This window comes from Rhodococcus sp. HNM0563, from assembly GCF_012726195.1.
GTDB lineage: Bacteria > Actinomycetota > Actinomycetes > Mycobacteriales > Mycobacteriaceae > Rhodococcus.
Genome location: NZ_JAASAF010000005.1, coordinates 173,015 through 403,700 on the forward strand (window position 1 = coordinate 173,015; position 230,686 = coordinate 403,700).

General features: G+C 65.7%; 218 protein-coding genes and 2 pseudogenes (2 of these 220 cut by a window edge). 140 read left to right on the forward strand and 80 right to left on the reverse strand.

The features are described from left to right. A protein-coding gene (gene ectA / locus HCA61_RS13050) for a diaminobutyrate acetyltransferase (protein ID WP_169688620.1) crosses the window boundary here: on the reverse strand, positions 1–374 show its 5' portion. Its footprint begins 145 nt before the window's first position; the window shows 374 of its 519 coding nt (coding positions 1–374); the start codon lies at positions 372–374; its stop codon lies off the left edge, out of view. A 142-nt stretch (positions 375–516) separates the two neighbouring features. After that, a complete protein-coding gene (locus HCA61_RS13055; RefSeq protein WP_169688621.1) occupies positions 517–2,619 on the reverse strand; it encodes a RecQ family ATP-dependent DNA helicase in 2,103 nt (700 codons plus the stop codon). A 136-nt stretch (positions 2,620–2,755) separates the two neighbouring features. On the opposite strand from HCA61_RS13055, the gene HCA61_RS13060 reads away from it, so the two are divergent. Further along, positions 2,756–4,309, forward strand: coding sequence for an acetyl-CoA hydrolase/transferase family protein (locus HCA61_RS13060; RefSeq protein ID WP_169688622.1), 1,554 nt, complete (start codon positions 2,756–2,758; stop codon positions 4,307–4,309). Positions 4,310–4,319: 10 nt separating this feature from the next. Here the strand turns inward: HCA61_RS13060 and HCA61_RS13065 are convergent, their stop codons facing one another. Continuing rightward, positions 4,320–4,940 (reverse strand): DUF3515 domain-containing protein, encoded by a 621-nt coding sequence (locus HCA61_RS13065; RefSeq protein WP_169688623.1) that lies wholly within the window; start codon positions 4,938–4,940, stop codon positions 4,320–4,322. A gap of 111 nt (positions 4,941–5,051) precedes the next feature. Between HCA61_RS13065 and HCA61_RS13070 the strand changes: the two genes are divergently transcribed. Genes HCA61_RS13070 through HCA61_RS13080 form a run of 3 tightly spaced genes read left to right on the forward strand, consistent with a single transcriptional unit; the run spans position 5,052 to position 7,306 of the window. Further along, the gene (locus HCA61_RS13070; RefSeq protein WP_169688624.1) at positions 5,052–6,047 is read left to right on the forward strand and encodes a thiamine-phosphate kinase; all 996 of its coding nucleotides are present in this window, start codon (positions 5,052–5,054) and stop codon (positions 6,045–6,047) included. A 9-nt stretch (positions 6,048–6,056) separates the two neighbouring features. Continuing rightward, on the forward strand, positions 6,057–6,578 hold the full coding sequence (locus HCA61_RS13075) for a gamma carbonic anhydrase family protein (RefSeq protein ID WP_169688625.1): 522 nt from the start codon (positions 6,057–6,059) through the stop codon (positions 6,576–6,578). A gap of 29 nt (positions 6,579–6,607) precedes the next feature. Beyond that, positions 6,608–7,306, forward strand: a complete 699-nt coding sequence (locus HCA61_RS13080) for a uracil-DNA glycosylase (RefSeq protein ID WP_169688626.1) — start codon at positions 6,608–6,610, stop codon at positions 7,304–7,306. Between the two features lie 18 nt (positions 7,307–7,324). Here HCA61_RS13080 and HCA61_RS13085 read toward each other — a convergent pair whose 3' ends face one another. Next, complete coding sequence (locus tag HCA61_RS13085) at positions 7,325–8,125, reverse strand: enoyl-CoA hydratase-related protein (protein ID WP_169688627.1); 801 nt, start codon at positions 8,123–8,125, stop codon at positions 7,325–7,327. Between the two features lie 88 nt (positions 8,126–8,213). After that, a complete protein-coding gene (gene rpmB, locus HCA61_RS13090) occupies positions 8,214–8,405 on the reverse strand; it encodes a 50S ribosomal protein L28 (protein WP_054720034.1) in 192 nt (63 codons plus the stop codon). A gap of 191 nt (positions 8,406–8,596) precedes the next feature. Between rpmB and HCA61_RS13095 the strand changes: the two genes are divergently transcribed. Both HCA61_RS13095 and recG read left to right on the forward strand, forming a co-directional pair. Beyond that, positions 8,597–10,267 (forward strand): DAK2 domain-containing protein, encoded by a 1,671-nt coding sequence (locus tag HCA61_RS13095; protein WP_169688628.1) that lies wholly within the window; start codon positions 8,597–8,599, stop codon positions 10,265–10,267. Between the two features lie 44 nt (positions 10,268–10,311). Further along, positions 10,312–12,618, forward strand: a complete 2,307-nt coding sequence (gene recG, locus HCA61_RS13100; RefSeq protein ID WP_169688629.1) for an ATP-dependent DNA helicase RecG — start codon at positions 10,312–10,314, stop codon at positions 12,616–12,618. A gap of 16 nt (positions 12,619–12,634) precedes the next feature. Here recG and HCA61_RS13105 read toward each other — a convergent pair whose 3' ends face one another. Beyond that, the gene (locus HCA61_RS13105) at positions 12,635–13,186 is read right to left on the reverse strand and encodes a dihydrofolate reductase family protein (protein ID WP_169688630.1); all 552 of its coding nucleotides are present in this window, start codon (positions 13,184–13,186) and stop codon (positions 12,635–12,637) included. Positions 13,187–13,477: 291 nt separating this feature from the next. Here HCA61_RS13105 and HCA61_RS13110 point away from each other — a divergent pair, with 291 nt between their 5' ends. The 21 genes from HCA61_RS13110 (at position 13,478) to trmD (ending at position 36,937) form a co-directional block, all read left to right on the forward strand. After that, positions 13,478–16,879, forward strand: a complete 3,402-nt coding sequence (locus HCA61_RS13110; protein ID WP_169688631.1) for a pyruvate carboxylase — start codon at positions 13,478–13,480, stop codon at positions 16,877–16,879. Beyond that, positions 16,876–17,442, forward strand: a complete 567-nt coding sequence (gene rsmD, locus HCA61_RS13115) for a 16S rRNA (guanine(966)-N(2))-methyltransferase RsmD (RefSeq protein ID WP_169688632.1) — start codon at positions 16,876–16,878, stop codon at positions 17,440–17,442. Before HCA61_RS13110 ends, rsmD begins: the two co-directional genes overlap by 4 nt. Further along, entirely contained in the window at positions 17,439–17,930 is a 492-nt protein-coding gene (coaD, locus tag HCA61_RS13120) for a pantetheine-phosphate adenylyltransferase (RefSeq protein WP_169688633.1), read from the forward strand. The genes rsmD and coaD overlap by 4 nt, the downstream gene beginning before the upstream one ends. Before the next feature lie 128 nt (positions 17,931–18,058). Continuing rightward, positions 18,059–18,817 (forward strand): DivIVA domain-containing protein, encoded by a 759-nt coding sequence (locus HCA61_RS13125; protein WP_169688634.1) that lies wholly within the window; start codon positions 18,059–18,061, stop codon positions 18,815–18,817. 163 nt (positions 18,818–18,980) lie between these two features. Continuing rightward, the gene (locus tag HCA61_RS13130) at positions 18,981–19,544 is read left to right on the forward strand and encodes a YceD family protein (protein WP_169688896.1); all 564 of its coding nucleotides are present in this window, start codon (positions 18,981–18,983) and stop codon (positions 19,542–19,544) included. 2 nt (positions 19,545–19,546) lie between these two features. Beyond that, entirely contained in the window at positions 19,547–19,729 is a 183-nt protein-coding gene (gene rpmF / locus HCA61_RS13135; protein ID WP_006551208.1) for a 50S ribosomal protein L32, read from the forward strand. A gap of 11 nt (positions 19,730–19,740) precedes the next feature. Then, a complete protein-coding gene (gene rnc / locus HCA61_RS13140; protein ID WP_169688635.1) occupies positions 19,741–20,505 on the forward strand; it encodes a ribonuclease III in 765 nt (254 codons plus the stop codon). A gap of 7 nt (positions 20,506–20,512) precedes the next feature. Next, complete coding sequence (gene mutM / locus HCA61_RS13145) at positions 20,513–21,397, forward strand: bifunctional DNA-formamidopyrimidine glycosylase/DNA-(apurinic or apyrimidinic site) lyase (RefSeq protein WP_169688636.1); 885 nt, start codon at positions 20,513–20,515, stop codon at positions 21,395–21,397. 48 nt (positions 21,398–21,445) lie between these two features. After that, on the forward strand, positions 21,446–21,883 hold the full coding sequence (locus tag HCA61_RS13150) for an OsmC family protein (RefSeq protein ID WP_169688637.1): 438 nt from the start codon (positions 21,446–21,448) through the stop codon (positions 21,881–21,883). A gap of 9 nt (positions 21,884–21,892) precedes the next feature. Then, complete coding sequence (locus tag HCA61_RS13155; RefSeq protein WP_169688638.1) at positions 21,893–22,204, forward strand: acylphosphatase; 312 nt, start codon at positions 21,893–21,895, stop codon at positions 22,202–22,204. A 22-nt stretch (positions 22,205–22,226) separates the two neighbouring features. Continuing rightward, positions 22,227–25,853: a chromosome segregation protein SMC gene (gene smc, locus HCA61_RS13160; RefSeq protein ID WP_169688639.1), complete on the forward strand. Its 3,627-nt coding sequence runs from the start codon at positions 22,227–22,229 to the stop codon at positions 25,851–25,853. Between the two features lie 12 nt (positions 25,854–25,865). Then, entirely contained in the window at positions 25,866–27,416 is a 1,551-nt protein-coding gene (gene ftsY, locus HCA61_RS13165; RefSeq protein WP_169688640.1) for a signal recognition particle-docking protein FtsY, read from the forward strand. A gap of 228 nt (positions 27,417–27,644) precedes the next feature. Beyond that, entirely contained in the window at positions 27,645–28,952 is a 1,308-nt protein-coding gene (locus HCA61_RS13170; RefSeq protein WP_169688641.1) for an ammonium transporter, read from the forward strand. Positions 28,953–29,076: 124 nt separating this feature from the next. Continuing rightward, entirely contained in the window at positions 29,077–29,415 is a 339-nt protein-coding gene (locus HCA61_RS13175; protein ID WP_054717737.1) for a P-II family nitrogen regulator, read from the forward strand. Further along, positions 29,405–31,906, forward strand: a complete 2,502-nt coding sequence (locus HCA61_RS13180; protein ID WP_169688642.1) for a [protein-PII] uridylyltransferase — start codon at positions 29,405–29,407, stop codon at positions 31,904–31,906. The genes HCA61_RS13175 and HCA61_RS13180 overlap by 11 nt, the downstream gene beginning before the upstream one ends. 138 nt (positions 31,907–32,044) lie before the next feature. Continuing rightward, entirely contained in the window at positions 32,045–33,616 is a 1,572-nt protein-coding gene (ffh, locus tag HCA61_RS13185) for a signal recognition particle protein (RefSeq protein ID WP_169688643.1), read from the forward strand. A 31-nt stretch (positions 33,617–33,647) separates the two neighbouring features. Continuing rightward, entirely contained in the window at positions 33,648–34,751 is a 1,104-nt protein-coding gene (locus tag HCA61_RS13190) for an amidohydrolase family protein (protein ID WP_169688644.1), read from the forward strand. Positions 34,752–34,922: 171 nt separating this feature from the next. Next, a complete protein-coding gene (gene rpsP / locus HCA61_RS13195) occupies positions 34,923–35,363 on the forward strand; it encodes a 30S ribosomal protein S16 (protein WP_169688645.1) in 441 nt (146 codons plus the stop codon). Then, positions 35,363–35,605: an RNA-binding protein gene (locus HCA61_RS13200; RefSeq protein WP_169688646.1), complete on the forward strand. Its 243-nt coding sequence runs from the start codon at positions 35,363–35,365 to the stop codon at positions 35,603–35,605. The genes rpsP and HCA61_RS13200 overlap by 1 nt, the downstream gene beginning before the upstream one ends. A 9-nt stretch (positions 35,606–35,614) precedes the next feature. Continuing rightward, the gene (rimM, locus tag HCA61_RS13205) at positions 35,615–36,229 is read left to right on the forward strand and encodes a ribosome maturation factor RimM (RefSeq protein WP_169688647.1); all 615 of its coding nucleotides are present in this window, start codon (positions 35,615–35,617) and stop codon (positions 36,227–36,229) included. 3 nt (positions 36,230–36,232) lie between these two features. Continuing rightward, positions 36,233–36,937: a tRNA (guanosine(37)-N1)-methyltransferase TrmD gene (trmD, locus tag HCA61_RS13210; protein ID WP_169688648.1), complete on the forward strand. Its 705-nt coding sequence runs from the start codon at positions 36,233–36,235 to the stop codon at positions 36,935–36,937. A 7-nt stretch (positions 36,938–36,944) separates the two neighbouring features. Here the strand turns inward: trmD and HCA61_RS13215 are convergent, their stop codons facing one another. Beyond that, positions 36,945–37,904, reverse strand: coding sequence for a serine hydrolase (locus HCA61_RS13215; RefSeq protein WP_169688649.1), 960 nt, complete (start codon positions 37,902–37,904; stop codon positions 36,945–36,947). Between the two features lie 124 nt (positions 37,905–38,028). On the opposite strand from HCA61_RS13215, the gene HCA61_RS13220 reads away from it, so the two are divergent. The 9 genes from HCA61_RS13220 to dprA all read left to right on the forward strand — a co-directional run bounded on the left by HCA61_RS13220 (position 38,029) and on the right by dprA (position 47,145). After that, positions 38,029–40,404 (forward strand): Tex family protein, encoded by a 2,376-nt coding sequence (locus HCA61_RS13220; RefSeq protein WP_169688650.1) that lies wholly within the window; start codon positions 38,029–38,031, stop codon positions 40,402–40,404. Positions 40,405–40,524: 120 nt separating this feature from the next. Beyond that, a complete protein-coding gene (locus tag HCA61_RS13225; protein ID WP_169688651.1) occupies positions 40,525–41,433 on the forward strand; it encodes a hypothetical protein in 909 nt (302 codons plus the stop codon). Positions 41,434–41,516: 83 nt separating this feature from the next. Beyond that, positions 41,517–41,858, forward strand: coding sequence for a 50S ribosomal protein L19 (gene rplS / locus HCA61_RS13230; protein ID WP_054715236.1), 342 nt, complete (start codon positions 41,517–41,519; stop codon positions 41,856–41,858). A 173-nt stretch (positions 41,859–42,031) separates the two neighbouring features. Continuing rightward, the gene (gene lepB / locus HCA61_RS13235; protein WP_169688652.1) at positions 42,032–42,889 is read left to right on the forward strand and encodes a signal peptidase I; all 858 of its coding nucleotides are present in this window, start codon (positions 42,032–42,034) and stop codon (positions 42,887–42,889) included. Next, the gene (locus HCA61_RS13240; protein WP_169688653.1) at positions 42,886–43,584 is read left to right on the forward strand and encodes a ribonuclease HII; all 699 of its coding nucleotides are present in this window, start codon (positions 42,886–42,888) and stop codon (positions 43,582–43,584) included. The genes lepB and HCA61_RS13240 overlap by 4 nt, the downstream gene beginning before the upstream one ends. A 37-nt stretch (positions 43,585–43,621) precedes the next feature. After that, positions 43,622–43,936: a DUF2469 domain-containing protein gene (locus tag HCA61_RS13245; protein ID WP_006550963.1), complete on the forward strand. Its 315-nt coding sequence runs from the start codon at positions 43,622–43,624 to the stop codon at positions 43,934–43,936. A 172-nt stretch (positions 43,937–44,108) separates the two neighbouring features. After that, entirely contained in the window at positions 44,109–44,465 is a 357-nt protein-coding gene (locus HCA61_RS13250; RefSeq protein ID WP_169688654.1) for a YraN family protein, read from the forward strand. Beyond that, on the forward strand, positions 44,465–45,973 hold the full coding sequence (locus HCA61_RS13255) for a YifB family Mg chelatase-like AAA ATPase (protein ID WP_169688655.1): 1,509 nt from the start codon (positions 44,465–44,467) through the stop codon (positions 45,971–45,973). The genes HCA61_RS13250 and HCA61_RS13255 overlap by 1 nt, the downstream gene beginning before the upstream one ends. Beyond that, entirely contained in the window at positions 45,970–47,145 is a 1,176-nt protein-coding gene (gene dprA / locus HCA61_RS13260) for a DNA-processing protein DprA (RefSeq protein ID WP_346777560.1), read from the forward strand. Before HCA61_RS13255 ends, dprA begins: the two co-directional genes overlap by 4 nt. Positions 47,146–47,190: 45 nt before the next feature. Here dprA and HCA61_RS13265 read toward each other — a convergent pair whose 3' ends face one another. Continuing rightward, on the reverse strand, positions 47,191–47,493 hold the full coding sequence (locus HCA61_RS13265) for a hypothetical protein (protein ID WP_169688656.1): 303 nt from the start codon (positions 47,491–47,493) through the stop codon (positions 47,191–47,193). A gap of 96 nt (positions 47,494–47,589) precedes the next feature. Here HCA61_RS13265 and HCA61_RS13270 point away from each other — a divergent pair, with 96 nt between their 5' ends. Further along, on the forward strand, positions 47,590–48,372 hold the full coding sequence (locus HCA61_RS13270) for a siderophore-interacting protein (RefSeq protein ID WP_169688657.1): 783 nt from the start codon (positions 47,590–47,592) through the stop codon (positions 48,370–48,372). 19 nt (positions 48,373–48,391) lie between these two features. On the opposite strand, the gene HCA61_RS13275 is transcribed toward HCA61_RS13270, so the two are convergent. After that, a complete protein-coding gene (locus HCA61_RS13275; RefSeq protein ID WP_169688898.1) occupies positions 48,392–49,555 on the reverse strand; it encodes a multidrug effflux MFS transporter in 1,164 nt (387 codons plus the stop codon). 87 nt (positions 49,556–49,642) lie between these two features. On the opposite strand from HCA61_RS13275, the gene HCA61_RS13280 reads away from it, so the two are divergent. Both HCA61_RS13280 and HCA61_RS26335 read left to right on the forward strand, forming a co-directional pair. After that, entirely contained in the window at positions 49,643–50,581 is a 939-nt protein-coding gene (locus HCA61_RS13280; protein ID WP_169688658.1) for a tyrosine recombinase XerC, read from the forward strand. 86 nt (positions 50,582–50,667) lie between these two features. Next, a complete protein-coding gene (locus tag HCA61_RS26335; RefSeq protein ID WP_240959262.1) occupies positions 50,668–52,317 on the forward strand; it encodes an AAA family ATPase in 1,650 nt (549 codons plus the stop codon). Positions 52,318–52,377: 60 nt separating this feature from the next. Here HCA61_RS26335 and HCA61_RS13290 read toward each other — a convergent pair whose 3' ends face one another. Continuing rightward, positions 52,378–52,860: a M23 family metallopeptidase gene (locus tag HCA61_RS13290; RefSeq protein ID WP_169688659.1), complete on the reverse strand. Its 483-nt coding sequence runs from the start codon at positions 52,858–52,860 to the stop codon at positions 52,378–52,380. 320 nt (positions 52,861–53,180) lie between these two features. On the opposite strand from HCA61_RS13290, the gene rpsB reads away from it, so the two are divergent. The 6 genes from rpsB to HCA61_RS13320 all read left to right on the forward strand — a co-directional run bounded on the left by rpsB (position 53,181) and on the right by HCA61_RS13320 (position 58,187). Then, positions 53,181–54,008, forward strand: coding sequence for a 30S ribosomal protein S2 (rpsB, locus tag HCA61_RS13295; protein WP_169688660.1), 828 nt, complete (start codon positions 53,181–53,183; stop codon positions 54,006–54,008). A 132-nt stretch (positions 54,009–54,140) separates the two neighbouring features. Continuing rightward, complete coding sequence (tsf, locus tag HCA61_RS13300) at positions 54,141–54,965, forward strand: translation elongation factor Ts (protein WP_169688661.1); 825 nt, start codon at positions 54,141–54,143, stop codon at positions 54,963–54,965. Positions 54,966–55,141: 176 nt separating this feature from the next. Continuing rightward, on the forward strand, positions 55,142–55,870 hold the full coding sequence (gene pyrH, locus HCA61_RS13305; RefSeq protein WP_132470557.1) for a UMP kinase: 729 nt from the start codon (positions 55,142–55,144) through the stop codon (positions 55,868–55,870). A gap of 28 nt (positions 55,871–55,898) precedes the next feature. After that, positions 55,899–56,456 carry a ribosome recycling factor gene (frr, locus tag HCA61_RS13310; RefSeq protein WP_169688662.1) on the forward strand — a complete coding sequence of 186 codons (558 nt, stop codon included), beginning with the start codon at positions 55,899–55,901 and terminating at the stop codon, positions 56,454–56,456. Between the two features lie 2 nt (positions 56,457–56,458). Beyond that, complete coding sequence (locus tag HCA61_RS13315) at positions 56,459–57,394, forward strand: phosphatidate cytidylyltransferase (protein WP_169688663.1); 936 nt, start codon at positions 56,459–56,461, stop codon at positions 57,392–57,394. Positions 57,395–57,413: 19 nt separating this feature from the next. Beyond that, positions 57,414–58,187 carry a class I SAM-dependent methyltransferase gene (locus HCA61_RS13320; protein WP_169688664.1) on the forward strand — a complete coding sequence of 258 codons (774 nt, stop codon included), beginning with the start codon at positions 57,414–57,416 and terminating at the stop codon, positions 58,185–58,187. Here the strand turns inward: HCA61_RS13320 and HCA61_RS13325 are convergent. After that, positions 58,156–58,974, reverse strand: a complete 819-nt coding sequence (locus HCA61_RS13325; RefSeq protein ID WP_169688900.1) for a CoA ester lyase — start codon at positions 58,972–58,974, stop codon at positions 58,156–58,158. The two genes, HCA61_RS13320 and HCA61_RS13325, sit on opposite strands and share 32 nt — an antisense overlap. A 121-nt stretch (positions 58,975–59,095) precedes the next feature. On the opposite strand from HCA61_RS13325, the gene rlmN reads away from it, so the two are divergent. Next, entirely contained in the window at positions 59,096–60,205 is a 1,110-nt protein-coding gene (rlmN, locus tag HCA61_RS13330; RefSeq protein WP_169688665.1) for a 23S rRNA (adenine(2503)-C(2))-methyltransferase RlmN, read from the forward strand. Between the two features lie 9 nt (positions 60,206–60,214). On the opposite strand, the gene HCA61_RS13335 is transcribed toward rlmN, so the two are convergent. From HCA61_RS13335 to HCA61_RS13420, 18 genes are all read right to left on the reverse strand, one after another. Continuing rightward, the gene (locus tag HCA61_RS13335) at positions 60,215–60,982 is read right to left on the reverse strand and encodes an ABC transporter ATP-binding protein (RefSeq protein WP_169688666.1); all 768 of its coding nucleotides are present in this window, start codon (positions 60,980–60,982) and stop codon (positions 60,215–60,217) included. After that, entirely contained in the window at positions 60,975–61,808 is an 834-nt protein-coding gene (locus tag HCA61_RS13340) for an ABC transporter ATP-binding protein (RefSeq protein WP_169688667.1), read from the reverse strand. Before HCA61_RS13340 ends, HCA61_RS13335 begins: the two co-directional genes overlap by 8 nt. Beyond that, entirely contained in the window at positions 61,801–63,813 is a 2,013-nt protein-coding gene (locus HCA61_RS13345) for an ABC transporter permease (protein ID WP_169688668.1), read from the reverse strand. Before HCA61_RS13345 ends, HCA61_RS13340 begins: the two co-directional genes overlap by 8 nt. An 83-nt stretch (positions 63,814–63,896) precedes the next feature. Beyond that, a complete protein-coding gene (locus tag HCA61_RS13350; RefSeq protein WP_169688669.1) occupies positions 63,897–65,123 on the reverse strand; it encodes an ABC transporter substrate-binding protein in 1,227 nt (408 codons plus the stop codon). 22 nt (positions 65,124–65,145) lie between these two features. Further along, positions 65,146–65,742, reverse strand: a complete 597-nt coding sequence (locus HCA61_RS13355) for a carboxymuconolactone decarboxylase family protein (protein WP_169688670.1) — start codon at positions 65,740–65,742, stop codon at positions 65,146–65,148. Between the two features lie 44 nt (positions 65,743–65,786). Beyond that, complete coding sequence (locus HCA61_RS13360) at positions 65,787–66,530, reverse strand: SDR family NAD(P)-dependent oxidoreductase (RefSeq protein ID WP_169688671.1); 744 nt, start codon at positions 66,528–66,530, stop codon at positions 65,787–65,789. Further along, on the reverse strand, positions 66,527–67,354 hold the full coding sequence (locus tag HCA61_RS13365) for a TauD/TfdA family dioxygenase (RefSeq protein ID WP_169688672.1): 828 nt from the start codon (positions 67,352–67,354) through the stop codon (positions 66,527–66,529). Before HCA61_RS13365 ends, HCA61_RS13360 begins: the two co-directional genes overlap by 4 nt. Before the next feature lie 25 nt (positions 67,355–67,379). Next, a complete protein-coding gene (locus HCA61_RS13370) occupies positions 67,380–67,949 on the reverse strand; it encodes a nuclear transport factor 2 family protein (RefSeq protein WP_169688673.1) in 570 nt (189 codons plus the stop codon). Beyond that, the gene (locus HCA61_RS13375; RefSeq protein WP_169688674.1) at positions 67,946–68,881 is read right to left on the reverse strand and encodes an SDR family NAD(P)-dependent oxidoreductase; all 936 of its coding nucleotides are present in this window, start codon (positions 68,879–68,881) and stop codon (positions 67,946–67,948) included. Before HCA61_RS13375 ends, HCA61_RS13370 begins: the two co-directional genes overlap by 4 nt. Positions 68,882–68,906: 25 nt before the next feature. Next, positions 68,907–69,452, reverse strand: a complete 546-nt coding sequence (locus HCA61_RS13380; RefSeq protein ID WP_169688675.1) for a nuclear transport factor 2 family protein — start codon at positions 69,450–69,452, stop codon at positions 68,907–68,909. Position 69,453: 1 nt separating this feature from the next. After that, positions 69,454–70,887: an aldehyde dehydrogenase family protein gene (locus HCA61_RS13385; RefSeq protein WP_169688676.1), complete on the reverse strand. Its 1,434-nt coding sequence runs from the start codon at positions 70,885–70,887 to the stop codon at positions 69,454–69,456. A gap of 79 nt (positions 70,888–70,966) precedes the next feature. After that, on the reverse strand, positions 70,967–72,673 hold the full coding sequence (locus HCA61_RS13390; RefSeq protein ID WP_169688677.1) for a thiamine pyrophosphate-binding protein: 1,707 nt from the start codon (positions 72,671–72,673) through the stop codon (positions 70,967–70,969). After that, positions 72,663–73,583 (reverse strand): SDR family NAD(P)-dependent oxidoreductase, encoded by a 921-nt coding sequence (locus HCA61_RS13395; RefSeq protein ID WP_169688678.1) that lies wholly within the window; start codon positions 73,581–73,583, stop codon positions 72,663–72,665. The genes HCA61_RS13390 and HCA61_RS13395 overlap by 11 nt, the downstream gene beginning before the upstream one ends. Continuing rightward, a complete protein-coding gene (locus HCA61_RS13400) occupies positions 73,580–75,406 on the reverse strand; it encodes an NAD(P)/FAD-dependent oxidoreductase (RefSeq protein WP_169688679.1) in 1,827 nt (608 codons plus the stop codon). Before HCA61_RS13400 ends, HCA61_RS13395 begins: the two co-directional genes overlap by 4 nt. A 29-nt stretch (positions 75,407–75,435) precedes the next feature. Next, positions 75,436–76,815, reverse strand: a complete 1,380-nt coding sequence (locus HCA61_RS13405; RefSeq protein ID WP_169688680.1) for an aromatic ring-hydroxylating dioxygenase subunit alpha — start codon at positions 76,813–76,815, stop codon at positions 75,436–75,438. A 28-nt stretch (positions 76,816–76,843) separates the two neighbouring features. Beyond that, complete coding sequence (locus HCA61_RS13410) at positions 76,844–77,689, reverse strand: SDR family oxidoreductase (protein WP_169688681.1); 846 nt, start codon at positions 77,687–77,689, stop codon at positions 76,844–76,846. 7 nt (positions 77,690–77,696) lie between these two features. Beyond that, positions 77,697–79,286: a gluconolaconase gene (locus tag HCA61_RS13415; protein ID WP_240959264.1), complete on the reverse strand. Its 1,590-nt coding sequence runs from the start codon at positions 79,284–79,286 to the stop codon at positions 77,697–77,699. Between the two features lie 364 nt (positions 79,287–79,650). Continuing rightward, positions 79,651–80,466, reverse strand: a complete 816-nt coding sequence (locus tag HCA61_RS13420) for a GntR family transcriptional regulator (RefSeq protein ID WP_240959266.1) — start codon at positions 80,464–80,466, stop codon at positions 79,651–79,653. A gap of 108 nt (positions 80,467–80,574) precedes the next feature. On the opposite strand from HCA61_RS13420, the gene HCA61_RS13425 reads away from it, so the two are divergent. The 5 genes from HCA61_RS13425 to HCA61_RS13445 are packed head-to-tail and all read left to right on the forward strand — an operon-like array spanning position 80,575 to position 85,835. Then, positions 80,575–81,747, forward strand: coding sequence for an acyl-CoA dehydrogenase family protein (locus HCA61_RS13425; protein WP_169688682.1), 1,173 nt, complete (start codon positions 80,575–80,577; stop codon positions 81,745–81,747). Further along, positions 81,744–82,697 (forward strand): acyl-CoA dehydrogenase family protein, encoded by a 954-nt coding sequence (locus HCA61_RS13430; protein ID WP_169688683.1) that lies wholly within the window; start codon positions 81,744–81,746, stop codon positions 82,695–82,697. The genes HCA61_RS13425 and HCA61_RS13430 overlap by 4 nt, the downstream gene beginning before the upstream one ends. After that, entirely contained in the window at positions 82,694–83,542 is an 849-nt protein-coding gene (locus HCA61_RS13435) for an enoyl-CoA hydratase/isomerase family protein (RefSeq protein ID WP_169688684.1), read from the forward strand. The genes HCA61_RS13430 and HCA61_RS13435 overlap by 4 nt, the downstream gene beginning before the upstream one ends. Further along, a complete protein-coding gene (locus HCA61_RS13440; RefSeq protein ID WP_169688685.1) occupies positions 83,539–84,750 on the forward strand; it encodes an acyl-CoA dehydrogenase family protein in 1,212 nt (403 codons plus the stop codon). Before HCA61_RS13435 ends, HCA61_RS13440 begins: the two co-directional genes overlap by 4 nt. Next, positions 84,747–85,835 (forward strand): acyl-CoA dehydrogenase family protein, encoded by a 1,089-nt coding sequence (locus HCA61_RS13445; RefSeq protein ID WP_169688686.1) that lies wholly within the window; start codon positions 84,747–84,749, stop codon positions 85,833–85,835. The genes HCA61_RS13440 and HCA61_RS13445 overlap by 4 nt, the downstream gene beginning before the upstream one ends. A 76-nt stretch (positions 85,836–85,911) precedes the next feature. Here HCA61_RS13445 and HCA61_RS13450 read toward each other — a convergent pair whose 3' ends face one another. The 3 genes from HCA61_RS13450 to HCA61_RS13460 are packed head-to-tail and all read right to left on the reverse strand — an operon-like array spanning position 85,912 to position 89,840. After that, positions 85,912–87,618, reverse strand: a complete 1,707-nt coding sequence (locus HCA61_RS13450) for a class I adenylate-forming enzyme family protein (protein WP_206040020.1) — start codon at positions 87,616–87,618, stop codon at positions 85,912–85,914. 30 nt (positions 87,619–87,648) lie between these two features. Then, the gene (locus HCA61_RS13455; protein ID WP_169688687.1) at positions 87,649–88,845 is read right to left on the reverse strand and encodes a MaoC family dehydratase N-terminal domain-containing protein; all 1,197 of its coding nucleotides are present in this window, start codon (positions 88,843–88,845) and stop codon (positions 87,649–87,651) included. 11 nt (positions 88,846–88,856) lie between these two features. After that, entirely contained in the window at positions 88,857–89,840 is a 984-nt protein-coding gene (locus HCA61_RS13460) for an MDR family oxidoreductase (RefSeq protein ID WP_169688688.1), read from the reverse strand. A gap of 386 nt (positions 89,841–90,226) precedes the next feature. Between HCA61_RS13460 and HCA61_RS13465 the strand changes: the two genes are divergently transcribed. The 6 genes from HCA61_RS13465 (at position 90,227) to HCA61_RS13490 (ending at position 97,420) form a co-directional block, all read left to right on the forward strand. After that, on the forward strand, positions 90,227–91,672 hold the full coding sequence (locus tag HCA61_RS13465; RefSeq protein WP_308198814.1) for an ABC transporter substrate-binding protein: 1,446 nt from the start codon (positions 90,227–90,229) through the stop codon (positions 91,670–91,672). A 93-nt stretch (positions 91,673–91,765) separates the two neighbouring features. After that, positions 91,766–93,367: an ABC transporter substrate-binding protein gene (locus HCA61_RS13470; protein WP_169688689.1), complete on the forward strand. Its 1,602-nt coding sequence runs from the start codon at positions 91,766–91,768 to the stop codon at positions 93,365–93,367. Positions 93,368–93,416: 49 nt separating this feature from the next. Further along, on the forward strand, positions 93,417–94,382 hold the full coding sequence (locus HCA61_RS13475) for an ABC transporter permease (RefSeq protein WP_346777561.1): 966 nt from the start codon (positions 93,417–93,419) through the stop codon (positions 94,380–94,382). Further along, positions 94,379–95,293 carry an ABC transporter permease gene (locus HCA61_RS26835; RefSeq protein ID WP_247274315.1) on the forward strand — a complete coding sequence of 305 codons (915 nt, stop codon included), beginning with the start codon at positions 94,379–94,381 and terminating at the stop codon, positions 95,291–95,293. The genes HCA61_RS13475 and HCA61_RS26835 overlap by 4 nt, the downstream gene beginning before the upstream one ends. Beyond that, the gene (locus HCA61_RS13485) at positions 95,290–96,408 is read left to right on the forward strand and encodes an ABC transporter ATP-binding protein (protein WP_169688691.1); all 1,119 of its coding nucleotides are present in this window, start codon (positions 95,290–95,292) and stop codon (positions 96,406–96,408) included. Before HCA61_RS26835 ends, HCA61_RS13485 begins: the two co-directional genes overlap by 4 nt. Before the next feature lie 16 nt (positions 96,409–96,424). Next, positions 96,425–97,420: an oligopeptide/dipeptide ABC transporter ATP-binding protein gene (locus tag HCA61_RS13490; protein ID WP_169688692.1), complete on the forward strand. Its 996-nt coding sequence runs from the start codon at positions 96,425–96,427 to the stop codon at positions 97,418–97,420. A 15-nt stretch (positions 97,421–97,435) separates the two neighbouring features. Here the strand turns inward: HCA61_RS13490 and HCA61_RS13495 are convergent, their stop codons facing one another. Further along, entirely contained in the window at positions 97,436–98,212 is a 777-nt protein-coding gene (locus tag HCA61_RS13495) for an SDR family oxidoreductase (RefSeq protein ID WP_247274141.1), read from the reverse strand. Between the two features lie 91 nt (positions 98,213–98,303). Then, positions 98,304–99,815 (reverse strand): class I adenylate-forming enzyme family protein, encoded by a 1,512-nt coding sequence (locus HCA61_RS13500; protein ID WP_247274142.1) that lies wholly within the window; start codon positions 99,813–99,815, stop codon positions 98,304–98,306. Positions 99,816–99,921: 106 nt separating this feature from the next. On the opposite strand from HCA61_RS13500, the gene HCA61_RS13505 reads away from it, so the two are divergent. The 3 genes from HCA61_RS13505 to HCA61_RS13515 are packed head-to-tail and all read left to right on the forward strand — an operon-like array spanning position 99,922 to position 103,134. Next, on the forward strand, positions 99,922–101,100 hold the full coding sequence (locus tag HCA61_RS13505) for a CoA transferase (protein WP_169688693.1): 1,179 nt from the start codon (positions 99,922–99,924) through the stop codon (positions 101,098–101,100). Continuing rightward, positions 101,097–102,365 carry an acetyl-CoA hydrolase/transferase family protein gene (locus HCA61_RS13510; RefSeq protein ID WP_169688694.1) on the forward strand — a complete coding sequence of 423 codons (1,269 nt, stop codon included), beginning with the start codon at positions 101,097–101,099 and terminating at the stop codon, positions 102,363–102,365. Before HCA61_RS13505 ends, HCA61_RS13510 begins: the two co-directional genes overlap by 4 nt. A 1-nt stretch (position 102,366) precedes the next feature. Then, on the forward strand, positions 102,367–103,134 hold the full coding sequence (locus HCA61_RS13515; RefSeq protein ID WP_169688695.1) for an enoyl-CoA hydratase-related protein: 768 nt from the start codon (positions 102,367–102,369) through the stop codon (positions 103,132–103,134). Positions 103,135–103,247: 113 nt separating this feature from the next. On the opposite strand, the gene HCA61_RS26345 is transcribed toward HCA61_RS13515, so the two are convergent. Continuing rightward, positions 103,248–103,493, reverse strand: coding sequence for a DUF2631 domain-containing protein (locus HCA61_RS26345; RefSeq protein ID WP_247274145.1), 246 nt, complete (start codon positions 103,491–103,493; stop codon positions 103,248–103,250). Between the two features lie 154 nt (positions 103,494–103,647). Between HCA61_RS26345 and dxr the strand changes: the two genes are divergently transcribed. The 5 genes from dxr (at position 103,648) to HCA61_RS13545 (ending at position 110,079) form a co-directional block, all read left to right on the forward strand. Next, positions 103,648–104,802: a 1-deoxy-D-xylulose-5-phosphate reductoisomerase gene (gene dxr / locus HCA61_RS13525; protein WP_169688697.1), complete on the forward strand. Its 1,155-nt coding sequence runs from the start codon at positions 103,648–103,650 to the stop codon at positions 104,800–104,802. A 15-nt stretch (positions 104,803–104,817) separates the two neighbouring features. After that, positions 104,818–106,038, forward strand: coding sequence for a site-2 protease family protein (locus HCA61_RS13530; RefSeq protein WP_169688698.1), 1,221 nt, complete (start codon positions 104,818–104,820; stop codon positions 106,036–106,038). A 45-nt stretch (positions 106,039–106,083) separates the two neighbouring features. Next, on the forward strand, positions 106,084–107,235 hold the full coding sequence (ispG, locus tag HCA61_RS13535; RefSeq protein ID WP_169688699.1) for a flavodoxin-dependent (E)-4-hydroxy-3-methylbut-2-enyl-diphosphate synthase: 1,152 nt from the start codon (positions 106,084–106,086) through the stop codon (positions 107,233–107,235). 123 nt (positions 107,236–107,358) lie between these two features. Further along, positions 107,359–108,195, forward strand: coding sequence for a GNAT family N-acetyltransferase (locus HCA61_RS13540; RefSeq protein ID WP_169688700.1), 837 nt, complete (start codon positions 107,359–107,361; stop codon positions 108,193–108,195). 48 nt (positions 108,196–108,243) lie between these two features. After that, the gene (locus HCA61_RS13545; RefSeq protein ID WP_169688701.1) at positions 108,244–110,079 is read left to right on the forward strand and encodes a penicillin-binding transpeptidase domain-containing protein; all 1,836 of its coding nucleotides are present in this window, start codon (positions 108,244–108,246) and stop codon (positions 110,077–110,079) included. 18 nt (positions 110,080–110,097) lie between these two features. Here HCA61_RS13545 and HCA61_RS13550 read toward each other — a convergent pair whose 3' ends face one another. Beyond that, positions 110,098–110,952 carry a LuxR C-terminal-related transcriptional regulator gene (locus tag HCA61_RS13550; RefSeq protein WP_169688702.1) on the reverse strand — a complete coding sequence of 285 codons (855 nt, stop codon included), beginning with the start codon at positions 110,950–110,952 and terminating at the stop codon, positions 110,098–110,100. Between the two features lie 113 nt (positions 110,953–111,065). Here HCA61_RS13550 and HCA61_RS13555 point away from each other — a divergent pair, with 113 nt between their 5' ends. The 3 genes from HCA61_RS13555 to HCA61_RS13565 all read left to right on the forward strand — a co-directional run bounded on the left by HCA61_RS13555 (position 111,066) and on the right by HCA61_RS13565 (position 114,383). Next, positions 111,066–112,691: an AMP-binding protein gene (locus tag HCA61_RS13555; RefSeq protein ID WP_169688703.1), complete on the forward strand. Its 1,626-nt coding sequence runs from the start codon at positions 111,066–111,068 to the stop codon at positions 112,689–112,691. An 87-nt stretch (positions 112,692–112,778) separates the two neighbouring features. Then, the gene (gene map, locus HCA61_RS13560; RefSeq protein WP_169688704.1) at positions 112,779–113,636 is read left to right on the forward strand and encodes a type I methionyl aminopeptidase; all 858 of its coding nucleotides are present in this window, start codon (positions 112,779–112,781) and stop codon (positions 113,634–113,636) included. Positions 113,637–113,831: 195 nt separating this feature from the next. Continuing rightward, the gene (locus tag HCA61_RS13565; protein ID WP_169688908.1) at positions 113,832–114,383 is read left to right on the forward strand and encodes an alpha/beta hydrolase; all 552 of its coding nucleotides are present in this window, start codon (positions 113,832–113,834) and stop codon (positions 114,381–114,383) included. Between the two features lie 75 nt (positions 114,384–114,458). On the opposite strand, the gene mtr is transcribed toward HCA61_RS13565, so the two are convergent. Continuing rightward, on the reverse strand, positions 114,459–115,832 hold the full coding sequence (mtr, locus tag HCA61_RS13570) for a mycothione reductase (protein ID WP_169688705.1): 1,374 nt from the start codon (positions 115,830–115,832) through the stop codon (positions 114,459–114,461). Beyond that, positions 115,829–116,884, reverse strand: coding sequence for an alpha/beta hydrolase (locus HCA61_RS13575; protein WP_169688706.1), 1,056 nt, complete (start codon positions 116,882–116,884; stop codon positions 115,829–115,831). The genes mtr and HCA61_RS13575 overlap by 4 nt, the downstream gene beginning before the upstream one ends. Before the next feature lie 215 nt (positions 116,885–117,099). Between HCA61_RS13575 and mqo the strand changes: the two genes are divergently transcribed. The 3 genes from mqo to HCA61_RS13590 all read left to right on the forward strand — a co-directional run bounded on the left by mqo (position 117,100) and on the right by HCA61_RS13590 (position 121,417). Then, positions 117,100–118,623: a malate dehydrogenase (quinone) gene (gene mqo / locus HCA61_RS13580; RefSeq protein ID WP_169688707.1), complete on the forward strand. Its 1,524-nt coding sequence runs from the start codon at positions 117,100–117,102 to the stop codon at positions 118,621–118,623. 90 nt (positions 118,624–118,713) lie between these two features. After that, positions 118,714–119,946, forward strand: coding sequence for a uroporphyrinogen-III C-methyltransferase (gene cobA, locus HCA61_RS13585; protein ID WP_169688708.1), 1,233 nt, complete (start codon positions 118,714–118,716; stop codon positions 119,944–119,946). A gap of 22 nt (positions 119,947–119,968) precedes the next feature. Continuing rightward, positions 119,969–121,417, forward strand: coding sequence for an MFS transporter (locus tag HCA61_RS13590; protein ID WP_169688909.1), 1,449 nt, complete (start codon positions 119,969–119,971; stop codon positions 121,415–121,417). Positions 121,418–121,468: 51 nt separating this feature from the next. Here the strand turns inward: HCA61_RS13590 and yaaA are convergent, their stop codons facing one another. Next, complete coding sequence (gene yaaA, locus HCA61_RS13595; RefSeq protein WP_169688709.1) at positions 121,469–122,212, reverse strand: peroxide stress protein YaaA; 744 nt, start codon at positions 122,210–122,212, stop codon at positions 121,469–121,471. A gap of 54 nt (positions 122,213–122,266) precedes the next feature. On the opposite strand from yaaA, the gene HCA61_RS13600 reads away from it, so the two are divergent. The 4 genes from HCA61_RS13600 (at position 122,267) to HCA61_RS13615 (ending at position 126,358) form a co-directional block, all read left to right on the forward strand. Beyond that, positions 122,267–124,009: a proline--tRNA ligase gene (locus tag HCA61_RS13600; RefSeq protein ID WP_169688710.1), complete on the forward strand. Its 1,743-nt coding sequence runs from the start codon at positions 122,267–122,269 to the stop codon at positions 124,007–124,009. 48 nt (positions 124,010–124,057) lie between these two features. After that, positions 124,058–124,711, forward strand: coding sequence for an O-methyltransferase (locus HCA61_RS13605; RefSeq protein ID WP_169688711.1), 654 nt, complete (start codon positions 124,058–124,060; stop codon positions 124,709–124,711). Positions 124,712–124,790: 79 nt separating this feature from the next. Next, on the forward strand, positions 124,791–125,882 hold the full coding sequence (locus HCA61_RS13610; RefSeq protein WP_169688712.1) for a dihydrodipicolinate reductase: 1,092 nt from the start codon (positions 124,791–124,793) through the stop codon (positions 125,880–125,882). Next, on the forward strand, positions 125,879–126,358 hold the full coding sequence (locus tag HCA61_RS13615; protein WP_169688713.1) for a carboxymuconolactone decarboxylase family protein: 480 nt from the start codon (positions 125,879–125,881) through the stop codon (positions 126,356–126,358). Before HCA61_RS13610 ends, HCA61_RS13615 begins: the two co-directional genes overlap by 4 nt. A 16-nt stretch (positions 126,359–126,374) precedes the next feature. On the opposite strand, the gene HCA61_RS13620 is transcribed toward HCA61_RS13615, so the two are convergent. Beyond that, positions 126,375–126,809 (reverse strand): VOC family protein, encoded by a 435-nt coding sequence (locus HCA61_RS13620; RefSeq protein WP_169688714.1) that lies wholly within the window; start codon positions 126,807–126,809, stop codon positions 126,375–126,377. A 185-nt stretch (positions 126,810–126,994) separates the two neighbouring features. Here HCA61_RS13620 and HCA61_RS13625 point away from each other — a divergent pair, with 185 nt between their 5' ends. Then, complete coding sequence (locus HCA61_RS13625) at positions 126,995–128,188, forward strand: serine hydrolase domain-containing protein (RefSeq protein ID WP_169688715.1); 1,194 nt, start codon at positions 126,995–126,997, stop codon at positions 128,186–128,188. Between the two features lie 43 nt (positions 128,189–128,231). Here the strand turns inward: HCA61_RS13625 and HCA61_RS13630 are convergent, their stop codons facing one another. Both HCA61_RS13630 and HCA61_RS13635 read right to left on the reverse strand, forming a co-directional pair. Then, positions 128,232–128,678, reverse strand: a complete 447-nt coding sequence (locus HCA61_RS13630; protein ID WP_169688716.1) for a ferritin-like domain-containing protein — start codon at positions 128,676–128,678, stop codon at positions 128,232–128,234. After that, positions 128,675–129,169, reverse strand: a complete 495-nt coding sequence (locus HCA61_RS13635) for a hypothetical protein (protein WP_169688717.1) — start codon at positions 129,167–129,169, stop codon at positions 128,675–128,677. The genes HCA61_RS13630 and HCA61_RS13635 overlap by 4 nt, the downstream gene beginning before the upstream one ends. 152 nt (positions 129,170–129,321) lie before the next feature. On the opposite strand from HCA61_RS13635, the gene rimP reads away from it, so the two are divergent. From rimP to truB, 11 genes are all read left to right on the forward strand, one after another. Then, a complete protein-coding gene (gene rimP, locus HCA61_RS13640; RefSeq protein WP_169688718.1) occupies positions 129,322–129,939 on the forward strand; it encodes a ribosome maturation factor RimP in 618 nt (205 codons plus the stop codon). After that, on the forward strand, positions 129,936–130,964 hold the full coding sequence (nusA, locus tag HCA61_RS13645) for a transcription termination factor NusA (RefSeq protein ID WP_169688719.1): 1,029 nt from the start codon (positions 129,936–129,938) through the stop codon (positions 130,962–130,964). The genes rimP and nusA overlap by 4 nt, the downstream gene beginning before the upstream one ends. Positions 130,965–131,008: 44 nt before the next feature. Next, positions 131,009–131,392, forward strand: coding sequence for a YlxR family protein (locus HCA61_RS13650; RefSeq protein WP_169688720.1), 384 nt, complete (start codon positions 131,009–131,011; stop codon positions 131,390–131,392). Positions 131,393–131,484: 92 nt separating this feature from the next. Beyond that, positions 131,485–134,388 carry a translation initiation factor IF-2 gene (infB, locus tag HCA61_RS13655; protein WP_169688721.1) on the forward strand — a complete coding sequence of 968 codons (2,904 nt, stop codon included), beginning with the start codon at positions 131,485–131,487 and terminating at the stop codon, positions 134,386–134,388. An 87-nt stretch (positions 134,389–134,475) separates the two neighbouring features. Next, positions 134,476–134,766: a DUF503 domain-containing protein gene (locus HCA61_RS13660; protein WP_169688722.1), complete on the forward strand. Its 291-nt coding sequence runs from the start codon at positions 134,476–134,478 to the stop codon at positions 134,764–134,766. Positions 134,767–134,827: 61 nt separating this feature from the next. Further along, complete coding sequence (rbfA, locus tag HCA61_RS13665) at positions 134,828–135,277, forward strand: 30S ribosome-binding factor RbfA (RefSeq protein ID WP_169688723.1); 450 nt, start codon at positions 134,828–134,830, stop codon at positions 135,275–135,277. A gap of 7 nt (positions 135,278–135,284) precedes the next feature. Then, positions 135,285–136,277 (forward strand): bifunctional oligoribonuclease/PAP phosphatase NrnA, encoded by a 993-nt coding sequence (locus tag HCA61_RS13670; RefSeq protein ID WP_169688910.1) that lies wholly within the window; start codon positions 135,285–135,287, stop codon positions 136,275–136,277. Continuing rightward, on the forward strand, positions 136,277–137,641 hold the full coding sequence (locus tag HCA61_RS13675) for an MATE family efflux transporter (RefSeq protein WP_169688724.1): 1,365 nt from the start codon (positions 136,277–136,279) through the stop codon (positions 137,639–137,641). Before HCA61_RS13670 ends, HCA61_RS13675 begins: the two co-directional genes overlap by 1 nt. A 5-nt stretch (positions 137,642–137,646) precedes the next feature. After that, the gene (locus tag HCA61_RS13680) at positions 137,647–138,585 is read left to right on the forward strand and encodes a metallophosphoesterase (protein WP_169688725.1); all 939 of its coding nucleotides are present in this window, start codon (positions 137,647–137,649) and stop codon (positions 138,583–138,585) included. A gap of 41 nt (positions 138,586–138,626) precedes the next feature. After that, the gene (npt, locus tag HCA61_RS13685) at positions 138,627–139,289 is read left to right on the forward strand and encodes a 4'-phosphopantetheinyl transferase Npt (RefSeq protein ID WP_169688911.1); all 663 of its coding nucleotides are present in this window, start codon (positions 138,627–138,629) and stop codon (positions 139,287–139,289) included. A gap of 3 nt (positions 139,290–139,292) precedes the next feature. Then, positions 139,293–140,210, forward strand: a complete 918-nt coding sequence (gene truB / locus HCA61_RS13690; RefSeq protein WP_169688726.1) for a tRNA pseudouridine(55) synthase TruB — start codon at positions 139,293–139,295, stop codon at positions 140,208–140,210. Between the two features lie 7 nt (positions 140,211–140,217). Here the strand turns inward: truB and HCA61_RS13695 are convergent, their stop codons facing one another. Together HCA61_RS13695 and HCA61_RS13700 are read right to left on the reverse strand one after the other, a co-directional pair. Further along, a complete protein-coding gene (locus tag HCA61_RS13695) occupies positions 140,218–140,865 on the reverse strand; it encodes a response regulator transcription factor (RefSeq protein ID WP_169688727.1) in 648 nt (215 codons plus the stop codon). Between the two features lie 5 nt (positions 140,866–140,870). Further along, the gene (locus HCA61_RS13700) at positions 140,871–142,046 is read right to left on the reverse strand and encodes a histidine kinase (protein WP_169688728.1); all 1,176 of its coding nucleotides are present in this window, start codon (positions 142,044–142,046) and stop codon (positions 140,871–140,873) included. Between the two features lie 108 nt (positions 142,047–142,154). On the opposite strand from HCA61_RS13700, the gene HCA61_RS13705 reads away from it, so the two are divergent. Then, a complete protein-coding gene (locus HCA61_RS13705; RefSeq protein ID WP_169688729.1) occupies positions 142,155–143,081 on the forward strand; it encodes an ATP-binding cassette domain-containing protein in 927 nt (308 codons plus the stop codon). Positions 143,082–143,083: 2 nt separating this feature from the next. Further along, positions 143,084–143,827: an ABC transporter permease gene (locus HCA61_RS13710; protein WP_169688730.1), complete on the forward strand. Its 744-nt coding sequence runs from the start codon at positions 143,084–143,086 to the stop codon at positions 143,825–143,827. A gap of 7 nt (positions 143,828–143,834) precedes the next feature. Here the strand turns inward: HCA61_RS13710 and HCA61_RS13715 are convergent, their stop codons facing one another. Genes HCA61_RS13715 through HCA61_RS13730 form a run of 4 tightly spaced genes read right to left on the reverse strand, consistent with a single transcriptional unit; the run spans position 143,835 to position 147,084 of the window. Continuing rightward, positions 143,835–144,527: a metal-dependent transcriptional regulator gene (locus tag HCA61_RS13715; RefSeq protein WP_169688731.1), complete on the reverse strand. Its 693-nt coding sequence runs from the start codon at positions 144,525–144,527 to the stop codon at positions 143,835–143,837. Between the two features lie 9 nt (positions 144,528–144,536). Further along, entirely contained in the window at positions 144,537–145,412 is an 876-nt protein-coding gene (locus HCA61_RS13720; RefSeq protein WP_169688912.1) for a metal ABC transporter permease, read from the reverse strand. Next, a complete protein-coding gene (locus tag HCA61_RS13725) occupies positions 145,412–146,191 on the reverse strand; it encodes a metal ABC transporter ATP-binding protein (protein ID WP_169688732.1) in 780 nt (259 codons plus the stop codon). Before HCA61_RS13725 ends, HCA61_RS13720 begins: the two co-directional genes overlap by 1 nt. Then, the gene (locus tag HCA61_RS13730; RefSeq protein WP_169688733.1) at positions 146,188–147,084 is read right to left on the reverse strand and encodes a metal ABC transporter substrate-binding protein; all 897 of its coding nucleotides are present in this window, start codon (positions 147,082–147,084) and stop codon (positions 146,188–146,190) included. Before HCA61_RS13730 ends, HCA61_RS13725 begins: the two co-directional genes overlap by 4 nt. Before the next feature lie 111 nt (positions 147,085–147,195). On the opposite strand from HCA61_RS13730, the gene HCA61_RS13735 reads away from it, so the two are divergent. From HCA61_RS13735 to HCA61_RS13805, 15 genes and pseudogenes are all read left to right on the forward strand, one after another. Next, complete coding sequence (locus tag HCA61_RS13735) at positions 147,196–148,161, forward strand: bifunctional riboflavin kinase/FAD synthetase (protein ID WP_346777562.1); 966 nt, start codon at positions 147,196–147,198, stop codon at positions 148,159–148,161. Between the two features lie 153 nt (positions 148,162–148,314). After that, on the forward strand, positions 148,315–148,584 hold the full coding sequence (gene rpsO / locus HCA61_RS13740; protein WP_054713197.1) for a 30S ribosomal protein S15: 270 nt from the start codon (positions 148,315–148,317) through the stop codon (positions 148,582–148,584). Between the two features lie 310 nt (positions 148,585–148,894). Further along, a complete protein-coding gene (locus HCA61_RS13745; protein ID WP_169688734.1) occupies positions 148,895–151,195 on the forward strand; it encodes a polyribonucleotide nucleotidyltransferase in 2,301 nt (766 codons plus the stop codon). A gap of 277 nt (positions 151,196–151,472) precedes the next feature. Next, entirely contained in the window at positions 151,473–152,696 is a 1,224-nt protein-coding gene (locus tag HCA61_RS13750; RefSeq protein WP_169688914.1) for a nitrate/nitrite transporter, read from the forward strand. Then, a complete protein-coding gene (locus HCA61_RS13755; protein ID WP_169688735.1) occupies positions 152,693–156,391 on the forward strand; it encodes a nitrate reductase subunit alpha in 3,699 nt (1,232 codons plus the stop codon). Before HCA61_RS13750 ends, HCA61_RS13755 begins: the two co-directional genes overlap by 4 nt. Continuing rightward, positions 156,391–158,064: a nitrate reductase subunit beta gene (gene narH, locus HCA61_RS13760; RefSeq protein WP_169688736.1), complete on the forward strand. Its 1,674-nt coding sequence runs from the start codon at positions 156,391–156,393 to the stop codon at positions 158,062–158,064. The genes HCA61_RS13755 and narH overlap by 1 nt, the downstream gene beginning before the upstream one ends. Beyond that, positions 158,061–158,753: a nitrate reductase molybdenum cofactor assembly chaperone gene (gene narJ / locus HCA61_RS13765; RefSeq protein WP_169688737.1), complete on the forward strand. Its 693-nt coding sequence runs from the start codon at positions 158,061–158,063 to the stop codon at positions 158,751–158,753. The genes narH and narJ overlap by 4 nt, the downstream gene beginning before the upstream one ends. Beyond that, a complete protein-coding gene (gene narI / locus HCA61_RS13770; RefSeq protein ID WP_169688738.1) occupies positions 158,750–159,481 on the forward strand; it encodes a respiratory nitrate reductase subunit gamma in 732 nt (243 codons plus the stop codon). The genes narJ and narI overlap by 4 nt, the downstream gene beginning before the upstream one ends. Before the next feature lie 127 nt (positions 159,482–159,608). Then, a complete protein-coding gene (locus tag HCA61_RS13775; protein WP_169688739.1) occupies positions 159,609–160,943 on the forward strand; it encodes a pitrilysin family protein in 1,335 nt (444 codons plus the stop codon). 85 nt (positions 160,944–161,028) lie between these two features. Beyond that, a complete protein-coding gene (gene dapB, locus HCA61_RS13780; protein ID WP_169688740.1) occupies positions 161,029–161,787 on the forward strand; it encodes a 4-hydroxy-tetrahydrodipicolinate reductase in 759 nt (252 codons plus the stop codon). Continuing rightward, positions 161,784–162,275: a hypothetical protein gene (locus HCA61_RS13785; protein WP_169688741.1), complete on the forward strand. Its 492-nt coding sequence runs from the start codon at positions 161,784–161,786 to the stop codon at positions 162,273–162,275. The genes dapB and HCA61_RS13785 overlap by 4 nt, the downstream gene beginning before the upstream one ends. A 22-nt stretch (positions 162,276–162,297) precedes the next feature. Beyond that, positions 162,298–162,528 (forward strand): annotated as a pseudogene (locus HCA61_RS13790) (flavodoxin family protein); the annotation flags it as partial. Positions 162,529–163,099: 571 nt separating this feature from the next. Continuing rightward, a complete protein-coding gene (locus tag HCA61_RS13795; protein ID WP_169688743.1) occupies positions 163,100–163,558 on the forward strand; it encodes an NAD(P)H-dependent oxidoreductase in 459 nt (152 codons plus the stop codon). 61 nt (positions 163,559–163,619) lie between these two features. Further along, entirely contained in the window at positions 163,620–164,636 is a 1,017-nt protein-coding gene (locus tag HCA61_RS13800; RefSeq protein WP_169688744.1) for a hypothetical protein, read from the forward strand. 179 nt (positions 164,637–164,815) lie between these two features. Beyond that, the gene (locus tag HCA61_RS13805) at positions 164,816–165,691 is read left to right on the forward strand and encodes a hypothetical protein (RefSeq protein WP_169688745.1); all 876 of its coding nucleotides are present in this window, start codon (positions 164,816–164,818) and stop codon (positions 165,689–165,691) included. Position 165,692: 1 nt separating this feature from the next. Here the strand turns inward: HCA61_RS13805 and HCA61_RS13810 are convergent, their stop codons facing one another. From HCA61_RS13810 to HCA61_RS13855, 10 genes are all read right to left on the reverse strand, one after another. Then, positions 165,693–166,226 (reverse strand): hypothetical protein, encoded by a 534-nt coding sequence (locus tag HCA61_RS13810; RefSeq protein WP_169688746.1) that lies wholly within the window; start codon positions 166,224–166,226, stop codon positions 165,693–165,695. A 122-nt stretch (positions 166,227–166,348) separates the two neighbouring features. Continuing rightward, a complete protein-coding gene (locus tag HCA61_RS13815; protein ID WP_169688747.1) occupies positions 166,349–167,128 on the reverse strand; it encodes a hypothetical protein in 780 nt (259 codons plus the stop codon). Next, a complete protein-coding gene (locus HCA61_RS13820; RefSeq protein ID WP_169688748.1) occupies positions 167,125–167,805 on the reverse strand; it encodes a hypothetical protein in 681 nt (226 codons plus the stop codon). The genes HCA61_RS13815 and HCA61_RS13820 overlap by 4 nt, the downstream gene beginning before the upstream one ends. Before the next feature lie 5 nt (positions 167,806–167,810). Then, entirely contained in the window at positions 167,811–167,999 is a 189-nt protein-coding gene (locus tag HCA61_RS13825) for a hypothetical protein (protein WP_169688749.1), read from the reverse strand. Then, a complete protein-coding gene (locus HCA61_RS13830; RefSeq protein ID WP_169688750.1) occupies positions 167,999–168,280 on the reverse strand; it encodes a hypothetical protein in 282 nt (93 codons plus the stop codon). The genes HCA61_RS13825 and HCA61_RS13830 overlap by 1 nt, the downstream gene beginning before the upstream one ends. A 52-nt stretch (positions 168,281–168,332) precedes the next feature. Next, a complete protein-coding gene (locus tag HCA61_RS13835; protein ID WP_240959278.1) occupies positions 168,333–168,566 on the reverse strand; it encodes a hypothetical protein in 234 nt (77 codons plus the stop codon). Positions 168,567–168,815: 249 nt separating this feature from the next. Next, on the reverse strand, positions 168,816–169,307 hold the full coding sequence (locus tag HCA61_RS13840) for a hypothetical protein (protein ID WP_169688751.1): 492 nt from the start codon (positions 169,305–169,307) through the stop codon (positions 168,816–168,818). Beyond that, entirely contained in the window at positions 169,304–169,885 is a 582-nt protein-coding gene (locus tag HCA61_RS13845; RefSeq protein ID WP_169688752.1) for a recombinase family protein, read from the reverse strand. Before HCA61_RS13845 ends, HCA61_RS13840 begins: the two co-directional genes overlap by 4 nt. A 136-nt stretch (positions 169,886–170,021) precedes the next feature. After that, positions 170,022–170,729 carry a hypothetical protein gene (locus HCA61_RS13850; RefSeq protein WP_169688753.1) on the reverse strand — a complete coding sequence of 236 codons (708 nt, stop codon included), beginning with the start codon at positions 170,727–170,729 and terminating at the stop codon, positions 170,022–170,024. Further along, positions 170,726–171,199: a hypothetical protein gene (locus HCA61_RS13855; protein ID WP_169688754.1), complete on the reverse strand. Its 474-nt coding sequence runs from the start codon at positions 171,197–171,199 to the stop codon at positions 170,726–170,728. Before HCA61_RS13855 ends, HCA61_RS13850 begins: the two co-directional genes overlap by 4 nt. Before the next feature lie 890 nt (positions 171,200–172,089). On the opposite strand from HCA61_RS13855, the gene HCA61_RS13860 reads away from it, so the two are divergent. The 3 genes from HCA61_RS13860 to HCA61_RS13870 all read left to right on the forward strand — a co-directional run bounded on the left by HCA61_RS13860 (position 172,090) and on the right by HCA61_RS13870 (position 175,057). Further along, entirely contained in the window at positions 172,090–172,413 is a 324-nt protein-coding gene (locus tag HCA61_RS13860) for a helix-turn-helix domain-containing protein (RefSeq protein WP_206040025.1), read from the forward strand. After that, complete coding sequence (locus HCA61_RS13865; RefSeq protein ID WP_169688755.1) at positions 172,410–174,605, forward strand: AAA family ATPase; 2,196 nt, start codon at positions 172,410–172,412, stop codon at positions 174,603–174,605. Before HCA61_RS13860 ends, HCA61_RS13865 begins: the two co-directional genes overlap by 4 nt. A gap of 107 nt (positions 174,606–174,712) precedes the next feature. Next, positions 174,713–175,057, forward strand: a complete 345-nt coding sequence (locus tag HCA61_RS13870) for a DUF6011 domain-containing protein (protein WP_169688756.1) — start codon at positions 174,713–174,715, stop codon at positions 175,055–175,057. A 110-nt stretch (positions 175,058–175,167) separates the two neighbouring features. Here HCA61_RS13870 and HCA61_RS13875 read toward each other — a convergent pair whose 3' ends face one another. Continuing rightward, positions 175,168–176,628, reverse strand: coding sequence for a recombinase family protein (locus HCA61_RS13875; protein WP_169688757.1), 1,461 nt, complete (start codon positions 176,626–176,628; stop codon positions 175,168–175,170). Between the two features lie 22 nt (positions 176,629–176,650). On the opposite strand from HCA61_RS13875, the pseudogene HCA61_RS13880 reads away from it, so the two are divergent. Further along, a pseudogene (locus tag HCA61_RS13880) lies at positions 176,651–176,893 on the forward strand (flavodoxin family protein); the annotation flags it as partial. Positions 176,894–176,911: 18 nt separating this feature from the next. Here the strand turns inward: HCA61_RS13880 and HCA61_RS13885 are convergent. Both HCA61_RS13885 and HCA61_RS13890 read right to left on the reverse strand, forming a co-directional pair. Continuing rightward, a complete protein-coding gene (locus tag HCA61_RS13885; RefSeq protein ID WP_169688758.1) occupies positions 176,912–177,352 on the reverse strand; it encodes an SRPBCC family protein in 441 nt (146 codons plus the stop codon). An 87-nt stretch (positions 177,353–177,439) separates the two neighbouring features. Further along, on the reverse strand, positions 177,440–178,033 hold the full coding sequence (locus tag HCA61_RS13890) for a toxin-antitoxin system HicB family antitoxin (RefSeq protein WP_169688759.1): 594 nt from the start codon (positions 178,031–178,033) through the stop codon (positions 177,440–177,442). Between the two features lie 126 nt (positions 178,034–178,159). Between HCA61_RS13890 and thyX the strand changes: the two genes are divergently transcribed. The 6 genes from thyX to HCA61_RS13920 all read left to right on the forward strand — a co-directional run bounded on the left by thyX (position 178,160) and on the right by HCA61_RS13920 (position 186,521). Continuing rightward, a complete protein-coding gene (thyX, locus tag HCA61_RS13895) occupies positions 178,160–178,915 on the forward strand; it encodes an FAD-dependent thymidylate synthase (protein ID WP_247274167.1) in 756 nt (251 codons plus the stop codon). Positions 178,916–178,986: 71 nt separating this feature from the next. Beyond that, positions 178,987–179,892 (forward strand): 4-hydroxy-tetrahydrodipicolinate synthase, encoded by a 906-nt coding sequence (dapA, locus tag HCA61_RS13900; protein WP_169688761.1) that lies wholly within the window; start codon positions 178,987–178,989, stop codon positions 179,890–179,892. After that, a complete protein-coding gene (locus HCA61_RS13905; protein ID WP_169688762.1) occupies positions 179,892–181,703 on the forward strand; it encodes a ribonuclease J in 1,812 nt (603 codons plus the stop codon). Before dapA ends, HCA61_RS13905 begins: the two co-directional genes overlap by 1 nt. Before the next feature lie 55 nt (positions 181,704–181,758). Continuing rightward, complete coding sequence (locus HCA61_RS13910) at positions 181,759–182,382, forward strand: TIGR03085 family metal-binding protein (protein WP_169688763.1); 624 nt, start codon at positions 181,759–181,761, stop codon at positions 182,380–182,382. A gap of 117 nt (positions 182,383–182,499) precedes the next feature. Further along, entirely contained in the window at positions 182,500–185,304 is a 2,805-nt protein-coding gene (locus tag HCA61_RS13915; RefSeq protein ID WP_206040027.1) for a DNA translocase FtsK, read from the forward strand. A gap of 191 nt (positions 185,305–185,495) precedes the next feature. Continuing rightward, positions 185,496–186,521 (forward strand): TerC family protein, encoded by a 1,026-nt coding sequence (locus HCA61_RS13920; protein ID WP_169688764.1) that lies wholly within the window; start codon positions 185,496–185,498, stop codon positions 186,519–186,521. On the opposite strand, the gene HCA61_RS13925 is transcribed toward HCA61_RS13920, so the two are convergent. After that, the gene (locus HCA61_RS13925) at positions 186,511–186,795 is read right to left on the reverse strand and encodes a YciI family protein (RefSeq protein ID WP_169688765.1); all 285 of its coding nucleotides are present in this window, start codon (positions 186,793–186,795) and stop codon (positions 186,511–186,513) included. The genes HCA61_RS13920 and HCA61_RS13925 overlap by 11 nt on opposite strands. A 58-nt stretch (positions 186,796–186,853) precedes the next feature. Then, the gene (locus tag HCA61_RS13930; protein ID WP_206040028.1) at positions 186,854–187,381 is read right to left on the reverse strand and encodes an amino-acid N-acetyltransferase; all 528 of its coding nucleotides are present in this window, start codon (positions 187,379–187,381) and stop codon (positions 186,854–186,856) included. Between the two features lie 42 nt (positions 187,382–187,423). Between HCA61_RS13930 and pgsA the strand changes: the two genes are divergently transcribed. From pgsA to HCA61_RS13950, 4 genes are all read left to right on the forward strand, one after another. Further along, positions 187,424–188,092 carry a CDP-diacylglycerol--glycerol-3-phosphate 3-phosphatidyltransferase gene (gene pgsA, locus HCA61_RS13935; protein ID WP_169688766.1) on the forward strand — a complete coding sequence of 223 codons (669 nt, stop codon included), beginning with the start codon at positions 187,424–187,426 and terminating at the stop codon, positions 188,090–188,092. A gap of 233 nt (positions 188,093–188,325) precedes the next feature. Further along, a complete protein-coding gene (locus tag HCA61_RS13940) occupies positions 188,326–188,760 on the forward strand; it encodes a helix-turn-helix transcriptional regulator (RefSeq protein ID WP_169688767.1) in 435 nt (144 codons plus the stop codon). Between the two features lie 209 nt (positions 188,761–188,969). Beyond that, positions 188,970–189,782: a PspA/IM30 family protein gene (locus tag HCA61_RS13945; protein WP_169688768.1), complete on the forward strand. Its 813-nt coding sequence runs from the start codon at positions 188,970–188,972 to the stop codon at positions 189,780–189,782. A 33-nt stretch (positions 189,783–189,815) separates the two neighbouring features. After that, entirely contained in the window at positions 189,816–190,625 is an 810-nt protein-coding gene (locus HCA61_RS13950) for a hypothetical protein (protein ID WP_169688769.1), read from the forward strand. Between the two features lie 38 nt (positions 190,626–190,663). Here HCA61_RS13950 and HCA61_RS13955 read toward each other — a convergent pair whose 3' ends face one another. Genes HCA61_RS13955 through HCA61_RS13965 form a run of 3 tightly spaced genes read right to left on the reverse strand, consistent with a single transcriptional unit; the run spans position 190,664 to position 192,558 of the window. Continuing rightward, positions 190,664–191,269: an energy-coupling factor transporter transmembrane protein EcfT gene (locus tag HCA61_RS13955; protein WP_169688770.1), complete on the reverse strand. Its 606-nt coding sequence runs from the start codon at positions 191,267–191,269 to the stop codon at positions 190,664–190,666. After that, entirely contained in the window at positions 191,266–191,946 is a 681-nt protein-coding gene (locus HCA61_RS13960) for an ABC transporter ATP-binding protein (protein ID WP_169688771.1), read from the reverse strand. Before HCA61_RS13960 ends, HCA61_RS13955 begins: the two co-directional genes overlap by 4 nt. A 15-nt stretch (positions 191,947–191,961) precedes the next feature. Then, positions 191,962–192,558, reverse strand: a complete 597-nt coding sequence (locus tag HCA61_RS13965) for a biotin transporter BioY (protein ID WP_169688920.1) — start codon at positions 192,556–192,558, stop codon at positions 191,962–191,964. A gap of 246 nt (positions 192,559–192,804) precedes the next feature. Here HCA61_RS13965 and HCA61_RS13970 point away from each other — a divergent pair, with 246 nt between their 5' ends. The 8 genes from HCA61_RS13970 (at position 192,805) to recX (ending at position 199,433) form a co-directional block, all read left to right on the forward strand. After that, on the forward strand, positions 192,805–192,981 hold the full coding sequence (locus HCA61_RS13970) for a hypothetical protein (protein WP_169688772.1): 177 nt from the start codon (positions 192,805–192,807) through the stop codon (positions 192,979–192,981). Between the two features lie 21 nt (positions 192,982–193,002). Continuing rightward, a complete protein-coding gene (locus HCA61_RS13975; protein ID WP_169688773.1) occupies positions 193,003–193,725 on the forward strand; it encodes a PIG-L deacetylase family protein in 723 nt (240 codons plus the stop codon). Positions 193,726–193,791: 66 nt separating this feature from the next. Beyond that, a complete protein-coding gene (locus HCA61_RS13980) occupies positions 193,792–194,937 on the forward strand; it encodes a nucleotide disphospho-sugar-binding domain-containing protein (RefSeq protein WP_206040112.1) in 1,146 nt (381 codons plus the stop codon). Between the two features lie 47 nt (positions 194,938–194,984). Further along, positions 194,985–195,179 carry a DUF3046 domain-containing protein gene (locus HCA61_RS13985; protein ID WP_169688775.1) on the forward strand — a complete coding sequence of 65 codons (195 nt, stop codon included), beginning with the start codon at positions 194,985–194,987 and terminating at the stop codon, positions 195,177–195,179. Positions 195,180–195,370: 191 nt separating this feature from the next. Then, positions 195,371–197,500 (forward strand): intein-containing recombinase RecA, encoded by a 2,130-nt coding sequence (gene recA / locus HCA61_RS13990; protein ID WP_169688776.1) that lies wholly within the window; start codon positions 195,371–195,373, stop codon positions 197,498–197,500. Positions 197,501–197,656: 156 nt separating this feature from the next. Continuing rightward, entirely contained in the window at positions 197,657–198,142 is a 486-nt protein-coding gene (locus HCA61_RS13995) for a hypothetical protein (protein ID WP_169688777.1), read from the forward strand. 33 nt (positions 198,143–198,175) lie between these two features. Beyond that, entirely contained in the window at positions 198,176–198,808 is a 633-nt protein-coding gene (locus tag HCA61_RS14000; protein WP_169688778.1) for a GDSL-type esterase/lipase family protein, read from the forward strand. A gap of 10 nt (positions 198,809–198,818) precedes the next feature. After that, complete coding sequence (gene recX / locus HCA61_RS14005) at positions 198,819–199,433, forward strand: recombination regulator RecX (protein ID WP_169688779.1); 615 nt, start codon at positions 198,819–198,821, stop codon at positions 199,431–199,433. 17 nt (positions 199,434–199,450) lie between these two features. Here the strand turns inward: recX and HCA61_RS14010 are convergent, their stop codons facing one another. The 4 genes from HCA61_RS14010 to HCA61_RS14025 all read right to left on the reverse strand — a co-directional run bounded on the left by HCA61_RS14010 (position 199,451) and on the right by HCA61_RS14025 (position 202,769). Further along, positions 199,451–200,356: an amino acid ABC transporter permease gene (locus tag HCA61_RS14010; RefSeq protein WP_169688780.1), complete on the reverse strand. Its 906-nt coding sequence runs from the start codon at positions 200,354–200,356 to the stop codon at positions 199,451–199,453. Beyond that, positions 200,353–201,033: an amino acid ABC transporter permease gene (locus HCA61_RS14015; protein WP_169688781.1), complete on the reverse strand. Its 681-nt coding sequence runs from the start codon at positions 201,031–201,033 to the stop codon at positions 200,353–200,355. The genes HCA61_RS14010 and HCA61_RS14015 overlap by 4 nt, the downstream gene beginning before the upstream one ends. 102 nt (positions 201,034–201,135) lie before the next feature. Beyond that, positions 201,136–201,969, reverse strand: a complete 834-nt coding sequence (locus HCA61_RS14020; RefSeq protein ID WP_169688782.1) for a glutamate ABC transporter substrate-binding protein — start codon at positions 201,967–201,969, stop codon at positions 201,136–201,138. Positions 201,970–202,040: 71 nt separating this feature from the next. Continuing rightward, a complete protein-coding gene (locus tag HCA61_RS14025; protein ID WP_169688921.1) occupies positions 202,041–202,769 on the reverse strand; it encodes an amino acid ABC transporter ATP-binding protein in 729 nt (242 codons plus the stop codon). 235 nt (positions 202,770–203,004) lie between these two features. Here HCA61_RS14025 and miaB point away from each other — a divergent pair, with 235 nt between their 5' ends. Beyond that, positions 203,005–204,534 carry a tRNA (N6-isopentenyl adenosine(37)-C2)-methylthiotransferase MiaB gene (gene miaB, locus HCA61_RS14030; RefSeq protein ID WP_169688783.1) on the forward strand — a complete coding sequence of 510 codons (1,530 nt, stop codon included), beginning with the start codon at positions 203,005–203,007 and terminating at the stop codon, positions 204,532–204,534. Further along, the gene (locus HCA61_RS14035; protein ID WP_169688784.1) at positions 204,522–205,154 is read left to right on the forward strand and encodes a hypothetical protein; all 633 of its coding nucleotides are present in this window, start codon (positions 204,522–204,524) and stop codon (positions 205,152–205,154) included. Before miaB ends, HCA61_RS14035 begins: the two co-directional genes overlap by 13 nt. 82 nt (positions 205,155–205,236) lie before the next feature. Here HCA61_RS14035 and HCA61_RS14040 read toward each other — a convergent pair whose 3' ends face one another. Beyond that, the gene (locus HCA61_RS14040; protein ID WP_169688785.1) at positions 205,237–206,640 is read right to left on the reverse strand and encodes a DUF349 domain-containing protein; all 1,404 of its coding nucleotides are present in this window, start codon (positions 206,638–206,640) and stop codon (positions 205,237–205,239) included. 148 nt (positions 206,641–206,788) lie between these two features. Here HCA61_RS14040 and HCA61_RS14045 point away from each other — a divergent pair, with 148 nt between their 5' ends. The 7 genes from HCA61_RS14045 (at position 206,789) to HCA61_RS14075 (ending at position 214,642) form a co-directional block, all read left to right on the forward strand. Further along, positions 206,789–207,511, forward strand: a complete 723-nt coding sequence (locus HCA61_RS14045) for a hypothetical protein (RefSeq protein ID WP_169688786.1) — start codon at positions 206,789–206,791, stop codon at positions 207,509–207,511. After that, positions 207,499–208,434, forward strand: coding sequence for a tRNA (adenosine(37)-N6)-dimethylallyltransferase MiaA (miaA, locus tag HCA61_RS14050; protein WP_169688922.1), 936 nt, complete (start codon positions 207,499–207,501; stop codon positions 208,432–208,434). Before HCA61_RS14045 ends, miaA begins: the two co-directional genes overlap by 13 nt. A 101-nt stretch (positions 208,435–208,535) precedes the next feature. Further along, positions 208,536–209,402 (forward strand): diaminopimelate epimerase, encoded by an 867-nt coding sequence (gene dapF, locus HCA61_RS14055; RefSeq protein ID WP_169688787.1) that lies wholly within the window; start codon positions 208,536–208,538, stop codon positions 209,400–209,402. A gap of 73 nt (positions 209,403–209,475) precedes the next feature. Further along, entirely contained in the window at positions 209,476–210,939 is a 1,464-nt protein-coding gene (gene hflX, locus HCA61_RS14060; RefSeq protein WP_169688788.1) for a GTPase HflX, read from the forward strand. Further along, on the forward strand, positions 210,939–212,003 hold the full coding sequence (locus HCA61_RS14065) for a hypothetical protein (RefSeq protein ID WP_169688789.1): 1,065 nt from the start codon (positions 210,939–210,941) through the stop codon (positions 212,001–212,003). Before hflX ends, HCA61_RS14065 begins: the two co-directional genes overlap by 1 nt. A gap of 134 nt (positions 212,004–212,137) precedes the next feature. Next, a complete protein-coding gene (locus tag HCA61_RS14070; RefSeq protein ID WP_169688923.1) occupies positions 212,138–213,394 on the forward strand; it encodes a solute carrier family 23 protein in 1,257 nt (418 codons plus the stop codon). A gap of 105 nt (positions 213,395–213,499) precedes the next feature. Further along, positions 213,500–214,642, forward strand: coding sequence for an acyl-CoA dehydrogenase family protein (locus HCA61_RS14075; RefSeq protein ID WP_169688790.1), 1,143 nt, complete (start codon positions 213,500–213,502; stop codon positions 214,640–214,642). A gap of 124 nt (positions 214,643–214,766) precedes the next feature. On the opposite strand, the gene lexA is transcribed toward HCA61_RS14075, so the two are convergent. Then, positions 214,767–215,474, reverse strand: coding sequence for a transcriptional repressor LexA (gene lexA / locus HCA61_RS14080; RefSeq protein WP_169688791.1), 708 nt, complete (start codon positions 215,472–215,474; stop codon positions 214,767–214,769). A gap of 208 nt (positions 215,475–215,682) precedes the next feature. Between lexA and HCA61_RS14085 the strand changes: the two genes are divergently transcribed. Both HCA61_RS14085 and nrdR read left to right on the forward strand, forming a co-directional pair. Beyond that, entirely contained in the window at positions 215,683–216,024 is a 342-nt protein-coding gene (locus HCA61_RS14085; RefSeq protein WP_169688792.1) for a hypothetical protein, read from the forward strand. A gap of 190 nt (positions 216,025–216,214) precedes the next feature. After that, on the forward strand, positions 216,215–216,691 hold the full coding sequence (gene nrdR / locus HCA61_RS14090; RefSeq protein ID WP_169688793.1) for a transcriptional regulator NrdR: 477 nt from the start codon (positions 216,215–216,217) through the stop codon (positions 216,689–216,691). A 27-nt stretch (positions 216,692–216,718) separates the two neighbouring features. Here nrdR and hrpA read toward each other — a convergent pair whose 3' ends face one another. Further along, on the reverse strand, positions 216,719–220,612 hold the full coding sequence (gene hrpA, locus HCA61_RS14095) for an ATP-dependent RNA helicase HrpA (RefSeq protein WP_169688924.1): 3,894 nt from the start codon (positions 220,610–220,612) through the stop codon (positions 216,719–216,721). A 124-nt stretch (positions 220,613–220,736) separates the two neighbouring features. Here hrpA and HCA61_RS14100 point away from each other — a divergent pair, with 124 nt between their 5' ends. Beyond that, positions 220,737–221,996, forward strand: a complete 1,260-nt coding sequence (locus HCA61_RS14100; RefSeq protein ID WP_169688794.1) for an aminotransferase class III-fold pyridoxal phosphate-dependent enzyme — start codon at positions 220,737–220,739, stop codon at positions 221,994–221,996. 9 nt (positions 221,997–222,005) lie between these two features. On the opposite strand, the gene HCA61_RS14105 is transcribed toward HCA61_RS14100, so the two are convergent. Beyond that, the gene (locus HCA61_RS14105) at positions 222,006–222,269 is read right to left on the reverse strand and encodes a hypothetical protein (protein ID WP_169688795.1); all 264 of its coding nucleotides are present in this window, start codon (positions 222,267–222,269) and stop codon (positions 222,006–222,008) included. 106 nt (positions 222,270–222,375) lie between these two features. Between HCA61_RS14105 and HCA61_RS14110 the strand changes: the two genes are divergently transcribed. After that, the gene (locus HCA61_RS14110; protein WP_169688925.1) at positions 222,376–223,059 is read left to right on the forward strand and encodes a hypothetical protein; all 684 of its coding nucleotides are present in this window, start codon (positions 222,376–222,378) and stop codon (positions 223,057–223,059) included. Between the two features lie 84 nt (positions 223,060–223,143). Here the strand turns inward: HCA61_RS14110 and HCA61_RS14115 are convergent, their stop codons facing one another. Beyond that, complete coding sequence (locus tag HCA61_RS14115) at positions 223,144–223,683, reverse strand: carboxymuconolactone decarboxylase family protein (RefSeq protein WP_169688796.1); 540 nt, start codon at positions 223,681–223,683, stop codon at positions 223,144–223,146. After that, positions 223,680–224,270 (reverse strand): peroxiredoxin, encoded by a 591-nt coding sequence (locus tag HCA61_RS14120; RefSeq protein WP_169688797.1) that lies wholly within the window; start codon positions 224,268–224,270, stop codon positions 223,680–223,682. Before HCA61_RS14120 ends, HCA61_RS14115 begins: the two co-directional genes overlap by 4 nt. 176 nt (positions 224,271–224,446) lie before the next feature. Here HCA61_RS14120 and HCA61_RS14125 point away from each other — a divergent pair, with 176 nt between their 5' ends. Beyond that, the gene (locus HCA61_RS14125) at positions 224,447–225,376 is read left to right on the forward strand and encodes a LysR substrate-binding domain-containing protein (protein ID WP_169688798.1); all 930 of its coding nucleotides are present in this window, start codon (positions 224,447–224,449) and stop codon (positions 225,374–225,376) included. Positions 225,377–225,401: 25 nt separating this feature from the next. On the opposite strand, the gene HCA61_RS14130 is transcribed toward HCA61_RS14125, so the two are convergent. The 4 genes from HCA61_RS14130 to HCA61_RS14145 all read right to left on the reverse strand — a co-directional run. Next, positions 225,402–226,175, reverse strand: coding sequence for a LysR family transcriptional regulator substrate-binding protein (locus HCA61_RS14130; RefSeq protein ID WP_169688799.1), 774 nt, complete (start codon positions 226,173–226,175; stop codon positions 225,402–225,404). Positions 226,176–226,206: 31 nt separating this feature from the next. Next, entirely contained in the window at positions 226,207–228,711 is a 2,505-nt protein-coding gene (locus HCA61_RS14135; protein WP_169688800.1) for a DEAD/DEAH box helicase, read from the reverse strand. 31 nt (positions 228,712–228,742) lie between these two features. Then, entirely contained in the window at positions 228,743–229,780 is a 1,038-nt protein-coding gene (locus HCA61_RS14140) for an alpha/beta hydrolase (RefSeq protein ID WP_169688801.1), read from the reverse strand. Positions 229,781–230,015: 235 nt separating this feature from the next. After that, a protein-coding gene (locus HCA61_RS14145; RefSeq protein ID WP_169688802.1) for a PAC2 family protein crosses the window boundary here: on the reverse strand, positions 230,016–230,686 show its 3' portion. 271 nt of this gene lie beyond the right edge of the window; only the last 671 of its 942 coding nucleotides appear in the window; the start codon falls outside the window, past its right edge; it ends in the stop codon at positions 230,016–230,018.

A 230,686-nucleotide genomic window follows, 5' to 3' on the forward strand; every position in this document is an offset into this window, starting at 1 on the left:
ACGGTGGTTTCCAACCGGGTCACGCCGGACGGGCGGAGTCGGTCGAGGAGGGCGTCGAGCATGCGCCCGGCCACTCCGCGGCCACGCTGATCAGCATCGACAGCGACCTGCCATACGAACAGTGTCTGGGGGGAATCCTGCCTGCGGTAGCCGGTGATGAATCCGACCGGGCGGTCGGTCTCGTCCACGGCCACAACAGACGTGTCGGCGAAATCGCGACACCACAGCACATACGCATAACCGGAATTGACGTCGAGTACTTCGGAATCACGGGCAATCTGCCACAAGCGCTTTCCGTCGGAGATCTCTGGGCTCCGAAAACTCAATTCAGCCGGTTCGGTGGTTGGGGTACTACTTTCCATAACGGGCTTCATAAGTAGTTCGAACCTAACAAGAGTGCCGATCGAAATCACCCCTTTGGTCCGAATTCGCGGGGGGATTGCCGGGTTCTGCGCAGGTGAGGCGGCTGTTGTGAGGCCGGTCACAATTGTGTATCGTCCGTCGCTGTCCGAGCGATTACTTCGGGCTCGCCAGCGCGAACGGCAGGACCCCGCCGGCTCCCGCCGCGATGAGGTGCCGCGCTGCCATGGTCAAGGTCCACCCGGTATCGGTGACGGCGTCGACGAGGAGCACCGGTCCGTGATGTCCGTCGAGTTCCACCGGTTCCCACGCGTCGAGCAAGGAAGCGATCCGGTACGCCGAGTTCGCGGCGGTCACTGCCGGCGCGTCGGGTCGCCGCCGCAGGACACCCAGGTTCGTCAGGCGGCCCAGTCGAGCGAGGTGCCCGGCAAGTGACTCCACCAGGACCGGGTGGTCGGGCGACTCGAGTGCCATGACCGCGGTCGGCCGCTCGGCCCAGTCCCATGCCGCCAGCACGGCGACGGCGGCCTTCACGACGGATTCGGGCGCGTCCGCGTCGGGACCGTCCAGCAGTGTTCGCAAACGCGGACCCCATCCGAGATCGGACAGCCGGCCGAGTACGCGACCAGGCTCCGGGCCGTCCGTGATCTTCCCGGACAGCTTGACTCCGAGTGTGGCCATGCCGGTGGGCCACTGTTTGCGTGGCGGGAGATCCACACCCGGGCGTTCGAGCCGGGCTCGGGTGCGCCGCACCTGTTCATCATCGACATCGACGCTCCACCGCACTCCTGTGCAGTTGTCGCACCGACCGCACCCGGGCATGTCACGGCTCGACTCCGGGTCGTCCAGTTGGCGGCGCAGGTAGACCATGCGGCACCCCTCGGTCCGCTCGTATTCGAGCATCGCCTCCTGCTCGGCGGAGCGGGCTGCCTCGAGGCGGGCGTAGCGCTCCGCGTCGTAGTCCCACGATCGTCCGGTAGCGATCCAGCCTCCCTTGACGCGGCGAACGGCACCGTCGACATCGAGAACCTTCAGAACCATCTCGAGCCGGGACCGAGTCAGGTCGACTCGGGGCTCCAGTGCCTGCGTGGACAATGGGCGCTCGCTGTCCAGCGCGCCGATCACGCGGCGCACCAGCGACTCCTCGGGGAATGCGACGGACGCGAACCATTTCCATATCTGTCGGTCTTCACTGCCGGGTAGGAGTATCACGTCGGCGCGATCTGTGGAGCGGCCCGCGCGCCCGACCTGCTGGTAGTACGAGATCGGCGACGAGGGAGCACCGAGGTGCACTACGAACCCGAGGTCGGGTTTGTCGAAGCCCATGCCGAGTGCTGAAGTCGCGACCAGTGCTTTGACACGGTTCGCGAGGAGATCGGCCTCGAGCTGTTCACGCTCGGCGGTGTCGGTCTGCCCGGTGTAAGCGGCCACCGCGTGACCGTGTTCGGCGAGCAGCGATGCCAGGTCGCGTGCTGCGGACACGGTCAGTGCGTAGACGATGCCCGAGCCGGGGAGCTCGTGGAGATGTTGCGCAAGCCATGCGGCGCGCTGGGCCGGCTCCTCTATCCGCACCACCGACAAGTGCAGCGACGGCCGGTCGAGTCCGCCCCGCAGGACCAGCGTGTCGTCGCTTCCCGCACCCACACCCAATTGGGCGGCGACATCCGCAACTACCCGGTCGTTCGCGGTCGCGGTGGTCGCCAGGACCGGGATGCCGTCCCCGAGTTCGGCCACGAGTGTGCGGATACGCCGATAGTCGGGCCGGAAATCGTGACCCCAGTCCGACACGCAGTGCGCTTCGTCGACTACGACGAGCCCTGCGTCGCGTGCCAGCGCAGGCAGCACCTCGTCGCGGAAGTCCGGGTTGTTGAGCCGCTCGGGGCTGACGAGCAGAATGTCGACCTCGCTGTGCGCGATGCGCTGGTGAATCCCATCCCACTCGGTGATGTTCCCGGAGTTGATGGTCGCGGCCCGAACTCCTGCGCGTTCTGCTGCCTCGACCTGATTGCGCATCAACGCGAGCAGCGGGGAGACGATGACGGTGGGCCCGTGGCCGCGTGCGCGGAGAAGTTTGGCGGAGATGAAGTAAACCGCGGACTTGCCCCAGCCTGTGCGTTGTACCACGAGGGCACGGCGCCGGTGCACCACGAGCGCCTCGATCGCAGTCCACTGGTCCTCACGGAGAGTCGCGTGGGGCCCGGCCAGTTCGGTGAGCAGCCGTTCGGCCTCGTCGCGCAAATCGATCATCGGGGTGCTCATATGCCCCATCGTGCACGAAAGCTCCGACGTCCACCCGTTGCGCGGTAGTCGCCGCGACGGCCTACTATCTGTACGTTACGGTGGCCCGGCGCGGGTGGTGTGACGGACGGATCGTTACCGCCGCTAAACTGCCCGTATGTCGATCAGCGCTGCCTCCGTTGCCCCCTCCTCGACTTCGGGACGGATCAGGAACCCGGAATTTCTCGCCAAGGTGGTCTCTGCGGAAGAGGCAGTCCGATACATCCACCCCGGCGACACCGTTGCGATCAGCGGTTTCGCCAGTGCAGGTACCCCGAAGGCCGTAACGCCGGCCCTGGCCGAGCGGATCCGCCGAGCTCGTGCAGCCGGCGATGAATTCGCCATCGGCCTGCTGACCGGTGCCTCGGTGTCGACCGAGACCGAACGTCTGCTCGCCGAGACCGAGGGTGTCGCGCTGCGGATGCCCTACCAGTCCGAGGCCACCGCGCGTGCCTCCATCAATGCCGGCCGTATGGACTACGTCGACATCCACCTGTCGCACGTTGCACAGCAGGTCTGGGAGGGCTACTACGGCACGATCGACGTTGCGGTTGTGGAGATCGCCGGCATCACCGAATCGGGTGAGTTGATCGCGGCGACCTCCGTCGGCAACAGCAAGACCTGGCTCGATATGGCCGACCGGATCGTGCTCGAAGTCAACTCGTGGATCCCCGAGGGGCTCACGGGCTGCCACGACATCTATTACGGCACCGCGCTGCCACCGCACCGTAGGCCGATCCTCCTCACCGATGTGGACGACCGGATCGGACAGCCCCACTTCACGGTCGACCCCGAGCGCGTCGTCGCGGTGGTGGAAACCCACAAACCTGACAGCCCGAGCAAGCTGACCCCGCAGGACGACACCAGCGAAGCGATCGCGATGCACGTTCTCGATTTCTTCGGCCACGAGGTGTCGGCGGGCCGTCTCCCGGCCGACACCCTGCTTCCACTGCAGGCGGGTATCGGCAATGTCGCCAATGCGGTTCTCGCCGGTCTGTCCCGCGGTCCGTACCGGGGGTTGACCTGCTATTCCGAGGTCATCCAGGACGGCATGCTGCAGCTGATCGAGGACGGCACAGTACGATTCGCCTCCGCAACTGCGTTGGCGCTGTCGGAGAGCGGCCTCGACGAATTGATGAAGAACATCGATTTCTACCGCGGCCGCATCATGCTTCGGCCCCAGGAGATCAGTAACCACCCGGAGATCGTGCGACGGCTCGGCATCATCGGCATGAACGGAATGCTCGAGGCCGACATCTACGGCAACGTCAATTCCACCCATGTAATGGGCACGCGGATGATGAACGGGATCGGCGGTTCCGGCGACTTCGCCCGCAACGGCTACCTGTCGATGTTCCTCAGTCCGTCCACGGCACGAGACGGCGCTATCTCCTCGATCGTGCCGATGGTGTCCCATGTCGATCACACCGAGCACGACGTGCAGGTGCTCGTCACCGAGCAGGGCCTTGCAGACCTGCGAGGCTTGTCGCCACGACGACGTTCACGGGTTGTCATCGACAAATGTGCACATCCCGACTATCGCGCGGAGCTGACCGACTACGTCGACCGTGCCGAAGCGGGCGAGACCGCGGGCCATACACCGCACCTGCTCGGCGAGGCGTTCGGCTTCCACCAGCGATACGAGCAGACCGGATCGATGCACTCGCGTTGAGCTCGCCGAGTCAGGGGCCTTCCACCGGTGCCGGGTCGATTTCGTGCTGTGGCAGGACATCGATCACTGCGGCCGAGATGTCTTGCAGGGGAGTCGGTCCCGAGCCGTTCGGCACTGTCAGTGCAACGTAGACCGGACGGTCCACCGCGTACCACGTGCTGGCGTCGATGCCCTGCTCGGCGCCCGACACCTCGAACCACTGGACCCCGTCGATGACCTGCAACGCAGCTGCCTGATCGAACTCGGCGGGTCGTTCGAGACCGCACCTCAGAACCACCTCCGACGCATCGGGCGCCTGCCATGCTGCGGCCCCGACCGGCGCGGGATCGGCCAGCTCGGCGCGGGCGAATTCCCCCATGCTCTCGGGAACTGCGGCGAGCAGGTCGGTGCACGAGATCGACTCTGCTTCTGGTGCAGGCACCGGTCCCAGTCCCACCGGACTGGTCACGGGATCCCGCGACACCATGATGGCAGCCACGACGACCCCCGTGAGCAGCGCGACGGGAAGCGCGACCGCGGTGGCGATAGTGGCGGGGCTACGCCGGTGCTCGTCCGCGGCCTGAGTGGTATCGGGGGTCTCGGCGGAATCGGGCGCGGTCGGATCGGGTTCGGGCGCGGAGTTGTCGTTCATGTGTTTCCCGGAATCGGAGAGTGAGCGGGTAGGAAGGTAGCGTTTGACGACGCTAGCAGGGCTTGTGCTCCGTCCGAACTACAGCCGATCGAGAAAGAGGCGCCAATCACCGTGTCGGATCCGCTCGGTTCATCCAGCAGCCCCCGCCGAGAACCCACCGTCGCCGAGGTGGGGGAGTTCCCCACGATCGTCCGCGCGACCGCCGGGCGACAACAGCCCGAGACGACGCTGGTGGGGCCGGGGCACGACGCTGCGATCGTCGCGGCGGGCGATGGCCGCGTAGCAGTCTCCACCGACATGCTCGTCGAAGGTCGCCACTTCCGCTTCGACTGGTCGTCGCCGCGGGACATCGGACGCAAGGCGGTGGCCCAGAACGGGGCGGACGTCGCCGCGATGGGAGCACGTCCCACCGCATTCCTCGTGGGTCTCGGCTGCCCGCCCGACACCCCGGTCTCGATACTCGACGAGATCTCCGCGGGTATCGGTGAAGCTGCCGAAGCGATCGGCGCAGGCGTGGTCGGCGGGGATCTCGTGCAGGCCGGACAGGTGGTTGTCTCAGTTACCGTCCTCGGAGACCTGCAGGGGCGCGCACCGTTGCTGCGCTCCGAAGCGCTCGCCGGCGACATCGTTGCACTCGCAGGCACCGTCGGGGCATCCGCAGCGGGTCTGGCTCTGCTCGAGGCGAAGCACACCGGATTCGCCGATCTCATCGACGCCCACCGGGTTCCGACACCGCCCTACGAGGCCGGCGTCAGCGCGGTACTGGCCGGGGCTCGTGCAGGCACCGACATCTCCGACGGCCTGCTCGCCGATCTCGGGCACATCGCGGTCGCGTCCGGTGTCGCGATCACCGTCGAACAGCACACCCTCGAACCCCCAGCACGCCTGAGGGCCGCGGCACACGAGCTCGGAGCCGACCCGTGGAACTGGGTCTTCACCGGCGGGGAAGACCACGCCCTGGCCGCGTGCTTCCCCCCGGGGGTGGATCTGCCGGACGGATGGCGGCGGATCGGCCGTGTGCACGACGGCAGTGGGGTGACGGTCGACGGCCGGAAGTGGGGCGCCCGGGGCGGGTGGGAAAGTTTCGGGCCGGTGAACTCGAGATAGGTTTTTCCCATGGCTGTTTACGCGCTCGGCGACCGCATTCCCGACATTCACCCCACTGCATACGTACACCCCGATGCGGTGGTCATCGGCAACGTCACCCTCGGCGCTCATGCCTCGGTGTGGCCGACCGCGGTGCTGCGGGCCGATTACGGCCGGATCGTCGTCGGCGATGAGACCAACATCCAGGACGGCACGATCATCCACTGCACCGCCATCGACGACACGATCCTCGGCGCACGATGCGTGGTCGGGCACAACACACACATCGAGGGCGCCACGATCGGTGACGGCGCCCTGATCGGCTCGGGTTCGCTCGTGCTCAACGGGTCGACGATCGGCGAGGGCGCACAGGTTGCGGCAGGTGCCCTCATCCCGCCGCGCTTCGAACTGCCGGCGCGTCGGATGGCGATGGGAATCCCCGCGAAGATTCGTGAAGGATTCGAGTTACCCGAAGGCCACTTCGATGCGAACGCGAAGATGTATGCCGCGAACGCGGACTACTACCGCACCGCCCTGCGTCGAATCGACTGACCGGACCGTATGACAGAGGAGTTCCTGACGTGAGCAAACAGACTACAGAGCGGGCGGCGAAGCCTCTGTCGGAGATCGTCGACCCGGGCTGGGCGCAAGCCCTCGCACCCGTCGCCGAAGACATCACCGCGATGGGCACCTTCCTCAGGGCGGAGATCGCAGCCGGACGCAGGTACCTTCCCGCCGGTGAGAACGTGCTGCGCGCGTTCACCCACCCGTTCGACGGCGTGCGGGTGCTGATCGTCGGGCAGGACCCGTACCCGACGCCCGGCCACGCGGTCGGATTGAGCTTCTCTGTGGCCCCGGATGTGCGGCCAATTCCGCGTAGCCTCGCCAACATCTACCGCGAGTACGGCGAAGACCTCGGATTGCCGCAGCCCACCAACGGTGACCTCACGCCCTGGTCGGAACAGGGCGTGCTGTTGTTGAACAGAGTGCTCACCGTGCAACCGGGTGAGCCCGCATCACACCGGCGTAAAGGGTGGGAGAGCGTTACCGAACAGGCGATCCGAGCGCTCGTCGCACGGGATGCCCCTCTCGTCGCGATTCTGTGGGGCCGCGACGCAGCCACCCTCCGCCCACTTCTCGGCGGGGTCCCGACCGTCGAGTCTGCGCACCCATCGCCGTTGTCGGCGTCCCGAGGATTCTTCGGGTCGAAGCCCTTCAGTCGCGCGAACGCGCTGCTGGTGGAGCAGGGTGGCGAGCCGGTGGACTGGCGTCTGCCCTAGCCGACCGGCTCGCGACGATCACTGCTGTGCGGCGTTGGCGCCGAGCGACCAATCGGGGCGGCGCTTCTCGACGAATGCGTCCACACCTTCGATGCCTGTGGGGGTTGTCGATGCTGCGGAGATCGACGCGGCCTCGGCGTCCATCTGTTCGGACAGCGACCGGTGAACGGACTCGTTCACCAGACGGTGGATTCCCGCGTAGGCCGCCGTCGGGCCGTGTGCGAGCGTGCGCGCGATCCGCAGGGCTTCTCCCTGGATCTCGTCGTCGCCCACGATGCGGCTGAGCAATCCCAGCCGGACTCCTTCCTCGGCGCTGATGACAGCGTCCGTGAGGATGAGTTCACGCGCGCGGGCGAGGCCCACCACGCGCGGCAGAGTCCACGACATGCCGCCGTCCGGGGTGAACCCGATCGACGGGTAGGCGGCCCGCAGCTTGGTTCCGGGACCTGCGAACGCGATGTCTGCGTGCAGCACGATGCTCATGCCCGCGCCCGCAGCCCAGCCGTGCACTGCAGCGACGACAGGAACTGCGATGGCGTCGAGTGCGCGAATGAAGTCGTGGAACAGGTTCGCGATGTCGAACAGGTGGGCGCTGCGGTCTTCCGCCGCAGCGAAGCCGCGGACGTTTCCACCCGCGCAGAAGTTCGCGCCCTCGCCGACGAGCAGGACTGCACCGATCTCGGGACCGGCCGAACGCAGGGCGTCGATGCCCTGTCGCATGCCTTCGGGGGACAACGACGTGCCGTGTTCGGCGGTGGCCACGGCGATCCGCAGCACACCGTCCTCCACGCGTACGAGGGACTGTTGGTTATCGGTCACTGTCGCACCATATCGGTATCGGTGGCCGAACGATCAAGGCCCCCGGTGCATTACGCACCGGGGGCCTTGATCTACATCTCGACCGGGATCAGCCGCGAGCAACCTTTCCTGCCTTCAGGCAGGAGGTGCACACGTTCATCTTGCGGGTGTTGCCCGGTGCAACCTGAGCGCGAACGCTCTGGATGTTCGGGTTCCAGCGACGATTGGTACGCCGGTGCGAGTGCGAGACCGACTTCCCGAAGCCGGGGCCCTTGGCGCATACGTCGCAGACGGCAGCCATGTCGCGAACTCCTTGTGTCTAGTGGATATCTTCTGTCTGTGCATGCTTGAGACACGGGGAGCGTAGTCACCCGTGTCAGGCAACCGGACCAGCTTAGCCAACCGGACGGCCTAAGACCAAACCGGACACGTGAACGGGGCGCGGCTAGTCTTTCCACGAGTGTACGACGGCACGGGAAAGGGGTTGATTCGGTGCTCGAAGGCGGTGAGGGCGTCGACGGTCGAGCACTGCGTCGTTGGGTCGAGTTGGCGTTGGCCACCCTCGACGAACGGTGCCACGAGATCAACACCCTCAATGTCTTCCCGGTCCCGGATGGAGACACCGGGACCAACCTCCTCGCCACGCTGCGCGCCGGTGCCGACGAACTCGGCGGACCCGTCGACGGTGCACTCTCGGTCGGAGCGGTCGCCGAAGCACTGGCCCGCGGTGCGTTCGTCGGAGCTCGCGGCAACTCCGGGGTGATTCTTGCGCAGGGACTGCGCGGCGTCGCGGACTCGATCGCGGGACTGACCGCCGTCGACGGTCGCGACTTCGCGCGTGCCCTGGACCGGGCCGCCACGACCGTGACCGATGCCCTGAGCACCCCCGCGGAGGGCACGGTCGTCACGGTGCTGCGCGCGGCCGCGGACGGAGCGGGACGCGCGGTGATCGACACGAAATCGTTGCGGGGCGCTGTCGGGGCCGCCGCCGACGCCGCGGCGACCGCGCTCGAGGTCACACCGGAACAGCTCGAGGTCCTTGCCGCGGCCGGAGTCGTCGACGCCGGCGGTCTCGGTCTGCTGATCCTGCTCGACTGCCTGGTCGAAATCGTGTCCGGCCGGCGCCCCGACCGTCACCTGCGCCTCACCAGCTCGCCCGTCGCCGACACCGGTGGGCCGGACATCCCGGATCGCGACGCTGCCGAACGGGATGGCGAGACTCAGGACTACGAGGTCATGTACATCGTCGACGGGTCCGATCGCGCGCGGATCGCGGTGCTCCGGGCCCGGCTCGACGAACTGGGCGACTCGGTTGCGATCGTGGGGGACGGTTCGGCAGGATGGTCGGTCCACGTGCACTGCTGCGACGCCGGTGCTGCGATCGAGGCGGGAGTTGCGGCGGGCAGGCTGCGCCGCATCTCGATCACCTGCTTCACGCTGCAAGCAGACCGACTCGGGCAGTGCGCACCGAGTGCCCCGAGTGCACCGAGTTCCCCGAGGTCCACGTCCGGCCGCGCGGTCCTCGCGATTGCCTCGGGTGACGGCGCGGAGGGATTGTTCGACGCCGAGGGCGCTACCGTCCTCTCCGCAGAGACAGCCGTCGACCCCCGTCTGCTGCTCGACGCGATCCGCTCGTTGCCGAGCTCGGACGTCCTCGTCCTTCCCAACGGCTGGGTGTCGGAGCAGGACGTCGTCGCAGTGGGTGCGCAGGCCCGAGACGGTCGACGCGAGGTGATGTTCCTGCCGTGTTCCTCGATGGTCCAGGGACTGGCGTCCCTCGCAGTGCACGACGCGCGGCGCGCGACCGTCGATGACGCGTTCGCGATGTCGGAAGCGGCGGCCGCGACCCGCTGGGGATCATTGCGGTACGCGACCGAACGTGCCTTGACCTGGGTCGGGACGTGTCAACCGGGAGACAGTCTCGGGCTCGCGGGACGAGATGTCGTAGTCATCGAGCATGATCTTGTGGCAGCGGGTGTGTCGCTGCTCGACAAGATCCTCGCCGCGGGTGGTGAGCTCGTGACGATGCTCGTCGGGGACGGCGCCCCCGACGGTCTCGCCGAACAACTGACCCGCCACCTCGACGACCGCCACCCGGAACTGGAGGTCGTGGTGTACCAGGGGGGACAGCGCAGCGACCTGCTGCAGCTCGGCGTCGAGTAACCGGCGACCTCGGATGGTCACCGCACGGAACGGAAGGGACGGTAGTGGCGACACTCGCGGACCGCCTAGATCATCTCCTCGGCCGGAAGACCGCAGACAAACTGTCCGACGCGTTCGGGATGACCACGGTCGAAGACCTGTTGCGGCACTACCCGCACCGCTACGCCGCGCAGGGTGCGGAACTCGGCGACACTCAACCGGCCGAGGGTGAGCACGTCACGATCATCGCCCGAGTGGAGAAGGCCGACGAGGTACGGATGAAGAGTCGCCCCGGCACCCGGCTGGCTGTGGTGCTGGTGTCCGACCGCCACCGGATCGACGTCACCTTCTTCAACCCGCACAAGGTCAAATACAACATCAAGCCCGGTGTGCGGGGCATGTTCTCGGGCACCGTGAAGTATTTCCGCGACAAGTGGAGCCTGGCGCATCCGAGTTACGTGATCCTCCCGGAGCCGCGCGAGCCCGAGGTCGGCGGCGCTGCCCCCGCACCGGGACGTGTCCGCGGCGCCGGCGCGCTGGCCGGGCTGGCGCGCAGCGCCCAAGGTGCCGACGGCATCGATATGTCGATCTTCGATCGAGCCCTCATCCCGATGTATCCGGCGACCCGCGACGTGGAGTCGTGGACAGTGATGCGGTGCGTCCGGCAGGTTCTCGATCAGCTCGATTCCGTGGAGGACCCGCTCCCGGGCGGCGTGCGCAGCGAGAATTCTCTCATCGGACTCGACGAGGCCCTGCGAACCATCCACCTGCCCGATTCCAAGAACGATGTCACCCTCGCGCGGGAACGGTTGCGGTTCGACGAAGCCGCAGCGGTGCAGTTGGTGATGGCGCGCCGGCGCCACGATGTCGAGGTTCGGAGCGCACCGAGGTGTCCGCGGCGGGCCGATGCGCTCGCTGACGAGTTCGATCGCAGACTGCCGTTCGAACTGACCGAGGGGCAGCTGTCCGTTGCGGAGGAGATCTCCGCGGACCTGTCGCAGCAGCACCCGATGAACCGATTGCTTCAGGGCGAGGTGGGTTCCGGAAAGACGATCGTCGCGTTGCGGGCGATGCTGCAGGTGATCGATGCCGGTCATCAGTGTGCGCTGCTCGCACCCACCGAGGTGCTCGCAGCCCAGCACGCACGTTCACTCACCGCGATGCTCGGCGACCTCGCCGCCGCCGGTGAACTCGGTGCCCACGAACTCGCCACTCGTATCACCCTCCTGACCGGCTCGATGAAAACAGCGCAGAAGCGGCAGGCGCTGAACGAGGCGGTGACCGGCGACGCGGGCATCGTCATCGGCACCCATGCTCTGATCGAAGACAATGTCGACTTCTTCGATCTCGGCCTGGTCGTAATCGACGAGCAGCACCGATTCGGCGTGGAACAACGCGACAAGCTGCGTTCCCGAGGCCGTGACGGAGCAGCCCCACACGTGCTGGTGATGACCGCCACCCCGATCCCGCGCACCATCGCGATGACGGTGCTCGGCGACCTCGAAGTGTCGACGCTGCGTCAGCTCCCGAAGGGGCGTTCGCCGATCGTCAGCCGTGTGGTGGCTGCGAAGGTCCATCCGACCTGGGTCGACCGCGCGTGGGAGCGAATCCGTGAGGAGGTCGCGGAAGGCCGTCAGGCATATGTCGTGTGTTCGCGAATCGGTGATGGCGATGCCGACGACGACGCCGCCTTCGATCCCGCAGCCTTCGAACTCCTCGACGAGTCCGTCACCGGGAAGAAGGGCAAGCAGAAGCCGCCCGACACGAAATCGGTCGTGCAGCAGTTCGACGAACTGGTGTCGGGTCCGCTGGCCGAACTGCGGGTCGGGTTGCTGCACGGGCGGCTCCCCGGCGACGAGAAGGACGCGGTGATGCGCGACTTCGGTGCGGGTGAGATCGACGTACTGGTGTGCACCACGGTCGTCGAAGTCGGAGTCGACGTGCCGAACGCGACGGTGATGGTGATCGTCGATGCCGACCGGTTCGGTGTCAGTCAGCTCCATCAGCTCCGTGGCCGGGTCGGCCGGGGAGGCCACCAGGGCCTGTGCCTGTTGATCACCGATACCAAGCCGGGAAGCCCGACGATGACCAGGCTCGAGGCGGTCGCAAGCACGGCAGACGGATTCGAGCTCGCCCAACTCGACCTGCAGTTGCGTCGCGAGGGCGACGTACTCGGTGTCGCGCAATCCGGAACGGTGTCGACTCTGCGTCTGCTTTCGCTCGTCGACGACGTGGAGGTGATCGCCGCTGCGCAGCGCTTCGCGCGGGACGTCACGGAGAAAGATCCGGAACTGAAGCAACATCCGGGGCTCGCGAGCATGATGGGCGCTGCGCTCGACACTACGAAAGCCGAGTTCCTCGAGAAATCGTGACCGAGGGCGACCGCCGTCAGTCGTGCAGGGTGTAGGTCAGGACTGCATTGCCCTGGCCGGTGATTCTGCTGTCGACCAGGTCGAGTCTGGTCATCGGCACGGACTCGTCGAACAGTCGTCGGCCTTCGTTGGTCACAGCGGGGTGGACGGTCAAGGTCAGTGCGTCGACGACACCGGCGAGGAACAGAGAGCGGATGGTCTCTATACCGCCGGCCACGGTGATGCCGCCCGAACCGTCCTGCTGAAGTGCTCTGACGTACTCGACTGGATCGCCGGTGATCACCGTGCTGTTCCATCCGAGTGAGTTACCGTCGCTGTCCAGCGTGCTGGTGACGACGTGTTTGCGGACGGGGTTGATGAACGCGCCGAAAGGGTCGTCGGCGCCCGGCCAGTACTCCGACCACTCCTGCCAGAGTTTTCGTCCGATGACGACATCTGTCACCCCGTCCAGCGATTCGGCCATCAACTCGCCCTCTTCGGGGCCGAAGGCGTCGAACTGGAACTTGTCGGGCGACTCGACGACGCCGTTGACGGAGCTGAACAGATGCGCGGTGGTCCTGCGGGGCATGAGCGTTGTCCTTCCTTGCGATGTGCAATGCCGGCGTCTCGGTCCCCAGTGTCTCGGATCGTCGGCTCGCGGTTACAGAAAACCGACCGTCCCACCCGACAAAATTCATCGGTGAATCCATTCGAACGCGGCATGGCGGGGCCGCGGTGTTACGGCCTTGCGACCGCGCAGGTTTCGTGTTTGTTACCAGGTGGACGACTGCATCGTTACAGTCGAGGGGGAACGCCGCAGCGTCTCGAGATGTGGAATCCCGGAGCCTGAAGTGCTGTTCGGGCGCGGTACCGTCATGCAATGTTCTCCAAAGTGCTTGTCGCCAACCGAGGCGAGATCGCAATCCGCGCGTTTCGTGCCGCCTACGAACTGGGTGCTGAAACGGTCGCGGTGTTTCCGTACGAAGATCGCAAGTCCCTGCATCGGCTGAAGGCCGACGAGGCGTACCAGATCGGTGACGAAGGGCACCCGGTCCGGGCGTACCTCTCGGTCGACGAGATCGTGAAGGCAGCCGTGTCGGTCGGCGCCGACGCCATCTACCCGGGTTACGGCTTCCTGTCCGAGAATCCTGACCTCGCCGCGGCGTGCGACCGTGCGGGCATCACGTTCGTCGGCCCCTCGACCGAGATCCTGGAACTGACCGGAAACAAGGCGCGTGCGATCGCGGCTGCGAAAGCAGCGGGACTGCCGGTACTGGCCTCGTCGGAGCCGTCTGCCGATCTCGACGAGCTTGTCGCGGCTTCGGAGAAGATGACCTTCCCGGTGTTCGTCAAGGCTGTCGCGGGTGGTGGCGGCCGCGGTATGCGGCGAGTGGCCGAGCCCTCACAGCTGCGCGAGGCCATCGAGGCGGCATCCCGTGAGGCCGATGCGGCGTTCGGCGACCCGACGGTCTTCCTCGAGCAGGCGGTGGTCAACCCTCGTCACATCGAGGTGCAGATCCTGGCAGACAAGCACGGCAACGTCGTCCATCTGTACGAGCGGGACTGCTCTGTGCAGCGCCGTCACCAGAAGGTCATCGAGCTTGCGCCTGCCCCGAACCTGGACCCGGACCTTCGCGACAGGATCTGCGCGGACGCTGTCGCGTTCGCCGAGCAGATCGGCTACCAGTGCGCGGGAACGGTCGAATTCCTCCTCGACGAGCGCGGCAAGCACGTGTTCATCGAGATGAACCCGCGTATCCAGGTCGAGCACACGGTGACCGAGGAGATCACCGACGTGGACCTGGTGCAGGCGCAACTGCGGATCGCTTCGGGCGAGACCTTGGCCGATCTCGGTCTGAGCCAGGACACCATCCGCATCCACGGTGCGGCGCTGCAGTGCCGTATCACCACGGAGGACCCGGCCAACGGCTTCCGTCCGGACACGGGCCGCATCACCGGCTACCGCACCCCCGGTGGTGCAGGTATCCGCCTCGACGGTGGCACCTCGGTCGGCGCAGAGATCTCGGCGCACTTCGACTCGATGCTCGTCAAGCTCACGTGCCGCGGCCGTGACCTCGAGGCGGCCGTCGCCCGCGCCCGTCGTGCGGTCACCGAGTTCCGTATCCGCGGTGTATCGACGAACATCCCGTTCCTGCAGGCCGTGCTCGATGACGAGGACTTCCGCGCCGGGCGCGTGACGACCTCGTTCATCGAAGAGCGCCCGCACCTGCTGACGCTGCGACGCTCGGCCGACCGCGGCACCAAGATCCTCGAATACCTCGCCGACGTCACGGTCAACAAGCCGCACGGCGAGCGGATCGCGACGGTGTACCCGCACGACAAGCTCCCCGCGATCGACCTGTCGGCGCCCCCGGCTCCCGGGTCGCGGCAACGACTGCTCGAACTCGGACCCGAGGGCTTCGCGCGGGCACTGCGCGAACAGAAGGCCATCGGCGTCACCGACACCACGTTCCGCGACGCACACCAGTCGCTGCTCGCGACGCGTGTGCGCAGCAAGGACCTGCTCACGGTCGCCGGCCACGTCGCTCGCATGACGCCGGAACTGCTGTCGATCGAGGCGTGGGGCGGTGCCACCTACGATGTGGCGCTGCGTTTCCTGCACGAGGATCCGTGGGAGCGGCTTGCTGCGCTGCGTGAGGCGATTCCGAACATCAACCTGCAGATGCTTCTCCGCGGGCGCAATACCGTCGGGTACACCCCGTACCCGGAGGCAGTCACGCGCGCATTCGTGCAGGAAGCCGCCGACACGGGCATCGACATCTTCCGTATCTTCGATGCGCTGAACAACGTCGATCAGATGCGGCCGGCGATCGACGCGGTGCGCGAGACAGGTACCACGCTCGCCGAGGTGGCCATGTCCTACACCGGCGACCTGTCGAACCCGAACGAGACCATCTACACCCTCGACTACTACCTGAAGCTGGCCGAGCAGATCGTCGATGCCGGCGCGCACATCATCGCGATCAAGGACATGGCAGGTCTGCTCCGCGCGCCCGCCGCGGCAACCCTGGTCAAGGCGCTACGCAGCAACTTCGATCTCCCTGTGCACGTGCACACGCACGACACCCCCGGTGGCCAGCTCGCCACCTATGTCGCGGCCTGGCACGCCGGAGCCGACGCGGTCGACGGGGCGTCGGCGGCGCTGGCCGGGACGACGAGCCAGCCGGCACTGTCGGCGATCGTTGCGGCAGCGGCGCACAGCGAATTCGATACCGGCCTGGACCTGCAGGCAGTGTGCGATCTCGAGCCGTACTGGGAGGCACTGCGCCGCGTGTACGCGCCGTTCGAGTCGGGCCTGCCCGCACCGACCGGCCGTGTCTACACGCACGAGATCCCGGGCGGGCAGCTGTCGAACCTCCGTCAGCAGGCGATCGCGCTCGGACTCGGCGACCGGTTCGAGGACGTCGAGGCTGCCTACGCAGGCGCCGACCGCCTGTTGGGGCGCCTGATCAAGGTGACGCCGTCGTCGAAGGTCGTCGGCGACCTCGCCTTGCACCTGGTCGGTGCGGGTGTGTCGGTCGACGACTTCGCGGCCGAACCCGGAAAGTTCGATATCCCCGATTCGGTCATCGGGTTCCTGCGCGGCGACCTCGGTACACCAGCCGGTGGCTGGCCGGAGCCGTTCCGCTCCAAGGCGCTGTCCGGTCGCGGGGAACCGAAGGCCGAGACACCGTTGACCGCTGACGAGGAGAAGGGCCTGGCCGGGTCGTCACTCGAGCGTCGGACGACCCTCAACCGGTTGCTGTTCGCCGGCCCGGCCCGCGAGTTCGAGCAGCATCGCGAGCAGTACGGGGACACCAGCGAACTGTCGGCGAACCAGTTCTTCTACGGGCTTCGATACGGCGAGGAACACCGTGTGCGGCTCGGCAAGGGCGTCGAACTGCTCATCGGGCTCGAGGCGATCTCCGACGCGGACGAGCGCGGCTTCCGCAACGTGATGTGCCTGCTCAACGGCCAACTTCGTCCGGTGTCGGTGCGTGACCGGTCGATCGCCAGCGAGGTTCCGGCCGCGGAGAAGGCGGACCGCAACGATCCGGGACATGTCGCGGCTCCGTTCGCGGGCACGGTCACGCTCGTCGTGTCCGAGGGCGACAAGGTCGCGGCCGGCGACACGGTCGCCACGATCGAGGCGATGAAGATGGAGGCAGCGATCACTGCGCCGCGCGGTGGGCTGATCACCCGCATCGCAGCCGGACCCGTCCAGCAGGTCGAAGGCGGAGATCTGCTCGTGGTGGTGTCGACGGAGGCAAGCGCCGAGTGACACGAATCGTTGCCGGTCGAGCCGGGGGGCGGCGCCTGAAGGTGCCGCCCCGCGGTACTCGACCGACATCCGAGCGGGTGCGCGAAGCACTGTTCAGTTCGCTCGACGCGCGGATGGATCTCGACGGGGCAGTCGTGCTGGACCTCTATGCGGGGTCGGGCGCGCTCGGTCTCGAAGCGCTGTCGCGAGGGGCAGCGCACGCGATGCTCGTCGAATCGGACGCCAAAGCGTCGGCGGTGATCCGCGACAACATCGCCGTCGTCGGCCTGTCCGGCGCGGTGTTGCGGTCGGCGCCGGTCGCCGCGGTCCTGGCGGCGGGTGCCGACCGCGAATACGATCTGGTCTTCGCTGATCCGCCGTACGCGATCGCGGAGAGCGCGGTGTCGGCGATGCTCACTGCGCTCGTCGAGCAGGGGTGGGTGGGGGAGAACACGATCGTTGTGCTCGAACGCTCCAGCCGATCGCCGGAAACCGAGTGGCCCACCGGTTTCGACGTCGACAGGGTCCGGAAGTACGGTGAGACGCGCGTGGAGATCGCGGCCTGTTACGGTGCTGACTCATGAGCCGCGCGGTATGCCCAGGATCCTTCGACCCGGTCACCAACGGACACCTCGACGTCATCGCTCGCACCGCGGTGCAATTCGACGAGGTTGTGGTCACCGTCGTGATCAATCCCAACAAGCAGGGCATGTTCACGGTGCCCGAACGCCTCGAGATGCTCGCCGAGGCCACCTCTCATCTCGGCAATGTTCGCGTCGATTCCTGGCAGGGGCTGCTGGTCGACTATGCAACTGCGAACGGGATCTCTGCGATCGTCAAGGGGCTCCGCGGCGCCAACGACTTCGACTACGAGTTGCAAATGGCCCAGATGAATCACAAGCTCACCGGCGTCGACACTCTGTTCGTGGCCACCAATCCCGTGTACAGCTATCTGTCGAGCTCGCTCGTCAAGGAGGTTGCCGCCTACGGCGGTGACGTCTCGGAGATGCTTCCCGAGGCCGTGCACAAACGGCTTCTCGCACGCCTCGCCGAACGGGCCGCAGCCGAGTAACAACCCGCACACCACCGAACCGTGATCCGACACACCGGCGCGTGGACCGGAACCGGAGCGCACGCTGCGGCAGACTGGACACGGCGCGGTCGCACCGGCCGGGTCGACGGATCAGGATTGGGGTTGGCGTGTACCGGGTATTCGAGGCACTCGACGAACTTGTCGCGATCACCGAAGAGGCACGAAGCGTTCCCATGACGGCGAGTTGCGTGGTCCCACGCGGCGATGTGCTCGAACTTCTCGACGACGTGAGGGACGCTCTTCCCGCCGAACTGGACGACGCTCAGGACGTTCTCGATCACCGCGACAAACTGATCGGCGACGCACGAGCCCTGGCGGACAAAACGGTCGGCGACGCCGACGAAGAGGCGCGCACGCTGGTCGAGGAGGCCCGAGCCGACGCCGATCGGATGCTCTCCGACGCGAAGGCGCAGGCCGACCGCATGGTGGCGGAGGCGCGCGCGCACGCGGGCGAACTGGTCGCCGATGCGCAGGCGGAGGCGGATGCTCTCATCGCCGACGGCAAGCGGCAGTACGACGCCGTCACCGGCAGGGCTCGATCCGAGGCCGACCGTATGGTCGAGGCAGGTAAAGCGGCATACGACCGATCCATCGCCGACGGCGAGGCCGAGCAGGCACGCTTGGTATCTCAGACCGAGGTCGTGCAGTCCGCGCATGCGGAGTCGGCGCGCGTCATCGATGGTGCCCACGCCGAATCCGATCGGTTGCGCACCGAGTGTGACGAGTATGTCGACGGCAAGCTCGCCGAGTTCGAGGAGATCCTCGACACCACCTTGCGTTCGGTGGGCCGCGGGCGTCAGCAGTTGAGGACTTCGGGAAGACCGGACTATGCCGAGGCCGACCACCGGGCCGCCTGGCGGCGGTGACGCGTTTCGCGTGGTGAACCCGTGTTTTTTCGTGAATCGCGGGGTCATCGCGTACCATTGAACGGTTGCCCAGTGAATTCGCACTGCCTTCTATTCGAAAGTGAGATCGACGTTGTCTACCCACCGCTCCGGTACGCGGCATCCCGAACGGGAAGCCGGCCTCGTGCTGGACACGCTCTCGCTGGGGCGTCGTCCCGGGTCGATGCGTACGGTGCAGCGCCGCGTTCCGTCTCCATCGCGCATCGGACTCGAAATGATCGCGATCGATGAAGGCAGCGAGATCGACCTCGACCTTCGGTTGGAGTCGGTGTCGGAGGGTGTTCTGGTGACCGGTACAGTTCGTGCCGACACCGTCGGTGAATGCTCTCGATGCCTCGAGCCGTTCACGGGCGAGGTGAGTTTGTACCTCACCGAACTGTTCGCCTACCCGAACAGTGTGACCGACCAGACCACGCAGGAAGACGAGGTCTATCGGATCGAAGACGATCTGATCGATCTCGAGCCTGTGATCGTCGATGCGGTCGGATTGGAACTTCCGCTACGTCCGTTGTGCACCGACGACTGCGCGGGACTGTGTGCGGAATGTGGTATTCGCCTGGCGATTGCCGAATCCGGGCACGGACATGAAATACTGGATCCTCGCTGGGCTGGGTTGGCAGCCGCGTTCGGCGCAGGCTCCGAAGAATCCAGCAGTGCATCCGACAGCAAGAACAACGAGGAGAAGTAGACGTGGCCGTCCCCAAGCGCAGAATGTCGCGTTCCAACACCCGGTCGCGGCGCAGCCAGTGGAACACCACTGCGCCCACGCTCGTCACCTGCCCGAACCGCGGCTGCGGTGAGAAGAAGCTGCCGCACGTGGCGTGCCCGTCGTGTGGCACCTACAACGGTCGTCAGGTGACCGCGCCCGTCTGATCGGTACTTACGTGACGACCAAGTCGATCGATACCGCACCCGAGGGCGGCGAGGGAGAACATGCGTCTCTCCTCGCCGCCCTCGGTGTCCCGGTGGCCCCTGACCTGCTGACCCTGGCATTGACCCACCGCTCGTACGCATACGAGAACGGCGGACTGCCGACCAACGAACGACTCGAGTTCCTCGGCGACGCCGTGCTGGGTCTGTCCGTGACCGAATACCTGTATCTGACCCACCCGGACAAACCGGAAGGTGAACTTGCGAAGATTCGCGCGAGCGTGGTCAACATGCACGCACTCGCCGAAGTGGCGCGCGGACTGGGCGATGGTGGGCTGGGCGTCCATCTGCTCCTCGGCAAGGGCGAGGAGATGACCGGCGGACGGGACAAAGCGAGCATCCTCGCCGACGGAATGGAGTCGCTGCTCGGGGCTGTTCACCTGCAGCACGGCATCGAAGTCGCCCGCGAGGTGGTCCTGCGCCTGTTCGCCGAACTGCTCGACCGCGGACCACGTCTGGGAGCCGGTCTGGACTGGAAGACGAGCCTGCAGGAACTCACTGCCGAACGCGGACTCGGCGTGCCCGTGTACGAGATCACGGCGACGGGTCCCGACCACGACAAGGAGTTCACGGCCACCGCTCTCGTGGCAGGAAAGCCCTACGGTGTCGGCGTCGGCCGGACGAAGAAGGAAGCCGAGCAGAAGGCAGCCTCTACCGCGTGGCAGGTGTTGTCGAGCGAGACCGACCAGGAAACCGAGACCTCGACCGGGGCGAACTGATCCTGTCGTGCCCGAACTTCCCGAGGTCGAAGTCGTTCGGCGTGGTCTGACTGCCCACGTGCTGGGCGCCACGATGGAATCCGTCGAGGTTCTGCACCCGAGGGCGGCGCGACGCCACGAGCCGGGCCCGCGTGATCTCGCACTACAGTTGACCGGCCAGACCGTGACCGCTGTCGAACGGCGTGGAAAGTACCTCTGGCTCGTCCTCGAACCGACCGACCTGGCAGTGGTCGTGCACCTCGGGATGAGCGGTCAGATGCTCGTGCAGCCGCCCACCGTTGCGGACGAGAAGCACCTGCGGATCCGCGCGGTGCTCGACAGCGGTGCCGACCTGCGTTTCGTCGACCAGCGGACGTTCGGTGGATGGGCACTGGCACAGCTCGTCGAGGTGGACGGTGACCGATTACCGTTGCCCGTCGCACACATCGCACGGGATCCGATGGACCCGCGATTCGATCCGTCCGCCGTGGTGAAGGTGCTGCGCGGAAAGCACACCGAGATCAAACGCGCACTGCTCGACCAGACCATCGTCTCCGGTATCGGCAACATCTACGCGGACGAAGCACTGTGGCGTGCGCAGATCCACGGCAACCGGCCGACCGACAAACTGACCGGCCCGAAACTGCATGCCGTGCTTGCTGCCGCTCACGACGTGATGGCCGAAGCTCTCGGTCAGGGTGGCACGTCCTTCGATGCCTTGTACGTCAACGTCAACGGTGAGTCCGGTTACTTCGATCGCTCCTTGAATGCGTACGGCCGGGAGAACAGGCCGTGCCCTCGATGCGGCGCACCGATCCGGCGCGAGAAGTTCATGAACCGCTCGTCCTTTTCGTGTCCCCGTTGCCAGCCCCGGCCACGCATCATCCGCGGCGGCGCGACCACCAGGGTGTGAGGGACCGTCCTGTGCTCGGTGTCGGCAGCGCATGGCAGGATTTCCCGCATGGCTGACCAGAACCCCGCGACCACACCCACCGAACTGTGGGTCGAACGCACCGGCACCCGCCGCTACACGGGCCGCAGCTCACGCGGCGCCGAGGTGCTCATCGGCTCCGAGAGCGTCGACGGTGTCTTCACCCCAGGCGAGCTGCTGAAGATCGCCCTTGCCGCATGTTCCGGAATGAGCTCCGATTTCCCCCTGTCACGGCGGCTCGGCGACGACTACGACGCGACGATCAAGGTGTCCGGCGCAGCCGACCGCGAGAACGAGGTCTACCCGCACCTCGAAGAAGAACTGATCCTCGACCTCTCCGAACTCGACGCCGAAGCCCAACAGCGACTAGTCGCGCTCGTCGAGCGATCCGTCGACAAGGTCTGCACCGTCGGCCGCACGCTGAAGGCCGGCACGAAGGTGTCGTTGACCATCACCGCCGACGCCTAGAGAAGCGCTGTGGCACTCGAACACCCCGACGACACCGACCATCCCGACGACACTGCACGCCTGACCGCCTGGGTGCACGGCCGGGTCCAGGGTGTCGGTTTCCGATGGTTCACCCGTGCCCGAGCGCTGGAACTGGGGCTCTCCGGCCACGCCACCAACCACGCCGACGGTCGGGTTCTCGTCATCGCCGAGGGACCGCGCCACGCGCTCGAGATGCTGCTCGACTGGCTGCGGTCCGATCTCACACCGGGGGAGGTGCGCCTCGTGGTCGAGAACTGGGAGCCGGCACGCGGTGGCCTCACCGGATTCGTCGAGCGCTGATGTCCCGGTAAGGTTTTTCCTCATGCATCTCAAGAGTCTGACGCTGAAGGGCTTCAAGTCCTTCGCTTCGTCGACGACTCTCCGCTTCGAGCCCGGCATCACCTGCGTCGTCGGACCCAACGGTTCGGGTAAGTCCAATGTGGTCGATGCCCTCACCTGGGTGATGGGAGAGCAAGGCGCCAAAGCGCTTCGCGGCGGGAAGATGCAGGACGTCATCTTTGCGGGGACCGCGGGGCGACCTCCGCTCGGTCGCGCCGAGGTGACCCTGACGATCGACAACTCCGACGGGGCGCTCCCGATCGAGTATTCGGAGGTATCCGTCACGCGGCGCATGTTCCGCGACGGCGCCGGTGAGTACGAGATCAACGGCAATTCGTGCCGGCTGATGGACGTGCAGGAACTTCTTTCCGACTCCGGTATCGGCCGCGAAATGCACGTCATCGTGGGGCAGGGTCGCCTCGCTGCGATCCTCGAATCCCGCCCGGAAGACCGGCGGGCGTTCATCGAAGAGGCAGCCGGGGTGCTCAAGCACCGCCGTCGCAAGGAGAAGGCGGTCCGCAAGCTCGACTCGATGCAGGCGAACCTCGCCCGGCTGACCGACCTCACGGCCGAACTGCGTCGCCAGCTCAAACCACTGGGACGACAGGCCGAGGTCGCGCGCCGTGCCCAGACCGTTCAGGCCGACCTGCGTGATGCCCGGCTGCGTCTCGCTGCCGACGATCTCGTCACCCGTCGCGCCGAGTTCGCAGGCCAGGACGAACAGGAACAAGTCCTGCGCGAGCGTCTCGATCACGTCAACGTGATGCTCGACGAAGCCACCGCAGACCTCGCCCGCCACGAACAGGCACTCGCGCAGCTCACCCCGGGCGCCGAAGCAGCGTCCCAGGTCTGGTTCCAGCTCTCTGCTCTCGCCGAACGCGTGTCCGCGACCGTCCGGATCGCGCAGGAACGCGCCCGCCACCTTGACGCGGAACCCGAGACGCGTGCCGGGCAGGACCCCGACGAGATGGAAGCGCGCGCCGAGCAGATTGCCGCAGAAGAAGCCGAACTGATCGAAGCGGTGGAGATCGCGCACGGCACCCTCGACGCGGCGAAAGAACAACTCACCGTCCGGGAGGAATACGCAGCGGCGGCAGAGCGGGCACACATGGCGGCAGTCCGCGCCATCGCCGACCGCCGCGAGGGACTCGCTCGCCTCACCGGTCAGGTCGAGACCGTCCGAACCCGTACCGAATCGATCGACAGCGAGATCGCTCGCCTCACTGTCGCGATCGAGGAGGCTCGTCGGCGCGGAGTCGACGCGCAGGCCGAGTTCGAGACCGCGCAGGGGCGCATCGACGATCTCGACGCGGGAGAGATCGACGCCGACGCCCAGCACGAACGAGCCGTCGAGGCGGCGCGCATTGCCGACGACCGCGTCGCAGAACTTCAGAACGCCGAACGCGCCGCCGGAAAAGAGGTCGCGTCGCTCGGCGCTCGCATCGACGCCCTGTCCATGGGACTCGAGCGCAAGGACGGTGCCGCCTGGCTGCTCGAGCACCACACCGACTCCGGTGTTCTGGGACCGCTCGCGGATCGCCTTCGTGTCGAGCCCAAATTCGAGGCCGCAGTCGCCGCTGCGCTCGGACCGGCCTCCGACGCCCTCACGGTCACGTCGGTGGCTGCGGCGAACTCGTTGGCCACCGCACTCGCTGATGCCGACCAGGGCAGAGTCGCATTCCTCGCGGTCGGAGCAGAGGCGCCCGATGAGTCCGCGTCGCTGCCCGCAGACTCCCGGTGGGCGCGTGACGTGGTCGAATGCCCCGACGAGCTGCGTGGAGGCCTCGATGCCGTCCTGGCCGGAATCGTGGTGGTCGACGACCTCGAGGCTGCCGCAACGGTGTGCTCGCAGCGACCGGACCTGCGAGCCGTCACCCGTCGCGGTGACCTCACCGGATCCGGATGGGTCGTCGGAGGCTCCGACCGTGCGCCGAGCACACTCGAAATCCAGGCCGCGATCGACTCCTCACGGGAGGGGCTCGAGGCCGCGGAGCTTCGCGTGGAAGAACTCGCCGCAGCGTTGACCGGTGCGGCCGAGGAGCAGAAGGCGCGCGCCGAATACGTCGAACAGACACTCGCGGCACTGAACGAATCCGACGCAGCAATGTCGGCGGTTTACGAACAGCTCGGACGACTCGGCCAGGCCGCTCGCAACGCTCACGCCGAATCCGAGCGTCTCGTCACGCAGCGCACGGCAGCGGAGAAGGAACGCGATTCGGCGCAGGAGAAGCTCGTCGAACTCGAGGAGCGGTTGCGGCTCGCGGAAGACGAGCAGGACGGCACCGGCGACGGCGGAGGTACCGAATCGACCGCTGCCGAGCGGGAGATGGCCGCAGCAGCTCTGGCCGAGGTGCGTGCCGTCGAGATGGAGGCGAGGCTCGCCGCGCGCACGGCGGAGGAGCGCGCCGAATCGTTGCGCGGCAAGGCGGACTCGTTACGGCGCGCCGCACAGGCCGAACGTGTTGCCCGAGCCCGCGCAGAGCGGGCCCGAGCCACCCGACGGCAGGCTGCCGCAGTGGCCGCAGCGGTGGCTGCGGCCGGTGCCCGCGTGACCACGGAGCTCGAGAGCGCGGTCGCTACCGCGCATGCGCACCGCGAAGAACTGACCCGCCGCCGTACCGAATGCGCCGAGCAACTCGAGCGTGCCAAGGGACTCGTCCGCGAGTTCGCCACACAGCGTGATCAGCTCACCGACGCCGTGCACCGCGATGAAGTGGCCCGGGCGCAGGCGGCGCTGCGTATCGAACAGCTCGAACAGAGCGTGATCGAGCAGTTCAGCATCGCGCTCGACGATCTCGTCGCTGAGTACGGCCCCGACGTCCCACTCCCACCGACCGATCTCGAAATCGCCGAGTACGAGCAGGCACGCGAGCGCGGCGAACAGGTGGTTGCCCCGCAGCCGCAGCCGTACGACCGCGCAACGCAGGAACGCCGCGCGAAGCGCGCGCAGAAGGACCTCACGACCCTCGGCAAGGTCAATCCGCTCGCCCTCGAGGAGTTCGCCGCCCTCGAGGAGCGGTACAACTTCCTGGCGACTCAACTCGAGGACGTCAAGAACGCCCGGAAGGATCTGCTGGCAGTCGTCGACGAGGTGGACGCGAGGATCCTGCAGGTGTTCACCGAAGCCTATGCCGACGTCGAACGTGAATTCGAACAGGTATTCGGGAAGCTGTTTCCCGGCGGTGAAGGCAGGCTCGTCCTCACCGACCCGAAGGACATGCTCACGACGGGTATCGAAGTGGAGGCCAGGCCCCCGGGTAAGAAGGTCAAACGGTTGTCGCTGCTCTCCGGTGGGGAGAAGTCGTTGACTGCTGTCGCGATGCTCGTGGCGATCTTCCGTGCCCGACCGTCCCCGTTCTACGTCATGGACGAGGTGGAAGCAGCGCTCGACGACACGAACTTGCGGAGGCTGATCGGATTGTTCGAGCAGCTGCGCGAGAAGTCGCAGCTGATCGTGATTACCCACCAGAAGCCGACGATGGAGGTTGCCGACGCGCTGTACGGCGTCAGCATGCGAGGCGACGGCATCACTCGGGTGATCTCCCAGCGTCTGCGAGGTCAGAATGTCACGACACCGGTCCCTGAACCGGAAGGTGAGCTTCAAGCCTGACAGTATGGGTGCGTGAGTACCGGAGCCTGGATAGTCATCGCGGCCGCCCTCGCGGTTGTTCTCGTCGCGCTCGTCGTGGGCCTGACGCTCTATCGGCGACGCCAGGTGTCGCTGACGGCGAAAGAAACCCCGAAGCTCGACACTGCAGAAGCCAAGGATCGCTCGGGCGGTTACAAGGCGCAGAGCGGATTCAGTTTCAGTCAGGGAACAACGGCGACCGCTCCGCCGGAACCGGTGCAGCGGCCGGCCCCGAAACCCGCACCGAAACCGGGCCCGGAACCGCGCACCGTCCCGTTGCCCGAGGAGGTCACCGAGGCGCCGCCCACCACGCGGATCCCGGTGGTGCCGCCGACCGTACCGAAACCTGCAGAACCCGAGCCCGTCGAACCGGAGCCTGCAGAGCCCGAGCCTGCAGAGCCCGAGCCCGTCGAACCGGAGGCCGCGCCAGGCCCGGTCGTCGCAGAACCCGAGCCGGCAGAGCCGGAGAGCGCGCCCGATCTCGCTCCCGCACCGGAGGCTGCTCCCGAGCCTGTGGAGCCCGAGACGCCGGTCGACGCTGTGCAAACCCCTCCTGCCCCCGCCGACGCAGTACCTGCACCCGCTCCTGCCGACACGGCTACAGCACCGGCGCTCGACGAGATCGAGCCGACCTCGGGGCGCCTCGTTCGTCTCCGCGGGCGCCTGGCCCGGTCGCAGAACGCTGTGGGCAAGAGCCTGCTCGGCCTGCTCGGAGGTGGCGATCTCGACGAGGACTCGTGGGAGGAGATCGAGGACACCCTCCTGGTCGCCGACCTCGGTTCCGCCACCACAGTGAAGATCGTCGACCGGCTTCGAGAGGAGATGGCAGCGAGCAACGTCCGGTCGGAAGCCGACGCGCGTGCGGTGCTCCGCAAGGTGCTGGTCGACGAACTGCGCCCCGACCTCGACCGTTCCATTCGTGCGCTACCGCACGACGACCACCCGGCAGTGCTTCTCGTCGTCGGAGTGAACGGCACCGGTAAAACGACCACGACCGGCAAGCTCGCCCGCGTTCTCGTCGCAGACGGACGTCGAGTCCTGCTCGGCGCCGCAGATACCTTCCGTGCTGCTGCGGCGGATCAGCTCCAGACCTGGGCCGAGAGGGTGGGCGCCGAGGTGGTGCGCGGCAAGGAAGCAGCCGACCCCGCAGCAGTCGCGTTCGACTCCGTTGCGAAGGGTGTCGACAACGGGGTCGACGCAGTGCTCATCGACACCGCCGGCCGACTGCACACGAAGACCGGCCTGATGGACGAGCTGGGCAAGGTCAAGCGGGTGGTCGAGAAGAAGGCGGCTGTCGACGAGGTTCTGCTGGTGCTCGACGCCACCATCGGTCAGAACGGGCTCATGCAGGCCCGCGTGTTCGCCGAGGTCGTCGACATCACCGGTGTGGTGCTGACGAAGCTGGACGGCACCGCCAAGGGCGGAATCGTTTTCCAGGTGCAGCACGAGCTCGGCGTACCGGTCAAACTTGTGGGTCTGGGCGAGGGTGCGGATGATCTCGCCCCCTTCGAGCCGGGCGCCTTCGTCGACGCGCTGCTCGGCTGACGAGCATTACTCGGCCGACACTTCGATCGGTCGAATCGAGGCCGCTCCCGCTACGGTGGGAGCGGCCTCGTCGTCTCTTGATGTCCGTTCCGGCGGAAACATGAACGAAACACCACCCCGACGCCCGTTCACGCCGACGAAACAGGACAGCGCTTCGGCGGAAACATCTCCGCAGCAAGCTTTCCCCAACGACGCGCTCACCGGCGCGGACAACTGGGAGGTGTGCAAGTGGAGGAAGTGGTGAACACCGGCGACGCCGCATGGATGCTCATGGCGGCATCGCTCGTGCTGCTGATGACACCGGGACTGGCGTTCTTCTACGGCGGCATGTCACGCGCCAAGTCGGTCCTGAACATGATGATGATGTCGTTCGGCGCGATGGCCCTGATCGGTGTGATCTATGTGCTGTGGGGCTGGTCGATGTCATACGGCTCCGAGAGCATCGGCGGGATCTTCGCGAACCCGTTCGAGCTGTTCGGCCTGCAGGGCGCCATCTACGACGACGAAGGTGGATTCCTGCCGGGGCTGGGCAACTACCCCCAGGTCATCGACATCGGATTCCAGGTGACATTCGCGATCATCACCACCGCACTGATCAGTGGTGCGCTCGCGGAGCGTGTGAAGTTCGGTACCTGGATGGTGTTCGTCGGCGTGTGGGTCACCGTCGCCTACTTCCCGCTCGCTCACATGGTGTGGGGCGGCGGTCTGCTCTCCGGCTCCGAGGACAGCATCGCCGCGATGCTCTTCGGCACTGTCGACGACGGAGAGGGGGGTCTCACCGCTGCGGTTCACCCGATCGACTTCGCAGGTGGCACGGTGGTCCACATCAACGCCGGTATCGCCGCGCTGGTTCTCGCCCTCATCATCGGCAAGCGCGCAGGCTTCGGTAAGACCGCGTTCCGTCCGCACAATCTGCCGTTCGTGATGCTGGGCGCCGCGCTGCTGTGGTTCGGATGGTTCGGGTTCAACGGTGGATCCGCGTTCGCTGCCGACGGTGTCGCCGGCCTCGCATGGCTCAACACCACCGTGGCCACCGCCGCCGCGATTCTGGGCTGGCTCGCCACCGAGCGTGTGCGGGACGGTAAGGCCACCAGCCTCGGCGCCGCGTCGGGTGCTGTCGCGGGTCTGGTTGCCATCACCCCCGCTGCCGGTGCTCTCAGCCCGGTCGGATCCATCATTCTCGGTGTCGTGGCCGGGATCCTCTCGGCCCTCGCAGTCGGACTGAAGTACAAGTTCGGCTACGACGACTCGCTCGACGTCGTAGGCGTGCACCTGGTGTCCGGTCTGTGGGGCACGGTCGCCATCGGGCTTCTCGCCACCGAAACCGGACTGTTCTACGGGGGCGACTACAAGCAGCTCGTCATCCAGATCGTGATCGCCCTGGTCGCACTTGTGTTCACCGCCGTCGTCACCGCTGTGATCGCCCTCGCTCTGCGGCCCATGGGCTGGCGCGTCTCGGCCGAGGACGAAGCTCGTGGCATCGACGAAACCGAGCACGCGGAATCCGCATACGACTTCGCCACCGCGCTGAAGTAATACTTCGTCTCGAACCGAAGTAGTGCTTCACCTCGTCGCCGAGGTGGAAGTGGACGAAGATAACGGGCAAGCGTTACGCGGACACACAAGACAACGTCCGGTGAGCACCGGGAAGGGATGAGAAATGAAGCTGATCACGGCAATCGTGAAGCCGTTCACGCTCGAGGACGTCAAGGCAGGGCTCGAGCAGGCCGGGGTGCTCGGAATGACCGTGAGCGAGGTGCAGGGTTACGGACGCCAGAAGGGCCACACCGAGGTGTACCGCGGGGCCGAGTACTCGGTCGACTTCGTGCCGAAGGTGCGCGTCGAGGTCGTCGTCGACGACTCGGTGGTGGACAAGGTGGTCGACACGATCGTGGAAGCCTCCCGAACAGGGAAGATCGGTGACGGCAAAGTATGGGTCACCCCGGTGGAATCGGTGATCCGAGTCCGCACCGGAGAACGAGGTACGGATGCACTCTGACCCTCAGGGTGCAGAGACCCGAGGCCCAGGACACGCTGCGCACGCAGCGGGTCGTGGGCCTTCGGCGTCTTCGGGCACGAATACGGCGACAGACCTGTCGGCGGCCAGAGACGCACTCGTCTCCGGCTCCGGCCGCACTCGCCGCCTCGACACCCAGGCACTGCGCGACGCGCTCGTGGACCTATTCGATTTCTGGTTGATCAGCGAGGGCTCCGAGCTCGGGATCAGGCCGGACAGTGGGTTCGCGCTCGTGGCTGTAGGGGGACTCGGTCGTCGCGAGATGCTGCCGCACTCCGACGTCGACCTCATCCTGCTCCACGACGACATCGATCCGGAGACGCTGTCGTCGGTCGCGGACCGGCTGTGGTACCCGCTGTGGGACGCCCACATCCGGCTCGATCACAGCGTCCGCACCGTTCCGCAGGCCCTACAGGTGGCGTCGGGCGACCTTCCGGCGGCGCTCGGGATGCTCGAAGCCAGGCACATCGCAGGCGACCACGAACTGAGCAATCTGCTCATCGGTGGCGTACGCAGACAGTGGCGCACCGGGATCCGGAACCGCTTCGACGAGCTGATCGAGATGACGGAGGCACGTTGGGAGCGGTCGGGCCAGATCGCACACCGGGCCGAGCCCGATCTCAAGAGTGGTCGCGGAGGATTGCGGGACGTACAGCTGCTCAACGCGTTGTCGGTCGCGCAGCTCACCGACGGCATGCCCGGCCTCGGACCGGACGCACCCGGGGGCGGCCTCGCGGCCGCGCACCGTCACCTACTCGACGTCCGTACCGAACTGCATCGCGTCGCCGGTCGCGGTCGTGATCAACTGCAGGCTCAGGATGCCGACGAGATCGGTGCCGCACTGCGCATAGGCGACCGTTTCGACCTCGCTCGCCTACTCACAGAGGCGGCGCGCACGATCAGCTACTCCGTCGAGGTCGGTGTCCGCACCGCGGGCAATTCCCTGCCGCGCAAGGGTCTGTCGCGCCTTCGCCGTGGACCGGTACGACGCCCCCTCGACGAAGGCGTCGTCGAACATGGCGGAGAGGTAGCGCTGGCCCGCGATGCCCGGCCGGGCAAGGATTCCGGCCTGATCACCAGGGCGGCCGCTGCAGCCGCACGATCGGGCCTGCCGATTTCCGCGGCGACGCTGACCCGCCTGTCGGATCACGCGCCGGAACTGCGAGAACCGTGGCCACGGCAGGCGCTCGACGACCTCATCGTGCTGCTTGCCTCGGGACCGGCCGCCGTCGATGTCGTCGAGGCACTCGACCGGACAGGATTGTGGGGACGTTTGCTGCCCGAGTGGGGGGCGGTACGCGATCTCCCACCGCGCGACGCCATCCACACGTGGACCGTCGATCGCCACCTGGTGGAAACCGCCGTCCACGCGAGTGCCCTCACGACGCGGGTGTCACGCCCCGATCTGCTGCTTCTCGGAGCGCTCCTCCACGACATCGGCAAGGGCCGCGGTGGGGATCACAGTGTGGTCGGCGCCGAGGTCGCCGCCCAGATCGGCACGCGCATGGGTTTGTGGCCGTCCGATCTGTCGGTGCTCACAGCAATGGTCCGGCACCACCTGTTGCTCCCGCACACTGCGACCCGCCGCGACCTCGATGACCCGGCAACGGTGACGTCGGTGGTGGACGCGCTGGGGGGCGACCCGCTGCTTCTCGAACTGCTGCATGCACTTGCGGAAGCAGATTCGCAGGCCACCGGACCCGGCGTCTGGGGCGAGTGGAAAGCTTCACTCATCCGGGAACTGGTACGGCGCTGCAAACTGATGATGGCGGGGGAGGACCTTCCGGCTCCGTCGCCGATCGACCCCGAACTCGCGCGGCTCGCCGAATCCGGCGCCATGCATGTCTCGCTCGACCCGAGACCCGACGGTCGGAGCTTCGTGGTGACGGTGGTGGCACCCGACGAGCCCGGCGTGCTGTCCGACACCGCGGGAGTGCTGGCGCTGCATGGGCTCCGAGTGCAGTCGGCCTCCATCGGCAGTCACGCGGGAAGCACCGTCAACACGTTCATCGTGGTGCCACGATTCGGTGCGCCTCCGGTGGAGGGGCTGCTGCGGCAGGAGTTCGTGCGTGCTCGGTCGGGTGACCTACACCTCCTCGCGGAACTCGACGCGAAGGACCGCGCCACGCGCGAGTCCGCACCGTCGGTACGCCCCGAGCGTGCGGTACCCGGTATCTACTCGCAGGCCCCACCGCGCCTGATCTGGCTCGACACCACGGATCCGGGGCAGGTAGTGCTCGAGATCAGGGCGGAGGACCGGATCGGAATGCTCTGTCGTCTGGCCGGAGTCTTCGAGGCGCACGGGGCAGACGTGCGGTGGGCGACGGTGACGACAATCGGTTCGACGGTGGTCGACTCGTTCTGCATCGACCTGCCGACCGCCGGAACGAGAGCGTCACGGGAACGACTCGAACAGGCCCTGCTGGCCGTCCTTCCCACTCTTGAACCGAAGAAGCCTCCCGCTGCGCCGTGAGGTGAGGTCGCGATCCGGGGCCGCTTCGCAGGGCTCTCGGTCGGCCGGACGGGCCACCCCCGGCTGCGGGCGGACCGGAGCGGCTACCCTGGAACGCAGTATTGTCCGTATTCTCGTCAGACCGCAGGAGCGCATTCGGTGTTCGAATCCCTTTCCGACAGGTTGACAGGGGTCCTCAAGGACCTGCGCGGCAAGGGGCGCCTGTCCGACGCCGACATCGACGCGACGTGCCGCGAGATCCGCCTGGCCCTCCTCGATGCCGACGTGGCGCTGCCCGTCGTGCGCTCGTTCATCAAGAAGATCAAGGAACGGGCGAAGGGCGCCGAGGTTCACGGCGCGCTGAATCCGGCTCAGCAGGTCGTCAAGATCGTCAACGACGAGTTGGTGGGGATCCTCGGCGGCGAGACCCGTCGGCTCCAGTTCGCGAAGACCGCTCCGACCGTCATCATGCTGGCAGGCCTGCAGGGTGCGGGTAAGACCACACTCGCAGGCAAGCTTGCCAAATGGCTCAAGGATCAGGGACACACACCGATGCTGGTCGCGTGCGACCTCCAGCGGCCGGGTGCGGTCACGCAGCTGCAGGTCGTCGGTGAACGTGCCGGTGTGTCGGTGTTCGCACCGCATCCCGGAACGTCGATCGGTGGTGGCGAGAACGAACTCGGCGTCACGGCCGCAGACCCGGTCGCGGTCGCGCAGCAGGGCATCGCGGAAGCCAAGAGCAAACAGTACGACGTGGTCGTCGTCGATACCGCGGGTCGCCTCGGTATCGATCAGGAGTTGATGGCGCAGGCCGCAGGCATCCGCGACGCCGTCCAACCCGACGAGACCCTGTTCGTCCTCGACGCGATGATCGGTCAGGACGCCGTGAGCACCGCCGAGGCATTCCGCGAGGGAGTCGGTTTCACCGGCGTCGTGCTCACCAAGCTCGACGGCGACGCACGTGGTGGTGCCGCGCTCAGCGTCCGCGAACTGACCGGTCAGCCGATCCTGTTCGCGTCCACCGGTGAGAAGCTCGAGGACTTCGATGTCTTCCACCCTGAACGCATGGCCAGCCGCATCCTCGGAATGGGCGATGTGCTCACCCTCATCGAGCAGGCCGAGCAGCACTTCGACGCCACGCAGGCCGAAGCGACCGCAGCCAAGATCGGCAGCGGCGAGCTCACTCTCGAAGATTTCCTCGAGCAGATGATGGCCGTGCGCAAGATGGGACCCATTGCCAACCTGCTCGGCATGCTGCCAGGCGCGGGCCAGATGAAGGATGCGCTCGCGGGCGTCGACGAGAAACAACTCGACCGGATCCAGGCGATCATCCGCGGCATGACCCCGGCGGAGCGTGCCAACCCGAAGATCATCAACGGCTCCCGGCGGCTGCGTATCGCCAACGGCTCGGGTGTGAAGGTCTCCGACGTCAACCAGCTCGTGGATCGCTTCTTCGAAGCACGGAAGATGATGTCCGCGATGGCCGGCCAGATGGGAATGCCCGGAGCTCGGCGTAACCAGCGCTCGAAGAAGGGCAAGAAGGGGAAGAAGGGCGGTCGCGGCCCTACGCCGCCGAAGGTGCGGGGCGGTTTCCCCGGCGGCATGCCCGCCGGGTTCCCCGGGCTCGGCGCGGGCATGCCCGACCTGTCCAACATGCCGAAGGGCCTCGACGAACTCCCTCCGGGTCTCGAGGGCTTCGATCTGTCGAAGTTGAAGTTCCCCAAGAACTAGAGCGCAGTCGCGAGAATCAGGAGGCCCGGTCGTGGTCGGGGTCGGTGCTGGAGGCCCGTTCGTCGTGCGCGGCAGATCCCTGCCGGACAGTGAACCCGTCGAATTGTGGATCGGTGCAGACGGCGAATTCGCCCGTGAGCCCATTCCCGGAGCACAGGTGCTGTCGACCGGAGGGTGGGTGCTGCCGGGTCTGGTCGACGCGCATTGTCACGTCGGGATCCGGTTCGGTGGAGGAGTCGAAGACGAAGCGGGTGCTCTCGCGCAGGCCGTCATCGAACGCGACGCGGGCGTCCTACTTCTGCGCGACGCCGGATCCCCGGCCGACACCCGCGCATTCGACGCCCGGCCCGATCTGCCCAGGATCATCCGCGCCGGACGGCACATCGCCCTTCCGAAGCGCTACATCCGTGGTCTGCCGGTCGACCTCGAGGACGAATCGCAACTTCCTGACGAGGTCGTGCGGCAGGCCCGCGCAGGCGACGGCTGGGTCAAGCTCATCGGCGACTGGATCGACCGGGATGCCGGCGATCTGGCCCCGCTGTGGAGCGACGCGATCCTCGTCGAAGCGATCGCCGCGGCACATCGCGTGGGTGCCCGCGTCACAGCACATGTGTTCGGTGAGGACGCGTTGCCCGGCCTGCTCGCCGCAGGCATCGACTGCATCGAACACGGCACCGGCCTGACCGACGAGACGATCGCGACGATGGCGGCGAACGGCACAGCGTTGGTCCCGACCCTGGTCAACATCGAGAACTTCCCCGGCATCGCCGACTCGGCCACACGCTTCCCCGTGTACGCCGCGCACATGCGGGACCTCCATGCGCGTGTCGCCGACACGATCGGCGCCGCCCACGATGCCGGCGTTCCGATCTACGCGGGCACCGACGCGGGCGGACAGGTGCAGCACGGGCGGATCGCCGATGAGATCGCCGCGCTCGGCAAGGTCGGACTCGACGCGAACGAGGCCTTCGCGGCAGCGAGCTGGGCGGCCCGCGCCTGGCTCGGACATCCGAGTCTCGAGCCGGGGACATCGGCCGACCTGATCGTCTACGCGGACGACCCCCGCACCGATCCGGGATCTGCCCGCCCCGACCTGGTAGTTCTGCGCGGCGCCGTTGCCATGGCCTCCTGTTGAGGTCGATTTCCGGTCCGGTTCCCACGTCTGGCAGAATGGACCGCTGTCGTCGCATCCGGTTCCGTACCGCGCGACGGTCACAGGTTAGAGGCAAAACCGGGCGTGCCAATCGGGCGCGCCGTCCGAATTGCACGTGACATGCGCGCTCTGCGCGCGAAGGAGAACACAGCAGTGTCTGTCAAGATCAAGCTCACCCGTCTCGGCAAGATCCGCAACCCGCAGTACCGCGTTGTCGTCGCCGACTCGCGTACCCGCCGCAACGGCCGTGCTATCGAGACCATCGGCCTGTACCAGCCGAAGGAAGATCCGTCGATCATCGAGATCGACTCGGAGCGCGCGCAGTACTGGCTGAGCGTCGGTGCACAGCCCACCGAGCCCGTTCTCAACCTTCTCAAGATCACCGGTGACTGGCAGAAGTTCAAGGGCCTGCCGGGCACCGAGGGCACCCTGCGCAAGGCAGAGCCCAAGCCGACCAAGCTCGAACTGTTCCAGGCCGCACTCGCGCAGGCCGAGAACGAGCCGGCTGCCGAGGCGATCACCCCCAAGAAGAAGAAGGCCGCCAAGGAAGAGGCCACCGAGGCTGCTGCTGAGTCCACCGAGGCCGCCGAGTAATGAGCGCCGTGGTGGCCGATGCGGTCGAGCATCTCGTCCGAGGCATCGTCTCGCACCCCGATGATGTGCGCGTCGATCTCATCACCGGTCGCCGTGGCCGCACCGTCGAGGTTCACGTCAATCCTGACGATCTCGGCAAGGTGATCGGTCGCGGTGGCCGCACCGCGACGGCGCTGCGGACCCTCGTCACCGGAATCGGTGGCCGAGGCATCCGCGTCGACGTCGTCGACACCGACCGTTAGGGCGCGTCGGTGGAGCTCGTGGTCGGCCGTGTCGTCAAGTCGCACGGCATCAAAGGTGAAGTGGTCGTGGAGGTCCGTACCGACGAACCCGACGAGCGCTTCGCCGTAGGTGCGGTCCTGCGTGGCCGCAAACCCCGCGAGCAGAAGCTGCACAACTACACGGTGGAAGCCGCCCGGGAGCATTCCGGGCGGCTTCTGCTGCGTCTCACCGGGGTAGCCGACCGCACCGGTTCAGATGCGATGCGGGGCATCCTGTTCGTCGTCGACAGCGACGATCTGTCGCCCTCTTCCGACCCCGACGAGTTCTACGATCACGAACTCGAAGGTTTGCCGGTGCGGATCGTGGCGGGCCGCCCCGATGGCGGTACCGAGATCGGCACCGTACGTGAGGTCCTGCACACCGCCGCGGGCGAACTTCTGGCAATCCGGCCCGCCGACGATTCGAGCCGGGAGATCCTCATCCCGTTCGTCACCGAGATCGTTCCGACGGTGTCGGTCGCCGACAGCATGATCGAGATCGACCCACCCGGCGGCCTGCTCGATCCCGATTTCGGTGAACCGCCTACCAAGGCGAAGAAGCAGCGGGAAACGAAGCTGCGCCGGACAACCGAGGAAAACGAGTAGCCTGTGCGGCTCGACGTGGTCACCATCTTTCCGGAATATCTCGAACCACTACGCGCGGCACTGCTCGGCAAGGCGATCGACAAGGGTCTGATCTCGGTCGGCGTGCACAACCTGCGTGACTGGACCCACGACGTTCACAAGGCCGTCGACGATTCGCCCTACGGTGGCGGACCGGGCATGGTCATGAAACCCACCGTCTGGGGCCCCGCTCTCGACGACGTCCTCGATGTCGACGAGAGCGAAACCGACTCGGATGTGCTGCTCGTCGTCCCCACACCCGCGGGCAGGCCGTTCGACCAGGCCACCGCACAACGGTGGTCGACCGAGAAACGCATCGTCTTCGCGTGCGGTCGCTACGAGGGCATCGACCAACGAGTATTCGACGACGCTGCGAAACGCGTCCGCGTCGAGGAAGTCAGCATCGGCGACTACGTACTGATCGGCGGCGAGGTCGCCGTACTGGTCATGGTCGAGGCAGTCGTACGCCTGCTTCCCGGCGTACTCGGCAATCAACAGTCGCACCAGGAGGATTCGTTCTCCGACGGGTTGCTCGAAGGCCCCAGCTACACGCGGCCCGCGTCCTGGCGTGGCCTCGAAGTTCCCCCGGTCCTGCTCTCCGGAGACCACAGCAAGGTCGCACAGTGGCGCCGCGAACAGTCGTTGGCCCGGACACGCGAGCGACGTCCCGATCTGCTCACCGGCGACTGAGCCCGGATCAGCCGAAGACGGTCTCCACCACCATCGTCAACGTGTCGCGTGCATGCCGGGCGCTCTCGTCGTCGGATGCGTCGTACATCGAGGTGTCGGGAAGGAACGTGCCGTCGTACTCGGGGTCTTCGTAGGTCACTGTCTCCCGCGACAACACGGCGACCACATACCGGTGGTCGTCGCCGAAGAATCCGGTCGACAAGTGAATCCACTGTGATCCGAGGCAACACATCCACCCCGCCTTGGAGCCGAGATCCACCGTGTCCGGGAGTCCAGCGGACAGACCGAACTGCTGATCGTAACCATCTGCTCCAGTGGGCTCCCACTCGAGCAGATACCCGATGATCCGGGCACCGGCAGGTTCGTCGAATCCGTCCGTGCTGCCGAGCAGATGGTCGTACCAGGTCAAGATGTCCGATGCGGTGGTGAGGGTGTTCCACCAGAAGTCGACAGGGGCGACCGTTCCTCGGAGGGCGTGCCGCTCGACGACACGAGCGACGATCTCGGGACCGCCGAATGCATCCCACAACAGAGACGCAGCCGAATCATCCGACCGGGTGAGCATGGCGCGGATCAGGTCGTAGTGGTCGTCGGTCAGCAGGATCTCGCCGATTCCTTCCCGGAACAGCAGGTCGTCGGCGATGAACAGTTTGACCACCGAGGCAGTCTCGATGGGCTCGTCGACGCCGCCGACCGTTCGCGCACCTGTATCGCGGTCCAAGACGGCTACCGTGACCTCAGCGCCACGTCCGGCTGCGAGTCGTGTCGCCGTGTCGATGCGGTCTGCGAGCCCGTCCATCCTGATCGGAGTCGTGATGTCGGTACTGGCGCCGGCCGCTACATGCAGGCCCGCAGCGGACACCTCGGACCCTGGGGCAGTCAACCCGTTCAGGGGCGTGCCGCACGCCGACAACGTTGCTGCTACGACCAGCAACGCCAAGCCCGACCGGAACCGATCCCGGGTCATTGCATGCTCCTGTATTCCATTGTGCGACGCGCAGCGCGCCGATAGTCGAAGTTCGGTGTCCGCCGAGCAGGTGCTCGTGGCGCCACGGGGACCACACGAAAGGATAAAGGTAGGGTCGATCGTCGTGACGACCCAACTCGACACCGTGAACCGGCGCATCGCCGACGAACTCGACGTCCGCGAGAACCAGGTGGCTGCGGCGGTGGAACTGCTCGACGGCGGCTCGACCGTGCCGTTCGTCGCTCGCTACCGCAAGGAGGTCACCGGGGGGCTCGACGACGCCCAACTCCGCACCCTCGAAGAACGCTTGAGGTACCTGCGCGAACTCGACGAACGCCGCGCTGCGATTCTCGAATCGATCGAAGAGCAGGGCAAACTCGACGACGAACTCCGCGGACAGATCATGCTTGCCGAGACGAAGGCCCGCCTCGAAGATATCTACCTGCCCTACAAGCCCAAACGCCGGACGAAAGCTCAGATCGCCCGCGAGGCCGGACACGAGCCCGTGGCCGACGCACTCATCGGCGATCCGACCACCGATCCCGCGCAGTACAGCGCCGAGCAACTCGATGGTGCCCGGGCGATCCTCGTCGAACGATTTGCCGAAGACGCCGACCTCGTCGGTGAGCTACGTGAAGCCATGTGGCAACGCGGTGGACTGAAATCCGCGGTGCGGCCGGGCAAGGAAACCGAAGGCGCGAAGTTCGCCGACTACTTCGAATTCTCCGAGCCGTTCGCCGACCTGCCCTCGCACCGTATCCTCGCGGCGCTGCGCGGCGAGAAGGAAGAAGTGCTCAGTCTGTCGCTGGAACCCGAACTCGAAGAGCAGGAGCCCGGGGCGCCGTCGTACTACGAAGGCCGGATCGCCGGTCGCTTCGGAATCGCCGACCGAGGACGCGCCGCCGATCGCTGGCTGCTCGACACCGTGCGCTGGGCGTGGCGCACCCGTTTGCAGGTGTCGATGGGTATCGACGTGCGGATGCGACTCAAGCAATCCGCCGAAAGCGACGCCGTCGACGTGTTCGCTGCGAACCTTCGCGACCTCTTGCTTGCAGCGCCGGCCGGAACACGCCCCACGATGGGCCTCGACCCCGGCTTCCGCACCGGCACCAAGGTCGCCGTTGTCGACGCGACGGGCAAGGTCGTCGACCACACGACGATCTATCCGCACCAGCCGCACAACAAGCACGACCAGGCGCTCGCGACTCTTGCAGCTCTGGTGGCGAAGCACGGTGTCGAACTCATCGCCATCGGCAACGGCACCGCCTCCCGCGAGACCGACGCCCTCGCCTCGGAGTTGATCGCCAAGTCCGGCTTCACCAACGTGACCAAGATCGTGGTGTCGGAAGCCGGCGCGTCGGTGTATTCGGCCTCCGCATACGCCTCGCAGGAATTGCCCGACCTGGATGTGTCGATCCGCGGTGCGGTCTCGATCGCGCGGCGCCTGCAGGATCCGCTCGCCGAACTCGTCAAGATCGACCCCAAGTCGATCGGCGTGGGCCAGTATCAGCACGACGTGTCCGAGACGATGCTCGCCCGGTCGCTCGGTGCGGTCGTCGAAGACGCGGTGAACGCCGTGGGAGTCGACGTCAACACCGCTTCGGTCCCGTTGTTGTCCCGAGTCTCGGGCATCACCGGATCACTTGCCGAGAGCATCGTCACCCACCGCGATCAGAACGGCCCGTTCCGCACGCGTAAGGCGCTCAAGGACGTCGCGCGACTCGGCCCGAAGGCCTTCGAACAATGTGCGGGCTTCCTTCGCATCCCAGGCGGCGACGACCCGCTCGACGCGTCCGCAGTGCACCCCGAGGCCTACCCGGTGGTCCGGCGGATCGTCGACCGGAGCGGCACCGGCGTCCTCGAACTGATCGGCAGTTCTGCTCTCCTCGCAGAACTGCGGCCGGAGGACTTCGTCGACGACAAGTTCGGTCTGCCGACCGTCACCGACATCATCAGGGAACTCGAGAAGCCGGGTCGCGATCCGCGTCCCGAGTTCAAGACCGCCACGTTCGCCGCAGGAATCGAGAAGGTCGGAGACCTGACTCCGGGCATGGTGCTCGAGGGAGTCGTCACCAACGTCGCCGCCTTCGGCGCGTTCGTCGACGTCGGGGTTCACCAGGACGGACTCGTGCACGTCTCGGCGATGTCGAAGAGCTTCGTCCAGGATCCGCACGATGTGGTGAAGTCGGGTGAGGTCGTCAAGGTCAAGGTGCTAGACGTCGACGTTCCGCGACAGCGCATCAGTCTCACCTTGCGCCTCGACGACGAGATCCCGTCAGGATCCGACAGTGACGGCGGTGCCGCGCGCGGTGGCCGCCAAGGTGGACCTCGGCCCGCTCCCCGCGGTCAGCAGAGCAGCGGTCGCGGACAGGGCGGCAGCCGTGGCCGTGGACAGCGGGGCGCCAAGCAAGGTGGTGGCAGGCAGAGCCGGCGTCCCGACACCGCACCTGCATCCGGATCGATGGCCGACGCTCTTCGTCGGGCAGGATTCGGCAAGTAGCCGTTCCCGCGTGCCGGTCGTATCGCGCCGCGATCGACCGGCGCCTGGGATGCTGAAAGCCGTGCGGGTTTCACGGCCGGAAGACTTCTGGGTCGCCGAAACGAGGGCGTCGGTGCCGCGATGATGAACTTGCTCCGAACCGAGATCATCGATCAGGGGCGATTGCCACTGCTGTGCTTCCTGCTGGGTTTCGTCGTCGCATTCGTGTTCATCCGCATCAGCGTGCGGATGATCCGGGCGAAGGTGCGGTGGTGGCCCGGCAACATCACGCCAGGGGGACTTCACGTTCACCACATGGTGTTCGGGGTGATCACGATGGTCATCGCGGGTGGCGGTCTCATCTCGGTGTACGAGGTGGGCTCCAGGACCGTCATCGCCATTTTCGCCGCGCTGTTCGGGGTGGGAGCGGCCCTGACGCTCGACGAGTTCGCGCTCATCTTCTATCTCCACGACGTGTATTGGGAGGAAGAAGGACGTGTCTCCGTCGACGCCGTGTTCGTCGCCATCGCTGTGACCGGGATGCTTCTGCTCGGTCTGCAACCCCTCGATCTCGTCGACCTCACCACTTTCGACGATCGCGGAGACTGGGCGAGCCGATTCGTTCTGGTGGTATTGGTGCTCCTGAATCTGCTGCTCGCCGGCGTGGTGCTGGCCAAGGGCAAGATCTGGACCGGTCTGGTCGGACTGTTCATCGTTCCGTTGCTCTGGGTCGGCGCGGTACGCCTCTCGCGGCCGGGGGCACCCTGGGCCCGCTGGCGCTACCAGGGCAAGACACGGAAGATGTCTCGCGCGATCGCGCGTGAGCGGAGATTCCGCAGACCGGTGATCCGAGCGAAGATCTTCGTGCAGGACCTCGTTGCGGGTGCCCCGACTTTCGAAGCGGTGCTCGGCAGCGTCGAGCATTCACGAATCGCGGCCGAGGCCGTTCTCGACAGGACCGTGCACCCGGCCCGGGCACCCGGGATTTCACCCAACCAGGTGGAGTCTGGCACTATAGACAGGTTGCCCCGTTCGGGCACGCCTACCTGATCTGGGCACGAACCGGTCGAGCCCGCCTCACGGCGGTCGCCGCCAGGTTCCTCTGCTCGAGCGAACAAGAGGATAGAACACCGATGAACACCCTGGACTTTCTGGACGCCAAGTCGCTGCGCGACGACATTCCGAACTTCCGCCCCGGCGACACGCTCGACGTGCACGTCAAGGTTATCGAGGGCTCGAAGGAGCGTGTGCAGGTCTTCAAGGGCGTCGTGATTCGTCGCCAGGGCGGCGGCATCCGCGAGACCTTCACCGTCCGCAAGATCTCGTTCGGTGTCGGTGTCGAGCGCACCTTCCCGGTGCACAGCCCGAACCTCGCGAAGATCGACGTCCTCACCCGCGGCGACGTCCGTCGCGCGAAGCTGTACTACCTGCGCGAGCTGCGCGGCAAGGCTGCGAAGATCAAGGAAAAGCGCTGATCGTCGCTGCTTGACGGCATACCTTACGAGCCCGGCCCGGATTCACTTCCGGGCCGGGCTCGGTCGTATCTGTTCGAATGCCGCCTCGTCGGACTGCCGTGAGCATGTGCGACTCATCGACCGCCGAGCAGTGGCTGCAGGTACGAGATTCGGGTAGACGCTAGTCTTGTCCGGTGGCAGATTCACCGCACGAACCGGCCGGGCCGGACGCGAACCGATTTGGCGACGACCGACTCTCGGCACACAACCGGACGCGCGGTGCCCACCACAGAAGGGAGGAACCGGACGACTCGAGCGACGACCGCGGAACCGAGAAGAACACGAAGAAGCAGAAATCGTTCTGGCGTGAACTACCGATCCTGATCGTCGTCGCGCTCGCGCTGAGTTTCCTCCTCCAGACCTTCGTTGCCCGCGTGTACCTGATCCCGTCCGAATCGATGGAACCGACGCTGCACGGTTGCCCCGGGTGCACCGGCGACCGCATCGTCGTCGAGAAGATCGGTTACCGATTCGGTGATCCGCGTCCCGGAGACGTCATCGTGTTCAAGGGACCCGATTCGTGGTCCGAGGGTTACACCTCGACGCGCTCCGACAACACGGTCATACGCGGACTCCAGGAAGTGGGCTCGCTCGTCGGGTTGGTCCCGCCGGACGAGAACGACCTCGTCAAGCGCGTGATCGCGGTGGGCGGACAGACCGTCGAGTGCTGCGATGACCAGGGCCGCATTCTCGTCGACGGACAACCGATCGACGAACCGTACGTGAAGATGGACTACCCGTTCACACCCGGTGTCGTCACGTGCGACACCGAAGTGCCGTCCGGACGCTGCTTCGGTCCTGTCACGGTGCCCGAGGGCCATGTGTGGGTGATGGGCGACAACCGAAGCAATTCCGCGGACTCCCGCTATCACGTCGGTGACGAGCATCAAGGGTCCATTCCGTTGGAGAATGTCATCGGAAAGGCGCGCTTCATCGTGCTGCCCCCCGGCCGATGGGGCCTCATCGATTCCCCGGAGATCATGCCTTCGTGAGTACCTGGCCCCCGCGCCCGGTGATCCGTCGATCATCGGGTCTACGGACGATGGAATCGACGCTGCTGCGATGCGGGCTCGGCCCGGTCGCCGGTGTCGACGAAGCAGGCCGTGGACCGTGTGCAGGCCCGCTGGTCATCGCCGCCTGCATCCTGGAGCCGAAACCACACCCGTCGCTGGATCGCCTGGACGATTCGAAGAAACTGACCGAGAAGACCCGTGAGGAACTCTACGACGCGATCGTGCGCCGCGCGCGCGCGTGGAGCGTGGTGGAGGTGCCCGCCGACGAGGTCGACGCCATCGGAATCCACGTGGCCAACATCGAGGGGATGAGACGCGCTGTCGCGGGTCTGCCGGTCGCGCCGGGATACGTCCTCACCGACGGCTTCCGGGTTCCGGGCCTGCCTGCGCCGTCGTTGCCGGTGATCGGCGGGGACGGCGCCGCGTCATGCATCGCGGCGGCGAGTGTCCTTGCGAAGGTGACTCGCGACCGGATCATGGTCGAGTTGGATCGAACGTATCCGGGGTACGGTTTCGCGATACACAAGGGCTACAGCACGGCTGTGCACATGGCGGCACTGCGCGAGCTCGGCCCGTCACCCGAGCATCGGAGATCATGGGCGAACGTGGCCGCAGCATGCGGCGAAGCACCGTTCCGACGCCGGCTCGTCGGAGCCGGAGCGGATGCGAGATGATGGCAGGACACACCAGAGTGGGAGGACACCGAGACCGATGAGCGCCGAGGATCTCGAGAAGTACGAAACCGAGATGGAACTCTCGCTTTACCGGGAGTACCGCGACATCGTCGGTCAGTTCGCCTACGTCGTCGAAACCGAGCGGCGCTTCTATCTTGCCAACGCCGTCGAACTGCTGCCCCACAACGCCAACGGCGAGGTGTATTTCGAAGTTCGGATGTCGGATGCGTGGGTGTGGGACATGTACCGTCCCGCCCGGTTCGTCAAGCATGTCCGGGTGATCACCTTCAAGGACGTCAACATCGAAGAGCTCGACAAACCCGAACTTCGTCTGCCCGACAAGCTGGGGTGAGCCCCGCACCGTAACAAACAACTCGGACAGGGTTGCCGTACGACGGGCAATGCCTCGGCGGTTGTCCCCAACCGGTCGTTTCCTCCACAGATTTCCCCTATCGGGCCTGAGACGGTCCGCTCACCCGATCTCGCTGCTGCACAGTGTGTGCACGCAGGGAGGAGCGATAGGGATGGGACGAAATCAAGATGTGGGGATCCGCGGCGAGGACCTTGCCGCAGAACACCTCGAGTCCACTGGAATGGTGGTTCTCGAACGGAACTGGCGGTGCCGGTACGGCGAGTTGGACCTGATCGCGCAGGACGGCGCGGTCCTCGTGTTCGTCGAGGTGAAAACCCGAACCGGGTTCGGGTACGGTACGCCGGCCGAGGCCGTCACGCGCGTCAAGGCGGAGCGGTTGCGGAGGCTGGCCGGTTTGTGGCTCGCCGACCAGGACCGGCGATGGGATCGCATCCGCATCGACATCGTGACGGTCGTGCTGATTCGCGGGAAAGCCCCCGAAATCACCCACCGTAAGCAGGTGTTCTGATGGCGCTGGGGAAGGCATGGTCGGTGGCCGTGGCAGGTATCGACGGACACGTGGTCGAGATCGAGGCCGACATCGGTGGCGGATTGCCGGGTGTGAAGATGGTCGGGTTGCCCGATACTGCGCTGCAGGAATCGCGTGACCGAGTGCGCGCAGCGGTGTCCAACTCCGGTGGGAAATGGCCGGACTCGAAGGTGGTACTCGCGCTGTCACCTGCGACACTGCCCAAAATGGGCAGTGTCTACGATCTGGCTCTCGCATGCGCGGTGCTCAACGCAGCCGATGTCGTACCGCTCGAACCGATGACGAAAACGATTCTGCTGGGCGAGCTTGCGCTCGACGGCCGGTTGCGACCGATCCGTGGAGTACTTCCAGCCGTCGTCACGGCGAACAACTACGGATGGTCGCGAGTAGTGGTTCCCACCGCGATGATGACCGAGGCGTCACTCGTCGCGGGGATCGATGTGTACGGCGCCGACAGTCTGCGCGACGTGGTGTTGTGGCTACAGGGTGACGGACCGCTCGAACGCCCCGACCCGCGGGCGGCGCCCGCACGAACGCTCCGCGCCGACCTCAGCGAAGTCGTCGGGCAGCACGAGGCTCGCCGCGCGATCGAGGTCGCTGCCGCGGGCGCCCACCACCTCATGCTCACCGGTCCACCGGGCATCGGGAAGACGATGCTGGCCCAGCGCCTTCCCGGAATCCTCCCCGAACTGAACGAAACTCACGCACTCGAAGTGACCGCGGTTCATTCGGTGGCAGGCACCCTCACGGCGGATCGGCCCCTTGTCACAGAACCGCCGTTCATCGCTCCCCATCACACCGCGACGGTGGCTTCGCTCATCGGTGGTGGCACGGGCCTGGCCACCCCGGGAGCGGTCAGTCGCGCGCACCGCGGAGTGTTGTTCCTCGACGAGGTGGCAGAGATGGGAACGAAGACTCTCGAAGCATTGCGAACACCTCTCGAGGACGGAGAGGTTCGGATTGCACGCCGAGACGGCGTCGCCCGATATCCCGCCCGATTCCAACTGGTGCTGGCAGCAAATCCCTGCCCGTGCGCGCCGGCGCGCGACGCCGATTGCGTGTGCGTGCCCACAGCGCGGCGCCGATATCTGGGACGGCTGTCGGGACCCTTGCTCGACCGTGTCGACTTGCGGGTGAGGATGCAATCGGTCGCGACGAGTGCGCTGATGGGCGAGGCAGGGGAGAGCACCGACGATGTACGAACCCGAGTCGCGACCGCGCGTGCCGCTGCGGCGGAGCGGTGGAACGACTTCGGGTGGGCGACGAACGCGGAGGTTCCGGGGCCGGCCCTTCGCCAGAAATTCCGGTTGCCTGCCACGGTGGTCAAGCCGGTGGAATGGGCGCTGCGTAAGGGTGCGATCACGGCACGAGGGGCCGACCGGGCATTGAGAGTTGCCTGGACCCTTTGCGACTTGGAAGGAGCTTCCCGGCCCAGCGAGATCCACGTGGCCGCCGCGCTCGACTTCCGGGATCGAGGTGCCGCGTGACCGGTCGAACCACCAGCGGGACGACCGTCGACGCGACACCGAACAGCGACGAGAGACGGCACGCGTGGGCATATCTCTCGACGGTCACGCTCGGTGCTTCGAGGATGGTCTCCGCGGCGATCGCCGAGCATGGAGTAGTGGAGGTTGCGCACTCACTGCGGGAAGGTTCGGCCGGTGCCGAACTCACCGCGAAACTCGCGGCTCGCGTTCATCTCGATACGGCCGCAACCGACCTCGATCGCTTGAATCGGGCCGGGGGGCGGCTCGTCACTCCGGACGATGACGAGTGGCCCGCATGGCAGATGCTCGGGTTCGACCAGCTGGACACTGCCACCGATGCGGAGGGGCCGCCGCTCGCGCTGTGGGTATGGGGGCAACGACGGCTCGATGAGCTCGTCGAGCGCGCGATCGGGATCGTGGGCACGCGCGCCGCGAGCGGTTACGGCGAGCACGTGACAGCAGAGATCGCAGGCGACCTCGCCGTCGACGGGTGGACGGTGGTATCCGGGGCGGCCTTCGGGATCGATGCCGCAGCACATCGCGCTGCACTTGGAGTGGGAGGCACGACCGTTGCGATACTCGCGTGCGGCGTGGACCGGGCCTACCCTGCAGCGCACGCGAAGCTCCTGCGAGGAATCTCCGAATCAGGTTTGGTGGTCAGCGAATACCCGCCCGGCACCGTGCCCGCGCGGTACCGGTTCCTTGCGCGCAACCGGCTCATCGCGGCGCTGTCTGCGGGAACCGTGGTCGCAGAGGCAGGCTGGCGCAGCGGCGCCCGTAACACGGCGGCGTGGGCTCGGCGGCTGGGCCGGCCGGTGGTGGCGGTGCCGGGCCCGGTCACCTCGGCGGCGTCGCAGGGATGTCACCGAATGATTCGTGAGGGCGAAGCACGGCTGGTGGGCAATGCACGGGAAGTCGTCGAGGAATGCGGTCCACTCCTCGAAGCCGGCGACGACCGGGATGCCCGGTTCGTTCGGGCGCTCGACGGCCTCTCGGGAGATCTGGCACTCGTCTACGAGGCATTGCCTGCGGTGGGAACGTGCGAACCGATCGCGGTAGCGGAGTCTGCGGGTGTTCCGGTCGACCGCGTGCGCGCGGCGTTGCCCTTGCTGGAGATGGAGGGACTCGTCGAGCGTGACGAGGACGGGTGGTCGCGGGTAGCGGGCAGATAAGGGTTCGTCGGCGGGAACCGGCTCGACCGAGTGAGCGCTGGGTGGCTACTGCGCCGCCGAGGACTCGTCCGCGCCGGTTTCCGGCTTGTCGTCCGCGCCGGCTTCCGGCTTGTCATCGACGTACCAGGCAAGGTCTTCGCGATGCCACTTGACGGCGCCGCGGTGTGCCTTGCGGAACTCCTTGAGGACGGTCCGGTCGACCGACGGGTGACCGCTGTCGCCCACGTAGATCCACTCCGAGCCGAACTTCGATTCGATGGCGTCGACCATGTCGGCCTGGCCGACCCGGCGTTCGGTGTTGATGATGTCGATCATCCAGGTGGCGATGTCGGACGCGCTGGTGCTCATGGTCTCGAGCGTAGTCGGCCGGCATCGGGTTGCTGCGCCTGACGTCGAGGACCGAGTAGTGTCGTCGAGGATAGGTAACCCTAATAAGGAGGTACGGTGGCGCCCAAGGCCCCGAAATCGTCGACCCTGACAGTGCTGCGCACGGAGGTCGTGTCCGAACACTTCGTTCGAGTGGTGTTCGGAGGTGACGGGTTCGCCGACTTCACTCCGCGTCCCGAAACCGACAGCTACGTGAAGATCGAGCTGCCTGCGGGAGACGAGACCGTCGTACGCACCTACACGGTGCGCCGTGTGGACCGGGCCGCCGAGGAGATCTGGGTCGACTTCGTCGTCCACGGGGACGAAGGGATCGCCGGTCCGTGGGCGCGCTCCGTCAAGCCGGGGACCGAGGTCGTGCTCCGGGGGCCCGGAGCGGGCTACCTACCTGATCCTGCGGCGGACTTCCACTTGCTGGCAGGCGACGAGACAGCAGTTCCCGCGATCGCGACAGCGCTCGAATCACTTCCGGCGCACGCTGCCGGAGCGGTGTTCATCGAGGTGGCCGGGGAATCCGACGAACTCGATCTGATCGCACCGGCCGGCGTGACCGTGACATGGCTTCATCGAGGTGTCGCGGCGGGCGATGCCGGTCCGGACCGTATCGACGGCAACGCACCGCTCGTTTCCGCGGTGCGGGAACTACCGTGGCCGGATGGTGACATCCAGGTGTTCGTGCATGGTGAGGCGGAAAGCGTCATGAAGCACATCCGTCCATATTTGCGTAAGGAACGGGGAGTGCCCTCCGCGCGCGCGTCGATTTCCGGATACTGGCGTCGCGGCAGGACCGAGGAAGGCTTCCGCACCTGGAAGCGTGAGCTCTCGGAGAGCGAGGCCGGCTGACCGACTCCGATTCGAATGGTCACATGCGGGGCTCGCGGGTGAGCGTGAGCAGGGCGGTCATCGCGAGCCCCGCCGAGGCGACGATTGCGATTGCCATGGGAACGGCCGTGTCCTCCCCGCCCAACCCCACCAGCGGTGAGACGATCGCGGCGAGGCCGAACTGGGACGCGCCCATGATTGCCGAGCCGGTGCCTGCAGCCGACGGTACTTGGCCCTGACCGAGGGCTGTGGAATTGCCCATCGTGAATCCGAGGCTGAACACAACGGCAAACAGCAGTGGTAGAAGAAGCCAGCGGTGAGCTCCGAAGAGTGCTGTCGTGATCAACAGCAGCGTTCCGGCGGACAGCATGAGGGTCACACCGAACAGCAGAAGCGCCCGCACTTCGAACCTGCCGATCAGCCGGGTATTGATGATGTTCGCGGTCACCAATCCCACCGAGTTCACTGCGAAGACCAGCGAGAACTGCGTCGCCGACATTCCCAGTATGTTCTGTACGACGAATGGTGATGCGGAGATGTAGGCGAACATCGCGCCGAAGCCGAGCGCGAAGGATGCGGCATATCCGATGAACCGGTGGTTACCCAGCACGTAGCCGAAGTTGCCCGCAAGCGCTGCGAACCCGCCGCCGTGTCGTTTTTCGGGTGGCAGTGTTTCGGGAATGAACACGAGAACCCCGGCGAGCATCGCGATCGACGCTCCGGTCAGAACCCAGAAAATACCTCGCCAGCCGATCGGGTCGAGAAGCGCACCACCGATGATCGGCGCGGCGATGGGCGCGATACCACCGATGATCATCATGAAGCTGAACAAGCGAGCAGATTCGTGGCCACTCGTACGATCTGCGATGACCGCGCGGGCGAGCACGATTCCGATGCCTCCACTGAAGCCCTGGACTGCACGCGCCCCGATGAGGACCTCGACGGTCGGTGCCAGCGCACACGCAGCGCTACTCGATGCGAGCGCGATCGTGCCGATGATGAGCAGGCGACGACGGCCCCACCCGTCGGAGAGGGGACCGGTGATCAACTGGCCGATACCCAGGCCCGCCATGAATGTCGTCAACGTGAGCTGAATTCCCACGGTAGAGGTGCCGAGACTCTCGGACATGATCGGCAGACCGGGAAGGTACATATCCGTCGCCAGCGGCGCTGTGGCCGACAGGAGCGCCAGTGCGCACAGCATCGGCAAAGAGATCGTTTTACTCACGAACGAACTCTAACGAGGCGCGTTGACTTGCACGGACCCAGAACACCGCGCACGGTGGTGCCCATGGACCACGATCCGGCCTCGGCGCTGCCTCCTGCGCTTGCCGTCCATGTCGACGATTTTGCTGAGCATCTGACATTGCAGTCGAACCGGTCGGCGCACACCGTGCGCGCGTATACATCGGACGTGCGCTCGTTCCTCCAGCATCTCGCAGCAGGTAACCCTGATGCGCGGGTGTCCGATATCGACCTCGGGACGCTGCGGGCGTGGCTGTCGAGACAGGTCGCCTCCGGTGCTGCACGCAGTACGGTTGCGAGGCGCACTTCATCGGTGAGGACTTTCACCACCTGGCTGGTCCGCTCTGGTCGCGCCGAGCACGACCCGGGAACACGTCTCGCCTCAGCGGGCGCGCGCCGCACACTGCCCACGGTGCTACATGCGGAGCAGGCAGCAGAAGTCATGGAGGCTGCAGAGTCCGGCGCTCGGGAAGAGCATCCGGTTGCGCTGCGAGACCGCGTGATCGTCGAACTGCTGTATGCGACCGGTATCCGTGTCGGCGAGCTCTGCGGGCTCGACCTCGACGACGTGGATGCGGAACGTCGCGTTGTGCGAGTGCTTGGTAAAGGCAACAAGGAAAGGACAGTGCCCTACGGACTGCCTGCCGCGGATGCCCTCGAACGGTGGGTAGCCGTCGGGCGGCCGGCCTTGGCGACCGCGACCTCGGGACCCGCCTTGCTCCTCGGGAAGCGAGGCGGTCGCATCGGGCAACGGCAGGTGCGGACGGTGGTGCACGAGGCGGCCGGGGCCGTTCCCGGTGTACCTGACCTCGCGCCACACGGACTGCGGCACACCGCAGCAACCCATCTGCTCGAAGGCGGTGCCGATCTGCGCGTCGTCCAGGAAGTACTCGGTCATTCGAGTCTCGCGACCACTCAGCTGTACACGCATGTGTCGGTTGCGCGACTGCGTGCGGTCCACGAGCAGGCGCACCCCCGCGCCTGAGCCGCGCCCGCGCCTGCGGCTACGCAGCCCGACACGTTTTGGTAGCGTCCAGCCGATCGATAGTGGGGGATATCGGGGGGATCCAAATGGCACGAAACGAGTCCGACCATGCGTTGCCTGCGTGGTTGCAGGACGAACCTGAGGCACGGTCCGCGCCGGTCACGCCGCGACGTGGGCTGCGTCGTAGTGCTGCACGCGTGAGGAAAGATGGCACTGCCGAACCGGCGCCGCACACGGGGTCGGGGGCGGACTCGGTCCCGACCACAGCGACATCGCGGTCGGCAGCCCCGTCGCAGCCGGTCGGCGGCGCTGCAGTACTGCCGGCTCCGGCAAGTGCTCCGCCGATCGCTTCAACACCTGCCTCGATCACGCCCCCCGCGTCGGTGCCGTTTTCGATGATCCCGCTGGAACGGGATCCGGAGCCGCATGTGCCGGTCGCGCCGGAGCCCGTAGCGGTTGTACCGGAGCCCGTAGCGGTTGTGCAGGCACCCGAAGGTCTGCCTGAGCCCGCGCCTGATCTGGAACCGTCACCCGAGTCTTGTCCGGAACCTGTGCCTGACACGGAGCCTGTGCCGGATCCCGAGGCGGCAACCGTGCCTGGTCCCGAGGCGGCAACCGTGCCTGAACCTGTGTCCGAAGTCGTGCCTCTGCCCGGATCGGAGCGTGGCCCGGCAACGGAGCCGATCGAGGTGCCCGCACCGGTTCATGAACCCGCCGCGCCGGTCGAAACCCATGATGTGGACGTCATGCGCGACCAGGTTCCGAGGGTTACGACGGCGCCGGACCATCAGCCGTCGAACCTCGACCTTGCGTCGGGGGTGCTCGTCCGTCGTTCCCGGCGCGCGCCCAGCAGAGGATGGCGGCGCGGTGTGCATCGGCTCACCGGGGGACTGTTCGATCCCGGAATGTCCTCGGAGGATGCGGATCACGACGATCTCGTCGCACGTATCCGGCAGCCGATCAGCGGCGATTACCGCATCGCGGTGCTCTCACTCAAGGGCGGCGTGGGCAAGACCACGACGACAGTCGGGCTGGGCTCGACCTTCGCCTCGATGCGTGGTGACTGCGTGATCGCCGTCGACGCCAACCCGGATTTCGGAACCCTCGCGCAGCGCGTACCGGAACAGACGCAGTCGACAGTGCGAGATCTGATCGCGGTTGCGGACCGTATCGAACGGTATTCGGATGTGCGTGCCCACACTTCGCAAGCGCCGAGTCGGCTCGAAGTGCTTGCCAGCGAGCGTGATCCGGCGGTGTCGGAGGCATTCAGCGAGGACGACTATCGTCGAGTCATCGATGTTCTTCAGGTCTACTACAACATCATTCTCACCGACTGCGGAACCGGGATCATGCATTCCGCGATGGGGGGCGTGCTCGACCTGGCAAATGCCCTCGTGCTCGTCGGGTCGCCGGCTGTCGATGGTGCCCGCAGCGCCGCCGCCACACTGGACTGGCTCGAGCATCACGGCTACAGCGACCTCGTCGATCGGACGGTCGTAGTGATCAGCTCACCGCGGCCTGGGAACTCCAGTATCGACCTCGATGCGCTGACCGAGCACTTCCTTGCTCGTTGCCGGGCCGTCCAGGTTGTGCCGTTCGACGAGCACCTTGCGGAGGGCGCCGAGATCGACCTGAACCTGCTGAGGCCCACGACCAGGCGGGCGTTCGCCGAACTCGCGGCCATGGTCGCGGACGACTTCCCGAGGTTGACGGGGCGGCACGCCGTGCAGTGGTGATCACGGCACGCCTGTAGTGGTGATCACGGCACGCCGATGGATCGCGCACTGCCGTCTCGGTCACACCGGTTCGAGGCGAATGACCGGCCGCTCGACGAGGGGGAGCGGATCGAGGTACGTGGTGCGGTCGCGGCGCAGGCCCCAATGAAGACACGCCGCGGCAGTGCAGCCCTCGTGTCCGGGTTCGACCGTGCCCAGCGGATCACCGGCAGAAATTCGACGACCCGCCGCCACCGTCGCGGTGACCGGCTCGTAAGTGGTACGCAGGCCGCCCGGGTGATCGATCGACACGACGGGCTTGCCTGCGACGGATCCCGCGAATGCCACGATCCCGTCGCCTGGTGCGAGCACTGTCTGGCCGGGGTGCGACGCGAGATCGACGCCGCGATGGCCGGGCAGCCAGTCCTCCGCGGGTGGATCGAACGGCCGGGTCACCTTCGGTCGTGGTTCGAGAGGCCAGACGAAGGATGTGTCTGCGGCAGCGGGCGCAGCGCTTATCAGGGAGGCGGCACTGGCCAGTAGTGCAAGTGCGGTGATTCGCATACTCCCCAGACTCGCTCCCGGGAAACGGGTGCGATAGTCCGGAACGGAGAATGTGGACAACTTCGCGGTTGTCCACAGGAACGGATCCAGAGACCACTCTGACGAGGCGGTTGGCAGTTCGAGGTGTCGGAGCCGTATGATTGTCGAGCGGTCTGTGTTCGCAGATCGACTTCGCGCGTCCGCGCATCGGTGCTGCTCCGTCTATACGGATGCACCGTAGATGGCCGTCGCCGGTCCCGCAAGGGTCGGCGGTCATGCGGACGCCAGGGCGGGGATCGCAAGATCACCCGCGGCAACCGACACGAAAGAGAGAAACAGGCATGCCTGTTGTAACTATGCGGCAGCTGCTCGACAGCGGCGCCCACTTCGGACACCAGACTCGTCGCTGGAACCCGAAGATGAAGCGGTTCATCTTCACCGACCGCAACGGCATCTACATCATCGACCTGCAGCAGACCCTGACGTACATCGACAAGGCGTACGAGTTCGTCAAGGAGACCGTCGCTCACGGTGGAACGATCCTTTTCGTCGGCACCAAGAAGCAGGCACAGGAATCCATCGCCGAAGAAGCCACTCGCGTCGGTATGCCGTACGTGAACCAGCGCTGGCTCGGCGGCATGCTCACCAACTTCTCCACCGTCCACAAGCGCCTGCAGCGCCTGAAGGAGCTGGAGGCCATGGAGCAGACCGGTGGCTTCGAGGGTCGCACCAAGAAGGAAATCCTCATGCTCACGCGTGAGATGAACAAGCTCGACCGGACCCTCGGCGGCATCCGCGACATGGCCAAGGTTCCGTCGGCCGTGTGGGTCGTCGACACCAACAAGGAGCACATCGCTGTCGGTGAGGCTCGCAAGCTGAACATCCCGGTCGTCGCAATCCTGGACACCAACTGCGATCCGGACCTCGTCGACTTCCCGATCCCGGGCAACGACGATGCGATCCGCTCCGCGGCGCTGCTGACCAAGGTCGTCGCGTCCGCAGTCGCCGAGGGCCTCCAGGCCCGCGCCGGCAAGAACTCCGACGCCGACGCCAAGCCCGAGGCCGCAACGGCAGAGCCGCTGCCCGAGTGGGAGCAGGAACTGCTCGCGCAGGCCGCCTCCACCGGCGACGCGGAAGCACCCGCCGCGGACGCAGCCCCCGAGGCCTGATCCGTTTGCACGGCCCCGACCGGACGATCGAGAGATCATGGTCGGGGCCGTTGCATCGCGGCCCGGCCCGCACCACGCGGCGCCATCCGCACCCCTAGACTTTTCACCACAGACACAGGAGGCCCGCTCAAGATGGCGAACTACACCGCCGCTGATGTCAAGCGTCTCCGCGAGCTCACCGGCTCCGGAATGCTGGACTGCAAGAATGCTCTCGCCGACAACGATGGCGACTTCGACAAGGCCGTCGAGCAGCTGCGCATCAAGGGTGCCAAGGACGTGGGCAAGCGCGCCGAGCGCTCCACCGCAGAAGGCCTCGTCGTCGCCAAGGACGGCGTTCTGGTCGAACTGAACTCCGAGACCGACTTCGTCGCGAAGAACGACGAGTTCCAGGCTCTCGCCAACACGATCGTCGCTGCTGCTGCGGAGGCCCGCCCGGCCGACGTCGAGGCACTCAAGGCCGTCGAGGTCGACGGCAAGACCGTGGACGCCCTGGTTCAGGAGCTCTCCGCCAAGATCGGTGAGAAGCTCGAGATCCGGCGCGTCGCAGCATTCGACGGCCAGGTGTCGGTCTACCTGCACAAGCGTGCATCGGACCTGCCCCCCGCTGTCGGCGTGCTCGTCGAGTACACCGGTGAAGGCGACGCGGCAGCCGAGGCTGCCAAGAGCGCTGCCATGCAGGTCGCTGCTCTCAAAGCGAAGTACACCACCCGCGACGAGGTTCCCGAGGACGTCGTCGCAGGCGAGCGTCGTATCGCCGAGGAGACCGCAAAAGAGGAAGGCAAGCCGGAGCAGGCTCTGCCGAAGATCGTCGAAGGCCGCGTGAACGGCTTCTTCAAGGACGTCGTGCTCCTCGAGCAGTCGTCGGTGACGGATTCGAAGAAGACCGTCAAGGCGATCCTCGACGAAGCCGGGGCCACCGTGACCCGCTTCGTGCGGTTCGAGGTCGGCGCCAGCTAGTCCACGCACCGATCGACCCCGTCGGCTCTTGCCGGCGGGGTCGTGGCGTGTCCGGCGCCTCCGGTCGACCGGCCTCCGGCGGTGACCGCAGCGTGTAGCCTCGCTCCCGGTCTCGGTTCCACCGGGTGAATGAGGCAGGATGAAAGGGCCGATTCATGCGCAACCAGAGGAGAGTCATGTCCGAGCATGCCCACGATCGGCCCGGTTTCCGCCGGGTGCTTCTCAAACTCGGCGGCGAGATGTTCGGTGGCGGCAAGGTCGGCCTGGACCCCGATGTCGTGACGACCGTCGCGCAGCAGATCGCCGAGGTCGTGCGTAGCGGCGTCGAGGTCGCCGTGGTCATCGGAGGCGGCAACTTCTTTCGGGGCGCGGAGCTTCAGCAGCGTGGACTCGAGCGCGCCCGCTCGGACTACATGGGCATGCTGGGCACCGTCATGAACTCCCTCGCGCTCCAGGACTTCCTCGAGAAGCAAGGTATCGACACCCGGGTGCAGACGGCGATCACGATGGGTCAGGTCGCCGAGCCCTATCTCCCGCTTCGCGCACGGCGGCACCTCGAGAAGGGCCGAGTAGTCATCTTCGGCGCGGGTATGGGTATGCCCTACTTCTCCACCGATACCACGGCCGCACAGCGTGCCCTCGAGATCGGTGCCGATGTCGTTCTGATGGCCAAAGCCGTCGACGGAATCTACTCCGCGGATCCTCGCATCGATCCCGATGCCGAGTTGTACGAGGAGGTCACCCATCGTGAGGTCATCGAGAACGGCCTCAAGGTCGCGGATGCGACCGCGTTCAGCCTGTGCATGGACAATGCCATGCCGATCATGGTCTTCAATCTGCTGACCAAGGGCAATATCGCTCGTGCTGTCGCCGGTGAGAAGATCGGAACGCTCGTACGGTCATGATTGGACAACGGAACATGGAGGAACTGCCGTGATCGATGAAGCTCTCTTCGAGGCAGAGGAGAAGATGGAGAAGGCCATCACGGTGGCCAAGGACGATCTCGGCGGTATCCGGACCGGCCGCGCGAACGCGGGAATGTTCAACCGGATCGTCGTCGATTACTACGGGTCGCCGACCCCGGTGACTCAGATCGCCAGCATCAACGTGCCCGAGGCGCGGATGGTCATCATCAAGCCGTACGAGGCGTCGCAGCTCGGTGCGATCGAAACCGCTATCCGCAACTCGGATCTCGGGGTCAACCCCACCAACGACGGCAACATCATCCGGATTTCCGTGCCGCAGCTCACCGAAGAGCGCCGCCGTGAGCTAGTCAAGCAGGCGAAAGCCAAGGGTGAAGACTCGAAGGTCGCTCTGCGGAACGTCCGCCGCAAGGCGATGGAAGAACTCGGCCGCATCCAGAAGGACGGCGAAGCAGGCGAGGACGAGGTCGGTCGCGCGGAGAAGGAGCTCGACAAGACCACGGCGAAGTACGTGGCGCAGATCGATGACCTGGTCAAGCACAAGGAAGCCGAGTTGATGGAGGTCTGACGGTGGGCAGAGCCGACGGGTCTTCCGACCCGGAGCTTCCACTCGACGCCGGGGACACCTCCGACGTCGCCGCTGCTGGAGCAGCATCACCGCCCGACACCGCGACAGTGCCCGTCAAGACGTCACGTGCAGGCCGCGACCTCCCTGCTGCAGTAGCGGTGGGGGCCGGTCTGGGCGCGCTCGTCATCGTCATCCTGCTGTTCGCTCCCACAGCCTGGCTCGGTGTGGTCGCGGCCGCGATCGCGATCGCGACGTGGGAAGTCACCAAGCGTCTGCGCGAGGCGAGTGTGCTCGTACCGCGCCTTCCGCTGCTGCTCGGTGGCCAGGCAATCATCTGGCTGGGATGGCCCTACGGAACCGCCGGTGTCCTCGGAGCGTTCGCGGGGACTGTCGTGGTGACGATGCTTTGGCGGCTGTTCGATCACGGACTTACCGCACAGCCGCGCAATTACCTGCGCGACACAGCGGTCGCTGTGTTCACGGTGGCGTGGTTACCGCTGCTTGCGTCCTTTGCAACGCTGATGGTTCTCGAAGACCAGGGTGCCGCACGAGTGTTCTGTCTGATGCTCGTGTGTGTGGCCTCGGACATCGGTGGCTATGCCGCAGGCGTGCTGTTCGGCAAGCACACCATGGCACCCGCGATCAGTCCCAAGAAATCGTGGGAAGGATTCGGTGGATCCCTGGTCGCGTGTGTCGCAGTCGGAATCCTCACCGTCATGTTCCTGCTCGACGGACAGTGGTGGATCGGTGCGGTCCTCGGCGTCGTCCTCGTGTTGACTGCTACGGCTGGTGATCTGATCGAATCGCAGGTCAAGCGCGACCTCGGTATCAAGGACATGGGCACACTTCTGCCCGGGCACGGTGGCATCATGGACCGGCTCGATTCGATCCTCCCTTCGGCGTTCGTGACCTGGTTGATCCTCACGATCTTCGTCTAGGTCGGTGCTCACAGATCCGATGGACGGACATCGAAGCGACGACAGAGGCGTGATCGCCAGCCCCAATATCTGGCACTGGCCTTCGGTCTACGAGGAGGAGAACCGGGCCCAGGACTCCCACGGCGCCGTGTACGCGGCGCTGGAGGAGGACGCGGACTGGGCTGGCCGCGATGTCGTCGACGTCGGCTGCGGTTCCGGGTTCCACCTGACGATGTTCGCGAAGAAGGCCCGGTCCGTGGCCGGGGTCGAACCACACCCTCCGCTCGTCGAGTCGGCGCGGCGGAGGGTCTGTCACCTCGACGCGGTCCGGGTCCTGCCGGGATCGGCTGCGCAGCTGCCGTTACCGGACTGCTCGGTGGATCTCGTCCACGCCCGCACCGCGTACTTCTTCGGGCCGGGTTGCGGCGCAGGTATCACCGAGGCCATGCGGGTCCTTCGCCCGGGCGGCGCACTCGCGATCATCGATCTCGACGCGACAGCGCACCCGTACGGCGAATGGATGCGTGCCGATCTTCGGCACTACCGGCCACATGCCGTCGAGGCATTCTTCGACGCCCAGGGATTCTCATTACGGCGAATCGACACCGAATGGAATTTCCCCGACCGTGACACGCTGGAGCGCGTCCTCGGAATCGAGTTCGGTCCGAAGGTTGCAGCGCGCGCGATCCGGGAGACACCTGGAACCACCCTGGCTGTGCGCTACCGCCTGCACATCCGGCGCAAGCCGCGCGGCATCGAAGTGGGCGGTTCGGGGGCGCCCCCTACAGATGGAAGACCCCGGCGAGTTTCTTGATCTTCTTGGCTCGTGCCAGCATCGGCAGGTCGCTCCCGTCCTGAACGCCGTGCCCGTCCTCACCGAGACGATCGATGACGGTACGAGCCCAGCCGATGTCGTCGGCGCTGGGGCTCAGCGCAGCATTGGGGAACCTCGCCCGATCCGGAGTCATGCACAGCTTCCCCGTCATACCCATCGACTGGGTCAGCTGCGCCTCCTGTTCGAGGATCGCCGCATCGTCGGTCAGGGACGGACCGTCGATCGGTCCGGGCAATCGTGCGGCGCGACTCGAGATCACCAACCTCGAGCGCGGATAGGCCATGGCGAGGGGCGACGCGCTCATCCCGGTGTCGCGGCGGAAGTCGCCACTACCGAACACCAGACGGAACACACCTTCGGCACGGGCGATCTCTGGTGCTGCTTCGAGTCCCATGGCAGATTCGATCAGCACGAGGATCTTGGTGTCGTCCGGCAGCGCGTCGGCCGTGGCGTCCACCTGATGGCCGCTCTCGGCCTTCGCGAGCATGACTCCTTCGAGTCCGGGCACGCCTGCCAGGGCGTCGACGTCATCGCACCAGTGCGACGTGGTGGCGTCGTTGATACGCACCCATGCCCTGCCGCCGTCGCGCAGCCACTCGACGACTTCGGTGCGGGCGGCTGCTTTGCCGTCGTCGGCGATCGCGTCCTCGAGGTCGAGTACTACTGCATCGGCCGGGGAGGTCGCGGCAGGATCGAACCGTTCCGGGACATTACCCGGAACGAGAAGCCAAGATCTGGCGTATTCGGGAGCAATACGGGTGGTCATCATTCGATCTTCCCCCTATCGGCGCCCGAATTTCAGGGAGGCACGAATTCAGGGGTATCGGGGTCAGTATCACAGTTCAGATCGAACAGCCCGGTCGCAAAGCATGGGATAATGGACCATTATGGCTTCCTCTCTGCCCCTCGTTTTCGATGCTCCCAAGCGCGGCATGCCCCCGCGGCACCTCGCTGATCTCGATGCAGCGCAGCGACGTGAGGCCGTGAAGGAACTGGGGCTTCCGGCCTTCCGTGCCGACCAGATCGCCCGCCAGTACTACGGCCGGCTGGAGGCCGACCCGGAGAAGATGACCGATCTCCCCGCAGCCGTGCGCGAGAAGGTCGGTGCGGCACTGTTCCCATCCTTGCTGACCCCGGTCAAGCACATCGCCTGCGACGGAGGAGAAACCCGCAAGACGCTGTGGCGAGCGGGCGACGGAACACTCCTCGAGAGTGTCCTCATGCGTTACCCGGAACGCGCGACGCTGTGCATCTCGAGCCAGGCCGGTTGCGGAATGGCGTGCCCGTTCTGCGCGACCGGGCAGGGCGGGCTCGACCGGAATCTGACGACGGCGGAGATCGTCGATCAGGTCCGTGCAGCCGCGGCGGCATTACGCGATGGCGATGTCGCAGGTGGTCCTGGTCGTTTGTCCAACATCGTGTTCATGGGGATGGGGGAGCCGCTCGCCAACTACAAGCGGGTCGTGGCAGCCGTTCGCCGGATCACCTCGCCCGCGCCCGAAGGCTTCGGACTGTCGCAGCGGTCGGTCACGGTCTCGACAGTGGGACTCGCCCCCGCGATCCGCAAGCTCGCAGACGAAGGCCTGCACGTCACCCTCGCCGTATCCCTGCACACACCGGATGACGAACTCCGCGACACCCTCGTGCCGGTCAACAATCGATGGCCCATCGCCGAGGTTCTCGACGCCGCCCGGTACTACGCCGACAAGACCGGCCGCCGGGTCTCGATCGAGTACGCGTTGATCCGCGACGTGAACGATCAGCCGTGGCGCGCCGACATGCTGGGCAAGAAGCTGCGCAAGGCTCTCGGGCCGCTCGTGCACGTCAACCTCATCCCGCTCAATCCCACCCCCGGTAGTGAATGGGACGCCAGTCCCAAACCTGTCGAGCGGGAGTTCGTCCGCAGGGTGATCGCGCAGGGTGTCTCCTGCACCGTCCGCGACACCCGCGGCCAGGAAATTGCCGCAGCCTGCGGTCAGCTCGCTGCGGAGGCCTAGACCACGCTCTCACGCTCGTTCGCTGTCACGTTCCTCGTCGGCGAACTCACCGGCGCCGAAGTACGCGGATTCGACCCGATCACGTTCGCGAAGGAGTGCATCGGCCTTGCCCTCGAGCACTACCCGGCCGTGGTTGAGAACAAGCGCCCGGTCGGACACCGCCAGCGCGAGACCCACATGCTGCTCCACGAGCACGACGCCGATTCCTTCCGCGCGGGCCAGGTCGCGGATGGCAGGCAGCATCTGCTCGACGACCATCGGCGCCAGCCCGAGGCTCATCTCGTCGACCATGAGCAATCGCGGTTCGGCGAGCAGTGCCACTGAGATCGCCAGCATCTGCTGCTCGCCGCCGGAGAGTAGCCCCACTGTCCGGGACCGCAGCTTCGCCAGGGCAGGAAAACGCTCCAACACCGCCTGCTCGCGGCGCTGGTCGGGTCGTCGGCGGGCCAGCCGGAGATGCTCACGCACCGTCATGGACGGGAACAGCCCTCGGTCGTCGGGGACGAAGCGCATGCCTCTGCGCGCCATCCGGTAGGGCCGGCTGCTGTCCACCGGCCGGCCCAGGACCGTCACCTGTCCACTCATCGTGGGGAGCACACCGGCGAGCGACAACAGGGTGGTGGTCTTTCCGGCGCCGTTGGGCCCCAGAATCGAGAGCACTTCACCGGCCGCGACGGAGAGGTTCACGTCGGCGACCGCGACGACGCCGTTGTATCCGGCGGTGAGAGCCTCTGCGGTGAGGACCGGGGCAGTGTCTGTGGAGTCAGCATCAGCCATGGGTGGTCTCCATCGGCGCGCCCAGATATGCAGCGATCACGGCGGGATCCTTTCTGGCCTGGTCCGGAGTTCCCGAGAAGATGACCTTGCCGAACTCGAGGACGTAGATGCGATCGCACACTCCCAGTACCAGCGACATGTCGTGGTCGATCAGCAGGGCACCGGGCCCGTTCCGGACGACCGCCCGAATGCGTTCGGCGAACTCGACGCTCTCCTGACTGTCGAGGCCTGCAGCGGGTTCGTCCAGCAGGAGGACGCGACAATTACCGACGAGTGCGCGCGCGACACCGACGAGCTTCTGCTGCCCGAGCGTGAGATCCCTTGCGAGAGTGTATCCGACGTCGGCGAGCCCGACCGCTCGTAGCGTTGCATCCACGGTCTCGTCGGGGCCGCCCCGCCGACGCCCGATCAGGTCGCGCCACAGCGTCGTGAGACCGCCCGGCCGCATCGCCGCGATGACGTTCTGGTTCACGGCCAGGTTCGGGAAGAGTTCACCCGACTGCCATGTGCGCGAGAGACCGGTGCGGCGACGCCGATGCGGCGGGAGTCCGTTCATCGGAGTGCCGTCGACGCTGATCGTTCCCTCGTAGTCGATGAATCCGGTGACTGCGTCGACGAATGTCGTCTTACCGGCACCGTTCGGTCCGATCAGGCCGACGATCTCGCCGGGATGCACTTCCAGCGACACGTTCTCGTTTGCCACGACACCGCCGTAGCGCACGGTGATGTCCCGCGCCGACAACCCGCCTCGCGCCTCATCGGGAGATCCGGAATCAGGAAGAATGGAATCAGCTCGTGCGGGAGGGATTTTCGTGGAGTCAGGCATCTGCCACCGTCACCTTTCCGTGGTCGATCTCGTCGCCGGTTTCGGAAACGGGAGAATCTGTCGCGACTGCTGGGTCGCGCAGCCTGGCACGTAATAGAGCGCTGAGTCTGCCTGCCTCACCGGCGATTCCGATCGGATTCAGGATCGCAGTGATGATCAGCGCGATCCCGGAGATCAGAGCGTAGTAGTCGCCCAGGTCGAAGACGTTGTGTACCAGCACGTAGACGATTCCCAGCGGACCGATGATGCCTGCGATCGCCGCACCACTGAACGAGGTGATGCCGCCGAGATACGCGACCGCCAGCACCTGCAGCCCGACGAACACGGTGAACGACTCGGCCGAGAGCTGACCGGCGCTGTATCCGATGAGGCAGCCTGCGACCCCGGCGATGAACGCGGACAGTCCGAACCCGATGAGCTTGGTCGACCGGACGTCGATTCCCGCGGCCGCGGCGGCCCGCTCGTTCGCCCGCACTGCGAGGAAGGCACGCCCGGTGTCGCCCGAGGCGATCCGGATGAACGCCCACACCGTGATCGCCGCGACGATCAGGACCGTGAACGAGAACGACAGCCGTGCGATATCGCTGCCCTCGCGCACACCGAGGTTCAGGCCGAACAGCGTGGGGTTCGCGATCGGATTCCCTGACGGCGGCGTCAGACTGTAGTTGTTGAAGATGAACCGCTCGATCGCCAGTGCTGCAGCGATGGTGACGATGGCCAGCTGAGCACCACGAATCCGGAAGGCGGGCAACGCCACCAGCATGCCGAGCAGCGCGGCCACGAGCGAGCAGAAGACGAGCGCGATCGGGAACGGCATACTCCAGTTCGTCGTCACCTTCGAGAGGGTGAACCCCGCTGCACCGGCGAACGCCGCCTGCGCGAGGGAGATCTGGCCGAGGTAGCCGGTGATGACCACATACGACAACGCCAGCAGCATCAGAATGATCGAGTACGTCAGACCGAATCGATAGGTGCCGGACGATACCGCGAGGAGCACACCGGTCACGACGATCACGAGTGCGGCGGGGATCGGACGGAAGCGCGGCACCACAACGTCCGGCAGCTTGACGGTCTGCAGTGACCCACGCGAGGGCAACCGCCCCCCGAACACGAACAGCACGACGATGACGACGAAGAACGGCACGACCTGATCGACGCCGGACTGCGCCCACGTGGGCCACCAGCTCTCACCGGCGAGCAGGTTGAGCACCGACTGGAACGCCCCGAGCACCAGCGACGCGATCGCAATCGTCGCGACAGACTCCATCCGCGCAACCAGGAGCACCGCGAGCGCCGGAACGACGAGCAGGGAGTAGTTCAGCGGATTGAGGCCCGTCAGGGACGCCCCGAGCAGGACACCGATCGTGCTGACCACCGAGGCCATGACCATCGCGATCGCCGCGAGCCGATCCGGTGAGAACCCCAGAAGCGTGGCGCCCCGCTCGTTCTCCGCTGCCGCGCGAGTTGCTGCGCCGGCCCTGGTGAAGCGGAAATATGCCCAGATCAGCACCGAGAACACGGCCATGATCGCGACCATCACGATCTCCGCCGACGACACGGAGGTGCCGAACAGCGAGATCGACCCGGACGGGATCATCGATTCGATCGGGATGCTGTTCGGCCCGAATCTGATGACCACCAACGCTTGGACGGTGAGCATCAGCGCGACGGAGACCACCACCTGGGCCAGGGCCGGTGCACGACGCACCGGCCTGAACACCAGGTAGTGGGTCACGACCCCGAGCAGGACCGCCATCACCAGGCCGATCGCCAAGGCAGCAGGTACCGATGGCGCCTCGTCGAATTCGATACTGCCGATCGGCAGGACCAGCGTGCCGTCGATGAGCAACTGCGCGTAGACGTACGCACCCCACATCGCGGTCGCGCCTTGCGCGAAGTTGATGATCCCCGTCGAGCGATAGACGAGGAGCAATCCGTTGGCGAGGCCGATGTATACCGCGGCGAGGCCGAACCCCAGGACGATGAACTGCAGATACGTGCTCATGCGCTACTCCGTTGCGGGTATGTCGTCAACTGCGTGTCTGTCGTCGACGGGGTCGAACGGCCTCCTCGCGCAGGGGGCGGCCGTCAGGAGGTGGGCATCAACGAAGGATCGAGATCGATGTATCCGGCGTCCTCCACTGACCGCAGCGTTCCGTCCTCCTGCACTTCGAAGAAGATCGCCTGCGCATTGCACGTGGTAGCCACACCGGGCCACTGTTGCCCGTCGCAGGTCACGGTCGGGCCGGCGAACGTCGGGAAATCCTTCAGTCCCTTGAAGGTGTCGGTGACGGTGGTCGCGGTGATCTCCTCCGACCCGGACATGATCTCCGCGATGTTGACCACGGCCGCGAATGTGTAGATCGACCGAGAGGAGAGTTCGTCGCCGTATCCGACGGCGTCCATGGAGTCCGCGAAGATGTCCAACTGCTCCTGTACCTCGGCGGGCGCGGAGTCCTTGGCGAGAGGCACCCACAGCCGGGGCTGGGTGACGATGCCTGCGGCATCGGCTCCCATATCGTCGATGAATTGTGAGCAGGATCCTGCCAGGATCGTGTCGTCGTAACCCTGCCGGCGCAGAGCCTGGAACAGGCCGGTGCAGCCGTCCTCGGGGAGGGCGATGACGCCGGCCATGTCCGGGTCGTCGGAAAGCTGCGTCGCTGCCACGACATTCAAGTTGGCGCCCGAAGCCGGCGGGTACTGGACGGCGACGTCGATCCCCATCTTGTCGGCGATCGGCATGATCAGATCATCGACGTACGCGTGGGAAGTGGGCGACTCGTTGACAGCGAGCGAAGCAGTGGTCTTCCCCATGGTGTCGAGCACCGACATGCTCGAGAGCGCGGCGAACGACACCGGCCCGGTGAAGTAGAACGCTTGCCCGTATTCGGCGGAATCCGCGACGAACGATCCCGCGAGCGTCCCGACGATGGGGATCTGCGCCGACGCCAGAATCGGCACCGCCGCACCCATGCTCTGGTCGACTGCGTCGATCACGAGCGGCAGGCCCTTCGAGACGAAGCCGTTGGCGCAGCTGATCGCGGTCTCGGGGCTGCCATCGCCCCCGCACACATCGACTTCGAGGGGCCGCCCGTCGATACCACCGAGCACTTCGTTCACGTAATGCACGCCGGCCTCGAGACCGTACGCCGTCTGCGGATACGCGGACGCGCCCTTGATCGGTGCCAACGCGCCGATGACGATCGGCTCACCGCTGGGAGTGACTCCGGCACTGTTGTCCCCGCCGTCGGAGCTGCACGCCGACAGGGCAAGTGCAGCAACTGCAGCGATGACACCGATATGTCGCTTCTTCACGTGTACGTCCCACTTTCTCGAATCAGTCGCGGGAGGAGACAGGATGGTCGGGCAGATACGGAACGAGACCTGGTTCGGGCCGGACTTCGAACGAGCGCAGCGCGGTCGCGAGCATCGAGTAGCAGCCCACGGTGAACACGACGTCCATCAGCTGCCGACTGTCGAACTCGACCGAGAGCACAGCCCACGTATCGTCGCCGATCGCGCCGTCGCCGATCAGCTCGTCGGTGGCGGTCAGTAGCGCCCGCTCGATCGGCGACCAGCCGTCCGTGTCGGGTCCTACTTCGATGCGGGCGATCTCGCCGGCGGTGATGCCCGCTCGCTCCGCGAGGATGACGTGCTGGGCCCATTCGTATTCCGCGCGGCGGAGGTGGGCGATACGAAGAACGAGAAGCTCCCGGTGCCGGACCGACAGGGTGGACTGTGCCAGCAGGTGCCGGTTGAAGCTCAGGAACGCCATCGCCAGCGAAGGATGCTGCGCCAAGGTTCCGAGCAGGTTCGTCCCGGGCTGCCTGTTGTCCTCGTCCGGAGTGCTCGCCACGGCTGATCGGAAACCGTTGATGTAGGTTGCGATCTCTTCGGTCCACTCGTCCTCGGGAAGAGGGGGTATCCGGGACATTGTGCGTAGGTGTCCTTTCGATTCGGGCGGAAGGCGGAGGCAGGTCAGGTGTTGCGTCCGCCGTTGACGCCGATCATCTGCCCGGTGATGTAGCCGGCTTCGTCGCTCACCAGGAATGCGCATGTCGCGGCGATGTCCTCGGGCTGTCCGATCCTGCCTACCGGCGTCTTGGCGGTCTGCAGATCGAGATCGACGAATCCCTTGGCAACGGTGCTGCGCAACATCGGGGTGTCGATGAAGCCCGGCGGAATCGTGTTGACCGTGATCCCGAATTTGCCGAACTCGAGCGCAAGGCTCTTCGTGAGCCCGACGACGCCCGACTTCGCGGACACGTAAGGGGACAGGCCGGGGGATCCGCTGTGCACACTCGACGAGGAAATGTTGACGATGCGCCCCCACCCCTCGTCGATCATGTCCGGGATTACGAGTTGGCAGCAGTCGAAGGTGGCGGTGAGGTTCACGGCGAGCGATTTCTGCCACGCGTCGGCGGTGATGTCCAGAAATGGGGACGGGATCGACATCCCGGCGTTGTTGATCAGGACCGTCGGGGGAGTCAGTCGTGCTCGCACGTCGTCGACGGCCGCCTCGAGTGCGTCGCGATCGGTGACGTCCACCTGCAGACCGAGTGCTTTACCGCCTGCACCGGCGATCGATGCGGCGACGGACTCTGCTGCGCCGCCGTCGAGATCGAAGATCGCCACCAGGTTGCCGTCGGCGGCAAGACGCCGGGCGATCGCCTCACCGATTCCGGACGCCGCACCCGTCACGATGGCGGTGCGTTCACTCATTTGATCGCCTCGGTACCGAGGAGGGTCGAACGGTGCATCCTGCGGGGCTTCGCGCGATCGAAAGCGCAGGCTCGATGCGCGAGCCCGGTGTTGTCCCAGATCACCGTATCGCCGACCGACCAGGTGTGTCGATACACCAGCTCTGGTGCGGTGGCACGATTTTCGAGGTCGCGCAACAACGCCCGGCCTTCGTCGATGTCCATCCCGACTATGTGGGAAGCAGTCGCGCCGAACACCAGTGACCGCCGGCCGGATTCGTGCTCCCACACGAGGGGGAGTTCACGCACGGCGCGCGAAGCCCATTCCTTCACCTGTTCGTCGGTCGGGTTCGGATATGTCAGGCGCTGAATGGCCTCGAACGTGTGAACCACCCGGAGCGTGCCGAAATACTCCTTCTCCTCGTCCGAAAGGGCTTCGTAGGCGGCGTAGGTGCTCGCGAACTCGGTCTCACCACCCTGCTCCGCTGTCACGTGTGCGGTCAGAATCGAGGCCTTTGCCGGGATGGCGTCAAGAGCACCGTCGATGTGCCAGTAGTCGTTGCTGGCGAAATACTCCTTGTTCGGATTGTCGGGCTCGAAGCTGATCTCCATGATTTCCGGGATCCGGTACTTGGGGAACAGTGCGAGCTCGCCCAACCTCCGGCAGAACTCGACCTGAGCAGGATCGTCGAGGTGCAGTTCGCGGAACAGAATGACGCTGTGCTGCTCCAGCAGGTCGAGAAGTGCTGCAGGGAGCCCGTCATCGGTGAGCAGACGATCGATGTCGACGTCAGTCACCTCCACGCCGACGAGGTTTCCGAGTTTCTTGGTAGCAAGCGTATGCATGGTGCCTCTCTTCGATGCGTCCGCGTCAACTCGGGACGTTCGGCTGTCGGACGTTGGTGAGTGGGCGGGTGTAGGACGGATCTGTCGTGGTACGGGACGGTGCACCGTTGGCGAAGATGTCGGGGACATCCGCGAAGGGAATGTCCATCGAGGGAACCATCCCCGACCATTCGATGATGTTGGTGCGAAGGGCTATCCGCCACTCGCCGTCGCGGCGTTCGAGGCGGTCGATGTACCGTCCGCCCGCAATCCAGTTGCTGTCGTCGATGTTTCGGGCTGCGAACAGGTAATACGTTTCGGTGTGGGCAGTATCGCCGTCGAGGTCGCAGGTGTGGTTCAGCAGATTGTGATGGGTGGCCTTCTGCCCCTGCGCGTGCATCGCGGTGGACCAGTCGTAGAGGTCGACGGGGCCACCGACGAAACTACCCGCGGCGATCGTCGCGTCGGTGTGGAAGGCCGAGAGGAACAGGTCGCGATCGAATCGGTCCATTGCCCGGCTGAAGCGGGTCAGCGTATCGAGTATCTCCTGGCGATCCAATAGGGCCTCGAGCTTGGCGACCCTGTCGGACGAGAGAGATGCCACCGGCGTGCTCATGATGTACTCCGTTGCAGTGGGGAGGAAGGAGATGAGGTCGGCCCGACTCCGACCCCTGAACTATCTGCTGCCGCGATCGGAGACCAGATCGGTTCGCCGCGGGTCGATCGAAGTGACGGGATCTCGCGGCCGTCGATATCTGTGACGCCGTACTCCTCCGCCAGTTCGGCAGTGATGAAGGTTCCGCCTGAGCGGCTCATGATTGCGGGATCCTGTGCGAGAGCGGCGATGACTCGACCGGCAAACTCCGGTGAGCAGCCGTTCTCGGGGCGGGTGGCGGCGCCCTCCGTGAGTCCGGGAATGGCCGCCAGGTTCCGCTCGGCGCGCTCCGTGAAGGTCAGGCCCTGCCAGATCGACACGGATGCGACGTCGTACGGCTGCAACTCGACGGCCATGTCGCGTGCCATTCGATCCACCGCGGACTTGGCCATCCCGAAGAGGACGCCGTAGGTGTACGCCACGCCGGTGTACCCGGAGACGGCCACGATGAGTCCCGACTTCTGGGGCGCCATGATCATGGCAGCGTGCCGCGCCGACACGAAGTTCGATCGCACACCGACATCCACCATCTCCCAATTCGACAGTGGCTTCTCCCAGAACGGCTCGGGCTCGGTCAGGTCGTCGGGGAGGGAGAATGCATTGTTGACCAGGACGTCGAGGCGGCCCTGCTCGCGTTCGACGCGCTCGAAAAGCGCGGCTACCTGCTCATCGTTCGCGTGATCGACCTGGACCGCAACACCTGTGCCCCCGCGACGATCACACTCCGCGGCGGTGTCGCCGACGGTGCCGGGGAGTGGGTGCGCGTCGGGGGTCACCGTGCGTCCGGTGACGTAGACGGTGGCGCCGTGCTCCGCGAGCGCCAGCGCGATGCCTTTGCCGATACCTCGGCTCGCACCGGTGACGACAGCAACCCTGCCGGACAGCGCACCCATCCGAACTCCTCCTGCGTATGGTCGATTACATGTTCGTGGCGAGGGGGCCCGCGCCGAAGAACGCCTCACTGTGATCACCAACGGCCTTGCCGGTGAAGTGGTCGCCGCGCAATGGTGTGCCCATTAGGCCCCGCGACCAATCCGCGGACACCCCTTCGTCGCGGGACCAGTCGTAGAGCATGGTGCGTTCCGCGATTCGCCACTGCCCGTCGCGCTTCTCGAGCCGGTCGAGGTATCGCCCGCCGAGCAGGGTGTCGCGCTCTTCGGTTCCCATGTCGACGCGGTGGTATGCGGTGACATGGGTCTCGGCCCTGGCTGTGTCGCCGTCCAGTTCGATGTGCGTCTGCCCCAGCAGGTGCTGGGTGACCAGAACGGCGTCAGACCCCGGGATCACCCATGCGAGATAGTCGTCGAACGAGCCCGCGAAGATCCCGAAATCCACGATGGCGTCGGGCCAGAACGAGGAGCTGACCGCCTTGCTGTCTCGACGGTCCTCCCCGCGGGCGAGGCGCACGATGCACGTTCGGATCTCGTGATGCGCGACCAGAACGCTCGTGTCGGCGGCAGCCATGTCAATTGCCGTCCTCGGGTGTGTAACCGAGGATGCCCTTGATCTCGAGGTAGTCGTGGAAGCCGAACTCGCCCCACTCGCGCCCATTTCCGCTCTTCTTGTACCCCCCGAACGGCGCCCCGAAGTCGAACGCGTCATTGATCGCAACGTTTCCGACGCGGATCCGTCGTGCCACCTGTCGGGCCAGCTCGAGATCCGTGCCGGCCACGAAGCCGGCGAGTCCGTAGTCGGTGTCGTTCGCGATCTCGATCGCATGGTCGATGCTGTCGTAACCCAGGATCGTGAGGACCGGGCCGAAGATCTCCTCGCGCGCGATGGTCATGTCGTTCTTGACATCGGCGAAGACGGTGGGCTGCACGAAGTAGCCGGCGGTCAGACCCTCGGGCCGCCCGACACCACCGGCCACGAGGGTCGCACCCTCGTCGATGCCCCTCTGGATGAGACCTTGAACCTTCTCGAACTGGGCCTTCGACACAACGGGACCGATCGCGGCATCGCCGGTCGGGTCGCCCACCGTCACCTTCGAGGCCGCCTCGCGTGCGGCGGCAATGGCTTCCTCCATGCGCTCTCCGGGGACCAGCATTCGCGAGGGAGCACTGCAGGTTTGACCAGAGTTCATCATCATCGTCGCGACACCCTTGCCGACGTTCTCGGCAAAGTCGGCGTCGTCGAGAATGATGTTCGGACCCTTGCCGCCGAGTTCTTGCGTGACTCGCTTGACACCGGCAGCGGCATTGGCCGCGACGTCGATGCCTGCGCGTGTCGACCCGGTGAACGACACCAGGTCGACATCGGGGTGCCCGGACAGCGCGCGCCCGACGCCGGGGCCGTCGCCCTGGACGAGATTGAAGACACCTGCGGGAACTCCGGCCTCGTCGAGAATCTCGGCGAAGACCTGGCCGTTGAAGGGCGACTGCTCTGACGGCTTGAGCACCATCGTGCAGCCGGTGGCCAGAGCCGGGAACACCTTCACCGAGATGAGGCTGATCGGCCAGTTCCACGGTGTGATCAGGCCGCACACCCCGATGGGTTCCTTGACGACGAGGCTGCCCCCGCGCTGTTCCTCGAAGACGAAGTTCCGGAGCACCTCGATCGCGGTGGTGAGATGCCCGAGGCCGAGATTGACCTGGAAACCGCTCGCCAATGCGGCGGGAGCACCCATTTCCTCGGTCAGTGCAGCAGCGATGTCGCCCATTCGGCGCTGGTACACGTCGAGGATCTTCTCGAGCAGTGCGAGTCGCTCCTCGCGGCTGGTCGCCGACCACGCGGGGAAGGCGCGTCGCGCGGCGGCGACGGCCTTGTCGACGTCTGCAGACGACCCGAGCGACACCGTACCGGCGACCTCTTCGGTCGCGGGGTTGATGACCTCGAAGGTGTCGGACTGGGCCGGATCGGTCCACTGTCCATCGATGTAGAACTTCAGATATTCACGCATGGCTACCCGGTTCTCTCGTCTGATCCTGTACGAAGTTCACTGCTGAGTGAAAGTCACTGCCGGCCTTCGGCATACCGTGTCACTGCTGGCCTTCGGCATACCAGGTGCGGAATTCGTCGTAGCTCGGCATTTCTTCCGAGTTGGCCTTGGGATCCACGGCGACGTGGATGACGCCCGGCCTACCGCTGGCGTAGGCCCGCTTGATTGCGGGTGCAATGTCTTCGTCGCGTTCGACGTACTCGCCGTAGCAGCCGAAGCCTTCCGCGACCTTGTCGAGTCGGGTTTCCTTGCTCCAATGGACGCCTGTCTCGAGTGAGTCGTGCCCGAAAGTGCGCTTGTAGACGCCGACTTCGAGACCCCAGGCGTAGTCGACACCGACGACACACACGAGGGGCAGACCCACTCGCGCGGCCGTCTCCAGTTCGGCGATGTGGAACTGGAACGACGAGTCTCCGGTGATCAGCATCATCGGGCGCTTACCGCCGTCAGCGACACCGGCGCCGACAGCGTACGGGAGACCGGTGCCGAGGTGCCCGAAGTTCTGGTTCCACATCACGTCGTGCGGCTTGGCCTGCGAATAGGTCCAGCCGAAGATCGTGGTGGCGCCACCGTCGCGGACCATGATGCCGTCGGCGGGGAACGCCTTCGTGGCCTCGACGATCAGGCGAGCCGGATGCACGGGGGACATCCCGGACGGTGCGGTTTCGGCAAGTTCGGCGAGCTGTGCAGCCTCCTGCTTGATCCAGCCGTCGAGTTCGGGTGTCGGGGTACGCGGAGAATCCTTCAGTGCATCGACGAGCTGCGGGACGATCGCTCGTAGATCGCCGACCAACGGAACATCGATCGGGCGATTGACACCGATGGACGTCGGATCCTGCTCGATGAGGATCCACTTGCGGTTCGCTTCGTTCGCGACCCAGTGCCGACCACGTCCGAAGTGGACGGGCTCGCCGAGTTCGGTGCCGATGGCGAGACACAGGTCGGAGTTCACGACGGCATCGATGGATGCTGCCGAGAAACCGTACGGGAAGGTGCGGTCCTCGAGGCCTTCGATGAAGGACGTACCACCGGACGTCTGGATGACCGGGCATGCCATGAGGTCGGCGAGTTCCTTGACGGACGCGCCTCCCCTGGCGGTGTGCACGCCGTGACCGACGAGGAGAACAGGTTGTTTTGCGGACCCGATCAAGTCGGCTGCCTCGGCGACCAGATCGGCTCCGGCGGTCTGGCCCACGAGGCGGTACTTCTCCGGGGGAAGGACGGGCGGAGCGTCGATCTCCTCGAGGATGACGTTCTGCGGGTACTCGATGTAGACCGGGCCGGGCGTGCCCGAGAGCGCCTTACGCAGGCCTTCGCGGATGATCTCGTCGGTCTGCTCGGGGTACTCGATGCTCGCGTGATACTTCACGGAGTTCTCGACGAGCGCCATCTGCTGGACGAACTGGATACGACCACGCCGAACACGCTGTTCGGTGATGCGGGCGCGCTGACCACCGAGGAAGATCACCGGAGAGTTCTCGACCTTGGCACACATGATCGCCCCGGAAAGATTCGCGAGACCGGGGCCGAGCGTGCCGATACACACCGCGGCCTTGCCCGTCATGCGGGAGACGGCCTCCGCCATGAAACCGGCGGACTCCTCGTGATGGGGAGCCACCACATTCCAGCCGCGTTCCTCCGCGAGGCGGAACAGATGAACGAAGTTCGGGTCAGGAATGCCGAAGAGCGTATTGATTCCTTCGGCTTCGAAGAGATCCAGAATTCGTTCGTAGACCTTAACTGACATGCGTATTTCCCTCCGTGGCTATCGCAAAGCTTCTCGTGATGTGGTCGACGTGGCCCGACACGGCGGGCAGGATCCACGGGTCGCTGGTGTCGCGGATGACATCGATGTTCTCGGCGACCTCGTCGATCGACCAGGACGGTCGATACACGCCCGGGGTCTCGGCGATGTAGACCTTCGCGACGCGGCCCGCGATGGCAGCGAACATTTCGCCGGTCACCGAGCAGGATTCGTGAGCGAGCCACCCGACGACAGGCGCCGCGAGTTCCGGCCCCATGGGTGGGTACGCAGAGGTATCGAGCCCCTCCGCCAATCGTGTCAGTGCCGCAGGAATGATCACGTTGGAGCGGACGCCGTGCTCTGCCCCTTCGATTGCCGCGACGTTCGACAATCCGATCATCCCTGCTTTCGACGCCGCGTAGTTGGCGACATTGGCGTTGCCGTAGATTCCGCCGATCGACGAGGTGAGCACGATCCTGCCGTATCCGGCTTCACACATCAGCGGAAATGCGGGGCGGACAACGTGGAACGCGCCTCGCAAGTGGACATCGAGCACCGCATCGAAATCTTCGTACGACATCTCGGTCAGCGACGCGTAGCGATTGTTGCCCGCATTGTGGATGAGGATGTCGATTCGGCCGTAGTTGTCGCGTGCGGCCTGAATGATCGCCTCGCCACCGTCTGCGGTTGCGACGGACTCGACGCACGCAACCGCCTCGCCGCCGGCGGCCCGGATCTCCCGGACCACATCCTCGGCCGGACCGGCGTCGAGATTTTCACCGTTGATCGCGGCCCCGGAGTCGTTGACCACGACCTTCGCCCCGAGCGATGCGAGCAGCAGTGCGTAGTCGCGTCCCAGCCCTCGTCCGGCGCCGGTGACGACGGCGACGCGGTCGTCGAATCGGAGTGTCACTTGTCGAGCACCAGCCCTTCCAGTTCGCCCGTGTCGCGCCACGCCTGAAGCAGGTCGCTCAGTTCGTAGAAGCCGCCCCAGAAGGGCTCACCCAGGAAGGATCGGCCGTTCGGTTCGCCCTCGCTGTTGTAGTAGCCGGGGGTGCATTCCGAGACGAATCGGCTGTTGTCGACGGTGTTGTCGCGGATGGTCTGGATCCAGGACTCTTCGGCTTCGGCCGTGGGTTCGACGCGCGTGGCTCCGCGGGTCAGCGCTTCTTTCACGATGTAGGAGATGTGATCGGCCTGCTGCTCGAACATCAAGGTGGTGGCCGCGGTCACGCCGCCCTGGACGAATCCCGTGGCGAAATGGTTGGGGAAGCCGTGCGCCATGATGCCGTGCAGCGTGCGGAAGCCCTTGCCCCAGTGGTCGTAGAGCGAGACACCGCCACTGCCGGCGAACGGCTTGATGTCGAACTGGCGCTCGAGGGAGGTGGTGATCTCGAAACCGCTCGCGAAGACGATGCAGTCGAACTCGTGCTCGACACCCCCCACGATGATGCCCTTCTCGGTGATGCGTTCGACACCTTGCGTGTCGGACACGTCGACGAGCGTGACGTTGGGCCGGTTGAACGTGGGCAGATACTCGTCGTTGAACACCGGCCGCTTGCACATGTTGCGGTAGTACGGTTTGAGTTTCTCTGCCGTCTCGGGGTCTTCGACGATCGATTCGACCCGCTGGCGCAGCCGTTCCATCGCCCGATAGTCTTCGATCTCTTTGAGTTCCAAGAACTTCTCAGGGTCGGCGAGCGCAGCCCAGCCGTTCGTCTCGTTGAGCTTCGCGGCGAGGTTTCGGGAGACCTCGGTCCAGCCGTCACAGATGAGGTCCGGTTCGCCCGGGCTGTAGAACGCGAAAGCCGCATTGTGGAAGTTGCGCTGCCGCGCGTCGCGCCACCCGGGTTCGAGGGACTTCACCCATTCGGGGTCGGTCGGATAGTTGGCGCGTTCGAAGATGTACGACGGGGTGCGCTGGAAGACCGTCAGGTGCTTGGCGCCGCGTGCCAGGTGGGGGATCGCCTGGACCGCTGTCGATCCTGTTCCGATGATGGCAATCCGCTTGTCGCCGATCTTGTCCAGGCCGCCGTGGAGATCGCCGCCGGTGTAGTCGTAGTCCCAGCGGGCGGTGTGGAAGGTGTGTCCCTTGAACTCCGAGATACCGGGGATGCCGGGGAGTTTCGGCTTGTTGTAGGGGCCTTGGGCCATGATGATGAACCGGGCGCGGAGTTCGTCGCCGCGGTTCGTGCCGATGCGCCAGCGGTGGATCTCGTCGTCCCACTCGAGTGATTCGATCAGAGTGTGGAAAAGCGCGTGATCGTAGAACCCGAACTGTTTGCCGATGCGCTGAGCATGCTCGAAGCACTCGTCGCCCTTGGAGAACTTCTCCTTCGGCATGTACCCGGTCTCTTCGAGAAGCGGAAGGTAGCAGTAGGCGTCCGAGTCGATCTGGATGCCGGGGTACCGGTTCCAGTACCACACTCCTCCGAAATCGCCTCCCAATTCCACGATCCGGAAGTCGGTGACACCTGCCTGCTGGAGTCGGTGTGCCGCAATGAGACCGCAGAATCCGCCCCCGAGGATCACCACGTCGATCTCGTCGGTGAGTGGATCACGGGGCGTCACCGGGAGATGTGGATCCGCAGCGTAGAAATCGTCGAATCCGTCGCCGGTCTCGATGTACTGCTGCTGGCCGTCCGACCGAAGGCGCTTGTCGCGCTCGAGGAGATACTTCTGTCGTAAGGCTTCCTGATCGACGTCGGGTGTCGGCGTAGGCGCGCAGTTCTGCATGTGAGTGTCCTCGGGTAAGGGGACGGGGTTCACGCGAGGTCGCGTGGTGCCCCGGTACCCATGTAGGTGGCGAGATTGTGGTGAAGGCTGACGACGCTGCGTTCGCGGTAGGGATTGGGAACCGGACCGGCGAAACCTCGCGACTTCATCCCCTTCTGAACGGCGGCCATATTGTCGAAGTCCTGAGGAAGCACGGTGCGCCAGCCGGGGTCGTCCTGTGGGGTGTACTCCCATTCCGTCTCCGGCTCCTCGCCGGGCGGGAACAGCTCGAACACGGCAGCTTCGAATATGCACTTGTCCGGGTCGGAACCGTAGGGGCGCACGCGATAGCACAGCATGTTGTTCGGGGCATGCCCGATCTGGAAGTTCGGGAAGATCTGCCATGCGGTACCGGCTTTTGCTACGTCTTCCGGCGCGATCGTCGGCCACGTGACTCCGCGAGCCTCGTCATCGCGTCGGGCTGACTCGAGCCAGTGCCGCATCACCTGGTCGGGGGGTGTGCCCTCGGGGAGTTCGTCGACGAGGCGTCGTGCGGCCTGCACCAAAGTGTTCGTCGTATTGGTGTTCGCGTTCTCCCAGGTGAAGTTCTGCAACTGCATCGTCGAGATGCGTGCGTCGGGCCCGGATCCGACGCGGAGCTTGGCCTGGTTCTCGTCCATGCCCTTCGGTGCGTCGTACCCGATATTGCTGTGCTTACCCTGGTTTCGGGCCCAGCCGAGGAACGCTCCGAAGTTCATGAACTCGGGATGGGTGTAGGGGACGTGATAGGTCTCCATGAATGCCTCGAGCGCAACCTTCCAGTTGCAGTCGAACACGAGCCATTTGCGCCACCGGTAGCGCATGTTCTCGAGCTGGAACGGGTCGAGCAGCGACGCGGCCGGTTCCAGGTAGTCGCGCAGCGGCTCACAGTCGGGATCCATGTTGATCCAGATCCAGCCGCCCCAGGTGTCGACGCGGACGTCCTTCAGATTTCGCTGCTGCGCCGACAGGCATCCTTTCCAGTCCTGGTCCTCGGGAGCGAATGTGTTGTTGCCCTCGAGGTCGTAGCGCCAACCGTGGAACCCGCACACGAATTGCCGGGCCTGTCCGCGAGCGTCGTGGGCGCCGTCGGGGACATCGACGAGGCTCCTGCCGCGGTGTGAACACACGTTGTGGTGGGCGCGGATGGTGTCCTCCGCGGTGCGCACGACGATGATCGAGTCATCGCAGATGTCGTAGGTGAGGTAATCGCCGACACGAGGAATCTCCTCGACACGGCCGACTTGCTGCCATATCTTGGCCCAGAGTTTGTCTCCTTCGGCCTTGGCGTAGTCGCGCGAGAGATATGCCTCGACGCCGATCGTCATCGGTTCGGAGAACGGTGCTGCCTCGGACGGGGTGTCTTTGATGTTGTCAACCGTGTCGGTCATGTGATCCTCCTCGTGAAACTGGGCTGATTCAGCGAGTGATGGTGGCGCGGAATGTTTCGTCCTTGAGGAACAGGGACGTGTGGTCAGCGCCCATGTGGGTCCATTTGAGGTTCAGGCCTCCGTCGACGAGCATCGTCTGTCCCGTGACATAGCCGGAGAGGTCCGAGAGCAGGAAGAGGATTGCCCCGGCCTGCTCCTCGGGCGTGCCCCGTCGGCCCATCGCAATCGCCTGACGGTCGCGCTCGGGGTCGGCATCGACGTATGTACCGGAGGCAGGCGTCGCGGTGACTCCTGGTGCGATGGCGTTGACCCGGATGTTGTCGGTGGCGAGTTCGACCGCCATTGTGCGTGTAGCGGCGACGAGTGCCGCCTTCGCGGTTCCGTATGCGATGTGGAACGGGGCGGTGTTCATACCGCTGATCGACGAGATCGAGACGATCGATCCCGGCAGCGAGTTCTTCTTCAGTTCGGCCGCGACCGCCTGGCTCATGAAGAACATCGTTTCGAGGTTCTGCGTCATCAGCGCGCGCCAATCCTCCCGTGTCACGCGGGTGGCAGGCATCCATGTGGCCGGTGCGGCGCCGCCGGCGACATTCACGAGCCCGTACAGGTTGCCGTCGGTTCGGCGGACGGTGTCGAGAACCGTGGCGATGCCGTCGTCGGTCGATGCGTCCGCTGCAACGGGAATCACCGAAAGGCCCTCGGAAACAAGAGGTTCGATGTGCTTGTTGAGGTTCTCCTCGGAGCGGCTCACAGCGATGACGGTGGCTCCGGCCTGCGCGACCATGCGGGTCACGGAGGTGCCGATGCCACCACCTGCCGCTCCCGAGACGATGACGATACGGCCGGTGAGATCGAGGAAATCGTTGCTCATCGGGTGTTCACTTCCCTTCGCGGATCGCGAGGACGCTGCCTTCTGCGTCTGCGGAGATGTAGAGGGTGCCATCGGGGCCCGCGGTGATTCCGGCGAAGGGTCCCTGCGGACCGGCAAACGGGATGAGACCCTTCAGCGGCTTGGGGGTGACCCCCTCGGGCGCCCCGACGGGGAGATGGCGTGCGATGACCTGCTGTGCCTTGGTCTCGAGATCCACACTGATCAGCGTCTTGGCGTCGACGTCGACGATGTAGAGCTTTCCGTCGCGGACCAGGATTCCCTGTGGCCGCTCCAGACCGTCGACGAGCGTGTCGACACCGGCGCTCGTCACCGAGATGATCCTTCCCGCTCCGGCTTCGGAGACGAGGAGAGTGCCGTCCGAGGTGAATGCAAGCCCCGTCGGGTCCTGCAGACCCGACGCAAGCACCTCCGCCTGCCCGGATCCGACGGAATGGACCTTGCCTGTGCCGATGTCCGCCACCGCGACGGTTCCGGTGGCGGACACTGCCACGCCGTAGGCCTGTTCGAGCCCGCCGAAGAGCAGCTCGCTCTCGGCGGTGGCGGGCCGGTACCGCGAGACCGCGGTATCGCCGGCGACGATGAACTCGCCGTCGCCGACCGAGGTGATACCGCGGATGTACCCGGGCCATCCGGGGTGGAAGAGCATTGCGACGGTGCGGAGTTCGCCGTTCGGCTCGAGTGCCAGGAGGAAGGTGCCGTCGGCGACGTAGAGCGTGCCGTCCGTTCCCACGGTCAGGTCCAGGGGCCACGTGAGTCCGTCTGCGAGTGCGGTCTTCGTTTCGCCGCCGCCGAGCACCTCGGTGATCTGGCCGGTGAAGCTCGAGACGAACAGGCGGTCGCCGATGAAGGTGAGGTTGTCGAGGCCAGATCCGATATCGGCCAGTACGGTGCTGTCGCCGGTGCGCGGGTCGATCCGGAGTACCTGTCCGGAAGCCACCTGCGGGGAGATTATGTAGCCCTCGGAGTCGAACTTCAATGCGACCGGAACACCGAGATCGCCTGCGACGCGTTCGGGTTCGCCGCCGTCCGGGTCGATGCGCCAGATGTCGTTGGTACCGAGCGCTGGATAGTAGAGCTTGCCGTCGGGTCCGACCTCGAGGGCATTGGGCAGCTGGAGGCCCTCGACGAGCACCTTCGGTGGGCCGCCGTTGAGGTCGATTTCCATCAGACGCCCGTCGGGGCGGCACTCGTCGACGAAGAGCCGGCCCTGGTGGAAGGTGATGCCGTTGACGCCAGGGAGGTCGTCGCGGAGTAGACGCGTGCTCCCGTCGTCGGAGCGGATGCTGACCCGTCCGTCGTAGTACTCGGTGATGTAGAGCTCCCCGTCGGGATGGAAGGCCAGGTCGTCGGGGGCGACGATGTCGCTGCCCTTCGGGCTGATGGTCTCGACCACGCCGTTGTCGGGGTCGAACGCGCTGATCTGACTGCCTGCCACCTGTGCCACGTAGATGCGACCGTCTGCGCCGGTCCGGATGCCGTTTGCGCCGAACAGTCGGCTCGGGGGAGTGAGCCGGGTGAGGCTCCACCCTTCGGCGAGGTGTGTGGTTGGACCCGTGTAGCGCGACCCTTGCGTCAAGGTAGGTCTCCTCCTGTATGGGAACTCTGATTCGCACTCAGCGAGAACATCGTTCCGCAGTGTTCGAGGGGGAGTGACTCCGGTTTGTGGGTCTATGTCCGGTTCTCGCGAGAGTTTAGTGATGCAAGCCACTCCCGAGTGGTGACTGGCAGTTAATCACGAACCGGCCAGCGCTACAAGTATTGTTATCCTTGTAAGGATTGGATAGGCTGAGCGGATATGAAGAGAATCACGTTCTCATGAGAATGCGCCCGCAGGGCGGGGTGTGCAAGGGCTGGTGTGCAGCAGAACGGCCGGGCTCGGTTGTGGGACCGAGCCCGGCCGCTGTTGGTGAGTCGTAGTCGGGTGTGGGACGCGCCGGAAGTCAGCTACGTGGGCGTTGGCGTGTGGGGAACGTGTTGCGTGTCATCGCGGCCGACGCATTGACGATGGTGTCGCCGAAGCGGTCGAGGACGAGCGCCTGGGTTGCTGCGAGGTGAGAACGCGCGAGTCGTTCGGCTTCGGCGACGCGCCCGTCGGCGATTTCCTTGACGATGCGGCGGTGTGCGTGGACGGCGTCTTCGGCCTTGCCTTCGGACGGGTACTCGCCGCGGCGGGTGAGGGCCTCTGCCCACGCCTCTTCCTGTGCAGACCACAGGGCGACATAGCTGCGCACCGCGTAGCGAATCGTGGCGTTCGGAGTGAACGAGACGATCAGATCGTGGAATTCCCGGGCGGCCTGCGTGAATGCGACTCCGTCGCCGACGAGTTCGGCCGAGGTGTCGATGGATGTGTTGAGGGCGGGCACGACGACCTCGAGGCGGTCCGGGCGTTTCGCGCATTCGGTGACGCACATCGGCTCGAGTAGTTGTAGACCGGCGGCGAGATCCTCGAGTGTGACCCTGCCGGCTTGCAGTGAGAGTCCGAGGTGGTACGCGGCGGAGAATTCGTCGGGGCGATGCACATCGGCGCCGCCGACGTTGCCGCGGCGTACAGTGACCAGACCTTCGGTTTCCAGAATGCGCAGGGCTTCTCGCACCGAGGGGTAGCTGACGCCGAAGTCCTTGACCAGTTGGTCTTGGGTAGGCAATCGGTAGTCGTCATCGGAAAGTATGTGGTCGCGCAATTCGTCGGCAACGGTTTCGGCGATACGTCGCTGTGGCACTCGGCCACGCCGCGGGGTCGTCAAGAAACTCGCCATTCACGCATGGACGCAGTCTAGCGACAGGCGGTCTTTACTACCAAGTATTGCGAGGTTTCAAAATGGCAAGCATTGCTATCCTTGTTATGATTGACGTAATGTCCGGGCATGGACTTCACGATGGGTGGTGCCGCACCGGAACTCCGTAGCGAGTTGCGCCGGCTGGTGCATGAGCACGTTCCCCCACATTTCCTCGGAGCATTCACCGACGACCCGAGTGATCTCGAAGCGGCGCAGGCATTCTGCCGCCTCCTCGCCGACAGCGGATTGCTGTGTATGACGTGGCCCGAGGAGTTCGGTGGACGTGGTGCATCGATCTGGGAACAGACAGTGGTGCGAGAGGAGATGTGGGCGCACCATGAGCCCCGCGGCGCGCAGTACATGGGCGTCAATTGGGTGGGTCCCACGATCATGCGTCACGGAACCGCGGAACAGCAGGACACCCACCTTCCGCCTATCGCGCGTGGCGAAGTGATCTGGTGTCAAGGATTCAGCGAACCCGAAGCCGGCTCCGACCTCGCGTCGTTGCGTACCGCCGCGCGCCGGGACGGCGACGGCTGGCTCATCTCCGGGCAGAAGATCTGGACGTCCTACGCCACGATGGCGCAATGGTGTTTCCTGTTGGCCCGCACCTCCACCAACGGACGGAAGCAGCAGGGACTCACCGTCTTTCTCGTCCCGATGTCCGACCCGGCCATCGAAGTCCGCCCGATCCGGGCGATGCTGGGCCCGCACCATCTCAACGAAGTCTTCTTCAACGACCTCCGCGTCACCGATGCCGATGTACTCGGCACGGTCGACGAGGGATGGAAGGTCGTGCAGGAAGTACTCGCGTACGAGCGCGTGGGTATTGCCCGCTACGCCCGCTGCGAGCGCCTGTTGCAGGCCGCACCGTCGGTCCTCGGTGCGCGATGGGACGATCTGCCGGGCGAGCTGAAGGCGCGCTGGACCCGGATGCTCACGCACTGCCGTCGCGCACGGTTGCTGGCGTACCGGGTGGTGTCGATGCAGAGCGGCGGCGCTGTGCAGCCCGGCGACGCTGCGGCATACCGGATTGCGGTGACGACTCTCGATCAGGACAGCGCGGAGGTCCTCACCGAGATCGCTGCGTACGCCACGCCACCGAGTGGCGACCCCGACGAATTCGACGACGATACCGCCAAGTGGTTCCGCCGCGCGGTCGAAGATCACTGGCGCTATTCGCAGGCAGCCACAGTGGCCTCCGGCAGCATCGAGATGCAGCGGATCCTCCTGGCCCGAGCCATCCTGGCGGCAGCATGAACACTGAACTGAGCAAGGAAGCGACCGAGTACGGCCGTGAAGCGCTTCGTGCGCTGGAAGCGGCAGGGGGCGACGATCTCGCCCAGTTGATCGAAAGCGATCCCGATCACCGCGGGAACATCATCGAGCCGACGCTCGGTGAACTCGGTGCCTGGGATCTCGATCCCCGAGGAGACGCAGACGAACTCGAAGCGGCCGCCGCGCTGTGTCGCAGCGTGGGCTTCGGGGCGGTGCCCTACCCTGTGGCGGAGCGGCTCTCACGACCGGCCGACCTCGACGTCGACGGACTGGTCGTCGTGGACGACGACGCTCCGAAGGCGCCCATCGCGTGCCTCGATCTGCGGTGGGCTGCGGTGAGTGTCGACGGTCGGCGCAGCCTTGTGGATGCCCGCCCGCCGAGTACTCCGCCGCGGATGTCGGCGTTCACTTCTCAGCTCGACCTCCGGCCGATCGACGACGACGGTGCGAAGGATCTCGCCCTCGCGCTGACGCTGCCGTGCTGGACCCTGCTCGGAATGCTCGATCGAGCAATGGATCTGACCCGCTCGCACGTGCTCCTCCGTGAACAGTTCGGAGCGCCCCTGGCGAAACTGCAGGGAGTCCAATTCCAACTCACGGAGGCGGAAGTGGAACGTACGGGACTGGACGTGCTCGCCAAGTACACGCTGTGGAGCATCCAGGCAGGCAATGATGAGGCCGTCGACGACGCCCTGGCATTCCGCTTGGCGGCCGTCGAAGCGGCACAGATCGTGTTCCGGGTCGCGCACCAACTGCACGGGGCCAGCGGATTCTGCGACGAGACCACCGTGTCCTGGATCTCCCGGTACAGCATTCCGCTGCGACGAATGCCGTGGGGACCGTCCGGAACCGTCGACGCGCTGACCAAGCGGATCGACCGGCGCGGACTCACGGGCCTGTTCTCCGAAGCTCCCGAGAAGGCGGTGCTGTGAAATACGAACTCCCGGACGTACTCACCGTCGAATGCGAGGGTCCCATCCGGATCGTCACGATCAACCGTCCCGCCGATCTCAACGCCGTCGACAAGGACCTGCACTGGGCCCTCGCGCACGTGTGGCGGCAGCTCGCCGGCGACACCGACGCTGCCGTGGTGATCCTGACCGGGGCAGGGCGCGCGTTCAGCGCCGGAGGTGACCTCGACTGGATCACCTCCTTCCTCGACGATCCGGTCGCGCGCGACGAGAGTGTCCGGGAAGGCGCCGAGATCATCGACGAGATGCTCCGCTTCCCGCTACCTGTGATCGCAGCGGTCAACGGACCCGCGGTAGGTCTCGGCTGTAGCCTCGCGGTGCTCTCCGATGTGGTCCTCATGTCGGAGAGGGCACACCTCGCAGACCCCCACGTCGCGGTGGGACTCGTTGCGGGCGACGGGGGTGCGGCCTTCTGGCCGCTGCTCACCCCGATTCTCCGCTCGCGGGAATACCTCTACACCGGCGACAGGATACCGGCGAGGACGGCGGTCGAACTCGGCCTGGCGTCGCGCGTCACCGCGCCCGACGACCTGTTACCCGAGGCGCGGCGCCTCGCTGAGCGCCTCGCCGCGCAACCCGCACAGGCATTGCGCAGTACCAAACGTGTGGTCAATATGTATCTGTCCCAAGCGCTCGCCGGTCCGATGCAGGCCGGTTTCGCGGCGGAGATAGCAACCATGCAGTCCGCAGAGCATCGGGACCGATTGCTCGCTCTCCGGGACAATGCGGTCAACCGGGAGAATGCAGCGAACCGGGAGAATGCGGCGAGGAAATCTATGCCGAAGGAGAAGGAAGAAGCGCGATGAGTGCCGGGACGACAAGCGTCGGAGCGCCGACACTCGAGGGCTTCCGGACCTCGGTCCGCGGCTGGTGCCGCGACCATATCCCCGCAGACTGGCGCCGGGCCCAAACCGATGTCTCCGACGACGAATTCGTCCGATTTCAGAAAGCCTGGTTCCAGGAACTACGCGGAGCGGGCTTTGCGGTGCCACACTGGCCGGAGGAATGGGGAGGCGGCATGTCCGTCGCGGAACAGGTCGTGCTGTACCAGGAACTCGCAGCCCACGACGCACCCCGGCTGGTTCTGCCCTTCGTCTCGATCCACCACGCCGCGTCGACGCTGCTCGCCGCCGGCACCGACGAACAACGGAACCGTCATCTCCCTGCGATCCTCGACGGCGAGATCTGGTGCCAGGGCTTCTCCGAGCCCGGCGCGGGATCCGACATGGCGGCACTCGCGACCAGCGCCCGGAAGGACGGCGACGTCTACATCGTCAACGGCCAGAAACTGTGGGCCAGCGGTGCGTTGTACGCCGACCGGTGCCTGCTGCTGGCCCGCACCGATCCCGACGCCCCGAAACGCAAGGGCATCTCGTACTTCCTGATGGACATGCGTACCCCCGGAGTCGAGGTACGTCCGATCAAGCAAGCGACCGGCGAATCGCACTTCTGCGAGATATTCCTCAACGATGTCGCCATTCCTGCGACGAACCTTGTCGGACCCGAGAACGAAGGATGGCGGGTCGCGCAGGAAACACTCGGAGCCGAGCGCGGCATGACCATGCTCGAACTCACCGAGCGACTGAGTCACGGCGGGTTCCGCTTGCTCGTCGACCTGTGCACCCGGCCGGGCCCCGACGGGACGGCCCCACTCGACGACACGCGCGTCGCAGACCGGCTCGCCACACTCGAGATCGAACTCACGGGGCTGCGCGCATTGGTGTCGGATTTCGTCGCCGCCGACCGGCCAGGGCCGGCCGACGCGTCGATCGTCAAGCTCTACTACAGCGAGCTGCTCCAGCGCATCACCGATTTCGGCACAGAGATCGCGGGTCTCGCAGCGCACACCGATCTACGGAAACCTCAGTCCAGCGGGTGGGAATCAGGGGCATGGATGCTCGATTTCATCGGCTCGTGGGAGTGGACGATCCCGGGCGGAACCAGCGAAATCCAACGCACCATCATCGGGGAACGTGGCCTCGGTCTGCCCCGCGAGCCGACAGGACAGCGATGACCGACTCACTCCCGGACCTGTCCGAATTCCACGACGAACTACGGTCCGTCGCGCGAGACCTTTTGTCAAGATCAGGCCACGACGCGCCGGTCGACTGGGAGTCGATCAGCACATCCGGATGGCTCGGCCTCGAAGTTCCGGGCGAATTCGACGGTGCCGACGCCACTTTCGCCGAGGTTGCCGTGATCCTCCGGGAGGTCGGCCGCGCAGCCGCACTCGGACCCTATCCGTCCGTCGCGTCGCTCGCGGTGGCAGCACTCGAGCGCGTCGAACCTGGCGATGATCGTGACCGCCTCCTCCGCGACACCGTCTCGGGAAACGCTGTTCCGGCATTCGTCCTCGGCGGGGAATCTGCAGGCCGGACCCAATTCCAAGTGGAGGCCGTGCCGCAGGGAGCGATCCTCCGGGGCGCGGCGGCGTTCGTGCTCGACGCTCCCGACGCAGACCGGCTACTCGTACCGGCGCAAGAACCCGATGGCACGATCGTCGTCGTCGATCTCGATCCGGGGGCGCTCGGGCTCGTGGTGACCGGACAACCGGTCGTGGACGCGACACGCAGTTTCGGGACCGTAGTCGCCGAGGGCGTGACGATCCCGCCGGAATCGGTGTGGCGATTCCACGATGACCCCCGGGAGACACTGCGACAACTGCACGACCGTGCCCTTGTGGCCGTGGCCTGTGACAGTCTCGGTTCGAGCGAGGCGATGCTCGACGCTACCGTCTCCTACGCCGGGATGCGAGAGCAGTTCGGACGCAAGATCGGCTCGTTCCAGGCGGTCAAGCACGCCTGCGCCGACATGCTCGTCCAGGTGACGGTGGCCCGAACACTGGTCGACGCCGCAGTGCGCAGCCTGGTGTCCGGAGACCCGGAGACGACGACTGCGGCCTCGATGGCCAAGGCCTACAGCTGTGCGGCGGCCGTCGAGGTTGCCGGCAAGGCCATGCAGTTGCACGGTGGAATGGGCTACACGTGGGAGAGCGGCGTCCACGTGCATCTCAAGCGTGCGACGTTGAACCGCTCGTTGTTCGGTTCACCTGCGCTGCACCGGGCGTACCTCGCGCAGCGCTATCGACCTGCCTCCTGAGGCCGAAGACGACGAAGCGAGAGGTCCTGCACACACTCGGAGCGTGTGCAGGACCTCTCGCTCTGGTGGCGGTCGGTTATTTCTGGAGACGCTTGATGGCGAGTTCCTTGATGTCGCTCGACTTGATCTTCGCGGTGCCGGTGAGGCTGATTTCCTCGTTGTCGAAGAACAACACCTCTCGCGGAACCTTGTAGCTGGCGAGGCGCTCGCGCAGGTATCCACGAATCCCGTCGACATCGAGGTCGGCTCCTGCGTGCGCCACTATGCAGGAGACGACGACCTCCCCGAGCGTGTCGTGGGGGACACCGACCGTGCGTGCCACTTTGACTCCGGGGCACGCGATGAGCGCTTCGTCGACCTCGAGGGGAGAGACGTTCGCGCCGCCGGTCTTGATGATGTCGGTGAGGCGTCCTTCCCAATAGAGTCGCCCGGTGTCGTCGACGTAGCCGCCGTCGCCGGTGTGGAAGAACCCGTGGTCGTCGACCGTCTCACTGAGGGGAGTGCCGACGTACCCGAGCATCAACGTCGGTCCCTTGACACAGATCTCGCCTCGCTCTCCTCGGGGAACGACAGCGCCGGTCAAGGCATCGACGATCCGGATCGTCACCCCGGGCAACGGCTTTCCGCTGCTACCCGCGATCACATCGGACGGGGTATTGGCGGGGTAGCACGTACTGATCGTGAAGGTTTCGGTATTGCCGTACGCGTGACCCGGCTCGTACCATTCGTCGGTCACCGTGGGGTGACGTGCTACCGGTGTGTTGTAGTCGACGTAGCGGAGGCTACTCAGATCCGCCTTGTCCCAGTTCGGGGCACCGACGAGCTGAGCCCACTGGTGCGGCCAGGCGAAGGGGAAGTTCACCCGTTCTTTCTCGATGAGCTCGAGGGCTTCGCTCGGATCGAACGTCGGTTGCAGGATGAGCGACCCACCACTGGCGAGGGTGTTGCCGAGGGCCATCGCGAAATTCCCCGACCAGAAGTAGCCGTTCGCTGTCCAGCACCGAATGTCCATCTCGGGCGAGAATCCGTACATGCGCCGGAATCGCCACATCTGAATGGACACTCCGCGGTGCGCGCTCAGAATGCCCTTCGGTTTGCTGGTCGAACCGGAGGAGAAGAACAGCACGGCCACATCGCTGGGCTGTACTGACGCGGCGGACGCTTCGACCAGTTCGCGGGGCTGTGATTCACCGTGGGCGAGGAACTCGTCCCACGCTTCGATCGACTCGCCTTCGGCCTTCTTGCCGACCATGGCGACGTGACGGAGGAAGGGGAACTTCGTCGAGTGGATCTCGTCGCCGCCGGCTGTGCCGATCCGCGGTTCCAGGTCGGTCAGGGCTGCGGCGAAGTCCGTCTTCAGGACGTTGCGCTCGAACAGCAGGATCTCCACCCCCGAGGTCTCGAGCATGTAGTCGAGCTCCGACGGGGTCGAGAACGTGCTGAGTGTGACTGCGACACCCCCTGCAAGGGAGGCGCCGAAGACCGCCGTGATCCACTCGGGGCGGTTCGTCATCAGCACGCCCACGCGTCCGTCCTTTGCGAGGCCGAGTCCCCGCAGCGCCCGCGCGACGTCGATAGCCCGCTCCCACAGTTCGGAGTAGGTCCATCGGGTGACGCCGTCGGCGCCGTGCATCACAAGCGCTTCGCGATCGCCGTACAGTTCGGTCACCTCGCGGAGGAAACCGGGCAGGGTGAGGGCTCCGAGCCCCGGTTCGTCGCTCAGTGGTGGGCCCGACACGATCGAAACAGAGTCCACCGCTTCTGCCTTCGTCTCAGTACTCATGGATGACTTCCTGTTGTCTGCGCGGTGCCGCTACAGCGGCAGCTCGACCTCGGCGAGGGAGGACACGAGGACGGTGCCGTCCTGGTTCGTCAGCCGGAGCTTGACCTGGACGAGTGGAACGCCCCAGGTCGACATGGGCTCCTTGTCGACGATCTCGGCGTCGAAGTACGTGACGTCGCCTTCGAAGGCAGGCCCGCGGAAGTCCGACTTGATGTGGCGCACCATGCCGTCGAGGCCGGCCCAGTTAGCAAGGAAGTCGGTGCACCAGGCGCCCATCGTCGCGCCGTATCCGTAGGCGCGTGCCATGCCGACTTCGCCGGCCTTGTCCTCGTCGATGTGTCCGCGGGACGGGCCGACATAGAGGCCGTCGCGCTTGCGGGGATCGATCTTGGCGCCTTCTTCGTCGAAGCCGAAACCGTCGACCCAGCCCGGATCCTGGTAGACCCACGGATCTTCGACGCCCTCGGGTGCCACCCACCCGAACGTGCCCCAGATGTTGAAGAGGAACGCACGGTATTCGGTGGTGAAGGACGCGATGGTGTGGGGTCCGAGGACCCGTCGCGGCAGTGTGTCGCCGACCTTGACCTCGTCGAACCGCGGTGAGATTCCGGACCGCGTGGTCAGGAGCCATTCGTAGCGCAGATTCTCGATCTCGACCAGCTCGGCGCTTGTCCACTTCTTCTTCTCGCCGAGCTGGTTCTCGTACATCCCGCGCTTGGTGGCTTCTGCGGACAGATACCGGATGGCGGTGGAACGCTCCTTGGCGACGAGGACACCGTTCTGATTCTTGTGGACGGTGTCGCCGCGCGAGAACATGGTGGGTCCGGCGAACTTCGTCTCGGCCACCTTGTAGTCGTGGAAGCGCCGCTCCTGGAAGAGCTTGTCGCCCGGGCGGACCGGGCAGCCGTAGAACCACCATTCCTCGCCGCCGAAGATGAGATGGCTCTCGGGGATGCGCCCCACACACGCCGGTGCGGCGCCGTGGCCGTAGTCCAATGCGACGGCGATCGACTGCGGGGCGATGATTCCGCCGTATCGCGAGTTGCGAGCAAACTCATGATCCCAGTGGATCGGATTGGGATTGTCCATCGCCATCACCCACCGGCGGATGTCGGAGGTGCTGCACGGATCCCACAGCTGCCCGCCACCGATGGGTTTTCCGACTCGATGGTCGACGTCGGAGAGGTCGAGTTCGACAGGGCTGGTGTTCTCGGACTTCTTTGTCACTGGTGCTCCTGTTATCGATTGACGTCGACGACGATGCGGCCGCGCACCGTGCCGTCCATGAGCCGGTCCGCCGCGGTGATGGCCTCCTCCAGCGACACCTCCTGGGTGATCGTGTCGAGCGTGTTCGCCTCGAGATCGCGGGACAGGCGTGCCCACGCGGTGAGACGCCGTTCGCGCGGTGCCATCACGCTGTCGATCCCGAGCAGAGATACCCCGCGAAGGATGAAGGGCGCCACCGAGGCCGGGAAATCCATGCCCTGCGCCAGTCCGCACGCGGCTACTGCGCCGCCGTAGCGGGTCTGTGCGCACGCATTGGCAAGAGTGTGGCTGCCTGCTGTATCGATGACGCCGGCCCACCGCTCCTTCTGCATGGGCTTTCCGGCCGAGGAGAGTTCGGCGCGGTCGATGACGACGTCGGCGCCCAGCTGTTGCAGGTATTCGGACTCGGCCGGCTTTCCGGTCGCAGCGGCCACGGTGAACCCGGCCTTCGTCAACAGCGCGATCGCGACACTGCCGACACCACCCGTGGCGCCGGTGACCAGGATTTCGCCTTGATCGGGGGTCACGCCGAAGTTCACCAGGGCATCCACACACAGGCTCGCCGTGTACCCGGCCGTGCCGATTGCCATCGCCTGCCGCGAGGTGAATGCTTCGGGCAGGGGGATCAGCCAGTCACCCTTCAGTCGTGCCTTCTGGGCGAATCCGCCCCAGTGGGTCTCGCCCACACCCCAACCGTTGAGGACGACGCGGTCGCCCGCTTTCCACTCCGGGTTCGAGCTGTCGGTGACGACTCCCGCGACATCGATGCCCGGAACCATCGGAAACTTCCGCACCACTGGAGATTTGCCGGTGATGGCCAGCCCGTCCTTGAAGTTCAGTGTGGAGTACTCCACCTCGACGGTCACGTCCCCTTCGGGGAGTGCCGATTCTTCGATGCTCGTGCGCGTCACCGTCTGGCCGGTTTCGCCCTTCTCGATCACTACTGCCGAAAACATAAGAAACGAAGTCCTTCCTCAGCCCACCCGGGCACGTACGGAGGTTGCGCTCGGTTCGCACGCTACTTCAATCATTACAAGGATGGCAATACTTGAATGTTGGCGTGGGAATGGTGATACTTCCTGTGATCGTCGTCACGCTCGGGTGTCCCGATTGTCCGGGCTGTCGATCGCTGTACGCCGATATCCGATGCCGTACCTCGACCTCCGACCGTCCACGGGCATCGTCCGGGACGATTCCATTCTTGTGAGAGGCCATGATGTTTCGACACAGACGTGTACTGTCAGCAGCCGCTGCTGCGTTCGCTGCCGTCCTCCTCCTGAGCTCGTGCGGCGACTCGGGTTCGGACGACTCGAGCGCGCCGATCGAATCCGGGGATCCGGTCGTGGGAGGCACCCTCGAAGTCCTGCAGACGGGTGAGCCGCGGTCGCTCGACCCCGCAGCGTTGACCAACTACTGGGCGTTCCAGCCCACGCTCGGCAACGCCCTGTACGGCACATTGATGGTCAACGATGTCGAGAGTCTCGAGATCGACTACAAGATGGCCACCGAGTTCTCGACCGTCGACGGCGGCAAGACGTTCACCCTGAAGCTTCAGCCCGATCTCGTCTTCACCGACGGCACACCGCTCGACGCCGCTGCCGTGAAGTACAACTGGGATCGCCTGACCGATCCTGCACTGGGATCCACTTCGGGACGGTGGGCAGCGCAGATCGAGGAGACACGCGTCGAGGATCCGACCACTCTCACAGTCACGATGCGATCGGAGAACCCGCACTACGCGCAGGCGGTCGTAGGGAGTTCGCTGAACTGGATCGCGTCCCCCGCCGCCCTCGAGCAGGGTCAGGCCGCATTCGACGAGAACCCCGTCGGTGCGGGACCGTTCGTTCTGGAATCGTGGTCACGTCAGGACGCCGTGAAACTGACCAAGAACCCGGACTACTGGGACGCGCCGAAACCGTATCTGGACAGCCTCACGATCCGCACGGTCAGCGACACCAACCAGCGCGTGAACGCGATGACCACCGGCGCAGCGGATTTCGCGTCGGAGACGAACTGGGAGAGCATTGACAAGCTCGAGAACGCAGGTTTGAACACCGAAGTCGTCGCGACCGGCGGCGGTCAGTTCATGGGCATGAACTTCCGGCGCGCGCCGTTCGACGACGAGCGTGCACGTCGCGCCGTGGCACTCGCCGTCGACCTCGACGCGATCAACACCGCTGTCTACAACGGACAGGGCGAGGTCCCGCAAACGCTCTTCGCCGAGAGCTCACCGTTCTTCACCGACATCCCGCTCAAGGAGACCGATCCTGAGACTGCGCAGGATCTGTTCGACGAACTCGCCGCAGAAGGCAAGCCGGTGTCGTTCTCGTTCCTGTCGTACCCGACCACCGAGAGCAGGACCCTCGGTGAGGCACTCCAGGCGCAGCTCAGCGCGTTCGAGAACGTCGAGGTGAACGTCGACGTGGTCGACTACCCCCAGGCGGTGGCCCGGACCGGATCCCACGACTTCGACATGCTGATTTCCTCGGCCATCATCCAGGACCCCGACACCCCGCTGTGGCTGGCCTTCCACAGCGCCTCGACCGGAAACAATGTAGGCGTGTCCGATCCCGAGCTCGATGCCGCGCTCGATGCCGGCCGTATCTCGGAGAACGTCGACGAACGGAAGCCCGCGTACAACACGGTGCAGGAGCGTCTGACCGAACTCGTCCCGGGCATCTGGTACTACCGCGCCGTCCCCGGCGTCGTGTGGGCCGACAACGTGCACGGTGTCGAGGTGTATGCGCTCGGGTCGCCGTTGCCCGAGGAAATCTGGGTTACCGGATAACCCCGACCGCCGATCAGCGAAGTGCTTGCTGCGGGTAGTGGCCTGGATGGTGCCGGTACCCGCAGCAGGCCCAGAACTACAACAGGAGTGCAAGTGTCAGTGAGTCGACCGCACGTGTTGCCGCGCGTCCGTGCACGACGAGGGATTTCTCGACCGTTGCTTCTTGCCGTTGCGTCGGTGATGGTGGCCGCCGGGTGCGGTGGCGGGGATTCGTCGGGAGGCGGAGGGACAGGTTCCGACACGCCCGTGCCCGGCGGCGAACTGGTGATGGCCATCAACGTCGAGGGCAAGACGATGGACCCGGTCTGGTGTGCCAGCAACGCATTCGAACGATGCGTGCCCGTCTTCGGTACCCTCATGCGCTACGACGTCGAGGACGAACAGTTCGTGCCCTCGATGGCGTCGTCCTTCGACTCCGAGGACGGCCGGACGTGGACCTTGACACTTCGGGACGGTGTCCAGTTCACCGACGGCACCCCGTTCGACGCAGAAGCTGTCGTCTTCAACTGGGACCGCATCAAGGATCCAGCGAATCTCTCACCTTCCGCTCTGGTCGCGGCTCCGCTCACGTGGCGGGTCGTCGACCCACTCACAGTCGAAGTCGTTTCGGAACAGACGAACTTCCAGCTTCCCTGGGCATTGACACAGGGCCTCGGCATGATCGGGTCGCCGTCAGCGATCACGCAGCTCGGCCCCGATTTCGGAAACGCGCCGATCGGTGCCGGTCCCTTCACCCTCGACACCTGGGTCCGGAATTCGAAGGCAACCTACACGGCCAACCCTGACTACTGGGACGAGGGCGCTCCGTACCTCGACAGTTACGTTCTCGAGGTGATCGGCCAGGACGACCAGCGTCTGAACGCGTTGCGTGCCGGCGAGATCGACATTGATTGGTCTCTTCTGGCGAAGGACGCCAAGGCGATCGAAGCGGAGGGGTATACGGTCCACAGCCTGCCCCTCGTCGGCGGAACCGGCCTGAATTTCAACCTCGAAGACCCTGATCTGAAGGACCCGCAGTTACGCCTCGCGATCCTGAAGACGTTCGACAGCGCCCAGATCAACAGCGCCGTGTACCCGGGCGACGAACCGGTCGACGCGTTCCTCTACCCGGACAGTCCCTACCGCGACGACTCGCTCGGAAAGTTCCCCGAGAAGGACATCGAGGAGGCGCAGCAGCTGTTCGACGAGTATCTGGACCGGACCGGCAAGTCCGATCTGACCTTGCGTCTGAGCACCTTCGCGGGTCTGCCCGCACTCGAGCAGGTGGCGCAGCTCCTGCAGTCGCAGGCCCAGCAGATCGACGGGCTCACCATCGAGATCGACGCCATGGACTACGCCACGCTCGAAGGCGCTCTCAATGCAGGTGACTACCAACTCGGCATGGCCGCCGCCTTGTCGCAGAACATGGACGGCATCTACGAACGGTTCCACTCCAACGGGACCCGCAATATCACCGGCTACTCGAATCCTGAGGTGGACGAAGCATTCGAGACGAGCCGGGCGTCGCAGGACCCGCAGGTGGTCTCAGCGGCCTACGAGGTGATCAACGGGGAGATCTCCAACGACGCACCGCTGCGGAACTGGCGATACCAGACCGGATACCTCTTCACCCAGGACTACGTGAAGGATCTGATCATCACGGGCACGCCGAGTGGAGCGGGCGTCTACCTGGACGAGGCATGGGTCGACAAGTAGCGGGGGACGCCGAGTAGCGGGCGACGAGAGAGTGCGAGGTGATCGAAACGTGGTCGGACCTTCGGTGCGGCGAAGCGCGGTGTCCGTCGGGAACTTCCTCCTTCTGGTCTGGATGGTCAGCGCGGCGGTGTTCCTGCTTCTGGAGTTGATTCCCGGCGACCCCGTCGACGCACTGGTGCCCCCGGGTGCGTCCGACGCGATGCGCGAGCTCGCCCGCGAGAGCTACGGACTGTCGGATCCGCTCGTGCAGCGGTACTTCTCGTGGATCGGAGGAGTTCTCCAGGGCGACTTCGGGCGCTCGTTCACCACGCAGACACCGGTGCTTACGTCGATCGCCGAACGAGCACCGGTGTCTCTGGAACTCGCGATCCTGTCGATGGTGGTGGCCCTCGCGATCTCGCTGCCCGTCGGTGTCTGGTCGGCGTACCGGCCCGGCGGCCGCGTCGACAGGATTGCGACAGCGCTGACGTCGGCGACACTGGCCATACCGTCGTTCGCGCTGGGAGTCCTGCTCGTCTTCCTGTTCGGCGTACTGCTCGGTTGGCTTCCGACCCTCGGGTGGACACCGTTCTCCGAAGACCCGATCGAACATCTCCGGCACCTCGTACTGCCGGTGATGACCTTGGCCGCCGGGGAATGCGTGCTGTTCACCCGTCTGCTCAAAGGCGACATGATGGCGACCCTCCAGCAGGACCACGTCCTTTCGGCGCGAGCACGCGGACTGCCTACGTGGCGCATTCTGACGGGGCATTCGCTGCGGCAATCCTCGTTCTCCCTGATCACCGTGTCCGGGGTGGTGATCGGCCGGCTCATCGGCGGAACGGTCATCGTCGAACTGATCTTCTCGATACCGGGCATGGGCACGCTGGTCGTCAATTCGATCCTGTCGCGCGACTTCATCGTCGTGCAGGCGGTGGTTCTGCTCAGCGCGTTGCTCTACCTGCTGATCAATACGGCCGTCGACGTCGCTTACCCGTGGCTGGACCCGCGCGTCCGGAAAGTGAGTGGATCGTGACAGATCTCGTCGGGAAGGCCACCGATATCGGAGCACCCGCGCAGGGGCCTGCGATCGGTACGCCTACCAGCGCGGCGCCGGCCGCTGCGCCACCGCGTCGCCGGCGACGCGAGTACGGTGCGTTGCTCGGTGCTGTCTGGATCGGTCTCGTCGTCCTCGCGGCCCTGACTGCACAGTGGCTACCGCTGCCCGACCCCAGTGAGATCACCGACGAGTTCAGTGCGACCCCGGGATGGGGAGCGCACCCGCTCGGGACCGACTCATTGGGCCGCGACACACTGTCGCGATGCATCTACGGCGCGCGGGTGTCGATGACGGTGGCCATCGTCGGTACGACCGTGGCGATGATCATCGGCGTTACGGCGGGGATGGTTGCCGGGTACGTCGGAGGCTTTCTGGACCGGGCGATCTCACTGGTCATCAATTTCCTGCTCTCGTTCCCCGCACTGATCTTCCTCATCGCACTGGTGGCCGCACTCGGTCCGAGTCTGTCGACACTGGTGCTCGGCCTCGCCCTGCTCGGTATCCCGAACTTCGCGCGTGTCGCGCGAGCCAACACGATCGCCTTCTCGGAACGTGAATTTGTCACGGCGGCGAAGGCGCTCGGAGCGGGAACATGGCGGGTGCTCACTCGGGAACTGCTCGCCAACGTGATGCTGCCCGTCATGTCGCTCGCGCTCGTGGTGATGGCGACCCTCGTCGTGGCGGAAGGCAGTTTGAGCTTTCTCGGACTGGGTGTTCCCCCACCCACTCCGAGCTGGGGCGGGATGCTCGCGGCCGGACGCGAATCCCTGAGGGAATACCCCCATCTCGTACTCATTCCCATGCTGTTCTTCTTTCTCACCGTGTACTCGTTCAACAAACTCGGGGACTGGGTGCGTGGCCGGGTCGGGAAGGAGTCGTCCGTATGAGTGGTGTCGAAAGTCTCGAGAAGGACACCGACGGGGTGGAGGCTACGCGGCGGGCGTCACTGCTGGATGTGCGTGATCTGCGGGTGTGGTTCGATACGCCACGCGGCTCGGTCCGTGCGGTCGACGGCGTCGATCTGACAGTCGATCCCGGACGGACACTCGGCATCGTCGGCGAATCCGGCTCGGGAAAGTCCGTGCTGTCCCGCGCGGTCATGAAGATTCTCCCGCCCAGCGCTCAGGTGCATCCGGCCGGTGAGATCCGCTTCAACGGTGTGGATCTGGCGACCGTGTCGCCGAAGAAGAACAAGCACCTGTGGGGAGTGGACCTGTCGATGGTGTTCCAGGACCCGATGACCTCCCTCACTCCGGTCATGACGATCGGGCGGCAACTCACCGAAACTCTCCGGTTCCACCTCGGCCTCGATCGGGCGCAGGCGAAGGCCGAAGCGATCCGATTGCTGACGCTGGTGGGGATACCCGAACCCGAAAGCCGGTTCGCTCAGTACCCGCACCACCTGTCCGGTGGCATGCGGCAGCGCGTCACGATCGCGCTGGCGATCGCGTGTTCCCCGAAGCTGCTCATCGCCGATGAACCGACCACGGCTCTCGATGTCACGGTGCAGCAGCAGATTCTCGATCTTCTCCAGGACCTGCAACAGAAATCGAAGATGGGCATGATCCTGATCACCCACGATCTCGGTGTCGTGGCGGGCCGTGCCGACTCGATCGCCGTCATGTATGCGGGCAAGGTCGTGGAAGTAGGGCCGACGCGTGAACTGTTCGCGCACATGCGGCATCCGTACACCCGGGCTCTGATCGATGCGATTCCGAGGCTCACCCACCCGAGCCACGCCTACCTACCCTCGATTCCGGGGCGTCCGCCCACGATCATCGATCCTCCGCCGGGATGCAGTTTTGCGCCGCGATGCTTCTCCGCTCAGTCTCGATGCCTGATCGAAACACCGGTGCTCGCTACCTCACCCGATTCGCGCGAGCATTCCGCGGCGTGTTTCTTTCCGCTCGGGACCCCGGCGGGGGAGAGCGCCCGTGCAGCAAACATCGCCGCAGGTGTCACCGCGGCGGGCACACTCGTCGACTCGAAGGACGTGAACTGATGGCGGGCAGTAACTGATGGCAGGCAGCGGAGTGGCGCACCTGCGAACCGATGACGACGTGGTGCTGAGCGTCCGGAACCTCACGGTGGAATACGCGGGGCGGGGGAGTGAGCGGGTCTTCGCGGTGTCTGATGTGAGCCTGGACGCCAAGCGGGGGGAAACGATCGGTCTGGTCGGCGAATCCGGATGCGGAAAATCGAGTGTCGCCAAGGCGATCATGCAGCTACCTGCGCCCACGTCGGGATCTGTGGTCGTCGACGGATCGGACATCGCCGGGCTCCGTCCATCCGCACTGCGCGGACACCGGCGGAAACTGCAGATGATCTTTCAGGACCCGATCTCCTCACTGAACCCGCTGCGCAAGGTCAAGGACATCATCGCGGAGGGGCTGAGGATCCAGGGAGACGTGAGCAAGGCCGACGTCGTCAAGCGGACCAGAGACATGATCGAACGGGTCGGGCTCGACCCCGAAACCGCCCCGGATCGCCGACCTCACGAGTTTTCCGGTGGCCAGTGCCAGCGGATCTCGATCGCCCGAGCGATGGTCCTGGACCCGGAGATCGTGATCTGCGACGAACCTGTGTCGGCTCTCGATGTCTCGGTACAGGCGCAGATCATCAACCTCCTCGCCGAGATGAAACAGCGTTACCGACTCACCATGGTGTTCATTGCGCACGATCTGGCGGTGGTGAAGAACGTGAGTGACCGCGTGGTCGTCATGTACCTCGGAAAGGTCTGTGAGGTCGCCGGTTCCGACGACCTGTTCACCGCACCTGTGCACCCCTACACTCGTGCGCTGATCGACTCGATCCCCGATCCGGATCCCGACGCGCAGTTGCCGTCGGCCGTCCTGAGCGGCGACCTACCGTCGCCGTCGAATCCACCGAGCGGATGCCGGTTCCGCACCAGGTGCCCGGCTGCGCAGGAGCGGTGTGCGGCCGAGGAACCGGAGATCCGTGAGCTGCGACCGGGACATTTCGCTGCATGCCACTTCCCCGTCGGAGTGGAGTGAGGAGCCCCGGCTCGGCTATCGCGCTGTCCAGCCACCGTCGACAACGATGGTCTGGCCCGTGACATAGCTTCCCGAGTCGCCGGCCAGCCATACGACGGCGCCTACGATGTCGTCGGGGGTGCCCTCTTTCGGGAGCGGGGTGTTGTGGCGCAGGTACTCGGTCGCGCGTTCGCTCTCGTAGAGGGGGCCTGTGATCTCGCTGCGGAAGAAGCCCGGCGCTACCGTGTTGACGCGGATCGAATGCCGTGCCCACTGCACGGCCAGTTCGGAAGTGAGGCCGGACAGTCCGAGTTTGCTTGCTGCATAGGAAGCCTGGGGGATTCCGGGGACGCCCACGCGGCCGCTGATCGACGAGATGTTGATGATCGCGCCTCGCCCGACGGTGCGCATGTGCGGGAATACGTCCTGGGCGAGTCGGAACGGGGCGAGCAGGTTGAGGTCCATGGTGCGCCGGATCGCGGCGAGCGGCTCGGCCTCGGCTCGCTCTTCGGTGAACATGCTGCCCGCACCGTTGACGAGGATCTCCGGTGGGCCGAGCAGTTCGGCCACGGCCGGTACGACGGTGTCGACCTGATCGAGATCCGACAGGTCGCACGCGACCGCGACACCCCCGATCCGCTCGGCGAGCTCCTCGAGCCGATCCTTCCGCCGGGCCACCACGGCAACCCTCGCGCCGAAGGACGCGAGCGTTTCGGCCACCGTCGCGCCGAGACCCGACGATGCGCCGGTCACGATCGCAACCCGGCCCTCGAGACCGAACATTCGTGCGGCGGTGTCGGGGTTCAGTGCCACAGGGGTCTCCTCGGATTCGAACTGCAAGACGAATTCTTGCAGTGTTGGGCGGCGGTGCAGGCCGATCGTCGGATCGCGTCGGAACGACCGGTCAGGACACGCCGGAACGTCGGTGCGCGTCGATCAACTCGGGAAGCCCGGCGCGCTGGATCTTGCCCATCGCGTTGACGGGTAGCGCATCGACCCGCGTCCAGACCTCCGGAACCTTGTACGGTGAGAGTTCCCGACTGCACAGTTCGGTGAGTGCCTCGAAATCGGGTTCCTCGACCGGGCTTTCGATCACCGCGGCGACCCGCTGTCCGAGTCGATCGTCGGGGATCGGATACACGGCGACCTTGGTGACGTCCGGGTGGGTGCCGATGACCCGCTCGACCTCGAGCGGGTACACGTTGGCGCTGCCCCGGATGATGACGAGCTTCTTGCGGTCCAGCACCGTCAGCCGGCCGTGCTCGTCGACCGTTCCGATATCGCCGGTGGCAACGGGGCCCGGTTCCGGTGGGCTGATGACGCCGTTCTCCAGGTATCCGAGCATGGGTGTCCACACGCGCGCCCACGGACCGTTGTTCGCCGCGGTCAGTTGCAGTTCACCCAGCTCACCCGGAGCGAGGCGCTGTCCCGCGTCATCGTAGGCTGCCACGTCGAGATGCGGTAGGACAGTTCCGCTCGAGCGCGGCTGCCCCTCGACACCCACGGGATCGATCGACACGACGGTAGGTGCCTCGGTCAGGCCGTAGGTGACGCGGGGTTCGAGATGATGTGCGTCGGCGAATGCACGGCGCAATTCATCCGGCGTGTCGCTGCCGCCGCTCCAAACCTCTTGCAGGGAGCCGAGGTCGAGGTCGGGGCGCGCGGCGAGATCATAGATCTGAGCGGGGGCTCCGTTCCACACGGTCACCTCACGTGTGGCGATCCATTCGGCGACGCCCTCGAGATCTCGCCGGTTCATGACGACGGCGCATCCGCCGGCCTGCGCGGTGAGCAGAGTGGACAGCACCATGAGGTTGAGGATCGTGAAGGGGAAGCTGTCGCCCTTACGCAGATCCGGGCCGTACCCACGGGTGGCGACGAGAACCGCGCCCGGAAGCAGGAGATTGCGCTGGCTGTGGACCACTGCCTTGGGCTTTCCGGACGTGCCGCTCGTGAAGGCGATTCCGGCGGGTGCATCGATGTCGAGGTCGAGTGCGGGTGTCTCGCCCCCGCGTGCGAGCAGTTCGGCCCACCTGTCCGGATCTATTCGGCCGGGAGTGCTGAGCTTGCAGTGTTCACCGGCGAGGACAACTGTCGGTGTGCTGAGGTCGTAGAGGTACTGCTGTTCGGCGGCGGGTAGGGCTTCGCCGATGCCGGCCCACACGGCTCCGATTCGTTGGGTGCCGTGGAAGGCTGCGACGATGTCCAGATCGTTGGGCAGGCACGCCGCGACCCGGTCTCCGGGGCGCACCCCGAGTGACCACAGGGCGCCGGCGGCCCGACGGGCCTGGTCGTCGAGGTCCGAGTACGACCAGGTTCCTGAGGCGGCGTCGACGGCGGGCGCATTCGGGCGCTCCGCGAGCGCGGCGTCGAGGACTCTGTCGATCGTTCCCGGGATGGCGGTGTTTTCGTCCACCCACCAGTCATACCACTATCCTTGTAAAGATTCATCTGATAGTTTGGCGCCCACCCGGACGGATGCGCATCCGGGACTTCCGACCCGACGCAGCGAGGTTTCGCCGATGAAACACCCAGGTCCCCTGTCCGGAGTGCGTGTCGTCGATCTCACGGCGATGGTGATGGGTCCGTACTGCACCCAGATCATGGCCGACATGGGAGCGGACGTCGTCAAGATCGAACCGCCGGCCGGCGACAACACTCGATACATTTCGGTCGGGCCGGAGCCGGGAATGGGTGGCGTGTTCGTCAATGTCAACCGGGGCAAGCGCAGCGTCGTCCTCGATCTTCGATCCGACGAGGGTGCAGCGGCCCTGCGCGAACTCATCGCCGATGCCGACGTGTTCATCCACTCGATGCGCGCTACCGCGATCGCGCACCTCGGATTCGGATACGACGAGGTGACGGCCCTGAACCCGTCGATCGTGTACACGAATTGCTACGGGTACGGACGCGGCGGCCCCGACTCGAATCTCACCGCATACGACGACACCATCCAGGCGGAATGCGGGCTGCCGTCCGTGCAGGAGCAGCTGACCGGCGAATCCGGCTACGTCGGAACCATCATTGCGGACAAAGTGGCCGGACTGACCGCCCTGTACGCCACCATGATGGCGCTGTTCCACCGTGAACGGGCAGGGGAGGGTCAAGAGGTCGAGGTCGCCATGTTCGAGACCATGGCGGCCTTCATGCTCGTCGAACACGGCAACGGGGCGATGTTCACGCCGCCATTGGGTCCCGCAGTGTATCCCCGAGTGGTGGCGCCCAACCGGAAGCCCTACCGCACCAAGGACGGTCGGATCGCAGCGCTCGTCTACAACGACAAGCAATGGAGCGCGTTCGTCGACGCTGTGAAACCGTCCTGGGCCGGAGAACATTTCGCGACACTTGCCCAGCGAGCCGCGCGCATCGACGAGGTCTACCGGCTGCTCGGCGACACCTTCCTCGAACGCACGACACAGGAATGGCTCGATCTCCTGCGCTCCCATGACATTCCGGCGGCGCCCGTCAGAACGCTCGACGAGCTGTTCGAGAACCCACATCTCGAGGAAGTCGGCTTTTTCGAGGAGGTCGAATCACCCTACGGCACAGTTAAATTCCCCGGGCCCCCGGCCTGGTTCTCGCGCACACCCGGCCGCATCTCGGGACCCGCGCCCAGGCTCGGTGCGCACACCGACGAGATCGTCGACAACCTTTGTGCTCCCGCCTCGGTGCCGAATGCGAATGCCGAGCGCGACGCATGAACGTCCTGGCGGCACCGGACATCGACCTCCGCGAGTTTCTGCGCCCCGGCGACCACATCGTCATCGGGCAGGCCTGCGGCGAACCCACGACCCTCATCGAAGCCCTGATCGCCCAGGGCAACGACATCGGCGACCTCACGGCGTTCGTCGCGACCAGCTTCTCCGGGATCTTCTCCCCGGAGACGGCGGGCAGTTTCAGGCTGTCGAGTATGGGCGCGATCGGCGCATTGCGGTCGATGACGAAGGCGCACTGCCTCGACGTCATTCCGTGTCACGTCAGCCAGGTCGGGCCGATGATCGAGGCCGGCATCCTGGGATGCGACGTGGCCTTCGTCCAGGTGAGCGAAGCCGATGCCGACGGGAATCACAGCTACGGACTCATCAGCGACTACGTGCAGGCAGCGGTGGGCAAGGCTCGTGTCGTGGTCGCGGAAGTCAACGACCAGGTGCCGTTCACACAGGGCCTGATGCTGCCCGCGTCGAGGATCGACTACGCCGTGCACACTTCGCGCCCGCCGGTCGAGGTGCCACCGGCCCGGATCAGCGACGTCGACGCGGCCATCGCGCGACATGCCGCCGACTACATCGGCGACGGCTCCGTCATCCAGATGGGAGTCGGCGCGGTCCCCGACGCGCTGCTGCGACTGCTGGCAGACCGCAGGGACCTCGGCGTCCATTCGGGCATGCTCGGGGACGGCCTCGTCGATCTCGTCGAAGCGGGTGCGGTGACCAACGCGCGCAAGCGAATCGACCAGGGGGTGTCCATCACCGGAGCGCTCATCGGCACCCGGCGCCTCTACGATTTTGCGCACGACAACCCGCAGATCAGAATGTGCCCCACCTCGTATACACACGACGCGGCCGTGCTCGCGCAGTTGGAGCGGCTCGTCACCATCAACTCGGCGATGGAAGTGGATCTGACCGGGCAGGTCAACGCGGAGCAGAGCGGTGCTGCCTATCTCGGTGGGACGGGAGGCCAGGTCGATTTCGTGCGCGCGGGTTCCCGGTCGCCGGGTGGCCACGCCATCATCGCGTTGCCGGCTACCGCGAAGGGCGGCACGATCAGCCGTATCACCACGGCGCTGTCGGGACCGGTCACCACCGCCCGCAGCGATGTCGACGTGATCGTCACCGAGTTCGGCGCGGCGGATCTTCGAGGCCGCTCGCTCGCCGAGCGGGCCCGGCGACTGATCTCCGTCGCCCACCCCGACTTCAGAGAAGACCTGGCGCGTGACGCCCACACGATCGAGCAGCGAGGATTCTGAGATGAACGACGCCGTACTGTTCGATGCCCGCAACGACGGTATCGCGATCATCACACTCAACCGTCCCGAGGCGCGGAACTGCCTCGCCAAGGATGTCCGCGAGGGCCTGTACGCCGCGTGGGAACGGTTCGAATCCGACCCCGCGCTGCGCGTCGGGATCCTCACCGGGGCGGGCGACAGGGCGTTCTGTGCCGGCGGCGATCTCAAGGAGATGGTGCAGACCGGGATGCGGGTGCCGCCCCGCGATCTGATTCCCGTGCCGTACGACAACGTCGAGCTGACCAAACCGACCATCGCGGCAGTCAACGGTGCCGCGTTCGCCGGCGGTTGGCTCATCGCCCAGTCCTGCGACCTGGCCGTCGCGAGCACGACCGCCACATTCGCGGTGACCGAGGTGAAGGTAGGGAGGAGCTCGCCGTGGGCGTCGCCCCTGATCCACATGATCCCGCAGCGGATCATGATGGAAATCCTGCTCACCGGCAAGCCCATCACGGCGCAGCGCGCCTACGAAATCGGGCTCGTCAACCGGATCGCGGAACCGTCCGCACTGCTCGACACCGCACTCGAACTCGCCCGCGAGATCCTCGCCGGAGCACCGTTGTCCGTCAAGGCGGCGCGGGAGACCGTGATGCTCGCGACGGAGATGGGCCGAACGGCTGCGCTGCAAGCCGCGCGGCACGCGTCCGAGTACTGCTACAACAGCGACGACGCCCAGGAAGGACCGAGGGCGTTCGCGGAGCGGCGTGCACCCGAGTGGTCGGGGCACTGACAATCAGGTCGGGTTGCTGACGGGAGAACCGTCCCGGTGACAACAACACCCGAGGTGCACGTGTGCACCTCGGGTGTTCGTGTGTGCGTCCTTCTCGGACGGGCCCCGCCGGTCTACCGCGGCTTGCGGCGCCTGACGATGTCGCGAACCAGGATGAAGACGATCGCGGCTGCGAAGCCGATCAGGTAAAGGTTCTCGACCCAGCCGCTGTGGTTGCCGATCATCATCAGCAGCAGGAACACTGCGAAGATCCAGCCCAGGGCGCGGAACAGCCGCGGAGCTTCACCGCTCCATCCCCACTCGGCCGACGGCACCTCGGCCGTGTCGACATGAGTGGACTGCAACTCGGTACCGGCCACCGTTGTTCCTCCTGCTCGCCAGATTCTGGTGTTGCCGCTAATCGTGACATACGACCGCCCGTCGTATGAAGCGGGGGCTGCACTCCGCGCGTCGGATTCGTCCCGGTCCGTCACCGCGGGGCGGAACACTCGGTGCATCAGCAACAATGTGTGGGTGGCCGACACAGAGAACTCTGACCGCACGCGGGTGCTGCTCCTGGGCAGCACCGGCTCCATCGGAACCCAGGCGCTCGAGGTGATCGCCGCGAATCCCGACAAGTTCGAGGTCGTCGGCCTCGCGGCCGGGGGCGGGAACATCGATCTGCTGCAGGAACAGATCCGCGCGACCGGTGTCACGGAGGTCGCGGTCGCCGATCCCGCCGCGGCATCCCGGCTCGACCTCCCTGTTCGGAGTGGATCCGACTCAGTCACCCGGCTCGTGCAGGAAACCGAGGCTGACGTCGTCCTCAACGCATTGGTCGGTTCGCTCGGCCTCGAGCCGACCCTTGCGGCCCTCGCGACCGGTGCCCGGCTGGCATTGGCCAACAAGGAGTCGCTGGTCGCGGGTGGGGGATTGGTGACCGCGGCGGCAGCACCCGGGCAGATCGTCCCCGTGGACTCCGAACATTCCGCGCTCGCGCAGTGCCTGCGGGGCGGGACCGGCGACGAGGTCGCGCGGCTGGTGCTCACCGCATCGGGCGGACCGTTCCGCGGATGGACGGCCGCGCAGCTCGACTCCGTGACGCCCGACCAGGCGGGGGCGCACCCGACCTGGTCGATGGGACCGATGAACACGCTCAACTCGGCATCGCTCGTCAACAAGGGTCTCGAGCTCATCGAGACCCACCTGCTGTTCGGAATCGACTACGACCGCATCGACGTCACCGTGCACCCGCAGTCGATCGTGCACTCGATGGTCACCTTCGTCGACGGCTCGACTCTCGCGCAGGCGTCTCCTCCGTCCATGAAACTGCCGATCGCGCTCGCCCTCGGATGGCCCGATCGGGTGCCCGGTGCGGCGCAGGCGCTCGACTTCGCGACGGCCTCGACATGGCACTTCGAACCCGTCGACAACGACGTCTTCCCGGCGATCGAACTCGCACGGGCGGCGGGGCGCGGCGGCGGCTGCCTCACGGCGGTGTACAACGCGGCCAACGAAGTGGCAGCCGAGGCATTTCTCGGCGGTGCGCTCTCGTTCCCGCGGATCGTCGGTACTGTGGACGCGGTGCTCAGCGACGCCGACGAGTGGTCGGCCGAACCCGCTACCGTTGACGATGTGCTCGCTGCCGACAGCTGGGCCCGTGAACGGGCCCGCACACTCGTCAAGTAGGAGGATCGGCCACACATGCTGTTCGTATTGGGCGTCGTGCTCTTCGCCCTCGGCATCGCCGTCTCCATCGCCTTGCACGAGGCCGGTCACATGTGGACCGCGCAGAAACTCGGGATGAAGGTCCGCCGCTACTACATCGGCTTCGGACCCCGTGTGTTCTCCTTCCGGCGCGGGGAGACCGAGTACGGCCTCAAGGCCATTCCCGCCGGTGGCTTCTGTGACATCGCCGGGATGACCGCGCTCGACGAACTCGAACCCGACGAGCACGACCGCGCGATGTACAAGCAGAAGACATGGAAGCGCTTGGTCGTCATGTCCGGCGGCATCGCCATGAACTTCTTGCTCGGCATCGTTCTCATCTACGGGCTGGCGGTGACCGGAGGACTTCCCAACACCGACAACCGCGCGGTGGTCGGCTCCCTCGACTGCGCTGCGCCGACCCAGGCGGGCGAGGAAGGCGGCTACAAGCCTGCACCCTGCGAGGGCATCGGACCGGCGCAGGCTGCCGGCATCGAGGTCGGCGACGTCGTCGTCGCTGTCGACGACACACCCGTCGAGACCTTTCGTGAGCTCGTCACCGCGACGCAATCGCTGACCGGCACCGCGGATTTCACTGTCGAGCGAGGTGACGAAACCCTCACCGTCCCGGTGACGGTCCAGCAAGTACAGCGCTGGGTCTACGAGAGCGACGCCGCCGACGCCGAACCGGTGTCGAAGACCGTCGGCGCGATCGGTGTCGGGGGCGAGCCGACGGTCCTCGAGTACACTCCGCTGTCGGCGGTGCCCGCCACCTTCGAGTTCACCGGTTTCCTTGCCGCGCGCACCGCCGAGGCGCTGGTGTCGCTGCCGAGCAAGGTCGCAGACCTGTGGACTGCGGTGACCGGCGGAGAACGCTCCATCGACACTCCCGTGAGCGTCGTCGGTGCCAGTGTCATCGGCGGCCAGTTCGCCGAACGCGGAATCTGGGAGTCGTTCGTGCTGCTGCTCGCGCAGCTGAACTTCTTCCTCGGCGCGTTCAACCTCGTGCCCCTGCTCCCTCTCGACGGTGGGCACATGGCCGTCGCGATCTACGAGAAGATCCGCAACTGGGTCCGCGGTCTGCGCGGCAAGCCGGTGGGCGCGCCCGTCGACTACATGAAACTGCTCCCGTTGACCTATGTCGCTGTCGTCATCGGCGGTGCATTCATGGTGCTCACTCTCACAGCAGACATCGTCAACCCCATCCAGCTGTTCTGATCTGCGCCGGTAGAATCGCGCAGTAGCTACGAAAGAAGGCGAACTGTGACCAGCCCCGTTGGATTGGGCATGCCCGAGATTCCAGCCGTCCTCGCACCGAGGCGTAAGACCCGGCAGCTCATGGTCGGCGGTGTGGGTGTCGGAAGCGACCATCCCATCTCGGTGCAGTCGATGTGCACCACCAAAACGCATGACATCAACGCAACCCTGCAGCAGATCGCAGAGCTCACCGCTGCAGGATGCGACATGGTCCGCGTCGCGTGCCCGCGTCAGGAAGACGCCGATGCGCTGTCCGCGATCGCGAAGAAGAGCCAGATCCCGGTCATCGCCGATATTCACTTCCAGCCCCGCTACATCTTCGCGGCCATCGATGCCGGGTGCGCGGCGGTCCGCGTCAACCCGGGCAACATCAAGGAGTTCGACGGCCGCGTCAAGGAGGTTGCAAAAGCGGCAGGCGACGCAGGCATCCCGATCCGCATCGGTGTCAACGCGGGGTCCCTCGACCCGCGGATCATGGCCAAGTACGGCAAGGCCACACCCGAGGCCCTCGTCGAATCGGCGATGTGGGAGGCGGGTCTGTTCGAGGAACACGGCTTCGGAGACATCAAGATCTCCGTCAAGCACAACGATCCCGTCGTCATGGTCGAGGCCTACCGGCAACTCGCCGCCCAGTCCGACTACCCGCTCCACCTCGGTGTCACCGAGGCGGGCCCGGCATTCCAGGGCACTATCAAGTCGGCCGTCGCATTCGGTGCGTTGCTGTCGCAGGGTATCGGCGACACGATCCGGGTGTCGTTGTCCGCCCCGCCCGCCGAAGAGATCAAGGTCGGCGGCCAGATCCTGCAGTCGCTGAACCTCAGACCACGCAAACTCGAGATTGTTTCGTGCCCGTCGTGCGGTCGCGCGCAGGTCGACGTCTACAAGCTCGCGGACGAAGTCACCGCCGGACTCGAAGGGATGGAGGTCCCGTTGCGTGTCGCGGTGATGGGTTGCGTCGTGAACGGTCCCGGCGAAGCCCGCGAAGCCGACCTCGGTGTCGCCTCCGGAAACGGCAAGGGCCAGATCTTCGTCAAGGGCAAGGTCATCAAGACCGTGCCGGAAGCTCAGATCGTCGAAACGCTCATCGAAGAAGCGATGCGTATCGCGGAGGAGATGGAAGGCGCAGGAGCGGGCTCCCCGACCGTGTCCATCTCCTGATACGGATGGGGCGCTCGAGACGTCTGTGGCGTACTCGGATCCGTGGATCGGGACACGATTTCCCCGACGGCGTGACACGTGGCACTCTGATTTCGTATCGGCTTGTCGACGGGTGGTGAGCGAGTGCTCAAGCTTCTTGGTGTCCGGTCGTTGGGAGGCCGCGACACGGCCGCGGTGCAACGGGTGCTCGCCCGCGACCCCGTGGCGTCGTGCATGGTGGCGGGGCGTGTCGAGGAGTACGGCCTCGACCACCGCTCGTTCGGCGGGGAAATATGGAGCCGCGGCGGTCCCGACCAATCGTTGTGTTTCTCCGGCGCAAATCTGATTCCGCTCCTGGGCGACCCGGACGACATCCACGCCTTCGCCGAGCGGGCCGCCCGCGGACCACGGCTGTGCTCCTCCGTGGTGGGGCGCGCTGAGTACGCACTGCCGATGTGGGAGCTGTTGGAATCGACGTGGGGACCGCCGCGTGAAGTGCGGGCGGAGCAACCGCTGCTCGTGCTCGACCGCGAACCCCTCATCCAACCCGACTCGCGCGTTCGGCGAGTCCGGCCGGAAGAACTCGACCGGTATCTGCCCGCGGCGATCTCCATGTTCATCGAGGAAGTCGGCGTCGATCCGCGGGCAGGCGACGGGGGAGCAAGCTACCGGCGTCGTGTCGCGAGTCTCATTGCCGCCGGACGCGCGTGGGCGCGATTCGAAGGCGGCCGTGTCGTGTTCAAGGCAGAGGTCGGGTCGGTGTCGTCGGCCGTGGGGCAGATCCAGGGTGTGTGGGTGGAGCCGGAGATGCGCGGGCAAGGCCTCGGTACCGCAGGCACCGCCGCGGTGGCTGTTGCGGTCACCGCGAGCGGTCGTCTCCCGAGCCTGTACGTCAACAGTTTCAACGTCAGGGCGCGAGCCGCTTACGCGCGTGCGGGGTTCCGCCAGGTTGCGACATTGTCCACGGTCCTCCTGGACTGAGGTGGCGCCTGAGCCGAATTCGGCTCCTGAGCCCTTACGATGGCGGCGATGAGACCTCGATCCGCTCCGTCGTGCCGTGCCGCGGGGAGATCCGCGGCCGCCGTCACGGCGCTGCTGATGCTCCTCGGGCTCGTCGCAGCCTGTACCCCGCGCGCCGCGGGCCCGGAACCGGCGGCCCAACTGTTCTTGAACGCCTTTGCCGAGCAGGATTTCGCGGCGGCGGCCACCCGCACCGACCGACCGGACGATGCCGAGAGCTCGCTCGTCGAGGTCTGGGACGGACTGCAGGCGGAGTCGCTCACGGCAACCACTACGGGAGCCCGGCTCGACGGTGACTCTGCCGTGGTCGACTACAGCTACGAATGGCGCCTTCCCAAGGAACGAGTGTGGCAGTACACCGGACAGCTGCACATGGGTCGCAGCGGCGAGGACTGGGTGGTGCGCTGGTCGAAATCCGTCGTGCACCCGCAGCTCGGTGATCGTCAGACGATGTACCTCAGGAGTGATCCTGCACCCCGGGCGCGGGTCAATGAGCACGCAGGAAGCGACGTGCTCGTGCCGGGCATCGTGTACGGCATCGCGTTCGACGGGTCCCGGAGCCCCGATATTCCGGCTGCGGCGCGCTCGCTGTCGGCGGCGATCTCTCGGTTCGACCAGTCCTTGACTGCCCAGTCGATCGCCGAGTCGGTCACGGCAGCCGACGGACCGCGTGCGGTCGTGCGTCTTCGCGAAGATGACTACGAGCTCGTCGCCGACGCGCTCGCGGCCATTCCCGGTGTTGTCGTCACCGAGCAGGCAGACATGGTCACGACCGATCGGACCTTCGCGCCCGACCTGATCGGTCAGGTCAAGAAGACCGTCATCGACCAGGTCGACGGCACTGCCGGCTGGAGCGTGGTGCTCGTCAACCAGTACGGCGTCGAAACCGGTGTCCTCACGGAGACTGCGCCGCAGCCGGTGCCGTCGTTCTCGATCAGTCTCGACCGCCCGATCCAGGTGGCTGCCCAGGCTGCGGTGGACGGTCGTACCGAGCAGGCGATGATGGTCGTCCTCGAGGCATCGACGGGAGCCGTGCTCGCGGTTGCGCAGAACAAGGCGGCCGACAAGGACGGTCCGGTTGCGCTCATGGGTCAGTATCCACCCGGATCCACATTCAAGATCATCACATCGGGCGCTGCGATCGCGAGCGGACTCGCGACCCCGGAATCGATGGTGCCGTGCCCCGGCCGCATCACGATCGGCGAGCGGAGCGTTCCCAACTACAACGAATTCGCGCTCGGCACGGTCTCGATGGCCACTGCATTCGCGCGCTCGTGCAACACCACATTCGCCAAGCTCGCGTCCGAGATGCAGCCCGATGCACTCACTGTCGCCGCGGCGCAGTTCGGCATCGGCGTCGGCCACGACGTGGTGGGCATGCCGACCGACTCGGGATCCGTACCTCCCGCAGAAGATCTCGTCGAGCGGACCGAGGACGGTTTCGGGCAGGGCAAGGTGGTCGTCAGCCCGTTCGGGATGGCACTCGCTGCGGCGACGGTTGCGAGTGGGCGGACCCCGATCCCGTATCTCATCGAGGGTCGGGACACCGCGGTGGAAGGCGAGGCGCCACCGATCTCACCCGAGGTGGTCGACGGACTGCGGGGCATGATGCGACTGGTCATCACCAGTGGTACCGCCGATCGGATCCGTGATCAGGGCGACGTCTACGGCAAGACGGGCGAAGCCGAGGTCGAGGGTGGGTCGCACTCGTGGTTCGTCGGATATCGGGGCGACCTCGCCTTCGCGACGCTCGTGGTTCGGGGAGGAAGCTCGGACAACGCGGTGGGCGTCACCCGCGACATGTTTGCTGCACTGCCACCCGAGTATCGGGAGGACGGGGCGTGATTCGCACCCGCAACACCGTCAGGGCAGCAGACCCAGTTTTCTCGCGACGATTACTGCCTCGTGGCGGGAATTCACATCCAGTTTGTTCATGGCGCTACGCAGGTAACTCTTGACGGTCTCGGATCCCACCGCCAAGCGCCGGGCGATCTCGGCGTTGGTGCAGCCCAACGCCACATACGACAGGACATCCGTCTCACGCGCAGACAGCGTGACCACGGTGTCCGACGACGACTTGCCGACGAGCGCCGACGCGAGACGATCGGACAGGCCCCTGAGTTGCTGCTGGAGTCCGGCGTCGTCGACATTCCGCGCCAGCGCGCGCAATTCGGCGTGGATCTCCCGCACCTCTGTGCCCGCGATGGGGCTCTTCGTGTCGGAGCAGAGGTAGCCGAGCATCGCGACCCGCCGATCCACTTCGTCGCGCACGGTGATCTCGCTCGCAAGCCTGGTCGCGGCGTGGACGAAGGCGCTCACGACGCGATCGCCGAAGCGGCTTCGCTCGCGCACCGCGCCGTACAACACGGCCCGGGCAGCGCCGCCGACCACCACCGGTACCGCCAGGATCGAGCGCAACCCCTCACTGAGCACCGGACGGTCGAAATGATGGGTGATCGACGAGGCGCTTGCGTAATCGGCGACGGTTACCGGACGTGCCTCGTCGAGTGCACGGCCACCGAGTCCTGCGCGCGGCGGTACGACGACCCCCGACAGACCGTTCGTCCGCGTGCCGAGAAACTCGCTCAGGTGCAGGTGGCCGTTCTTCACCTCGCCGGCGAAGACAACGGGGACCTGTGCCTGCGAGGCAGTTCGGCGCAGTTCGCTCCGTAGCGCGTCGCCGTCTCGGGGACGAAGCAGGGAGGAAGCAGTGGACACTGTCGGCCACCCCTTTCCGGGGGTATCGGGAGGGTTCTGTGACAGGAATCATAAATGTGTCAGGGTCGAGTGGGCCCGGGCCCTATGCCGATGCGCGACGAGAGGACGGACCGATGGCCGACACAGCAGCCCGTGTGCAGGAACTTCTGGACCGATACGCCACAGCCGACGCCACCGCTGCCCGCTTGTTGTGCGACGACCACCCGGCCGATGCGGTGGCGTTCACGGTGATCGACGCCGATCTCGCATCGGTCGACTTGACCTACGGCGACCTGTCCGAGCGGTCGGCGCGATTCGCGGCGGCGCTTGCTGATCTCGGTGTGGAACCGGGCGATCATGTCGCCACCTTGATGGGAAAGTCCGCGGACCTCGTGGTTGCGTTGCTCGGCATCTGGCGTCGCGGTGCCGTGCACGTACCGCTGTTCACGGCGTTCGCACCGCCCGCCATCGCCTTCCGGCTCGGCGCGAGCGGCGCGAAGGTCGTCGTCGCGGACGGTGATCAGATGGGCAAGCTCGCTCCCGGCGACGACATCCCTCACGATGCCCCGTGGCAGGTGATCGTCGCCGGTGACGGGGACGGTGTCGGTCTGGACTTCGCCGAGCTCGTCGAATCCCATTCCGCACACGATCCGCGAGGTGAGGCGGTGGCGGTGGGTGGCGAGGGGGGCCTCGTCCAGCTCTTCACATCGGGCACCACCGGCACTCCCAAAGGCGTGCCGGTGCCGGTCAAGGCCCTGGCATCGTTCCACGCCTACCTCGAATTCGGTCTCGACGTCCGTGAGGACGACGTGTTCTGGAACGCGGCCGATCCGGGTTGGGCGTACGGGCTGTACTACGCACTCCTCGGGCCCTTGGCTGCGGGTCGGCGGAGCCTGCTGCTGCACGCCGGATTCTCCCCGGCCCTGACCTGGCAGGTACTCGACACCTTCGGCGTCACCAACTTCGCGGCAGCACCGACTGTGTATCGATCGTTGCGAGCCGACTCGGCACCGCATACCAGGATCCGCCTGCGCCGGGCATCGTCGGCGGGGGAACCGCTCACTCCCGACGTGCTCGCCTGGTCGCGTGAGGAACTCGGCGTGGTGGTGCGCGATCAGTACGGTCAGACCGAGCACGGCATGTTCGTCGTCGACGCGTGGGCCGACGGGCTCCGCGAAGATGTGCCGGAGCGTTCGATGGGAAAGCCGTTGCCGGGATGGACCTGCGCGGTGTTGCGCGACGACAACGACGATATCGCCGCACCCGGCGAGCTCGGCCGGGTTGCGATCGACGTCGAGAAGAGCCCCCTGGTGTGGTTCACCGGTTACGTCGATGCACCGGAGAAGACTGCGACTCGATTCACCGATGATGGGCGCTGGTACCTGACCGGCGATGCCGGAAAGATCGACGAGAACGGCTTCTACTTCTTCTCCTCGCGCGACGACGACGTCATCATCATGGCCGGCTACCGCATCGGACCGTTCGACGTCGAATCCGTGCTCGTGATGCATCCGGACGTCGTCGAGGCGGCGGTCGTCGGACTACCCGACGAGTTGCGCGGTGAGGTGCTCGAGGCCTTCGTGGTGCTTCGTGACGGTGTCGACGGCGACGATGCACTCGAAGCGGACCTGCAGCGGCTCGTGAAGACGAAATTCGCGGCACACGCCTATCCGCGAGTTGTCCATTTCGTCCCTCACCTGCCCAAGACTCCGAGCGGCAAGGTACAGCGGTTCCTCTTGCGGCAGGGAAGTAAATCGTGATCGGCGAGAGACGGTTCGTGGACCGGCGAGCGAGGGTGTGCGGGGCGCGAGCCCGTGGCGGGGTCGTGGGCGACTAACCTGGAACGCATGTCTACCCGTGCCCCGCTCGTCCCAGGAACCCCGACCCCCATCCGCGAGGTCCCCAAGTCCATCGAGCGCCCTGAGTACGTCTGGAAGCCCACGGCGAACGAAGGCAACGAGCCGTGGGTGCAGACTCCGGAGACGATCGAGAAGATGCGCGTTGCATCGAAGATCGCGGCGCAGGCGCTCGTCGAGGCAGGCAAGGCGGTCGCCCCCGGCGTGACGACCGATGAGATCGATCGCATCGCACACGAATTCATGTGCGATCACGGCTCCTACCCGTCCGACCTGGGTTACCGAGGGTTCTCGAAGTCGGTCTGCGTGTCGCTCAACGAGGTGATCTGCCACGGAATTCCGGACACCACCGTGATCGAGGACGGCGACATCGTCAACATCGACGTGACCGCCTACATCCACGGTGTGCATGGCGACACCAACGCCACCTTCCTCGCGGGAGACGTGTCCGAGGAGGCGCGACTGCTCGTCGAGCGCACGCGTGAGGCGACGATGCGCGCGATCAAGGCGGTCAAGCCTGGCCGGGCGCTCAACGTCATCGGCCGGGTGATCGAGTCGTACGCCAACCGGTTCGGATACGGCGTGGTGCGCGACTTCACCGGCCACGGCATCGGAGAGACATTCCACAACGGGTTGGTGATCCTGCACTACGATCGTCCCGACATCGACACGATCATCGAGCCGGGCATGGTGTTCACGATCGAGCCGATGATCAACCTCGGCACCCCGGACTACGAGATCTGGGACGACGGCTGGACCGTGGTCACCAAGGACCGCAAGTGGAGTGCCCAGTTCGAGCACACGCTCGTCGTCACCGAGACCGGTAGCGAGATCCTCACACTGCCCTGAGTGGAGCGGCCGTCGCGAATCGAGCTTGCGAATCCCGCAGTGAAGGTTCGGCCCCGTCGGTCGATGTGAGATCGAGGTGAGATCGGTCGGACTGTTCCGCACACGTGCAGTCGATCAGGAAACGAGTCGGGCGGGTGCGATGCCGGATGCGGGATGCTCCGGCGTGTAGCGTTTGCGCGCATGGAAACCAGGACGGTGAGCGCCCCAGGGGGGAGCGTTCGGGTGTATGTCGGGGGGCCCGACAGTCGGCATACAGTGCTGTTGCTTCCCGACGCGGGAGAGTCTGCACAGGTGTACGACGTCGTATGCGAGCGTCTGCACAACTCGGATCTTCGTACGATCGTCGTCGACGACATCACCGGTCTCGGCCCGGCCGACGTGTTCGCGATCCTCGACGACCTGACTCTGCCGTGGGTGCATCTGGTGGGCAGCGGTGCCGGCGCCGAACTCGCGTGGGCGGTCGCGGCAGGCCGGTTCGGCCGGTTCGCGAGTCTCGTCGTCGCCGAACGCGGGCACCCGGCTGTCGCAGCCGCCGACGGCACCGTGCGAGATGAGTCGGCACCGGCCGCGGAGGTCCCGACGACCATCGTGATCGGGAGCGCCGCGCGGCGGGCGGAGGCGGAGGGCTCGATGCGTTACGTCACCGGCGAGTTTCGCGTTGTCGAACTCGACGGTGTCGAGAACATCCCGGCGCACGCACCGGCAGACTTCGCGTCGGCGATCGCGCTGCGCACCGGAAGCTGGTAGACGAAACGACGCCACCTCCCGGGTTCCGAAGAACCGAGAGGTGGCGTTCGCCGGACCGGTCGGAGACCGAGCCGATCAGAGACCGAGGAGGGCGTTCTCGACGAGCTCGGGCAGCGCCGGATGGATCCAGTACTGGCCGGAGGCCATTTCCTGTGCTTTCAGCCCGAAGCTCATCGCCTGGATCAGCGGCTGGATCACGGTCGACGCCTGCGCCCCGATGATGTGCGCCCCGAGCAGCAGTCCGGTGGACCGATCGGCGATCAGCTTGCAGAAGCCTTCGGTGTCCTCCATCGCCCAGCCGTACGCGACATCCCCGTAGTTCTGGACCTTGACCGAGATGTCGTATCCCTCGGAACGGGCCTGTTCCTCGGTCAGTCCGACGGTCGCGATCTGCGGATCGGTGAAGACCGCCGCCGGCACGAAGCGGTGATCGGCGCGTCGCAGTCCGGATGTGTCGTCGTTCCACGCGTCGTGGAGGAGGTTGTGCTGCACCACCCGGGCTTCGTGGTTTGCGACATGCTTGAGCTGGTACGACGACGACACGTCTCCGAGAGCGAACACACCGCGCGCGGTGGTGCGCTGGAACTCGTCGACGACGATGCGGCCCTCGTCGTCCAGCTCGATCCCTGCCTTCGCTACATCGAGCAGGTCCCCATTGGGCTCGCGGCCGGTCGCTACCAACAGTGCGTCCCCGGACACCACGGTGCCGTCTCCGAGTTCCACCTCGACTCCGTCGCCGACGGGCCGGAACCGGCGTGCAGGAGCGGTCAGATGCACGTCCCATTTCTCGCGGGCCAGCGACGTGAAGCGCTCGGATACCTCGGTGTCGAGATGACGAAGTAGTGCGCCGCTGCGCGCGATCACCGACACTCGGGTGCCGAGTGCCGAGAACACATGTGCAAACTCCATGGCAATGAATCCGGTACCGAGAATCACCAACGACTCGGGGAGCTTCGACAGACGCATGATGTTGTCGCTCGTGTAGTAACGCACGCCGCTGTCGAGAACGCTGTGGGGGACCGCCGCCCGTGAGCCCGCGGCCACGACCACCTGGTCGGCCGTGATGGTCTCGCCGGTTCCCGTGTCGATGGTGCGTTCACCGGTGAACCGGGCATGCCCGTCGTACACGGTGACGTTGTCGCAGTCCTCACGGCGGTAGCGCTCGCCGCCCGCAGCGATCGGATCGATGCGCCCGAACACTCGATCGACGATGTCGTTCCACCGCACCCCGTCGATCGAGGCATCGATGCCGTACTTGCCCGCGGTGCGCACAGTCCGTGCAACCTCGGCGGCGTAGACGTACATCTTGGTCGGGATGCACCCGACGTTGAGACAGGTACCGCCGAAGGTGCCCTCTTCGAGGAGCGCGACGCGCTTGTCGTCGTAGCGTCCGTCGATGAGCGAGTTACCCGATCCGGTGCCGATGATCGCGAGGTCGTAGTGGGTCACGCATGCTCTCCCGTGGTTCGTTGCCGGGCGCCGTCTGCCCGGGCGCCGGTCTCGTCGCCGGTCCTGTGACCGTCCAACCATTCCAGCCACAAGTCCAATTCCCGGAACGCCTCACCAAGGGGTCCGGGTGTGGAAAGGAACACATCGTGGCGAGCGCCGTCGATGGGCACGATCGTCGTGCGGTTGCCGAGGCACCCCGCCCACCGGGCGATCTGCCGGACGTCGAGCACTGCGTCGACGGTGTCGATCGCCGGGTCGTACTTCGGTGCCGAACCACTCCTACCCGAACGCAGGACGAGCGAGGGCACCCCGATATCGAGGCCATGGTGCAGCTGCGCATGCCCGTGTCGGATTGCGCGGATCCATCCGAACCTGATCGGAAACCCGGCCAGCGGCTTCCAATCGAGGTCATAGGTCCAGCCGCCCTGCTGGAGGCTCGCCCCGTAGGTGTCGAGCTTCGGCCCGGGTATCGCGTCTTTGGGCCGGAGCCGGCCGATGAGATCGACCGCTGCTGTGCCGATATTGCGCAGGTAGGACGGTCCCTGCAGGTCGAACCACGGACTGTTGAGAATCAGACCCATCACTCCGGCCCCGTGAGCCCCGCCGGGACGCCGCTCGAGACGGTCGAGCCACAGCGGCAGCACGAGACCGCCGGTGGAGTGGGCGGCGAGCAGTACATTCCCGGTCGTGTCGTCACCACCGGTCTCCTCGCGCACGAGACGCAGGGCCTGATCGAGTTCGGAGTCGTAGAACCTCAGATCGGTGACGAAGTGGGGAGTGTGCCCATGACCGCGCGAACGACCGCATTTTCGCAGGTCCAGGGCGTAGAATCGATAGCCCCGTGCGGCGAAGTGCTCGGCCAGGTGCTGTTGGAAGAAGTAGTCGGTGAAACCGTGGACGTAGAGAACCGCACGATCGGGAAGATCGAAGTCGTCCGGCTGGTACCGAACGACTGTCGCACTGATCTGGCCTTCCCCGTCAGGGTCGGTGCCCAGAGGTAAACTGAGCTGCTGGTATCCATCGCCGAGAATGTCGGGCTGCCAAGTTGTCACTATCACACTGTATTGGTGACCGAGGTAGGCGGAAGTGGGTACACAATTGGGTGAAGTGAAACGCCGGTCAACATCCGGGTAACCTGTTCGTCGCAGTCGGCACGATCGTGGTGATCTCGGTATACGAGAGCGTCCATGTCCGTGTACGGGACACTCACGCGGGCGGACCACCACCGCGGCGGCGCGTGCGAACAGACAAGGAAGTCGATTTCCCAGTGTCAGAGAACGTAGAGGCGAAGACCGATGTAGTGCTCGTAGGCGCGGGCATTATGAGCGCGACCCTCGGAGCGCTGCTCCGTCAGCTGCAGCCGGAGTGGTCCATCACGGCATTCGAGCGGCTCGACGCCGCCGCCGCGGAGAGCAGCGACCCGTGGAACAACGCCGGTACCGGGCACTCCGCCCTGTGTGAGCTGAACTACACCCCTGCCAAGCCCGACGGCTCGGTCGACATCACCAAAGCGATCAACGTCAACGAGCAGTTCCAGGTTTCGCGCCAGTTCTGGGCTTACGCGATCGACAAGGGAATCCTGTCGGACCCGAAGAACTTCATCAACCCGATTCCGCATGTCAGCTTCGTCCACGGCGCCGACAACGTGAAGTACCTGCGCGCCCGCTACGACGCTCTCGCCGGACACCCGCTCTTCGCCGGTATGGAGTACTCCGAGAGCCCCGAATGGTTCTCCGAGCGCCTGCCGCTCATGGCCGAGGGCCGCGACTTCTCCGACCCGGTCGCACTGAACTGGACCGAGACCGGCACCGACGTCGACTTCGGTGCGCTCACCAAGCAGCTCGTCAACAGCGTGGCTGCGTCCGGTGGCACCGTGTTCTTCGGCCACGAGGTCACCAACCTCTCCAAGCAGTCCGACGGCAGCTGGATCGTCAAGGTTCGCAATCGCCGGACCGGTGACACCCGCAAGGTTCACGCAAAGTTCGTGTTCGTCGGTGCGGGCGGCGGAGCGCTGCACCTGCTTCAGAAGTCGGGCATTGCCGAAGCCAAGGGCTTCGGCGGATTCCCGGTGTCGGGGGCCTTCCTGCGTTGCACCAACCCCGACGTCATCGCTCGGCACAGCGCCAAGGTCTACGGCAAGGCCGCTGTCGGCGCGCCCCCCATGTCGGTGCCCCACCTCGACACCCGAGTGATCAACGGTGAGCAGGGCCTGCTCTTCGGTCCGTACGCCGGTTGGTCACCGAAGTTCCTCAAGCAGGGCGGCGTGATGGATCTGCCCAAGTCGGTCAAGCCCAACAACCTCATGTCGATGCTCGGTGTGGGCATGACGGAGCTCGGTCTCGTCAAATACCTCGTCAGCGAGCTCAGTCAGTCGCCCGCCGACCGCATCGTGACACTGTCCGAGTTCGCCCCGGAAGCCCGCCTCGAGGACTGGGAGCTCATCGTCGCCGGTCAGCGGGTGCAGGTCATCCGCCGTAAGGGTGCGGGTGGGGTACTCGAATTCGGTACCGCAGTGGTCAACGCAGCCGACGGGACCATCGCGGGCCTTCTCGGTGCGTCGCCCGGAGCGTCCACCGCCGTCCCTGCGATGCTCGATGTACTCGAGCGGTGCTTCCCGCAGCAGTGGGCGGGCTGGCAGTCGAAGCTGAAGGAAATGGTGCCCTCGCTGGGCGTCAAGCTGTCCGACAACCCGGCCCTGTTCGAGCAGATGTGGGACTGGAGCACCAGGTCTCTCGAACTCGACGTTGCATCCGACCCGGTGCCGACCGCTCCGGTCGAAGCTGCTGTCTGACCCTCGCATACATCGTCACAGGCCGGTCCGCACCCAGTGGGGAGCGGACCGGCCTGTGTTCACACCGGACCGGAAAGTGGGGACCACCGAGTGCCAACCGAGAACGCCGACGAGACGAATTATCTCGTCGGCCTGAATCTGTCCGGACGCCGCGTCGTCGTGGTGGGAGGTGGTTCCGTCGCCCAGCGCAGACTCGGGTTGCTCGCCTCGTCGGGTGCGGACATCCACGTGGTGGCGCGTGCCGCGACGCCGGTGATCGAGAGCTTCGCGGCAAAGGGCCGGATCACCCTCGAACTCCGTGACTATGTCGACGGTGACCTCGACGGCGCATGGTACGCAATGGCGTGCACTGACGAACCCGGCACCAACGCCGCGATCGTCGAGGAAGCCGAACGACGCAGGGTGTTCTGTGTTCGCGCCGACAATGCGCGCGCGGGAAGTGCAGTGACGCCGGCAACGGCACAGCACGACGGACTGGCCATCGGTGTGTTGGCGGGAGGCGATCACCGGCGTTCCGCCTCCGTGCGCACCTCGATTCTCGATGCACTTGCGGGTTCGGGAGTCCTCGGGATCTCCGACCCCGGTGACAAACCGGTCGGTGTGGCGCTCGTCGGAGGCGGCCCAGGCGATCCGGATCTGATCACCGTCCGCGGCCGCCGACTGCTCGCGCAGGCCGATGTCGTCGTCGCCGACCATCTGGCACCGCAGCCGCTCCTCGCCGAACTCGCCCCGCACGTCGAGGTGATCGACGCCGCGAAGCTGCCCTACGGACGGGCGATGGCGCAGCAGGCCATCAACGACATCCTCGTCGACCGCGCGAAGGCCGGGAAGTTCGTGGTGCGGCTCAAGGGCGGCGATCCGTATGTGTTCGGTCGCGGCTTCGAGGAGCTCGAAGCGTGCGCAGAGGCGGGCGTGCCGGTAACGGTCGTGCCGGGCATCACCAGCGCGATTTCGGTGCCGTCAGCGGCCGGTATCCCGGTCACCCATCGCGGCGTGACACACGAGTTCGTGGTGGTCAGCGGTCATGTCGCACCCGGCCATCCGGATTCGCTGACCGATTGGGATGCGCTCGCGAAACTTCGGGGAACCCTCGTGCTGCTGATGGCCGTCGCGCGCATCGGGCAGTTCGCCGACGCTCTCATGGCCGGGGGACGTCCCTCCGACACTCCAGTGGCCGTCGTGCAGGAAGGAACCATGCGCAGCCAGCGAGTTCTCCGCGCCGACCTCGCGACAGTCGCTGCACGCGTCGACGAGGAGGACATCCGCCCGCCCGCGATCATCGTGATCGGCCCGGTTGCCGGATTCACGACGGAAGGTGCGTGACGTGACCGACACGTCGAAACAGATGACCACCCGCGCGGTCGCCATCGCGATGCTCGTCCTGAGCGGACTCCAGCTCATGGTGGTGCTCGACGGCACCGTCGCGAACCTCGCGCTCGCACCGTTGCAGTCCGAATTCGGAATGTCCGACTCCGGTCGCAACTGGGTCCTCACCGCGTACGCATTGGCCTTCGGTGGCCTGATGCTGCTCGGCGGGCGCCTCGGCGACAGTTACGGTCGCAAGAAGATGTTCATCGCCGGCGTCTCGATCTTCACACTCGCTTCGCTGTTGTGCGGCATCGCGAGCAACGACGTGATGCTCATCGGCTCGCGAGCCCTGCAGGGTGTGGGCGCAGCCGTCGCATCACCCACCGCGCTCGCACTGGTGGCGACGACTTTCGCGGCGGGCCCCGCGCGCAACCGGGCGATAGCGGTGTTCGCGGCGATGACAGGTGTCGGATCCATCGCGGGTCTGATCCTCGGCGGCGCGCTCACCCAGGTGTCGTGGCGATGGATCTTCCTGATCAACGTGCCGATCGGTGTGCTCATCGTGGTGCTCGCGGTGATCTCGCTCCGGGAGACCGCGGGTGAGCGGCTCGCCCTCGACGTACCCGGGGCGATTCTCGCGACGCTGGGATGCACAGGGCTGGTGTTCGCCTTGACCGAGGGGCCCAGTTTGGGGTGGGGCAGTTACGCGGTGATCGGCGCACTCGTTGCCGGTGTCGTGCTGCTCGGAGCATTCCTGCTGGTCGAGCGTCGCGCCGAGAATCCGCTTCTGCCGTTCGTGTTGTTCCGCAACAAGGACCGTGTTGCGGTGTTCGTATCGATTTTCTTCGCGGGCGCGGTGATGTTCAGTCTTGCCGCATTCGTTGCCCTGTTCGTGCAGGACGTGCTCGGCTACACCCCGCTTCAGGCCGGCCTCGCGTTCGTTCCATTCGCCTTCGGGCTCGGTGGGGCTGCTGCGGTGGCGTCGAAACTGGTTGCGCGGATCCAGCCGCGCTGGCTGGTCGTCACGGGCACGGCCATCGTGGCTGTGAGCCTGGTGTACGGGTCGGGGATGAGTCAGGACGTCGCGTACTTTCCGACCCTGTTCATCCTCGTGCTCGTCGTCGGGTTCGGTGTCGGACTTTCTTCGGTGCCGCTGCCGTTGTGCGCGATCGCCGGTGTGGGCTCGCACGAGATCGGGCCACTGTCGGCGATCGCGCAGGTCGCCCAGACGCTTGGCGGTCCCGTGGGGCTCGGCATCATCGGTTCGCTCGCGACGTCCAGGGCGTTGTCGCTCGGCGGCACATCCGGCCCGGTCACCGCTATGACCGACGCGCAGCTCGCGGCCCAAGGAGAGGGCTACCTGTTCGCTCTCTTCGGCTGCGCGGTGTGCGCGGTCATCGCGGGTATCGCGGCGCTGTTCATCCGGTTCACTCCTGAACAGGTCGCACAGGCACAGGAAGCCGAGAAGGCAGCCCAGACGATCTGAGGTCTCGGCACATACGCGACCCCGCCCCTTCAGGAGCGGGGTCGCTGCGCGTCAGGTCAAGACGATCAATTCGGTCGGCGACGCGACCTCGACCCGCAACCCTGCCTTCGACGCGACCCGTGCCACGCCTTTGATGTCCGTCGGCTCGGCGCGTGTGAGCACCAATGCTCTCGCAAGCAGACCCTTGTGATGCTTGTTGAAGTGGCTGACCACTTTGCGGGTGCCGTCGGGTTGCTCGGTGAGCACCGTGGCGGTCACGGCACCGGGTATCGGACCGAGCTGCTGATAGACGCCCGATCGCAGATCGACCATGAGATCGCCGTCCGCCTCCGCCACGAGTGTGTCGGACAACTCCGGTCGCCACAGTGCCGCGAGTGTCCCGAAACCGGGCAGTTTCGATCCCCCCGACAGTCGGTAGGCGGGCACCGGGTCGGCCGCACGGATCGCCCCGAAGAGCGCGGATCCGATGCCCAGTCGCCGATAGGCCTTGTCACGCTGTGCCCTTGTGAAGGCACCGGCGTCGAGTGCGTCGAACAACACTCCCGTGTAGCGGAAGAGCGCGGGCGTGGTCGGGGAGACCCACAGTTTTGCGTTCCGCTCGACCTCGTCGAACTGGGTGGCACCCAATCCGAGGGCACGGGCCGACGCCTCCGGATCCGCTGCGAGGTCGACGAGGGCATTGACGAGGAGTTCGCGTGTCTCGGTCAGTTGCGGCATCGACAGGTCCCCGAGATCGAGTGGGGCGCCGTCGCCGCCCTCGGACTTCGTCTCGGACGGGGGGAGAAGTACCAGCACAAACGACAACCGTACCGATCGGGTCGATCGGGTCGCGAGGTAGGCTGACCGATCGTGATCACCCGCATGTCGCACCTGTTCCTCCGCACGCTCCGCGACGACCCGGCCGATGCCGAGGTCGCCAGCCACAAGCTGCTCGTCCGCGCCGGCTACGTGCGCCGCATCGCGCCGGGCGTGTACTCGTGGCTGCCACTGGGACTGAAGGTGCTGCGCGAGGTGGAACGGGTGGTCCGCGAGGAGATGAACGGCATCGGCGCGCAGGAGATCTCCCTGCCTGCGCTGCTCCCGCGCGACCCCTACGAGACGACGAACCGCTGGACCGAGTATGGCCCCGGCCTGTTCCGCCTGCAGGATCGCAAGGGCGGCGACTACCTCCTCGGCCCGACCCATGAGGAGATGTTCGCGCTCACCGTCAAGGGCGAATACAACTCGTACAAGGACTTCCCGGTCACGCTGTATCAGATCCAGACCAAGTACCGCGACGAAGAACGGCCGCGCGCCGGCATTCTGCGCGGCCGCGAATTCACCATGAAGGACTCGTACAGCTTCGATCTCACCGACGAGGGGCTCGCTGAGTCGTACCGCGCACACCGTGACGCATACGAGCGGATCTTTACGCGCCTCGGCGTGAAGTACGTGATCGTGTCCGCGACGTCGGGTGCGATGGGCGGCAGCGCGTCGGAGGAGTTCCTCGCCGAGTCGCCCGCCGGTGAGGACACCTACGTGCGGTGCGTCGAATCCGGGTACGCCGCGAACGTCGAGGCCGTGAAGACCCTGGCCCCCACCCCCGTTCCGATCGAGGGGCAGCCGGAGGCGGTCGTCCACGACACCCCCGACACGCCCACGATCGACACTCTCGTCACGGTGTCCTCGCAGATCCTCGGCCGCGAGGTCGACGCCTCCGAGACGCTCAAGAACATCCTCGTGAAGGTGCGGCAGCCCGGCGGCGAATGGGAACTCCTCGGTATCGGTGTCCCCGGCGACCGCGAGGTCGACGACAAGCGTCTCGAAGCCTCCCTCGAGCCGGCCGAGGTCGCGCTGCTCGGCGAGGCCGACTTCGCCGCCAACCCGTTCCTCGTCAAGGGCTACATCGGGCCCAAGGCGTTGCTGGCGAACGGCGTGCGCTACCTCGTCGACCCCCGGGTGGTCGACGGCAGCTCCTGGATCACCGGCGCCGACGAGCACGGCAAGCACGTGTTCGGATTCGTCGCCGGCCGCGACTTCACCCCGGACGGCACGATCGAGGCGGCAGAGGTGCGCGACGGCGACCCGTCGCCCGACGGAGCGGGACCGCTCGTCTCGGCCCGCGGCATCGAGATCGGTCACGTCTTCCAGCTCGGCAGTAAGTACACCGATGCATTCGACGTGAATGTTCTCGGGGAGAACGGCAAGCCGGTGCGCCCCACGATGGGCTCCTACGGCATCGGTGTCTCACGACTCGTTGCCGTGGTCGCCGAGCAGCAGCACGACGACAAGGGCCTGCGCTGGCCTGCCGAGATCGCACCGTTCGACGTGCACCTCGTCATCGCCAACAAGGACGAGCAGGCCCGCGCGGGCGCCGAGGCACTCGCGCAGGAACTCTCCGACGCCGGCGTCGACTTGCTCTTCGACGACCGCAAGGCATCGCCGGGCGTGAAGTTCAAGGACTCCGAGCTGCTCGGTATGCCGCTCGTCGTCGTGGTCGGCCGCGGTTTCGCCGACGGTCACGTCGAACTGCGCGACCGCTTCACCGGTGAGGCCCGCGAGGTGCCTGTCGCGGATGCGGTGAGCGAGGTTCTCGCAGCGACCCGCCGCTGACCCGACCGACGGCTGCCGATGAGGTGGTGACGGGGGAGACTGTGTTCCATGGCTGCTGATTGGGAACGTACAGACACCTATCTCTCCGACCTCCTCATCGGCAACGACCGTGCCACCGAGGCTGCGCTCGTGGCGAACGCCGAGGCAGGCCTACCCGCCATCGATGTCTCGCGCATGCAGGGCAAGTTCCTGCACCTGCTTGCGCGAGCGATGGGTGCGCGGGCAGTTCTCGAGATCGGCACGCTCGGTGGATACAGCACGATCTGGCTCGCGCGGGCCGTCGGCGACGAAGGACGGGTGGTCACACTCGAGTTCGAGCCCCGTCACGCAGAGGTTGCGCGTGGGAACCTGGACCGGGCCGGGGTCGGCGGAGTGGTCGATATCCGCGTCGGTCCCGCCCTGGAGTCGTTGCCGCATCTCGAGGGCCCGTTCGATCTCGTGTTCATCGACGCGGACAAGGAGAACAACTCCAACTACGTGCGTGAAGCACTGCGGCTCACCCGCCCGGGCAGTGTCATCATCGTCGACAACATCGTCCGCGGCGGTGCGATCGCGGATCCGGATCAGGACGATGAACGCGTCCGTGCGTCTCGGGATGTCCTTGCTCTGTTCGCATCCGAACCTCGCCTCGACGCGACAGCGCTGCAGATGGTAGGGGTGAAGGACTGGGATGGTTTCGCGATGGCGCTGGTCGTCCGCTGAGGGCGCTGCCGGACAGGTTCTCTCCGAATTGTCCTGATCCGCCACGAGAACCTGTTCCAGTGTCGTAATGTGCGCAGCCATGATCTCCACGGTCGTCTGGGGTACAGGAAACGTCGGGCGCGCGGCTATTCGCGCTGTCGATGCTCACCCCGCACTCGAGCTGACAGCGGTTCTCGTCCACAACCCGGACAAGGTCGGGCGCGACGCCGGGGACCTGGCTGATCTCGGCCGTGAGATCGGCGTCAGGGCGAGAGCGGACATCGACGCCGTGCTGTCCGAGGGGCCCGCCGCCGTCGTGTACGCGGCGACCGGCGACATCCGGCCCGACGATGCCTTCGCCGACATCCTCCGTGCGCTGCGCACCGGTGCCGTCGTCGTCACACCCGCGCTGTTCCCGCTGTACGACCACCGCAGTGCACCGCCCGAGATGAGAGAACCGATCCTGGCGGGGATCGCGGAGGCCGGCGGGTCGCTGTTCGTGTCGGGTATCGACCCGGGGTGGGGCAACGACGTGCTGCCGTTGCTGCTCAGCGGACTCGGCACGACAGTCGAGGGCATCCGCTGCCAGGAGATCTTCGATTACTCGACCTACGACCAGCCCGACTCGGTGCGGTACCTCGTCGGGATGGGGCAGCCGATGGACTACGAACCACCGATGCTCGCGCCGTCGATCCCGACGATGGTGTGGGGCGGACAGGTGCGGTTGATGGCGCGAGGCCTCGGCGTCGAACTCGACGAGATCCGTGAGGTCTTCGACCGGCGTGCCCTCGACACCACAATCACTACTGCGACGATGGGCGACTTCGAGGCGGGCACACAGGGCGCGGTGCGATTCGAACTGCAGGGCATCGTCGGCGGACAGCCTCGAATCGTCATCGAACACGTCACCCGCATCCACCCGAAATGTGCGCCGGACTGGCCCGTTCCACCCGACGGCGGTGCGGGTGCACACCGGGTGATAATCGAGGGACGACCGCGGATCGAAGTCAGTATCGAGGCCGACGACGAAGGCGGGAGCCGGGCGGCCGGCGGCAATGCGACGGCGGTGGGTCGGCTCGTCGGCGCGATCGACTGGCTCGTCGAGCACGAACCCGGCCTCTACGACGCACTCGAAGTTCCGCTGCGCCCCGCGATCGGCAAACTCACCGCTCCGGAAGGAGCCCCCGCATGATCATCGACATCCCCGAGGGCAAGGACCCGATCGGCTATGTCTGGGCCGAGATGGTCCCCGGGATAGGGATCCCCGCTTCCCAGTTCTCGCTTTCCGTGTACGAGCACTCGACCATCGACCTGCGTGCGTTCGAAGCCGCGCGGCTGCGGATCGCGCAGATCAACGGATGTGTTTTCTGCCAGGACTGGCGTACCGAACGGGACGGAGTCAGGGTCGAGCCCGGTTTCGACCGAGACGTCGAGAACTGGCGCACCACCGAGCACTTCGACGAGCGAACACGACTCGCAACCGAGTACGCCGAGCGATACGCGCTCGATCACCACGGTCTCGACGACGCGTTCTGGATTCGGATGAAGGCCCAGTACACCGACGCCGAGATCGTCGAGTTGTCGATGAGCATCGGATCGTGGCTGGCGTTCGGCCGACTCAATCACGTGCTCGGGTTGGACTCCGCCTGTGTACTACCCCGGCACTGATCGACACGACGAATGATCAGGGTGCGCCGAACACCACGTTGCCCGTGTAGCCGATCATCCACTGCACGCCGTACTTGTCGGTGCACATGCCGAAGCGCTCCGCCCATTCCACCTTCCCCAGTGGCATGGACACCTCACCGCCCTCGGACAGTCCGCCGAACACCCGGTCGGCTTCCTCGGCGCTGTCGGCGTCGATCGAGATCGCGAAATTCGTTCCGGCGGTGACGGTACCCATCGCCTCGGGTACGTCGGATCCCATGAGCATGCTGTCGCCCAACGGGAGCGCGACGTGGGCGACGCCGTTCTTCTGTTCCTCGGTCAGCTCCATGTCGCCGGTGTCCATGTCGCTGAAGCGTGCCAACTGTAGTTCGCCGCCGAAGACGGATCGGTAGAAGGTGAATACTTCTTCGGTGTTGCCGTTGAAATTCAGGTACGGGTCGACTGATTTCATGGTGTGCTCCCATGTCGCTGTACGGACGGTCGAGCACCCGCAGTCTAGTGCGCCGATACCCCACACAACAGCCGACGCCTCGAGGCCGAGGGCGTGAACCGCATATGGAAACCTCGCCGACACGTCATGCTGAAAGCGCGCCGCTGTCCCAGCGCCTTGGTGGACGACACGACTGGGGATGTCGCATGACCATCGATCTGCACGGTACGGTGCGACTCTCGCGCTCACTGATCACCCTCGCCTCCGCGGCGACGGTCGCCGTCCTCGCCGCGGGGTGCCTGCCGTCCCCGGCCGACGACCGGGTACCAGACCGGTCGGCCACTGTCACCCGTCCGGCTGCGCCCGAGGGGACGCTTCCCGACCCCCTCCGGACAGCACTGCAGGGCGCACTCGATCGGACGATGACCGAATACGGGGTGCCCGGAGCCGCCGTGGGCGTATGGGTTCCGGGTGAAGGCACCTGGATTGCGACGGTCGGCACCGCAGACATCGAGGGGGAGGTCGCTGTCACCACCGAGATGACCTGGCCACTGCGGAGTATCACCAAGTCGTACACCGTCACCCTCATCCTCCAATTGGTGGACGAGGGCACGATCGGTCTCGACGACACGATCGATCAGTACGTCGACGGCGTCACGGACGGAGACAGAATCACTCTCCGAGAACTTGCCGGGATGTCCAGTGGCAACGCCGACTACACCGACGACAGATTCGTCGAGGTGTTCTCCGAGGACCCCGCGAGGATCTTCACGCTCGATGATTTGAACAGTTTCGTGCTCGGGGCGCCGGCGCAGTTCGCACCCGGGGAGAAGAAGGTCTACACCAACGCGAACACCAACCTGCTCGGCGCTGTCGTCGAGCAGGCAACGGGGCAGCAGTTCACCGACGTCCTCGACGAGCGCATCCTGAGACCCCTCGGGCTGGAAGGCACCGAGTACGTCCTCGACGCCGCGCAGTGGGCCGACCCACATCCGATCGGGTACGCGGCGGGTACGGGAGGTCTCGAGGAGCAGCCCGACAATCTGTCCATCTTCGGGCCGGCCGGTTCCATGATCAGCAACCTCGACGACGGTCGAGTGTGGGGCGAGGTCCTTGCCACCGGCACGCTCCTACAGCCGGAGACCCAAGCCGAGAGGCAACAAGGGGCGCCGTTGGACGTGGGGCCACCGTACGACATCTATGCTCTCGGAATCGGCGAGACGGCGGGATGGTGGGGGCACAACGGCGAGGGCCTCGGTTTCACGGCGGCCATCTTCCACAACCCCGATTCGGGTGCGACCGTCGTGGTCTATATGAACGAATCCGATGTCGTGCCGGAAGCCCACCCTGCCGATCAGATGTTCCGCCGTACGGCCGAGATCCTCGGATCGGGCCGGTAACCCATGGTCCGCGACGCCTACGTCATGTGACACCTCGAGGTCCTCAGGACCTACCGGGGAACGGCACCGACGGCGGAACGATGCCGAGGTGCGTCCGCCAGTGTGCGGCCCGCACCGCAGTGTCCGTGAGTGCCTCGATTGCGTTCGCCCGGACCGGTTCGCTTCGAGCGCGCTCGACCACCGAGCGCCACGCGACCGCGGTGTCGGTTTCGATCTGCAGTGCGAGTTGTGCGGCACTCGCCGGGTCGGTGACAGGAAACGGCACCGTGTATCCGGGTGCCGCGACCGGCGGTTCGACACCGACAGAGATCAACGCGTCGATCGTGGCGTCGCGCCGCGCACGATGCGCTGCGGTGTCGTTCGCGACGTCGTCGGCACGCGCCGGGTCCGCGAATGCGGACACGACGCCGTACCCGAACACAGCGGAGTGTTCGGCCGCGAGGGCATCGACGAGGGATTGCTGTTCGGGACCGAGCTCGGGCGATGTCACGGCAGCAGCACCGCCGTCTCGACCGCGCACGCGGCACTGACGGAGGCGAGCAGTCCCGCGCGGAACCCTTGGAGGCTGCGGCCGACCTCAGCCGCGCTGCGCTGCGACTGGCTCAGGCGCTCGCGTAACAGTTCGACGGTCGGACCTTCTCCGGCCGCAGCGGTCGTGGTCGTCGACGAGGGAGGGGTGTAGCTCGTGGTGGCACCTGCCGCGCGAGCGATCTCGGCTTCGAGCGCGTCGGCGTGTGCCGTGCGCTCGGAGCTGATCGTGGTCAGTGATTCCGCGAGGTCGGGGGCGAGAGCAACCAGGGCGGTCGCGGTCGACGCATCGGTGCGGGCACGCACAGCCTGGGAGAGCAACGGGTCGGGTTCCTGCTCGCCGTCGTCGGTGATTCCACACCCGGTGACGACCGCCACCGAAACTCCTCCTGCTGCAGCCGAGCACCATCGCAACAGTGTTCGTCGGGACATCGAGGATCGCGTCACTGGCATCGGCACCGGACCATCCTGCCAGCCGGGTGTGACGGATATCGACCCCGGGCTGGTCACGGAGCGGCGAAATGCACGTTAGGCTGGATATCTGCCGGTGCGTCCGTCCGGCCGCTGTCCGCTGCGATCACAACTGAACGAGGAGCCCGCTCACCATGCCTGTGCCACCCCCGGAGAGGATCGTCGAGCTCGTCACCGATCTTCTCGACAACGAGGGCTACGACCTCGAGGACGTGGTCGTGACCGCCGCCGGAAAGCACAGCACCGTTCGTCTGATGGTCGACAGTGATGCGGGCCTCGGACTCGACGAGGCGGCCCGCCTGAGTCGTCTGGTGTCCGAAGCGTTCGATTCCGTCTCCGATTTCGGAGAGTCCCCGTACGTCCTCGAAGTGACGAGTCCGGGCATCGGCAGGCCGTTGACGCTCGATCGGCACTGGCGGCGCGCTCAGGGGCGCAAGGCTCGGATCGAGACGGCCGACGAGACGTTCGTCGCCCGGGTCGGCGAGCTCGTCGGCGACACCATTCGAGTGGTGGCCTCCGACAAGCAAGGCCCTTTCGTTCGGTCCTTGCCGCTGTCCGACGTACGCAAGGCGGTGGTCGAGATCGAGTTCTCACCCCCGAATGCGCGCGAGCTGGAACTGGCCGGTGGACTGCCGGACGGGCGCGTGCAGGCCGGTGAGATCGACGAGAACGCGGTCGGCGACACGGCAGACGACGACGAGAACACGGTGGACGACGGCACCGAAAGCAACGAACAGAGGATGGACAAGTGAATATCGAAATTGCGGCTCTGCGGATGCTGGAGTCGGAGAAGAACATTCCGTTCGACGAGCTCATCGAGACGCTCGAGACGGCGTTGCTCACCGCCTACCGGCATGTCGACGGACATCAGCCGCACGCGCGGGTCGTGGTCGATGTCAAGACCGGAGCGATCCAGGTGCTCGCCGAGGAGCGCGACGAGGACGGCAACGTCATCGCCGAATGGGACGACACCCCCGAGAACTTCGGGCGCATCGCCGCGACCACCGCCCGCCAGGTGATCATGCAGCGGATCCGCGACGCGGAGCACGAGCAGCGGTTCGGTGAGTTCTCCACTCACGAGGGTGAGATCGTCAGCGGTGTCGTCCAGCGCGACTCCCGCGCCAACGCCCGCGGCATGGTGGTCGTCAAGATCGGCGGCGACACCAGTGCCACCGAAGGGCTGATCCCGCCGGCCGAGCAGGTCCCGGGAGAGAGCTACGAACACGGCGACCGCATCAAGTGCTACGTCGTGGGTGTCTCGCGCGGCCAACGCGGACCGCAGATCACGCTGTCCCGTACGCACCCGAACCTGGTTCGCAGGCTGTTCGCACTCGAGGTTCCCGAGATCGCCGACGAGTCCGTCGAGATCGTCGCGGTCGCGCGGGAGTCCGGCCACCGTTCGAAGATCGCTGTGCATTCGGTAGTGCCCGGGCTCAACGCGAAGGGCGCGTGCATCGGACCGATGGGTCAGCGCGTGCGCAACGTGATGCGCGAACTCGGCGAAGAGAAGATCGACATCATTGACTTCGACGAGGATCCCGCGAAGTTCGTCGGCAACGCATTGTCGCCGTCGAAGGTGGTTTCCGTCACGGTCGTGGACCCGGATGCGCGCGCCGCACGGGTGGTCGTTCCCGACTTCCAGTTGTCGCTCGCGATCGGTAAGGAAGGGCAAAACGCACGTCTCGCGGCGCGCCTGACCGGGTGGCGAATCGACATCCGGAGCGACGCCGCACCCGTCGAGGCGGAGGATGCCGGTGACTCCCCGACAGGCAGGTGAAGGTGGGATGCGGGATTTCGGGCAAAACAGCGGTACAGTGGTCGATGGTTCAGCATGACCTGCCCTCCGTCGGCTCGGAGCGCACCGGCCCGGTGCGCACTTGCGTCGGATGTCGGCAGCGAACGCTGGCTGCCGAACTGCTGAGAGTCGTGGCGCGAGGCTCGGAACCGGAAGGTTTCGTGGTCGTCCCCGATTCGGGGCGCAGGCTTTCAGGGCGAGGTGCATGGATGCATCCCACCGTGGAGTGTCTGAACCTGGCCGTTCGGCGTCGAGCATTCGGCAGAGCACTGAGGGTGTCCGGAGGTCCGGATATCTCAGCGCTGGATCAGCTGGTCGGGTCCATGGCGGAGAGGTCGCACAACGACCCCGACGGCAGGACACCAACAGTGACATCGAACTCTGAGAAGAACAGGCACGAACACTCATGAGCACACCGTGAAGCACCAGCGATGAACGTCCATCGGAGATAACCCGAGGTCGTGCGGGCATTGGCCGCTCGACCTCATCAGTGAGGAGAGCAGTGGCAGGCAAGGCCCGCGTGCACGAGTTGGCAAAAGAACTCGGTGTCACAAGTAAGGAACTACTCGCAAAGCTCAAGGAGCAAGGCGAGTTCGTGAAATCAGCATCCTCGACGGTGGAGCCGCCCGTGGCCCGCCGTCTTCGCGAGTCGTTCGGTAAGGCGCAGAGCGCCGATGCGCCGGCCGCGAAGGCCGCACCCACCCCGGGCCCCCGCCCCGGCGCACCGCGCCCGGGCCCCCGCCCGGCAGCGCCGACGCCGGCCGCACCGACTCCCGCGCCTGCAGCTCCGGCGCAGGACGCAGCGGCGAAGGAAACCCCCGCGGCACCGACTCCTTCGGCACGGCCGAAGCCGGGCGCCCCCAAGCCTGCAGCTCCCACGCCCGCAGCTCCGGCTCCCACGCCTGCGGCTCCGGCTGCGAAGGCGGCTGCACCCGCGCAAGAGCAGGCTCCCGCTGCGACGCCGGCACCGAAGCCTGCTGCGCCGGGTCCCAAGCCGGCTCCGCGTCCGGGTCCGAAGTCCCCGCGCGTCGGTAACAACCCGTACTCGTCTGCTCCTGCCGAGCGGCCTGCTCCGCGTCCGGCAGGTCCCCGTCCGGGTCCCGGCGGACCTCGTCCGACTCCCGGTCAGGGTGGCCCCCGTCCGACTCCCGGTCAGGGACGTCCGGCGGCCGGTGGCCAGCGTCCGGCACCGGGACAGGGCGGTCCCCGTCCGGCTCCCGGTCAGGGTGGACCTCGTCCGTCTCCCGGCTCCATGCCTCCCCGTCCGAACCCGGGTGCGATGCCGCAGCGTGCTGCACGCCCGGCTGCTTCCGGTCGTCCGGGTCGTCCGGGCGGCGCGCCCGGGGGTCGTCCCGGTGGTGGCGGCGGTTACCGCGGCGGCGGTGCCGGTGGTGGCGCAGGCGGCGGCGCGGGTGCCGGTGCAGGTGCTCCCGGTGGCTTCCGCGGCCGTCCGGGCGGTGGTGGCGGCGGTGGCCGCGGACGCGGCGGTGCAGCCGGTGCGTTCGGTCGTCCCGGTGGCGCTCCGCGTCGTGGCCGCAAGTCGAAGCGGCAGAAGCGGCAGGAATACGATTCGATGCAGGCGCCCGCCGTCGGCGGCGTGCGGTTGCCGCGCGGCAGCGGTGAGACGATTCGTCTCGCCCGCGGAGCATCGTTGTCCGACTTCGCGGAGAAGATCGATGCGAACCCGGCAGCACTCGTGCAGGCGTTGTTCAACCTCGGCGAGATGGTCACCGCCACTCAGTCGGTGAACGACGAGACGCTCGAGCTGCTCGGCTCGGAGATGAACTATGTCGTGCAGGTCGTCTCGCCCGAGGACGAGGACCGCGAGCTGCTCGAGTCGTTCGACATCCAGTACGGCCAGGACGAGGGCGGCGAGGAGGACCTCCAGCAGCGTCCGCCGGTGGTCACCGTCATGGGCCACGTCGACCACGGTAAGACCCGACTGCTCGACACGATCCGTAAGGAGAACGTCGGCGAGGGCGAGGCCGGTGGCATCACGCAGCACATCGGTGCCTACCAGGTCATGACGCACCTCAACGGTGAAGACCGCCTGATCACGTTCATCGACACGCCGGGCCACGAAGCGTTCACCGCCATGCGTGCCCGCGGTGCGAAGTCGACGGACATCGCGATTCTCGTGGTCGCAGCCGACGACGGTGTCATGCCTCAGACGGTCGAAGCGATCAACCACGCCCAGGCGGCCGACGTGCCGATCGTGGTCGCGGTCAACAAGATCGACAAGGAGGGTGCGAACCCTCAGAAGATCCGTCAGCAGCTCACCGAGTACGGTCTGGTCACCGAGGAGTACGGCGGCGACACGATGTTCGTCGACATCTCCGCCAAGCAGGGTCTCAACATCGACCAGCTGCTCGAGGCCGTGCTGCTCACCGCAGACGCATCTCTCGATCTGCGGGCGAATCCCGACATGGAGGCGCAGGGCGTCGCCATCGAGGCCCACCTCGACCGCGGTCGCGGTCCGGTCGCTACGGTGCTCGTTCAGCGCGGCACCCTGCGGGTCGGCGACTCCATCGTTGCCGGCGATGCGTACGGCCGCGTTCGTCGCATGGTCGACGAGCACGGTGAGGACGTTCTCGAAGCGTTCCCGTCGCGTCCGGTTCAGGTCATCGGCTTCACGTCGGTGCCCGGCGCCGGCGACAATCTCGTCGTCGTCGACGAGGACCGCATCGCCCGCCAGATCGCCGACCGGCGCAATGCGCGCAAGCGCAATGCGCTGGCCGCCAGGAGCCGCAAGCGGATCAGCCTCGAAGATCTCGATGCGGCTCTCAAGGAGCACAACGAGCTCAACCTCATCCTCAAGGGCGACAACTCCGGTACCGTCGAGGCCCTCGAAGAGGCCCTCATGGGTATCCAGATCGACGACGAGGTGCGCCTGCGAGTCATCGACCGCGGTGTCGGTGGCGTCACCGAGACCAACGTCAACCTGGCGTCCGCATCGAACGCCGTGATCATAGGCTTCAATGTCCGCGCCGAGGGCAAGGCAACGGAGCTCGCGAACCGCGAGGGCGTCGATATCCGCTACTACTCGATCATCTACCAGGCGATCGACGAGGTGGAGAAGGCCCTCAAGGGCATGCTCAAGCCGGTCTACGAGGAGGTCGAGCTCGGCCGCGCCGAGATCCGCGCGATCTTCAAGTCGTCGAAGGTCGGTAACATCGCTGGTTGCCTCGTGCAGTCGGGGATCGTCAAGCGCAACGCCAAGGCACGTCTGCTCCGCGACAACAACGTGATTGCGGAGACCGTCACGATCTCCTCGCTGCGGCGTGAGAAGGACGACGTCGTCGAGGTGCGTGAGGGCTACGAATGTGGTCTGACGATCACCTACTCCGACATCAAGGTCGGCGACGTGATCGAGGCCTACGAGTTGCGCGAGAAGCCGCGCGACTGACACATCTCGGCCGGTGGCGGTGGACGACCATGTCGTCCGCCGCCACGGGCGTGTCGAGAGATCAGCATCCGGCGGGGAAGGTCGACGATGTATCTGGGAGCGCTCGAACTGGACATCCTCCTGGGCGACGTCCATTCGCTCAAAGGCAAGCGATCGTTGATCAAGCCGGTGCTCGCTGAGCTGCGTCGCCTGGGTGTATCTGCATCGGAGACCGGCGACCAAGATCTGCATCGACGCACGAAACTCGGTGTGGCGGTCGCGGCACCCGATCTTGCGCACGTACGGGAGATACTCGACAAGTGCGAGCGCCTCGCCGCGGACCGCCCGGAACTGGAGTTGCTCTCCACCAGACGAAGAGTGTTCGGTCCGGAAGACTGACGGTCCGAAACAACACAGAGAGTGGTCGCCGGAGACCGGCGACCGAGGAGGAACGAACGACATGGCCGATCCAGCACGCGCGCGCCGCCTTGCGAAGCGCATCTCCACTATCGTGGCTACCGCGATCGACCATGAGATCAAGGATCCACGGCTCGAGTTCATCACCATCACCGACGCGAAGGTCACGCCCGATCTGCATGACGCGACGGTCTACTACACCGTGCGCGGCGCCGATCTGAACACCGAGCCGGACCTCGAGTCGGCAGCAGCAGGGCTCGAGAAGGCCAAGGGGATCCTCCGATCGAAGGTCGGTGCGGCAACCGGTGTCCGGTTCACCCCGACACTGACGTTCGCCACCGACACCGTGCCGGATACCGCCCGTCACATGGAAGAACTCCTCGCGCGTGCGCGTGCGGCGGACGACGAAGTGGCACGGGCACGAGAGGGAGCGGTACCGGCCGGTGACTCCGACCCGTACAAGGAACCTCGCGAACGTGACGACGACGAATAGCGGCCCCATGCCCGACTTCGAAACGTCGACCGTCCCCGGAGGCGCGGTCGATCTCGACGGTGCCGTCGCGTTGCTCTCTGCTGCGCGGACAGTGACCGTGCTGTGCCACGTCCAACCCGACGCCGACACTCTCGGCAGCGGGCTGGCCCTCGGCCTCGCTCTCGAGCGACGAGGAGTTTCCGTGCAGGTGGCGTTCGCGGCGCCGGATACGGTACCCAAGTCGATGCGAGGCCTGCCGGGCGTCCATCTCGTCGTCGCGGCGGAGCAGGTCCGGGACGAGGTAGATCTGCTCGTTGCCGTGGACTGCGGCACCGCCGGCCGCCTCGGCAGCTTGCGGACCCGTCTCGAAGGTGCTCGGAACTCGCTGGTCATCGATCACCACCGATCGAATACGCGATTCGGGACCCACAATCTCATCGATGCGGACGCCGAGGCCACCGCGGCAGTTCTCGCTGACGTATTCGACGCGTGGGGCGTCGAGATCGACGCGAGTATCGCCCATTGCCTGTTCGCCGGTCTGGCCACCGACACCGGATCCTTCCGATGGGTGCGCCCGGGTACGCACTCGCTCGCGGAGCGCCTGCTCTCGACCGGGATCGACGGTGCGAACATCACCCGCACGCTTCTCGACACCCACCCGTTCGGCTGGTTGCCGATGCTGTCGTCGGTCCTGGCGTCCGCGACCCTGATACCCGAGGCCGCGAACGATCGCGGATTGGTGTACGCCCTGGTGCGTCGTGCGGACTCCTCCCATCTCGGCGCCGAAGAGATCGAAAGCGTCATCGACATCGTGCGCACCACCCTGGAAGCAGAGGTTGCCGCGGTGTTCAAGGAGGTCGGCCCGCAGGAATGGACGGTCTCGTTGCGTTCCAAACGCGATGTGGACGTCTCACTCGTGGCGACCACCCTCGGAGGTGGCGGACATCGATTTGCGTCCGGATATACCGCGCTCGGCGACTCCGAGGAGATCGTCGCTGCCCTTCGCGCTGCGCTCGGGTGATGGCGTCGGCCGAACCCACGACCCCAGGCGACGTCTCCGGGCGGCGGATCCTCGGACTCGCGCTGCCCGCGCTCGGAGTGCTGGCGGCAGAGCCCCTCTATCTCCTGTTCGACATCGCGGTGGTGGGGCGACTCGGTGCACTTCCGCTCGCCGGACTGGCGATCGGTGGTCTCGTCCTTGCTCAGGTCACGACACAGTTGACCTTCCTGTCGTACGGGACGACAGCCCGGGCGGCGCGGTTCCACGGTGCCGGTCGGCGCGACGACGCCGTCACGGAAGGGATCCAGGCCACCTGGCTCGCGGTCTGTGTCGGTGCCGTGATCGTCGTGGTCGGCCAGTTGCTTGCCGCCCCGGTCGCGGGTCTGATCGCCGGTGACGAGGAGATCGCGGCTGCCGCGGTGTCCTGGCTGCGTGTCGCGCTGTTCGGTGCGCCGCTGATCCTCATCAGCCTGGCGGGTAACGGGTGGATGCGAGGTGTGCAGGACACCGCACGACCCTTGCGGTATGTGGTGCTGGGATTGGGACTCTCGGCGGTACTGTGTCCGATTCTGGTCCACGGTCTGCTCGGTGCTCCACGTTGGGAGCTCGTCGGCTCCGCGGTTGCCAACGTCGTGGGGCAGTTCGTTGCGGCAACGCTGTTCGTGGTGGCGCTGGCGCGGTCAGGGGTGTCGCGCCGACCGCGCCGCGCCGTGATCGTCGCCCAGTTGCAACTCGGTCGCGATCTCATCGCCCGGAGCCTGGCGTTCCAGGCGTGTTTCCTGTCGGCAGCCGCGGTCGCAGCGCGGTTCGGTGCCGCTGCCGTCGCGGGGCACCAGGTGGTCCTGCAGTTGTGGAACTTCGTCACGCTCGCCCTCGACTCACTTGCCATCGCCGCACAGGCGCTCGTCGGCGCCGCACTCGGTGCCAAGGACACCCGCGGGGCAACTCGGATTGCCTGGCGAGTGACGGCGTGGTCGGCCGTGTTCGCAGTGGCCCTGGCCGTGCTCTTCCTTGCGGGGCGGACACTGCTCCCAGGTCTGTTCACTGCAGACGCCGCGGTACTCGATCAGATCGAGATCGCTTGGTGGTTCTTCGTCGCGATCATCCCGCTGGCCGGAGTCGTATTCGCGCTCGACGGAGTACTACTCGGCGCAGGCGACGCCGCGTTCCTTCGTACTGCGACACTTGCCGCCGCATTGCTGGGTTTCCTCCCTCTGATCTGGTGCTCGCTCGCCTTCGACTGGGGCCTCGCGGGAATCTGGACCGGGCTTACGGTGTTCATCGTGTTTCGGATGATTGCCGTCGTGTGGCGCACTCTGTCGGGGCGCTGGGTAGTGACGGGCGCGGACCGACAGGTCCACGCAGGCAACGGAACGGGAGGATAGAAACCGTGGCAGCGAAGTTGTGGGCGGTCAGTGACATCCATGTGGCACATCGGGGAAATCGGCCTGTCACCGAGGACCTGTTCCCAGAATCACCCGACGACTGGCTCATCGTCGCAGGTGATGTTTCGGAGAAGACCGACGATATCCGCTGGGCACTGAAGCTGCTCAGCGATCGCTTCGCGAAGGTGATCTGGGTTCCCGGCAATCACGAACTGTGGACCACTGCGAAAGATCCGGTGCAAATGCACGGGGTGGCGCGCTACGACTATCTCGTGACGATGTGCCGGGAACTCGGTGTGATCACTCCGGAGGATCCGTATCCGGTCTGGGAGGGCGACGGCGGACCGGTCACGTTGGTGCCGATGTTCCTGCTGTACGACTACTCGTTCCTGCCGGACGGTACCGCGACGAAAGCAGACGGCCTCGCACTGGCGCGCTCGCGCAACGTGGTCGCCACCGACGAGTTCCTCTTGAAGCCCGACCCGTACATCACCCGCGACACGTGGTGCCGTGCACGGATCGAGCAGACGAAGGCTCGGCTCGACGCACTCGATCCTGAGGTGCCGACCGTATTGATCAATCACTTCCCGCTCGTGCGCGAACCCACTCGAATGCTGTTCTATCCTGAGTTCGCGCTGTGGTGCGGCACCACCGAGACCGCCGACTGGCACTTGCGGTACCGGGCATTGTGCAGTGTGTACGGGCATCTCCACATCCCGCGCACCACTTACTACGACGGGGTGCGCTTCGAGGAGGTATCGGTCGGATACCCACGCGAATGGCAACGACGCGGCCTCCCCGACAATGTGCTGCGCCAGATCCTGCCCGTCCCGGACTACCCGCCGGGCACGCTCAACAAGTGGGGCGGTCATTTCACGGTGACGCCCGAGATGGAAGCCGAAGCCGAGAAGTTTCGGGCTCAACGAGAGAAGGAACTGCGGTGACGGAACCGGCGACGAACCCCATGGTCGGTGCACGAGAAGGTTTGATCGAACGGATCGTTCCCGACGGTGTCGCAGCCGCGGAACTGTTCTCCGACCCGCCGGGCCTCGTAGCTCATCCTCAGGAGGAAGCCCTCATCGCCAGGTCTGTCGAGAAGCGTCGCCGCGAGTTCATCGGTGCGCGGCACTGCGCACGTCAGGCGATGGGTCGTCTGGGTGTGGAGCCGGCACCGATTCTCAAGGGGGACAAGGGCGCACCGATCTGGCCGCGCGGAGTGGTGGGTAGTCTCACGCACTGCGACGGCTATCGCGGTGCCGTCCTCGGCTACTCGCTGCAGGTGCGTTCACTCGGAATCGACGCGGAACCGCACGATCACCTCCCGGACGGTGTTCTCGATGCAGTCAGCCTCGACGTCGAACGCACATGGCTCGCGTCGACCGACGACACCGACGTGCACTGGGATCGGGTGCTGTTCTGCGCTAAGGAAGCCACATACAAGGCGTGGTTTCCGCTCACCGGTCGCTGGCTCGGATTCGAGGATGCCCACATAACCTTCGAACGCGACGACTCCGGTGCGACCTCCGGCACGTTCCGGTCGGAGTTGCTGGTTCCCGGCGACACCCGCGACGGCGCGCCGCTGACCGCATTCGACGGTCGGTGGCTTGTCGCCGACGGCCTGGTGCTCACCGCAATCACGGTGCGCTGAACTATGACCGAATCCGCTTCCGATAATCCCGCCCTCACTCGTGCCGGCTTGCTCATCGTCGACAAACCGGCGGGCATGACCAGCCACGACGTCGTTGCCCGATGCCGGAAACTGCTCGGGACCCGAAAGGTAGGCCACGCAGGTACCCTCGATCCGATGGCGACCGGAGTGCTGGTGCTCGGTGTCGAACGCGCCACCAAGTTACTCGGGTTGCTGGCGTTGACCACCAAGTCGTACGCCGCGACGATCCGGTTGGGGCAGCGCACCGTGACCGATGACGCAGAGGGCGAGGTGCTCGAGACCCTGGACGCATCGTCCGTGAGCGACGACAGGATCACTGCGGGCGTTGCCGCGCTGACCGGAGACATCGAGCAGGTCCCGGCGAGCGTGAGTGCGATCAAGATCGACGGTAAGCGTGCGTACGCGCGGATGCGCGAAGGTGAAGCGGTGGAGATCCCCGCGCGGCCGGTCTCCGTGTCGCGGTTCGAGGTTGTCGCGCGCCACGAGACCACGGAGGAAGGATTCGTCGATCTCGACGTCGAGGTCGACTGTTCATCCGGGACCTACATCCGTGCTCTTGCACGAGATCTGGGAGCAGCCCTGGGCGTCGGTGGGCATCTCACGGCGTTGCGGCGTACCACGGTCGGCCCGTTCGGTCTCGAGCATGCGCGCACCCTCGAGCAGTTGGTGGACGATCCGGCACCGAGCCTCGATCTCGACGCGGCTGTCCTGGCTGCGTTCGAAACCCGTTCGGTCACGGCCGACGAGGCCGTGGTGCTCTCGCACGGGCGCTGGCTCGACCCGATCGGTATGTCAGGTGTGTATGCGGCGATCGACCCGGAGGGGCGGGCGGTGTCGTTACTGCAGGAGAAGGGAAAGCGGGCGTCATCGGTATTCGTGGTGCGTCCGTCCAACATCTGAGGTGCGCTCAGGTCGTGACGAATCCCGATTCGTAGGCCACAATCACCGCCTGGGTTCGGTCGCGAACACCGAGCTTTGAAAGTACGGCACTGACATGGGATTTGACGGTCTCGGCGCCGACGAACATGTGCGTGGCGATCTCGGCATTCGACAGGCCGCGCGTCATCAATCGCAGCACGGTGGACTCGCGTTCGGTGAGCGCGGCACGCTCGAGTTGCTCGCGTGCGGGCGCGTTGCCATGGCCTGACGCGAGCGTGCGGACGGCAGCGGGATACAGGAGTGAATCTCCTTCGGCCACGGTGCGGACGGCATTTGCGATCTCGGCGGGGCGGGCACGTTTGAGCAGGAATCCGTCCGCGCCTGCCCGCAAGGCCCGGTAGACATACTCGTCGTTCTCGAAGGTCGTCACGATCACGATCTTGGGCGGTGACGGTACGGTCCGTAGGATCACCCGCGTCGCGTCGATCCCGTCCATCAGCGGCATCCGTACGTCCATCGCGATCACGGTCGGCCGTAGCCGCCGCAACAGCGGGACGACCGCGGCACCGTCCCCGGCCTCGCCCACGACCTCGATGTCGGGCTGCGCGTCGAGGATCGCGCGCAGTCCAGCGCGGGCAAGTGGTTCGTCGTCGACGAGCAGTACGGTGATCGTCATCCGTATCACTGAGTTCCGTCGAACGGGAGCGTGACGTGGACCTGCCAGATCCCGCCGGCCGGTCCGGTCGCCGCGTGGCCACCGAGTAGTTCCGCGCGTTCGTGGATGCCGCGCAACCCGCTTCCGCGACCGGTGGTCGGCGCGCCGACAGGCAATGCGCTCGTCACCTCCAACTCGAGTTGATCGGCATCCACCTGAACTCGGACGAGGACGGGCCCGGGACCGGAATGACGCAGCACGTTGGTCAGCGATTCCTGCAGGATGCGGTAGCCCTCTCGGGAAAGTGGCCCGGGTACACGATCGATGTGGCCGGCGACCGAGACGTCGATGTCGGCACCCGCCGATCGTGCAGACTCGACAAGGCGAGAAGCATCGGCGAGGGTGGGACGCTCACCTGGCCCCGTGGAGTCGCGCAGCACGAGAAGGACCCGATCGAGGTCGTCGAGCGCGTCGCGTCCGGTTTCTTCGATGGCGCGCAGTGCCAGCGCGGTGAACTCGGGATCATCGGCAGCGCGGGCCGCACCGGCCTGCAATACCGCGACGGTGAGGGCATGACCGATCGAATCGTGCAGCTCGCGAGCGAGACGGGTGTGTTCGAGGAGCAGGTCGGTGCGTTGTTCCAAGGCCCGCATCCGATCCGCGGCAGACGGGCCGAGCAACCGGCGCGCAACGGCGGTGACCAGCGCCCCGAGCCCGAGGACCGTTGTGAAGATCACGATGATGGGCAGTGGGATCAGCAGGGCGTACCACCACTGGGGTTGCTCGATCCTCACGAGGGCATCCTCGCCCGGCGCTCCTCCCACCGCTGCACCGACGAGATCCGCGCACAGCAGTATCATCGGCACACAGACCGCGCACAGTATCGCGCTGAGCGCGAGCCTGACCTCGAGCCAGAGCACGGTGCGCCACCGGTCGGACCAACTCGCCGACGACGCGGCGCCGATGGACGGCTCATCAGCAGAGGTTCCTTGACCGGGAGTGAGGAACAGTCGCGCCTGGACCCCTTCCGCGAGCCGCATTGCCGGGAGCAACCCCACTGGCACGACGAACAAGGCGAGCATGTACGGGTGGTCGTCGTCGATGAAGAGCCACACCGCAGCGAACGTCAACGGAATGCACAGATGTAGCCCGCGGGTGTAGGTCGCCGGGCGGGTCGAGAGCCGGCCTATCTCGCGGAACATGTATTCATACTGCCAGCTGCACGATCGCCGGTGACTCCCCGAAATGGGGGAGACGGATCCCACCCGAGGGGGGAGATCACGCGACCGGTTCGGATGGACGCTGAGTGCATGACGACAATCGAAGTGCACGAGCTGACCAAGGTATACGGATCGATTCGTGCGGTCGACGGCGTGACGTTCACTGTGCGTCCCGGGATGGTGACGGGGTTCCTCGGCCCCAACGGCGCCGGGAAGTCCACCACGATGCGCACCATCCTCGGCCTCGACCGACCGACCACCGGGACTGCCGTGATCGGCGGTAGGCCTTTCGTCGAGTCCGAGCAACCCCTGACCCTGGCAGGTGCGCTCCTCGACGCCGACGCCGCGCACCCCGGGCGGACCGCCCGGAATCACCTGCTGGCGCTCGCGAGGAGTAATCGGCTCCCGGTCGACCGTGTCGGAGCGGTCCTCGACGAGGTCGGGCTGTCCGGTGTCGAGCGTCGACGCGTCTCGTCCTTCTCACTCGGAATGCGCCAGCGCCTCGGGATCGCCGCCGCACTGCTCGGTGATCCGCAGGTACTGATACTGGACGAGCCGTCGAACGGGCTGGACCCGGAGGGCATTGTCTGGATCAGGGAAGCGTTGCCGAGACTCGCCCGCGAGGGACGCACGGTCCTCGTCTCGAGTCATCTGATGTCCGAGATCGCCTCGTACGCAGACCACCTCCTGGTTCTCGGCGAGGGCCGCATCCTCGCCGATGCTTCCACGGACGAATTCGTCCGCGCCCATGCCGAATCGACCGTGCGTCTGCGCACCCCGCACGGCACGCGCCCCGACGAGGTGCTCGCACGCTTCGGATGCACTGCCGTCGAGGACGACCGCGGCAGATGGATGGTCCGCGGCGGCCGGATCGACGAGATCGGAGCGCTGCTCGCCGACGCGGGTATCCCCGTCCTCGAGCTGACCGATCAACAGGCCTCGCTCGAGGAGGCCTATCTTGCCTTGACATCGAACGCGAAGACCCGCGTGACCGGCACGACGCACCAGGAGGCCTAGCCATGTCGTACGCATCCGCCCTCCATTCGGAGTGGATCAAGACGCGGTCGCTGCCGTCACTCGGTGGGGCGCTCGCGCTCCTTTTTCTTGTCACCGTCGGATTCTCCCTGGTCGGCAGTGCAACATTGGGTAGAGAGGAGGCGGGGGAGCCCGATTTCGACCCGCTGCTGATCTCCTTCTTCGGCGTCAACTTCGGCCAAGTGGTCGCAATCACCTTCGGTGCCCTCGCCGCGGCGGCACAGTTCAAGAACCACGGCACGAGAGTCTGGCTCGTCGCAGTTCCCCGCCGCGGTGTGTTCTACCTGGCCGGTCTCAGCGTTGTCGCGAGTCTCACCTTCGTTGTCGGCCTGGCGACAGCTCTGGCGTGTTTCGTCGGTGGTCAGTTTCTGCTCGGTGAGCACCGGCTGGAATGGACCGATGCGGCTGCCGGCCGCGCAATCCTCGGGTGCGCGGTCTATCTGACCGCGATGGCACTGTTCGCGTCGGGAATGGCAACTCTGTTACGAAGTGCTGCAGCGACACTGGGCGTCCTCGTCCCGCTGGTGTTGTTGTTGTCGTTCGTTCTCGGCGACGTGGCCGGCAGCAGCGGTGTCGCCGACTATCTGCCCGATCGTGCGGGTCGCCAGGTGCTCGTCTTGGATCCGCTCGGTTCACCGGGACCGTGGGCGGGCCTGGTTGTGACAGGGGTGTGGTCGGGCGCGGCCGTCCTCGCCGGTTGGTGGGCGTTCCGTCGTCGCGACTGCTGACCGGGGGTCAGACGAGCCAGATAGCTTCGGCCGCAAGGTTTCCGAGGTCCACGGGGGTGCGGTCCGGGCTACCGATCCGGACCGAGACGGTGCCGGCGAAGTCGCGGCGTTCGACTACCTGGATGTCGGTGTCGAGAGCGATGCCGACCTCGTCGAAGTAGCGCAGCATTGCCGGGTCCGAGTCGGAGATCCGGGCGACACGTCCGCTTTCTCCGTCGCCGAACTCGCTGAGCGCGCGGGCGGGAGGCGCGGGAATCGAGCCTCCCGCAGTGGGGATCGGATCACCGTGCGGGTCGCGTTCGGGGTGGCCGAGTTTCGCGTCGATCGCGGCGATCATGCGCTCGGAGACCGCGTGCTCGAGGACTTCGGCTTCGTCGTGCACCTCGTCCCAGCCGTAGCCGAGTTCACGGACGAGGAACGTCTCGATGAGGCGGTGTCTGCGCACCATGGCGACGGCGGCGTCGCGGCCGTTGTCGGTGAGCGAGATGGACCCGTAGCGTGCGTGGTCGACCATTCCCTGGTCGGCGAGTCTGCGGACGGCTTCGGACACCGTCGACGCCGAGACACCGAGACGCTCGGCAAGCAGCTTGGTCGACACCTTCTCGCCGGACCATTCCTGAATGGTCCAGATGATCTTCAGGTAGTCCTGGGCAACCGACGACAACGTGTCGGTCACGGAGGGCTCACGAGTCTCAGGCACGTGACCAGCTTAGGTAACCGTCAGCGAAGATTCACCTTCTCGGGACGGTCTGCGGCGCAGTGCGGCGGTTACCAGGCCTTGTCGCGGTGCGAAGAGGTACGCGGCAGCGAACAGGGTGGCCTGGGTCAGCACCACCACGCCACCGGTCGCAGCATCGGTGTAATAGCTCGTGTACACGCCCGCCACCGAACCGAGTGCACCGAGCATCGGCGCGATGACCAGCATTCGAGACATCCTGTCGGTCAGCAGGTACGCGGTGGCGCCCGGGATGATGAGCATCGCAACCACGAGGATCACGCCGACGGCCTGGACTGCACTCACGATCGTGATCGCCAGCAGTGCCAGGAGCAGCGCCGACAGCGCGGCAGGGGGGATGCCGAGTGCGTGCGCGTGGACGCGGTCGAACGCGAACAGGGTCAGGTCCCGACGCTTGACCACGAGCACCACGAACACCGCGGTGGCGAGCCCCGCGATCTGCCAGACGTCCGATTGCGAGAGCCCCAGCAGGTTTCCGAACAGGACGTGGTGCAGGTCGATCTGGCTGGGATTCTTCGAGATGAGGACCACGCCCAGTGCGAACAGTGTGGTGAAGACCGTTCCGATCGCAGCGTCTTCCTTGATTTTCGTGGTCCCGCGGACCAGCCAGATCAACGCCACCGCGAGACCTGCGAACAACAACGCGCCCAGGGTGAACGGCGCACCCACGAGGTAGGCCAGGACAACTCCGGGGAGGACCGCGTGCGACACCGCATCGCCCATGAGCGACCAGCCGATCAACACGAGCCAGCAGCTCAACAGGGCACATATCACCGTCGTGACGACCGCGACGACGAGAGCCCGCTGCATGAAGCCGTACTGCAGTGGTTCGAAGATCAGATCGAGCATCACGACACTTCCTGTGACTCGGCGCTCGCACCGAACGCGCGGGCAAGGTTCTCCGGGCGCAGTACCTCGTCGGGCGTGCTGTGCAGGATGACCTGCCTCTGCAGCAGAACCGCCTCGTCGCACAACTGCGACAGACCTGCAAGGTCGTGGGTGGCCACGAGCAGCGTGTGCCCGTCTGCGGCGAGGTCTCGAAACACGTCGGTGAGCGCTGCCTGGGTGGTCGTGTCCACTCCGGCGAAGGGCTCGTCGAGAAGCAGCAGTGGTGCGCGCTGCGCGATCGCTCGCGCGACGAATACGCGTTTGCGTTGACCTCCGGACAGCTGGCCGATCTGGCGGTGGGCGAACGGAGTCAGGCCGACGCGATCGAGTGCCTCGGCGACCGCCTCGTGGTCACCGCGTCGGGCTCGGCGCATCCACCCCTGGCGTCCGTAGCGTCCGGTCATCACGACGTCGCGTACCCCGATCGGGAAGTCCCAGTCGACAGCCTCGGCCTGCGGGACATACGCCACGGCGCCGGACTTCCGTGCCGCGCTGATTCCGACGCCGCCGATGGAGATGTCACCTTCGGTCGGTTCGACCAGCCCCATGATGCTCTTGAACAGAGTGGATTTTCCCGAGCCGTTGGTGCCGACGAGCCCGCACACTCTGCCGGGGGCTACTTCGAGACTCGCCCGGTCGAGCGCGACGACGGAGTCGTACCGGACCGTGACGTGATCCAGGCTCAGCGCAAGGCCGGATGACCGGGCGTGGTCGAGGTGTGCGGTGCCGGAAAGCGTCACGGGTTCAGTCCTGACGTGATGGTTGCGACGTCGTGGCGGAGAAGTTCGAGATATGTGGGCACCGGGCCGTCGGGATCGGATAGGGAATCGACATAGAGGGTGCCTCCGTACGCGGCGCCGGTGTCGGCGGCGACCTGCCGCTGTGCCTTGTCGGAGACGGTGGATTCGCAGAACACCGCCGGAATATCGTTCTCGCGTACGAAATCGACTGTGCGGGCGATCTGTTGCGGAGTGCCCCGCTGGTCGGAGTTGACCGGCCACAGGTAGGCCTCGCGCATTCCGGCGTCGCGCACGAGATAACCGAAGGCGCCCTCACAGGTGACCAAGGCTCGCTGGTGCTCGGGAACGGCCGCCAGCGTCGTGGTCAGTTCGTCGTGCACGGCCTGGAGTTCGGACCGGTATGCGTCGGCGTTGGCCGCGAAATCCGCGGCGTGCTCGGGAGCGAGGTCGCTGAGCGCGGCCTCGATGTTGTCGACGTAGATCTGTGCGGTCAGCGGTGACATCCACGCGTGAGGGTTGAGTTGTGTGGAGGAATCGTCGCCGATCGGCAGGGGCTCGACACCCTCGGTCAGCACTACGTGTGCGGCGTCGGTGTCGGCGAGGAACTGCTCGAACCAGCGTTCGAGACCCAGTCCGTTGTCGAGGACGAGATCTGCCTCGGCTGCGTGCCGCAGGTCGCCGGGCGTCGGTTCGTAGCCGTGCACTTCTGCGCCGGGTTTCGTGATCGATTCCACCCGTACGTGGTCACCTGCGACGGTGCGCGTCATATCGGCGAGCACGGTGAACGTGGTCAGTACGAGGGGCTCGTCGTCGGACTGCGCGGTGCCACACGCGGTGAGTGCGACGAGTGCAGCGAGTGAGGTCGCTCCGAGGACTGATTTGGGTGGTCTCATCGAAAAGTTAGGCACCCCGAAATTATGCCGAGCATCGCTTCGGGTTGTCTACCCGGGGTGAGTGCGAGGGCGAGGATGCCGGTCCGTCCGCGGGGTCGTAGGCTTTCCGCTGTGCAGAGATGGCGAGGTCTGGACGAGATACCCGCGGACTGGGGTCGGTGCGTGGTCACGATCGGTGTGTTCGACGGAGTGCATCGAGGTCACCAGCAGCTGATCACCCGTGCGGTGAAGTCGGCGAAGGAGCGGGGCATCGCCAGTGTGTTGATGACATTCGACCCGCACCCGATGGAAGTGGTGCGTCCTGGGAGTCATCCGGCCCAGCTGACCACATTGGCCCGGCGCGCCGAACTCGCCGAAGAACTCGGCGTCGACGTGTTCTGTGTCATGCCCTTCACCCCCGAGTTCATGAAACTCTCGCCCGAGCGTTACGCCCGAGAGATCCTCGTCGAGCGGCTGCATGTCGCCGAGGTGGTCGTCGGGGAGAATTTCACCTTCGGCAAGAAGGCCGCGGGGACCGTGGAGATGCTCCGCGGCATAGGCGAACGATTCGGTTTCGCGGTGGACGGGCAGACTCTGCTCGCCGAACATGCCGTGACGTTCTCGTCGACCTACATCCGTTCGTGTGTCGATGCGGGCGACATGACCGCCGCTACCGATGCGCTCGGTCGCCCACACCGTGTGGAGGGTGTCGTTGTGCACGGCGACGGACGAGGCCGGGGGCTCGGGTTCCCCACGGCGAACATCGCGCCCCCGATGTATGCCGCCATCCCTGCGGACGGTGTCTACGCCGCATGGTTCACAGTCCTCGACTCGGGATCTCCCGTGGACGGCCTCGAGGCCGGCCTGCGCTACCGTGCCGCGGTGTCGGTGGGGACGAATCCCACCTTCTCGGGCCGTAATCGCACGGTCGAGGCGTTCGTGCTCGATGCTGAGGCCGATCTGTACGGGCAGCACGTGGCTGTCGACTTCGTCGAGCGGCTCCGCGGCATGGAGAAGTTCGATTCGGTCGAAGCACTGGTCTCCGCTATGCATCGTGACGCAGACCGGGCCCGGGAGTTGCTTGCGGACGACGTATAGTCCGCGCTGTCGAGCGTCCGAGCTTGCGGTGAAATATGCCTGCCGAGCATCTGGTATCGTCGATCGCCGGTGTGTGCTGCGGTTCGCGGCGGCCACATCGCCGGGTCCAGGCCCGTTTCCATCGCGCGGACGTCAGTGATCAGGAGTACGACAGTGGCATTGACCACCGAGCAGAAGAAGCAGATCCTCGGCGAGTACGGTCTCCACGAGACCGACACCGGTTCGCCGGAGGCGCAGGTGGCGATGCTCACCAAGCGCATTACCGATCTGACCGAGCACCTGAAGCAGCACAAGCACGATCACCACTCCCGCCGCGGCCTGCTGCTGCTGGTCGGTCGTCGTCGTCGTCTGCTCAAGTACGTCGAGAAGGTCGACGTCGAGCGCTACCGCTCGCTCATCCAGCGTCTGGGCCTGCGTCGCTGACGCAGTCCGGAAGCGACACGATCTGCATTCGCTGATCTTTTCCGATAGCCAACGGGGTACCCCTTAGACTGGGCCTCGTTGGCTATCGGTGTATGCGCCGGAATTGCCGGCGCATCACATCGCCGCCGACGGCGATGATCCGTACGCACCGGCGGTGTCGGTCTTCGGTAGTGACCCTCCGGCCGCACGAGAAGTGCCGGCGGGTTTCGATCGATGGCCGCCTCCGTGAGTCGGTGCGCAGCCGTGGCCAAGGGGGCCCGGCGCCCGCGTGGGTACGGCGAAGACGAAGAGGGAAGAGAAGATTTCACAGATGACCAGTAACACCGCAGTCGAGGTCGACGAGGGCGTGTTCGAATCCGTCGCCACGCTCGACAACGGGTCCTTCGGTACTCGCACCATTCGATTCGAGACTGGACGCCTTGCTCAGCAGGCCGCCGGCTCCGTCGTCGCCTATCTCGACGACGAAACCATGCTGCTGTCGGCCACCAGCGCCTCGAAGCAGCCCAAAGAGCATTTCGACTTCTTCCCGTTGACGGTGGACGTCGAAGAACGTATGTACGCAGCGGGCCGCATCCCCGGCTCGTTCTTCCGTCGGGAGGGCCGCCCCTCGACCGACGCGATCCTCACCTGCCGCCTCATCGACCGTCCGCTGCGCCCGTCGTTCGTCGACGGCCTCCGTAACGAGATCCAGGTCGTGGTCACGGTCCTGAGCCTGAACCCGAGCGATCTCTACGATGTCGTCGCGATCAACGCTGCTTCGGCATCGACCCAGATCGCGGGTCTGCCGTTCTCCGGTCCGGTCGGTGGCGTGCGCGTCGCACTCATCACGTCGGAGGAGAACAAGGCCGGCCAGTGGGTGGCGTTCCCGACGGTCGAGCAGCTCGAGAACGCTGTGTTCGACATGGTCGTCGCCGGCCGCATCGTCGGCGGAGGCGACAACCCGGATTCCGCCGATGTCGCCATCATGATGGTCGAGGCGGAGGCCACCGACAAGGTGATCGCACTCGTCGAGGGTGGCGCGCAGGCGCCCACCGAGACGGTCGTCGCAGAGGGGCTCGAAGCGGCGAAGCCGTTCATCGCACGCCTGTGCATCGCTCAGCAGCAGCTTGCCGCTGCCGCCGCGAAGCCGACCGGTGACTTTCCGCTGTACCCGGCATACCAGGACGACGTGTACGCCGCGGTCGAGGCCGCTGCGTCCGCCAAGCTCGCCGAAGCTCTCACCATCGCCGGTAAGCAGGAGCGCGACGACCGCACCGACGAGGTCAAGATCGAGATCCTCGAACAGGTCGCTCCGTCGTTCGAAGGTCGCGAGAAGGAGATCGGCGCAGCATTCCGCTCGCTGACCAAGAAGCTCGTGCGCCAGCGCATCCTCCGCGATCAGTTCCGCATCGACGGTCGCGGCATCACCGATATTCGCGCACTGTCTGCCGAGGTCGCGATCATTCCGCGCGCCCACGGTTCCGCGCTGTTCGAGCGCGGCGAGACCCAGATCATGGGTGTCACCACCCTCGACATGGTCAAGATGGCGCAGCAGGTCGACTCGCTCGGTCCTGAGACGACCAAGCGCTACATGCACCACTACAACTTCCCGCCGTACTCGACCGGTGAGACCGGCCGGGTGGGTTCGCCGAAGCGTCGCGAGATCGGCCACGGCGCACTTGCAGAGCGCGCCCTCATTCCGGTGCTTCCGAGCCAGGAGGAGTTCCCGTACGCGATCCGGCAGGTGTCCGAAGCCCTGAGCTCCAACGGCTCGACGTCGATGGGCTCGGTATGTGCATCGACGCTGTCGCTGCTCAACGCCGGTGTGCCCCTCAAGGCGCCGGTTGCCGGCATCGCCATGGGTCTGGTTTCCGACGAGATCGAGCTCGAGGACGGCAGCCGCGAGACCCGGTACGTCGCCCTCACCGACATCCTCGGTGCCGAGGACGCATTCGGTGACATGGACTTCAAGGTCGCGGGTACCAAGGACTTCGTCACGGCGCTTCAGCTCGACACGAAGCTCGACGGCATTCCGTCGCAGGTCCTTGCCGGTGCGCTCTCGCAGGCGCACGACGCCCGCGCCACGATTCTCGAGGTCATGGCCGAGGCAATCGACACCCCCGACGAGATGAGCGCGTTCGCGCCGCGCATCACGACCGTCAAGGTCCCCGTGGACAAGATCGGTGAGGTCATCGGCCCCAAGGGCAAGATGATCAATTCGATCACCGAAGAGACCGGCGCCAACATCTCGATCGAGGATGACGGGACCGTCTATGTCGGTGCCGCCGATGGTCCGTCTGCGCAGGCTGCGATCGACAAGATCAACGCCATCGCGAATCCGCAGCTGCCCAAGGTCGGCGAGCGGTTCCTGGGCACCGTGGTCAAGACCACGGCGTTCGGTGCGTTCGTCTCCCTGCTGCCCGGCCGCGACGGTCTCGTGCACATCAGCAAGCTGGGTAACGGCAAGCGCATCGCCAAGGTCGAGGACGTCGTGAACGTCGGATCCAAGATCCGCGTCGAGATCGCCGACATCGACAACCGCGGCAAGATCAGCCTGATCCCCGTAGAGGAAGAAGCCGCCGCTGAGCCGGCCGCTGCCGGAGAGGCCGCCACCGAGGCTGCCGAATCCTGATTTCTCGCACACACGCCCGCGTGTGGTTCTCCCACCAGAGGAGAACTGCCCGCGGGCCGTGTTGTATCCGGACGACGAATCTTCGGAGAAAGTCCTTGTGAGAAGGGGGCTTTCGGTCCACTGGCACCTTATGTGGTCTACGCCCGCGACAGCCAGGGTCTTTCGTACTCGGGTTCGAATTCACAAACTGCCCCCGTTGTAACGTTTACCCAAATATGCGCACGAGTTCTCCTCGGAGTGGTTTCCTGAGGATGTGAACACGGTTGCAGCGACTGGCATGGGGGCACGACCCGGGTTCAACTTGGCACTGGCCACCTGGGTATCTGCCATAAACTTCTGGGCCTGGAACATGATCGGCCCACTGTCCACCACCTATGCGGGCAACATGTCCCTCAGCAGTAGTGAGGCGTCGATGCTCGTCGCGACGCCCATTCTCGTGGGATCGCTCGGCAGGATCGCCGTCGGACCACTCACCGACCGGTACGGCGGTCGGCTCATGTTCATCCTGGTCACCGTCGCCTCGATCATCCCGGTGCTCGCGGTGGGTTTCGCGGGTGAAGCCGGGTCCTATCCACTGCTCCTGGTATTCGGGTTCTTCCTCGGAATCGCGGGCACGATATTCGCTGTCGGGATCCCGTTTGCGAACAGCTGGTACGACGCCTCCCGTCGAGGATTCGCAACCGGCGTGTTCGGCGCGGGTATGGTCGGTACCGCTCTGTCCGCGTTCTTCACTCCGCGATTCGTCGACTGGTTCGGGACGATCACCACTCACGTGATCATCGCGATCGCGCTCGCACTCACAGCTGTGCTGTGTGTCGGAGTGATGAAGAATTCACCGACCTTCACCCCGAACACCGACAAGGTCACTCCGAAGCTGATTGCGGCCTGCAAACTCCGCGTGACGTGGGAGATGTCGTTCCTCTACGCCATCGTCTTCGGCGGCTTCGTGGCGTTCAGCAACTACCTGCCCACATACATCAAGACGATCTACGATTTCTCGGCCGTCGACGCGGGAACGAGAACGGCAGGGTTCGCGGTCGCCGCAGTGATCGCTCGGCCGATCGGCGGTGCTCTCTCCGACCGGATTCCGCCGAAATACGTTGTGCTCGCCTCACTCGCCGGTACCGCGATCACGGCGTTCATCGCTACCCTCAAGCCTCCGCCGGACATCTGGTCGGCCACCGACTTCATCACGATGGCGATCTTCCTTGGGATCGGCACCGGCGGCGTCTTCGCCTGGGTTGCACGGCGGTCTCCGGCGAAGTCGGTCGGTAGCGTTACCGGAATCGTTGCTGCTGCAGGTGGTTTGGGCGGATACTTCCCACCGCTGGTGATGGGTGCGACGTACGACCCAGTCGACAACGACTACACGGTCGGCCTGCTACTGCTCGTCGTGACGGCCTTGGTCGCGCTGGTTTACACCGCGCTGAAACTGAAAACACGTGAACCGGCGACCGAAGCGGCAGCCGGTGCACCACAGCCACAGGAGGAATCAAAGTGACCACAGAGAAGACCGGCACGGGCGGAGCGCTCGAGGATCTCCTGGTTCGAAGTGGTCGTTTCTTCACTCCCGGAACGGGTTCCGAGGACGGCCGTACGGTCACCCGCCAGGGTGGTCGTGAAGGCGATGTGTTCTATCGCGACCGCTGGAGCCACGACAAGGTGGTTCGCTCCACCCACGGAGTCAATTGCACCGGTTCGTGCTCGTGGAAGATCTACGTCAAGGACGGAATCATCACCTGGGAGACGCAAGAGACGGACTACCCGTCGGTCGGCCCCGACCGTCCCGAGTACGAACCTCGAGGATGTCCCCGGGGCGCCGCGTTCTCGTGGTACACCTACTCGCCGACCCGGGTGCGGTACCCCTACGCGCGTGGTGTCCTCGTCGAGATGTATCGCGAGGCCAAACAGCGTCTCGGCGATCCGGTCCTCGCGTGGGCCGACATCCAGAACGACCCCGAGCGGCGCACGCGCTACCACCGGGCCCGCGGCAAGGGCGGTCTCGTGCGCGTGACGTGGACCGAGGCCACCGAGATGATCGCGGCTGCGCACGTGCACACGATCAAGGAGTACGGGCCCGACCGCATCGCGGGTTTCTCGCCGATCCCGGCGATGTCGATGGTGTCGTTCGCAGCGGGTTCGCGATTCATCGAACTGCTCGGCGGCGTCATGACCTCTTTCTACGACTGGTATGCCGACCTTCCCGTTGCATCTCCGCAGGTGTTCGGTGACCAGACGGACGTGCCCGAGTCCGGCGACTGGTGGGACGCCGCATACCTCATGATGTGGGGCTCGAATGTCCCCGTGACCCGGACACCGGACGCGCACTGGATGGCGGAGGTCCGCTACCGCGGTACGAAGGTCGTCTCGATCAGCCCCGACTACGCCGACAACACCAAGTTCGCCGACGAATGGATGCCGTGTGCGGCAGGGACGGACGGCGCCCTCGCGATGTCGATGGGCCATGTGCTGCTCAACGAGTTCTACGTACAGCAGCGGGTCCCGTTCTTCGTCGACTACGTGCGTCAGTACACGGATCTGCCGTTCCTGGTGAAACTCGAGGACCGCGACGGCGCGCTCGTGCCGGGTAAGAACCTCACGGCGGCCGACCTCGGTCACGAGGTCGAGAACGCCGCGTTCAAGCCGGTCCTGCTCGATGGCGCTACCGATACCGTCGTCGCGCCGAATGGCTCTCTGGGGCACCGTTACGGTGACGACGGCGTCGGGAAATGGAATCTGGATCTCGGCGACCTCGTACCGACATTGACGGTCGCTCCGGCCGGCGGCGCCGCGGGGGAGACCGCCTCGGTGCATCTGCCGAGCTTCGATTCGATCGACGGGCGCGGTGAGAGCATCGAACGCGGTGTCCCTGTGCGAAAGGTCGGAGAACACCTCGTGTGCACGGTGTTCGACCTCATGCTCGCGCAGTACGGCGTGAACAGGCCCGGTCTGGATCTGCCCGGGCAGTGGCCCAGTGGATACGACGATGCGGACTCGCTCTACACACCGGCATGGCAGGAATCGATCACCGGAGTCTCCGCAGAGCAAGCCATCCGGATTGCGAAAGAGTTCGCGCGCAACGCCGAGGAATCCAACGGGCGCTCGATGATCATCATGGGCGCGGGTATCTGCCAATGGTTCCACGGCGACGCCACCTACCGCGCTGTGCTCGCGTTGCTGTTGCTCACAGGGTCGATGGGCCGCAATGGCGGAGGTTGGGCGCACTACGTCGGTCAGGAGAAGTGCCGTCCTGTTACCGGGTGGTCGGCGATGGCGATGGGTACCGATTGGAGTCGGCCCCCGCGGCAGATGGCGGGTACCTCGTACTGGTATGTGCACACCGACCAGTGGCGCTACGACGGCTACCGCGCAGACGCCTTGGCGAGCCCGCTCGGGCGCGGCCGATTCCGTGACAAGCACACGATGGATGTGATGGCCTCCGCCGTCGCCATGGGATGGACTCCATTCTACCCGCAGTTCGACCGGAACAGTCTCGACGTCGCAGACGAGGCGCGTGCCGCAGGCAAGGAGATTCCGGCGTACATCGCGGAGCAATTGGCGAGCGGGGATCTCGGACTCTCCGTCACCGATCCCGACAACCCGAAGAACTGGCCCCGCGTCCTGAGTGTGTGGCGCTCGAACCTGCTCGGCTCCTCGAGCAAGGGCAACGAGTACTTCCTGCAGCATCTGCTCGGAACGGACTCGAACCTGCAGGGTGACTCCACCACCGACGGCCTGCGACCGGGGGAGGTGACGTGGACCGACGCAGTACCGGAGGGCAAGCTCGACATGCTGATGTCGATCGACTTCCGCATGACGTCCACCACGCTGTTCTCGGACGTCGTACTGCCCGCTGCGACATGGTACGAGAAGGGCGACCTGTCGAGCACGGATATGCACCCGTACATCCATGCGTTCAGTCCGGCAATCGACCCGCCCTGGGAAACACGTTCGGACTACGAAGCATTCGGTGCCATCGCGAAGGCCTTCAGTGCACAAGCGCGCACGCACCTCGGCACTCGCACCGATGTCGTGATGGGCACACTCCAACACGACACCCCGGGAGCGATGGCGTTCCCGTCCGGTACCGAGAACGATTGGCGCAAGACCGGTGAGGTTCCGGTTCCGGGAAAGACGATGGGCCCGCTCGTGGTCGTCGAGCGTGACTACGCCGCTGTCGCGGACAAGTGGTCCACACTCGGCCCTCTCGTGGACGAACTCGGGCTGACCACCAAGGGGGTGACCACCCATCCGACCGAGGAGGTCGCCGAGCTCGCCGCGAAGTTCGGTGTGATGAACACGGGCGCCGGTGCTGGGCGCCCGGCCATCACCACCGCGGAACGGATGGCCGACGTGATCCTGTCGCTCTCCGGAACCTCCAACGGCCGACTTGCGGTCGAAGGATTCAGGGAACTCGAGAAGCGCACCGGCAGACGTCTCGTTCATCTGGCCGAGGGCAGCGAAGAGCGCAGAATCACCTACGCAGACACCCAGGCCAGGCCCGTTCCGGTGATCACCAGCCCCGAATGGTCCGGCAGCGAGACCGGTGGCCGGCGCTACGCTCCGTTCACCGTGAACATCGAGGAACTCAAACCGTTCCATACGCTCACCGGTCGCATGCACTTCTATCTGGATCACGACTGGATCGAAGAGGTCGGCGAGCAGTTACCGACCTACCGGCCGCCGCTGGACATGTCGAGACTGTTCGGGGCGTCCACCATCGGGACGACGGACGGAGTCGGCCTGACGGTGCGGTATCTGACACCGCACTCCAAGTGGTCGATCCACTCCGAATACCAGGACAACCTGTTCATGCTGTCCCTGTCGCGTGGCGGACCGACGATGTGGATGAGCCCCGCCGATGCAGCGAAGATCTCGGTCCGGGACAACGATTGGGTCGAGGCCGTCAACCGCAACGGGGTGGTGGTGTGTCGCGCGATCGTCTCGCACCGTATGCCCGAAGGAGTCGTGTACGTCTACCACGCCCAGGAACGCACGATCGACGTTCCTCTGACCGAGACCACCGGCAAGCGCGGCGGTATCCACAACTCGATCACGAGGATTCTCATCAAACCGACACACATGGCAGGCGGTTACGCGCAGACGTCGTACGCCTTCAACTATCTCGGGCCCACCGGGAATCAACGCGACGAAGTGACGGTGGTCCGCCGCCGTAGCCAGGAGGTGACGTACTGATGAAGGTCATGGCGCAAATGGCGATGGTGATGAACCTCGACAAGTGCATCGGGTGCCACACCTGTTCGGTTACCTGCAAGCAGGCGTGGACAAATCGGTCGGGCACCGAGTACGTGTGGTTCAACAACGTCGAAACCCGTCCTGGACAAGGGTATCCGCGCAGGTACGAGGATCAGGAGAAGTGGCGGGGCGGTTGGGTCCGCGACAAGAAGGGCCGACTGCGCCTACGCGACGGCGGGCGCCTCCACAAGCTCGGCCGCATCTTCTCCAACCCGAAGATGCCGTCGATCGACGACTACTACGAGCCGTGGACCTACGACTACGAGAACCTCACCACCGCGCCCCTGGGCAACGACATCCCTGTGGCGGCCCCGCGCAGCCTCATCAGCGGCAAACCGATGAAGGTGGAGTGGTCGGCGAACTGGGACGACGACCTCGGGGGTTCCCCCGAGATCGTGCCGCAGGACCCGATCCTGCAGAAAGTCAACGAGGAGGTCAGACTTCAGCTCGAAGAGACCTTCATGTTCTATCTCCCGCGAATCTGCGAGCACTGCCTGAACCCGTCGTGCGTGGCGTCCTGCCCGTCGGGTGCCATCTACAAGCGCAGCGAAGACGGGATCGTGCTCGTCGACCAGGACCGCTGCCGCGGCTGGCGGATGTGTGTGTCGGGCTGCCCGTACAAGAAGGTGTATTTCAACCACAAGACCGGCAAGGCCGAGAAGTGCACATTCTGTTACCCGCGGATCGAGGTCGGGTTGCCGACGGTCTGCGCGGAGACCTGCGTCGGCCGGCTCCGATACATCGGTCTGGTGCTCTACGACGTCGACAAGGTGCTCGAAGCCGCATCCGTCCCGGACGACAAGGATCTGTACGAGGCGCAACGGCAGCTCATCCTCGACCCGAACGATCCGGAAGTCATTGCCGGTGCACGGGCCGAAGGGATCTCCGACGAGTGGATCACGGCAGCGCAACGGTCGCCGATCCACGCGCTGATCAACAAGTACAAGGTGGCGTTGCCGCTGCATCCGGAATACCGGACCATGCCGATGGTCTGGTACATCCCGCCGCTTTCGCCGGTCGTCGACGCGGTCAGCCGTGACGGCCATGACGGTGAGGATCTCGGAAATCTCTTCGGGGCACTCGAATCGCTGAGGATCCCGGTCCGATACCTCGCGGAGCTGTTCACAGCGGGCGACACCGACGTGGTCGAGGGTGTGTTGCATCGGCTCTCGGCGATGCGCTCGTACATGCGCGACGTCAACCTCGGACGCGACACCCAACCTCACATCCCGCAGGCGGTGGGCATGACCGAGGAAGAGATCTACGAGATGTACCGGTTGCTTGCGCTCGCCAAGTACGACGAGCGGTACGTCATTCCGACCGCGTATGCGGCTGAGGGGCACAAGCTCGAGGAGACCGCCACAGACTGCTCGTTGTCGTTCGACGGCGGACCGGGTATGTACGAATCGGGGCCGTTCGGTGAGTCCAGCGGGGGGCCGGTACCGGTCGCCGTCGAGACCTTTCACGCGCTGAAGCAACGACAGACAACGGAGGGTATGGCCGCGAACGCGAGCCATCCGTCGCGAGTGAACCTACTCAATTGGGACGGCAAGGGCGTGCCCGCGGGCATTTTCCCGGATCAGCACCGCGACGAAACAGAGGAGAACCGATGAAACTGCTGCGCCGCTCTGCGCGACGAGACTCGGCGGCGATTCGGTTGCAGCATCGGGCGATCCGGCAGGCAGCGTCGTTGTTGCTCGCCTATCCGGACGAGCGGACGCCTGGCCGCCTCGTGACCGTCGGCGCCCTGCTCGACCACATTACCGGGCCCGAACGCGACGCCCTGGACCGTACGGCGTCGTATCTTCACGCGACAGATCCCCTCGTGGTGGCACGCGATTACGTCGAGACGTTCGATATGCGCCGCCGGTCGACGCTGTATCTGACCTACTGGACCGGAGGCGACACACGGAACCGAGGCGCGGAGATCCACGCCTTCGCGCGTGCTTACCGTGGCGCGGGAGTCGAGCCACCCGTCGGGGAGGCCCCCGACCACCTACCTGTGGTGCTCGAGTTCGCGGCGACGGTGGATCCCGAGATGGGGGAGCAGTTGCTCGCGGCGCACAGAGCGCCGCTGGATGTGCTGCACACCGCGCTCGTCGAATGCGGATCGCCGTACGCCGACACCCTGACCGCGGTGTGTGCGACGCTGCCTCCCGTTACAGATCAGGAGGTGCAGCGAGCCCGTCACCTGGCAGAGGCAGGGCCCCCGGCAGAGGCGATCGGTTTAGAACCGTTCACTCTCACAGTGCCGCCGCGACGCGACGGTAGTCCAGCTCGAGAAGGAGATCGACCGGCATGAGCGCGGGCGAGATTTTCTGGGACATCGTGCCGTACGTGGCCCTGGCCATGATCGTCGTCGGCACGTGGTGGCGATACCGATACGACAAGTTCGGGTGGACCACCCGATCGTCACAGCTGTACGAGAGTCGGTTGTTGCGGATCGGCAGTCCGCTGTTCCACTTCGGCATGCTCGTGGTGATCCTCGGACACGTGATCGGGCTGCTGATCCCGGAGTCCTGGACGGAAGCCGTCGGTATCAGCGAGCACATGTACCACTGGGGCGCCGCGATTCCGGGGATCATCGCGGGTGTCGCGACGCTGATCGGCGTGGCCCTACTGGTCTACCGGCGGCGCACCAGAGGTCCCGTCTTCAGCGCGACCACCCTCAACGACAAGGTCATGTATCTGGTGTTGGTTGCCGCGATCGTCGCAGGGCTGGCCACGACGATGATCGGCGCGTTCGAAGGCAACGAGGCGCACAATTACCGCGAGACGGTGTCTCCGTGGTTCCGGTCGATCTGGATACTGCAGCCCCGGGGCGACCTGATGGCAGAAGCACCGCTCTCGTTCCACATCCACGTGATGATTGCGCTGGTGTTGTTCGCCATCTGGCCGTTCACGCGACTCGTCCACGCCTTCAGCGCGCCCTTCGCGTATCTGTTCCGCCCCTACATCGTTTACCGCGGGCGTGACGACGCGTCGAAGGACCAGCTGGTCGGATCCCAGCCTCGACGTCGAGGCTGGTGACGAGAACGCAGCAGTGATCGTCGACGGCAGCACAGCGGTACTCGCGTGTAGTGTGTGGTGTTCCGTGCCTTGAACACAGCTCGCACCACAGGCGAATCACCGACAGCGCAGGACCGTAGAACAACCCATGGCCACAACCTTCGATTCTCTTTCAGTCGACACCCCGCCGGCTACCGCGGACACCGGCGTACGGCGCACTGTTCTGCCGGGCGGCGTGCGAGTCGTCACCGAACACGTGCCCGGTGTGCGATCGGCGGCAGTGGGCGTGTGGGTGGGTGTCGGCTCCCGCGACGAGCAACCCTCGGTTGCGGGAGCTGCTCATTTTCTCGAGCACCTGCTGTTCAAGGCGACCCCCACGCGCACAGCCCTCGACATCGCCGAACTCGTCGACGGGATCGGTGGCGAGCTCAACGCATTCACCAGCAAGGAACACACCTGCTTCTACGCGCACGTACTCGACGACGATCTGCCGATCGCGGTCGATGTCGTCGCGGACGTGGTGTTGCGCGGTAAGTGCCGCAGCGTCGACGTCGATGTCGAGCGTCAGGTGGTGCTCGAGGAGATCGCCATCCGCGACGACGACCCCGAGGATCTGCTGGGCGATGCTCTGTTGACTGCGCTATACGGTGATCATCCCGTGGGCCGTCCGATCATCGGTTCGCCGGAATCGATCGAATCGATGACCCGCAACCAGTTGCACTCGTTCCATGTGCGCCGCTACACGCCGCAGCGGATGGTGGTCGCGGTGGCGGGCAACGTCGATCATGCACACACGGTCGAGCTCGTCCGCAGGGCATTTGCAGGCCATCTCGATGAGTCCGCCCAGGCGGCACCGCGTCGCGAAGGGACATTGCGGTTGCGCACCGCACCCACTTTGAGCATCACCGATCAGGACAACGAGCAGGCGCACTTGAGCCTCGGCGTCCGCGCATTCGGCAGACACGATCCTCGACGTTGGGCGCTGTCGGTCCTCAACACTGCGGTCGGAGGAGGCCTGAGCTCACGGTTGTTCCAGGAGGTGCGGGAGAAGCGAGGGCTCGCGTACTCGGTGTACTCGGGTGTCGACACGTTCGCCGACACGGGTGCCTTCTCGACATATGTCGGGTGCCAGCCCGAGAATCTCGGCGACGTCGCCTCGGTGGTGCGTGAAGTCCTCACCGAGGTTGCCGAGCACGGCATCACCGACGCGGAGTGTGCGCGCGCGAAAGGGTCACTGCGGGGCGGACTCGTACTCGGACTCGAGGACACCGGCGCCAGGATGCATCGGATCGGACGTAGCGAACTGAGCTATGGGCGGCATTGGGGGATCACCGAGACTCTGGAGCGCATCGCCACCGTCAGCACCGAGCAGGTGCGTGAGGTCGCCGGTGAAGTGCTCCGGCGTCCCTACGCGGCGGCGGTCGTGGGGCCCTATCGGCGACCACGCGACCTCCCGGCGTCCGTGCGCAGTGTCGTGGCCTGAGCTCGCGACTCATCCCGCCATCCCGACGATCGTGCCGGTTGCGTAGGCTTTCTCGAGAGTACGGCGACGGGAAGGGCGTGGATCGGTGGCGGACAAGACAGGTCTTCGAGTAGGGGTCCTCGGGGCGAAGGGCAAGGTGGGTCAGGCCATCTGCGACGCGGTGGATGCCGCACCAGACCTCGAACTCGCTGCGAGGGTCGACAAGGGCGACGACCTCGATACCTTTGTCACGTCAGGAACCCAGGTCGTCGTCGACTTCACCCATCCCGACGTTGTGATGGGCAATCTGCAGTTCCTGATCGAGAACGGTATCCACGCCGTTGTCGGCACCACCGGTTTCGACGACGCACGCCTCGAACAAGTCCGCGGATGGCTCGCCGCGAAACCGGAGGTCGGCGTGCTCATCGCACCCAATTTCGCGATCGGCGCCGTACTGTCCATGCGATTCGCGCAGGCCGCCGCGCGCTTCTTCGATTCCGTCGAGGTCATCGAACTCCACCACCCGAACAAGGCCGATGCGCCGTCGGGCACCGCGTACCGCACCGCCCGGTTGATCGCCGAGGCCCGTGAGGCAGCCGGAGTGGGGCGCAGCCCCGACGCCACCAGCACCGAACTCGAGGGCGCGCGTGGAGCGGACGTCGACGGCGTCCGGGTTCACTCTGTGCGGTTGGCGGGTCTGGTGGCACATCAGGAAGTGCTGCTCGGCACGCAGGGGGAGACGCTCACGATCCGGCACGATTCGATCGATCGGTCGTCGTTCGCTCCCGGTGTGCTCCTCGGCGTCCGTGAGGTCGGCTCCCGGCCCGGGCTGACCGTCGGAATCGACCCCCTGCTCGACCTGTGAGTTCGTCAGCATCCACCGGTCGCGATGTCGCGAAGGTGGTCCTCGCGATCGCCTTCATCGTCGCGGCACTCGCGTTCTACTTCGTGAGACTCGGACACACCGGGATCTCGCTGATCACCAGTGGTGAGGCGGTCTCGATCGTCTTCGGCATCGGCGTGTTCCTGCTCCCGCTCGTGGGTGTGTGGATCGTGTACGCGACGCTGCGTGCGGGACTGGACCACCAGCGACTGTCCCGGCGCATCCATGAAGAAGGCCTCGACCTCGATGTCGGCGACCTTCCACGGATGGCCTCGGGACGGATCGAGCGCGACGCTGCGGACGAGTTGTTCCAGTCGGTGAAAGCGGAGTGGGAATCCGACCCCGACAACTGGCGTAACTCGTATCGCCTCGCCCGTGCGTACGATTTCGCGGGCGATCGCAGCCGGGCGCGCGAGACGATGAAACGTGCTGTGGCCCTGGAGAAATCCGAGCGCCACGGTGAGGTGTAGCGGACCGCCGTAGTCTGCGGGCATGACCGAAGAGAATTCTCGCACCCTGCTCGTGGTCCACCACACCCCGTCGCCGTTCATGCAGGCCATGTTCGAAGCAGTGCTGGCGGGCGCGACCGACCCCGAGATCGAAGGTGTGACCGTGATCCGACGGCCTGCGCTCACCGTCTCGCCGATCGACATGCTCGAAGCGGACGGTTATCTGCTCGGCACACCCGCCAACCTGGGGTACATCAGCGGTGCACTCAAACATTTGAGTTGCGATAACCCCGCTATTAGATGTTCTTGGAGGTCAGCGGCATGAAGGCTCCGAGCACGGTTACCGGATTGTGGGGTGAGGCGATTGTCGTTCGCGAGCTACGAAACCAGGGATGGCGCGTGGACTGGGATGGCGGGCTGACTCGTGGTCGTGACCTGAGAGCAGCGCGCGGCGAGCGGACAGTGCATGTGCAGGTCAAGACGACAACTTCTCATGATGGCCGCATTGCGTGGGCTGGCGATGGGGCACGCGCGCGTGATTGGTCGGCGTCGGTGGAGAGTGAGGGAGCCCAGGCGATCTACGCTCTGGTGTATCTGCCCGACGCCGCAGACGTGGATTTCGACCTCGAATCTGGAGTGATGACAGTCCAACTGCCCCGGAACCACAACCTCGCGTTCGTCCCAGCTGAACAGTTCGCAGATGACGTCGACTTAGCGAGGGCTGAGTATGGCTCGCGGTTACGGAAGGTTCGCGGTCGAAATGGCGAGGCCGTAGGTACACCGCTCTCACCGAATGGTCTGCGGTATCCAGTGTTCGCCTCCGACTACGACTTCGGTCGGGCGCTATGAAGCGCTTGCTGATCATCCACCACACGCCCTCGCCGCACTGCCAGGCGATGTTCGAGGCGGTGGTGAGCGGTGCGACCGACCCCGAGATCGAGGGCGTCGAGGTGGTACGCCGGGCGGCGTTGTCGGTGTCGACGAGCGACTTCCTCGACGCGGACGGCTACGTGCTGGGCAGCCCGGCGAACCTCGGGTCGATTTCAGGTGCTCTCAAGCACGCGTTCGATTGCTCGTACTACCAGATCCTCGACTCCACGCGGGGCCGTCCGTTCGGGCTGTTCCTGCACGGCAACGAGGGAACCGAGGGTGCGGAGAGCGCCGTCGACCGGATCACCGCCGGGCTCGGCTGGGAGAAGGCCACAGAGTACGTCATCGCGTCGAACAAGCCGGACAAGGCGGTGCTGGAGGCCTGCTGGGAGCTGGGCGCGACCGTCGCCGCCGGTCTGATGGAGGACGTGTAGACGGATGGCCAGTGGGAAAGATAGGTCTGGCGGTACGCGCCGCCCGCTTCGCTTCTCAGGAGTGAGCGAAGAAGCTCGCGAACTGCTCGACACTGAGGGTGAGTCAGGACGTTTCGAATTCAAGCGAGACGCCGCATCCGTTAAGGCGACGGTCCTAGTTGCAGCAGCGAACTGGGTCGCCAGTGATCGTGCACGCGAGATGGTGACTCTGCTCGTCGGCGTTGATGAGGTTGAAGACGCCACCACGGGACTTGCGAGGGGGCAGATATGTGGCCTGCCTGACTTGCATCAGTCGATTGAGAGGATTCAGAACGTCGTCGGCGACACTCTGCCAACCCCCGTAGATGTGACGTTCATCGAAGAGGGCACCAAGACCGACACTCCGTTCCTTCGGCTTGAGATTCGTCCCACCTACGCCCCGCACTTCGACTCCAGTGGTCGGAGGGTCACGCGCAACAACGCCTCCACGCGCCCGCTGTCGGACGAAGAGATGCTGGACATATATCTCAACCGCGAGTCGATCAAGTTCGAGGAGCGGTTCAGCGCGATAGTTGATGAAGTCACTCAGCGTGTCGTTGCACTATCAGCACAGCTCGAAGAAGTAGCAGACCGGATTGACCACGCGTCGAGTGCGGCTTGGGAGGCTGCGAGCAACGCCGACGAGTCGAGGACGCTCGCGGAGCGGTTGGATTACGACATGCAGTCTGTTCTCGAAAAGGTCGAGAACCCTATGCCCTCGAACGTCAGCTGCTTTTTCGAACTGCGCGAAAAGCGACAGACGGTTTGGCGTCGATATTCCTACGATGCGGCGCTGCGGCCCACGAAAGCGACGCCGAAACTTACCGCGAGGCTGAGAGCTGTTCTCGCCGAGCCGATTGACCCCGAGATCTGGGCCGCCAATCGGGCGGAGACAGAGCTGTGGGAAGAGGTTCTAACAGAGCGAGGTGACCGGGGCTCGATGGCTCAGTGGTCGAGGGCAGTTCGCAAGCGTGAGGAGTTCCAACTCGACATGGCACCTCAACTGGACGACATCATCGGCCAACTGACAGGGGAAGCAGAGGACATCAGGAACGAATGAGAGATACCCCGCGCAGTCCGTCGGTGCCTACGGGCTGACACCCTTGGCCCGTATCGTCGCCCGTGGGTGTCGAGGCCATCCATCGTCACGTTCCACACCGCTCCCGGTGAATGATCTCCCGCCGGGGGCGGTGTGTCGTTTCAGGCCGATATGTCAGAGCGCGTCGATACAGTTCGAGGGTGACGATGAACGCTGACCATGCCCTGGAAGTCTGCCGAGACCGAGTAGCCCACGCCGCCGAGATTCGCTCCACGATCGGGTCCACATGGAACGAGTACATCGAGCAGGTTCCACGTCGGTTCGTGCTGAAACCGGGCCGCGACGATGACCACCGGATCGTCGCCGTTGAGACCTTCGAGCGGATGCCGGTTCGCCTGAGCACGTTGTTCGGTGAGTGGCTGTACGAGCTGCGCGCAGCGCTCGACGGTGCGGTCTACTTCATGGCCGTGCGTGACAGCGGTCAGAACCCGCCGCCGAATGAGCGCGGGTTGATGTTCCCGACTTTCGACGACGCTGCGAAGTTTGACGACAAGAGCCATCGCGGGCGATTAAAGGCGCTCTCTGACAACAGCTTCGACCTTCTTAGGCATGTTCAACCGTTCAATGCCCGACCCGACCACCTCGGTAACGTCCTGTGGTGGCTCGACGAGTTGGCGCGGATCGACAGGCACCGCTACGGCCACGCCCTCGCGGCACACGCTGACCACATCAGGGTCGGGGTATCGCCTCCACTAGAGATGGCCGAGAGCTACTTACCACCCACCCCAGCGGCCCCGATCGTCGTCGATGAGACACAGCCCGTACCGATTATCGAGGTCAAGGCACCCTCGGGGTGGGACGACGTGGAGTTCCAGCAGCACCTGGCGATTGACGATGGCTGGTCGAGCTTCATCGACGTGCCCGAGTGGCGGTCTCGGGCCGCGAAGCTGTTGCGTGGGCTGACACTCGAAAAGCGTATGTACGCCTGCGAGATCTTCGTCCTCGACGACATCATCGAGCCGTTGGTGACGGGGACAGCGACGCTGCCCGACCCGAACGACGAGGACGCAGCATAGCTCAGGCCCTCACGCCCGCTGGGGTGATGCCGAAGGTGCCCGGCGTCGCACCGCTGCGGATATTGGCGAGTGCGAACGCCCGGGCGTCGAGGTCGTCGGCGGGTAGGAACAGCGCCTTGTCGACGTCGGTCTGCGAGATCTCGCGCTCGGCGTACAGGACTCGCGCGAGGCCGGTGATGCTCGGCCAGCAAGTCGCCACCAATCGGGGCACCGCACCGCTGTGGTCGCCTGCCTCGCGGATCGCTCGGGCGTCGTGGGTGTTTCGCGCCATCACCATCCGCAACCCGCGCGGTGTGGGTGGGCCGCCGTGGCGGGCGAACGCCTCGGCGTAGACGCCACCGAACAGAATGTCGGCGCGGCGCTGGCTGGTGACGCGGGTGCTGTACTCGGTGAGCCCGGCGCGTTCGGGATCATCCGGTGTCACCACCGCCCGGTCGATGGTCGCGCCGAAGATCGTCGCGACCACACAGTGACCGCTCTCGTGAAGCGCCGTCAGCATTTCCTCACGGGCGGTCGGGGTCATCACGGTTGTCACAACTTCTCCTGGGGGTTGACGTTGACCGACACCCGACAACGCGGACCGTATCCAGGCCGTTGCCGGGCGTCGGGGTGGGGCGGTGCGGAAAGGACGGGACGCACTGCCCCTCGGTCAGATGGTCAGGGGGTGAGGGTGGCCGCTGCCACCGCCTTCTCGTAGCCAATGACGACAGATCGCTCGGCGACGGCAACGAACTGGTTGAACTTGGCCTCGATCGTCTCGCGGACCTCGACGGTATTGCGCCACCCGAACGTCGGCGAGGTACCGACGATGGTCTCGCCCAGACCCTCGACGTACCCACCGCCGAACACCCACGTGTGACCCAAGGGCGACTTGAGCACGCCGCCCGCACGGACGATCAGGCCGTACCGGTCGGCCAGGGCAGCGAGACCAGCGGACGCGTGGATCAGGCCGACCGTGTTGGTGGCGGCGAACTGCGCCTCGATATGTCCCACCGCTGCAGCAAGATCGGTGACCGGCTCGGCGGTACCGGCGTCGGCGAGCAGCCGGGCGGCGAACTCTCGCTCGACGGCGACAGGCTCGATCAGGCGCAAGTTCTGCGCCGCCCGCTCGCGGACCTCCTGCTGGGACGGCAGAGTCAGGTCGCACTGGTCGTAGGCCCAGACCGTGTACGGGTCGAACGGGTCCGGCAGGCCGGGGCGCTCGCCGTCCTTGAGGCTGTCGCCGGGATCACCACACCACGGAGCGTCCCAGACACCGAACGCCTCCTCGCCGCCGTAATTGTGCGGGCGGACCCGAACGCCGGACGCGAGCCACCGGGGCACATCGGATGTCTGGGAGACGAACGTCGTGACCGTATAGAGACCGTCCGGCGACTGGTTGACCAGCGGTGCCTCGTACTCAACGGGGTTGAGCGTCTGTGCAACTGGGGTGGTCATGAGTTGTCCTCCATCTGGATACCGAGGTCAGCGAGGGTGCGGCGGGCCGCTTCGGAGTCGTTCGCCGTCGTGGTGGTCGCGGTCGGGTTCTGCGCCCGATAGAACGCGGCCCGGTCGATCCGGTGATCGAGGGCGGCGGCGGCCCGGTCCAGGGCACGCAACGACTCGACGAGGGTGTCGGACGCCGAGGGCGTCGCCCGGCCAAGAAGATCCGCGAGCGGGCCGGTCAGCGGTGCGGCCATGTCGATGACGCCGGTCTGCCACGATCCGACGATGAGGGCGGCGCGGGTGATCTCGGGCGGTGCGACGGCGTGCAGGGTGCGCAGGGCGGCCCGTGCACGCTTGCGGTCGGTGTAGCCGACGCGGGCGACCTTGGCCTCGTTGACCATCTCGATGGCGGTGTCACACAGCTGCGCAACAGCATCCACGATCGCTTCGGCGGCCTCGACGTACCCAGACGACGCCGGGCATGGCTCGTCGGTGAGCTTGTCGGCGACGGGGCCAACGATCGCGCGGACTTCGGCGGCGAGGTCGAAGTCAGCACCGTAGCGCAGGGGGCGGTAGACGAACTTGCGGCGCTGCGCTCGCAGTTCGTCCTGCGTGTGGGACTTGGCGGGCGGGTCCACGAAGGCGCGTGGCTTCACTCCGTAGCCGGTGACACCGGGCGTGATGGTCATGGTGGTCAACTCCTCACGAGTCGTTGTTGTGGAGTAGGGCAAGGCAATTCGGTGGTGGAGATGCTGCGCGGCCCAGTTGCCGGTCGGTGGGCGGTGATGATCAGGGCCGTGACGGTGGCGGCGATGATGTCGCAGACCTCGCGGGCGACCCAGGCGACGACGAACGTGGCAATAGCGCCGATCAGTGGGGCCATCAGAGCACCAACAGCTTTCGTGGTTCGCCGCGCTGGAGGGCGGCGGTGTTGGCGTCCTGGCACAGCCCGTCACAGAGTCCGATGTAGGGGACACCGTTGATCTTGACGACGGCGATCTCGGATCGGTCGAACAACGCGGTCACGGCCTCCTGCTTGGCCCAGAACGTGCCGTCGATCCGGCGCAGGACCGTCGATAGTCGGATCAGGTCGTCGGCGTCGGGGTCAAGGCGGTGCAGCTGGTCGAGGATCTGGCCCTCGATGGTCGTCTCGGTGGTGGTCATGGTCGGTCTCCTCAGGTCTCGGATAGAGGGGTCGCGGGTGGAGGCACGGGGTTCAGGTCATCGCTCCCACCGCCTCCTCCAGCAGATCGTCGGCGCGGTCGGGGTCGAGGTACCCGGCGGCGACTTCACGGTCGAGCGCGGCGCGCAGCCGCCACCACGACAGCGCGGCGCGGCACTCGTCGACGCGGGGGCCGGTGGTTTCACCTCGTGACGCGAGGACGCCGAGCCGGGATCTCCATGCGGCCATGGTCCGTTCGCGGGGGTGTGTGATCGCCGTGGTGCTCATGCTTGTCAGTCAAGCAAGTAGGGGTGCAAAGCCACTCGGGGCGAAAGTGCCGGCAATCGCCGAAGGGCACGGAAATTGTATTGCCGGTGTTGTCGCGGGCGTCTGAAAGTCGGTGCCGAGGGTGCAGATATGACTCGACCGCCCTGCGGATCGACCGGAACCCGGCTACGGGACTTGCGAAGGTTCCGGTCGACCCGCGAGGCGGTCGATGTGTTGATCATGCACCGCTGGGGTGCAGGGCAGGTCTGGTCAGGTGGGCGTTTCGTTGAGGCGCGTCCACGCGGCCTGCATCTCGGCGGTGACGTCGGTGCCGGTCGATCGGACCCAGCGCAGGGTCGGCTGTCGTCCGTTGACGTGGGCGACCAGGCGCGTCTGTTCGATGTCGGCGGCGTCGACCTCGCGAGCCTCGATCAGGTTGAAGTCGAGGTCGAACACGAGGAACACGGCGGTGGTGAAGTCGGTCGAGCGGAACGCGCTGAACTTCGCTGCGGTGCCTGCGGTTCGCACGCCCATCGCCTTGACCTGGATGCGCTGACCGCCCGGCGCGGTGATGTCGTGGGACTTGGTGCTGTTGGGCTCCAGCACACCGCCGCGCGCCGCGTGGACCACCGCCTCGGCGACGTCGCCCAACGGCTTGTTGCTGGTGCGCACGAGGCTGCGGCGGCGTAGCTCGGCGATGATCGCGGCGTCGAGCTGGAGCAGGTCTTGCACTCCCAGGGCTGTGAGGTCGACGGCGGTCACTGCGGTGCGCCGCTCATGAGACGCTGGCGCGTGTTGTAGATCGTCGCACGGCTCACGCCGTACTCGGTGGCCAGCGCGGTGGCCGACTCGCCCTCGGTCAGTCGGTCGGCGACCTGACGCGCCTGGGCGTCGGACAGGGCTGCTTTGCGGCCCTTGTACTTGCCCGCTGCCTTTGCGACGGCGATGCCCTCGCGCTGGCGCTCCAGGATCAGCGACCGCTCGAACTCGGCGACCGCGCCCATCACTGAGAGCATGAGTACCGAGCACGGGTCGGATTCGTCGCGGGTGAAGGTCATGGACTCCTTGACGAACCGGACGCTCACGCCTCGGTCGGTGAGGTCGTCGACGATCCGGCGTAGGTCGACCAGTGAGCGGGCCAGCCGGTCCATCGAGTGGACCACCAACTGGTCGCCCTCGCGCAGGTACTCCAGGCACGCGGTGAGCTGGGGGCGGTTGGTGTCTTTGCCCGAGGCGTGGTCGGTAAAAACCTTGTCGAACTCAAGCCCGTCCAGCTGTCGGGCTGTGTTCTGCTCGGTGGTCGATACCCGCTGATAGCCGATGATCTGACCCTTGCTCATGCTGCGCTCCTGAGTGTCTGACTAGGTTCTTAGATAAGAATAGACGACCGTCAAAGAACTGGCAGACGACTCTAGGTAGACGCGCGACGTGGGTGCCGCCGCCGTCTGGATTGGCTACGCCCTAAGCAGACAACGACTATCGCTGATCGTCGAGACCTGGCACCGACGTCGAGATCTCGATGACCGGTCGGCGACCGCCGCCGATCGGACGTGCCAGCGGGTTGACGCCGGGGCTGTAGAACTGGCCGGGCGGCATCCGATAGGTCCGCTGCGCCGAGGTGGTCTGCTCCACCTCGACGATCTCGGCGTCGATCACGTCCTGATCGGCCTCAGCTGCCTCCTGCTGGCTCGGGGGTACTTGGCCCTGGGGCACAGCCTCGTGGCCCGTCAGCGGCGCACTGGGCGCTGGAGCGGGGTCGTCCCACGGCTCTGGCTCATCGAGGGCATCCGGTCCGGCGATAGGCGGCAATGTCCGTTGCGGCGTTGGGGTGTCGTCGTCCTCGACCCACTGCCCGCGCAGCGCTCGCAGCGCGTCCGCCAGCTCGTGCTCAGGCAGCAGGCCCAGTCGGACGCCCCTGCGCGTCACCGTCACCCACAGCTCATGGAACGGGTGAGCGGGGTCGGCCACGACGTCACCGAAGAACTCGACCGCCTCGGCGGCGAACTCGACGCCGATGTCGTCGGCGGACCTCTCACCGGTCGCGATGGAGCGCGAGGAGTCCAGGGACGTCTGGATGAGGGCGAGGTCGTCGGCGTCGATGGGGCGCTCGGCGACGTCGGTGGCGACGTCGTAGGCCGAGTTGATCGCGGCGGCTCGGGCTGCCTCGGTGGACTTAGTGCTCATGGTTCGACGACCTCCGCGTCAATGGTGTTGGTGTTCAGAGCTTCGAGGGTTCGCCGCCGTGCCTCCTCGATCGCCTCACGCGGCGAGGGGGCGACCACGACCTCGTGGCGCTCGGGTGAGTTGAGGCCGACGAGCTTGGCCAGCTCTGCATCCTCGGCCAGCAGCGTGCGCAGCAGCGAAGAGACCGCCGTGAAGTCATCCGCCCGCATCGCCGACGCGAGCGCCTTGGTTCCCATGCCTTGCCGGAACCGGCGGCGCTCCAAGATCTCGGCCAGCGTCGTCGGTCCGTCTGGGATCTCGTTTCGCTTGAGGTGTCGCTGGTATGCCGACTGCACCGCCCCGACGCTGCCGTAGGACTTCTCCCGCATGATCGTGCGCCAGCTCATCCCCAGCACCGCGCGCATGTAGTAGACCTCCTCGGCCCGCTCCCGCGACTCGGCCCGCGACATTCCCTTGATTGGACCCGCCATGCCGTATTTGTACCGCAGAAGAGTGCAACCAATAACGCCTCAGATATCGGCGTTGTGCGTTGCGGGCGTGGATGATTCAGGTCGACACAGCTCCGGCCTCGGGCGGCCATCCGTCCGCATCGCGCGTGATCGTCGGCGAGACCGGGGGTTAGGACTACACAGCCACTCACGCTGATCGCCGTGGGTCTCGGGGAGCTGTGTTTCGTCGACAGCCTCATCGTCATCTTCACTCCTTCCTGATTGACCGCCCTCCCGTCCCCGGCCCCTACTACGTAAGGGGGCCGGAAAGACCGGGAATAAGGGGGACCTGTTCGACCGGGGAAACCGGAAACAACCGGAGAGACCGGAAACGCGCAGTTCAGCGGCTAGATCGGTAAAACCGGAAACGACCAGGAAGGCCGGACAGAGGCGGGCAGATTCCGGTCTCCGCGACAGGCGTTTCCGGTCGACCCAAAACGCTCTGAACTGGGGGTTTCCGGTGCCTGTCCGGTCTCCCCGGTCGATTCGACCGGAAACGACCGGAAACCCTCAGTGACCAGGGCGTTCTCACCTCTGCGGCTGCGACCACTGCAACCGCGCCGAGATCGACTGTCCCACAACGCCTATCGGTGTCGGTGTTGTCGACTCGCCAGGCGCAATGTGGCTGCCCGTGACCGGCGCGAGCGGATATAGTTGGTTCCAGTCGCACTAGCTCCGATCTGTCCAGCAGTAGCCGGTGCGCACGCTCTGACTGGCGCGGTCGCTGACCGAGACGCGCCCGCCGGAAACTGAGCGTCACGCTAGCCGCCACGCGGGGCTTCGGCCCACCGCGCAGTGTTGACCTGAGGGTGAAGCTGGATCACCCGGCTCGGGGACCACTGCGAATTCCACGACGCACCCTGGAGTTCGCAGTGTCTCAGACACCCAGCCCTCTTATTTCCGCGCCACAACTCGCCGAACACCTCGGCGTGGCTCCCGTGACCGTCCTTCGCCTCGTCCAGCGTGAGGGCCTGCCTGCACATCGTGTCGGCACCGGAACCGCCCGGCGCACCTATCGCTTCGACATCACCGAGGTGGACGCGTGGCTACGTGCCCGCGACAGCGGCGCACAGCCCATGCGAGACGCCGTGCCTCACGGCCCAGACGAGTTCGTCGCCACGACGTTGGCGAAGTTCACCCCTGATGATCTGCGCCGCGCCGCCGAAGTCCTTCGCGCACTTGCCGACGCGCGATGAGTGCGCCGTCGATCGCCCGCACACAGTCCGGAAATGAGAGCGCCCGCCCCCAGGCCGAGATCCCGGGGGCGGGCAGAGACGAGGCCGACGCTATGACCTACAGCACCGATGATACCAAGAACCCCAACAACATCGGGGACGACAGCGCGCCCGGCTGGGTGAGTGGCCCGCTATGGGCTTTCGAGAAGGACGCCCACGGCGACGACGTGATCCGCGAGTTCGTGTCTGACGACGCGTGGAAGGCGCTGCGCAAGTTCGGCAGCCGCTATGGCGTTCGGATCGACGCCGAGACCCTGTTCGAGGACCTGCACGCGGTGCCTGCGTCGGTCGTGAGTGACGATGGTGTGGAGATCACCCGCGAGGGCGTAGCAGAGTTCGCCGCCGAGGACTGCCTGTACGACCTGCCCGACGCCGAGGACGTCGGGGCTGATCTGGAGGCCAACCGCTCGCGGCTGCGCGCCGAGCGGTCGCAGAAGTTCCGCGACCAGCAGGCCGCCAAGACTGCCCTCGCTGGGCGCGGTGTATCCGCGTCCGCCGAGTTCACACTGACCGAGGTCGAACGCGTCGGTGGCGATGCTGGGTATGTCCGTGCTGCGCGGACGATGATCACGAGGGCGAACACCGAAGCGTGGGCATTGCGCCGACGAGACGACGAACGTCTGCCCATCGTCACCGCCGCCGAACTGCTCAAGCTCGGCGCGCCGGTCGAGATCATCGACAAGCTGACCCAGGTGACCGCCGCCGACAGGATCACCGCCGCAACCGATCTCGCGGTCGAGTGCGACCGGTTCAGGGCGGCGGTGTCGCGGAAGTCGCGCGCAACCGGTACCGGAACGGATGCACTCGACGCGGGTCTGATGGGGCCGGATGAAATCGAGAACCAGCCGCCGACCCGCTATCTGGTCGGTGAGATCGTTCCCGAGGCCAGCCTGGTTCACATCGTCGCCCCGCCGTCGTCGTTTAAGTCGTTCTTCGCGTTCGATATGACCTGCTCTCTGGCGATGGGGATTCCGTTCGGCGGGGAGCACGCCGTACCCACTGATGGTGTCCCGGTGCTCTACGTCGCCGCCGAGGATGCCCGTGGCTACCGCGACCGTCTGGCCGCGTGGCGCGCCCACAACAACGTCGACCGCGCGGCGATGCGCGACCGGCTGCACATGCAGAGCCGTGCAGTCCAACTCGGATCGGACGAGGACACCGCATGGCTCGCCGCCAAGGTCGCCGAGACCGGCGCGAAGTTCGTGGTGGTCGACACACAGGCGCTCTCGACTGTCGGACTCGACGAGAACTCGGCGACCGACCAGGGCCAGGTGATCCGATCGCTGCGTGCGATCGTGTCGAATACCGGTGTGACGGTTGCCGTGGTCCACCACGCCGCAGCCGGGAGCGACACTGGCCGTGGGTCGACGGCGTGGCACGGGGCAGCTGACACCGTGCTCCGATTGAGGCGAGAGAGCGAGTCCACCCCGCAGTTCACCGTGAAGACCACCAAGCAGAAGAACGACCGGCAAGGTCTCATCTACGACTTCGAGGTCGTCGAGGTCGAGGTGCCCGGTGACGACAACGGCAGGGTGTCGCTGTGCGTACGTGCTGTTGGGGCGCAGGAGGCGGCCAAGGTCAAGCAGCAGCAACTCACCGAGAAGGACATTGATGTTCTGGAGATCATCCGAGATCTCTGTGCGCGCCAGGGCGGCGGCCTGACTCAGACCCAGATCACTCAAGCGGCGTGTGCTCGTGGCCTTTACAAGAGCCCCACGTCGACGCAGTGCAGCGACGTGGTGTCCGCCCTGCTGAACCGGGGCTACGTCGTCGACAAGGCCCGCCGGGGGGCCAACGGCAAGAAGATCATGCTCGCCGACAAGACCCCGACCGGCGGGTGGCCCGAGGGATTCGACCCGACGCCGGGATTGCTGGTCGGAAGGGACCCGGTGCTCGACCCCGAGCGGGAGGAGCACGAGATGGCAGTCCGGCGCGTCCTGGACATTCTCGCGCGCCAGATGGACCGGGGCGGTGTCAACGATCAGACCACCAAGCAGACGTTCACCGACAACTTTGCCGCCAGCGAGCACGATCAGATCATCGCCACCGCATGGGAGCGGTGGAAGAAGGACCGCCCCGGCATCGCCGACATCGCAACGCTCTACGTCGAACCCAACGACAGCAACGAGACCGATCGGGGTGATGCACCGTGATCGGCAACCCCTATCCGTTCGGGCGGCCATCTGAAAGTGTCGTGCGGCGCGATGAGGCCCGACGCGCAGAGGCTCGACGGTCGTCGGGGTTCCCACGGCGACGACCAGTGAGAGGTACCGGGGACACGTTGGGCGTCTACGGGATTGAGGGCTACTGGCAGGTGGGTCGGCTCATCTACAAGGTCCAAGTCGCCGTCCACGGGTCGGGACGCCCCTACGCGAAGCGGTTCAACGCCCACGCCTTCGAGTGGGAATACGTCGGCACCGACCCGCTCGGGGCGATCCGTGCTCGCGGCGAGCGCCTGAATGTGGAGCGTGTGGCCGCGCTGGGCAGGGTGTACGGGCGGTGCGTGCTGTGCGGTGCAACCCTGACCAACGAGGAGAGCATCGAGGCGGGCATCGGGCCGGTCTGCGCGACCAAGCTCACCCAGGACGCCCGCCGCTCCACCTGACGCGCCGCTTCAACGCGGAGCGCCCCGCTCGCAGACGATTTCGCACAGTTGGCCCCCGAGTGTCGGGGAGGTGCGGACGTCCGTGAGCGGGGCGCTGTGGCGTTCTGGACCTATCCCGCGTCGCCGGGTCGGCGCGGGGTGATGGTGATGGCATCCGAGGGCTTGTGCCAGCGGCCACGGCCCACGCGGTCGATGGTGATAGTCATCGTCGACCGGATGAACTCGCGGCGGGCGATCAGGGGCAGCTCGCCCCACAGCGCCATCGGGTCGGGAGCCGTCGCGAGATCTCGCACCACGGGGTCGGTGAACACCGGGGTCGCTTCGGCCTCGACGTCCGCGATCTGCGCCTCCAGGCGGGTCGCTACTCGCGCCCCGGTGCTCGGCGGCATCCGGCCCTCGGCGATCTCGTTCTCGACGTCCTCAAGACGTTGACGTAGCTCGGCCAGCCGCGCCGGGGCCGTGGGGTCAGACGCCGGCACCTCGGCGAGGGCGGCCAGCGACTCAGGCGTGGTCAGGATGCCGTCGACGACACCCAAGATCACACCGTCCGTCGCCTGCATATTCCGCCCGACGCAGTGCGACTTGCACTGGTAGACCTCGTAGTTGCCGCCGCCCTTGCGGCGTCCGCCGCGCGCCTTCCACACGTACTCGCCGCACACCGCGCACCGCGCGATGCCGGTCAGCAGATGCTTCACTGGCACGCCGCGCGGGCCGGTCTTGCGCCCGGCGAACAACGCCACCAGATCGTGGTGTTGATCGTCGGTGAGAATCGGCTCCCAGGTGCCCTTGCCGTGGATCTCCTGCGGCCCGCGCTTGCCGTCGACCTTCGCGCTGACGGTCCGGTACCCGGCGTAGGTCGGGTTCACCATGATCCGGCGCAGCTTCGCCGAGTCCCAGCCGAGCGGGTCCTGAGTCTCGATCCACCGCACCACCGAACCGAAGCTGTGCCCATCGAGCACGCGCCGCGCAGCCTCGGCGACCAGGGGAGCGCGCGACGGGTCGGGGACGCGGCCCGTCGACTTGCCGGTGTCGGGGTCGCGAACGATCTTGTAGCCGTAGGGGACTCGTCCGTGGGGCTTACCCTGGGCCAGGTTCTTGCGGTGGGCGCGCTTGATCCGCTTCCGAATGTCCTCGGCCTCGCGCTCGGCCAGCAGTGCGTCGAGACCGGTGGTGAAACGGTCGTCACCGTCTTCGAGATCGAACAGCCGTCCGCTGTAGGACAACATCACCTGTCGATCGGTGCAGAGGCGGCGCAGATCGACGTAGTGGTCCATCGACCGGCCAGCGCGTGAGGGCTCCCAGACCACCAGCACGTCGCCGGGGCGCAGCACCTCACTCAGGCGGGCGTACTGCGGGCGGTCCTTGGTGGCGAAGCGGGTAGCCGACCGGTCGTTGTCGGTCAGCACCTCGGCGACCGGCCACCCATTGCGCTCGCACACCGCTCTGCACTCGGCCTCCTGCTCGGCGACCGAGCGGCCACCGGCCAGGTCGCGCGAGACGCGCGTGTAGATCACTGCGCGGGTCGGCGCACGTCGGGAGTCGGTGTAGGTGCTGGTCAGCGCGGTGCTCATAGTAAGAGAGTTTACGACAAATAAACACGCGTTCGACGTCTGCTACTACCCGTGCCTCGATTCGACACGTGGCAGGCCCTATGGGTTGTACGTTCACGGCAACGAGGGCACGGAAGGCGCCGAGCGCGCCGTCGACAGCATCACGACGGGACTCGGCTGGGTCAAGGCCGCCGACTACGTTGTCGCGTCGGGTAAGCCGAGCAAGAGCGATCTCGAGGCGTGCTGGGAACTCGGTGCGACCGTGGCGGCCCAGCTGATGGATTGACCGCGGCGGCCGGGCTCACTACCGGAAGTTCTTCTCCACGAATTTCGTCAGGCCCTTGCCCGCGGTCTCGATCGCGGTCTTTTCCGCACGGCGTACCAGGAATCCGGGAACGGGGATCTTGGGATCGATGGTGAGAGCGAAGTCGACCGTGGTCCCGTTGTCGGTTGCGGTGAGCGTGTAGGCGCCGTCCTGCACGTTCTGCTGGGCGCTCTCCACAAGGGTCCACGACATCGACTCGTTGCCATTCCACGAGTAGTCGACGACCTGCTCGTCGGTGATGCCGATGATGGACACGGTCATGCGGACGCGGTGCGGCCTGCCGTCGGGGTGGGTGCTCTCGATCGTCACGGACTTGTGCGTCGACGACCATTCGGGGAGTCGCTCGACTGCTGCGATACCCGCCATCACCTGCTCCGGTGTCGCCTTGATCTCGAAGCTTCTGGTGCTGCTGACGGCCATGACTACTCCACCCCTCGGGTCCGCATCTTCGCGGACTGTGCCTTCGCGTGCGACGGAAATCTACCCCACCGGCACGCCGGGGGCGCGTCAGTCGGTCGGCCGGTCGTCGGTGCTGCCGGTGGGGTCGTCGCCGGCGGAATCGGCCGGTGCGGGTTTCTCGGTGTCGGCCGGAGCTTCGGCGGGGGGCTCGGGTGCCGGGGGTGTGGTGGTGGGTTTGGCGGTGGGCCAGCGCCATTCGTCGGCGCGGCGCTGGTAGCGCATCTGCTCGCGCAGCGCGCCCTGGACTGCTTGTCCCACCCACGAATTGAGCGAAACCCCGCTCTGCGCGGCAGCTTCCTCGGCGCGGGTCTTGATCTGCTCGACGAGGCGCAGCGTGACGCGGCTGATGTCGCCGGTCATCTCCTCGAAGGTCGGGGGAGTGTCGTCGGGTTCGGATGCGTGGCCGTCATGGACCTCGACGACCGCGTCGGCTCCGTCGAGGCGGACGGTGACTCTGCGGTCGCCGAGTTGTTCGGACACCTGGGAGGCCAGGTCGGACAGTGCGCTCAGGACTGCGAGCCGGGCGGGGGCGGCAACGGCGGTGGCGAGGGCAGCGGCAGTGCGACGAGTCTGCTCGTCGCCCAGTTCTGCGGCGTTCCGCACGGAGTCGGCGATGGCATCGGTATAAACATCGATATTCATGACGTCAGTGTGACGTCATTAATGATGTCAGTCAACCGTCGGGGTTGATGTCACTCGGGAGAGTTGCTCGACCGAGCGCTAAGGTCGAGCAGCAACACCGTGCGGAACCGCGGAAGGGAGACGAGCGTGGCGCCGGAACCGATCGGACCGAGGGTCAGGCTCATCGCCAAGACGGAATTCCTGCCGCCCGACGACGTGCCGTGGAGTACCGATGCCGACGGCGGGGAAGCGCTCGTCGAGTTCGCCGGCCGCGCGTGCTATCAGAGCTGGTCGAAGCCGAACCCTCGGACTGCCACCAACAGTGGGTACCTCAACCACCTTCTCGCCGTCGGTCACGATTCGGTGCTCGAACATGCGACGGTCACCTTCTACATCACCGGTATCTCCCGGTCGTGCACGCACGAACTGATCCGGCATCGACACTTCTCCTTCTCTCAGCTCTCTCAACGGTTCGTCCCGGGTGGGGATGCACCGGTCGTCGTCCCCCCTGCCATCGAGGACGACCCTGAGCTCGAAGCCTTGTTCTTTCGCGCAGCAGAACGCAGCCGCGACGCGTACGTCGAACTCATCGACGCGCTCGACGAGAAGCTTGCGCACCTCCCGCCCGGACCTCTGCGAGCCAAACAGGTCCGTGAAGCCGCGAGAGCCGTCCTGCCGAACGCGACCGAGACCCGGATCGTGGTGACCGGCAACTATCGGTCGTGGCGGCACTTCGTGGCGATGCGCGCCACCGAACATGCCGACGTCGAGATCCGGAGGCTCGCCGTGGAATGTCTGCGGCAGCTCACCGAGGTGGCACCGAACGCCTTCTGCGACTTCACGATCAACACGCTCTCCGACGGCACCGAAGTTGCCTCCGGGGGCTTCCAGATCGACGGCTGAAAACGCTGCCTGCCCGTGTCGTACACGAGCCGTGTTCCGGGTGGCAGCTTCTACGCGGTAGCCTTCTGACCATGACCAACGGTGATTCCGCAACTGCTGTCGAGCTTCCGTTCGGCACCATCGCAACAGCGATGGTGACCCCGTTCACTGCCGAGGGCAAGCTCGATATCGATGCGGGTGTGCGCCTCGCGAGCTATCTCGTCGAGGGTGGCTGCGACGCACTGGTTCTCGCCGGCACCACCGGCGAATCGCCCACCACCACCGAGAACGAGAAGATCGAACTGATGCGGGCCGTGCTCGCCGCTGTCGGCGACCGCGCGAAGATCATCGCGGGCGCAGGAAGCAACGACACCGCCCACAGCGTCGAGCTTGCCCGCGACGCCGCTCGTGCGGGGGCCCACGGTCTGCTCGTCGTCACCCCGTACTACTCCCGGCCGCCGCAGGCCGGCCTCTACGCGCATTTCGTTGCGGTGGCCGATGCCACCGATCTTCCGGTCATGATCTACGACATTCCGCCACGCTCCGTCGTCCCGGTCGAAACGGAGACTCTGCGCCTGCTGGCGGAACATCCCCGCATCGTCGCGGTCAAGGACGCCAAGGGCGACCTCAACGCCGGTGCAGAATTGATCGGTACCACCGACCTGAAGTTCTATTCCGGCGACGACCCACTGAATCTGCCGTGGCTCTCCGTCGGAGCCGTCGGTTTCGTGAGCGTCATCGGACACCTGGTCCCCGGACGCCTACGCGAACTGCACGCCGCATTCGTCGAAGGCGACCTCGAACTCGCACGGAAGATCAACCTGTCGTTAATCCCCATCTACCGTGCGGTCGCGCGGCTCGGCGGGGTGAGCGCCTCCAAGGCCGGCTTACGCCTGATGGGAATCGATGTCGGGGAACCACGTCTACCGCAAGTGGCCCCGGTGACCGCCCAGATCGACGCGCTGGCCGCGGATCTGCACGCAGCGGGGGTGCTGTGATGAGCCGTCCCAACCGTGGCCGTGGTCGCGCGACCCGCAACGCCGGGCCTCCGACATCCAAGCCCACCCGTCGCGTCCCTCAGAACTCCGCCGCTACCAAGCGCCCCGACGCGAGACCAGCGACCGATCCCACCGCCCGCCTCGGTACGCCGCCGAAGGCCCCGAAGACCGGCCTGCGCGTCGTCGCACTCGGCGGCATCGGCGAGATCGGCCGCAACATGACGGTGTTCGAGCACCAGGGCCGTCTGCTCATCGTCGACTGCGGTGTGCTGTTCCCCGAGGACCAGCAGCCGGGCGTCGACTTGATCCTCCCTGACTTCCGGTACATCGAAGACCGCCTGGACGACATCGACGCGGTCGTCCTGACCCACGGACACGAAGATCACATCGGCGCGCTGCCGTTCCTGCTGCGACTGCGTCCGGACATCCCGGTCGTCGGCTCGAAATTCACGCTCGCGCTCGTTTCCGCCAAGTGTCGCGAACATCGGCTGCGCCCGAACCTCACCGAGGTCACCGAAGGGGAGCGGACCACCCACGGACCGTTCGAGTGCGAGTATTTCGCCGTCAACCACTCGATCCCGGACGCGATCGCGGTCGCGATCCGCACCACAGCCGGCGTCGTGCTGCACACCGGCGACATCAAGCTCGACCAGCTTCCGCTCGACAACCGGCTCACCGATCTCGCCGGGTTCTCACGCCTCGGCGACGAGGGCGTCGACCTGTTCCTCGTCGACTCCACCAACGCGGAGGTTCCCGGGTTCGTGACCCCGGAACGCGAAATCGGCGGCGTGCTCGACAACGTCATCGGCAAAGCGAAGAACCGTGTCATCGTCGCCTCGTTCGCGAGTCACGTGCACCGAATCCAACAGGTCGTCGACGTTGCACACCGCTACAACCGGCGGGTCGCGTTCGTCGGGCGTTCGATGGTGCGCAACATGCAGATCGCGCAGGATCTCGGCTACCTCAACGTGCCGGACGGCCTCGAGGTCAACATCGACACAGCGGCGTCGCTGCCGGACGATCGGCTCGTGCTGGTCTCGACGGGTTCGCAGGGCGAACCGTTGTCGGCCCTCTCGCGAATGGCGCGCGGCGAACACCGCCAGATCAACGTCAAGGAGAACGACCTCGTAGTCCTTGCCTCGTCGCTGATCCCGGGCAATGAGAACTCGGTGTTCGCGGTAGTGAACGGGCTCGCCAAACGCGGCGCCACTGTCGTCACGCAGCAGAACGCGAAAGTTCACGTCTCGGGCCACGCCTCGGCCGGTGAGCTGTTGTACCTGTACAACGCGGTGCGACCGACCAATGCGATGCCGGTGCACGGCGAGTGGCGTCATCTCCGTGCCAATGCGGCGCTCGCGGAAGCGACAGGTGTACCGAAAGAACGGATCGTGCTCGCGGAGGACGGCGTTGTCGTCGACATGGTCGACGGGCTCGCGGAGATCGTCGGCCGGGTACCGGTCGGCCATGTGTACGTCGACGGTCTCTCCGTCGGCGACGTGGGCGAGTCCACCCTGTCGGACCGGTTGATCCTCGGCGAAGGTGGCTTCATCTCGATTTCTGTCGCCGTCGATGCCACGACCGGTCGTGCGGTGAGCGCACCGGAGGTGTCGGGGCGAGGGTTCTCCGACGATCCGACCGCGCTCAACGAAGCAGCGCAACTGGTGGACAAGGCACTCAACGAACTCGCCGCGGAAGGCGTGACCGAAACGCACCGTATCGCGCAGGGCATCCGTCGTGTCGTCGGTCGGTGGGTCGCCGACACATACCGGCGCCGGCCGATGATCGTTCCCACGGTCATCGCGGTCTCCTGAGGCACCTGCCGGGATCGGTGGTGCCGTCTTTCTAGTTGCTCGTTAGAGTGGCGGAATGAGCCTTGCCCGACGTGAACGGCATGCCTTGGTCAAAACGATGTCGGAGGTCGGTCCGGAAGCCCGGACGCTTTGTGGTGACTGGACGACACGCGACCTCGCGGCGCATCTGCTGGTGCGCGAACGACGCATCGACACGATGCCCGGAATCATGATCCCGGCGTTCGCAGCGCACACGGAGAAGGTCCGCCGCGAGGTGACCGACCGTCAGTGGGCGCACCTGCTCGCCGACATCGATTCCGGGCCTCCCAAGTGGTCGCCCCTGTATCTCGTCGACTCGGTGGCGAATGCCACCGAGATGTTCGTGCACCACGAGGACGTGCTCCGGAGCGTTCCGGGATGGGAACCGCGTCCCCTGCCCGCGGACGATGAAGATCAACTCTGGAAGTATGCGCGGACCATCGGTCGCACAAGCTACGGAGGCACCGACATCACCGTCGTGTTCGAGCGCGTGGGCGGTGAGCGAGTGACCGTGCGCAAGCGAGGGCCGCGCACCGTCGTATTGAGCGGACGACCGTCCGAATTGCTCCTCCACGCGTTCGGGCGTGACGAGGTGCGCCTCGAACAAGACGGGGCCGAAGCGGATATCGCCGAGCTCGCGGGTTCGAGAAGGGGACTCTGAGCAGCACGCATCGTCGCCGGGGAGCAGTCTTCCGGTTCGGTGCTGTGACCAGTGCCGCCGTGTGGGCCCCGTGTTGCTGATGGTTCGCCAGTGGGCCATGCGGCTACCCTGGCGGATATGGCAGGAAAGTCGGGTAGCCGCGCATCGTCCGCCGCGACCTCTCGGTCGCGGTCGGGTACGCGCGCGTCGACCTCATCCGGTCGAGCGGAGGCTGCCGCCACCAGATCGACCTCGTCTGCGAGAAAACCCGCCGCGCGTTCCGCGAAGGGTTCGTCTGCGAAGAAGTCGGCACCGAAGAAGTCGGCACCGAGGAAACCTGCCGCGAAATCCTCGAGTTCCAAGTCGCCCAGCAAACGTCAGCCTCAGGCTTCCGGTGCGCGTGCCTCGTCCGCGGCGCGCCGAACCCCCGCGAGGCGCCCGCGGGGAGGTTCCGCCGCGCCACCTCGCCGAGCATCGGGAGGACTGCTCACAGCGATCGGCAAGAGCGTCGGTGCCACCTGGTTCATGATCGCCAGGGGACTCGGTGCCACCACTCGAACAATGGGACGCGCGACCGATATCGAACACGGTCACCGTCGTGACGGAATCGCACTCGGTCTCGTCGCGTTCGCGGTGGTTGTCGCAGGTTCCGTGTGGTTCGGCGTTGGCGGCCCGGTCGGGGAGTGGATCGAAACCGGAGTGCGGGCGGTCACGGGAGGGGCGAGTGCCGTATTACCTCTCGTCGCCGTCGGTGTGGCGGTGGTTCTCATGCGGACCGAACCCTGGCCCGAAGCGCGCCCGCGCCTGGTACTCGGGTCGTTGCTCGTCGCGCTTCCTGCGCTGGGACTCTGGCACATCGCGTCCGGCTCACCCACCGACGCCGACGGGCGCTCGGAGGGCGCGGGATTCGTGGGTGCAGCGGTCGGCGGTCCGGTCACCGCCGGCCTGACGGTGTGGTTGTCGGTACCGCTGATGTTGATGGCCATGGGTTTCGGGATCCTGCTGATCACCGGCACCACAATCCGTGAACTACCCGAACTCTTCCGCGACTTCTTCGGCCTGCCCTACCGCGAGGACGACGGGTACGGGCATCACGACGAGTACGGTCCATACGACCCCGAGCACGACGGCTACTCCGACCATCTCAATCCCCTGCTCTACGAGGACGACACCGAGAAACCGCGGTCGCGCCGTCGCCGGACCCCCAGCGAGAACTACCCGACCGACGAGTTCGACGGCGACGCACGCACCGAGGTCCTGCCGCTGTGGGACGAGCCGGATACGTCGCAGGCACCCGAGCCGGAACCGGAGCCGGAAGCTCCGAAACCGCGAGCCCGCGCCAAGCCGAAGGCGTCCACAGCCGCGGCGGCCGTGCCGACGCCCGCCCCGCCGGAGCCCGCTTCCGACGTCATGGAGCCTCTCGTTCCGGACCGGGTCGTCGAGGGCGACTACACACTGCCGTCCCTGTCCCTGTTGATGGAGGGCGACCCGCCCAAGACTCGCTCGGCGGCCAACGATCAGATGATCGAGGCGATCACCGAGGTCCTGGAGCAGTTCAAGATCGACGCAGCGGTCACCGGTTTCACCCGAGGCCCGACCGTCACGCGATACGAGGTCGAACTCGGGCCCGGTGTCAAGGTCGAGAAGATCACTGCCCTCGCACGAAACATCGCGTACGCAGTCGCGACCGACAACGTCCGGTTGCTCGCACCGATTCCCGGGAAATCCGCGGTCGGCATCGAGGTACCCAATTCCGATCGTGAACTCGTACGCCTGTCCGACGTACTGGGGGCCGCTTCCACTCGGCGCGATCACCACCCGCTCGTCATCGGTCTGGGTAAGGACATCGAAGGCGACTTCGTCTCTGCGAACCTTGCGAAGATGCCGCACCTCCTTGTGGCAGGTTCCACCGGCTCCGGAAAGTCCAGTTTCGTCAACTCCATGCTGGTGTCGCTGCTCATTCGTGCGACACCGGAGGAAGTGCGAATGATCCTCATCGACCCGAAGATGGTCGAACTGACGCCGTACGAGGGCATTCCACACCTGATCACACCGATCATCACGCAGCCGAAGAAGGCTGCAGCCGCACTGGCGTGGCTCGTCGAAGAGATGGAGCAGCGCTACCAGGACATGCAGGCCAACCGAGTACGGCACATCGACGACTTCAATGCGAAGGTGAAGTCGGGCGAGATCACCGCGCCGCTGGGCAGTGAGCGTGTCTACCGCCCGTATCCGTACATTCTGGCCATCGTCGACGAGCTCGCGGACCTCATGATGACCGCGCCGCGCGACGTCGAGGACGCGATCGTGCGGATCACCCAGAAGGCTCGTGCCGCCGGTATCCACCTCGTATTGGCCACCCAGCGGCCATCTGTCGACGTCGTGACCGGCCTGATCAAGACGAACGTGCCCTCACGGCTCGCGTTCGCGACGAGCTCGCTGACCGACTCGAGGGTCATCCTCGATCAGCCCGGCGCCGAGAAGCTCATCGGTATGGGCGACGGACTCTTCCTGCCGATGGGTGCAGGCAAACCGATCCGCATGCAGGGCGCCTTCATCACCGACGAGGAGATCTCGGCGGTGGTCGAGTTCTCGAAGACTCAGGCCGAGCCCGAGTACAACGAGGGCGTCACGGTTCCGAAGGCCGGCGAGAAGAAGGATGTCGATCCCGACATCGGCGACGACCTCGATGTGTTCCTGCAAGCGGTCGAACTCGTGGTCACGAGTCAGTTCGGATCGACGTCGATGCTGCAGCGCAAACTCCGCGTCGGGTTCGCGAAGGCCGGCCGTTTGATGGATCTCATGGAGACCCGAGGCGTGGTGGGCCCGAGCGAAGGCAGCAAGGCTCGTGAGGTACTCGTCAAGCCGGATGAGCTCGACGGTCTGCTCTATTCGATCCGGGGCGGTGGCGATGCGGCCGAAGGTGACGACGGCGGCATGTGACGTGTCGCGGCGTGCGCCGCGTGGTGCATGTGGCACAATCGTGACAGCTGTGGAGGGGAGTATCCCCTTATTCGCGGCAGTCTCGTCAACACGTTCGGCACCGCTGTCGCTCCGGGACTGCCGGTCCGGGATTCGTTCCCGGGCGGGAGAGACCTCCGGCAGGTACATACCTACCGGAAGGCCGAGTGCATATGCACGTCACATTGGCGACCTGGTTGATCACGATCGCAGTGATCATCGGGCTGTTCGTCTTCGATTTCTTCGCTCACGTCCGCAAACCACACGCGCCGACCCTTCGGGAATCCGGTTTCTGGTCCGCGGTGTTCATCGCCATCGCGATCGTCTTCGGTGTCGTCGTGTTCCTGGTGTGGGGACCGACCTACGGCGGCGAGTACTTCGCCGGCTACATCACCGAGAAGGCGCTGTCGGTCGACAACCTGTTCGTCTTCGTCATCCTCATGGCGACGTTCGCAGTACCACGTGAATTTCAGCAGAAGGTCCTCACGATCGGGATCGTGCTGGCGTTGGTGATGCGCGGCATCTTCATTGCGGTCGGAGCCGCCGCGATCAACGCCTACAGCTGGGTGTTCTACCTGTTCGGATTCTTCCTGATCTACACGGCCGTCAAGCTCATCCGAGACCACGGCGATGAAACCGAGAGTGTGTCCGAGAACAAGATGGTTGTTCTCGCCCGCAAGTTCCTGCCGGTCCACGACGAATACGACGGCGACAAGCTCGTCACTCGGATCGACGGCAAGAAGATGGTCACCCCGATGCTGCTGGCGTTGCTCGCGATCGGCTTCACCGACATCCTCTTCGCGCTCGATTCGATCCCGGCGATCTACGGACTGACCAGCGAGCCGTATCTGGTGTTCACCGCCAACGCCTTCGCTCTGATGGGGCTACGCCAGTTGTTCTTCCTCATCGGTGGTTTGCTCGAGCGCCTTGTCTTTCTCTCGTACGGCCTGTCGGTGATTCTCGGCTTCATCGGCGTCAAGCTCATCCTCCACGCTCTGCACGAGAACACACTCGGATTCATCAACGGTGGCGAACACGTGATGGTCCCGGAGATCTCGACTGCGGTGTCGCTGATCGTGATCGTCGGGGTGCTCATCGTCACCACGGTTGCGAGCTTGATCAAGTCTCGACACGACGACAGGCGGCAGAACGACGAGCCCGGTGACCACACGTCCGGGGCGAAGGGCCTCAGTCGTTGAACACACCCATCACCGGATTCCAGCCGGTGATCCGGACGGCGTCGATCAGCGTCAGCTGAGCGAACGGATCCTGCGCCATCAGTTCGTGCGCTGATGCCTCGTCGGCGACGTCGATGAGGATCAGCGCGCCGGAACCGTCTGCCCAGGGCCCAGTTGCTCGCACCGTGCCTTTCTCGACCAGATCTCCGAGCCAGGCACGGTGCTTCGGGCGGTGCTCGTCGCGGGCCGCGGTGGTGGCATCGGAGTAGGTGTATTCGACAGCAAACAGGGCCATGGGTTCTCACTTCCGTACAGGGTCGACGGTTCGGGATTCTCGGATCGCGGGGTCGAACTCACAGGGTCAGCAACATCCGGGTGTTGCCGAGCGTGTTGGGCTTCACGTAGCTCAAGTCCAGGAATTCCGCGACGCCCGTATCGTACGACCGGCACATTTCTGCGAAAACCTCGGAGGTGACCGGCGTTCCGTCGATCTCCGCGAACCCGTGGCGTGCGAAGAACGAGACCTCGAAAGTGAGGACGAAAAGCCGTTCGAGTTCGAGTTCACGTGCGACCTCGATCAAGCGCGAGACGATGAGGTGCCCTGTGCCGCGTCCGGTGACTTGGGGGTCTACCGCGATGGTGCGAATCTCGCCGAGATCCGACCACAGAACGTGGAGAGCCCCGCACCCGACCAGTTTGCCTCCGAGTTCGGCGACCCAGAACTCCTGAACGGATTCGTACAAGGTCACGAGATTCTTCTCGAGCAGAATCTTCCCGGCGTAGATGTCGATCAGCTGTTTTATCCCCGGCACGTCGGAGGTTCGGGCGCGCCGCACGACAATCCGGTCGTTCGTGTCCTGTTCGTGGGCCGGTGAAGTCATGCGGTGAACAGTAGCGCGTGAGTGTACCGATATTGTGGGCGCATGAGCACGCCCCGCCAGTCCGTTGCCGCATCGGGCGGGAGCGGCGCCGCACCGGGACCGAATGCCGGTTCCGCGCACGACCCGGTCCCGCTGTGGAACATCGCCAACATACTCACGGTGCTGCGTATTGCACTGGTACCGGTGTTCCTCGTCTTCTTGTTCATCGGCGATGGACAGGAGACTCTCTGGCGGCTCGCGGCAGCAGGGGTCTTCGCGATCGCCGCGATCACCGACCGTATCGACGGGCAACTCGCCCGGAGGTTCGGGCTCGTCACGGACTTCGGCAAAATGGCCGATCCGATCGCGGACAAGGCGCTCATCGGGGCTGCCCTGGTCGGGCTGTCGCTGCTCGGAGATCTGTCGTGGTGGATAACCGGCATCATCGCCGTGCGCGAGCTCGGTATCACCGCATTGCGCTTCGCGGTACTACGGCACGCAGTGATACCTGCCAGCCGTGGCGGCAAACTCAAAACTCTGGTGCAGACCGTCGCAATCGGCGTGTATCTGCTTCCGCTGCCCGACGTCGTGGCACCGTTCGCTATGGCTTTGATCGTGCTGGCGGTAGCGCTCACGGTCGTCACCGGGCTCGATTACATCGTCCAGGCGGCGAGGCTGCGCGCCGGTGTACGTCGCGCCGAACAGGAGCACCTCAACGGTGAGCCCGCGTGACAGCGCGTCAGGCTCCGGCTGAGGACACTGCGACGCGAGCTGCCTGATGACGAAGCGAACTGGGATGTTCAGGTTTGCCCACCGGAAGGCAACGGCTACTCACGCGCTCGGGTTCCCCGGCGGCGATGTAATGTCTGTGCACCGCGGTATTCGAAGTCCGGTGGATGCCCGGGAACCTCGCGACCGTGTCGCGCGTTGTCGAGGTATAGGCACGACGGACGAAGGAGGATGCGATGGCGCTGTTGTTGCGTGAGGCACTCGGTGACAGCCTTCGGCGCACCCGTGTTTCGCAGAGCCGCACCCTGCGTGAAGTCTCCAGCAGCGCCAGGGTCAGTCTCGGTTATCTCTCGGAGGTCGAACGAGGGCGGAAGGAAGCGTCGAGCGAACTGCTCGCCGCGATCTGCGACGCACTCGACGTGCCCCTGTCCGACGTGCTTTTCGACGTCAGTGAGTCGCTTGCCGACCGGGCTCTGCAGCCTGCCGGCGCGGACGTGATGATGCCGGGTGGCTATGCGGGCCCGGACGCTGCGCACTCCGAGTCGGGTGTCGAAACGGTCGACGCAGCCCTGCTGAACTCGGACCCGCTGCTTGCCCAGGAGTCGCTCATCACGCAGGAGACTCGCGTGGTGATTCCAGCACCGGCGGCACGGGCGCTCGCCGCGGCATAACATGGATCGCGACCGTGTCGGCCACGCCGAATACGGACGATAGCGACACAGCGTGGGTCACCGTCCCGGGGGGTGGCTCGAGTCGCCAGGTGGGATCGCCGGATCGGTCGAGTCGAAGGTGACCGGCACGGCGAACCGGAACCGGTGCGCGAGGGTCGCGCACCGGGTCGCGTTCGGCGCGGCGTACAGATGGAGGCGGGATCACACCCATGGCTAATCCGTTCGTCAAGGGTTGGAAGTACCTCATGGCGCTCTTCAACTCCAAGATCGATGAGAAGGCCGATCCGAAGGTTCAGATTCAGCAGGCGATCGAGGACGCACAGCGTCAGCACCAGGCGCTGTCACAGCAGGCAGCATCGGTGATCGGCAACCAGCGCCAGCTGGAGATGAAGCTGAACCGGCAGCTGGACGAGGTCGAGAAGCTCAATGCGAGCGCTCGTCAAGCCGTGATGATGGCCGACCAGGCCAGCAACGCCGGCGACACGGAGAAGGCGATCCAGTACACGAATGCAGCCGAGGCCTTCGCCGCGCAGCTCGTCACCGCCGAACAGTCGGTCGAGGATCTGAAGGTCCTGCACGACCAGTCGCTGCAGGCCGCGGCTCAAGCCAAGAAGGCCGTCGAGCAGAATGCCATGGCGCTACAGCAGAAGGTGGCCGAGCGCACCAAGCTGCTGAGCCAGCTCGAGCAGGCGAAGATGCAAGAACGCGTCAGTGAATCGCTGCGGTCCATGGACTCGACGCTCTCCGCACCGGGCAGCACGCCCAGCCTGGATGCCGTGCGCGAGAAGATCGAGCAGCGCTACGCCACCGCACTCGGCTCGGCCGAGCTTGCCCAGAACTCGGTGCAGGGACGCATGCTCGAAGTGCAGCAGGCCACCGTTCAGATGGCCGGCCACAGCCGTCTCGAGCAGATCCGTGCTTCGATGAAGGGCGATGCACTGCCGGGCGGCGCACCGGCGAATCCCGCCGTCAACACTGCAAAGGAGCCTCCGAACGCTGCAGGCTCTGCAGGGTCCCAGTAGTCGCGCAACCTCCATCGAGCGAACTCGACAACCATGAGCACACCCGACGACGGCCGGACCGGAATGACTCCCGGTCCGGCCGTCGCCGCGCTCAGAGAGGTGACCGACGCTGCGGTGGACGTCGCCCGTCGATGGCGTGATCCGGCGGCGAAGCTCCGACGAAAGAAGCGCCGTGCACGGCGTCGTGCCGGATTCTTCGGTATGACCGCCGGAACGTGGGGGATCGGCACCGCAACTCTGGTCGCGGCGTCGGCGCCCGAGTGGACGGTCGTGGCTACCGGCGGTGCAACCGCTGTGTTCGCGGTGCCGGCGATCTTTGCGTTGCGTACCTTCCGTCGTCTCGACGCGGTTCCGCTCCCACCGGCCTCTCCAGCGCGCCGGTCCTTACCGCCGCCCGGATCGGTGGCCCGAGCTGCAATGCAGCGGCTGTCGAGTAACGAGCAGGGCCTCGAGCGACTACTCGCCGTCGTCTCCAAATCCGGTGCCGTGGCGGGTGACGACCTCGAGGAGATCGGAGAGGCCGCACGGTCGGCGTCGTCGGCGCTCGACAGCGTCGTCGAAGACATCGTGGCGCTCGAATCCGCTGCCCGAGCCAGCGAGGCGGCCGGCGTTCACCTGGGTCCCGCCATCACGGCGGCGGGGCAGCGGCTCGACTCGGGCGTCGATCAATACGAACAACTCGTCTCCGCTGCTGCGAAACTGGCCGCAGCGCCTGAAGGTACACGGTCGATGGCGTTCCTCGACCGGCAGCGGACCGAACTCATAGATGCGTCGGAACGGCTGGAGAGCTGGGCGCAGTCCTGGCGTGAGATCGAGCAGATCCAGGAACGCCACCGACACTGACCCGCTACTGCATCGGCGAGAGTCGGTCGTCGACCCTGTCAGTCGTCGACACCGCGTGCCGCGAGCGCCTCTCCCATCGCCTCTGCGGTCATGAGCGCGCCCACTACGATCGGCACGACCAGAGCCCGCAACGAGAAGCCCAGCCCTCGTGCCTTACGAGCCTCGGTGACACGTGCGACCATCGATCCCAACAGCGGGATGCAACGAATCGTCATCACGAGCACGAGACCGACCCGGTCCGGGTCCACTCCCACCCGTCGAAGGGGTCGTACAGCCGCAACGATCGCGTCGAGCATGTCCGTCATACGAGTGGTCAGTGTGATCAGCAGGGCCAGAGCAATCGCCAGAAACAGCGATCCACAGATGACTACGGCGCGTTCCCATCCAGCCACGATCACCTGGAAAACCGCGATGACCGCGAGCATCCACAGCAGCGGCCGCAATTGCGTTGCGGCGAGCCGTACCGGGATCCGGGCGAGGGCGTAGGCACCTGCCACGGCGACCGCACAGGGAAGGACCTGCCACGGCTGTCGGATCCACAGCGTCATGACGACGATCGTCAGTGACACGACAATGAGCTTGGCCCCTGCAGGAAGTCGGTGCAGCGGGGAGTGCCCAGGGTGGTGCAGGCCGACGATGCTCACCCGATGAGGTCCCGGTAGAACGTGATCGCCGGACCCGGTGCATCGTCGGCAACGATGCGTCCTGCATCGACGACGAGGACCCGATCGAAGTCGCCGAGCAGATCGAGTTGGTGGGTCACGACGATCAGCTGCTGTCGGAGGTTCGAGAAAGTCCGGGCGATCAGTTTGGTGTTGCGTAGGTCGAGGAGAGTGGTCGGTTCGTCCGCGACCAGGATCTGCGGGTCGGTGACCATGATCGCGGCGAGCGCGAGCAACTGTTTCTGTCCCCCGGACAGGAGGTGACTCGGGTGGTCATGATGCGCGGCGAGGCCGAAGTCGTCGAGCACCTGCCGGACTCGCTCGTTGCGCTCGGCCTTACCGAGGGAGCTACGGCGCAGGGAGAATGCAACGTCCTCTGCGACTGTCGGCATCACGATCTGGTGGTCCGGGTCGGTGAAGACGAATCCGACGCGTTTACGGACCTCGCGCCCCTTGCGGCCGGTGTCGAGTCCGTCGACGGTCACCGAACCGGAGGTGGGGACGACCAACCCGTTGATCATGCGTGCGAGTGTCGACTTGCCGCTGCCGTTCGCGCCGACGATGCCGATGCGGGGCTCGGTCAGGACGACGTTCACGTCGTCGAGGACCGCACGCTCACCGTAGGCGTGGCGGACCTGCTGGAAACGAATCTCGCTCATCGGGTGGTGCAGCGTTCAGTGTGCGGGGTCGGCGGTGGGCGTGTGTCTGATCGGGGACATGAGCAGGGCGGGATAGGCCCGATGCACCTGGGCGGCCACTGCGGCGGCCACTGCGGCCTTGAACAGATCGCCAGGAAGGAACGTGACGTTGGCTGCGAGCGCGGCCCACACGGTCAGATCGGTTCGCAACACCATGCCTGCGATTCCGAACACGTACAGCACCACAATGCCGCCGAGTACATTCGCCGCGATACCCGGGAGAACGCGATAGCGGGGAAGCATGCGAGCGCTGAGCCATCCGATCACCGCGACTGCCGGGATCCAGCCGAGCAGGAAGCCTGCCGTGGGGCCGGCAAGTGAGGTGAGTGTCGTCCGTCCCCCTGCGAGTACCGGAAGTGCAAGCCCGAGAAGGATCACGGTCGAGACCGACAGCATGCCCTTGCGTGCGCCGAGCAGTGCACCGGCGAGCATGACGCCGAGGGTCTGCAGGGTGATCGGGACGCCCGAGGAGCCGATCGTGATCTGCCCTGGCAGGCCGAGAGCGATGATGAGGGCGGCGAACACCGCGATCTGCGCCAGGTCGCGGGCGGGGGTAGGGCGGCTCGGGGACACGTTCACTCAGCTTCCGACAGTCGACTTCCGAATTGAGGACCAAACCCGTCGAGCGTAGGCGGGTACGGAGAGTTCCGCACCACCACCCTGGGTGAACGGCGACCCCGAGTGGTCCCCCCGGCTTCTGCGGGTATCCCCTGATCTTTCCCTGATCTATGCTCTGAGCTGGTGTTTTCTCGGCAGTGTCGTGTCAGGATCGTGTGAGTACGACACGGAACGTGCGCAGGCACGAGGCGGGAGAAGACGATGTTCTGGAAGATTGTCGGTGTAGTGGTGCTGGTATGGATCGGGCTTGCGGTGATCGGCGCAGTCTTCGACCACCTGTTCGGGATCCTGGTGCTGGGTGCGATCGCGTTCGGCGGTTACATGCTGTACAAGGCCATCTCCGGAGGGAATCGGCGCGACGACATCACGCGGGTCTGAGCGAGACCGCATAGTGGACGTATGGAACCTGTGCCGGAGGACTGGACGAGGGGAATCGTCGTCGTTGCTCATCCCGACGACATCGAGTACGGCGCGGCTGCGGCGGTGGCCCGGTGGACTCGGCAGGGCAAGGACCTCCGGTATGTCCTCGCTACCAGTGGGGAAGCCGGGATAGCGGGCTTGCCGCCCGCAGAGTGCGGTCCGCTCCGGGAGGAAGAGGAGCGGGCATCAGCGGCGATCGTCGGTGTCGAGTCCGTCGAGTTCCTCGGCCACCCCGACGGGCGTCTCGTTGCGGGACCCGACCTGCGGCGTGATGTGGCAGGAGCGATCAGGAGGCATCGGCCCGAGATGGTGGTGACCGCGAATTTCGGGCTCACGTGGTTCCCGGGCATGCTGAACAGCGCCGACCATCGTGCGTTGGGGTTGTGTGTGCTCGATGCCGTCTCCGACGCCGCCAACGAATGGATCTTTCCGGAACTCAGCGTGGAGCAAGGACTCGCGCCGTGGCCCGGAGTGCGGTGGGTAGCGGTCAATACCCCCGCCGCGTCGCACGCAGTCGATGTCACCGGCACTGTCGACGTGGCGGTGGAGTCACTCGCCGCGCATCGCCGGTACCTCGAGGCACTCTCCGACATCGACGTCGTCGAGCAGGCCCGAGCGCAGGTCGACATGGCGACAGGACCGTTGGCAGGGTTTCCGGCGACCCGCGCTGTCGGTTTCGACCTCTATACCTTCGCCGGATAGGCACCGGGCGTAGGGTCGGGCGCCCGCGCGCTCGAGATGATCACGCTCATGTGGCAGTCTGGGCCGATGCGAGTGGCGTTGGTGGCAGGGCCGGATGCGGGACACGCAATTCCCGCCATTGCGCTGGGTAAACGGTTCGTCGATGCGGGTCACGAAGCGGTGCTCTTCACCGGCCGGCGTTGGTTCGACATCGATGTGCCCGGCGTGACGGTGGCGCCGCTCGAAGGGCTGACTCCGAGGGCCGACGACGACGACGGCGATGCGGGTGCGAAGATCCACGCGCGGGCCGCGCACATCGCAACACTTCTGCTACCCGCTCTCAGCGCGCTTCTGCCTGATCTTGTCGTTTCCGACGTCATCACCGCGGGCGGCGGAATGGCCGCCGAGCGGCTCGGGATTCCGTGGGTCGAGCTGTCTCCGCATCCGCTCTACCGGCCGTCGCGCGGCCTGCCTCCGATCGGCAGTGGTCTCGAGCCCGGGGTGGGGCTCCGCGGACGGGCCCGTGACGCGGTGTTGCGCGGCCTCACGGCGCGATCCTTACGGCAGGGGGAGCGCGAACGTTCCGCCGCGCGCGTCGGGATCGGTCTACCTGCGCAGGACCCAGGACCGATCGCGAGACTCGTCGCGACCGTGCCTGCCCTTGAGGTACCGCGGCCGGATTGGCCGTCGAACGCCCACGTCGTGGGCCCGCTGCATTGGGAGCCGACCGCGACCGTTCTCGAACCTCCTCCGGGCGACGGACCTCTGGTGATGGTTGCTCCGTCGACGGCGACCACCGGAGTCGTCGGGATGCTGGACGCGGTGTGTGAGGGCCTGGATGGGCTCGGGATGCGCGTTGCGGCCACGATGCTCGAACCGCCGGAGAGTGTGCTCCCGGTATGGGCGGTCGCGGGGAGCGGACGTCAGGACGTTCTTCTGAGCGATGCCGATGTCGTTGTCTGTGGGGGCGGGCATGGAATGCTTGCCAAAGCCTTGAGCGCGGGGGTGCCCGCGGTGATCGTGCCGGGTGGAGGCGATCAGTGGGAACTCGCGAACCGGGCTGCGCGACAGGGGAGCGCGGTGGTGGTCCGGCCTCTCGACGCCGCGTCGGTCCGGATTGCGGTCACAGAAGTGCTGGCAGAGCCGCGGTTCGCGGAGGCGGCCAGGCGCGCCGCCGCGACAGCAAAGGACGTCGAGGACCCGGTCGCGGTGTGTGTGGGCGCAATTCGCTGATCGGATCGTCACTGCGGGCAATTCGGTTCGGCCGTTACGGTGGTGCCGTGCGATTGACAGAGTTCCATGAGATGGTCCGAGACGAATTCGGGCAGGTATACGGCGATGCCCTGTTACGGGACCACATTCTGCTCGAGCTGGATGGACGGACCGCGGAGCAAGCGATCGAGGCAGGTCAGGAACCTCGCGAGGTATGGCGGGCGCTGTGTGAGGAGTTCGGCGTGCCCGCCGCACGTCGTTGATCGAACACATTTGCATGCATTCGAACAAATGTTCCCCTATGCTGAGGATGTTCGATGGCGAAAGGCGTCCGTCCACAGGCGGCGATTTTCTCCACAGTTTCGGCGGGTCCGCGGTCATGGCAGCGAAAGATGTCGGTGCCCGGTTGTAGCGTCGTCGACAATCAGGACGGGACACGATGAAGGGGACCAAGATGGCAGCACAGGCACACGATCGCGAGAAGGCGCTCGAGCTTGCTCTGGCGCAGATCGACAAGAATTTCGGCAAGGGATCCGTGATGCGCCTGGGGGAGGATGCCCGTCCTCCCATTGCTGTGATCCCGACCGGGTCGATCGCACTCGACGTGGCGCTCGGTATCGGTGGCCTGCCTCGCGGCCGGGTGGTCGAGATCTACGGGCCGGAATCCTCGGGTAAGACCACGGTGGCCCTCCACGCTGTGGCCAACGCTCAGGCTGCAGGCGGCATCGCCGCGTTCATCGACGCGGAGCACGCCCTCGACCCGGAGTATGCGCGCAAGCTCGGTGTCGACACCGACGCCCTGCTCGTGTCGCAGCCCGACACCGGCGAGCAGGCCCTCGAGATCGCCGACATGCTGATCCGCTCCGGCGCGCTCGACATCCTCGTCATCGACTCGGTCGCAGCCCTCGTGCCCCGCGCCGAGATCGAAGGTGAAATGGGCGACAGCCACGTCGGCCTGCAGGCCCGACTGATGAGCCAGGCGCTGCGCAAGATGACGGGTGCGCTCAACAACTCGGGCACCACCGCGATCTTCATCAACCAGCTGCGAGAGAAGATCGGAGTCATGTTCGGCTGCTTCAACTACTCCACAAGGGTGCAGTTGGCCGACGGCACGACCGAGAAGATCGGCAAGATCGTCAATCAGAAGCTAGACGTCGAGGTCATGTCCTACGACGCCGACACCGACAAGATCGTGCCCCGCCGTATCGTCAACTGGTTCGACAACGGCCCGGCCGACCATTTCCTGCAGTTCACCGTCGAGAAGTCCGGTGGAAACGGTCGTTCCCAGTTCGCTGCGACGCCGAACCACCTCATTCGCACGCCCGGTGGTTGGTCGCACGCAGGCGACATCATCGCGGGCGACCGCGTTCTCGCGATGGAACCGCACCGTCTGAGCGATCAGCAGTTCGAGGTCGTTCTCGGATCGTTGATGGGCGACGGTAACCTGTCGCCGAACCGTCGAGACCGCAACGGTGTTCGCTTTCGGATGGGTCACGGTGCGAAGCAGCACGAGTACCTCGACTGGAAGTCCGGGCTGCTCGGCAACATCGGTCAGTCTGTGCGCACCAACGACAAGGGTGCCAAGTTCGTCGACTTCACTCCGTTGCCCGAGCTCGCCGAGCTTCAGCGCGCGGTCTATCTCGGCGACGGCAAGAAGTTCCTGTCAGAGGAGTACCTCAAGGCACTCACGCCGCTGTCGCTGGCCGTCTGGTACATGGACGACGGCTCCTTCAGCGTGCGCTCGAAGGGGCTGCAGCAACGGACCGCGGGTGGGAGCGGCCGCATCGAGATCTGCGTCGAGGCGTTCAGTGTAGGCTCCCGAGAACGAGTGCGAGACTACCTGCGCGACACTCACGGTCTCGACGTGAAGTTGCGCAGTGCGGGCGCCCGCGGAGTTGCGGTTCTCACGTTCACCACTGAAGCGAGCGCGAAGTTCCAGGAGATCGTGGCGCCGTACATGGCCCCGTCGATGGAATACAAGCTCCTGCCGCGGTTCCGCGGTCTCGGCACCGTGACGCCGCAGTTCGTCGACACCACGCAGCGTTTGGTTCCTGCTCGGGTGCTCGATGTCCACGTCAAGCCCGATACTCGTTCGATGCATCGTTTCGATATCGAGGTCGAGGGCAATCACAACTACTTCGTCGACGGCGTGATGGTGCACAATTCTCCTGAAACCACCACGGGTGGAAAGGCTTTGAAGTTCTATGCCTCCGTCCGGCTCGACGTTCGGCGCATCGAGACGCTCAAGGACGGCGGCGACGCGGTCGGCAACCGCACCCGCGTCAAGGTCGTCAAGAACAAGGTGTCGCCGCCGTTCAAGCAGGCCGAGTTCGACATCCTCTACGGGCAGGGCATCAGTAAGGAAGGCTCGCTGATCGACATGGGTGTCGATCAGGGCTTCATCCGAAAGTCCGGCTCCTGGTACACGTACGAAGGCGATCAGCTCGGTCAGGGCAAGGAGAACGCCCGCAAGTTCTTGCTCGAGAACACCGACATCCGCGACGAGATCGAGAAGAAGATCAAGGAGAAGTTGGGTATCGGTGCTGTGTTGACCGACCCTGAGGCGGAGGAAGCCGACTTCTAGCCGCCGAGCCGATGAGAAGGAGGCACGGATCGAGCGATCCGTGCCTCCCTTCCGATCCGACGTGGGGCGCCGTCGGGCAGCCGAGACAGTCCGGGCGGCCGCGACAATGCGGACAGACCCTGCGGAAGTCGATGCCGAAAAGTAGTGTCCTGTCGCGTGACCACACGACATTCAGCAAGGATCGCAGCTTTGGCCGGACTGAGCGCCGCAACGATTCTCGGTGTCACCGGAACTGCCGCCGCCGATCACACCGACTACATGATCGTCCCAGGCCACACTCACACCCTCGGTGAAGGCAACGACCCGTTGTGCGCCGGCCAGATCACCACGAGTATCCGATCTCCTCACGATCATCCCGGCGCCGCACTCGTATCGATGACCTTCGCGCCGTACCTCGGTACGGCAAGCGGAGGGAAGCCGACGTGCGCCGTGACCGCGTTGGTGAACTGGAACAACCTCGATACCGGCGCTTCGGGTTCGGTTCCGGAGTACATGGTGAACCATTCGAGGGGGCTCGCGCCGAGTCGTCAGGACGGCGGATACGTGGATATCTCCACGGGGCCGGGGCGAGTCCTGTTCTCCGTCGCCACCACGAGTCTGCACCATGTCGTCCCAGCGCCCCTCGAGGTGTTCGTTCCCTGAGCGCTTCACTGATCGTCTGGCAGCATCGGTGGGATGACGGTGCGTCCCATACGGTTGTGTGTCTTCGGTGATTCCTTCGTCGCGGGTGTCGGAGATCCCGCGTTTCGCGGTTGGGTGGGACGAGTCGCCGAGCTTGCGCTCCGCGAGTTGTCCGTCGACCTCACGGTCTACAATCTCGGTGTCCGGCGCGACACGTCCTCCGATGTGCGGGCACGTTGGCAGGGCGAAGCGCTCGCCCGGTTTCCCCGCGAGTGCGACAACCGGGTGATCGTGTTGTTCGGTGTGAACGACACGACTCTGCAGGACGGCGCACTTCGCGTCGAGCCCGCGGAGTCCGAATCCAATCTCGCCGCGATCCTCGATGATGCTGCGTCCCACGGGTGGCCCACACTCGTGGTCGGGCCACCACCGATTGCAGACGGACAGCAGAACACCCGTACAGCGGCCCTCGACGAGCGGCTGGCGGCGGTGTGTCAGGGGCGCACTGTGCCCTACCTCCGCACGTTCTCGCATCTCGCGGGCGCGACCTCGTGGATGAGAGAAGCAGAGCAGGGCGATGGTGCGCATCCGTCCGCGCAGGGCTACACCGACCTCGCCGAACTCGTGCGCGCGGACATCGCAGCGTGGCTCGGGACGCCGGCGGAATCGGTCGGTGGCCGCGTCTAGGGTTTTCAGCATGGACGATCCTGAAGATGTCGGACCATCCGAGAGCGACACGGCCACCGCACCGGGAGGTCGCGGGCGTCGGGCCCGCCCCGAACCGGGTGGTGGCACCGAAGCGCAGGCCAAGGACGTGTGCCTGAGGCTTCTCACCGATCGTGCTCGGAGTCGTGCCGAACTCGCCACCAAACTCGAACAGAAGGGCTTCACGGCTGAGATCGCCGAGCGCACTCTCGATCGTCTCACCGAGGTCGGGCTGATCGACGACGCCGACTTCGCCCACCAGTGGGTGCGCTCGCGGCATCTGTACTCGGGGAAGGGTAAGCGTGCGATAGCACTGGAGTTGCGCCGCAAGGGCATCGACCAGCAGGACGCGGCCGATGCCCTCGACGCGATCGACAGTGATTCAGAACGCGAACGGGCCGTGGAACTGGTCAGAAAGAAGCTCCGCACCCAGGCGCCGTTGCCTACGGAGGGCGACCGGCGTGAGATCGCGGCCGAGCGCGACAAGCTGGTTCGACGACTCGTCGGGATGCTTGCCCGTCGCGGCTACGCGCAGGGGATGGCGTTCGAGGTGGTCCGCGACGAACTCGGGGCTTTCGAAGCTGACGCGAACGAGCCACTCGACTGAACTTTCTGCTCGTCACCTCACCGAGGGGGACCGGTGATGTCCATCCCGGGTACTGCCGTCACGGGCACCGGGGCATCCGGCTCACCGTCGGTGGTCGAACCCCGGCGCCTGCTCGACCGCAACCGCTTCTCGAGCCACGTTGCGAAGCGGGTCAGGGCGCTGTTGAGGATGATCATGATTGCAGCCACCACCAGCAGCGACGGCAGGTAGTTCTGGAAGTAGGCACCGAGCTGCTGCCCCGACCGCACCACTTCGACATAGCCGATGAGGTAGCCGAGTGCGGAGTCCTTGAGCGCGATCACCATCTGCGACACGATCGCAGGCAGCATCACGGTCACCGCCTGCGGCAGGAGGATCAGCCGCATGGTCTGCCCCTTGCGCAGACCGATGGCCGACGCTGCTTCGGTTTGTCCCTTCGGGAGTGAATTGATGCCTGCGCGCACGATCTCGGCGATCACGGACCCGTTGTAGAGCGTCAGACCGGTCACGACTGCGGCGAGCGCAAGGTAGTCGGACTTGAACAGTCGATACTCCGCGAACACCTGGTACGCGAAGATCATCAGGATGAGGACGGGAATCGCGCGGAACAGCTCGACGATGAACCCGGACACCATCCGAATGGAACGGTGTTCCGACAGTCGGCCGATGCCCAGTATCGCCCCCAACGCCAAGGCCAGCACGATCGACAGGGCGGCGGCAATCAGCGTGCCCCGGATACCGGGGATCAGGTACGTCGTCCAACTCGACGACTCGAGGAACGGCTCCCACTTGGCTGCGGTGAGCTGGCCCTGGGAATCCAGTGCGCGGTACACGACGTATGCAATGACCACGAGAACGACCGCCACGACCACGGACAGCACCCGGTAGAGCGCGCGGGCCTTCGGGCCGGGAGCGTCGTAGAGAACAGTGCCTTCCGAACTCATCGCGCTACCTCGAATCGCTTGCTGAGCCAGCCGAACAGCAGGCCGGTGGGGAGGGTCAGGATCACGAAGCCCAGAGCGAAGATTCCACCGATGACGAAGATGGCTGCCTCGTTCTCGATCATCGTCTTCATCAGCAGCGACGCTTCGGCCACACCGATCACCGATGCGATGGTCGAGTTCTTGGTGAGGGCGATGAGCACGGAACCGAGCGGTGCGATGACTGCGCGGAATGCCTGCGGCAGCACGATGAAACGGAGATTCTGGCCGAACGTCAGACCCAGCGAGCGTCCGGCTTCGGACTGCCCGAGGTGGACGGTGTTGATGCCGGATCGCAGCGACTCGCACACGAAGGCGGCGGTGTAGACGGTCAACCCGAGGACCGCGAGACGGAAGTTGTTGTCCACCAGAAATGTCGGCGAGGACTGCGGTGCGAGATGGATCTGGAGGGTCTGTGACAGGCCGAACAGGCAGAAGATGATGATCAGGGTCAGCGGGGTATTGCGGAAGACCGTCACGTACGCGGTTCCGACTGCTCGGGCGACGGGGATCGGTGACACCCGCATGGCGGCGAGGATCGTGCCGAGGATCAGCGAACCGATCGCGGACAACACTGTCAGCTGGATTGTCGTCCAGAATGCTTCGAGCAGCTGACTGCCGTACTTGCTGAACAGATCCACAGGTCAACTCCGGGATCGACGGGACGGGACTGTGAGGGTGGAACCGGCCGGTCCGTGAACTCGTCACGAACCGGCCGGACGTACCTCGGGAGCAACGCCGGATCAGTACCGATCGACGGTCGGCGGCTCGGGCAACGGGTATCCGGACGCGCCGACGGTTGCCTCGAAGGCCTCCGCCCAGGCTCCGCTGTCGATCATCTCCTGGATCGCATCGTTGATAGCAGCGCGCGAAGCGTCGTCGCCCTTCGCCAGGCCGATGCCGTACCGCTCCTCGGTGAAAGGTTCACCGACCACCTTGAAGGAGCCGGGACTCTGGGCTGCATAGCCGGCGAGGATGATGTCGTCGGTGGTCACCGCGTCGACCGCACCGTTACGCAACGCCTCGACGCACGCGGAGTAGGTGTCGAACTCCTGCAGCTGCACATCTTGTGCATAGGTGTCCTTGACGTTCTGTGCCGGGGTCGACCCCGTCACAGAGCACAGACGCTTGCCGCCATTGAGCGATTCCGGACCGGTGATCTCGGTTTCGTCTGCGCGCACCAGCAGCGACTGGCCCGCGATGAAGTACGGACCGGCGAAATCGACCTTCTCTTTGCGGGAATCGGTGATCGAGTAGGTTGCGACGATGTAGTCGACCTCGCCGTTCTGGATCAGCGTCTCGCGCTGAGCCGACGGCGATTCCTTGAACTCGATGTTCTCCTCGGACACGCCGAGCTGCCCGGCCACATACTTGGCCACCTCGACATCGAAACCGCTGAAGGTGCCGTCGGGATTGCGCAGGCCGAGTCCGGGCTGATCGAACTTGATGCCCACCACCAGGTTTCCGTTCTCGGCAGAGGACGTGACACTGCGGGATTCGTCGCCACCGCACGCTGTTGCGGCGAGAGCGACGGCGATCGCGCCGATGCCCAGGCGGATCGAGCGAGACATTTTCATCGAGTACCTCCGGTTGTGGTGTTCGATCGGGCTGTCGTGGAACGGGGCTGGTGGCTGAGGATCTTGCCCCCTCAGTGGCTGAGAATCTTGCCGAGGAAGTCCTTGGCCCGATCGGAGGACGGTGCGGTGAAGAAGGTGGTGGGGTCGGTGTCCTCGACGATGCGGCCGTCGGCCATGAACAACACGCGGTCGCCGGCCTTGCGGGCGAAGCCCATCTCGTGCGTGACGACCACCATCGTCATCCCCTCCTTCGCGAGCGAGGTCATCACGTCGAGAACTTCCTGGACCATCTCGGGATCGAGCGCGGAGGTCGGCTCGTCGAACAGCATCACCTTCGGACTCATTGCCAGGGCGCGGGCAATCGCGACACGTTGCTGCTGACCGCCGGACAACTGGGCGGGATACTTGTCGGCCTGGTTCGCGATACCCACTCGTTCGAGCAAGCGCAGCGCGTTCTCCCGTACGGTTTCCTTCTTCTGCTTGCGGACCTTGAGTGGGCCCAGCATCACGTTCTCGAGGATCGTCTTGTGAGCGAAGAGATTGAACGACTGGAACACCATGCCGACGTCGGCGCGCAGCGCTGCCAGGGCTTTACCTTCGGCCGGAAGAGTCTTGCCGTCCACCCGGATCTCGCCGGAGTCGATCGGCTCGAGCCGGTTGATGGTTCGGCACAGTGTGGACTTTCCGGATCCCGACGGGCCGACCACGATGACCACCTGACCACTCGGAACCTCGATGTCGATGTCCTGGAGGACGTGCAGCGCACCGAAGTGCTTGTTCACGTTCGTCATCGTGATCATCGGAGTGGAGCTGCTCGATACCTCCGAGGGCTTCGCCGAACCCGCATCCGCTGCTGTCATGATCAAGACCCTATGCGGTCGTTCTCCGAAACCCCCACATTTCGTCCCATCGACATTCAACTTTTACAGCGGCAATCGGGCGAGGCCGGACCGTGGCCGTCCTCGGCATGGGTGCGGCGCGGCGCACACTGTCACCGCCGGGACGGTCGGTTACTCTCGTGAGCTACCCTGAGACGTGTCATTGATCGACGATGTTGCCCCGAACACAGGTGCTCGGACGTATGAGGTCCGCACTTACGGCTGCCAGATGAACGTGCACGATTCGGAGCGTTTGTCAGGCCTGTTGGAAGACGCCGGCTTCACCCGCGCCGAAGCGGGTGCATCTCCCGACCTTGTCGTCTTCAACACGTGCGCAGTGCGCGAGAACGCCGACAACAAGCTGTACGGCAACCTCAGCCATCTCCGGCCTGTCAAGGACGAGAACCCGAACATGCAGATCGCAGTCGGGGGTTGTCTCGCGCAGAAGGATCGCGCCACCGTCGTGAAGAAGGCGCCGTGGGTCGATGTGGTGTTCGGCACTCACAACATCGGCAATCTCCCGGCGCTCCTCGACCGCGCACGCCACAATCGGAAGGCCGAAGTCGAGATCCTCGACTCGCTCGAAGCGTTTCCCTCGACGCTCCCGGCGAAGCGCGAGTCGCCCTATGCAGGATGGGTGTCGATCTCGGTCGGATGCAACAACACATGCACCTTCTGCATCGTCCCCGCCCTGCGCGGCAAAGAGGTCGATCGTCGACCCGGCGACATTCTCGCCGAGGTGCAGGCACTCGTCGACGAGGGTGTCCTCGAAGTCACCCTGCTCGGACAGAACGTCAACTCGTACGGACGGTCCTTCGCCGACCCGGAACAGCCCCGCGACCGCGGCGCGTTCGCGTCGTTGCTCCGCGCCTGTGGCGACATCGACGGCCTCGAACGCGTGCGGTTCACGTCGCCGCACCCCGCCGAATTCACCGACGACGTCATCGAAGCGATGGCGTCGACGCCCAACGTCTGCCCCCAGCTCCACATGCCGCTGCAGTCGGGCAGCGACCGGATCCTGCGCGCAATGCGCCGGTCGTATCGCAAGGAGAAGTTCCTCGGCATCATCGAGCGGGTCCGTGCGGTCATGCCGCACGCGGCGATCACCACCGACATCATCGTCGGATTCCCCGGTGAAACCGAAGAGGATTTCCAGGACACCCTCGACGTCGTCGAGAAGGCGCGATTCACCAGTGCCTTCACGTTCCAGTATTCCAAGCGCCCCGGCACACCCGCTGCAGAGATGGACGAGCAGCTCCCCAAGGCTGTCGTGCAGGAGCGGTACGAGCGCCTGATCGCGCTGCAGGAGCGCATCACCCTCGAGGAGAATCGCAAGCTCGTCGGTACCGAGGTCGAATTGCTCGTCGCGGACGGTGAAGGCCGAAAGAACGCGGCAACCGCCCGAATGAGCGGCCGCGCCCGCGACGGGCGACTCGTGCACTTCCGGCCCGAAGGCAACGTCGACACCGCGGTTCGGCCCGGTGACATCGTCACGATCGTCGTCAGCGATGCTGCGCCGCATCATCTCGTCGCCGATACCCCGATCCTCACCCACCGCCGCACCCGCGCGGGCGATCACTTCGAACAGGGGCGCCTGCCCAAGACGAAACCGATCGGTGTGGGACTCGGCCTGCCGAGCATCGGTGCCCCCGAACCCCTACCGACACAGATGGGATGCAACGCATGACCACGGGCGAGAACAGTCCGAACACCCACCGGGGCACGGATGGCAACACCGACCGGCTGAGCGACCACGGACTCAGGGAGGCCCGCGCCGACCTCGAGGCCGCCGAACGCAAGATTGCGGGTGAAATCGACCCCGGGGCCCGCGCGATGTTCGTCGCCGTCGCAGTGCTCGTGCTGCTCGGTTCGTTCAGCCTCCCACACGCCGGTGCCGCGAACGGGTGGGAGGTGCTCTCGTTCGCCTCCGACGCGACAGCGGAATCCATTGCGCTTCCGTCCCGCATCTTCACGTGGCTTGCGCTCGGCTTCGGCGCGGTCGCCTCGATTCTCGCACTCGTGACCCGAAAGTGGTTCCTGGCATGGGCCGCGGCTGCCGGCTCTGCTGTGTCGATCATCTTCGGGTTGCTCACCGTGTGGTCACGTCAGACGCTCCCGGTCGACTCCGGCGCGTCCGGACCCGGAATCGGTCTGTTCCTCGGCTGGGTCGCCGTGATGGTCCTGACCTTCCATTGGATCCGCGTGGCCTGGTCCAGAACGTCCGCACAGCTCGCGGCCGAGGCCGAGCTGCGGCGTATTGCCGAGGAGGACGACCGCCGGGGGATGTTCGGTGGACATCTGAAATAGACCACCTACAGCGACGAGACGAGCCCCGTTCGGGCCGGATGCCTTTCGGACCGAACGGGGCTCGTGGTCACAGCGGACGCGATCAGCGCTCGCCGACGGCGCTCTCTGCAGCTTCCGCCCACTCCCGCCACTGTGCAGCCTGGGCGAGTGCCGCGTCGGCGTCCTTGGTGCGGCCCTTCGCCTGCGCCTTCTCCGCCTGCTCCTCGAACTGCTGGACCCGCTCGCGGAACTGAGCGGCGCGGGCAAGGGCTTCGGGGTCGGTCCGACGCCACTCGCTGTCGGACGCTTCACGGACGCGCTTCTCGATCGCGCGGAGGCGACCCTCGAGATCGTGCATCCGGTCGCGGGGAACCTTGCCGATCGCCTCCCACTGTTCCTGAAGTTCGCGCAGCCGGGTACGCGCGGCTTCCAGGTCGGCCGCAGGGTCGATCGTCGATGACGACTCCAGCAGCGCCTCTTTGGCGCGGGCGTTCTCCTCGAACTCGGCGTCGCGTTCGGCGGACGCGGCATTGCGCGCGGCGAAGAAGACGTCCTGCGCGCCCTTGAAACGTTTCCACAGTTGGTCGTCGGCTTCCCGAGGTGCGCGCCCCGATGCCTTCCATTCGGCAAGCAGATCCCGGAACGCTGCGGCGGTTGCGCCCCAGTCGGTGGAGTCCTGCAGAGCTTCGGCGCGTGCGACCAGGTCCTCCTTCTTGGTCTTCGCGGAGGCACGTTCACGATCGAGTTCGGCGAAGTGAGCGCCGCGCCGACGATTGAAGGCCTCTCGTGCCTTCGAATACCGGCGCCACAAGACGTCGTCGGTCTTGCGGTCGACCCCGCGGATCGACTTCCACTCGTCGAGGATCTCCCGCAGACGATCGCCCGCGGCCTTCCAATGAGTCGAGTCGGCGCCGATCTCTTCGGCCTCTGCCGCCAGCGCTTCCTTGCGGGCAGTGGATTCCGCGCGGTGCCGTTCCTTCTCCTGTTTCTGGACGATCGCCGCCTTCTCCGATTCCTCGATCACGCCCGTGAGCCGCGTCGAGAGTGCGTCCAGGTCGCCGATCACCGCCGCGGTCGGTAACGATTCGAGGATCGCTTCGGCCGCCGCGCGGGTTTTCTTGACGTCACCGGAGCCCGATGTCAGACGTGTCTCCAACAGCGCGACCTCGGTTGCGAGATCGTCGTAACGCCGACCGAAATGCTCGAGGCCTTCGGCAGCGTCGCCTGCCTGCCACGAACCGATGCAACGCTCACCGTCAGCGGTCAGAACCCACGCGGTGCCGTCATCGTCGACCCGTCCGAACCGGCTCGGATCGCTCGCCGGTACCGCAGGGGCGTGCGGATGCGTCTGTCCAGGGGCCGGATGAGGCTTGGGGGCGTGCTCCGACTCGGTCGGGGCGGGCTTCGGCGCGCCGGGGCGTGGGCTTCCCGGCTTCGGGGGACCAGGACGCGGCGGTGTGCCGGACACCTGCTCGGGCGTCGGGTCCTGTGCGTTCGGGTCGGTCATCGCTACCTCATCTCTGCCGCGCGGCACGGCTGCCTGATCGCATCGCTTACCGCAGGTCCGGTCACGGCATCCGTGATCACGTCCGCCCCCTATTGAAACAGGTCGCGCGCCTGCGGGGCTCCCGGTCCGGTCGACTACCGTTGCCGATGTGTTGATTGCCGCGGTGTTCGTGCCTTCCCCGCCTCTTCTCGTGCCCGAATTGCTCGGACTCGCTGCCGCCGAGACCGACGAGCTACGACACGCCGTGCTCGCTGCGGCGCGTGTGGTCGGCGATGTCGACGAGTGGATAGTGGTGGGTACGGGGACCGAGTCCGAGGAAGTCCCGTCCGACGCCGTCGGCACCTTCCGCGGATACGGTGCCGACGTCCGGATCTCACTCGGTCCCGCAGGGGATCCGGCCTCAGGGTCTCCGGACGTCGACATGCCGCTAACTGCGTTGATTGCCGGATGGCTGCGCGAGCGTGCAGCGCCTGGAGCCCGCGCCGAGGTACACGTCCTCGCCCGCGATACGGATCCGGCCGAATGTGCACAGCTGGGCAAGACTCTGCGAGCGCAACTCGACGAAGGCGCCGCGCGGCGCGGGCTGCTCATCGTCGCCGACGGCGCTGCCACCCTGACCGCCAAGGCTCCTGGCGCATTCGACGAGAGATCCGCTGCAGTCGAGCAGAGTCTGGGCGAAGCGCTCGCTGCCGGTACTCCCCAGACGCTGGCTGCGCTCGACGCCGGACTGTGCGCGGACATCGCACTCGAAGGTCGTGCTGCATGGCAGGTGCTGGCAGCGGCGTTCGCCCAGCCTCCGTCCGAGGCCACGATCGAATACAGCGCCGCACCGTACGGGGTGGGCTATCACGTGGGGACCTGGCGCCCGTGAGTCTCCCGGTGCATCGCCGCCCCATCGCGGTGGTGGGTCCGACCGCCACAGGGAAGTCGGATCTCGGACTGGATCTCGCAGAGGCGCTCGGCGGCGAGATCGTCAACATCGACGCGATGCAGCAGTACCGCGGTATGGACATCGGCACCGCGAAACTGCCGGTAGGCGAACGACGCGGGATTCCGCACCACCAGCTGGACGTTCTCGACGTCACCGAGACCGCGACCGTCGCGCGCTATCAGGAGTCCGCCACCGCTGACGTCGAACGCATCCTGGCGTCGGGCCGGGTGCCGGTCGTCGTGGGCGGGTCGATGATGTACGTGCAGTCTCTGCTCGACGAGTGGCAGTTCCCGGCGACCGACCCCGACGTCCGCGCGAAATGGGAAGCCGTCCTCGCCGACGGGGGCGTGGCCGCCGTGCACGAAGCCCTGCGCCATGCCGACCCTGCCGCGGCCGCCACGATCCTGCCTACGGACGGGCGGCGTATGGTGCGCGCGCTGGAAGTCGTCGAGCTGACCGGTCTTCCCTTCGCTGCGTCACAACCGACCGTCGGCGACCCACGCTGGGACACGATCATCCTCGGTGTCGACCGCGACACGACAGATCTGGACGAGCGCATCGAGAAACGCACCGATCTCATGTTCGAACTCGGTCTCGTCGACGAGGTCCATGCCCTGATCGAGCAGGGACTCCGCGAGGGTGTGACTGCGCCCCGCGCTATCGGATACTTCCAGGTCCTCGACTATTTGGAAGGCAAGTGCGACCTCGACTACGCGCGGGAACGGACGTTTATCGGAACCCGCCGGTATGTCCGGCGGCAGCGTTCGTGGTTTCGCCGCGATCATCGGATCCGCTGGCTCGACGGCGCCGACCCGAACCTGGTCACCGAGGCGCTGCGAGTCGTCGACTCCGAAATGCTGTGATTCGTCGACGCTGAAGTGCTGTGGAGTCGTCGACTCCGAAGCGTTGTGAGTCACCGACTCCTGGAGCCGAGCGCAGCGAGGCCCTCGCTAAGGTTGACGGCATGGAGTTCAGCAAAGGCCACGGCACCGAGAACGATTTCGTCATCCTTCCGGATCCCGATGCCCGGCTGACTCTCACATCCGACCGCATCGCGGCCCTGTGTGACCGACGACGCGGTCTCGGAGCCGACGGCGTGCTACGCGTAGCGCGGACCGGAGCATTGGTCGAGTCGGGTCTGCTCGATGCGGTCCCTTACGGGGCGAGCGTCGGCGACTGGTTCATGGACTACCGCAACGCCGACGGATCGATCGCCGAGATGTGCGGCAACGGGGTGAGGGTCTTCGCTCACTACCTCACCGCGGAAGGGCTGGAGACTCGGGAGAGCTTCGTCGTGGGGTCGAGAGCCGGCGGCAAGCCCGTGCGGGTCCACTCTGCCGGACCGGTTACGGGCGAGGTCACCGTGGAAATGGGACGGGTTGCACAGCTCGGTGAGTCGTCCGCCACGATCGACGGCCGCGTGTATCCGGGGATCGGCATCGACGTCGGAAACCCGCATCTGGCCTGTGTCGATCCGAATCTCACCGGCGCGAGCCTCGCCGCACTCGACCTCACGTCGCCCGGTTACGATCCAGGCTTCTTCCCGCAGGGCGTCAACATCGAGTTCCTGAGCCCGATCGAATCAGGAGCCGTTCAGATGCGCGTGCACGAGCGGGGGGTCGGCGAGACCCGCTCGTGTGGAACGGGCACGGTCGCGGCGGCCGCAGCGGCGCTGCGGTACGACGGTGCCGACGCCGGTGTCGTGCGGGTGCGGATTCCCGGCGGTGCAGTGGAGGTGCGGATCGAGGACGAACATGCCTGGTTGAGGGGGCCCTCGGTGCTCGTTGCGCGCGGCACCATCAGCGACGACTGGTGGTCGTCGCTCGGGTGAACGCATACCTTCTCGGGGTGGTCCGAAAAACTCGAATGCACCGAATCGGACTTCGTGGGACGATGAAACCTGTATGACGAACACATCGCGCACTCGCAACACGACAGACGACACCGATCGCACAGGATACGACGGACCCGCAGGCTGGGCTCACGACGATCCATCGGTGGGCGAGATGCAGCTCGAAGACCGCAGCGCCCTGCGGCGCGTCGCGGGTCTGTCCACTGAACTCGAAGACATCACCGAAGTCGAGTATCGACAACTCCGCCTCGAACGGGTTGTGCTGGTCGGCGTATGGACGGGAGGCACCGCCGCACAGGCCGACGCGAGCCTCGCCGAACTTGCCGCACTTGCCGAAACTGCCGGCTCCGAGGTGCTGGAGGGGATGGTGCAGCGCCGCGACAAGCCGGACGCCGCCACCTATATCGGCTCGGGTAAAGCCGACGAGCTCCGCGAGATCGTGCTCGCCACCGGCGCCGATACCGTGATCTGCGATGGCGAACTCACGCCTGCTCAGCTCACAGCGCTGGAGAAGGTGGTCAAGGTCAAGGTCATCGACCGGACGGCACTCATCCTCGACATCTTCGCCCAGCACGCAACCTCTCGTGAGGGCAAGGCGCAGGTCTCCCTCGCGCAGATGGAGTACATGTTGCCGCGACTGCGTGGCTGGGGTGAGTCGATGTCTCGCCAGGCAGGTGGCCGTGCCGGCAGCAACGGGGGTGTGGGACTCCGCGGACCCGGTGAAACCAAGATCGAAACCGACCGTCGTCGGATCCGTGAACGGATGGCGAAGCTGCGCCGCGAGATCAAAGGGATGAAGGCAGCGCGAGATACGAAGCGGACACGCCGGCTGCGCAACCGGATCCCGTCCGTCGCGATCGTCGGCTACACCAACGCGGGCAAGTCGAGCCTGCTCAATCGGCTCACCGGTTCCGGAGTCCTGGTGGAGAACGCTCTGTTCGCGACCCTGGACCCGACGACACGACGCGCAGCGCTACCCGACGGCCGGGAGTTGGTTCTGACCGACACGGTCGGTTTCGTACGTCACCTGCCGACTCAGCTCGTCGAGGCCTTCCGGTCGACCCTCGAGGAGGTCGCCGATGCCGATCTTCTGCTGCACGTGGTCGATGGATCCGATCCTCTCCCGACAGAGCAGATCAAGGCCGTCCGCGAGGTTCTGACGGACGTGTTACGTGAGTCCGACGGACCGCCGCCGCCCGAATTGATCGTTGTCAACAAGGTCGACGCGGCCGATCCGGTCACGCTGACCCAACTCCGCGGGCTCCTGACCGATTCGGTGTTCGTTTCGGCGCATACCGGTGAGGGTGTCGACGAGTTGCGTGAGCGGCTCGGGCGCATGCTCGAGGACCCCGACGTCGAGGTGAAGGTACTTGTGCCCTACACCCGCGGCGACCTGTTGTCCCGAATCCACTCGGACGGCCAGATCCTCCATTCCGCGCACGAGGCGGACGGAACACGCGTGCATGCCAGAGTTCCACGGCCGCTCGCCTCCGTGCTGGACGAGTACGTCGTCTGATGAGTCCGCTGCGCGGCGCCGGGGTCGTCGCTGTCGTCGCGCTCGCCTGTGCTCTACCCGGTGCGGCGCTCGCCGAGGCGGATACCGCGGGCGTCCCAGTCGCGGAGTTTCCATCGGAAAACCTGTGCACACCGGACGACCCCGCACTCGACGAGCTGTCGGGCCTCGCCGCGGTCGGTGGGCGGCTGTTCGCGACCCCCGACGCGGGAGTCGACGAATCGGTGGTCGAGCTCGACCTGGATTGCACAGTGATGCAACGGTTCCCGGTTCCGGTCGACCCGTATGACATCGAGGACCTCGCGGCAGGTCCCGACGGCAGACTGTGGCTCGCGGACATCGGCGACAACACGTCAGCACGACAGACCGTGGCTCTGATCTCGCTCGACCCGGACAGCGGGGCCGGCGACCTGTACCGCTTGACCTACCCGGACGGTCCTCGCGACGCCGAGGCCGTGCTGGTATCGGCGAGCGGAGAGCCGGTGATCGTCACCAAGACGTTGTTCGGTGCGAGCGGTGTCTATCGGCCGGCTCGCGGTCGAGCACTCGAGCAGCTCGCGACACCAGGACCGACACCGCTGGAAAAGGTCGGGTCGCTCGCTCTCGGTCCTACCGACACCCCCGGCGGACCTCTTCCGGGTGCGTCGTCCACGTTGATCACCGGTGGTGCGGTGAGCCCGGACGGAACTGTCGCGGCGGTCCGCACCTACACGGACGTCTACCTGTTCCACGCGCCCGACACCGACCTGGTAGCAGCGTTGACTGCGGGCCCCGCACTGCGAATCCCGGTGCCCGACGAACCACAGGGGGAGGCGGTGGCCTTCACCTCGTCGGGCGATCTGGTGACGGGCTCCGAAGCGGTCGTTCAGGGCGGCACCCTTACCGAAGCGCGACCTCCGATCCGGGTGTGGCGTGGTGTCACCGACCATTTCGGTGCGAAGCCGGTGTCGGACACAGAATCGAACTCGGACTCGTATGCCGGGCCGATCGGAGTCGCCGCAGGTGTTGCCGTGCTCGTGGCGGTCGGCGCCGTGATCCTGAGGTTTCTGCGGACGCGACGGTCCTGAGTCGGAGGTTCCGGAACACCTGCTCCCTCTCGACCGGAACGGCAGGAAGATCTCCGGGGCCGACATCACATGCACCTGTCGTGAGTCATACGATCTCCGTCGTGAATGAACGCGTGCGACCTACGAGTCGCAACATGGGATTCGGCTGGGAGCTGCACGGAGACGGGCGGCAGATCGATGCCGGGGCGGTCGTTGCTCCCGACGAGCGGCTTTCGTGGCCGCGAACCATCGGCATCGGGATGCAGCATGTGGTCGCGATGTTCGGTGCCACTCTGCTCGTGCCCACGATCACCGGCTTCCCGGTGACCACCACGTTGCTGTTTTCCGGCATCGGCACCGTGTTGTTCCTGCTCATCACCCGCGGGCGTGTACCGAGTTATCTGGGATCGTCCTTCGCGTTCATTGCGCCCTTGACGGCCTCGGCGGGGAGCGGTCCGGCCGCGCAGCTCGGCGGTATCGTGGCGGCAGGCGTCGTGCTCGCCGTCATCGGACTGATCGTCAAGGCGCTCGGCTCGCGGGTGATCGATGCCGTGATGCCACCCGTCGTGACCGGCGCTGTGGTCGCGCTGATCGGGCTCAATCTTGCACCGACCGCTGTCGGATCGTTCGAAGCCCAGCCGTTGATCGGTGCGGTGACGCTGATCGCGATCCTTGTGGTGACGGTGCTCGGCCGCGGCCTTCTCGGCCGGCTCGGCATCCTCGTCGGTGTGGTCATCGGATGGCTCTTCGCATGGATCACCGGAGGTCTCGCGTCCGACCGCGTTGACGCGCTGAAGGAAGCGGCCTGGTTCGGCTTGCCCGAGTTGCGCGCCCCCACCTTCGAGTTGTCGGTCGTCCTGCTTGCCCTGCCGGTGGTCGTCGTCCTCGTCGCAGAGAACGTGGGTCACGTCAAGGCTGTTGCCGCGATGACAGGCCGCAATCTCGACAGTGTCGCAGGCGACGCGCTGCTCGCCGACGGTCTGGCCACCACGCTCGCGGGCGCAGGCGGAGGATCGGGAACCACCACATATGCCGAGAACATCGGCGTGATGGCCGCTACCCGGGTGTATTCGACCGCTGCGTACTGGGTGGCGGCGGTGACTGCAGTGGTGCTCGCGTTCTCCCCGAAGTTCGGGGCGCTCGTGTTCACGGTGCCCGAGGGCGTTCTGGGCGGAGCCACTCTCGTCCTCTACGGATTGATCGGCCTTCTGGGCGTGCGGATTTGGATGGACGCAAAGATCGACTTCACCGACCCCGTGAATCTCACGGTGGTCGCGGCGGCACTCGTTGCAGGGATCGGTGACCTCACGCTGTCGATCGGATCGGTGGAGCTGGGCGGCATCGCGTGGGGGTCGATAGGAATACTCGTGGCCTATCCACTGCTGCGCCGATTGGCAGAACTGCGCAGCTGATCCGCGAGTTGTCGCGGTCACAAAATCTGCTCGCTCCTGTCAGCGTCATCGTTCACGCGCGTGCATACCGTGGGTACGTCCACGTCGTCACTGACAGGAGCGCAGATGGAACGCACCCTTTTCGAGCCCGAACACGACCTGTTCCGTGAGTCGTACCGGAAGTTCCTCGAACAGGAGGTGGCCCCTTTCCACGAGCAGTGGGAGAAGGACAAGATTGTCGACCGCGAAGTATGGAAGAAGGCCGGTGCACAGGGCTTTCTGGGCATGGCAGTGCCTGAAGAGTTCGGTGGCGGCGGCGTCGACGACTTTCGTTACAACGTTGTCCTGACCGAGGAAACCACCCGCGGCGGATACAGCGGTGTCGGTTTCATGCTGCACAACGATGTCGTGGCGCCCTACCTGCTGAACCTCGCGAACGAGGAACAGAAGAAGCGGTGGCTCCCCGGATTCTGTTCCGGTGAGATCATCACCGCCATCGCGATGACCGAGCCGGGCACCGGCAGCGATCTCCAGGGCATCAAGACCCGGGCGGTTCGTGACGGTGACGACTGGGTGCTCAATGGGTCCAAGACATTCATCACCAACGGAATCAACGCCGATCTGGTGATCGTGGTTGCCTGCACCGACCCGGAGAAGGGCGCCCAGGGATTCTCCCTGCTCGTCGTCGAGCGCGGAATGCCCGGCTTCGAGCGTGGCCGCAATCTCGACAAGATCGGTCTCGATGCGCAGGACACCGCCGAGTTGAGCTTCAACGACGTGCGTGTTCCGGCGGCCAACATGCTCGGCGAAGAGGGAATGGGCTTCATCTACCTGATGCAGAACCTTCCGCAGGAGAGACTCTCGATCGCGGTCGTCGCGGCTGCCGCAATGGAGCAGGTCCTCGAGGACACCATCCAGTACTGCCGCGACCGCAAGGCCTTCGGCAAGCCGATCGGACGTTTTCAGAACACCCGATTCGAACTCGCCGAACTGTCGACGGAAACCCTGCTTGCCCGGGTGTTCGTGGACCGATGCGTCGAGTTGCTCAATGCCGGTGCGCTCACCGTCCAGGAGGCCGCGATGGCCAAGTACTGGACCACGGACAAGCAGGTCGAACTCATCGACCGCTGCCTCCAGCTGCACGGCGGCTACGGATACATGCGCGAATACCCGATTGCCAAGGCGTACCTCGATTCTCGGGTCCAGAAGATCTACGGCGGTACGAACGAGATCATGAAGGAGGTCATCGGCCGCGGGCTGAACCTCTGATCGCTGCACGTTCGTAGCGGGCGCATTACCAGAGGCCGGTAGGGCTCCATATCGATGGAGCCCTACCGGCCTCGGCGTGTAAGTAGGTCGACGACGGTCTGTGATGCGCGACGGAAATGTGCGGTCAGAGCTTGCGGATGACTGTGACCACCTTGCCGAGTACGACCGCGTCGTTGCCCGGAATCGGTTCGAACATGGGGTTGTGTGGCATGAGCCAGACATCGTTCTTCACGCGCTTGAAGGTCTTGACCGTGGCTTCGCCGTCGAGCATGGCGGCAACGATATCGCCGCTCTCGGCCACATTCTGCTGACGAACCACGACCCAGTCTCCGTCGCAGATCGCTGCGTTGATCATCGATTCGCCCACGACTTTCAGCAGGAACAACGATCCCTGGCCCACGACCTCCCTGGGCAGCGGGAAGACGTCCTCGATGGCCTCTTCTGCGAGGATCGGACCGCCTGCTGCGATCCGCCCGACGACGGGAACCAGGGCAGCCGAGGGGATGTCCTCGGAGGACGCCGCCGTGAGCTCCTCGCCGACGACGTCGGACGCGACCTGAGGGTCGTCGAATCCGCGTACATCGACTGCGCGGGGACGGTTCGGATCGCGGCGCAGCAGGCCTTTGCGCTCGAGGGTGCGAAGTTGGTGCGCGACCGAGGAGGTGCTGTTGAGGCCGACCGCGTCTCCGATCTCTCGGATGCTCGGTGGGTAGCCTCGCTCGGCAACCGAGGTGCGAATCACCTCGAGGACGCGGCGTTGACGCTCGGTGAGCGTGGTGCCGTCGGTGCCGGACGACTTCTTCCGGCTGGTCGCGGAGTTGGCGTCCGTCATGCTCGTGACCTCCGTGCGTCGAGTTTCTGATGTGTTGTGTGTGATCTATCGAATCTATCCGCATCGGTGCGGTATATCAAACATCTGTTCGAGATTGTTTCGAACAAACGGACGACAAGAATGCCGAAGCGTGATAGAAACTTCGAACAGGCATTCGTTCGAATGAATGGGCGAACCCACCCGGCTCATGACTGCCACGGAGGACCCGATGGGCACAACACTGTTGACGGAATTCCGAACGACCGATGCGGGCGGGGCTGTCGCTCTTCCGCGGCGGGCGTCCACGCTGCCGACCGGAGTCGACGGGCACCCGCCGCGGAGCGAGGGAAGGTCCTGCGCCCACCCGCCCACGCCGCGAATCGGGCTCGGGTACTCGCTGGTACAGATGCTCGCGACGGTGATGTTCACAGCCGTCGCGGTGACGGCGATCCTGTGTGTCGCACACGTTCGCACGAGCCAGGTCGCGGCGGAAGCCGTCGGCACGATACCGGTGATGACCGACTCGGCACCGCCTGCGGACGGAGTAGGGGCGGTCACCGATGGAAGATGACGACGCGGTGCCGACCTACCCGGACTCCCGGAGCACACCACACGTGCGGGTATTGTCTGAATCTGTCAGTCACACCACCCCGTGTGGTCGCGTCGGGAAGACCCTGCCCCCGGGCAGGATCGATCCTTCGAACACGACATCGTTTCGTCGGCGACGTCGCGGTCACCACGGCAGCGACGAAGGAATCGACATGTACTGCCCGTATTGCCGGCACCCCGACTCCAGGGTCGTCGATTCGCGTGAAGCCGACGAGGGCGCCGCGATTCGTCGCCGTCGGGCGTGTCCGGAGTGCGGGCGCCGATTCACCACGGTCGAAGCCGCGGTGCTGTCCGTGGTCAAGCGCAGCGGCGTTACCGAACCCTTCAGTCGTGAGAAGGTCGTGCGCGGTGTCGCGCGAGCCTGCCAAGGCCGCGATGTCGACAACGACGCCCTGAACAAGCTGGCGCAGCAGGTCGAAGACGCAGTGCGGGCCAAGGGTGCACCTGAGGTCCCCAGTCACGAGGTCGGGCTTGCGATTCTCGGGCCGCTGCGCGACCTCGACGAGGTCGCTTACCTCCGATTTGCCTCGGTGTACCGGTCATTCAGCTCCGCTGAAGATTTCGAACGCGAGATCACGGAACTGCGCGAACACCAACGCACCCGCGACGTCGCCGCCGGCGCGGAGTGACCCGTCAGGGTCGAGCCGGTCGCGACGTCAGCGGATCGAGCCGATGGCCTTGAGGATCCGTTTTTCCGACACCGGAACCCGTGTACCCATCCCTTGGGCGAACAGGCTCACACGTAGTTCCTCGATCATCCAGTAGACATCCAGGACGTCGCGCGCGTCTCGGCGTTCCTCCGGCAACCGCGCGAGCAGCTTGTCGTACGCCGCATACACCCGATCGAGGACATCCATCGCCTGGGCATCGCGATTCGCGCTCGCCGGGAGTGATTCGAGACGGTGAGCTGCAGCGGCGAGATACCGAGGCAGTTCGGCCAGCCGACGAGAACCCAGGTCGGTGACGAACCCGGCGAAGAGCAACGAAGACAGCTGCTCACGGACGTCGTCCGCCGCCTCGCCGCGCACCCGATCCAACTGCACACCCACCTCGTGAGCCTTGCTCAATACAGGCACGACGGATTTCAGCAGGTGCGCGACGCGCCGGGGAAGCTCGCTGCGCACTACCACGGCGAGTGCTTCGAATTCGTCGGGTGTCCGCACCGACTTCCCGTTGGCTGCGATCAATTCGTCGACCGCGCATGCCCGGCAGTCTTCGATGAGTGCGTCGAACGAGCCATCCGGATTACGCCCGAGTGTCAGCCGTTCCGAGTTCGTCAGCCCTGAGGTGACGACCTTCGCCTTGGTCGGCGCGGCAGCGAGAAGGAGCGCTCGCACTCCGGCGCGGGTGGCGGAACGTTGTGCCTGAGGAGTGCTCAGAACTCGTACCGCCACACCCTCGTTCTCGGGCACCAAGGCGGGATAGCCGGTCACCTGCTGGCCACCGACCTCGCGCGTGACCGTCTGCGGAAGGGTGCCGAGGGTCTCCGCCGTCCATGCGAGGGCGGGCGCCCGTTCGGTGCCCGAGGCCGCGCGGGCGACCTCGGCGTCGACCCGCGTAGCGAGTTGCTTTCGCAGTGCGGTGAGACTCTTGCTGCGGCCCAGCACCTTTCCTTGCTCGTCGATCGCTGCGAAAGTCATCTTCAAGTGATCGGGCAGCGCGGCCGGAGTGAAGTCACCCGGTTCGATCCTGCAGTTTCCGAGCCGCGACAGCTCCCGGGCGAGTGCGTTGACGAGAGGTTCACTACGCGCGGTCACCGAGGCGAGGGCAGCCTTCGCGAAATCGGGTGCCGGAACCACCTGGCGTCGAATCTGTTTCGGCAGTCCCTTGATCAGGGCGGTGACGAGTTCGTGCCGAAGTCCCGGGACGAGCCAGTCGAATCCGACGGGTCGGACTCCTGCGAGCAGCGCCAACGGGATCCTGGCGGTGACCCCGTCGTCCTCGGTGCCGGGCTCGAACTGGTAGGTCAGCGGGAATTGCAGCTCGCCCTGACGCCATGCGTCGGGATAGTCGCCTTCCAGAACCGTGGCCGCGTCCTGGTTGACCACCGTCTCGGGTGTGAAGGTCAGCAGATCCGGTTGCTCCTGCCGGGCTTTCTTCCACCAGGTGTCGAAATGCCTGGCCGAGACGACCTCCCGCCCCACACGCCGGTCGTAGAACTCGAACAGTGTGTCGTCGTCGACGACGAGGTCCCGCCGCCGCGCGCGGTGTTCGAGTTCTTCGACGTCGTCGAGCAGTGCCCGGTTCTCGTGGAAGAACTTGTGACGAGTCTGCCACTCGCCCTGTACGAGTGCGTGCCTGATGAACAGCTCGCGCGAGACCTCGGGATCGATCCGTCCGTACTGCACCCGTCGTTGCGCGACAAGCGGTATGCCGTAGAGCGTGACGCGCTCGTACGCCATCGCCGCCTGCTGCTTCGTCGACCAATGCGGCTCGGAGTAAGTGCGCTTGACCAGGTGCGGCGCGAGCTTCTCCGCCCACTCGGGTTCGATCCGCGCCGCCATCCGGCCCCACAGCCGCGACGTCTCGACCAGCTCGCCGGCCATGACCCACCGCGGTGGCTTCTTGAACAGGGACGAGCCGGGGAAGATCGCGAAGCGTGCCCCGCGCGCGCCGAGGAAGTCGCGTTTGTCGCCTTCGCGCAGCCCGACATGTGAGAGCAGGCCAGCGAGTAGCGACTGGTGGATCGCGTCGTCGGAGACCTCCTGATGTGCGGTCTCCCAGCCCAGGCCCAGCGTGATCTGGCGAAGCTGGCCCTGGAGGTCCTGCCACTCCCGGATACGCATCCAGTGCAGAAACTCGCTGCGGCACAGTTTTCGGAACTGGTTGGACGACAGCTCTCTCCGCTGTTCCTTGAGGTAGTCCCACAGGCGGAGGAAGGCGAGGAAATCCGATCCGTCGACGTTGAACCGCGCATGCTTCTCGTCTGCGGCCTGCTGATGTTCGGTGGGCCGCTCGCGGACATCTTGGATCGACAGCGCCGACACGATGATGAGGACCTCGCGCAGACATCCGTTGCGGTGACCCTCGACGATCATGCGCGCCATGCGGGGATCGACGGGCAGCCGCGCGAGTTCCCGGCCGGTACCGGTCAGGCGCGGGTTTTCGTCCTTGCCGGCGGGTTCGATTGCGCCGAGTTCGTGCAGCAACGCGATACCGTCGCGGATCGCGCGTGGGTCGGGCGGCTCGACGAACGGGAAGGAGGCAATATCGCCGAGACCGAGTGCCGTCATCTGTAGGACGACCGACGCGAGGTTGGTGCGCAGGATCTCGGGCTCGGTGAACTCCGGGCGCGACTCGAAATCGTCCTCCGAGTACAGGCGGATGCAGATGCCGTCGGCGACACGACCGCAACGACCGGCGCGCTGCCGAGCGGACGCTTGGCTGATCTCCTCGATGGGCAGTCGCTGGACCTTCGTCCTCACCGAGTATCGCGAGATGCGGGCGGTGCCGGGGTCGACGACGTAGCGGATGCCGGGCACCGTCAACGAGGTCTCGGCGACGTTGGTCGACAGCACGACACGCCGCCCGGTGTGCCCGGCGAAGACGCGATGTTGTTCGGCAGCCGACAGCCGGCCGTACAGGGGGAGGATCTCGGTGTTGCGCAACTTTCGGTCGCGCAGTGCGTCCGCAGTGTCTCGAATCTCGCGCTCGCCGGAGAGGAACACGAGGATGTCGCCGTCGCCGGCCGACTGCAGTTCTTCGACTGCCTCGCACACGGCGTCGACAGGGTCGCGGTCGACGAGTTCGTCGCCCCGCTCGACGGTCAGCGGTCGGTACCGCACCTCGACCGGGTAGGTGCGTCCCGAGACCTCGACGATCGGGGCCGGCGTCCCTTCCGCATCGGCGAAGTGCTTCGCGAATCGCTCGGGATCGATCGTGGCCGAGGTGATGATCACCTTCAGATCGGGCCGGCGGGGGAGCAGCTGCTCGAGATACCCGAGCAGGAAGTCGATATTGAGGCTGCGTTCATGCGCCTCATCGATGATCAGGGTGTCGTAGCGGCGGAGCATACGGTCGCGCTGGATCTCGGCGAGCAGAATGCCGTCGGTCATCAGTTTGACGAGAGTGCGCTCGGACACCTGATCGGTGAAACGCACCGTGTAGCCGACGGTATCGCCGAGTTCGGAGCCGAGTTCGTCGGACAGTCGCTCGGCGACCGCGCGTGCCGCGATGCGTCGGGGCTGGGTGTGTCCGATCAGACCCCGCACACCGCGTCCCAGTTCGAGACAGATCTTCGGGATCTGAGTGGTCTTGCCGGACCCGGTCTCGCCGGCCACCACGACGACCTGGTGGTCGCGGATCGCGTCCGCGATGTCGTTCTTGCGCTGGGATACCGGGAGATCATCCGGGTACCGAATCTGTGGCACCGACTCTGCGCGTCGCACGAGGCGCGAACGCGCGGAGTCGATGTCGTGGGCGATCTTGGTGAGCGCGTCGTCGCCGCGCGCTCGATCGAGGCGGCGACGGAACCGATGTTCGTCGCTGAGCGACACCTCGGTCAGCGCTGCGCGAAGTGCGCGACGGTTCGGGGCAGGAGAGATGGACATGCTGGTCACACAGCCTAGCGACTGTCGGTGCTCTCGTGCGACACCGGTGCGGAGCAAGCCGATCTGCTGAGAGGGCTGTCACTGCCGAACCGGAAAGCCGCCGCGCTCGCCGGGAACCCATACGATGGCTGGGACCGGTAGTCGTGGACAGGAGCTGACTGTGGGTGCGTTGTGGCACGGATTCGCCGATATGGGCGTCGTGGAGCGGGACGGGGCCTTCGTCGTGGCTCGTGGCGATGGCGCATACATCTGGGACGATGCGGGCACCCGCTATCTCGACGCGACGGCGGGACTGTGGTTCGCAAACGTCGGTCACGGTCGCACCGAGATCGGGGAGGCTGTCGCCGCGCAATTGGCGAAGGTCGCGCACTTCTCGAATTTCGGTGATTTCGCAGCGGAACCGACGATCGCGCTTGCGGAGAGGCTGGCGGAGATCGCGCCGATTCCCGGTAGCAAGATCTTCTTCACCTCGGGCGGCTCGGACTCGATCGATACGGCAGCGAAGCTTGCCCGCCGCTACTGGCAAGAGGTCGGCCGCACGAGCAAGACCATGATCGTCAGCCGCGAGAAGGCCTATCACGGGATGCATGTCGGCGGGACGTCGATGGCGGGGATCGCCGTCAATTCGGAGGGCTACGGCGCGCTGTGGACCGACACCGCCACCGTGCCCTGGGACGACGCCAAAGGACTGCTCGAGCTCATCGAGAAGGTCGGGGCCGACAACATCGCCGCGTTCTTCTGCGAACCGATCATCGGTGCCGGGGGCGTGTACCTGCCGCCCGACGGCTATCTCACTGAGATCCGAGACATCTGCAGAGATCACGACATCCTGTTCGTCCTCGACGAGGTGGTCACCGGGTTCGGCAGGATCGGCGGGTCGTGGTTCGCGGCGACGAGGTTCGATCTGCAGCCCGACATCGTGACGACAGCCAAGGGTCTGACGTCGGGATATCTGCCGATGGGGGCGGTGTTCGTGGCACCGTCTGTGGCCGAACCGTTCTTTGCCGGGGGTGTGTGGTGGCGTCACGGCTACACCTACGGGGGGCATGCAGCAGCAGCGGCGGCTGCACACGCCAACCTCGATATCTTCGAACGTGAGAATCTGCTCGCCGAATCCGCACGACTCGAGAAGACGCTCCACGAGAAACTCGCCCCGCTCGCGGATCATCCGCGTGTCTCGGAGGTGCGGAGCGGTCTGGGTGCGGTCGCGGCAGTGCAGCTCGCCGATCCCGGCGAGGCCCTCGGCTTCGTGAAGACTATGCGGGAGCACGGCATCTCGGGCCGCGCAGCAGGTCAGGGGGCGATGCAGATCTCACCGTCGTTCGTCATGACGGACGAGCAGGTGCAAGAACTCGCCGATGGTTTCGCTGCGGCACTGGGCTGACCGAAGCACTCACAGCCGATTCCGGATCCGTCGCATCAGGCGGCGGATCCGGGTTGTCGGGCTCACCGGCACCTGGCGCAGCGGTACCTCCTCGGTGCCGTCCTGCGCTGCCACTGCTCGTGCGTACCGTTCATGGAGCACCGACCGGATCTCGTCGGGGCTGTAGTCGCGTCGCCTGCGCTCGTTGCGCAGGGTGATCGCGCCGGTTGCTGCGACACCCACGACGCCGGCGAGTCCGAGCAACTTCCACATCGTGCTGGTACGTAGGGCCATGCAGCGACCCTAGCGGTGAACTGCTCCTCGGGCTCCGGCTGTGCGCGGTCCATGGCACGCTTTCCCCATGCAACACGGAGACTTCTCCAGGCAACCCGGAGACGCCATGCAACCCGGTCCCGGACCATCGCGCATCACCTTGGACGAGGCGGTGGATCTCACACGCACGGGGGACATCTGGGTGTTCCGGGGTACCAGTGGGGCGGACAGGGCAATCCGAACCCTCACCAATGCCCCTGTCAACCACGTCGGCATGACGGTGGCATTCGCGGATCTGCCGCCGCTGATGTGGCATGCAGAATTGGGACGGAGCCTGCCGGACATGTGGACCGGCCGGCATCAACGCGGCGTCCAACTTCACGATCTGCGCAGCGCGGTGCAGGTGTGGGGAGTGCGCTATGGACAGCGCGGTTGGCTTCGTCAACTCTCCGACCCGGTCACCGCCGAGCAAGAGGATCAGTTGCTGCGTACCATCGCTCGCCTCGACGGAACTCCGTTCCCCTCGACAGCGAAGCTCGCCGGACGATGGTTCGCGGGACGCGTGCCGCGCCTGAAGCGACGCGAGTCCGGGCTCGAGAGTGCGTACTGCGCCGAGGTGGTTGCAGTGACGATGGAGGCAATGGGGCTGCTCGAACAGCGACGTCGCGGGAGCAGCTGGTACGACCCGGGGAGGTTCTGGAGCGGCGACAGGTTGCCGCTGGCCCCCGGTGTCGAGTTCGGAGGGGAGATCGAAGTAGCGCTCGAGGTCGCCGATGTCGCCGCGGGCGAGGCCCTCGGCGGAGATCAGTAGTCCGCGATCACATAAGTTCGCACGACGGGAGCACGCGCAACGGGGCCCCTCCGAAGAGGGGCCCCGTTGTGATGGTTCGAGAAATCAGGCGTTTGCGCCGGCGAGGATCTCGCTGGCCGTGATTGCCTGGGCAACGCCCTGGACGGTGGCGGCGACCTTGACGGCCTCCCAGACCTGCTCCTTGGTGAGGCCCTCCTTGCGCACAACGTTGTCGTGCGCTGCGGTGCAGTCGTGGCATCCGTTGATCGTCGACACTGCCAGCGACCACAGCTCGAAGTCGGACTTCTCCACTCCGGGGCTGCCGATGATGTTCATCCGAAGGCCCATGCGTACCTGGGCGTAATCGTCACCGAGGAAGCTCTTGGCCCGGTAGGCAACGTTGTTCATGCCCATGATCGAGGCTGCGCCGAGCGCGGCGTTGTACGCCTCCGCAGACAGGACGTCGGCGGCTTCCTCCGAGATCTCGGCGAGCACGGTCGCGGACTTGGTCGCGGCCGCGGCGGCGAGGAACGTGCCCCACAGCTGCTGCTCGTTGAGCTCGGTCGAGCGTGCGAGCGAACTCAGGTTGAGCTTGAGGTCCTTCGCGTACTCGGGGAGAGCGTTCTTCAGGTTGTCGACACTCACTGCAGCGCCGCCTTGACGAGCTCACCCGCATTGAGGGTCGGGTCGTTCTTCTTCCAGTTGCACGCGCACAGTTCGTCGGACTGCAGAGCGTCGAGGACTCGGAGGACCTCGTCGACGTTGCGGCCGACGGAACCGGCGGTGACGGACACGAACTGGATCTCGTTGTTCGGGTCGATGATGAAGGTGGCGCGATCGGCAACGCCGTCCGAGTTCAGGACGCCGGTGGCCGAGACGAGCTCACGGTTGAGGTCCGAGAGCATCGGGAAGGGGAGGGTCTTGAGATCCTCGTGCTGTGCACGCCACTGGAAGTGCACGAATTCATTGTCGACGGAGGCGCCGAGGACCTGCGTGTCGCGGTCCGCGAACTCCTCGTTCAGCTTGCCGAACGCGGCGATCTCGGTGGGGCAGATGAAGGTGAAGTCCTTCGGCCAGAAGAAGACGACCTTCCACTTGCCGGCGTAGTCATCGCTGGTGATGGTGGTGAAGTAGTCGTCGGGCTGTGCAGCGTCGACCTGCGACAGGTCGCCGCCGATGAGGGCCTTCAGGTTGAAAGCGGGGAACTGATCGCCGATGGTCAGCAATGCCATTTTCGGTCCTCTCGTTGGTGTCTCGTGAACAAGCGAGTCGATCACGCACACCACGCCCGATGACGTGGGTCTGTGCGTTACCGGAGGTTCCCGAGGGATCGTTCTCCGGTACGAGATTCATCCTGCCGGAAAATTTTCAAAAGGTAAAGGTGATGGCTCGCACTATACTGATAGGCGTGCCCGATCAGACTTATCATCCGACCCTGTCACAGCTGCGTGCGTTCGTGGCCGTCGCCACCTATAAGCACTTCGGCACGGCCGCAGCGCGTTTGAATGTGAGCCAACCCACACTGTCGCAGGGTCTCGCCTCGCTCGAGAACGGACTCGGGGTGCAATTGATCGAGCGGAGCACGCGTCGTGTGCTTGTGACCCCCGCAGGCGCGAGACTGCTCGCCCAGGCCAAAGCCATTCTCGACGCCGCAGACGGATTCGTCGCCGCGGCTGCGGGTGTCTCCGATGGGTTCTCGGGCCCGCTGAGGATCGGGCTGATTCCCACGGTTGCGCCCTACTTTCTCCCCGGCCTGTTGCCCGAACTCCGCATGCGCATGCCCAATCTCGCAGTGCACGTGATCGAGGATCAGACGGCCCGGCTCCTCGGTTCGCTCCGTTCGGGCACGCTTGATGTCGCAGTGCTCGCTCTGCCGTCCGAAGTGGCGGGAGTCGTGGAGATCCCTTTGTATGTCGAGGATTTCATCCTCGTTGTTCCCGCTGATCATCGCCTCGCAGGCAGAACCGATCTGCCACTGTCGATCCTCGACGAGCTTCCACTCCTGCTTCTCGACGAAGGCCACTGCCTCCGGGACCAGACCCTGGATCTGTGCCGATCCGTCGATGCCCGGCCCGATGCCGGAGACACACGGGCGACGTCGCTTGCCACTGTCGTGCGGTGTGTCGCAGGTGGCCTCGGCGTCACGCTCGTGCCCGCGTCGGCGGTGCCGGTGGAAACGGCAGGCGGGGACCTGGCCGTGGCGCACTTCGCCGCCCCCGAACCGGGACGCACCATCGGACTGGTCTTCCGGGCGTCGAGCGCGCGCGCAGACGACTACCGGGCATTGGCAGATGTGTTGCGGTCGCAAGCCCCGCCGCAGTCCCGGGTCACCGGCTGATCAGCTGCGCTGCGGAGAAATCCGATCAGCCACGTCGGCGGTTGGGACGGCCGGTGTTCTTGCCGCGTCCGGTGGCGCCCCGCCGCGATCGGGGTTTCTTGTCGCCGACCACCTTCCTCGGTTGTGAACCCTGACGCTCGCCGCGACGCTTACCCGAAGCTGCGGGTGCAGTGTCGGTTCCGGAAGGATCCTGCCTTCCACGGGAACTGTTCGCGGTGCGGCCCCGGACGATACCGACGAACTCGTCCACCTGATCGGTAGTGCGGTCGGTGAGCCATACGAGACCCACCTGCGACTGAGGGGCATCGGCGACCGGGCGATACGTCAGGTCCTTACGATGATGCAGACGAGCGAGCGACTGCGGTGTCACGAGTACCCCCACCTCCGACGCGACATGCGATATCGCGTCCTCGGTGGTTGCGGGGCGCTCGAACGCTTCCTCCCCGGGCAGGCTCACCCAATCGAGCACGTCGTCGAGGGGATGCAAGACGGTCTCGTCTGCAAGGTCGGCTACCGACACCTCGTCGACGACGGCTATCGCGTGCTCTTTCGGTACGACCACCACGGAGGTTTCCGTGTAGAGGGGGATCACCGACAGGCCGTCACGTTCGAGCGGCAACCGCAGGAGTGCGATGTCCGCCGTCCCGGCCCGCACGCACTCCGCCCCCGAGGTCGAATCGACGGGAACCAGCTCGATCGGTATCTCCGGAATCCGTTCCTTCCACACCCGAACCCATTTGGCCGGGGTCACGCCGGGGACGTAGGACAGGCGAAACGCCGCAGCGGGCTCATCGTTCACCGGAACCAGGGTACCGGTCTCGTCTCCGCTCTCAGCCTTCGACGATCTCGAACTCGTCGAAGACGACCTCGCCCGCGGCATCCGACTCGGCGAGGTTGACCTCACCGATCAGCGCCCAACCGTGATCACCCTGCGGATCCGCCAGCGTCTGGCGCACGCGCCACACTTCGGAGCCCATCTCGGCCGAGAACAACAGCGGTCCGCGCGCGTCGGGGCCGGTGCCGATCTCGTCGTACTCGTCGAAGTAGAGCTCGAGCAGATCCGACCAGTCTTCCGCGTCGAGGCCGTCACCGAGGTCGGCGAGATCGTTCCAGCGACGTCGTGATGCGAGTTCGACGCGCTTGAACATCGCGTTGCGCACCATCACCCGGAACGCGCGAGTGTTCGCCGAGAGCGGTCGCGGTGTATCGGCACCGAATGCGATCTGCTGATCGTCGGATTCTGCGCCGGGGTTGGTGAGCGACTCCCATTCGTCGAGCAGAGATGAATCGACCTGCCGGATCAGCTCGCCGAGCCACTCCGTGATGTCCTCGAGTTCCTCGGTGCGCGCGGAATCGGGAACTGTCTGCCGCAGTGCCCGGTACGCGTCGGCGAGATACCGGAGTACCAGGCCTTCGGACCGCGCCAGTCCGTAGTGGCTGACCAGCTCCGCGAATGTCATCGCGCGCTCGATCATGTCGCGCACGACGGACTTCGGTGACAAGGGGAACTCGGAGACCCATGGGTGTCCGCCACGGTAGGTCTCGAATGCGGGCTCGAGGAGCTCCACGAGCGGCTTGGGCCAGGTGACCTCCTCGAGCAGTTCCATCCGCTCGTCGTACTCGATGCCGTCGGCCTTCATCTCGGCGACCGCTTCGCCACGTGCTGCATGCTGTTGAGCCATCAGGATCTGGCGGGGGTTGTCGAGGGTGGATTCGATCACCGACACCACGTCGAGGGCGTACGTGGTCGATTCCATGTCGAGCAGCTCGATCGCGGCCAGCGCAAACGGTGACAGCGGCTGATTCAGTGCGAAGTCCCGTTGCAGATCGACGGTCAGGCGCGCCATGCGTCCGTCTTGATCGGGCTCGTCGAGCTGCTGCACGACCCCTGCCTGCAACAGACCGCGGTACAGCGAAATCGCCTTGAGAATGTGTTTTCGTTGCGCAGGCCGCGGTTCGTGGTTGTCTTCGAGGAGGTGACGCATCGCGTCGAAGCAGTTGCCGGGTCGCGCAATGACGTTGAGAAGCATCGAGTTGCTCACCGCGAACCGGGACTGCAGGGGCTCCGGCGACGCGGCGATGAGTTTGTCGAAGGTGCCCTGTCCCCAGGAAACGAATCCTTCGGGTGCTTTCTTGCGCTGCACCTTGCGTCGTTTCTTGGGATCCTCGCCGGCTTTGGCGAGTGCGCGGATGTTGTCGATCTCGTGCTCGGGTGCCTGGACCACGACGCTTCCCATCGTGTCGTAGCCTGCCCGTCCGGCACGCCCCGCGATCTGGTGGAACTCCCGCGCCTTGAGCTGCCGCGTGCGGGTGCCGTCGTACTTGGTCAGCCCTGTCAGCAGAACCGTGCGGATCGGCACGTTGATACCGACGCCCAGAGTGTCGGTACCGCAGATCACCTTGAGGAGGCCGTCCTGCGCGAGCTTCTCGATCAATCGTCGGTATTTGGGCAGCATGCCCGCGTGGTGAACGCCGATTCCGTGCCGGACCAGCCGTGAGAGTGTCTTGCCGAATCCGGTGGTGAACCGGAATCCGCCCAGGGCGTCGGCGATGGCTGATTTCTCGTCCTTGGAACACATGTTGACGCTGGTGAGGGCCTGTGCCCGCTCGAGCGCGGCAGCCTGTGTGAAGTGCACCACGTAGACCGGGGCCTGATGGGTGGTGACGAGTTCTTCGATGGCCTCGCCGATCGGCACCTGAGAGTACGAGAAGGTCAGGGGAACGGGGCGTTCCGAACCCGAGACTTCAACGGTGGGCCGCCCGGTTCGCCGCGTGAGATCGTTCTTCAGGAACGTGACGTCGCCGAGTGTCGCCGACATCAGCAGGAACTGCGCATTCGGAAGTTCGACGAGCGGTACCTGCCATGCCCAGCCGCGTTCGGGTTCCGAATAGAAATGGAACTCGTCCATGACGACCTGGCCGATGTCGGAGTTCGCTCCCTCGCGCAACGCGAGATTGGCGACGATCTCGGCGGTCGCGCAGATGATCGGAGCCCCAGAGTTGACGGACGCGTCGCCGGTCATCATCCCGACGAGGTCGGCACCGAACACATCGCACAATGCGAAGAACTTCTCACTCACGAGCGCCTTGATCGGTGCCGTGTAGAAGGTCCGTTTTCCGGTGGCCAATGCGTGGAAGTGAGCGCCGAGCGCGACCATCGACTTCCCCGAGCCGGTGGGGGTCGCGAGGATCACGTTGGCGCCGGAGACGAGCTCCATCAACGCCTCTTCCTGCGCCGGATAGAGCGTGATACCCCGGTCCGTCGTCCAGGAGGTGAACGCGTCGAAAAGAGAGTCGTCGTCGACAGGGTCGGGTATCAGATCCGGAAGCAGCACCGCTCCAGGCTAGTCGGAACGCCGGCCGGCTCTACGTCGCGCTGCGTTCGTCCGATCCCATTGCGCCGAGGACGGCTGTGCGTGTCGCCGGACCACCGGTGATGCGGGATTCGCGCAGTCCCGTGAGCAGCAGCTGCCGCCACTGCTCTTCGTCGAACTTGAGCGGTGTTGTGGAATCGAGGAAGTCCTCGATCACCCGCAGGAACCGGATCGGGTCGTCCCGGAACGGAAAATGCCCCGAACCGTGGAATATCTCGAGTCGCGACCCGGGCATGGCCGAGTGCGCGAGGTGTGCGTGTCCGACGGGGATCACACCATCTTGATCACCCCAGATCAGCTGCACCGGGACATCCTCGGTGAGATAGCAACGATCGAGCATCGTCACCACCTGACCACGCCAGTCGACCACCGCACGCAAGGTGCGCAGATATGCCTCGTATGCGGTCGGATCCGGCAGACCGGAGAGGATCCGCACGAGATCGCTCGTGTCGTGGAGTAGGGCTCCGGGCCGTAGCGGCGAGCCGTGGATTTGACCGAGGATGGTGCCCACGACCCTGACCGCGGGCACTGCTCCGGGAATTCTGAGCAGTCTGAGTAATTCACTCACCCCGGGCAGGGATGCGAGCCGCAGTGCCGGATGGACGTCCTTGGTGACGCCACCGGACGACACGAGCACGAGCCGTTCCACCATCTCGGGAAACTGGTAGCCGAACTGCATTGCAACCCCGCCGCCGAGGGAGTGGCCGATGATCGTGGCCCGTTCGACACCGAGCACCGCGAGGAGGTCGCGAATGCCGTTGGCATATGCGGCGACGGAATAGTCGGCGCGAGGCTTGTCGGAACGGCCGTGGCCGAGCAGGTCGGGGGCAATGACCGTGTACTTCTTCGCAAGGTGGGGAATGACGTCGAGCCAAGTGGACGAATTGTCGCCGATGCCGTGGATCAACACCAGGGCCGGACCGTTGCCCGCGAGGCGGAAGGCACGCCGGTACCCGTGAACGGTCCGGAAGACCATCCGAGGTTCCGAATCGGGAACCGGGCGCAATGTGCGCGGTCGCGATGTAGCCATCAGCCTCTCCTGCCGTATCCACGGGTTGCAGCCGGCCGGTCTCCTGTCTGGCTCGGGAGCTGATCCTTGCTTGCCTACCCTTGCATGCCGGGCGAGCATACTTTCTGTATGTGACGTCGGCAATGAGGATCGTGACCGGTATGTAACGCGGCTGCAGCGCTACCGAGCCCTCCCTGGAACCGGCCGCACCGAATTCGTGCCGAGTCGATTCCTGGACAGGCCGGGAGCCGGAGCGTCAGGAGTCGGAGTCCGTGTCACCGTCCTTGCGCTCGTACTCGGCGAGGAATCGTTCGAACTCGGCCCCCAGCTCGTCCCCGCTGGGCAGGCTTTCGTCGGTCGGCAGCGGAGTGGACTGCTGCTCCTGCGCTGCCACGTAGCTGTCGTACTGGCGTTCGAGCGCGCGCACGACGGACAGCACCTCCTCGTTGCCTTCGATGTGCTCGTCGACCTGCTCGCGAACACGCGCGGCAGCCTCCCCCAACGCTCCGAGCGGAAGATCGAGATTTCCGACCTCCGCGACGTTGATCAACAGCGACTCGGCGGCAGCGGGGTAGTCGGTCTGCGCCAGATAGTGCGGAACATGCACCGAGAATCCGACAGCCTCGTGTCCGTGCTGAGCCATCCGGAACTCGAGCAAGGACGACGCGCCCGCCGGAACCTGCAGTTGACCGGACCACCGGTGATGATCGGCGATGAGATCCTTGTTCGTCGAATGGGCGGTCACGCCCAGCGGACGGGTGTGGGGGATCGCCATGGGGATCGAATTTAGGCCGATCGTGCGTCGGACCCCGAATCGCTCCGCCAGAATGCGGAGCGCCGTGATGAAGCGCTCCCATTTCAGATCCGGCTCGGTACCTGCGAGCAACAGGAACGGAGTGCCCGCGTTGTCGACGAGCGCATACAGGT

Coding starts and splice junctions, on each gene's coding strand:
- HCA61_RS13980 (WP_206040112.1), top strand. CDS start 193,792: ATGCGAGTGGCGTTGGTGGCAGGGCCGGATGCGGGACACGCAATTCCC.
- HCA61_RS13650 (WP_169688720.1), top strand. CDS start 131,009: ATGGTTCAGCATGACCTGCCCTCCGTCGGCTCGGAGCGCACCGGCCCG.
- HCA61_RS13425 (WP_169688682.1), top strand. CDS start 80,575: ATGGACTTCACGATGGGTGGTGCCGCACCGGAACTCCGTAGCGAGTTG.
- HCA61_RS13670 (WP_169688910.1), top strand. CDS start 135,285: ATGCCCGACTTCGAAACGTCGACCGTCCCCGGAGGCGCGGTCGATCTC.
- HCA61_RS13865 (WP_169688755.1), top strand. CDS start 172,410: ATGAGTGCGCCGTCGATCGCCCGCACACAGTCCGGAAATGAGAGCGCC.
- HCA61_RS13405 (WP_169688680.1), bottom strand. CDS start 76,815: ATGACCGACACGGTTGACAACATCAAAGACACCCCGTCCGAGGCAGCA.
- HCA61_RS13335 (WP_169688666.1), bottom strand. CDS start 60,982: ATGGCTGATGCTGACTCCACAGACACTGCCCCGGTCCTCACCGCAGAG.
- HCA61_RS13890 (WP_169688759.1), bottom strand. CDS start 178,033: ATGAATATCGATGTTTATACCGATGCCATCGCCGACTCCGTGCGGAAC.
- HCA61_RS13505 (WP_169688693.1), top strand. CDS start 99,922: ATGAAACACCCAGGTCCCCTGTCCGGAGTGCGTGTCGTCGATCTCACG.
- HCA61_RS13590 (WP_169688909.1), top strand. CDS start 119,969: ATGACCACCCGCGCGGTCGCCATCGCGATGCTCGTCCTGAGCGGACTC.
- HCA61_RS14035 (WP_169688784.1), top strand. CDS start 204,522: ATGCAACGCATGACCACGGGCGAGAACAGTCCGAACACCCACCGGGGC.
- HCA61_RS13950 (WP_169688769.1), top strand. CDS start 189,816: ATGAGCACACCCGACGACGGCCGGACCGGAATGACTCCCGGTCCGGCC.
- HCA61_RS13905 (WP_169688762.1), top strand. CDS start 179,892: ATGAGCCGTCCCAACCGTGGCCGTGGTCGCGCGACCCGCAACGCCGGG.
- HCA61_RS13515 (WP_169688695.1), top strand. CDS start 102,367: ATGAACGACGCCGTACTGTTCGATGCCCGCAACGACGGTATCGCGATC.
- rpsB (WP_169688660.1), top strand. CDS start 53,181: ATGCCTGTTGTAACTATGCGGCAGCTGCTCGACAGCGGCGCCCACTTC.
- HCA61_RS13510 (WP_169688694.1), top strand. CDS start 101,097: ATGAACGTCCTGGCGGCACCGGACATCGACCTCCGCGAGTTTCTGCGC.
- HCA61_RS13055 (WP_169688621.1), bottom strand. CDS start 2,619: ATGAGCACCCCGATGATCGATTTGCGCGACGAGGCCGAACGGCTGCTC.
- HCA61_RS13345 (WP_169688668.1), bottom strand. CDS start 63,813: ATGAGCACGTATCTGCAGTTCATCGTCCTGGGGTTCGGCCTCGCCGCG.
- HCA61_RS13945 (WP_169688768.1), top strand. CDS start 188,970: ATGGCTAATCCGTTCGTCAAGGGTTGGAAGTACCTCATGGCGCTCTTC.
- HCA61_RS13290 (WP_169688659.1), bottom strand. CDS start 52,860: ATGCGAATCACCGCACTTGCACTACTGGCCAGTGCCGCCTCCCTGATA.
- HCA61_RS13745 (WP_169688734.1), top strand. CDS start 148,895: ATGACCAGTAACACCGCAGTCGAGGTCGACGAGGGCGTGTTCGAATCC.
- HCA61_RS13445 (WP_169688686.1), top strand. CDS start 84,747: ATGACCGACTCACTCCCGGACCTGTCCGAATTCCACGACGAACTACGG.
- tsf (WP_169688661.1), top strand. CDS start 54,141: ATGGCGAACTACACCGCCGCTGATGTCAAGCGTCTCCGCGAGCTCACC.
- HCA61_RS13400 (WP_169688679.1), bottom strand. CDS start 75,406: ATGCAGAACTGCGCGCCTACGCCGACACCCGACGTCGATCAGGAAGCC.
- smc (WP_169688639.1), top strand. CDS start 22,227: ATGCATCTCAAGAGTCTGACGCTGAAGGGCTTCAAGTCCTTCGCTTCG.
- HCA61_RS13750 (WP_169688914.1), top strand. CDS start 151,473: ATGGGGGCACGACCCGGGTTCAACTTGGCACTGGCCACCTGGGTATCT.
- nrdR (WP_169688793.1), top strand. CDS start 216,215: ATGTACTGCCCGTATTGCCGGCACCCCGACTCCAGGGTCGTCGATTCG.
- HCA61_RS13545 (WP_169688701.1), top strand. CDS start 108,244: ATGAGACCTCGATCCGCTCCGTCGTGCCGTGCCGCGGGGAGATCCGCG.
- HCA61_RS13930 (WP_206040028.1), bottom strand. CDS start 187,381: ATGACTTCACCGGCCCACGAACAGGACACGAACGACCGGATTGTCGTG.
- dapA (WP_169688761.1), top strand. CDS start 178,987: ATGACCAACGGTGATTCCGCAACTGCTGTCGAGCTTCCGTTCGGCACC.
- HCA61_RS13675 (WP_169688724.1), top strand. CDS start 136,277: ATGGCGTCGGCCGAACCCACGACCCCAGGCGACGTCTCCGGGCGGCGG.
- HCA61_RS13485 (WP_169688691.1), top strand. CDS start 95,290: ATGAGTGGTGTCGAAAGTCTCGAGAAGGACACCGACGGGGTGGAGGCT.
- pgsA (WP_169688766.1), top strand. CDS start 187,424: ATGAGCACGCCCCGCCAGTCCGTTGCCGCATCGGGCGGGAGCGGCGCC.
- HCA61_RS13960 (WP_169688771.1), bottom strand. CDS start 191,946: ATGAGCGAGATTCGTTTCCAGCAGGTCCGCCACGCCTACGGTGAGCGT.
- HCA61_RS13250 (WP_169688654.1), top strand. CDS start 44,109: ATGGGACGAAATCAAGATGTGGGGATCCGCGGCGAGGACCTTGCCGCA.
- HCA61_RS14120 (WP_169688797.1), bottom strand. CDS start 224,270: ATGGCATTGCTGACCATCGGCGATCAGTTCCCCGCTTTCAACCTGAAG.
- HCA61_RS13830 (WP_169688750.1), bottom strand. CDS start 168,280: ATGACCACCACCGAGACGACCATCGAGGGCCAGATCCTCGACCAGCTG.
- HCA61_RS13820 (WP_169688748.1), bottom strand. CDS start 167,805: ATGACCATCACGCCCGGTGTCACCGGCTACGGAGTGAAGCCACGCGCC.
- HCA61_RS13915 (WP_206040027.1), top strand. CDS start 182,500: ATGGCAGGAAAGTCGGGTAGCCGCGCATCGTCCGCCGCGACCTCTCGG.
- HCA61_RS13255 (WP_169688655.1), top strand. CDS start 44,465: ATGGCGCTGGGGAAGGCATGGTCGGTGGCCGTGGCAGGTATCGACGGA.
- HCA61_RS13275 (WP_169688898.1), bottom strand. CDS start 49,555: ATGCTGTGCGCACTGGCGCTCCTGTCGGCCACAGCGCCGCTGGCGACG.
- HCA61_RS13175 (WP_054717737.1), top strand. CDS start 29,077: ATGAAGCTGATCACGGCAATCGTGAAGCCGTTCACGCTCGAGGACGTC.
- HCA61_RS13660 (WP_169688722.1), top strand. CDS start 134,476: ATGTATCTGGGAGCGCTCGAACTGGACATCCTCCTGGGCGACGTCCAT.
- HCA61_RS14000 (WP_169688778.1), top strand. CDS start 198,176: ATGACGGTGCGTCCCATACGGTTGTGTGTCTTCGGTGATTCCTTCGTC.
- HCA61_RS13065 (WP_169688623.1), bottom strand. CDS start 4,940: ATGAACGACAACTCCGCGCCCGAACCCGATCCGACCGCGCCCGATTCC.
- HCA61_RS13855 (WP_169688754.1), bottom strand. CDS start 171,199: ATGGCGGGTCCAATCAAGGGAATGTCGCGGGCCGAGTCGCGGGAGCGG.
- HCA61_RS13530 (WP_169688698.1), top strand. CDS start 104,818: ATGCTGTTCGTATTGGGCGTCGTGCTCTTCGCCCTCGGCATCGCCGTC.
- HCA61_RS14110 (WP_169688925.1), top strand. CDS start 222,376: ATGCAACCCGGTCCCGGACCATCGCGCATCACCTTGGACGAGGCGGTG.
- dapF (WP_169688787.1), top strand. CDS start 208,536: ATGGAGTTCAGCAAAGGCCACGGCACCGAGAACGATTTCGTCATCCTT.
- HCA61_RS14075 (WP_169688790.1), top strand. CDS start 213,500: ATGGAACGCACCCTTTTCGAGCCCGAACACGACCTGTTCCGTGAGTCG.
- hflX (WP_169688788.1), top strand. CDS start 209,476: ATGACGAACACATCGCGCACTCGCAACACGACAGACGACACCGATCGC.
- HCA61_RS13625 (WP_169688715.1), top strand. CDS start 126,995: ATGACCATCGATCTGCACGGTACGGTGCGACTCTCGCGCTCACTGATC.
- HCA61_RS14065 (WP_169688789.1), top strand. CDS start 210,939: ATGAGTCCGCTGCGCGGCGCCGGGGTCGTCGCTGTCGTCGCGCTCGCC.
- HCA61_RS13375 (WP_169688674.1), bottom strand. CDS start 68,881: ATGGGTGCGCTGTCCGGCAGGGTTGCTGTCGTCACCGGTGCGAGCCGA.
- HCA61_RS14100 (WP_169688794.1), top strand. CDS start 220,737: ATGGCTGGGACCGGTAGTCGTGGACAGGAGCTGACTGTGGGTGCGTTG.
- HCA61_RS13825 (WP_169688749.1), bottom strand. CDS start 167,999: ATGGCCCCACTGATCGGCGCTATTGCCACGTTCGTCGTCGCCTGGGTC.
- HCA61_RS13720 (WP_169688912.1), bottom strand. CDS start 145,412: ATGCTCGATCTGATCTTCGAACCACTGCAGTACGGCTTCATGCAGCGG.
- HCA61_RS13385 (WP_169688676.1), bottom strand. CDS start 70,887: ATGCGTGAATATCTGAAGTTCTACATCGATGGACAGTGGACCGATCCG.
- HCA61_RS13225 (WP_169688651.1), top strand. CDS start 40,525: ATGATGAACTTGCTCCGAACCGAGATCATCGATCAGGGGCGATTGCCA.
- HCA61_RS13975 (WP_169688773.1), top strand. CDS start 193,003: ATGGAACCTGTGCCGGAGGACTGGACGAGGGGAATCGTCGTCGTTGCT.
- HCA61_RS13340 (WP_169688667.1), bottom strand. CDS start 61,808: ATGCCTGACTCCACGAAAATCCCTCCCGCACGAGCTGATTCCATTCTT.
- HCA61_RS13925 (WP_169688765.1), bottom strand. CDS start 186,795: ATGGCCCTGTTTGCTGTCGAATACACCTACTCCGATGCCACCACCGCG.
- HCA61_RS13695 (WP_169688727.1), bottom strand. CDS start 140,865: ATGACGATCACCGTACTGCTCGTCGACGACGAACCACTTGCCCGCGCT.
- HCA61_RS13835 (WP_240959278.1), bottom strand. CDS start 168,566: ATGAGCACCACGGCGATCACACACCCCCGCGAACGGACCATGGCCGCA.
- recA (WP_169688776.1), top strand. CDS start 195,371: ATGGCAGCACAGGCACACGATCGCGAGAAGGCGCTCGAGCTTGCTCTG.
- HCA61_RS14070 (WP_169688923.1), top strand. CDS start 212,138: ATGGGATTCGGCTGGGAGCTGCACGGAGACGGGCGGCAGATCGATGCC.
- HCA61_RS13775 (WP_169688739.1), top strand. CDS start 159,609: ATGGCCACAACCTTCGATTCTCTTTCAGTCGACACCCCGCCGGCTACC.
- HCA61_RS13105 (WP_169688630.1), bottom strand. CDS start 13,186: ATGCCCCGCAGGACCACCGCGCATCTGTTCAGCTCCGTCAACGGCGTC.
- HCA61_RS13215 (WP_169688649.1), bottom strand. CDS start 37,904: ATGACCCGGGATCGGTTCCGGTCGGGCTTGGCGTTGCTGGTCGTAGCA.
- lexA (WP_169688791.1), bottom strand. CDS start 215,474: ATGACGGACGCCAACTCCGCGACCAGCCGGAAGAAGTCGTCCGGCACC.
- HCA61_RS13700 (WP_169688728.1), bottom strand. CDS start 142,046: ATGTTCCGCGAGATAGGCCGGCTCTCGACCCGCCCGGCGACCTACACC.
- HCA61_RS13390 (WP_169688677.1), bottom strand. CDS start 72,673: ATGTCAGTTAAGGTCTACGAACGAATTCTGGATCTCTTCGAAGCCGAA.
- rlmN (WP_169688665.1), top strand. CDS start 59,096: ATGGCTTCCTCTCTGCCCCTCGTTTTCGATGCTCCCAAGCGCGGCATG.
- HCA61_RS13280 (WP_169688658.1), top strand. CDS start 49,643: ATGGACCACGATCCGGCCTCGGCGCTGCCTCCTGCGCTTGCCGTCCAT.
- HCA61_RS13795 (WP_169688743.1), top strand. CDS start 163,100: ATGAAGCGCTTGCTGATCATCCACCACACGCCCTCGCCGCACTGCCAG.
- hrpA (WP_169688924.1), bottom strand. CDS start 220,612: ATGTCCATCTCTCCTGCCCCGAACCGTCGCGCACTTCGCGCAGCGCTG.
- narI (WP_169688738.1), top strand. CDS start 158,750: ATGAGCGCGGGCGAGATTTTCTGGGACATCGTGCCGTACGTGGCCCTG.
- HCA61_RS13620 (WP_169688714.1), bottom strand. CDS start 126,809: ATGAAATCAGTCGACCCGTACCTGAATTTCAACGGCAACACCGAAGAA.
- HCA61_RS13380 (WP_169688675.1), bottom strand. CDS start 69,452: ATGGCTGCCGCCGACACGAGCGTTCTGGTCGCGCATCACGAGATCCGA.
- rplS (WP_054715236.1), top strand. CDS start 41,517: ATGAACACCCTGGACTTTCTGGACGCCAAGTCGCTGCGCGACGACATT.
- HCA61_RS13245 (WP_006550963.1), top strand. CDS start 43,622: ATGAGCGCCGAGGATCTCGAGAAGTACGAAACCGAGATGGAACTCTCG.
- narJ (WP_169688737.1), top strand. CDS start 158,061: ATGAAACTGCTGCGCCGCTCTGCGCGACGAGACTCGGCGGCGATTCGG.
- HCA61_RS14040 (WP_169688785.1), bottom strand. CDS start 206,640: ATGACCGACCCGAACGCACAGGACCCGACGCCCGAGCAGGTGTCCGGC.
- HCA61_RS13635 (WP_169688717.1), bottom strand. CDS start 129,169: ATGCCAGTGACGCGATCCTCGATGTCCCGACGAACACTGTTGCGATGG.
- HCA61_RS13430 (WP_169688683.1), top strand. CDS start 81,744: ATGAACACTGAACTGAGCAAGGAAGCGACCGAGTACGGCCGTGAAGCG.
- rimP (WP_169688718.1), top strand. CDS start 129,322: ATGCCTGTGCCACCCCCGGAGAGGATCGTCGAGCTCGTCACCGATCTT.
- HCA61_RS13325 (WP_169688900.1), bottom strand. CDS start 58,974: ATGACCACCCGTATTGCTCCCGAATACGCCAGATCTTGGCTTCTCGTT.
- narH (WP_169688736.1), top strand. CDS start 156,391: ATGAAGGTCATGGCGCAAATGGCGATGGTGATGAACCTCGACAAGTGC.
- HCA61_RS13705 (WP_169688729.1), top strand. CDS start 142,155: ATGACGACAATCGAAGTGCACGAGCTGACCAAGGTATACGGATCGATT.
- HCA61_RS13450 (WP_206040020.1), bottom strand. CDS start 87,618: ATGAGTACTGAGACGAAGGCAGAAGCGGTGGACTCTGTTTCGATCGTG.
- HCA61_RS13730 (WP_169688733.1), bottom strand. CDS start 147,084: ATGAGACCACCCAAATCAGTCCTCGGAGCGACCTCACTCGCTGCACTC.
- HCA61_RS13490 (WP_169688692.1), top strand. CDS start 96,425: ATGGCAGGCAGCGGAGTGGCGCACCTGCGAACCGATGACGACGTGGTG.
- HCA61_RS13970 (WP_169688772.1), top strand. CDS start 192,805: ATGTTCTGGAAGATTGTCGGTGTAGTGGTGCTGGTATGGATCGGGCTT.
- pyrH (WP_132470557.1), top strand. CDS start 55,142: ATGTCCGAGCATGCCCACGATCGGCCCGGTTTCCGCCGGGTGCTTCTC.
- HCA61_RS14140 (WP_169688801.1), bottom strand. CDS start 229,780: ATGGCTACATCGCGACCGCGCACATTGCGCCCGGTTCCCGATTCGGAA.
- HCA61_RS13615 (WP_169688713.1), top strand. CDS start 125,879: ATGATCATCGACATCCCCGAGGGCAAGGACCCGATCGGCTATGTCTGG.
- HCA61_RS13910 (WP_169688763.1), top strand. CDS start 181,759: ATGAGCCTTGCCCGACGTGAACGGCATGCCTTGGTCAAAACGATGTCG.
- HCA61_RS13110 (WP_169688631.1), top strand. CDS start 13,478: ATGTTCTCCAAAGTGCTTGTCGCCAACCGAGGCGAGATCGCAATCCGC.
- HCA61_RS13265 (WP_169688656.1), bottom strand. CDS start 47,493: ATGAGCACCAGCGCGTCCGACATCGCCACCTGGATGATCGACATCATC.
- rpmB (WP_054720034.1), bottom strand. CDS start 8,405: ATGGCTGCCGTCTGCGACGTATGCGCCAAGGGCCCCGGCTTCGGGAAG.
- HCA61_RS13365 (WP_169688672.1), bottom strand. CDS start 67,354: ATGCATACGCTTGCTACCAAGAAACTCGGAAACCTCGTCGGCGTGGAG.
- HCA61_RS13075 (WP_169688625.1), top strand. CDS start 6,057: ATGGCTGTTTACGCGCTCGGCGACCGCATTCCCGACATTCACCCCACT.
- HCA61_RS13360 (WP_169688671.1), bottom strand. CDS start 66,530: ATGAGTGAACGCACCGCCATCGTGACGGGTGCGGCGTCCGGAATCGGT.
- HCA61_RS14105 (WP_169688795.1), bottom strand. CDS start 222,269: ATGGCCCTACGTACCAGCACGATGTGGAAGTTGCTCGGACTCGCCGGC.
- HCA61_RS13920 (WP_169688764.1), top strand. CDS start 185,496: ATGCACGTCACATTGGCGACCTGGTTGATCACGATCGCAGTGATCATC.
- HCA61_RS13370 (WP_169688673.1), bottom strand. CDS start 67,949: ATGAGCACGCCGGTGGCATCTCTCTCGTCCGACAGGGTCGCCAAGCTC.
- HCA61_RS13710 (WP_169688730.1), top strand. CDS start 143,084: ATGTCGTACGCATCCGCCCTCCATTCGGAGTGGATCAAGACGCGGTCG.
- coaD (WP_169688633.1), top strand. CDS start 17,439: ATGAGCCGCGCGGTATGCCCAGGATCCTTCGACCCGGTCACCAACGGA.
- HCA61_RS14085 (WP_169688792.1), top strand. CDS start 215,683: ATGGGCACAACACTGTTGACGGAATTCCGAACGACCGATGCGGGCGGG.
- HCA61_RS26335 (WP_240959262.1), top strand. CDS start 50,668: ATGGCACGAAACGAGTCCGACCATGCGTTGCCTGCGTGGTTGCAGGAC.
- HCA61_RS13850 (WP_169688753.1), bottom strand. CDS start 170,729: ATGAGCACTAAGTCCACCGAGGCAGCCCGAGCCGCCGCGATCAACTCG.
- HCA61_RS13410 (WP_169688681.1), bottom strand. CDS start 77,689: ATGAGCAACGATTTCCTCGATCTCACCGGCCGTATCGTCATCGTCTCG.
- rbfA (WP_169688723.1), top strand. CDS start 134,828: ATGGCCGATCCAGCACGCGCGCGCCGCCTTGCGAAGCGCATCTCCACT.
- HCA61_RS13605 (WP_169688711.1), top strand. CDS start 124,058: ATGGCTGCTGATTGGGAACGTACAGACACCTATCTCTCCGACCTCCTC.
- HCA61_RS13180 (WP_169688642.1), top strand. CDS start 29,405: ATGCACTCTGACCCTCAGGGTGCAGAGACCCGAGGCCCAGGACACGCT.
- HCA61_RS13150 (WP_169688637.1), top strand. CDS start 21,446: ATGGCTGACCAGAACCCCGCGACCACACCCACCGAACTGTGGGTCGAA.
- HCA61_RS13875 (WP_169688757.1), bottom strand. CDS start 176,628: ATGAGCACCGCGCTGACCAGCACCTACACCGACTCCCGACGTGCGCCG.
- truB (WP_169688726.1), top strand. CDS start 139,293: ATGACCGAATCCGCTTCCGATAATCCCGCCCTCACTCGTGCCGGCTTG.
- HCA61_RS13845 (WP_169688752.1), bottom strand. CDS start 169,885: ATGAGCAAGGGTCAGATCATCGGCTATCAGCGGGTATCGACCACCGAG.
- HCA61_RS13060 (WP_169688622.1), top strand. CDS start 2,756: ATGTCGATCAGCGCTGCCTCCGTTGCCCCCTCCTCGACTTCGGGACGG.
- HCA61_RS13555 (WP_169688703.1), top strand. CDS start 111,066: ATGGCCGACACAGCAGCCCGTGTGCAGGAACTTCTGGACCGATACGCC.
- HCA61_RS14025 (WP_169688921.1), bottom strand. CDS start 202,769: ATGATCACGATGACGAACGTGAACAAGCACTTCGGTGCGCTGCACGTC.
- map (WP_169688704.1), top strand. CDS start 112,779: ATGTCTACCCGTGCCCCGCTCGTCCCAGGAACCCCGACCCCCATCCGC.
- HCA61_RS13320 (WP_169688664.1), top strand. CDS start 57,414: ATGGACGGACATCGAAGCGACGACAGAGGCGTGATCGCCAGCCCCAAT.
- HCA61_RS13610 (WP_169688712.1), top strand. CDS start 124,791: ATGATCTCCACGGTCGTCTGGGGTACAGGAAACGTCGGGCGCGCGGCT.
- HCA61_RS13885 (WP_169688758.1), bottom strand. CDS start 177,352: ATGGCCGTCAGCAGCACCAGAAGCTTCGAGATCAAGGCGACACCGGAG.
- HCA61_RS13440 (WP_169688685.1), top strand. CDS start 83,539: ATGAGTGCCGGGACGACAAGCGTCGGAGCGCCGACACTCGAGGGCTTC.
- recX (WP_169688779.1), top strand. CDS start 198,819: ATGGACGATCCTGAAGATGTCGGACCATCCGAGAGCGACACGGCCACC.
- HCA61_RS13200 (WP_169688646.1), top strand. CDS start 35,363: ATGAGCGCCGTGGTGGCCGATGCGGTCGAGCATCTCGTCCGAGGCATC.
- HCA61_RS14020 (WP_169688782.1), bottom strand. CDS start 201,969: ATGAAAATGTCTCGCTCGATCCGCCTGGGCATCGGCGCGATCGCCGTC.
- HCA61_RS13815 (WP_169688747.1), bottom strand. CDS start 167,128: ATGACCACCCCAGTTGCACAGACGCTCAACCCCGTTGAGTACGAGGCA.
- HCA61_RS13355 (WP_169688670.1), bottom strand. CDS start 65,742: ATGTCCCGGATACCCCCTCTTCCCGAGGACGAGTGGACCGAAGAGATC.
- HCA61_RS13420 (WP_240959266.1), bottom strand. CDS start 80,466: ATGGCGAGTTTCTTGACGACCCCGCGGCGTGGCCGAGTGCCACAGCGA.
- HCA61_RS14010 (WP_169688780.1), bottom strand. CDS start 200,356: ATGAGTTCGGAAGGCACTGTTCTCTACGACGCTCCCGGCCCGAAGGCC.
- HCA61_RS13460 (WP_169688688.1), bottom strand. CDS start 89,840: ATGTTTTCGGCAGTAGTGATCGAGAAGGGCGAAACCGGCCAGACGGTG.
- HCA61_RS13940 (WP_169688767.1), top strand. CDS start 188,326: ATGGCGCTGTTGTTGCGTGAGGCACTCGGTGACAGCCTTCGGCGCACC.